199 protein-coding genes, 1 other RNA gene and 14 pseudogenes (2 of these 214 cut by a window edge) are annotated in these 230686 nt (G+C 59.8%); 129 read left to right on the top strand and 85 right to left on the bottom strand.

Annotated features, from left to right (window positions below):
- From spoT to E3Z29_RS01650, 4 genes are all read right to left on the bottom strand, one after another.
- A protein-coding gene (gene spoT, locus E3Z29_RS01665; protein WP_007920338.1) for a bifunctional GTP diphosphokinase/guanosine-3',5'-bis pyrophosphate 3'-pyrophosphohydrolase crosses the window boundary here: on the bottom strand, window positions 1-1265 show its 5' portion. It extends 841 nt beyond the left edge of the window; 1265 of the gene's 2106 nt are visible here — the first part of the coding sequence; the start codon lies at window positions 1263-1265; its stop codon lies off the left edge, out of view.
- Between the two features lie 57 nt (window positions 1266-1322).
- The gene (gene rpoZ, locus E3Z29_RS01660) at window positions 1323-1586 is read right to left on the bottom strand and encodes a DNA-directed RNA polymerase subunit omega (protein ID WP_003229503.1); all 264 of its coding nucleotides are present in this window, start codon (window positions 1584-1586) and stop codon (window positions 1323-1325) included.
- A gap of 167 nt (window positions 1587-1753) precedes the next feature.
- Window positions 1754-2374, bottom strand: a complete 621-nt coding sequence (gene gmk, locus E3Z29_RS01655; protein WP_003229498.1) for a guanylate kinase — start codon at window positions 2372-2374, stop codon at window positions 1754-1756.
- A 10-nt stretch (window positions 2375-2384) separates the two neighbouring features.
- On the bottom strand, window positions 2385-3248 hold the full coding sequence (locus E3Z29_RS01650; protein WP_102356281.1) for a YicC/YloC family endoribonuclease: 864 nt from the start codon (window positions 3246-3248) through the stop codon (window positions 2385-2387).
- A 270-nt stretch (window positions 3249-3518) separates the two neighbouring features.
- Here E3Z29_RS01650 and rph point away from each other — a divergent pair, with 270 nt between their 5' ends.
- From rph to gltS, 3 genes are all read left to right on the top strand, one after another.
- Window positions 3519-4241 carry a ribonuclease PH gene (gene rph, locus E3Z29_RS01645; protein WP_027610407.1) on the top strand — a complete coding sequence of 241 codons (723 nt, stop codon included), beginning with the start codon at window positions 3519-3521 and terminating at the stop codon, window positions 4239-4241.
- A 29-nt stretch (window positions 4242-4270) separates the two neighbouring features.
- Window positions 4271-4639 (top strand): DUF4870 domain-containing protein, encoded by a 369-nt coding sequence (locus tag E3Z29_RS01640; protein ID WP_003229492.1) that lies wholly within the window; start codon window positions 4271-4273, stop codon window positions 4637-4639.
- Window positions 4640-5028: 389 nt separating this feature from the next.
- A complete protein-coding gene (gene gltS, locus E3Z29_RS01635; RefSeq protein ID WP_134784987.1) occupies window positions 5029-6237 on the top strand; it encodes a sodium/glutamate symporter in 1209 nt (402 codons plus the stop codon).
- A gap of 79 nt (window positions 6238-6316) precedes the next feature.
- On the opposite strand, the gene E3Z29_RS01630 is transcribed toward gltS, so the two are convergent.
- A complete protein-coding gene (locus E3Z29_RS01630; protein ID WP_003229491.1) occupies window positions 6317-7096 on the bottom strand; it encodes an exodeoxyribonuclease III in 780 nt (259 codons plus the stop codon).
- An 82-nt stretch (window positions 7097-7178) separates the two neighbouring features.
- Here E3Z29_RS01630 and pyrE point away from each other — a divergent pair, with 82 nt between their 5' ends.
- A complete protein-coding gene (pyrE, locus tag E3Z29_RS01625; protein ID WP_008078597.1) occupies window positions 7179-7823 on the top strand; it encodes an orotate phosphoribosyltransferase in 645 nt (214 codons plus the stop codon).
- A 187-nt stretch (window positions 7824-8010) separates the two neighbouring features.
- On the opposite strand, the gene argB is transcribed toward pyrE, so the two are convergent.
- The 4 genes and pseudogenes from argB to coaBC all read right to left on the bottom strand — a co-directional run bounded on the left by argB (window position 8011) and on the right by coaBC (window position 12309).
- Window positions 8011-8916: an acetylglutamate kinase gene (gene argB / locus E3Z29_RS01620; RefSeq protein WP_003229488.1), complete on the bottom strand. Its 906-nt coding sequence runs from the start codon at window positions 8914-8916 to the stop codon at window positions 8011-8013.
- Window positions 8917-8933: 17 nt separating this feature from the next.
- A pseudogene (locus E3Z29_RS01615) lies at window positions 8934-10310 on the bottom strand (phosphomannomutase/phosphoglucomutase); the annotation flags it as partial.
- A gap of 329 nt (window positions 10311-10639) precedes the next feature.
- On the bottom strand, window positions 10640-11095 hold the full coding sequence (dut, locus tag E3Z29_RS01610) for a dUTP diphosphatase (RefSeq protein WP_003229483.1): 456 nt from the start codon (window positions 11093-11095) through the stop codon (window positions 10640-10642).
- A gap of 5 nt (window positions 11096-11100) precedes the next feature.
- On the bottom strand, window positions 11101-12309 hold the full coding sequence (coaBC, locus tag E3Z29_RS01605) for a bifunctional phosphopantothenoylcysteine decarboxylase/phosphopantothenate--cysteine ligase CoaBC (protein ID WP_003229480.1): 1209 nt from the start codon (window positions 12307-12309) through the stop codon (window positions 11101-11103).
- Between the two features lie 136 nt (window positions 12310-12445).
- Between coaBC and radC the strand changes: the two genes are divergently transcribed.
- On the top strand, window positions 12446-13120 hold the full coding sequence (radC, locus tag E3Z29_RS01600) for a DNA repair protein RadC (RefSeq protein ID WP_098966267.1): 675 nt from the start codon (window positions 12446-12448) through the stop codon (window positions 13118-13120).
- 134 nt (window positions 13121-13254) lie between these two features.
- Here the strand turns inward: radC and E3Z29_RS01595 are convergent, their stop codons facing one another.
- The gene (locus E3Z29_RS01595) at window positions 13255-14841 is read right to left on the bottom strand and encodes an ABC transporter substrate-binding protein (RefSeq protein WP_134784985.1); all 1587 of its coding nucleotides are present in this window, start codon (window positions 14839-14841) and stop codon (window positions 13255-13257) included.
- A gap of 445 nt (window positions 14842-15286) precedes the next feature.
- Between E3Z29_RS01595 and rpmB the strand changes: the two genes are divergently transcribed.
- The gene (gene rpmB, locus E3Z29_RS01590; protein WP_003229474.1) at window positions 15287-15520 is read left to right on the top strand and encodes a 50S ribosomal protein L28; all 234 of its coding nucleotides are present in this window, start codon (window positions 15287-15289) and stop codon (window positions 15518-15520) included.
- An 11-nt stretch (window positions 15521-15531) separates the two neighbouring features.
- Window positions 15532-15687 (top strand): 50S ribosomal protein L33, encoded by a 156-nt coding sequence (gene rpmG / locus E3Z29_RS01585; RefSeq protein ID WP_003177274.1) that lies wholly within the window; start codon window positions 15532-15534, stop codon window positions 15685-15687.
- A 207-nt stretch (window positions 15688-15894) separates the two neighbouring features.
- Here rpmG and E3Z29_RS01580 read toward each other — a convergent pair whose 3' ends face one another.
- Window positions 15895-16257: a cupin domain-containing protein gene (locus E3Z29_RS01580; protein ID WP_097089496.1), complete on the bottom strand. Its 363-nt coding sequence runs from the start codon at window positions 16255-16257 to the stop codon at window positions 15895-15897.
- 234 nt (window positions 16258-16491) lie between these two features.
- Here E3Z29_RS01580 and E3Z29_RS01575 point away from each other — a divergent pair, with 234 nt between their 5' ends.
- Together E3Z29_RS01575 and E3Z29_RS01570 are read left to right on the top strand one after the other, a co-directional pair.
- Window positions 16492-17985, top strand: coding sequence for an aldehyde dehydrogenase (locus E3Z29_RS01575; protein ID WP_047596781.1), 1494 nt, complete (start codon window positions 16492-16494; stop codon window positions 17983-17985).
- 244 nt (window positions 17986-18229) lie between these two features.
- Window positions 18230-19375: an MFS transporter gene (locus E3Z29_RS01570; protein WP_134784984.1), complete on the top strand. Its 1146-nt coding sequence runs from the start codon at window positions 18230-18232 to the stop codon at window positions 19373-19375.
- Between the two features lie 139 nt (window positions 19376-19514).
- Here E3Z29_RS01570 and E3Z29_RS01565 read toward each other — a convergent pair whose 3' ends face one another.
- Window positions 19515-21065, bottom strand: coding sequence for a phospholipase D family protein (locus E3Z29_RS01565; protein ID WP_372241194.1), 1551 nt, complete (start codon window positions 21063-21065; stop codon window positions 19515-19517).
- 312 nt (window positions 21066-21377) lie between these two features.
- Between E3Z29_RS01565 and E3Z29_RS01560 the strand changes: the two genes are divergently transcribed.
- Genes E3Z29_RS01560 through E3Z29_RS01545 form a run of 4 tightly spaced genes read left to right on the top strand, consistent with a single transcriptional unit; the run spans window position 21378 to window position 25786 of the window.
- The gene (locus tag E3Z29_RS01560; RefSeq protein ID WP_256662063.1) at window positions 21378-22241 is read left to right on the top strand and encodes a DUF1120 domain-containing protein; all 864 of its coding nucleotides are present in this window, start codon (window positions 21378-21380) and stop codon (window positions 22239-22241) included.
- A complete protein-coding gene (locus tag E3Z29_RS01555) occupies window positions 22207-22830 on the top strand; it encodes a fimbria/pilus chaperone family protein (protein ID WP_256662062.1) in 624 nt (207 codons plus the stop codon). The genes E3Z29_RS01560 and E3Z29_RS01555 overlap by 35 nt, the downstream gene beginning before the upstream one ends.
- On the top strand, window positions 22830-25259 hold the full coding sequence (locus tag E3Z29_RS01550; RefSeq protein WP_134784983.1) for a fimbria/pilus outer membrane usher protein: 2430 nt from the start codon (window positions 22830-22832) through the stop codon (window positions 25257-25259). Before E3Z29_RS01555 ends, E3Z29_RS01550 begins: the two co-directional genes overlap by 1 nt.
- Entirely contained in the window at window positions 25256-25786 is a 531-nt protein-coding gene (locus E3Z29_RS01545; protein ID WP_134784982.1) for a hypothetical protein, read from the top strand. Before E3Z29_RS01550 ends, E3Z29_RS01545 begins: the two co-directional genes overlap by 4 nt.
- Here E3Z29_RS01545 and E3Z29_RS01540 read toward each other — a convergent pair whose 3' ends face one another.
- The gene (locus tag E3Z29_RS01540) at window positions 25787-27205 is read right to left on the bottom strand and encodes a PLP-dependent aminotransferase family protein (RefSeq protein ID WP_134784981.1); all 1419 of its coding nucleotides are present in this window, start codon (window positions 27203-27205) and stop codon (window positions 25787-25789) included.
- A 179-nt stretch (window positions 27206-27384) separates the two neighbouring features.
- On the opposite strand from E3Z29_RS01540, the gene E3Z29_RS01535 reads away from it, so the two are divergent.
- A complete protein-coding gene (locus tag E3Z29_RS01535) occupies window positions 27385-27630 on the top strand; it encodes a DUF1127 domain-containing protein (RefSeq protein ID WP_134784980.1) in 246 nt (81 codons plus the stop codon).
- Window positions 27631-27747: 117 nt separating this feature from the next.
- On the opposite strand, the gene E3Z29_RS01530 is transcribed toward E3Z29_RS01535, so the two are convergent.
- The gene (locus tag E3Z29_RS01530) at window positions 27748-29058 is read right to left on the bottom strand and encodes an FAD-binding oxidoreductase (RefSeq protein ID WP_134784979.1); all 1311 of its coding nucleotides are present in this window, start codon (window positions 29056-29058) and stop codon (window positions 27748-27750) included.
- Between the two features lie 147 nt (window positions 29059-29205).
- Between E3Z29_RS01530 and E3Z29_RS01525 the strand changes: the two genes are divergently transcribed.
- On the top strand, window positions 29206-29559 hold the full coding sequence (locus tag E3Z29_RS01525) for a YkgJ family cysteine cluster protein (RefSeq protein WP_134784978.1): 354 nt from the start codon (window positions 29206-29208) through the stop codon (window positions 29557-29559).
- A 142-nt stretch (window positions 29560-29701) separates the two neighbouring features.
- Here the strand turns inward: E3Z29_RS01525 and E3Z29_RS01520 are convergent, their stop codons facing one another.
- On the bottom strand, window positions 29702-30190 hold the full coding sequence (locus E3Z29_RS01520; protein ID WP_003177284.1) for an Lrp/AsnC ligand binding domain-containing protein: 489 nt from the start codon (window positions 30188-30190) through the stop codon (window positions 29702-29704).
- A 156-nt stretch (window positions 30191-30346) separates the two neighbouring features.
- Here E3Z29_RS01520 and dadA point away from each other — a divergent pair, with 156 nt between their 5' ends.
- From dadA to E3Z29_RS01490, 6 genes are all read left to right on the top strand, one after another.
- A complete protein-coding gene (dadA, locus tag E3Z29_RS01515; RefSeq protein ID WP_007962383.1) occupies window positions 30347-31651 on the top strand; it encodes a D-amino acid dehydrogenase in 1305 nt (434 codons plus the stop codon).
- The gene (locus tag E3Z29_RS01510) at window positions 31623-31976 is read left to right on the top strand and encodes a RidA family protein (protein WP_027610426.1); all 354 of its coding nucleotides are present in this window, start codon (window positions 31623-31625) and stop codon (window positions 31974-31976) included. The genes dadA and E3Z29_RS01510 overlap by 29 nt, the downstream gene beginning before the upstream one ends.
- Before the next feature lie 95 nt (window positions 31977-32071).
- Window positions 32072-33145 (top strand): alanine racemase, encoded by a 1074-nt coding sequence (alr, locus tag E3Z29_RS01505; RefSeq protein WP_134784977.1) that lies wholly within the window; start codon window positions 32072-32074, stop codon window positions 33143-33145.
- 88 nt (window positions 33146-33233) lie between these two features.
- The gene (locus tag E3Z29_RS01500) at window positions 33234-33782 is read left to right on the top strand and encodes a cupin domain-containing protein (protein WP_007920393.1); all 549 of its coding nucleotides are present in this window, start codon (window positions 33234-33236) and stop codon (window positions 33780-33782) included.
- A 182-nt stretch (window positions 33783-33964) separates the two neighbouring features.
- Complete coding sequence (locus E3Z29_RS01495) at window positions 33965-34381, top strand: cytochrome c5 family protein (RefSeq protein WP_041071964.1); 417 nt, start codon at window positions 33965-33967, stop codon at window positions 34379-34381.
- Between the two features lie 135 nt (window positions 34382-34516).
- A complete protein-coding gene (locus E3Z29_RS01490; RefSeq protein ID WP_134784976.1) occupies window positions 34517-36439 on the top strand; it encodes an acetyl-CoA hydrolase/transferase C-terminal domain-containing protein in 1923 nt (640 codons plus the stop codon).
- 129 nt (window positions 36440-36568) lie between these two features.
- Here the strand turns inward: E3Z29_RS01490 and E3Z29_RS01480 are convergent, their stop codons facing one another.
- Window positions 36569-37141: a xanthine phosphoribosyltransferase gene (locus tag E3Z29_RS01480; protein ID WP_007962388.1), complete on the bottom strand. Its 573-nt coding sequence runs from the start codon at window positions 37139-37141 to the stop codon at window positions 36569-36571.
- Between the two features lie 55 nt (window positions 37142-37196).
- Window positions 37197-39206: a DNA helicase Rep gene (gene rep / locus E3Z29_RS01475; protein WP_027610430.1), complete on the bottom strand. Its 2010-nt coding sequence runs from the start codon at window positions 39204-39206 to the stop codon at window positions 37197-37199.
- A gap of 254 nt (window positions 39207-39460) precedes the next feature.
- On the opposite strand from rep, the gene E3Z29_RS01470 reads away from it, so the two are divergent.
- Window positions 39461-41134, top strand: coding sequence for a bifunctional diguanylate cyclase/phosphodiesterase (locus E3Z29_RS01470; RefSeq protein ID WP_097089513.1), 1674 nt, complete (start codon window positions 39461-39463; stop codon window positions 41132-41134).
- 127 nt (window positions 41135-41261) lie between these two features.
- On the opposite strand, the gene E3Z29_RS01460 is transcribed toward E3Z29_RS01470, so the two are convergent.
- On the bottom strand, window positions 41262-42659 hold the full coding sequence (locus E3Z29_RS01460; RefSeq protein ID WP_027610432.1) for a NorM family multidrug efflux MATE transporter: 1398 nt from the start codon (window positions 42657-42659) through the stop codon (window positions 41262-41264).
- Between the two features lie 159 nt (window positions 42660-42818).
- On the opposite strand from E3Z29_RS01460, the gene E3Z29_RS01455 reads away from it, so the two are divergent.
- From E3Z29_RS01455 to E3Z29_RS01445, 3 genes are all read left to right on the top strand, one after another.
- Window positions 42819-43739, top strand: coding sequence for a LysR substrate-binding domain-containing protein (locus tag E3Z29_RS01455; protein WP_134784975.1), 921 nt, complete (start codon window positions 42819-42821; stop codon window positions 43737-43739).
- A 181-nt stretch (window positions 43740-43920) separates the two neighbouring features.
- Window positions 43921-45897: a methyl-accepting chemotaxis protein gene (locus tag E3Z29_RS01450; RefSeq protein WP_134784974.1), complete on the top strand. Its 1977-nt coding sequence runs from the start codon at window positions 43921-43923 to the stop codon at window positions 45895-45897.
- Between the two features lie 219 nt (window positions 45898-46116).
- Window positions 46117-47331, top strand: a complete 1215-nt coding sequence (locus E3Z29_RS01445; protein ID WP_134784973.1) for an aldose 1-epimerase family protein — start codon at window positions 46117-46119, stop codon at window positions 47329-47331.
- Here the strand turns inward: E3Z29_RS01445 and E3Z29_RS01440 are convergent.
- A pseudogene (locus E3Z29_RS01440) lies at window positions 47328-47975 on the bottom strand (ATP-binding protein); the annotation flags it as partial. The gene E3Z29_RS01445 and the pseudogene E3Z29_RS01440 sit on opposite strands and share 4 nt — an antisense overlap.
- Window positions 47976-48210: 235 nt before the next feature.
- Here E3Z29_RS01440 and E3Z29_RS01435 point away from each other — a divergent pair.
- The 7 genes and pseudogenes from E3Z29_RS01435 (at window position 48211) to E3Z29_RS01405 (ending at window position 55442) form a co-directional block, all read left to right on the top strand.
- The gene (locus E3Z29_RS01435) at window positions 48211-48762 is read left to right on the top strand and encodes a TnsA endonuclease N-terminal domain-containing protein (protein ID WP_256662061.1); all 552 of its coding nucleotides are present in this window, start codon (window positions 48211-48213) and stop codon (window positions 48760-48762) included.
- Window positions 48759-50678 carry a Mu transposase C-terminal domain-containing protein gene (locus tag E3Z29_RS01430; protein WP_134784971.1) on the top strand — a complete coding sequence of 640 codons (1920 nt, stop codon included), beginning with the start codon at window positions 48759-48761 and terminating at the stop codon, window positions 50676-50678. The genes E3Z29_RS01435 and E3Z29_RS01430 overlap by 4 nt, the downstream gene beginning before the upstream one ends.
- Window positions 50675-51568, top strand: coding sequence for a TniB family NTP-binding protein (locus E3Z29_RS01425; protein WP_134784970.1), 894 nt, complete (start codon window positions 50675-50677; stop codon window positions 51566-51568). Before E3Z29_RS01430 ends, E3Z29_RS01425 begins: the two co-directional genes overlap by 4 nt.
- Window positions 51520-52638 (top strand): TniQ family protein, encoded by a 1119-nt coding sequence (locus tag E3Z29_RS29840; protein WP_134784969.1) that lies wholly within the window; start codon window positions 51520-51522, stop codon window positions 52636-52638. Before E3Z29_RS01425 ends, E3Z29_RS29840 begins: the two co-directional genes overlap by 49 nt.
- Before the next feature lie 461 nt (window positions 52639-53099).
- Entirely contained in the window at window positions 53100-54083 is a 984-nt protein-coding gene (locus E3Z29_RS01415; protein ID WP_256662060.1) for a hypothetical protein, read from the top strand.
- Between the two features lie 52 nt (window positions 54084-54135).
- Window positions 54136-55017, top strand: a pseudogene (locus E3Z29_RS01410) (integrase); the annotation flags it as partial.
- Entirely contained in the window at window positions 55014-55442 is a 429-nt protein-coding gene (locus tag E3Z29_RS01405; RefSeq protein ID WP_134784968.1) for a TetR family transcriptional regulator, read from the top strand. The pseudogene E3Z29_RS01410 and the gene E3Z29_RS01405, both read left to right, overlap by 4 nt.
- A gap of 830 nt (window positions 55443-56272) precedes the next feature.
- Here the strand turns inward: E3Z29_RS01405 and E3Z29_RS01395 are convergent.
- Window positions 56273-56989 carry a hypothetical protein gene (locus E3Z29_RS01395; protein WP_134784967.1) on the bottom strand — a complete coding sequence of 239 codons (717 nt, stop codon included), beginning with the start codon at window positions 56987-56989 and terminating at the stop codon, window positions 56273-56275.
- Window positions 56990-57428: 439 nt separating this feature from the next.
- On the opposite strand from E3Z29_RS01395, the pseudogene E3Z29_RS01390 reads away from it, so the two are divergent.
- The 9 genes and pseudogenes from E3Z29_RS01390 to E3Z29_RS01350 all read left to right on the top strand — a co-directional run.
- Window positions 57429-57711, top strand: a pseudogene (locus E3Z29_RS01390) (IS3 family transposase); the annotation flags it as partial.
- A 65-nt stretch (window positions 57712-57776) separates the two neighbouring features.
- A complete protein-coding gene (locus E3Z29_RS01385) occupies window positions 57777-58397 on the top strand; it encodes a fimbrial protein (RefSeq protein WP_256662059.1) in 621 nt (206 codons plus the stop codon).
- A gap of 55 nt (window positions 58398-58452) precedes the next feature.
- Entirely contained in the window at window positions 58453-61266 is a 2814-nt protein-coding gene (locus tag E3Z29_RS01380) for a response regulator (protein WP_134784965.1), read from the top strand.
- Entirely contained in the window at window positions 61253-62440 is a 1188-nt protein-coding gene (locus tag E3Z29_RS01375; RefSeq protein ID WP_134784964.1) for an EAL domain-containing response regulator, read from the top strand. The genes E3Z29_RS01380 and E3Z29_RS01375 overlap by 14 nt, the downstream gene beginning before the upstream one ends.
- Window positions 62441-62526: 86 nt before the next feature.
- Window positions 62527-65698, top strand: a pseudogene (locus E3Z29_RS01370) (ATP-binding protein).
- Between the two features lie 19 nt (window positions 65699-65717).
- Window positions 65718-66362, top strand: coding sequence for a response regulator (locus tag E3Z29_RS01365; RefSeq protein ID WP_134784963.1), 645 nt, complete (start codon window positions 65718-65720; stop codon window positions 66360-66362).
- A 106-nt stretch (window positions 66363-66468) separates the two neighbouring features.
- Entirely contained in the window at window positions 66469-67056 is a 588-nt protein-coding gene (locus E3Z29_RS01360) for a fimbrial protein (protein WP_134784962.1), read from the top strand.
- 72 nt (window positions 67057-67128) lie between these two features.
- Window positions 67129-67878 (top strand): molecular chaperone, encoded by a 750-nt coding sequence (locus E3Z29_RS01355; protein ID WP_134784961.1) that lies wholly within the window; start codon window positions 67129-67131, stop codon window positions 67876-67878.
- An 85-nt stretch (window positions 67879-67963) separates the two neighbouring features.
- Entirely contained in the window at window positions 67964-70465 is a 2502-nt protein-coding gene (locus E3Z29_RS01350; protein ID WP_134784960.1) for a fimbria/pilus outer membrane usher protein, read from the top strand.
- Window positions 70466-70995: 530 nt separating this feature from the next.
- On the opposite strand, the pseudogene E3Z29_RS01345 reads toward E3Z29_RS01350, so the two are convergent.
- Together E3Z29_RS01345 and E3Z29_RS01340 are read right to left on the bottom strand one after the other, a co-directional pair.
- Window positions 70996-71816: pseudogene (locus E3Z29_RS01345) on the bottom strand (IS5 family transposase).
- A gap of 80 nt (window positions 71817-71896) precedes the next feature.
- Window positions 71897-72816 (bottom strand): annotated as a pseudogene (locus E3Z29_RS01340) (IS630 family transposase); the annotation flags it as partial.
- Window positions 72817-73187: 371 nt separating this feature from the next.
- Here E3Z29_RS01340 and E3Z29_RS01335 point away from each other — a divergent pair.
- On the top strand, window positions 73188-74192 hold the full coding sequence (locus tag E3Z29_RS01335; RefSeq protein WP_134784959.1) for a fimbrial protein: 1005 nt from the start codon (window positions 73188-73190) through the stop codon (window positions 74190-74192).
- A gap of 22 nt (window positions 74193-74214) precedes the next feature.
- On the opposite strand, the pseudogene E3Z29_RS29835 reads toward E3Z29_RS01335, so the two are convergent.
- Window positions 74215-74642: pseudogene (locus E3Z29_RS29835) on the bottom strand (transposase); the annotation flags it as partial.
- A gap of 193 nt (window positions 74643-74835) precedes the next feature.
- Between E3Z29_RS29835 and E3Z29_RS01325 the strand changes: the two are divergent.
- Window positions 74836-75113, top strand: a pseudogene (locus E3Z29_RS01325) (transposase); the annotation flags it as partial.
- A gap of 1501 nt (window positions 75114-76614) precedes the next feature.
- On the opposite strand, the gene E3Z29_RS01320 reads toward E3Z29_RS01325, so the two are convergent.
- Both E3Z29_RS01320 and E3Z29_RS01310 read right to left on the bottom strand, forming a co-directional pair.
- The gene (locus E3Z29_RS01320; RefSeq protein WP_134784958.1) at window positions 76615-77520 is read right to left on the bottom strand and encodes a cation diffusion facilitator family transporter; all 906 of its coding nucleotides are present in this window, start codon (window positions 77518-77520) and stop codon (window positions 76615-76617) included.
- 1137 nt (window positions 77521-78657) lie between these two features.
- Window positions 78658-79810, bottom strand: a pseudogene (locus E3Z29_RS01310) (IS3 family transposase).
- 337 nt (window positions 79811-80147) lie between these two features.
- On the opposite strand from E3Z29_RS01310, the gene E3Z29_RS01305 reads away from it, so the two are divergent.
- The 3 genes from E3Z29_RS01305 to E3Z29_RS01295 are packed head-to-tail and all read left to right on the top strand — an operon-like array spanning window position 80148 to window position 83999.
- Window positions 80148-81056 (top strand): hypothetical protein, encoded by a 909-nt coding sequence (locus E3Z29_RS01305; RefSeq protein ID WP_134784957.1) that lies wholly within the window; start codon window positions 80148-80150, stop codon window positions 81054-81056.
- Window positions 81057-81061: 5 nt separating this feature from the next.
- Entirely contained in the window at window positions 81062-83071 is a 2010-nt protein-coding gene (locus E3Z29_RS01300; protein ID WP_134784956.1) for a hypothetical protein, read from the top strand.
- Window positions 83031-83999: a hypothetical protein gene (locus E3Z29_RS01295; RefSeq protein WP_134784955.1), complete on the top strand. Its 969-nt coding sequence runs from the start codon at window positions 83031-83033 to the stop codon at window positions 83997-83999. Before E3Z29_RS01300 ends, E3Z29_RS01295 begins: the two co-directional genes overlap by 41 nt.
- A 36-nt stretch (window positions 84000-84035) precedes the next feature.
- On the opposite strand, the gene E3Z29_RS01290 is transcribed toward E3Z29_RS01295, so the two are convergent.
- Window positions 84036-85046: an SIR2 family protein gene (locus E3Z29_RS01290; RefSeq protein ID WP_256662056.1), complete on the bottom strand. Its 1011-nt coding sequence runs from the start codon at window positions 85044-85046 to the stop codon at window positions 84036-84038.
- Window positions 85047-85150: 104 nt separating this feature from the next.
- On the opposite strand from E3Z29_RS01290, the gene E3Z29_RS29775 reads away from it, so the two are divergent.
- Complete coding sequence (locus E3Z29_RS29775; RefSeq protein WP_305955830.1) at window positions 85151-85408, top strand: GFA family protein; 258 nt, start codon at window positions 85151-85153, stop codon at window positions 85406-85408.
- Between the two features lie 214 nt (window positions 85409-85622).
- On the opposite strand, the gene E3Z29_RS01280 is transcribed toward E3Z29_RS29775, so the two are convergent.
- Entirely contained in the window at window positions 85623-86843 is a 1221-nt protein-coding gene (locus E3Z29_RS01280; protein ID WP_134784954.1) for an Eco57I restriction-modification methylase domain-containing protein, read from the bottom strand.
- Between the two features lie 153 nt (window positions 86844-86996).
- Between E3Z29_RS01280 and E3Z29_RS01275 the strand changes: the two genes are divergently transcribed.
- The gene (locus tag E3Z29_RS01275; RefSeq protein WP_134784953.1) at window positions 86997-87275 is read left to right on the top strand and encodes a hypothetical protein; all 279 of its coding nucleotides are present in this window, start codon (window positions 86997-86999) and stop codon (window positions 87273-87275) included.
- Between the two features lie 130 nt (window positions 87276-87405).
- Here E3Z29_RS01275 and E3Z29_RS01270 read toward each other — a convergent pair whose 3' ends face one another.
- The 3 genes from E3Z29_RS01270 to E3Z29_RS01260 form a co-directional block, all read right to left on the bottom strand.
- Window positions 87406-89163 (bottom strand): hypothetical protein, encoded by a 1758-nt coding sequence (locus tag E3Z29_RS01270; protein WP_256662055.1) that lies wholly within the window; start codon window positions 89161-89163, stop codon window positions 87406-87408.
- Between the two features lie 177 nt (window positions 89164-89340).
- Window positions 89341-89979 (bottom strand): antitoxin Xre/MbcA/ParS toxin-binding domain-containing protein, encoded by a 639-nt coding sequence (locus tag E3Z29_RS01265; protein WP_167734069.1) that lies wholly within the window; start codon window positions 89977-89979, stop codon window positions 89341-89343.
- A 212-nt stretch (window positions 89980-90191) separates the two neighbouring features.
- Window positions 90192-90587: a hypothetical protein gene (locus E3Z29_RS01260; RefSeq protein WP_134787531.1), complete on the bottom strand. Its 396-nt coding sequence runs from the start codon at window positions 90585-90587 to the stop codon at window positions 90192-90194.
- Window positions 90588-90781: 194 nt separating this feature from the next.
- Between E3Z29_RS01260 and E3Z29_RS29535 the strand changes: the two genes are divergently transcribed.
- On the top strand, window positions 90782-91216 hold the full coding sequence (locus E3Z29_RS29535) for a hypothetical protein (protein ID WP_256662054.1): 435 nt from the start codon (window positions 90782-90784) through the stop codon (window positions 91214-91216).
- Between the two features lie 390 nt (window positions 91217-91606).
- Window positions 91607-91720, top strand: a pseudogene (locus E3Z29_RS29530) (Sir2 family NAD-dependent protein deacetylase); the annotation flags it as partial.
- Window positions 91721-92054: 334 nt separating this feature from the next.
- Here E3Z29_RS29530 and E3Z29_RS01245 read toward each other — a convergent pair.
- Both E3Z29_RS01245 and E3Z29_RS01240 read right to left on the bottom strand, forming a co-directional pair.
- A pseudogene (locus E3Z29_RS01245) lies at window positions 92055-92897 on the bottom strand (YifB family Mg chelatase-like AAA ATPase); the annotation flags it as partial.
- A 764-nt stretch (window positions 92898-93661) separates the two neighbouring features.
- Window positions 93662-93922, bottom strand: a complete 261-nt coding sequence (locus tag E3Z29_RS01240; protein WP_007920416.1) for an accessory factor UbiK family protein — start codon at window positions 93920-93922, stop codon at window positions 93662-93664.
- 413 nt (window positions 93923-94335) lie between these two features.
- Between E3Z29_RS01240 and glnK the strand changes: the two genes are divergently transcribed.
- The 4 genes from glnK to sutA all read left to right on the top strand — a co-directional run bounded on the left by glnK (window position 94336) and on the right by sutA (window position 97120).
- Entirely contained in the window at window positions 94336-94674 is a 339-nt protein-coding gene (gene glnK, locus E3Z29_RS01235; RefSeq protein WP_002555808.1) for a P-II family nitrogen regulator, read from the top strand.
- 37 nt (window positions 94675-94711) lie between these two features.
- Window positions 94712-96049: an ammonium transporter gene (locus tag E3Z29_RS01230; RefSeq protein ID WP_134784949.1), complete on the top strand. Its 1338-nt coding sequence runs from the start codon at window positions 94712-94714 to the stop codon at window positions 96047-96049.
- A 216-nt stretch (window positions 96050-96265) separates the two neighbouring features.
- Window positions 96266-96691 (top strand): secondary thiamine-phosphate synthase enzyme YjbQ, encoded by a 426-nt coding sequence (locus tag E3Z29_RS01225; protein WP_003229414.1) that lies wholly within the window; start codon window positions 96266-96268, stop codon window positions 96689-96691.
- A 102-nt stretch (window positions 96692-96793) separates the two neighbouring features.
- Window positions 96794-97120, top strand: coding sequence for a transcriptional regulator SutA (sutA, locus tag E3Z29_RS01220; RefSeq protein WP_003229413.1), 327 nt, complete (start codon window positions 96794-96796; stop codon window positions 97118-97120).
- Between the two features lie 245 nt (window positions 97121-97365).
- Here sutA and E3Z29_RS01215 read toward each other — a convergent pair whose 3' ends face one another.
- From E3Z29_RS01215 to E3Z29_RS01190, 6 genes are read right to left on the bottom strand one after another with little or no spacing between them, the layout of a single operon-like run.
- Entirely contained in the window at window positions 97366-98073 is a 708-nt protein-coding gene (locus tag E3Z29_RS01215; protein ID WP_134784948.1) for an HAD family hydrolase, read from the bottom strand.
- Entirely contained in the window at window positions 98070-98969 is a 900-nt protein-coding gene (gene xerC / locus E3Z29_RS01210) for a tyrosine recombinase XerC (protein ID WP_003229409.1), read from the bottom strand. The genes E3Z29_RS01215 and xerC overlap by 4 nt, the downstream gene beginning before the upstream one ends.
- 2 nt (window positions 98970-98971) lie before the next feature.
- Window positions 98972-99697: a DUF484 family protein gene (locus E3Z29_RS01205; protein WP_097089519.1), complete on the bottom strand. Its 726-nt coding sequence runs from the start codon at window positions 99695-99697 to the stop codon at window positions 98972-98974.
- Window positions 99698-99710: 13 nt separating this feature from the next.
- The gene (dapF, locus tag E3Z29_RS01200; protein ID WP_027610441.1) at window positions 99711-100541 is read right to left on the bottom strand and encodes a diaminopimelate epimerase; all 831 of its coding nucleotides are present in this window, start codon (window positions 100539-100541) and stop codon (window positions 99711-99713) included.
- A 3-nt stretch (window positions 100542-100544) separates the two neighbouring features.
- A complete protein-coding gene (lysA, locus tag E3Z29_RS01195) occupies window positions 100545-101792 on the bottom strand; it encodes a diaminopimelate decarboxylase (protein WP_098966238.1) in 1248 nt (415 codons plus the stop codon).
- Between the two features lie 9 nt (window positions 101793-101801).
- Complete coding sequence (locus E3Z29_RS01190) at window positions 101802-101975, bottom strand: lipoprotein (RefSeq protein ID WP_007911098.1); 174 nt, start codon at window positions 101973-101975, stop codon at window positions 101802-101804.
- 316 nt (window positions 101976-102291) lie between these two features.
- Between E3Z29_RS01190 and cyaY the strand changes: the two genes are divergently transcribed.
- The 3 genes from cyaY (at window position 102292) to rnk (ending at window position 103526) form a co-directional block, all read left to right on the top strand.
- Window positions 102292-102624 carry an iron donor protein CyaY gene (gene cyaY / locus E3Z29_RS01180; RefSeq protein ID WP_003229398.1) on the top strand — a complete coding sequence of 111 codons (333 nt, stop codon included), beginning with the start codon at window positions 102292-102294 and terminating at the stop codon, window positions 102622-102624.
- Window positions 102625-102628: 4 nt separating this feature from the next.
- A complete protein-coding gene (locus E3Z29_RS01175) occupies window positions 102629-102847 on the top strand; it encodes a DUF1289 domain-containing protein (protein WP_098966236.1) in 219 nt (72 codons plus the stop codon).
- Window positions 102848-103106: 259 nt separating this feature from the next.
- Window positions 103107-103526, top strand: coding sequence for a nucleoside diphosphate kinase regulator (gene rnk, locus E3Z29_RS01170; protein WP_003229397.1), 420 nt, complete (start codon window positions 103107-103109; stop codon window positions 103524-103526).
- A gap of 7 nt (window positions 103527-103533) precedes the next feature.
- Here the strand turns inward: rnk and E3Z29_RS01165 are convergent, their stop codons facing one another.
- From E3Z29_RS01165 to E3Z29_RS01155, 3 genes are all read right to left on the bottom strand, one after another.
- Complete coding sequence (locus E3Z29_RS01165; RefSeq protein ID WP_134784947.1) at window positions 103534-106377, bottom strand: class I adenylate cyclase; 2844 nt, start codon at window positions 106375-106377, stop codon at window positions 103534-103536.
- 184 nt (window positions 106378-106561) lie between these two features.
- Entirely contained in the window at window positions 106562-106807 is a 246-nt protein-coding gene (locus tag E3Z29_RS01160; protein WP_098966233.1) for a TIGR02647 family protein, read from the bottom strand.
- 258 nt (window positions 106808-107065) lie between these two features.
- Window positions 107066-107353 carry a hypothetical protein gene (locus tag E3Z29_RS01155; protein WP_134784946.1) on the bottom strand — a complete coding sequence of 96 codons (288 nt, stop codon included), beginning with the start codon at window positions 107351-107353 and terminating at the stop codon, window positions 107066-107068.
- Between the two features lie 124 nt (window positions 107354-107477).
- Here E3Z29_RS01155 and E3Z29_RS01150 point away from each other — a divergent pair, with 124 nt between their 5' ends.
- A complete protein-coding gene (locus tag E3Z29_RS01150) occupies window positions 107478-108137 on the top strand; it encodes a glutathione S-transferase family protein (protein WP_134784945.1) in 660 nt (219 codons plus the stop codon).
- A 128-nt stretch (window positions 108138-108265) separates the two neighbouring features.
- On the opposite strand, the gene argH is transcribed toward E3Z29_RS01150, so the two are convergent.
- Complete coding sequence (gene argH, locus E3Z29_RS01145) at window positions 108266-109660, bottom strand: argininosuccinate lyase (RefSeq protein WP_027610449.1); 1395 nt, start codon at window positions 109658-109660, stop codon at window positions 108266-108268.
- 472 nt (window positions 109661-110132) lie between these two features.
- On the opposite strand from argH, the gene E3Z29_RS01140 reads away from it, so the two are divergent.
- The 7 genes from E3Z29_RS01140 to rsd all read left to right on the top strand — a co-directional run bounded on the left by E3Z29_RS01140 (window position 110133) and on the right by rsd (window position 116531).
- Window positions 110133-110879 (top strand): LytTR family DNA-binding domain-containing protein, encoded by a 747-nt coding sequence (locus tag E3Z29_RS01140; RefSeq protein ID WP_003229385.1) that lies wholly within the window; start codon window positions 110133-110135, stop codon window positions 110877-110879.
- A gap of 137 nt (window positions 110880-111016) precedes the next feature.
- A complete protein-coding gene (hemC, locus tag E3Z29_RS01135) occupies window positions 111017-111958 on the top strand; it encodes a hydroxymethylbilane synthase (protein ID WP_103483673.1) in 942 nt (313 codons plus the stop codon).
- Entirely contained in the window at window positions 111955-112722 is a 768-nt protein-coding gene (locus tag E3Z29_RS01130; RefSeq protein WP_134784944.1) for a uroporphyrinogen-III synthase, read from the top strand. The genes hemC and E3Z29_RS01130 overlap by 4 nt, the downstream gene beginning before the upstream one ends.
- 16 nt (window positions 112723-112738) lie before the next feature.
- Window positions 112739-113881: a uroporphyrinogen-III C-methyltransferase gene (locus tag E3Z29_RS01125; RefSeq protein WP_134784943.1), complete on the top strand. Its 1143-nt coding sequence runs from the start codon at window positions 112739-112741 to the stop codon at window positions 113879-113881.
- The gene (locus tag E3Z29_RS01120; protein WP_098966222.1) at window positions 113878-115116 is read left to right on the top strand and encodes a heme biosynthesis protein HemY; all 1239 of its coding nucleotides are present in this window, start codon (window positions 113878-113880) and stop codon (window positions 115114-115116) included. Before E3Z29_RS01125 ends, E3Z29_RS01120 begins: the two co-directional genes overlap by 4 nt.
- Window positions 115117-115334: 218 nt before the next feature.
- The gene (locus E3Z29_RS01115) at window positions 115335-115886 is read left to right on the top strand and encodes a disulfide bond formation protein B (protein WP_098966221.1); all 552 of its coding nucleotides are present in this window, start codon (window positions 115335-115337) and stop codon (window positions 115884-115886) included.
- 186 nt (window positions 115887-116072) lie between these two features.
- Window positions 116073-116531, top strand: coding sequence for a sigma D regulator (gene rsd / locus E3Z29_RS01110; protein WP_098966219.1), 459 nt, complete (start codon window positions 116073-116075; stop codon window positions 116529-116531).
- Window positions 116532-116607: 76 nt separating this feature from the next.
- Here the strand turns inward: rsd and E3Z29_RS01105 are convergent, their stop codons facing one another.
- On the bottom strand, window positions 116608-117273 hold the full coding sequence (locus tag E3Z29_RS01105) for an FKBP-type peptidyl-prolyl cis-trans isomerase (RefSeq protein ID WP_098966218.1): 666 nt from the start codon (window positions 117271-117273) through the stop codon (window positions 116608-116610).
- Between the two features lie 192 nt (window positions 117274-117465).
- Between E3Z29_RS01105 and E3Z29_RS01100 the strand changes: the two genes are divergently transcribed.
- Window positions 117466-118611: an AlgP family protein gene (locus E3Z29_RS01100; protein ID WP_134784942.1), complete on the top strand. Its 1146-nt coding sequence runs from the start codon at window positions 117466-117468 to the stop codon at window positions 118609-118611.
- Here E3Z29_RS01100 and E3Z29_RS01095 read toward each other — a convergent pair.
- Window positions 118608-119072, bottom strand: a complete 465-nt coding sequence (locus tag E3Z29_RS01095; RefSeq protein WP_098966214.1) for a TIGR02444 family protein — start codon at window positions 119070-119072, stop codon at window positions 118608-118610. The genes E3Z29_RS01100 and E3Z29_RS01095 overlap by 4 nt on opposite strands.
- Before the next feature lie 50 nt (window positions 119073-119122).
- Here E3Z29_RS01095 and E3Z29_RS01090 point away from each other — a divergent pair, with 50 nt between their 5' ends.
- From E3Z29_RS01090 to E3Z29_RS01080, 3 genes are all read left to right on the top strand, one after another.
- Window positions 119123-121033 (top strand): ATP-binding cassette domain-containing protein, encoded by a 1911-nt coding sequence (locus tag E3Z29_RS01090; RefSeq protein ID WP_027610459.1) that lies wholly within the window; start codon window positions 119123-119125, stop codon window positions 121031-121033.
- The gene (locus E3Z29_RS01085; protein ID WP_134784941.1) at window positions 121033-121614 is read left to right on the top strand and encodes a mechanosensitive ion channel family protein; all 582 of its coding nucleotides are present in this window, start codon (window positions 121033-121035) and stop codon (window positions 121612-121614) included. Before E3Z29_RS01090 ends, E3Z29_RS01085 begins: the two co-directional genes overlap by 1 nt.
- A 203-nt stretch (window positions 121615-121817) precedes the next feature.
- The gene (locus tag E3Z29_RS01080; RefSeq protein ID WP_027610461.1) at window positions 121818-122450 is read left to right on the top strand and encodes a LysE family transporter; all 633 of its coding nucleotides are present in this window, start codon (window positions 121818-121820) and stop codon (window positions 122448-122450) included.
- A 199-nt stretch (window positions 122451-122649) separates the two neighbouring features.
- On the opposite strand, the gene E3Z29_RS01075 is transcribed toward E3Z29_RS01080, so the two are convergent.
- The 5 genes from E3Z29_RS01075 to E3Z29_RS01055 all read right to left on the bottom strand — a co-directional run bounded on the left by E3Z29_RS01075 (window position 122650) and on the right by E3Z29_RS01055 (window position 127426).
- Window positions 122650-123393, bottom strand: coding sequence for a hypothetical protein (locus E3Z29_RS01075; protein ID WP_027610462.1), 744 nt, complete (start codon window positions 123391-123393; stop codon window positions 122650-122652).
- A gap of 3 nt (window positions 123394-123396) precedes the next feature.
- Entirely contained in the window at window positions 123397-123984 is a 588-nt protein-coding gene (gene lpoB / locus E3Z29_RS01070; protein WP_003229365.1) for a penicillin-binding protein activator LpoB, read from the bottom strand.
- 36 nt (window positions 123985-124020) lie between these two features.
- Window positions 124021-124395 carry a YcfL family protein gene (locus tag E3Z29_RS01065; protein ID WP_134784940.1) on the bottom strand — a complete coding sequence of 125 codons (375 nt, stop codon included), beginning with the start codon at window positions 124393-124395 and terminating at the stop codon, window positions 124021-124023.
- 15 nt (window positions 124396-124410) lie between these two features.
- Window positions 124411-125805, bottom strand: coding sequence for a COG3014 family protein (locus tag E3Z29_RS01060; RefSeq protein WP_134784939.1), 1395 nt, complete (start codon window positions 125803-125805; stop codon window positions 124411-124413).
- Window positions 125806-126046: 241 nt separating this feature from the next.
- Window positions 126047-127426 (bottom strand): COG3014 family protein, encoded by a 1380-nt coding sequence (locus E3Z29_RS01055; protein WP_134784938.1) that lies wholly within the window; start codon window positions 127424-127426, stop codon window positions 126047-126049.
- Between the two features lie 128 nt (window positions 127427-127554).
- On the opposite strand from E3Z29_RS01055, the gene E3Z29_RS01050 reads away from it, so the two are divergent.
- The 3 genes from E3Z29_RS01050 (at window position 127555) to E3Z29_RS01040 (ending at window position 130999) form a co-directional block, all read left to right on the top strand.
- Window positions 127555-128454: a LysR family transcriptional regulator gene (locus tag E3Z29_RS01050; RefSeq protein ID WP_134784937.1), complete on the top strand. Its 900-nt coding sequence runs from the start codon at window positions 127555-127557 to the stop codon at window positions 128452-128454.
- Between the two features lie 86 nt (window positions 128455-128540).
- Window positions 128541-130436, top strand: a complete 1896-nt coding sequence (locus E3Z29_RS01045) for an FTR1 family protein (RefSeq protein WP_134784936.1) — start codon at window positions 128541-128543, stop codon at window positions 130434-130436.
- Window positions 130437-130543: 107 nt separating this feature from the next.
- A complete protein-coding gene (locus E3Z29_RS01040) occupies window positions 130544-130999 on the top strand; it encodes a YaiI/YqxD family protein (protein ID WP_098966204.1) in 456 nt (151 codons plus the stop codon).
- 130 nt (window positions 131000-131129) lie between these two features.
- Here E3Z29_RS01040 and elbB read toward each other — a convergent pair whose 3' ends face one another.
- Entirely contained in the window at window positions 131130-131798 is a 669-nt protein-coding gene (gene elbB, locus E3Z29_RS01035; protein ID WP_134784935.1) for an isoprenoid biosynthesis glyoxalase ElbB, read from the bottom strand.
- 279 nt (window positions 131799-132077) lie between these two features.
- Entirely contained in the window at window positions 132078-132728 is a 651-nt protein-coding gene (locus tag E3Z29_RS01030) for a DedA family protein (RefSeq protein ID WP_027610469.1), read from the bottom strand.
- A 207-nt stretch (window positions 132729-132935) separates the two neighbouring features.
- On the opposite strand from E3Z29_RS01030, the gene hemB reads away from it, so the two are divergent.
- Together hemB and ppk1 are read left to right on the top strand one after the other, a co-directional pair.
- Window positions 132936-133949: a porphobilinogen synthase gene (hemB, locus tag E3Z29_RS01025; RefSeq protein WP_134784934.1), complete on the top strand. Its 1014-nt coding sequence runs from the start codon at window positions 132936-132938 to the stop codon at window positions 133947-133949.
- A gap of 18 nt (window positions 133950-133967) precedes the next feature.
- Window positions 133968-136193 (top strand): polyphosphate kinase 1, encoded by a 2226-nt coding sequence (ppk1, locus tag E3Z29_RS01020; protein ID WP_041072035.1) that lies wholly within the window; start codon window positions 133968-133970, stop codon window positions 136191-136193.
- A gap of 263 nt (window positions 136194-136456) precedes the next feature.
- On the opposite strand, the gene ppx is transcribed toward ppk1, so the two are convergent.
- From ppx to E3Z29_RS00995, 5 genes are all read right to left on the bottom strand, one after another.
- Entirely contained in the window at window positions 136457-137959 is a 1503-nt protein-coding gene (gene ppx / locus E3Z29_RS01015) for an exopolyphosphatase (RefSeq protein ID WP_134784933.1), read from the bottom strand.
- A gap of 234 nt (window positions 137960-138193) precedes the next feature.
- Window positions 138194-138931: an amino acid ABC transporter ATP-binding protein gene (locus tag E3Z29_RS01010; protein ID WP_095137640.1), complete on the bottom strand. Its 738-nt coding sequence runs from the start codon at window positions 138929-138931 to the stop codon at window positions 138194-138196.
- Window positions 138918-139568: an amino acid ABC transporter permease gene (locus tag E3Z29_RS01005; RefSeq protein ID WP_095137639.1), complete on the bottom strand. Its 651-nt coding sequence runs from the start codon at window positions 139566-139568 to the stop codon at window positions 138918-138920. The genes E3Z29_RS01010 and E3Z29_RS01005 overlap by 14 nt, the downstream gene beginning before the upstream one ends.
- Window positions 139565-140233 carry an amino acid ABC transporter permease gene (locus E3Z29_RS01000; RefSeq protein WP_134784932.1) on the bottom strand — a complete coding sequence of 223 codons (669 nt, stop codon included), beginning with the start codon at window positions 140231-140233 and terminating at the stop codon, window positions 139565-139567. The genes E3Z29_RS01005 and E3Z29_RS01000 overlap by 4 nt, the downstream gene beginning before the upstream one ends.
- A 22-nt stretch (window positions 140234-140255) precedes the next feature.
- On the bottom strand, window positions 140256-141041 hold the full coding sequence (locus E3Z29_RS00995; protein WP_134784931.1) for a transporter substrate-binding domain-containing protein: 786 nt from the start codon (window positions 141039-141041) through the stop codon (window positions 140256-140258).
- Window positions 141042-141297: 256 nt separating this feature from the next.
- Between E3Z29_RS00995 and E3Z29_RS00990 the strand changes: the two genes are divergently transcribed.
- The 6 genes from E3Z29_RS00990 to E3Z29_RS00965 all read left to right on the top strand — a co-directional run bounded on the left by E3Z29_RS00990 (window position 141298) and on the right by E3Z29_RS00965 (window position 148662).
- Complete coding sequence (locus tag E3Z29_RS00990) at window positions 141298-142005, top strand: FadR/GntR family transcriptional regulator (protein ID WP_097089549.1); 708 nt, start codon at window positions 141298-141300, stop codon at window positions 142003-142005.
- A gap of 120 nt (window positions 142006-142125) precedes the next feature.
- Entirely contained in the window at window positions 142126-142455 is a 330-nt protein-coding gene (gene trxA, locus E3Z29_RS00985) for a thioredoxin TrxA (protein WP_003177349.1), read from the top strand.
- Window positions 142456-142702: 247 nt separating this feature from the next.
- Complete coding sequence (gene rho / locus E3Z29_RS00980) at window positions 142703-143962, top strand: transcription termination factor Rho (RefSeq protein ID WP_003229334.1); 1260 nt, start codon at window positions 142703-142705, stop codon at window positions 143960-143962.
- Window positions 143963-144157: 195 nt separating this feature from the next.
- Window positions 144158-146158 (top strand): acyltransferase family protein, encoded by a 2001-nt coding sequence (locus E3Z29_RS00975; RefSeq protein WP_134784930.1) that lies wholly within the window; start codon window positions 144158-144160, stop codon window positions 146156-146158.
- A gap of 69 nt (window positions 146159-146227) precedes the next feature.
- Window positions 146228-147694 carry a 4-hydroxy-3-polyprenylbenzoate decarboxylase gene (gene ubiD / locus E3Z29_RS00970; RefSeq protein ID WP_134784929.1) on the top strand — a complete coding sequence of 489 codons (1467 nt, stop codon included), beginning with the start codon at window positions 146228-146230 and terminating at the stop codon, window positions 147692-147694.
- Window positions 147694-148662, top strand: coding sequence for a CDP-6-deoxy-delta-3,4-glucoseen reductase (locus E3Z29_RS00965; RefSeq protein WP_134784928.1), 969 nt, complete (start codon window positions 147694-147696; stop codon window positions 148660-148662). Before ubiD ends, E3Z29_RS00965 begins: the two co-directional genes overlap by 1 nt.
- Before the next feature lie 35 nt (window positions 148663-148697).
- Here the strand turns inward: E3Z29_RS00965 and E3Z29_RS00960 are convergent, their stop codons facing one another.
- Window positions 148698-149171 (bottom strand): sn-glycerol-3-phosphate transporter, encoded by a 474-nt coding sequence (locus E3Z29_RS00960; RefSeq protein WP_098966194.1) that lies wholly within the window; start codon window positions 149169-149171, stop codon window positions 148698-148700.
- Window positions 149172-149525: 354 nt separating this feature from the next.
- Here E3Z29_RS00960 and E3Z29_RS00955 point away from each other — a divergent pair, with 354 nt between their 5' ends.
- Window positions 149526-150194, top strand: coding sequence for a gamma-glutamylcyclotransferase (locus E3Z29_RS00955; protein ID WP_134784927.1), 669 nt, complete (start codon window positions 149526-149528; stop codon window positions 150192-150194).
- Here E3Z29_RS00955 and glpT read toward each other — a convergent pair.
- Window positions 150170-151519 (bottom strand): glycerol-3-phosphate transporter, encoded by a 1350-nt coding sequence (gene glpT / locus E3Z29_RS00950; protein ID WP_027610481.1) that lies wholly within the window; start codon window positions 151517-151519, stop codon window positions 150170-150172. The genes E3Z29_RS00955 and glpT overlap by 25 nt on opposite strands.
- A gap of 226 nt (window positions 151520-151745) precedes the next feature.
- On the opposite strand from glpT, the gene E3Z29_RS00945 reads away from it, so the two are divergent.
- Entirely contained in the window at window positions 151746-152375 is a 630-nt protein-coding gene (locus E3Z29_RS00945; RefSeq protein ID WP_134784926.1) for a flagellar basal body-associated protein FliL, read from the top strand.
- A 177-nt stretch (window positions 152376-152552) separates the two neighbouring features.
- Window positions 152553-153167, top strand: coding sequence for an energy transducer TonB (locus E3Z29_RS00940; RefSeq protein ID WP_098966189.1), 615 nt, complete (start codon window positions 152553-152555; stop codon window positions 153165-153167).
- 71 nt (window positions 153168-153238) lie between these two features.
- On the opposite strand, the gene E3Z29_RS00935 is transcribed toward E3Z29_RS00940, so the two are convergent.
- Complete coding sequence (locus E3Z29_RS00935; protein ID WP_115985873.1) at window positions 153239-154216, bottom strand: NADPH:quinone oxidoreductase family protein; 978 nt, start codon at window positions 154214-154216, stop codon at window positions 153239-153241.
- Window positions 154217-154366: 150 nt separating this feature from the next.
- On the opposite strand from E3Z29_RS00935, the gene E3Z29_RS00930 reads away from it, so the two are divergent.
- Window positions 154367-154774 carry a flagellar basal body-associated protein FliL gene (locus E3Z29_RS00930; protein ID WP_027610485.1) on the top strand — a complete coding sequence of 136 codons (408 nt, stop codon included), beginning with the start codon at window positions 154367-154369 and terminating at the stop codon, window positions 154772-154774.
- 16 nt (window positions 154775-154790) lie between these two features.
- Here E3Z29_RS00930 and E3Z29_RS00925 read toward each other — a convergent pair whose 3' ends face one another.
- The 4 genes from E3Z29_RS00925 to E3Z29_RS00910 all read right to left on the bottom strand — a co-directional run bounded on the left by E3Z29_RS00925 (window position 154791) and on the right by E3Z29_RS00910 (window position 160168).
- Window positions 154791-155909: an ABC transporter permease gene (locus E3Z29_RS00925; protein ID WP_134784925.1), complete on the bottom strand. Its 1119-nt coding sequence runs from the start codon at window positions 155907-155909 to the stop codon at window positions 154791-154793.
- Window positions 155909-158635, bottom strand: a complete 2727-nt coding sequence (gene rbbA, locus E3Z29_RS00920; RefSeq protein WP_134784924.1) for a ribosome-associated ATPase/putative transporter RbbA — start codon at window positions 158633-158635, stop codon at window positions 155909-155911. Before rbbA ends, E3Z29_RS00925 begins: the two co-directional genes overlap by 1 nt.
- Window positions 158632-159597 (bottom strand): HlyD family secretion protein, encoded by a 966-nt coding sequence (locus tag E3Z29_RS00915; protein ID WP_098966184.1) that lies wholly within the window; start codon window positions 159595-159597, stop codon window positions 158632-158634. Before E3Z29_RS00915 ends, rbbA begins: the two co-directional genes overlap by 4 nt.
- A gap of 121 nt (window positions 159598-159718) precedes the next feature.
- A complete protein-coding gene (locus E3Z29_RS00910; RefSeq protein WP_134784923.1) occupies window positions 159719-160168 on the bottom strand; it encodes an EVE domain-containing protein in 450 nt (149 codons plus the stop codon).
- Window positions 160169-160365: 197 nt separating this feature from the next.
- On the opposite strand from E3Z29_RS00910, the gene E3Z29_RS29340 reads away from it, so the two are divergent.
- The gene (locus E3Z29_RS29340; protein WP_003229308.1) at window positions 160366-160521 is read left to right on the top strand and encodes a hypothetical protein; all 156 of its coding nucleotides are present in this window, start codon (window positions 160366-160368) and stop codon (window positions 160519-160521) included.
- Window positions 160522-160556: 35 nt separating this feature from the next.
- Here the strand turns inward: E3Z29_RS29340 and E3Z29_RS00905 are convergent, their stop codons facing one another.
- The 4 genes from E3Z29_RS00905 to E3Z29_RS00890 all read right to left on the bottom strand — a co-directional run bounded on the left by E3Z29_RS00905 (window position 160557) and on the right by E3Z29_RS00890 (window position 161975).
- Window positions 160557-161162 (bottom strand): 5-formyltetrahydrofolate cyclo-ligase, encoded by a 606-nt coding sequence (locus tag E3Z29_RS00905; protein WP_096796133.1) that lies wholly within the window; start codon window positions 161160-161162, stop codon window positions 160557-160559.
- Window positions 161163-161242: 80 nt separating this feature from the next.
- Window positions 161243-161421, bottom strand: a non-coding RNA gene (gene ssrS, locus E3Z29_RS00900) — 6S RNA.
- A gap of 30 nt (window positions 161422-161451) precedes the next feature.
- The gene (locus tag E3Z29_RS00895) at window positions 161452-161769 is read right to left on the bottom strand and encodes a cell division protein ZapA (protein WP_007967943.1); all 318 of its coding nucleotides are present in this window, start codon (window positions 161767-161769) and stop codon (window positions 161452-161454) included.
- Window positions 161766-161975 carry a TIGR02449 family protein gene (locus tag E3Z29_RS00890; RefSeq protein ID WP_103483758.1) on the bottom strand — a complete coding sequence of 70 codons (210 nt, stop codon included), beginning with the start codon at window positions 161973-161975 and terminating at the stop codon, window positions 161766-161768. The genes E3Z29_RS00895 and E3Z29_RS00890 overlap by 4 nt, the downstream gene beginning before the upstream one ends.
- Before the next feature lie 134 nt (window positions 161976-162109).
- Here E3Z29_RS00890 and E3Z29_RS00885 point away from each other — a divergent pair, with 134 nt between their 5' ends.
- The 8 genes from E3Z29_RS00885 to gcvH all read left to right on the top strand — a co-directional run bounded on the left by E3Z29_RS00885 (window position 162110) and on the right by gcvH (window position 171308).
- The gene (locus E3Z29_RS00885) at window positions 162110-162670 is read left to right on the top strand and encodes a YecA family protein (protein ID WP_098966178.1); all 561 of its coding nucleotides are present in this window, start codon (window positions 162110-162112) and stop codon (window positions 162668-162670) included.
- 27 nt (window positions 162671-162697) lie between these two features.
- Window positions 162698-164032 carry a Xaa-Pro aminopeptidase gene (pepP, locus tag E3Z29_RS00880; RefSeq protein ID WP_134784922.1) on the top strand — a complete coding sequence of 445 codons (1335 nt, stop codon included), beginning with the start codon at window positions 162698-162700 and terminating at the stop codon, window positions 164030-164032.
- Window positions 164029-165216: a 2-octaprenyl-6-methoxyphenyl hydroxylase gene (gene ubiH / locus E3Z29_RS00875; RefSeq protein ID WP_134784921.1), complete on the top strand. Its 1188-nt coding sequence runs from the start codon at window positions 164029-164031 to the stop codon at window positions 165214-165216. Before pepP ends, ubiH begins: the two co-directional genes overlap by 4 nt.
- 115 nt (window positions 165217-165331) lie before the next feature.
- A complete protein-coding gene (locus tag E3Z29_RS00870; protein WP_177416204.1) occupies window positions 165332-166549 on the top strand; it encodes a 2-octaprenyl-3-methyl-6-methoxy-1,4-benzoquinol hydroxylase in 1218 nt (405 codons plus the stop codon).
- Between the two features lie 220 nt (window positions 166550-166769).
- A complete protein-coding gene (locus E3Z29_RS00865) occupies window positions 166770-167774 on the top strand; it encodes an extracellular solute-binding protein (RefSeq protein ID WP_134784919.1) in 1005 nt (334 codons plus the stop codon).
- Window positions 167775-168019: 245 nt separating this feature from the next.
- Window positions 168020-169636 (top strand): iron ABC transporter permease, encoded by a 1617-nt coding sequence (locus E3Z29_RS00860; protein ID WP_134784918.1) that lies wholly within the window; start codon window positions 168020-168022, stop codon window positions 169634-169636.
- 156 nt (window positions 169637-169792) lie between these two features.
- A complete protein-coding gene (gene gcvT / locus E3Z29_RS00855; RefSeq protein ID WP_027610497.1) occupies window positions 169793-170875 on the top strand; it encodes a glycine cleavage system aminomethyltransferase GcvT in 1083 nt (360 codons plus the stop codon).
- A 49-nt stretch (window positions 170876-170924) separates the two neighbouring features.
- Window positions 170925-171308, top strand: a complete 384-nt coding sequence (gene gcvH, locus E3Z29_RS00850; protein ID WP_098966169.1) for a glycine cleavage system protein GcvH — start codon at window positions 170925-170927, stop codon at window positions 171306-171308.
- Between the two features lie 56 nt (window positions 171309-171364).
- On the opposite strand, the gene E3Z29_RS00845 is transcribed toward gcvH, so the two are convergent.
- The gene (locus E3Z29_RS00845) at window positions 171365-172507 is read right to left on the bottom strand and encodes a DegT/DnrJ/EryC1/StrS aminotransferase family protein (RefSeq protein ID WP_103519705.1); all 1143 of its coding nucleotides are present in this window, start codon (window positions 172505-172507) and stop codon (window positions 171365-171367) included.
- A gap of 156 nt (window positions 172508-172663) precedes the next feature.
- Between E3Z29_RS00845 and gcvP the strand changes: the two genes are divergently transcribed.
- Entirely contained in the window at window positions 172664-175537 is a 2874-nt protein-coding gene (gcvP, locus tag E3Z29_RS00840; protein ID WP_134784917.1) for an aminomethyl-transferring glycine dehydrogenase, read from the top strand.
- A gap of 186 nt (window positions 175538-175723) precedes the next feature.
- Here the strand turns inward: gcvP and E3Z29_RS00835 are convergent, their stop codons facing one another.
- From E3Z29_RS00835 to E3Z29_RS00825, 3 genes are all read right to left on the bottom strand, one after another.
- A complete protein-coding gene (locus tag E3Z29_RS00835) occupies window positions 175724-176044 on the bottom strand; it encodes a DUF2388 domain-containing protein (protein WP_177409030.1) in 321 nt (106 codons plus the stop codon).
- Between the two features lie 65 nt (window positions 176045-176109).
- Window positions 176110-177894, bottom strand: coding sequence for a GspE/PulE family protein (locus E3Z29_RS00830; protein WP_134784916.1), 1785 nt, complete (start codon window positions 177892-177894; stop codon window positions 176110-176112).
- A gap of 90 nt (window positions 177895-177984) precedes the next feature.
- A complete protein-coding gene (locus tag E3Z29_RS00825) occupies window positions 177985-178323 on the bottom strand; it encodes a hypothetical protein (protein ID WP_103368200.1) in 339 nt (112 codons plus the stop codon).
- 126 nt (window positions 178324-178449) lie between these two features.
- Here E3Z29_RS00825 and E3Z29_RS00820 point away from each other — a divergent pair, with 126 nt between their 5' ends.
- Window positions 178450-178914, top strand: coding sequence for an Lrp/AsnC family transcriptional regulator (locus E3Z29_RS00820; RefSeq protein WP_027610503.1), 465 nt, complete (start codon window positions 178450-178452; stop codon window positions 178912-178914).
- Between the two features lie 121 nt (window positions 178915-179035).
- Here E3Z29_RS00820 and E3Z29_RS00815 read toward each other — a convergent pair whose 3' ends face one another.
- The gene (locus tag E3Z29_RS00815) at window positions 179036-180406 is read right to left on the bottom strand and encodes an inorganic triphosphatase (protein ID WP_096796143.1); all 1371 of its coding nucleotides are present in this window, start codon (window positions 180404-180406) and stop codon (window positions 179036-179038) included.
- Between the two features lie 156 nt (window positions 180407-180562).
- On the opposite strand from E3Z29_RS00815, the gene argE reads away from it, so the two are divergent.
- Complete coding sequence (argE, locus tag E3Z29_RS00810) at window positions 180563-181717, top strand: acetylornithine deacetylase (protein WP_134784915.1); 1155 nt, start codon at window positions 180563-180565, stop codon at window positions 181715-181717.
- 267 nt (window positions 181718-181984) lie between these two features.
- Complete coding sequence (argA, locus tag E3Z29_RS00800) at window positions 181985-183283, top strand: amino-acid N-acetyltransferase (RefSeq protein ID WP_007967974.1); 1299 nt, start codon at window positions 181985-181987, stop codon at window positions 183281-183283.
- A 122-nt stretch (window positions 183284-183405) separates the two neighbouring features.
- On the opposite strand, the gene tauA is transcribed toward argA, so the two are convergent.
- Window positions 183406-184401 (bottom strand): taurine ABC transporter substrate-binding protein, encoded by a 996-nt coding sequence (gene tauA, locus E3Z29_RS00795; RefSeq protein WP_134784913.1) that lies wholly within the window; start codon window positions 184399-184401, stop codon window positions 183406-183408.
- 364 nt (window positions 184402-184765) lie between these two features.
- Here tauA and E3Z29_RS00790 point away from each other — a divergent pair, with 364 nt between their 5' ends.
- The 8 genes from E3Z29_RS00790 to E3Z29_RS00755 all read left to right on the top strand — a co-directional run bounded on the left by E3Z29_RS00790 (window position 184766) and on the right by E3Z29_RS00755 (window position 192056).
- Window positions 184766-186115, top strand: a complete 1350-nt coding sequence (locus E3Z29_RS00790; RefSeq protein ID WP_096797605.1) for an OprD family porin — start codon at window positions 184766-184768, stop codon at window positions 186113-186115.
- A 297-nt stretch (window positions 186116-186412) separates the two neighbouring features.
- Window positions 186413-187051 (top strand): peroxiredoxin, encoded by a 639-nt coding sequence (locus E3Z29_RS00785; protein ID WP_103368206.1) that lies wholly within the window; start codon window positions 186413-186415, stop codon window positions 187049-187051.
- A gap of 324 nt (window positions 187052-187375) precedes the next feature.
- On the top strand, window positions 187376-187969 hold the full coding sequence (gene ssuE, locus E3Z29_RS00780; protein WP_096797603.1) for an NADPH-dependent FMN reductase: 594 nt from the start codon (window positions 187376-187378) through the stop codon (window positions 187967-187969).
- Window positions 187970-188058: 89 nt separating this feature from the next.
- Window positions 188059-189039, top strand: a complete 981-nt coding sequence (locus E3Z29_RS00775) for a sulfonate ABC transporter substrate-binding protein (protein WP_134784912.1) — start codon at window positions 188059-188061, stop codon at window positions 189037-189039.
- 25 nt (window positions 189040-189064) lie between these two features.
- A complete protein-coding gene (gene ssuD / locus E3Z29_RS00770; RefSeq protein WP_003229262.1) occupies window positions 189065-190213 on the top strand; it encodes an FMNH2-dependent alkanesulfonate monooxygenase in 1149 nt (382 codons plus the stop codon).
- Between the two features lie 8 nt (window positions 190214-190221).
- Window positions 190222-191004, top strand: a complete 783-nt coding sequence (ssuC, locus tag E3Z29_RS00765; RefSeq protein ID WP_098966154.1) for an aliphatic sulfonate ABC transporter permease SsuC — start codon at window positions 190222-190224, stop codon at window positions 191002-191004.
- Window positions 191001-191807 carry an aliphatic sulfonates ABC transporter ATP-binding protein gene (gene ssuB, locus E3Z29_RS00760; protein ID WP_134784911.1) on the top strand — a complete coding sequence of 269 codons (807 nt, stop codon included), beginning with the start codon at window positions 191001-191003 and terminating at the stop codon, window positions 191805-191807. Before ssuC ends, ssuB begins: the two co-directional genes overlap by 4 nt.
- A 33-nt stretch (window positions 191808-191840) precedes the next feature.
- Window positions 191841-192056, top strand: a complete 216-nt coding sequence (locus E3Z29_RS00755; protein ID WP_007967989.1) for a molybdopterin-binding protein — start codon at window positions 191841-191843, stop codon at window positions 192054-192056.
- A 166-nt stretch (window positions 192057-192222) separates the two neighbouring features.
- Here the strand turns inward: E3Z29_RS00755 and E3Z29_RS00750 are convergent, their stop codons facing one another.
- Window positions 192223-192855, bottom strand: coding sequence for a TetR/AcrR family transcriptional regulator (locus tag E3Z29_RS00750; protein WP_098966151.1), 633 nt, complete (start codon window positions 192853-192855; stop codon window positions 192223-192225).
- 267 nt (window positions 192856-193122) lie between these two features.
- The gene (locus tag E3Z29_RS00745) at window positions 193123-194499 is read right to left on the bottom strand and encodes a glutamine synthetase family protein (protein ID WP_003229254.1); all 1377 of its coding nucleotides are present in this window, start codon (window positions 194497-194499) and stop codon (window positions 193123-193125) included.
- Between the two features lie 730 nt (window positions 194500-195229).
- Here E3Z29_RS00745 and E3Z29_RS00740 point away from each other — a divergent pair.
- The 7 genes from E3Z29_RS00740 (at window position 195230) to E3Z29_RS00710 (ending at window position 203589) form a co-directional block, all read left to right on the top strand.
- Window positions 195230-196588 (top strand): glutamine synthetase family protein, encoded by a 1359-nt coding sequence (locus E3Z29_RS00740; protein ID WP_003229252.1) that lies wholly within the window; start codon window positions 195230-195232, stop codon window positions 196586-196588.
- Window positions 196589-196644: 56 nt separating this feature from the next.
- Entirely contained in the window at window positions 196645-198009 is a 1365-nt protein-coding gene (locus E3Z29_RS00735; RefSeq protein ID WP_134784910.1) for an aspartate aminotransferase family protein, read from the top strand.
- 171 nt (window positions 198010-198180) lie between these two features.
- Window positions 198181-199290 carry a polyamine ABC transporter substrate-binding protein gene (locus tag E3Z29_RS00730; protein ID WP_098966147.1) on the top strand — a complete coding sequence of 370 codons (1110 nt, stop codon included), beginning with the start codon at window positions 198181-198183 and terminating at the stop codon, window positions 199288-199290.
- Between the two features lie 187 nt (window positions 199291-199477).
- A complete protein-coding gene (locus tag E3Z29_RS00725) occupies window positions 199478-200575 on the top strand; it encodes a polyamine ABC transporter substrate-binding protein (RefSeq protein WP_098966145.1) in 1098 nt (365 codons plus the stop codon).
- A gap of 67 nt (window positions 200576-200642) precedes the next feature.
- Window positions 200643-201785 carry an ABC transporter ATP-binding protein gene (locus E3Z29_RS00720; protein ID WP_003229245.1) on the top strand — a complete coding sequence of 381 codons (1143 nt, stop codon included), beginning with the start codon at window positions 200643-200645 and terminating at the stop codon, window positions 201783-201785.
- Between the two features lie 35 nt (window positions 201786-201820).
- Complete coding sequence (locus tag E3Z29_RS00715; RefSeq protein ID WP_171061891.1) at window positions 201821-202702, top strand: ABC transporter permease subunit; 882 nt, start codon at window positions 201821-201823, stop codon at window positions 202700-202702.
- On the top strand, window positions 202699-203589 hold the full coding sequence (locus tag E3Z29_RS00710; protein ID WP_027610518.1) for an ABC transporter permease subunit: 891 nt from the start codon (window positions 202699-202701) through the stop codon (window positions 203587-203589). The genes E3Z29_RS00715 and E3Z29_RS00710 overlap by 4 nt, the downstream gene beginning before the upstream one ends.
- Window positions 203590-203779: 190 nt before the next feature.
- Here the strand turns inward: E3Z29_RS00710 and E3Z29_RS00705 are convergent, their stop codons facing one another.
- Window positions 203780-204421: an HD domain-containing protein gene (locus tag E3Z29_RS00705; protein ID WP_134784909.1), complete on the bottom strand. Its 642-nt coding sequence runs from the start codon at window positions 204419-204421 to the stop codon at window positions 203780-203782.
- A gap of 315 nt (window positions 204422-204736) precedes the next feature.
- Here E3Z29_RS00705 and E3Z29_RS00700 point away from each other — a divergent pair, with 315 nt between their 5' ends.
- Window positions 204737-205702: a GlxA family transcriptional regulator gene (locus tag E3Z29_RS00700; RefSeq protein WP_134784908.1), complete on the top strand. Its 966-nt coding sequence runs from the start codon at window positions 204737-204739 to the stop codon at window positions 205700-205702.
- Window positions 205703-205816: 114 nt separating this feature from the next.
- Here E3Z29_RS00700 and E3Z29_RS00695 read toward each other — a convergent pair whose 3' ends face one another.
- Entirely contained in the window at window positions 205817-208228 is a 2412-nt protein-coding gene (locus E3Z29_RS00695; protein ID WP_134784907.1) for a penicillin acylase family protein, read from the bottom strand.
- 102 nt (window positions 208229-208330) lie between these two features.
- Window positions 208331-208909, bottom strand: coding sequence for a DUF6436 domain-containing protein (locus E3Z29_RS00690; RefSeq protein WP_003229233.1), 579 nt, complete (start codon window positions 208907-208909; stop codon window positions 208331-208333).
- Between the two features lie 99 nt (window positions 208910-209008).
- Here E3Z29_RS00690 and E3Z29_RS00685 point away from each other — a divergent pair, with 99 nt between their 5' ends.
- A complete protein-coding gene (locus E3Z29_RS00685; protein ID WP_134784906.1) occupies window positions 209009-209956 on the top strand; it encodes an alpha/beta hydrolase in 948 nt (315 codons plus the stop codon).
- Between the two features lie 103 nt (window positions 209957-210059).
- Here the strand turns inward: E3Z29_RS00685 and E3Z29_RS00680 are convergent, their stop codons facing one another.
- Entirely contained in the window at window positions 210060-210812 is a 753-nt protein-coding gene (locus E3Z29_RS00680) for a DUF2059 domain-containing protein (protein WP_097088904.1), read from the bottom strand.
- Window positions 210813-210920: 108 nt separating this feature from the next.
- Here E3Z29_RS00680 and E3Z29_RS00675 point away from each other — a divergent pair, with 108 nt between their 5' ends.
- Complete coding sequence (locus E3Z29_RS00675; RefSeq protein ID WP_103369653.1) at window positions 210921-211553, top strand: 2OG-Fe(II) oxygenase; 633 nt, start codon at window positions 210921-210923, stop codon at window positions 211551-211553.
- A gap of 1 nt (window position 211554) precedes the next feature.
- Window positions 211555-212040, top strand: coding sequence for a DUF523 domain-containing protein (locus E3Z29_RS00670; RefSeq protein ID WP_134784905.1), 486 nt, complete (start codon window positions 211555-211557; stop codon window positions 212038-212040).
- Between the two features lie 223 nt (window positions 212041-212263).
- Here E3Z29_RS00670 and E3Z29_RS00665 read toward each other — a convergent pair whose 3' ends face one another.
- On the bottom strand, window positions 212264-212827 hold the full coding sequence (locus E3Z29_RS00665; protein WP_134784904.1) for a transporter substrate-binding domain-containing protein: 564 nt from the start codon (window positions 212825-212827) through the stop codon (window positions 212264-212266).
- 135 nt (window positions 212828-212962) lie between these two features.
- Here E3Z29_RS00665 and E3Z29_RS00660 point away from each other — a divergent pair, with 135 nt between their 5' ends.
- A complete protein-coding gene (locus E3Z29_RS00660; RefSeq protein ID WP_134784903.1) occupies window positions 212963-213388 on the top strand; it encodes a DUF4399 domain-containing protein in 426 nt (141 codons plus the stop codon).
- A gap of 62 nt (window positions 213389-213450) precedes the next feature.
- On the opposite strand, the gene serA is transcribed toward E3Z29_RS00660, so the two are convergent.
- Entirely contained in the window at window positions 213451-214680 is a 1230-nt protein-coding gene (serA, locus tag E3Z29_RS00655; protein WP_003229219.1) for a phosphoglycerate dehydrogenase, read from the bottom strand.
- A 204-nt stretch (window positions 214681-214884) separates the two neighbouring features.
- Between serA and E3Z29_RS00650 the strand changes: the two genes are divergently transcribed.
- The 4 genes and pseudogenes from E3Z29_RS00650 to E3Z29_RS00635 all read left to right on the top strand — a co-directional run bounded on the left by E3Z29_RS00650 (window position 214885) and on the right by E3Z29_RS00635 (window position 219226).
- Entirely contained in the window at window positions 214885-216279 is a 1395-nt protein-coding gene (locus E3Z29_RS00650; RefSeq protein WP_047596642.1) for an FAD-binding oxidoreductase, read from the top strand.
- Window positions 216280-216320: 41 nt separating this feature from the next.
- Window positions 216321-216986, top strand: coding sequence for a fumarylacetoacetate hydrolase family protein (locus E3Z29_RS00645; RefSeq protein ID WP_095137584.1), 666 nt, complete (start codon window positions 216321-216323; stop codon window positions 216984-216986).
- Between the two features lie 295 nt (window positions 216987-217281).
- A complete protein-coding gene (locus tag E3Z29_RS00640; protein WP_134784902.1) occupies window positions 217282-218205 on the top strand; it encodes an SdiA-regulated domain-containing protein in 924 nt (307 codons plus the stop codon).
- 102 nt (window positions 218206-218307) lie between these two features.
- Window positions 218308-219226, top strand: a pseudogene (locus tag E3Z29_RS00635) (SdiA-regulated domain-containing protein).
- A gap of 149 nt (window positions 219227-219375) precedes the next feature.
- On the opposite strand, the pseudogene rpiA reads toward E3Z29_RS00635, so the two are convergent.
- Window positions 219376-220051 (bottom strand): annotated as a pseudogene (rpiA, locus tag E3Z29_RS00630) (ribose-5-phosphate isomerase RpiA).
- 315 nt (window positions 220052-220366) lie between these two features.
- Here rpiA and ilvA point away from each other — a divergent pair.
- Both ilvA and E3Z29_RS00620 read left to right on the top strand, forming a co-directional pair.
- Complete coding sequence (gene ilvA, locus E3Z29_RS00625) at window positions 220367-221881, top strand: threonine ammonia-lyase, biosynthetic (RefSeq protein ID WP_134784901.1); 1515 nt, start codon at window positions 220367-220369, stop codon at window positions 221879-221881.
- 39 nt (window positions 221882-221920) lie between these two features.
- The gene (locus tag E3Z29_RS00620; RefSeq protein ID WP_134784900.1) at window positions 221921-222346 is read left to right on the top strand and encodes a DUF2269 domain-containing protein; all 426 of its coding nucleotides are present in this window, start codon (window positions 221921-221923) and stop codon (window positions 222344-222346) included.
- A 105-nt stretch (window positions 222347-222451) separates the two neighbouring features.
- Here the strand turns inward: E3Z29_RS00620 and E3Z29_RS00615 are convergent, their stop codons facing one another.
- A complete protein-coding gene (locus tag E3Z29_RS00615) occupies window positions 222452-223108 on the bottom strand; it encodes an HAD family phosphatase (protein ID WP_134784899.1) in 657 nt (218 codons plus the stop codon).
- A gap of 143 nt (window positions 223109-223251) precedes the next feature.
- Between E3Z29_RS00615 and E3Z29_RS00610 the strand changes: the two genes are divergently transcribed.
- Both E3Z29_RS00610 and ptsP read left to right on the top strand, forming a co-directional pair.
- Entirely contained in the window at window positions 223252-223731 is a 480-nt protein-coding gene (locus E3Z29_RS00610; protein ID WP_003229203.1) for an RNA pyrophosphohydrolase, read from the top strand.
- Between the two features lie 22 nt (window positions 223732-223753).
- Window positions 223754-226033, top strand: a complete 2280-nt coding sequence (gene ptsP / locus E3Z29_RS00605) for a phosphoenolpyruvate--protein phosphotransferase (RefSeq protein WP_047596633.1) — start codon at window positions 223754-223756, stop codon at window positions 226031-226033.
- A gap of 116 nt (window positions 226034-226149) precedes the next feature.
- On the opposite strand, the gene E3Z29_RS00600 is transcribed toward ptsP, so the two are convergent.
- Window positions 226150-226896, bottom strand: a complete 747-nt coding sequence (locus E3Z29_RS00600) for an NRDE family protein (RefSeq protein ID WP_134784898.1) — start codon at window positions 226894-226896, stop codon at window positions 226150-226152.
- A 130-nt stretch (window positions 226897-227026) separates the two neighbouring features.
- Here E3Z29_RS00600 and E3Z29_RS00595 point away from each other — a divergent pair, with 130 nt between their 5' ends.
- The 3 genes from E3Z29_RS00595 (at window position 227027) to E3Z29_RS00585 (ending at window position 229740) form a co-directional block, all read left to right on the top strand.
- Window positions 227027-227809, top strand: coding sequence for a sulfite exporter TauE/SafE family protein (locus E3Z29_RS00595; protein WP_103521532.1), 783 nt, complete (start codon window positions 227027-227029; stop codon window positions 227807-227809).
- 93 nt (window positions 227810-227902) lie between these two features.
- A complete protein-coding gene (gene lgt, locus E3Z29_RS00590) occupies window positions 227903-228718 on the top strand; it encodes a prolipoprotein diacylglyceryl transferase (RefSeq protein ID WP_003229193.1) in 816 nt (271 codons plus the stop codon).
- 50 nt (window positions 228719-228768) lie between these two features.
- Complete coding sequence (locus E3Z29_RS00585; protein ID WP_003229191.1) at window positions 228769-229740, top strand: thymidylate synthase; 972 nt, start codon at window positions 228769-228771, stop codon at window positions 229738-229740.
- A gap of 126 nt (window positions 229741-229866) precedes the next feature.
- Here the strand turns inward: E3Z29_RS00585 and cadR are convergent, their stop codons facing one another.
- Entirely contained in the window at window positions 229867-230316 is a 450-nt protein-coding gene (gene cadR / locus E3Z29_RS00575; protein WP_007964189.1) for a Cd(II)/Pb(II)-responsive transcriptional regulator, read from the bottom strand.
- 84 nt (window positions 230317-230400) lie between these two features.
- Here cadR and E3Z29_RS00570 point away from each other — a divergent pair, with 84 nt between their 5' ends.
- On the top strand, window positions 230401-230686 hold the 5' end (the start) of the coding sequence (locus tag E3Z29_RS00570) for a heavy metal translocating P-type ATPase (RefSeq protein ID WP_134784897.1). The gene runs 2030 nt beyond the window's last position; only the first 286 of its 2316 coding nucleotides appear in the window; it begins with the start codon at window positions 230401-230403; its stop codon lies off the right edge, out of view.

Genomic DNA, 230686 nt, shown 5'->3' with positions numbered 1-230686 from the left:
CAGCTGTTGCCGACGTCGGTGTGCACCGCGTAGGCAAAGTCGACCGCCGTGGAGCCTTTGGGCAGCTCCATGATCCGGCCTTTGGGCGTGAACACGTAGACCTCGTCCGGGAACAGGTCGATCTTCACGCTCTCGATGAATTCCAGCGAGTTGCCGGCACGTTGCTGCATTTCCAGCACACCTTTGACCCACTGGCGGGCGCGGGCGTGAGTGCCTTTCGGCTGCTCGTCACCGCTGGATTTATACAGCCAGTGAGCGGCAATGCCGTTGTTGGCCATTTCTTCCATTTCGCGGGTGCGGATCTGGATCTCGATCGGTACGCCGTGCATGCCAAACAGCGTGGTGTGCAGCGACTGATAGCCGTTGGCCTTGGGAATCGCGATGTAATCCTTGAAGCGTCCCGGCAACGGTTTGTACAAATTATGCACAGCACCCAGCACGCGGTAGCAGGTATCGACCTTGTCGACGATGATCCGGAACGCGTAGACGTCCATGATCTCGTTGAAGGCCCGACGCTTGCCGCGCATTTTCTTGTAGATGCCGTAAAGGTGTTTCTGGCGACCGCTGACTTCGCCCTGGATGCCGTCGATCGCGAGGCAGTGGCCGAGGGACTCTTCGATCTTGTTGACGATTTCCTTGCGGTTGCCCCGGGCGCGCTTGACCGCCTGGTAGATCCGCGCGGAACGCATCGGGTGCATCGCCTTGAAGCCGAGGTCTTCGAATTCGATACGAATCGCGTGCATGCCCAGCCGGTTGGCGATGGGCGCGTAGATTTCGAGGGTTTCCTTGGCGATCCGGCGACGTTTTTCCCCGGACAGCACTTCCAGCGTGCGCATGTTGTGCAGGCGGTCGGCGAGCTTGACCAGGATCACGCGAATGTCGCGTGCCATGGCCATGGCCATTTTCTGGAAGTTTTCAGCCTGGGCTTCGGCCTTGGTCTCGAAGTTCATCTGGGTCAGTTTGCTGACCCCGTCGACCAGTTCGGCCACGGTTTCACCGAACTGCGCTTGCAGCGCTTCCTTGGCGATACCGGTGTCTTCGATCACGTCATGCAGCATCGCGGCCATCAGGCTCTGATGGTCCATGTGCATGTCGGCAAGAATATTTGCCACGGCAAGGGGATGCGTGACGTACGCCTCGCCACTGCGGCGGCGTTGGCCGTCATGGGCTTGTTCGGCGTAGAAATACGCTCGGCGGACCAGGTTGACCTGGTCGTTGCCGAGGTAGGTCGATAAGCGATCGGCGAGGGCGTCTATGCTCGGCATGATGACTCCTGCCGTAGGCTGTGTTCCCGCGCCGTGCTACGTCGACCAGGCATAGGCTTAGACGGCCTCGTTGGACTCGTCCTCGAACGCAGCGAAGACCGGGTCTTCGTGGACGATTTCCTGCTCGGCGATGAACTCGTAGCTCATCAGGCCTTCTGCGATTTCACGCAGGGCGACAACGGTCGGCTTGTCGTTTTCCCACTGGACCAGTGGCTCTTTGCCGCCGGTGGCCAGTTGACGGGCACGCTTGGTAGAGAGCATGACCAGCTCAAAGCGGTTTTCCACGTGTTCTAGGCAGTCTTCAACGGTTACGCGGGCCATGGTATTCCTCGGAGCGAATGCAATATGCGCGCTGCCCGGTTGGGCGAGCGGACTGAGCAGTTTAAAAAATCACCAGCGATTAGGGAAGCGCTGATTTTTTGACCAGACCCTTCAACGCGCTGCAAGCACCAATGTAAAGCGCTTGCAGCGGTTTTGGGAAGTGCTGATTAACCGAGCAGTTCGGCCAGTAATTTGCCGAAACGTACCTGCTGGCGTTTCTGTTGCAGCTGATTGGCGCGGAAAATCGCCTTAAGATCGTCCAGTGCATGGGCGAAATCGTCGTTGATGATCAGATAGTCGTACTCGACATAGTGGCTCATCTCGCTGACGGCTTCGCGCATCCGCCCGTCAATGATCTCGTCACTGTCCTGGCCACGGTTGGTCAGGCGCTGGTGCAATGCTTGCAACGACGGCGGCAGGATGAAGATCGAGCGTGCTTGCGGCATCAGCTTGCGCACTTGTTCGGCGCCTTGCCAGTCGATTTCCAGAATCAGGTCGTGACCTTCGTCCAGCGTCTGCTGCAGGCGGCTTTGCGAGGTGCCATAGAAGTTGCCGAAGACTTCGGCGCGTTCGAGGAAATCGCCGTGCTCGCCCATCTTCACGAACTCTTCGCGAGTCACGAAGTGATAGTTCACGCCGTCCACTTCACCCGGACGCATGGCGCGGGTGGTGTGGGAGATCGAGACGCGGATCTCCGGATTGGCATCGGTCAAAGCCTTGACCAGGCTGCTCTTGCCTGCGCCCGATGGCGCGGAAATGATGTACAGGGTGCCGGTGCTGTGGGTCATGTCTGTTGCCTTACTCAATATTCTGCACTTGTTCGCGCATCTGCTCGATCAACACCTTGAGGTTGACGGCGGCCTGGGTGCTGCGCGGATCGAAGGCCTTGGAGCCCAGTGTGTTGGCTTCGCGGTTGAGCTCCTGCATCAGGAAATCCAGGCGCCGACCGGCGGCACCGCCGGACTTGAGCACCCGGCGCACTTCGATGATGTGGGTGCTCAAGCGATCCAGTTCTTCGGCCACATCGCTTTTTTGCGCGAGCATGACCATTTCCTGTTCCAGGCGCTGCGGATCCAGTTCGGCCTTCATGTCGGTGAAGCGGTCGAGGACTTTCTGACGCTGGGTCGCGAGCATCTGCGGCACCAGTTCACGCAAGGTCACGACGTCCTCTTCAATGGAAGTCAGGCGCTCGTTGATCAGGCGTGCCAGCTCCGCGCCTTCGCGCTCGCGGCCGGCCTTGAGTTCCTTGAGACCTTGATTGAACAGCGCCAGCGCCTCGGCGTTCAGCGCCTGTGGATCAGTGGCGTCGGCCACCAGTACGCCGGGCCAGGCCAGCACTTCCAGCGGGTTGAGTGCTGCCGGGTTCTTGATCAGGCCGGCAACGGTTTCGGCGGCGGCGACCAGTTGCGCGGCGCGCTCGCGGTCGACCTGCAACGGCTTGCCGGTGCTTTCTTCGGTGAAGCGCAGGGTGCATTCCAGTTTGCCCCGCGACAGGCCCTGACGCAGGGCTTCACGCACCGCGCCCTCGAGGTCGCGGAACGACTCCGGCAAGCGCAGGTGCGGTTCCAGATAGCGGCTGTTGACCGAGCGCAGCTCCCAGCTCAGGGTGCCCTGGACGCCGGCTTTCTCGACGCGGGCGAAGGCGGTCATGCTGTGCACCATGGCGGTGACCTCGCAATGCAGATCGGCGCAGAAGGGATGTTCCGCAGGCTCGATATCAATGAATTTAAGCCGACTGGCAGCAAAGGCGCAGGATTGTAGCGCAGTGCGGCGGATGCGCCCAAACACACGGTGTGACAAAGGGCTGCAGGCCGTCGGTTATGCGCGTTTCAGGCCTCTGGGTCGACGGTCGGAATTTTTAACCCGTGCCCAGGCGCGGTGCAGCGCTCTATAATGCTCGGCAGTTTTCCGTCCCCAGTACAGGTATTCCCTATGAAACGTCCAAGTGGTCGCGCTGCCGATCAGCTTCGCTCGATCCGCATTACCCGCAACTACACCAAACACGCCGAGGGATCCGTACTGGTCGAATTCGGTGATACCAAGGTCATCTGCACCGTCAGCGTCGAAAACGGCGTGCCGCGCTTCCTCAAAGGGCAAGGCCAGGGCTGGTTGACCGCCGAGTACGGCATGCTGCCGCGCGCCACTGGCGAGCGTAACCAGCGTGAAGCCAGCCGTGGCAAGCAGGGCGGCCGCACCCTGGAAATCCAGCGCCTGATCGGCCGTTCGCTACGCGCTGCGCTGGACATGTCCAAGCTGGGCGACGTGACCCTGTACGTCGACTGCGACGTGATCCAGGCTGACGGCGGCACCCGCACCGCCTCTATCACCGGCGCCATGGTGGCACTGGTCGATGCACTGAAAGTGATCAAGAAGCGCGGCGGCCTGAAAGGCGGCGACCCGCTCAAGCAAATGATCGGCGCGGTATCGGTCGGCATGTATCAGGGCGAGCCGGTGCTGGATCTGGACTATCTTGAAGATTCCGCCGCCGAGACCGACCTCAACGTGGTGATGACCAGCACCGGTGGCTTCATCGAAGTCCAGGGTACCGCCGAAGGCGCGCCGTTCCAGCCTGAAGATCTGAACGCCATGCTGGAACTGGCGAAGAAAGGCATGAACGAAATCTTCGAACTGCAAAAGGCTGCACTGGCCGACTGAGCAGGTTCGCAACCCGCAAGGAGGACGTGATGAGTGATGAGCAAGAGTTGCTGCCCAAGCCGAGCCAGGAGGTTCGCCAATGGGCGATGTTTTGTCACTTGTCCGCCTTGCTGGGGATCTGGATTCCGTTCGGCAACCTGATCGGGCCGCTGATCCTGTGGCAAATGAAGCGCGAGACCGATCCATTCATCGACGCTCAGGGCAAGGAAGCGCTGAACTTTCAAATCACCGTGGCGATTGCTGCCGCGATCTGTCTGCTGCTGATGGTGTTGATCATCGGCTTCTTCTTGCTGGGCCTGCTGGCCATCGGCGCGTTGGTGCTGACGATCATTGCCGGGGTGAAGGCGAACGAAGGCTTTCCCTACCGTTATCCATTCACTTGGCGACTGATCAAATAACGATCAATGCAAAGCCTCCGTGACTCGTAAAGTTTTAATGTAAATGCCCTGACTTGTCAGGGCATTTGTGTTTTTGCAACTCGAATAATTACTCTTTCGTGTAGGAGCAGTTCTATCTGCGACAAGCGGTAGTGGATATTTTTTATATATCTAACGCCTACACTTTTAGTCACAACTGCAATGCTTTAACGCGATCTCAGTCCTTGGCAACAGGACTTGTCGATTGTTAAGGTTGCTCCGCGCAACATTGCTTCAGAAATATCTCGATATATTCAAGCCATCAAAGGCCCTTGAATTCCACATCAATCAGTGTTGAGACAATCAGCCGATTCAATAGGCGTGCGCGGGTAAAAGTGCGCCTGATGAATAAATAGCCAAGAATATCCCCAATGATCCAGCTCGATTTTTATGGAACGCTCGTGGCCGCCTCTCTGGTGCTATTACTGGGGCGCGGACTTATTGCACGAGTCGGATTTCTGCGTAATTACAATATTCCTGAACCCGTCGCCGGTGGACTGGTGGTTGCGCTGGGTTTATTGATATTGCGAACTTTTGATATAGAAATCAGATTCGATACTTCACTGCAGACGCCGTTGATGTTGGCGTTCTTTGCCACAATCGGTTTGAGCGCAGACTTTGCAAACCTGAAAAAGGGTGGTCGCGTAGTCGGCATATTTCTACTGGCGGTTACCGGGCTTCTGGTGGTTCAGAACGCTTTGGGCATTGGCCTTGCCAAAACGTTGGGTCTTGATCCGTTGATGGGGCTCCTGACGGGTTCGATCACGCTTGCGGGCGGTCACGGTACGGGGGCGGCGTGGGGCACGGTATTCAGTGAAAAGTACGGCCTTGCTTCGGCCTCCGAGCTTGCAATCGCCTCGGCAACCTTCGGCCTGGTCCTGGGCGGTTTGATTGGTGGGCCGGTGGCTCGCTTGCTCATCAAGCGTGTTGAGGTGCCCGGTTGCCAGCCTCAACAAACGCCAAGGATGCCAAAGGGTTTTGAGCAGCCGAACAAAGAGCGTTCGATTACGCCCTTTTCGTTTATCGAGACACTGGCATTGATTGCGGTCAGTTTATTGGCTGGTAATCTTCTGAATGGCTTTCTGCACGGAACCGCATTCGAGTTGCCAACGTTTGTCTGCGTTTTGTTTGTGGGGGTGATGCTACGTAACGGGCTATCGGCGCTGGGCCTGTATCAGGTATTCGAGCGTGAAGTGTCGGTGCTCGGCAATGTCAGCCTGTCGCTGTTTCTGGCAATTGCCTTGATGTCTCTCAAACTCTGGGATCTGGCAGCGTTGGCACTGCCGATATTCATCATTCTGGCTGCGCAAACGTTGGTCATGGCGCTGTTTGCGATTTTTGTGACATTCAGAGTGATGGGCAGTAATTACGACGCGGCGGTCCTGGCGGCGGGGCATTGCGGTTTTGGCCTGGGCGCAACGCCAACCGCCATTGCCAACATGCAGGCGGTGACGCAGCGTTTCGGGCCTTCGCAGATTGCGTTTCTGGTGGTGCCGATGGTCGGTGCATTCTTCATCGACATCATCAACGTGATCGTCATCAAGCTTTACCTGGCCTTGCCGTTTTTTGTCGCCGTCTGAGGTCAGGACGGCTTCAGGCGCGGCATAAAAAATGCCCGTATCCAGCGATACGGGCATTTTTTTAACGACGGATCGACGCTTAGATGGTCAGCGTCCAGTCGTAGTCGACGATCAGCGGCGCGTGCTGCGAGAACCGTGGCTGACGTGGCAGGCGCGCGCTGCGTACGAAACGGCGCAAGCCCGGGGTCAGCAGCTGGTAGTCGAAGCGCCAGCCCAGATTCAGCATCTCGGCCTGCTCGTTGTCCGGCCACCAGCTGTATTGGTCGCCTTCGCGGCTGACTTCGCGCAGGGCATCGACATAGCCCATGTTGCCGACAATCTCGTCCATCCAGGCGCGTTCTGGCGCCAGGAAGCCCGGGGATTGCTGGCTGTCGCGCCAGTTCTTGATGTCGAGCTTCTGCTGCGCCACGTACAGCGAGCCACAATAAATGTACTCGCGACGTTTACGCCGCTGCTTGTCCAGGTACTTGCCGAAGTCGTCCATGAGCTTGAACTTCTGGTTCAAGTCCTCATCGCCGTTCATCCCCGAAGGAAGCAGCAAGGTGGCAATACTGACTTTGTCGAAATCTGCTTGCAGGTAGCGCCCGTAGCGGTCGGCCGTCTCGAAACCGAGACCGCTGATGACAGCCTTCGGTTGCAACCGCGAATACAAAGCCACGCCACCTTGGGCAGGGACTTCAGCATCGCAGGCATAAAGGAAGTAGCCATCCAGTTGGAAGGCTGGGTCATCCAGTTCAAAGGCGGAGGCACGGGTGTCCTGCAGGCAGATGACGTCGGCATTCTGTGCTTGCAGCCAACTGAGCAAACCACGCTCGACTGCAGCCTGAATACCATTGACGTTCACACTGATGATCCGCATAAATGGCCCCAAAAATCGCGTGCGTGTATGATACACGGCGTCAAGCTAATTAGCTAAATCCGTGGTATTTGGGGTTTTTTTCATGCAAGCGTATCAGCGCGATTTCATTCGTTTTGCCATCGATCGCGGCGTTTTGCGCTTCGGTGAGTTCACCCTGAAGTCCGGGCGCACCAGTCCTTACTTCTTCAATGCCGGCCTGTTCAACTCGGGTTCGGCCCTGGCGCAGCTGGGGCGTTTCTACGCGGCAGCCATCGCCGAAAGCGGCATTCCTTTCGACGTATTGTTTGGCCCGGCCTACAAAGGCATCCCGCTGGCAGCCACCACCGCTGTCGCGCTGGCCGAGCATCACGACCGCGACCTGCCATGGTGCTTCAACCGCAAGGAAGCCAAGGCCCACGGCGAAGGCGGCAGCCTGGTCGGCGCGCCGTTGACCGGTGACGTGCTGATCATCGACGACGTGATCACTGCCGGCACCGCGATCCGCGAAGTGATGCAGATCATCGCGTCCCAGGACGGCGCCAAGGCGGCGGGCGTGCTGATCGCCCTGAACCGTCAGGAGCGTGGCAACGGTGAATTGTCGGCGATCCAGGAAGTCGAGCGTGACTTCGGTATTCCGGTGATCAGCATCGTTTCGCTGAACCAGGTGCTGGAATTCCTCGCCGACGACCCGCAGCTCAAGCAGCATTTGCCAGCCGTGGAAGCGTATCGCGCCCAGTTCGGCGTCTGAACTGTGGAATGAGCTTTTGTGGCGAGGGAGCTTGCTCCCGCTGGGCTGCGTAGCAGACCCGAAAAGCTTGTGAGCGCTGCGCACTCAAGCGGGAGCAAGCTCCCTCGCCACAATAGATGGAAGGCCGCAGGCAAAAAAAGACCCCGCTCAGTCAGGCTGAGCGGGGTCTTTTCGTTTCCGCGACGGCTTACGGACGCTTGCGATTGCTGATCAGCGTGCCCACACCAGTGTCGGTGAAGATTTCCAGCAGGATCGCGTTCGGTACGCGACCGTCGATGATCAGCGAGCTGCCAACGCCACCCTGAACCGCTTCCAGTGCGCAACGGATCTTCGGCAGCATGCCGCCGTAGATGGTGCCGTCGGCGATCAGATCGTCGACCTGCTGGGTGCTCAGGCCGGTCAACACGGTGCCGGACTTGTCCATCAGGCCGGCGATGTTGGTCAGCAGCATCAGCTTCTCGGCTTTCAGCGCTTCGGCGACTTTACCGGCCACCAGGTCGGCGTTGATGTTGTACGACTCGCCGTTCTCACCGACGCCGATCGGCGCGATCACCGGGATGAAGTTGCCTTTGACCAGCAGGTTCAGCAACTCGGTGTTGATCCCGACCACTTCGCCCACCTGACCGATGTCGATGATTTCCGGCTGGGTCATCTCCGGGGTCTGGCGGGTGACGGTCAGTTTCTTCGCACGAATCAGCCCGGCGTCTTTACCGGTCAGGCCGATGGCGCTGCCGCCGTGACGGTTGATCAGGTTGACGATGCTTTTGTTGACCTGACCGCCGAGGACCATTTCCACCACGTCCATGGTCGCGGCGTCGGTGACACGCATGCCATCGACGAAGTGGCTTTCGATCGACAGGCGCTTGAGCAGATCACCGATCTGCGGGCCGCCGCCGTGAACCACCACCGGGTTGATGCCTACGGCTTTCATCAAGACGATGTCGCGGGCGAAGCCGGTTTTCAGCTCCTCGCTTTCCATCGCGTTGCCGCCGTATTTGATCACCAGGGTCTTGCCGACATAACGTCGGATGTAAGGCAACGCTTCGGACAGGACCTGGGCGGTGTGGGCGGCGGCTTCGCGTTCGAGGGTCATTCAGGGCTCCGGGTGAATCAGAACGGTAGTTGGAGATCAGGTGCAACGCGTTTCAGTTGGGCGTGGAACACAGCCTTGATACGCGCAAGTTCTGCCTCGTCATCGGCCTCGAAACGCAGCACCAGCACCGGTGTGGTGTTGGAGGCGCGCACCAGGCCCCAGCCTTTGGCGTAATCGACTCGCACGCCGTCGATGGTGGTCAGGTCGGCGCCTGCGCCCCACTGTGCGTCGTGCAGTGCATCAATGATGCTGAATTTGCTCTCTTCGGTCACATGGATATTGATTTCCGGCGTAGAAATATCGTTCGGGAAGGTCGCAAACAGCTCTTCGGCGGTGGATTTTTCCTTGCTGAGGATCTCCAGCAGCCGTGCGGCGCTGTAGATGCCGTCGTCGAAACCGAACCAGCGCTCCTTGAAGAAGATGTGGCCGCTCATCTCACCGGCCAATAGAGCACCGGATTGTTTCATTTTCTTTTTGATCAACGAGTGACCGGTCTTCCACATTAGCGGGCGACCGCCGTATTCCTTGATTAGCGGCACCAGACGGCGGGTGCATTTGACGTCGAAGATGATTTCCGCGTCCGGGTTGCGCGCCACCACGTCGCGGGCGAACAGCATCAGCAGGCGATCCGGGTAGACGATGCTGCCAGTATTGGTCACCACGCCGACGCGGTCGCCGTCACCGTCGAAGGCCAGACCGAGGTCGGCATTGGTTTCCTTGACCTTGGCGATCAGGTCGACGAGGTTCTCGGGCTTGCCCGGATCCGGGTGGTGGTTGGGGAAGTTGCCGTCGACTTCGCAGAACAGCGGGATGACTTCGCAGTTCAGCGCTTCGATCAGTTGCGGGGCAATCACGCCGGCCGCGCCGTTACCGCAGTCGACCACGACTTTCAGACGTCGGGCCAGTTTGACGTCCTTGACGATTTCGGTGGTGTAGCGGTCAAGGATTTCGACCTGGGTCACGCTGCCCTGACCGCTGGTCAGGTCATTGGTCTTGATGCGCTCGTGCAGCACCTGGATCTGCTCGTTGGCCAGGGTGTCGCCGGCGATCACGATCTTGAAGCCGTTGTAGTTCGACGGGTTGTGGCTGCCGGTGAGCATTACCCCCGACTTGCCGGCCAGCACGTTGGCCGCGTAATACAGCGCCGGTGTCGGCACCAGGCCGACGTCGCTGACGTGGCAGCCGCTCTCGGCGATACCGCGGATCAGTTCTGCAACCAGCTCCGGGCCGGACAGGCGACCGTCGCGACCGACGGAAACATTCGGTTCACCTTGGGCCAGGCTCTGTGAGCCGATGGCGCGGCCGATCCAGTAAGCGGTTTCGGCATTGAGGAATTCCGGCACGGTGCCGCGAATGTCATAGGCGCGGAAGATGCTGTCGGGAAGCTTCGGGGCGATCTTGGCGGGGGTGCTCATCTGCACAAATGCTCCATCTCGAAAGTGGCGGGACACACCGACGATTCACTCGGCGGCAGGCTCAAACTGAAGGGTATGACGGCGTTTTCCGCAGAGAGTTCGTGGTGTGAAAGGGCCATGACGCCTCGTCTGGCGTGGCCTGCGGCCGGCAAAACCTTGATTTTCGGTGTTAAAGCCTGCTGCCGAAAAAGCACAAATTTTGTGGTGAGGGGATTTATCCCCGATGGCTGCGCAGCAGATCCAAAAGCCTTGGGGCCGCTTCGCAGCCCATCGGGGATAAATCCCCTCGCCACAATAATATTTCAGGGTTATTTCGTGCCGGTATGGCCGAAGCCGCCCGCGCCGCGTTCGGTTTCGACGAACTCTTCAACCATTTCGAAGTGCGCCTGCACCACGGGTACCAGCACCAGCTGCGCCAGACGTTCGCCGACGGTCATGGTGAAGTCGGATTGGCCACGGTTCCAGCAGGACACCATCAACGGGCCCTGGTAATCGGAGTCGATCAGGCCAACGAGGTTACCGAGCACGATGCCGTGCTTATGGCCCATGCCCGAGCGCGGCAGGATCAGTGCGGCGAGGTTCGGGTCGCCGATGTACACCGACAGACCGGTTGGGATCAGCACGGTTTCACCCGGCTTGATCACGATGTCCTGTTCCAGCATGGCGCGCAGGTCGAGGCCGGCGGAGCCTGGGGTGGCGTATTGCGGCAGCGGGAATTCGGTACCGATGCGTGGGTCGAGGATCTTGGCTTGCAAAGCGTGCATGTAAATTAAACCTGGTTCAGACGTTCGGCGATAAAAGTGACCAGTTGGCGAGCGATCTTGCTCTTGCTGGTCTGGGCGAAAACAGTGGCATGAAGCTCACGGTCGATCACGCTGCAGGCGTTTTCTTCGCTGTTGAATCCGATGCTCGGGTTGGCGACGTCGTTGGCGACGATCAAATCGAGATTCTTGTCTTTCAGCTTGCGTGCAGCGTAGTCGAGCAGGTGTTCGGTCTCGGCGGCGAAGCCGACACTGAACGGACGGTCGGGACGGGTCGCGATGGTGGCCAGGATGTCCGGGTTACGCACCATTTGCAGGACGAAGCCGTCGCCGCTTGTAGGGTCTTTCTTGAGTTTTTGCGGGGCAACGACTTCCGGACGGTAGTCCGCCACCGCTGCCGAGGCGATGAACACATCACACGGGATGGCCGACTCGCACGCTGCGAGCATGTCGCGGGCACTGACCACGTCGATACGCGTGACGCGATCCGGCGTCGGCAGGTGTACCGGGCCGCTGATCAGGGTCACGCGGGCGCCGGCTTCCACCGCGGCTTCGGCCAGAGCGAAGCCCATTTTCCCGGAGCTGTGGTTGGTGATGTAGCGCACCGGGTCGATGTTTTCCTGGGTCGGGCCGGCGGTGATCACCACGTGCTTGCCGGTCAGCGCCTGACGCTGGAAGCAGTCCGCCGCGCACTGCGCCAGATCGGTGGCTTCCATCATCCGGCCCATGCCGACGTCGCCGCAGGCCTGGCTGCCAGAGGCCGGGCCGAAAGTCTTCAGGCCACGGCTTTCAAGGAGTTGCAGGTTGGCCTGGGTTGCCGGATCGCGCCACATCGCCTGATTCATTGCTGGCGCGACGGCCACCACGGCGTCGGTAGCAAGAACCAAAGTGGTCAGCAAATCATTGGCGATGCCTTGGGCCAAACGGGCGATCAGGTCGGCGGTGGCCGGGGCGATCAACACCAGATCGGCCCATTTGGCCAGTTCGATGTGGCCCATCGCCGCTTCGGCGGCCGGGTCGAGCAAGTCGAGGTGAACCGGGTGCCCGGACAGGGCCTGCATGGTCAGCGGGGTGATGAACTCGGCGCCGCCATGGGTCATGACCACACGCACTTCGGCGCCCTGGTCGATCAGGCGACGAACCAGATCGGCGCTCTTGTAGGCCGCAATGCCGCCGCCGACGCCCAGAACGATGCGTTTCCGATACAGCCGCTGCATAGGTCTGCCTTTACATTTCGTGGGTGACATACGTGGCGAAACCCCCTCCCCAGGGTGAATTCGCCCGCAAAAAAGATGGGCTACGATATCACAGCGACCGCTACGGAACAGCGGTGCCCACAGACAAGGAAGGTGTATGAGTATTCGCGATTGGCCTGCGGCGGAGCGGCCGCGGGAGAAGCTGCTTGAACAGGGCTCGGGAAGTCTTTCGGACGCCGAGTTGCTGGCGATTTTTCTTCGAACCGGGGTCACGGGAAAAAGCGCGGTGGATCTGGCGCGACACCTGTTGACGCAATTCGGCAGCCTGCGCGCGTTGCTGGAGGCCGATCTTGCGGCGTTCAGCGGACAGTTGGGATTGGGGCCTGCGAAATTCGCGCAGTTGCAGGCGGTGCTGGAAATGGGGCGGCGACATCTGGCCGAGCGCATGCGTAAAAAACCGGCGCTGGAGAATCCGCAGGCAGTTCGGGACTATCTGAAATCCATGCTGCGTCACGAGCCGCACGAGGTGTTTGGCTGCCTGTTTCTTGATTCCAAGCATCAGGTGCTGACGTTCGAGGCACTGTTTCGCGGCTCGATCGACAACACCAGCGTGCATCCCCGGGAAGTGGTGAAACGCTCATTGGCCAACAACGCGGCGGCGGTGATTCTCTGCCATAACCACCCGTCGGGGAACAGCGATCCGAGCCAGGCGGACCGCCAACTGACCAAGCGCTTGCAGAAGGCTCTGGACCTGATTGATGTACGGGTGCTGGATCACTTCATCATTGGCGACGGCGAGCCGCTGTCGATGGCGGAGTGTGGCTGGATGTAGCTTTCAACAACAAACACCAACCCCTGTGGGAGCGGGCTTGCTCGCGAAGGCGATGTGTCAGTCAATAAGAGTTTGGCTGATCCGACGCCTTCGCGAGCAAGCCCGCTCCCACAGGTGAATTGTGTTGTGACGGGTTATTTCAGGGTGACCTTCGAGTAGTCCTGCCGCCCGAACGGGCTCACCGAGTAACCCTGCACATCCTTGCGCGTCAGCGCATAGGCAGTCGGGTGTGCCAGCGGCAGCCACAGCGCCTGCTGCTGAATCTGCGCCTGCGCCTGTTCATACAGTTTGGTGCGCACGCCTTGCTCGCTGGTGGTCTTGCCGGCGCTGATCAGTTTGTCCAGGTCGGCATTGCAGTAGCGGGCGAAGTTGGTGCCGGATTTGACCGCCGCGCAGGAAAACTGCGGCGTGAGGAAGTTGTCCGGATCGCCGTTGTCGCCGGCCCAGCCCATGAACAGCAGGTCATGCTCGCCAGCCTTGGCGCGGCGAATCAGTTCGCCCCACTCGATCACGCGGATTTCCGCCTGAATGCCGATTTCCGCCAGATCCGATTGCAGCAATTGCGCGCCCAGACTCGGGTTCGGGTTGAGCAGACTGCCGGACGGACGCGTCCAGATGGTGGTCTGGAAACCGTCCTTGAGTCCGGCCTTGGCCAGCAACGCCTTGGCTTTGGCCACGTCGTGCGGATAGCCCGGCAGGTTCTTCGCATAACTCCAGGTGTTCGGCGGGTAAGGGCCGTTGGCCGGCTCTGCGGTGTCTTCGAACACGGCTTTGACGTAGTTGGCCTTGTCGAAGGCGAGGTTGATCGCCTGGCGCACTTCCGGCTTGTCCAGCGGTGGATGCTGGCTGTTGATGCCGACGAAAGCGGTCATGAAGGCGTCAGTCTTTTCCACTTTCAGGGTCGACTCTTCCTGCGCAGCCTTCACGTCCAGCGGTTTTGGCGACAGGGCGATCTGGCACTCGTTGCGCCGCAGCTTTTGCAGGCGCACGTTGGCGTCCGGGGTGATGGCGAAGATCAGCGGGTCGACCGCCGGCTTGCCGCCGAAATAGTCCGGGTTGGCCTTGTAGCGCACCGAGGCGTCTTTCTGGAAGCGAGTGAAGATGAACGGACCGGTGCCGATCGGCTGGCTGTTGAGCTTGTCGGTCGCGTCGGCCTTGAGCAACTTGTCGGCGTACTCGGCGGAATAGATGGAGGCGAAGCCCATGCTCAGGGTCGCGAGGAACGTCGAGTCCGGGTGGTCGAGGGTAAAGCGCACGGTCAGCGGGTCAAGCGCGTCGATCTTCTTGATCAGCGCCGGCAACTGCATGGACTGGGCGTGCGGGAAGCCGCTTTGCGCCACTTTGTGCCATGGGTTGGCTGGATCGAGCATGCGGTCGAAGCTGAATTTGACGTCTTCGGCGCTCAGCGTACGGGTCGGCTTGAAATAGTCAGTGCTGTGAAACTTCACCTGCGGGTGCAGCTTGAACACATAAGTCAGGCCGTCGGTGCTGACTTCCCAGCTGTCGGCCAGGCTCGGCACGACTTTGCCGCTGGCGGTGTCGAAGTCCACCAGGCGATTCATCAGCACGTCGGCCGAGGCATTAGTGGTGGTGAGCGAGTTATATTGCACCACGTCGAACCCTTCAGGGCTGGCCTCGGTGCACACACTCAGGGCGGCAGCCTGGGCCAGGGGGCTCAGCAGAAGCGGGGCGAGCAACAGGGGTAGGGCAGCGAGGCGCATGGTCGGCTTCCTTTACAGATCGAAGGCCATCTGCAGGTGCAGTCTGGAAAAGGGTTACCCTAGAGGGCTGGATTGCAAATGACTATCCCCTTTTTGCATTTTTGGGGCAGCCCAGTGACGTTTTTCAGACCGCGGTGCACGAGGAAAAGTCGGAAACGTCTGTTAGAGCGGTTTTCTGCGACGAGTGGTCAAAACTCGCCTCAGCCTTTATCCAAAGCGTCTGCAGGCGGAAAATGCGCCTTTTTACCGGTCGATTGCACATCCATTGTTGTTGCACCCCGGTCTTTCTGGTATAAAGCAGCGCTCTTTTCTAGGGGCCCGGTTCCTTCACTGTAGGTGTAGCCGGTAAGACCTCTAAAGAAACGCGGCGCCTGGCGCCAAATGACTGAGAGATTAAGCGGCCAACCCATGCCGGGTTGGGCATGTGGTTTTAGAGGGCTGAGGCATGTCGAGAGTATGTCAAGTTACCGGTAAGGGTCCGGTAACCGGGAATAACATTTCCCACGCAAACAACAAAACCCGTCGTCGTTTCCTGCCGAACCTGCAGCATCACCGCTTCTGGGTTGAAGAAGAGAAACGTTTTGTGCGTCTGCGCGTATCTGCCAAAGGCATGCGCATCATCGACAAGCGTGGCATCAGTGTCGTGCTCGCCGAACTTCGCCGCGATGGCAAGATTTAAGGGAGCTAATCATGCGTGAATTGATTCGTTTGATCTCGAGCGCCGGTACTGGTCACTTCTACACTACCGACAAGAACAAGCGTACTACCCCGGACAAAATCGAGATCAAGAAATATGATCCGGTTGTTCGCAAGCACGTGATCTACAAGGAAGGCAAAATCAAGTAATTGATTTTTCCCGACTTACGAAAAAGGCCCGTATCGTGAGATGCGGGCCTTTTTTGTTGCCTCGGATTTCTGCGGTATCCGGCCGGGCCTCATCGCTGGCAAGCCAGCTCCCACAATGATCGTCGGTAGGCACAAAATTTGTGTTCACCACAAAACCTGTGGGAGCTGGCTTGCCAGCGATGGGGCCGGATCAGCCAGCGAAAATCCTCAGGCCTTCTGTTCGAAGATCACATAGATCTTGCGGCAAGCCTCCAGCACTTCCCAGGTACCACGGAAACCGGCCGGAATCACAAAGCGGTCGCCAACACGCAAGGTCTTGGCATTTCCATCGCTGTCACGCAGCACCGAAACCCCTTGCAGGATTTCGCAGTATTCATGCTCGGTGTAGTTCACCGTCCACTGCCCGACCGCACCTTCCCACACGCCAACACCCATTTGCCCACAAGGGCTGTCGTACTGATTGAACACCGCTTGCTCTGGGTCGCCCTTGAGCACTTTGGCCGGGTCCGGGCGATAGCGTTCGGCTTCGCTGCTGGTCAGGCTGATATCGACGACGTTCTGGATGTTCATTGTTGTTTTCTCCCGTGATGACGGCGCGGTGGCTTGAAAGGGCCAAAGTCTATGTTTATTAAAATGAACACCGCAAGGGCGTATGGCGCGCTTATGTCAAATATATTGAAACAACCCCGGCCGCTGGTTTAGGGTGGCGGGTGCCTTGGGCCGAAAAGCAGGCTGGCCGGGCAGCATTCCTGAAGACGTCCGCGAAGAACGCGGCGCTCTATTCAACAAGAGGAGGACACTCGAATGACCACCCTGACTCGTGCCGATTGGGAACAACGTGCTCGCGACCTGAAGATCGAAGGCCGCGCCTACCTCAACGGTGAATACACCGACGCCGTCTCCGGCGAAACCTTCGAGTGCATCAGCCCGGTCGATGGCCGTCTGCTGGGCAAGATCGCCAGCTGTGACGCCGCCGACGCCCAACGCGCCGTGGAAAACGCCCGCGCCACCTTCAATTCCGGCGTGTGGTCGCGCCTGGCGCCGACCAAACGCAAAGCCACCATGATTCGTTTCGCCAGCTTGCTCAAGCAGCACGCTGAAGAACTGGCGCTGCTCGAAACCCTCGACATGGGTAAGCCGATCAGCGATTCGCTGTACATCGACGTACCGGGCGCGGCGCAAGCGCTGAGCTGGAGCGGTGAGGCAATCGACAAGATCTACGACGAAGTCGCCGCCACTCCGCATGATCAATTGGGTCTGGTGACCCGCGAGCCGGTGGGCGTGGTCGGCGCCATCGTGCCGTGGAACTTCCCGTTGATGATGGCCTGCTGGAAACTCGGCCCGGCGCTGTCGACCGGTAACTCGGTGATCCTCAAACCGTCGGAAAAATCCCCGCTGACCGCCATCCGCATCGCTGCGCTTGCGGTTGAGGCCGGCATTCCGAAAGGCGTGCTCAACGTGTTGCCGGGCTACGGCCACACCGTCGGCAAGGCGCTGGCGCTGCACAATGACGTCGACACGCTGGTGTTCACCGGTTCGACCAAGATCGCCAAGCAGCTGATGATCTACTCCGGCGAATCGAACATGAAGCGCGTGTGGCTGGAAGCTGGCGGCAAGAGCCCGAATATAGTCTTCGCCGATGCGCCGGACCTGCAAGCCGCTGCCGAATCCGCCGCCAGCGCCATCGCCTTCAACCAGGGCGAAGTCTGCACCGCCGGTTCGCGTCTGCTGGTCGAACGCTCGATCAAGGACAAATTCCTGCCGATGGTGATCGAGGCGCTGAAAGCCTGGAAGCCGGGCAATCCGCTGGACCCGGCAACCAATGTCGGTGCGCTGGTCGATACCCAACAGATGAACACCGTGCTGTCGTACATCGAATCCGGTCACACCGACGGCGCCAAACTGGTGGCGGGCGGCAAGCGCATCCTCCAGGAAACCGGTGGCACTTACGTCGAGCCGACGATTTTCGACGGCGTGAGCAACGCGATGAAGATCGCTCAGGAAGAGATTTTCGGCCCGGTGCTGTCGGTCATCGCCTTCGATACCGCCGAAGAAGCGATCCAGATCGCCAACGACACGCCGTACGGCCTGGCCGCTGCGGTATGGACTCAGGACATCTCCAAGGCGCACCTGACTGCCAAAGCACTGCGCGCCGGCAGCGTGTGGGTCAACCAGTACGACGGCGGCGACATGACCGCACCGTTCGGCGGCTTCAAGCAGTCGGGCAACGGTCGCGACAAGTCGCTGCACGCGTTCGACAAATACACCGAGCTGAAGGCGACGTGGATCAAGCTGTAAGCCGTTAGCGGGAGCCTGATTCGTTCAGGCTTTCGAACTTACGGAGATCCCCTGTGGGAGCAAGTCTCTGTGGTGAGGGGATTTATCCCCGATCGGCTGCGAAGCAGTCGCAAAACCAGTGCATGCGAGGGTGCAGGTTTTGAGGTCGCTGCGCGACCTGTCGGGGATGAATCCCCTCACCACAGGGTTTGCTCCCACATTTGGTTTTGTGGCGCACATAAGAATATCCACAGGAGCGTGGACCATGCGTTGGGCGACATATTTCGCCGTGTTGGCGTCTGTCTTGAGTGTCGGCCTGGCCCTGGGGGTCAGCATGCCGCTGGTGTCGTTGCGTCTGGAGAGCTGGGGTTACGGCTCTTTCGCCATCGGCGTGATGGCGGCGATGCCGGCGATTGGCGTATTGCTGGGCGCGAAGATTTCCAGTCATCTGGCGGCACGTTTCGGCACTGCGAACCTCATGCGTCTTTGCCTGTGGGCCGGGGCGTTGTCGATCGGCTTGCTCGCGCTGTTGCCGAGTTATCCGGTCTGGCTGGTGCTGCGCCTGATGATCGGGGTGATCCTGACCATCGTATTCATCCTCGGCGAGAGCTGGATCAATCAACTGGTCGTCGAACACTGGCGCGGTCGTCTCGTCGCTCTGTATGGCAGCAGCTACGCGCTGAGCCAACTGTCTGGTCCGCTGCTGCTGGGTGCGCTAGGCACTGAGCACGATTATGGTTTCTGGGTCGGTGTCGGGCTGCTGACAGTCTCGCCATTGCTGTTGATGGGCCGCAGCGGTGCGCCGAGCAGTGAAGCCAGCAGTGTGACGTTCAGCGATCTGTGGGGTTTTGCCCGGGAGCTGCCGGCGATTGCCTGGGCGGTGTCACTGTTCGCCGCGTTCGAAGCGATGATCCTCACGCTGTTGCCGGTGTATTGCCTGCAACAGGGCTTCACCGCCGAGATTGCGCTGGCGATGGTCAGCACGGTGGTGGTCGGCGATGCGCTACTGCAACTGCCGATTGGCGCGCTGGCGGATTACCTGTCTCGACGCACGTTGTTCACCGGTTGCGCGGTGGTGCTGATGCTGTCGAGCCTGGCGATTCCAATGCTGATCGATACGCTGCTGATCTGGCCGTTGTGGGTGTTGTTCGGCGCCAGCGCGGGTGGCTTGTTCACTCTGTCGCTGATCCTGATCGGTGAGCGTTATCGCGACGATGCGCTGGTGCGGGCCAATGCGCACATTGCGCAGCTGTGGGGTGTCGGCTGTCTGATCGGGCCGTTGCTGGCGGGGGCGGGCAGTCAGTGGATCAGCGGGCATGCGTTGCCGTTGTTGATGGCGGCGGGGGCGTTTGGATTGGTGATTCTACTGATGCGTCAGGGGGCATTCGGCACAGTGGCCGAGCCTGCTTAAGTCAGCTCTTAAAGCGAAAGAATTCTTGTGGTGAGGGAGCTTGCTCCCGCTGGGCTGCGCAGCGGCCCCAAAGACTTCGTGAGCGCTGCGCACTCAGGCGGGAGCAAGCTCCCTCGCCACAAATGAGTTTTCAATTCGACTACAGCATCCGCTCAAGACCAACAGTGGTGCTGAACCACGCGTTGAAGCGCCGCCACCAACTCCCCGGTTCCTTGCTCAGCGTGTGTATTTGGCCGTTGTCCTCGGTCACCCAGACGATCTCGCCATCCTGCAGTTTCGCCTGATAACTCAGGGCCGGCGCCATGCCTTGCAGCGCCAGTTCGCGCACGTGTTCGGCCAGTTCCGGGCTGTCCACCAGAACCCCGACTTCGGTGTTCCACAGCACTGAGCGCGGATCGAAGTTGAACGAGCCGATGAACGCTTTCTGCCGATCGAAAATCATCGCCTTGCTGTGCAGGCTGGAATCCGAACCACGGAAAGATTTGCTGTAGAACAGGTGCGGGCCGCTGCCGTAATTATCCCCAGGCTGACGGCGCAGTTCATACAGTTTCACCCCGTGTTCCAGCAGCGCCTTGCGATACGGTGCGTAACCGCCGTGCACCGCCGGCACATCGGTGGCTTCCAGCGAGTTGGTCAGCAGGCTCACCGAGACCCCGGCGTCGGCGCGCCCGGTCAGGTACACCAGCCCCGGCTGGCCGGGCACGAAGTACGCCGAGATCATGATCAGCTCTTTGCTGACGCCGCGCAGTTCCGGCGCCAGTTGTGTGGTCAGCAGCAGTTGCGGGTCCGGTTCGTCCTTGGCCAGCACCTTGCTCGGCGCATCCCACAGCGCCTGGTTCCAGGCCCAGATCAGTTCCTTGCGCCAGATGTCCATGCGTGGCGCGGTCTTGAACGTCATCAACTGTTGATACAGCGCGTGATTCTGTTTACGGGTTTCATCCAGCGACTCTTCCAGGCGCGTGCGGGTGTTCTGCAGGTCTTTGGCGCTTGGTTTGCTGGAGAGGAATTCGTTGATCGGCTTGCTCAGCGCGCTGTTCCAGTACTGGTCGAAACTGTGCCCGAGCTGCTCTGCCACCGGGCCGACACTGAGCATGTCGATGTCGGTGAAATTCAGATTCGGCTCGGCATCGAAATACTCGTCGCCCAGATTGCGCCCGCCAACGATGGCCACGCTGTTGTCCGCCAGGAACAGTTTGTTGTGCATGCGCCGGTGTTGCAGCGACAGGTTGAACAGGCGTCCGGCAGCGCGGGTAACGCCGGTGCTGCGGCCCAGGTGCAGCGGATTGAACAGGCGGATCTGGATCTGTGGATGCGCCGCCAGCGTGGCGATGATCGTGTCGAGGCCGTCGCTGGTGGTGTCGTCGAGCAGGATGCGTACGCGCACGCCGCGGTCGGCGGCCTTGAGCAGTTCTTCCACCAGCATCCGCGTGCTGACGCCGTCATGGACGATGTAGTACTGCAAGTCGAGGCTGGTTTGCGCATTGCGAATCAGCTCGGCGCGGGCGGTGAAGGCTTCTGTGCTGTTGGACAGCAAGCGGAAGCCGGAACGGCCCTGCCAGGGCGCTGCCTGGGTCTGAATCGAGCGACCGAATGCGGAGCCCGCGGCCGGCAACGCCTGGCTGGGTTCGCGCGGCGCATCGAGGGTGGCGCAACCACTGGCCAACGAGCACAACACACAGACAGCGAGCAATTTTTTTCCGGGTCGCACGTTGCTTTCTCGGCTGGAGGCAGGGGGTGACGGAGTATGGCACGCAGAGGATTTCCAAGACCGTTTCCGGCGGATCCTCGCCACACTGTGTAAACAATTAGTCGTTCAAAAGTAGGAATGAGTTCGCCTGTGGTTTTGGACTATTTGTTTTGTTGTTTTTTCAGCTCTTGGTCGGCGCCGATTCCTACATACGGATCCTGCAAAAAACGAAATCATCGCCCCGGTGTTCAGCGTCTTGTGAAGGCAATGCGCTGAACAACTGCCATTGATCAATAACCGATGAAGTAGGGACTGATGAAAAAAACAACATGGATGGCAGCCGTCGCGGCTGCAGTATTACCCACCCTGGTGGTCGCCGAGAGCGTGGATCTGAGCGTGATCGGAACCATTATTCCGACCTCGTGCATCCCTGCATTTGCCGGTGGCGGCACGGTAGATTTGCGCAAGATATCCGCAGCCACCCTGAACAAGACCACGCAGACGCTGCTGCCGACCCACGACATTTCGCTGCACATCAACTGTGATGCAGAGGCATCGGTCGAGGTGTCGGTCAGAGACAATCGTACAGCCACCAAATTGCCGGGCATCAACGATGGTGCCGGTAATAACGATCCGGCTTTGTTCTACGGCCTGGGTGAAATCAACGGCATCCGTATCGGCGGATTTGCGCTGCGTCACGGTCGTCCGGAAGCCGACGGTGCCCCGCAGACTCTGATGACACGCACTCTGGCAGCACCGGCGTGGCAACTGCCTGCTTCGCCGCTGGTGGGCAATGCCCCGGCGCTCTACTCATGGGGTTCCGGCGTGGCAGCTGGCCCGGTCGCGGCCCGTCACCACGGGTTTCCGATGAGCCTGTTGCCGATCATCGGCCCGAGCAACGCGCTGCCGATCACCCAGCGAGATCCCGCTCGATGGCTCGGTGACCTTCGAGATGTTCTACCTCTGATCGTCAGAACCCGGCCATTACCGGGTTCTTTCAGGTTCATTCAGCGCGCCCTTTGCCGGGTGCGCTGCCCCCTGCGGAGCAATACCGATGCCGATTTCAATGTGCCGCCCAGGCTTGCGGGCGTTGCCACTGTGCCTGCTCGTCTTGATTTTGATGCCCGGGGTTCACGCTGCCGGAATGGTGCCGCAAACCCCTGTGCTGGTGGTGGATGAGGGTGTCGGTGAAGCGACGATGAATGTGCGAAACACCGAAACGCGTCCGGCCCTGCTGCACACCACGGTCGAAAATATCGAGCCGCACGATCAACAGCTGTTGCTGTTCAGTCCGCCGATTGCCCGTGTCGAGCCTGGTGCGGTGCAGCAGGTACGGTTCATGTTGCAGAGCGCCGAACCATTGCAGACCGAGCGTCTGAAACGGGTGATTTTTGAGGGGATCAATCCTGTGGCAGGTGTCGACGGTGCCCGGGTCAATCTGGGTGTTCGGCAAAACCTGCCGGTGATCCTGCGCCCCGCCGGTCTGCCAGTGGAGCGCGAGCCATGGAAACGCCTGAGCTGGTCAGCCACGGCTGAGGGTTTGCTGGTCAGTAATCCCAGTCCTTACGTGGTGCGCCTGGCTAAAGCGATTGTTCCGCTGCCGGGCACGCAGGCGGTGGATCTGCCGCGTACCTGGATCCTGCCAGGGGAGCGCCTGTCTGTCGGGTTGCCGTTGAACGTGACAGTGCGAACCATGGCAGTGCGGATCTTTCCGGCGACCACATATGGCTTTGCGGTCGATCACTTTGATGCCCCGGTTACGCACTGATGCGCGCGTGTGCCCGTCAGGGACTGGCACTGCTGATGGCGAATGCGATCGGCATGACGATGGCCAGTGAAGGGGTGGAATTCGATGCGCAGGTGCTTCGCGAGCGCGGGCTCGACCCCGCATTGGCTGAGTACTTTCGCCAGGCACCGCGTTTCTCCCAAGGCACATGGCTGGTCGCGCTTGAGGTCAATGGACAGCCACGGGGGCGGGTGTTCGTGACATTCAATGAACAGGGCGAGCCGTGCCTGCAACCGGCCTTGCTCAAGGCTGCTGGTGTGCGCGCGCAAGCGGCTTTGCCCCCCGTTCAACCGCAGCAGTGCCTGACGCTGGGCGAAGGTCTGCCAGCGGCCACCGTTGCATTGCATCCCGGTAAGGAACAGATCGACCTGCTGCTGCCGACGGACCTGTTGGCATTGCCGGAATTTCAGCCACGCAGCTTCGCCAATGGCGGAGTGGGCGGCGTGTTCAACTACGATGTTTTGGTCATGGGCAGCCAGCACGAGGGGCAACGTAGCGATTTTCGCAGGCTGGGTTCGGAGTTCGGCCTGAATGCCGGCAACTGGGTCTTGCGCAGTCGCCAGTCCTATACGCAGTTGCCCGACAGCACGCGTTTCGAGCATCTGTATGCCTATGGCACGCGCACTCTGGAAGCTTACGAAGCCAACGTGCAGATCGGCCAGTTGAACTTGCAGTCGCCATTGTTCGCCGGCGAATCTTTCAACGGAGTGCAGATTCTGCCGGAAGGTGCGTTCGCGCAAATGCGCGCAGCACAGGAGGGTGCACGTGGCGAGGTCGAGGGCATTGCCTGGTCGCCATCGCGAATCGAAGTCCGGCAGAACGGCGTGCTGATCTACACCACACTGGTTCCCGGCGGCCCCTTCACCTTGCGCGCGCTGCCGTTGTTGAGCAACCAGCTCGACCTCGAAGTCAGCGTGCACGAGCAGGAAGGGCAAGTGCGGCGTTTTCGCGTCCCGGCAGCCAGCCTGCAGGATCCACAATTCGATCGCGCCGACGGCTTCAATCTGGCGCTTGGCACGGTGCGACGCCAGGGTTCGGATGATCGTCAGGCGCCGTCATTTGCCACCCTTGGCCGAGAGTGGAGTCTGTCACGAGCGTTGCGCGTGAGCGGCGGGTTCCTCGGTGGGGCGGATTATCTGTCGGCAGGCTGGGGGCTGCAGCGTCAATGGCCGGGCAATCTGAGCACCGGTGTGCGCCAGGTGTTGTCCAGCGATCGAGACACAGGCATTGCAGGTCATGAGGTGCAAATGACCGTCAGTGCCGTGTTGTCGCCGAATCTGTCCACCAGTGTGGTTGCGGTGCACCGTGGCAAGGGCTTTCGCAGCCTGTCGGACACCGGCTGGAGCCAGCAGCAGGGACGGGCCGACGCCTCCGGGCGCGATCACTGGACATTTTCGCTCAACGGTACTGTCGAGCGCTGGGGGGCATTCGGCATGACCTGGTCGCGCTACACCAGCGTGGACGAGCCACCCAACATGCGCCTGGGATTGTCCTGGTCGCAGACACTGCCCGCGCGCATCAGCCTGTCGTTGAGTCTGGAGCGAGGGATCGGCGATGCCGACGCGAGGCAGCGGGGCACCTCGGTCTATCTGACGGCCGGGATACCATTGGGCGATCAGCGCAGGGCTCGCAGTTACCTGCGCAGCGATCCGCGATCAGGGGTGCGCAGTGGCGTGTCGATGAGTGAAGTGCTCAGTGAAACCCTGGCCTATAGCGCCAGTGCCGAACAGCGTGAAGCTGCGGCGCCATCGCTGGGTTTGCGGGTCAACGCACTGGCGCATTACACCAGTCTGGATCTGGGCCTGAACCAGCGAGCCGGGGCAAGCGAATTCGACCTGGGGCTGCGCGGCGGCATGGCGTTGCATCGCGACGGTGTCACGCTGTCGCCGTATCCGCTGCGCGAGACCTTTGCCGTGCTCAAGGCTGGCGACCGTGCGGGTCTGAAGCTGTACACGCCGCAAGGTCCGGTGTGGACGGATGGATTGGGCCGGGCGGTGGTGGCGAGTTTGCCGGCCTATTCCACAGCCCGGCTGGAAGTCGATCCGTTGAGTTTGCCGCGCAACGTCGAGGTGCTCGACGGTTATCAGGAGGTCGAGGCCGGGCGTGGCTCGGTTCAGCATATGGATTTTTCCATCACCCGCGTGCGGCGTGTGCTGTTGAAGGCCAGGACGCTTGACCGGCAATGGCTGCCCAGTGGCCTCGCCGTACACAACGGGCAAGGCGAATACGTGACCACGGTGCTTGAGGCTGGGGCGATCTTTCTGCCGGACATCAAACCCGGTCAGTCGCTGCGGGTGCAACTGTCGGATAGCGCGCACTGCGACCTGCAATTCAATCTGGCTGAAGCGCCGGACGAGCAAGCATTGATCGAGTCTGTCGACGCGCTCTGTCAGCCTTTGAACCTTACATGACCGAGTTATTGCGCATGCATCGATGGATTGTCCTGATCACGCTGGCATCGTTGGCATCGACCTCGGTCATGGCCAGCGAGGCCTGCCAGATGACGCTCTCACCGAGCGCGGTGGACTATGGCGTTTCGACGCGGGCGGAGCTGCTCGCCCGGCCATCGGGCAATGACGGCAGTTTTGGTGTGCGCACGGTTCATCTACGGATTCAATGTCCGGCTGCGCGCGCGATCAGGTGGTCCTTTGCTGCCCCGAGCAGCGATGCGCTGCATTACCGCTGGGCACCGGGACGGTTGCAGATACGCATTGTGGCAGCGCGTCTGGATGGCGCGCCGGTGCAATGGCAGCGCGATGATGGCGAGGCGGGCCTGTTGCAGCCTGGCGATCGCATCACCGCCTGGCGCTCTGGCAGCCTCGCCGCCGGGCGCCATCTGGAGGTGGAGCTGGAAATCGAAGCCCGCGTCAGTGATGCCTCAAGTCGTGTCGCCAACCTTCAGCGACTTGAGGGATTCGGTACGTTTCAGCTGGAATGATCAGGCTTCGGCCAGCAGTTTGATCGCCGCCGCGCCGACCTTGCGCACCGCCTCTTCGATCTGTGGTGTCGGTTTCGCCGCGTAGTTCATCCGCAGACAATTGCGGTACTTGCCCGAGGCGGAAAAGATGCTGCCGACGGCAATCTGTACGCCCTGATCGTGCAGCGCGCGATTGAGTTTCAGCGTATCGAAACCCTCCGGCAATTCGACCCACAACATGAAGCTGCCCTGTGGACGACTGGCGCGGGTCCCGACCGGGAAGTAGCGGGTAACCCAGTCGATCATCGCGTCACGATTGCGTTGGTATTGGCTGCGCATCCGCCGCAAGTGCGGTTCGAAATGGCCACCCTTGAGAAATTCGGCGATGGCGATCTGCGGCTGCGGTGCGGTGGAACCGGTGCTGATGTATTTCATGTGCAGCACCCGTTCCAGATAACGACCCGGCGCGACCCAGCCGATGCGCAGGCCTGGGGCCAAGGTCTTGGAAAACGAGCTGCACAGCAGCACTCGACCATCTTCGTCGAAGGACTTGATCGTGCGCGGACGCGGGTAGGTGTAGGCCAGCTCGCCATACACATCGTCCTCGATGATCGCCACGTCGAAACGCTGTGCCAAGTTGAGCAGGGCGCGCTTGCGCGACTCCGGCATGATGTAGCCGAGCGGGTTGTTGCAGTTGGGGGTGATCTGGATGACCTTGATCGGCCATTGCTCCAGCGCCAGTTCCAGCGCTTCGAGGCTAATGCCGGTCAGCGGATCGGTGGGGATTTCCAGGGCTTTCATGCCCAGGCCCTTGAGCGTTTGCATGGCGCCGTGGAAGCTCGGCGAATCCACCGCGACGATGTCGCCCGGTTCGCAGATTGCGTGGATGCTGGTGGACAGTGCTTCGTGGCAACCGGTGGTGATCACCAGGTCGCTGGCGCTCAACTGGCAGCCGGAATCGAGCATCAACCGGGCGATCTGTTCGCGCAGTTCAAGGGTGCCGTGGATGTTGTCGTAATACAGACCGGGCATGTCCTGGCGTCGGCTGATCCGCGCCAGTCCGCGCAACAGCGGTTTCATCGTTGGCGTGGTCACGTCGGGCATGCCCCGACCCAGTTGCACCACGTCCTTGCGTGGCACCGCACGAATCAGCTCCAGCACCTGATCCCACTGCGAAATCTCCACCGGTCGCTGCGCCGGACGCCCGACTGCGGGCAGCTCCGGCAGCTCGCGACCCACCGGCACGAAGTAGCCGGACTTGGGTTTCGGTGTCGCCAGACCGCTGTCCTCAAGCATGCGATAGGCCTGCTGCACCGTGCTGAGGCTGACCCCGTGTTCTACGCTCAAGGCGCGCACCGAAGGCAGGCGATCGCCAGGACGGTAGAAGCCTTGTTCGATGCGGGTGCCGAGCAGTTCGGCGAGGTTCACATACAGGGTCATGGCACTGCCTCGATGCAGGTTATTCGTTAAACCAGTACAGATGCAGCAAAAATCGGTAATTCAGTCTCAGGAATGGCAAATCTGTATGGAGTTAATACAGATGTGTTGAATCTGTAATGCTTTTGCCGACCCGCGCATCATGGAATCTCTGGCTACCCAAGTAAACAGGAGCAACAAAAATGAACGGCTTGAGCGATGTGCGGCTGACGTTACGCAGTCAGGAACTGGCGGCAGGGCAGGAGGACAGTGCATGGAATAGCGCCATGCGTAACGCGCCATCCGGCCTGAGTCGCTGGGGCCTGTTCTGGCATCGTCTGCACACGCGCAAGGCGCTTATGAATCTGACGCCGGAGCAGCTCAAGGACGTCGGGTTGACCCGGGAGCAGGCAAATGAAGAGGGGTTGAAGCCGTTCTGGCGGATCTGAAGGATGTGGTGCTGTTTCTGACCCCATCGCGAGCAGGCTCACTCCTACAGGGGAATACGTTCCTACTGTAGGAGTGAGCCTGCTCGCGATGAGGGCATTAAGTCTGGTGCAAAAACATCAGACCAGCTCCTTGAGCCGATGCCACAACATCCCCAACGCCAGCAACGGCGAACGCAAATGCTTGCCGCCGGGGAAGGTGATGTGCGGCACCTTGGCAAACAGATCAAAACCACCGCTGTGCTGCCCGCTGATCGCCTCGGCGAGCAGCTTGCCCGCCAGGTGCGTGGCATTCACTCCGTGCCCGGAATAGGCCTGGGCGTAATACACGTTCGGTTGATCATTGAGCCTGCCGATCTGTGGCAGACGGTTGGCGCCGATGCCGATCATGCCGCCCCATTGATAGTCGATTTTCACGCCCGCCAGTTGCGGAAACACTTCGAGCATCTTCGGCTGCATGTAGGCGCCGATGTCCTTCGGGTCGCGCCCGGAATAGTGGCAGGCACCGCCGAACAGCAGGCGCCGATCCGCCGAGAGCCGGTAGTAATCCAGCGCCACCCGCTGGTCACAGACCGCCATGTTTTGCGGCAGCAGGCTGTGCGCCAGTTCTTCGGACAGCGGTTCGGTCGCAATGATGTAACTGCCGGCGGGCAGTACTTTGCCGCTGAGTTGCGGATTGAGATCGTTGAGGTAAGCGTTGCAGCCCAGCACCAGGGTTTTCGCCCGCACTGAACCTTGAGCGGTGTGGACGCGAACTGCGGGGCCGTAATCGATACGCGTCACCGCCGATTGCTCGAACAGCTGCACGCCCAATTGCTGTGCGGCAGCGGCTTCGCCCAGCGCCAGGTTCAGTGGGTGCAGATGCCCGGAACCCATGTCGATCAAGCCGCCGACGTAACGTTTGGAGCCGACCACGGTGTGCATTTCATCGGCTTGCAACAGGCGGGTTTCGTAGCGATAGCCGAGACTGCGCAGCTCTTCGGCATCTTCGGCAAAGCCTTCGAGATCGGCCGGTTTGTTGGCGAGATCGCAGTAGCCCCAAGTCAGATCGCACGGGATCTGGAAACGCTCGACGCGCTGGCGGACGATTTCCACCGCTTCCAGGCCCATCAGTTTCATCTGGCGAACGCCGTCAGCGCCGATGACGTTGCTGAACTGGTCGAGGCCGTGGCCGACCCCGCGAATTAACTGCCCGCCGTTGCGGCCGCTGGCGCCCCAACCGACCCGGTGCGCTTCCAGCAACACCACACTGAGGCCGCGTTCGGCCAATTCCAGCGCGGTGTTCAGCCCCGAGAAGCCGCCGCCGACCACGCACACGTCTGCGCTCAGCTCGCCTTGCAGCACCGGATACTCGGGCTGCGGCAGGCTGCTGGCGGCGTAGTAAGAGGCAACGTGGGGTTGGCTCGCGAAGGTTCGGGCGCGGGCATTCATGGGCATCATCCAACGGCTGGGTGTCGAGAAAATTTGACGGAGCATAAGCCGCACGGCCGAAGACGGGCAACACTGGTCGGCCGTTGCTGTGTGGATCTCGGCTTTTGCGGCACAATTGCCGCCTATTTCATGTGGATTACCGTTTCGATGAGTTGCAACCGCCAGACCATTCGCGACCTGCGTCAGCAGATCCCCACGTTCGAGTGCGTGCCAGGCTGCCATGACTGCTGCGGGCCGGTGACCACCTCGCCGGAAGAAATGTCACGCCTGCCGCGCAAGACCCGCGCCGAGCAGGATGCGGCGATGGAAGAACTGAACTGTGTACACCTGGGGCCGAATGGCTGCACGGTGTATGGCGAGCGACCGCTGATTTGCCGGTTGTTCGGTACCACCAAAACCCTGCCATGCCCGAACGGGCGGGTGCCGGTGGAGTTGATTCATCCACGGGTTGAAAAGCAGATCTTCGAATACATGGCGGCGAATCGGCAGGTGCTGGTTTAGCGCAATTGCTGGAACCGAGTCGACCCAATCGCTGGCAAGCCAGCTCCCACAGTGATCGTTGTCGTTCACAGAATATGTGTTAATCACTGAACCTGTGGGAGCTGGCTTGCCAGCGATGGGGCCGGATCAGGCAGCACAAATCTCAATCCGGAATCGGCAGGCTCAAGCTCTCTTTCACCTCTTCCATCACGATATAGCTCTTCGACTCGCGCACATGCGGCAGCTTCAACAGAATGTCGCCCAGCAGCTTGCGGTACGAGGCCATCTCGGAGATCCGCGCCTTCACCAGATAGTCGAAATCCCCTGACACCAAATGGCATTCCAGCACGTGCGGCAGTTTCAGCACCGCGCGGCGGAACTCTTCGAAGGTGTCGCCGGATTTGTAATCGAGGCTGATCTCCACGAACACCAGCAGGCTACCCTTCAAGTGCTGCGGGTTCAGGCGGGCGTTGTAGCCCATGATGATCCCTTCGCGCTCCAGTCGCCGCACTCGCTCCGTACACGGTGTGGTGGACAGACCAACCTTCTCCCCGAGTTCGGTAAACGATATGCGCCCGTCCGCCTGCAGGATCCGCAAGATGTTGCGGTCGATCTTGTCCAGCTCACGTTTGGTCTGAGTGTTGGTACGCATAGGGGATGCGCCTCCGTGAAAAGGGTTTTTGCCGAGAATTGTCGCCAAATATAGGCGCTTATATAGTGAAATGCACTGGCCATTCTTTTTTACACTGCGCGCATCATTGCTCTAACAACAGACGTACGCGGCCCCGCCGCGATGAGGGATACAAAAATGCGCGTAATGGTCTTGGGTAGCGGCGTCATCGGTACCGCCAGTGCTTACTATCTGGCCCGTGCCGGGTTTGAAGTGGTGGTGGTCGACCGGCAGCCAGCCGTGGCCATGGAGACCAGTTTCGCCAACGCCGGCCAGGTGTCGCCGGGTTATGCCTCGCCATGGGCTGCGCCGGGTGTACCGCTCAAGGCCATCAAGTGGTTGCTGCAGCGCCACGCGCCGTTGGCGATCAAGGCCACTGCCGACATCGACCAGTACCTGTGGATGGCGCAAATGCTGCGCAACTGCACCGCTAGCCGTTACGCAGTGAACAAGGAGCGCATGGTGCGTCTGTCCGAGTACAGTCGCGACTGCCTCGATGAACTGCGCGCCGAAACCGGCATCGCTTACGAAGGCCGCAGCCTCGGTACCACGCAACTGTTCCGCACTCAGGCACAGCTCGATGGCGCCGCTAAAGACATCGCCGTGCTGAAAGAGTCCGGCGTGCCGTTTGAAGTTCTCGACCGCGCCGGCATTGCCCGCGTCGAGCCGGCCCTGGCCAATGTCACCGACATCCTCGCCGGCGCCCTGCGTCTGCCGAATGACCAGACCGGCGATTGCCAGATGTTCACCACGCGTCTGGCGGAAATGGCCGTGAAACTCGGTGTGGAGTTCCGCTTCGGCCAGGACATCCAGCGCCTCGACTACGCCGGTGATCGCATCAACGGTGTATGGATCGACGGCAAGCTGGAAACCGCCGACCGCTACGTGCTGGCCCTCGGCAGCTACTCGCCGCAATTGCTCAAGCCGCTGGGCATCAAGGCTCCGGTGTATCCGCTCAAGGGTTACTCGCTGACCGTGCCGATCACCAACCCGGCCATGGCCCCGACCTCGACCATTCTCGACGAAACCTACAAGGTCGCGATCACCCGTTTCGACAACCGCATCCGCGTCGGCGGCATGGCCGAAATCGCCGGTTTTGACCTGTCGCTGAACCCGCGTCGGCGTGAAACCCTGGAGATGATCGTCAACGACCTTTATCCTCAGGGCGGCAATCTGGCCGAGGCGAGCTTCTGGACCGGCCTGCGTCCGACCACCCCGGACGGCACGCCGATCGTGGGCGCCACGCCGTTCAAGAACCTGTTCCTCAACACCGGTCACGGCACCCTGGGTTGGACCATGGCGTGCGGTTCCGGTCGTTTGCTGGCCGATCTGATGGCGAAGAAAAAGCCGCAGATCAGCGCCGAAGGCCTCGATATTTCCCGTTACGGCAACAAGCCTCAGGAGTCCGCAAAACATGGCAATCCAGCGCCAGCTCACCAATGAGCGCATGAGTCAGATCGTCACCCACAACGGCACCGTGTATCTGGCCGGGCAGGTCGGCGACGACTTCGACGCCGGAGTCGAACAGCAGACCCGCGAGGTGCTCGCCAATATCGAGCGTTTGCTGGATCTGGCCGGGACTGACAAGCAGCATCTGCTGTCGGCAACGATCTACCTGAACGACATCGAAGCGCACTTTGCCGGGATGAATTCGGTGTGGGATCAGTGGCTGCCCAAAGGCGCCGCGCCGGCCCGCGCCACCGTCGAAGCGAAGATGGCCAAGCCGAGCATCCTGGTCGAGATCTCCATCGTCGCCGCGTTGCCGTAACCGATTCAAAGATCCCTCTCCCGGCGCTGTTGGCGGTTCACGTCGTCAGTTGGCGCCGGTTTTTTATTTCCATGACCGCCTAGAAGTCTGCCGCCATGCGTCCTGCCCGTGCCCTGATTGACCTAGAAGCCCTGCGTCACAACTACCGAATTGCCCGCGAAGTCACCGGCGCCAAGGCGCTGGCGGTGATCAAGGCTGATGCCTACGGTCACGGCGCGGTGCGTTGCGCCCAGGCGCTGGAAACCGAGGCCGACGGGTTTGCCGTCGCCTGCATTGAAGAAGCGCTGGAGCTGCGCGCGGCCGGCATCAAGGCCCCGGTGTTGTTGCTCGAAGGCATCTTCGAGGCTGACGAGCTGGCACTGATCGTCGAACATGATTTCTGGACCGTGGTGCATTCGCTGTGGCAGCTCGAAGCCATCGAGCAGGCGGCACTGAGCAAACCGATCACCGTGTGGCTCAAGCTCGATTCCGGCATGCACCGCGTCGGCCTGCATCCGAAGGACTACGCGGCGGCCTACCAGCGCCTGCTGGCCAGCGGCAAAGTGGCGAAAATCGTGCTGATGAGCCACTTCGCCCGCGCCGATGAACTGCATGAGCAGAGCAGCGCCGATCAGGTCGCGGTGTTCGAAGCGGCGCGTCAGGGTCTGGCTGCCGAAGTCAGCCTGCGCAACTCGCCGGCCGTGCTCGGTTGGCCGCAGATCCACAGCGACTGGGTGCGCCCGGGCATCATGCTCTACGGCGCGACCCCGTTCGAAGAAGCCAACGCCGTGGCCGAGCGTCTGCAACCGGTGATGACCCTCGAATCGAAAGTCATCTGCGTGCGCGAACTGCCCGCCGGCGAGCCGATCGGCTATGGCGCCAAATTCATCACCGACAAGCCGATGCGCATCGGCGTGGTTGCCATGGGCTATGCCGATGGCTACCCGCGTCATGCCCCGACCGGCACGCCGGTGCTGGTGGCCGGCAAACGCAGCCGCCTGCTTGGCCGCGTATCGATGGACATGCTCTGCATCGACCTCACCGATGTGCCGGAAGCGGACCTCGGTTCGATCGTCGAACTGTGGGGCAAAAACATCCTCGCCAGCGAAGTGGCGCAGTGGGCGGACACCATTCCGTACCAGATCTTCTGCAACCTGCGTCGCGTGCCAAGGCTCTATTCCGAGGGTTGAGGCCAGCACGGGGGCCAAGTGTTGTAAATACTGAACGCTGTCGCCATGATAACGCTCAATATTCTTACAACATCAGGAGGCTCCCGCCTTGGACGTCGGTGAACGACTGCAATCGATCCGCAAGCTCAAAGGGCTTTCCCAGCGTGAACTCGCCAAACGCGCGGGCGTCACCAACAGCACCATTTCGATGATCGAAAAGAATAGCGTCAGCCCTTCGATCAGTTCGCTGAGGAAGGTTCTGGGCGGGATTCCCATGTCCATGGTCGAGTTCTTTTCCGAAGAAATCCTGCAGGAAGTCCCGACCCAGATCGTCTACAAGGCCAACGAGCTGATCGACATCTCCGACGGCGCCGTGACCATGAAACTGGTCGGCCGCGCGCACCCGAGCCGGGCCATCGCGTTTCTCAACGAAATCTACCCGCCGGGCGCTGATACCGGCGAAGAAATGCTCACCCATGAAGGCGAAGAAACCGGGATTTTGGTGGAAGGTCGTCTGGAACTGGTGGTGGGTCTGGAAACTTTTATTCTCGAAGCCGGCGACAGCTACTATTTTGAAAGTACCAAGCCGCATCGTTTTCGTAATCCGTTCGACGCGCCTGCGCGACTAATCAGCGCAGCCACGCCGGCGAATTTTTAAAGACAGAGGTGCCAGGCCATGACGGTGAAGGCATCCGATGAGTTTTTCCACAGCGCGGTATAACCCCTTCGACTATGGGGTTGTTTCAGTGTGGCGGGCTACCCGCTATACTTGCGCCCGCCTGCGAACCGTGGCCGCAGGCGTGAATAGCCACCATTGAGGGTGAACGCGTGAACCTAATTATGAAAATGCTGGCCGCACCAGCAACCGTACTGGCCCTCTGGGCTGTCAGCGCTCAAGCTGCGACGAATGACGACATTGCCAAGCGCCTCGAGCCGGTCGGCCAGGTGTGCGTTCAGGGACAGGAATGCAAAGGGATGGAAGTCGCTGCCTCCGCTGGCGGCGGTGGTGGGGCGAAGACGCCGGATGAAGTGATTGCAAAACATTGCAACGCTTGCCACGGTACGGGTCTGCTAGGCGCACCGAAAATCGGTGACACCGCCGCCTGGAAAGACCGCGCCGATCACCAGGGCGGCCTCGACGGCATCCTCGCCAAAGCCATCACCGGCATCAATTCCATGCCGCCAAAAGGCACCTGCGCCGATTGCTCGGACGACGAGTTGAAAGGCGCGATCCAGAAGATGTCCGGCCTGAAATAAGCCGCGCTTCTGACGAAAAAAACCGTCTTCGGACGGTTTTTTTGTGCCTGCGATTCACGGCTTTCGCTGTCCTTTGCAGCAAAGTCGAGGCAAGCTCGGTCTACCCCTATTCACGGAACGGGCAGGAGGCTTCAGATGGTGCAGTTGTGTTCGATCGAACAGGCAGTGGACGATGTGCTTGCACGTCTGCCGGCACATATCCATATGGGCATGCCGCTGGGGCTGGGCAAGCCCAATCACTTCGTCAACGCGCTGTACCGGCGGATCAAGGATTTGCCCGAACGACAGCTGACGATGTACACCGCGCTATGCCTGGGGCGGCCGACGCTGGGCGACGGTCTGCAGAAGCGCTTCATTGAACCCTTCGTCGAGCGCGTGTTCGGCGACTACCCCGAATTCGATTTCCTCGCCGATCTGCAGCGTGACAGCCTGCCCGCCAACATCCGCATCGAACAGTTCTTCATGCAGCCCGGCAGCCTGCTCAACAGCGCGCCGGCCCAGCAGGACTACGTCAGCAGCAACTACAGCCACGCCGCCCGCGATATCAATGCCGCCGGCCTCAATCTGGTGGCGCAATTGCTCGCCAGCAGCAGCGAACATCCCGATCGCCTGAGCCTGAGCTGCAACCCGGACATCACCCTCGACCTGTTGCCGATGATCGCCAAGCGCCGCGACGCCGGGGAGACCATTCTGCTGGTCGGTCAGGTGCACACCTATCTGCCGTACATGCCCGGCGATGCCGAAGTCGATATCGACACCTTCGACCTGCTGATCGACGCGAAGGACAGCAGCACGCTGTTTTCCACGCCGAACATGCCGGTGGGTTTTCAGGATCACTTCATCGGTTTGCACGCCAGCACCCTGGTGCGCGACGGCGGCACCTTGCAGATCGGCATCGGTTCGATGGGCGACGCGCTCACGGCCGCATTGCTCGCGCGGCAGGCGGACAACGCCGGTTACCAAGCCTTGCTCAACGACATCAATCTCAGTCAGTGGGCACAGTTGATCGAGCGCGAGGGCGGTACCGCGCCATTCGCCAAAGGCCTGTATGGCTGCAGCGAAATGTTCGTCAACGGCCTGCTGGTGCTGGCCGATGCCGGGATCATCCGGCGCAAGGTCTACCCCGACGTGCACACTCAGGAGCAGGCCAACGCCGGCACCCTCGATGAGTCGGCGCAGACCGATGGCATCTCGGTGCACGGCGGCTTCTTCCTCGGCCCGCGCAGTTTCTACGAGCGCCTGCGTGAGTTGCCGCAGAGCAAGCGCCTCGAATTCAACATGACCCGCATCAGCTACATCAACGAGCTGTACGGGCAGGAAGAACTCAAGCGCTTGCAGCGCCTCGATGCACGGTTCATCAACACCGTGTTCACTATGACGCTGATGGGCGCGGGTGTGGCCGATCAATTGGAAGACGGGCGGGTACTCAGCGGTGTCGGCGGGCAATACAATTTCGTCGCCCAGGGCCACGCGCTGCACGATGCGCGCTCGATTCTGATCCTGCGCAGCTGGCGCGAGTCCGGCGGCGAGGTCAGCTCGAACATCGTCTGGGAGTACGGCCATTGCACGATTCCACGGCACCTGCGCGACATTGTGGTCACCGAGTACGGCATCGCCGATCTGCGCGGCAAGACCGATGCGGTGGTAATCGAGTCGTTGCTGAACATCAGCGATTCACGCTTTCAACCGGGGCTGATCGAACAGGCGCAGAAGGTCGGCAAACTGCCGAAGGATTTCCGCCTCGATCCACGCTTTGTCGACAACACCCCGCAACGTTTGCAGGCGATTGCGGCGAAGCATCCGAATCTGTTTCCCGAGTATCCGCTGGGTTGTGATTTCACCGCGATCGAACGGGATCTGCTGCGGGCGCTGAACTGGCTCAAGAGCAAGTTCAAGCTGAGCGAGATCTTGGAGCTGGGCAAGGCTGCGCTGGATGCGCCGGAGGCTTCGACGTTCCCCGAACACCTTGAACGTATGCAACTGACCCACCCGGAAGGCCTGAAAGAAGACCTGTTCCAGCGTCTGCTGCTCACCGGCCTCAAAGCCACCGCACAGTAACGGGCCACCCCAAAACCAACGGTGGGAGCGGGCTTGCTCGCGAAGGCGTCGTGTCAGTCAAAGAATAGCTCGACTGACACGACGCCTTCGCGAGCAAGCCCGCTCCCACAGGGGGTAATGCGGTGTGGCTTATTCGATGAAGGTAACGACGCCATCCTTCAGCGATTTCACGCGGGCCAGCGATTCAACGCGATAGCCCTGCGAATCCAGCTCGGCACGGCCGCCCTGGAACGACTTCTCGATCACGATGCCCAGACCGGCGACGGTGGCGCCAGCCTGTTTGATGATCGAGATCAGCGCCTGCGAAGCCTTACCGTTGGCCAGGAAGTCGTCGATGATCAGCACACGGTCGCTGCTGGTCAGGTGGCGCGGCGAAATGGCCACGGTGCTTTCGGTCTTCTTGGTGAACGAGTAAACGGTCGCCGACAGCAGGTTTTCGGTCAGGGTCAGGGACTGTTGCTTGCGGGCGAAGATTACCGGCACGCCCAGGTTCAGACCGGTCATGATCGCCGGAGCGATGCCCGAGGCTTCGATGGTGACGATCTTGGTGATGCCCGAATCCTTGAACAGCGTGGCGAATTCGTCGCCGATCAGCTTCATCAGGGCCGGGTCGATCTGGTGGTTCAGGAAGGCGTCGACTTTCAGGACCTGGTCGGAAAGCACGATGCCTTGTTCGCGGATTTTCTGCTGCAATGCTTCCATGAAGCTGTCCTCGTTCAGCGCTTGTGCGCCCTAAGCTTTAAAAAAGTGGTCAATTCTAGCGCTTTAACATCGCGCGTATATCAGCCAATGCGCTATTGCCGCGCACGGCTTTGACTTCGGTCGGTGTGTCGTCGTTGCCTTCCCACGCCAGATCGTCCGGCGGCAGTTCATCGAGGAAGCGGCTGGGCGCGCAATCGATGATCTCGCCGTACTGTTTGCGTTTGGCAGCGAAGGTGAAGGCCAGGGTCTGACGGGCGCGGGTGATGCCCACGTAGGCCAGGCGGCGCTCCTCTTCGATGGTGTCGGCTTCGATGCTGGAGCGGTGCGGGAGGATTTCCTCTTCCATGCCCATGATGAACACGTAAGGGAATTCCAGGCCCTTGGACGCATGCAGGGTCATCATTTGCACGCCTTCGGCGCCGTCCTCTTCTTCCTGCTGCCGCTCGAGCATGTCGCGCAGGACCAGTTTGCCGATGGCGTCTTCGACGGTCATCTCGCCGTCTTCGTCTTTTTCCAGGGTGTTCTTCAAGGCCTCGATCAGGAACCAGACGTTGCTCATCCGGTAGTCCGCAGCCTTGTCGCTGGAGCTGTTGGTGCGCAGCCAATTCTCGTAGTCGATGTCCATGACCATGCTGCGCAGGGCCGAGATCGGGTCTTCGCCGGCGCACTGTTCACGGACCTTGTCCATGAAGCGCTTGAAGCGCGACAGGCGATCGGTGAAGCGGCTGTCGAGATGTTCGCCCAGACCGATTTCGTCGGTGGCGGCGTACATCGAGATCTTGCGTTCGGTGGCGTAGTTGCCGAGTTTTTCCAGCGTCGTGGAGCCGATTTCCCGGCGCGGCACGTTGATCACCCGCAGGAAGGCGTTGTCGTCATCCGGGTTCACGATCAGGCGGAAGTAGGCCATCAGGTCCTTCACTTCCTGACGCCCGAAGAAACTGTTGCCGCCGCTCAGGCGATACGGCACCTGGTGGTGCTGCAACTTCAGCTCGATCAGCTTGGCCTGGTAGTTGCCACGATAGAGAATCGCGAAATCGCTGTACGGGCGGTCGGTGCGCAAGTGCAGGCTGAGGATTTCCATGGCCACGCGCTCGGCTTCTGCGTCCTCGTTGCGGCAGCGGATCACGCGGATCTCGTCGCCGTGGCCCATCTCACTCCACAGCTGCTTTTCGAATTCGTGCGGGTTGTTCGAGATCAGCACGTTGGCGCAGCGCAGGATGCGGCTGGTGGAGCGGTAGTTCTGCTCGAGCATCACCACTTTCAGCGAAGGGTAATCGTCCTTGAGCAGCATCAGGTTTTCCGGCCGCGCGCCACGCCAGGCGTAGATCGACTGGTCGTCGTCGCCCACCACGGTGAACTGATTGCGCTTGCCGATCAGCATCTTCACCAGCAGGTACTGGCTGGCGTTGGTGTCCTGGTATTCGTCGACCAGAAGGTAACGCACCTTGTTCTGCCACTTTTCGAGGATGTCGGCGTGCTCTTCGAAGAGCTTTACCGGCAGCAGGATCAGGTCGTCGAAGTCCACCGCGTTGAACGCCTTGAGCGTGCGCTGATAGTGGGTGTAGACGATGGCGGCAGTCTGTTCTTTCGGATTGCGCGCGTTTTCCAGCGCCTGGGCCGGCAGGATCAGGTCGTTTTTCCAGGCGCCGATCATGTTCTTGATCTCGTCGACGCCGTCGTCGCCTGCGTATTCCTTCTGCATGATGTCGGTCATCAGGGCTTTGACGTCGGTCTCGTCAAAGATCGAGAAACCGGGTTTGTAGCCCAGCCGCGCATGCTCCTTGCGGATGATGTTCAGGCCCAGGTTGTGGAAGGTGCAGACCGTCAGGCCGCGACCTTCGCCGGCACGCAGCAGGGTGCCGACCCGCTCCTTCATCTCGCGCGCGGCCTTGTTGGTAAAGGTCATGGCGACGATGTACTGGGCGCGGATGCCGCAGTTCTGGATCAGGTGCGCGATCTTGCGGGTGATCACGCTGGTCTTGCCGGAGCCAGCGCCGGCGAGCACCAATAGAGGGCCGCCGACGTAGTTCACGGCTTCTTGCTGCCGGGGATTGAGTCGGGACATACGAAAATTCGGGAGTCGTTGACGAAATGGGCCGGCATTTTAACAGGCTCAGCGATTTGTGCTGCTCTGTCCGACTTGTGACGTACCACGCGATTCAAATTTGCCGGTTTTGTTACTTTCGCGGAGGATACACGGTGATTTTGCGGCTAATGTTCTCATTCGTGACACAAAATAACGTTCTGATAATCGTTGTCATTGAACATCGCAACGGCATAATGCCCCGCCCACATCATTGCAGAGTCTAGGGAGCTAGCTTGTCTACGCCTGTCGAACCCTTGCGTTTGCTGCTACTGGCCGAAGAGCCAGCGTGGACAGCGTTATTGCGCGAGTGTCTGGCTCCGATGGGGAGCGCGGCGGTGCTGATCAGTGCGCCGAGCTGGGAGTCGGTCAGCAGTCTGTTCGAAGACAATCGTCACGCGGTGTTGTTGACCGTTCCCGCGTTGCAGCCGGCCCCGGGCCGTTGCAGCCTGCCGACGGTGTTGCTGCTGGATCACGAGCCGGTCACCGCGCCGGTTGGCGTCAGTGACTGGCTGGTGTTCGACGCCCTCGACGCCGGCATGCTCCGCCGTTGTCTGCGCCATGTGCGTGAACGCGGCGTTCTCGAAAACACCCTGCAACGCCTGGCCGAACAGGATCCTCTGACCGGCATCGCCAACCGCCAGGGCTTCCAGACCCTGCTCGCGGCGCGCCTGGCGGAAAACGACGGCCGTGGTCTGGCCCTCGGGCATCTCGATCTCGACAACTTCCGTCACGCCAACGACGCCCTCGGTCATCAGGCCGGCGATCGCTTGATCTTGCAGGTCGTCGCGCGGCTGAAAAGTCAGCTTGAGGCCGGGGATCAACTGGCGCGCCTCGGTAGCGACGAATTCGCCCTGCTGATCGACACCCGTCGCGCGCCGCAACGCGCCGAGTGGATGGCCGAACGCATTACCGAAGCCCTCGCCGAACCGTATTGGGTCGATGGCGAAAGCCTGTTGATCGGCTCCAGCCTCGGCATCGCCCATGCCCGTGCGCAGGGCGGCGCCGACCCGCTGATGTGGCACGCGCACATCGCCATGCAGCAGGCCAAGAGCACGCAGGGCTGCACCTTCCATATCTTCAACGAACGCATCAACCGCAACGCCCGGAGCATGGCCGACCTCGAAAGCGAGTTGCGCCGGGCTTTGCGCCGCGATGAGCTGGAGCTGCACTACCAGCCACGGCTGAATCTTGCAGACGGGCAGATCGTCGGCCTCGAAGCCCTGGTGCGCTGGCGCCATGGCGAACGCGGCCTGTTGCCGCCCAGCGAATTCGTGCCATTGGCCGAGCAGAGCGGTTTGATCGTGCCGCTGGGCTACTGGGTGATTTCCCGCGCGTTGCGCGACATGCAGGCACTGCGCGAGCGCGGGCTGCCGGCGCTGCACATGGCGATCAACCTGTCGTTCCGCCAGTTTCAGGACAGCCAGTTGCTGCCGACGCTCAGCCGGCTGATTGCCGAGCGCGGGGTCGAGGCGCAGTGGCTGGAATTTGAACTCACCGAAACCGCCGTCATGCGGCGCAGCGATCTGGTCAAACAGACCATGGACGCTCTCGGCCGTCTCGGTGTGCGTTTCTCGCTGGATGACTTCGGCACCGGGTTCTCGTCATTCGTGCACCTCAACAGCCTGCCGATCACCTTGCTGAAGATCGACAAAAGCTTTGTCGGCGGCATGGAGCAGCGCGAAGAGAATCGCAAACTGGTGCACGCGATGATTAACCTTGCGCACAACCTGCACCTGGAAGTGGTGGCCGAGGGCGTGGAGACCCCGGAGCAACTGGAGTTATTGCGCGGGTTTGGCTGTGATCAGGTGCAGGGCTATCTGATCAGCCGGCCGTTGCCGTTGGCAGAGCTGGTTGAATACCTGACCTTCGGCTCTAGCCAGCAGCCAGCCCTCGAAATCGTCAGTTGAACGCAATCTCCGGGTTAGGCATGAATCCCTGTGGGAGCGGGCTTGCTCGCGAAGGCGTCGTGTCAGTCAAAGCATAGGCTGCCTGACCCACCGCTTTCGCGAGCAAGCCCGCTCCCACAAGGGAATCTCAGTCTGCCTGAGCGACTGTGTACTGGTTTGATGACAGAGGTTCGCGCTGAATCATCCGCTTCATCTTCCATTCAAACGCCAGGGTCAGGCTCACTGCCGCGCAGGCCAGGCCCAGCGCCAGACCCCACCAGACGCCCGTCGGCCCCCAGTTCAGGTGGAACGCCATCCACCACGCCGCTGGCGCGCCAATCAACCAATAACAAGCAAGGCCAACCAGAAACGTGGTTTTCGCATCCTTGAGTCCACGGATGCAGCCCATGGCGATGGTCTGCGTGCCGTCAAACAGCTCGAACCACGCCGCCACGGCCAACAGGCTCACCGCTAGACGAATCACTTCGGCAAAGGCCGGATCGTTGTGATCAAGGAACAATCCGACCAGTTGATTCGGCAACAGCCAGAACACCATCGCAAAACCCAGCATCACCACTGCACCGAAAACGATGCCGACCCGGCCGGACATCCGCGCGTCGCTCAGTTGCCCGGCGCCGTAGTGCTGGCCGACGCGCATGGTGATCGCGTAGGACATCCCCGCCGGCACCATGAACGCCACCGAAACGATCTGCAGAGCGATCTGGTGTGCGCCGAGTTGCGTGCTGCCCATGGTGCCCATGCACAGCGCCGCGAAGGCAAACAGGCCGACTTCCACCGCGTAGGTACCGCCAATCGGCAGGCCGAGGCGCCACAGTTCTTTCAGGTACTGACGATTTGGTCGTGACAGGCCGGCGCGCAATGGGTAGGCGTCGTAGGCCGGGTGCCGGCGAATGTGCCAGGCGAGGGCCAGCGCCATGCAGTTGGCAACGATTGCCGTGACCAGACCGATGCCGGTCAACCCCAGTTTCGGCAGGCCGAACATGCCGGTGATCAGTGCGTAATTGAGCAGGAAGTTGGCCACGGTGCCGCCGAGGCTGATGACCATCACCGGGGTCGCCCGGCCGATCGCACTGGTGAAACCGCGCAGGGCCATGAAGCTCAGATAGCCGGGCAGGGCGAAGGGCAGAGCGATCAAAAATTGTCCAGCGGCGTTGACGTTGGTTTCGGTCTGGCCGAACAGCAGCAACACCGGTTTCAGATTCCACAACAGCAACCCGGCGCCGAGCGCCATCAGCCACGCCAGCCACAGCCCGGCCTGGGTCAGGCGTGCCGCGCCGATGATGTCGCCGGCGCCCTGACGGATCGCCACCAGCGTGCCGACCGCTGCAATCACGCCGATGCAGAAAATCGACACGAACGAGTAACTCGCCGCGCCCAGTCCGCCGCCGGCCAGGGCTTCGGGGCTGAGGCGCGCCATCATCAGGGTGTCGGTCAGCACCATCAACATGTGCGCCAACTGTGAAGCGATCAACGGCCCTGCCAGCCGCAGGATGGCCCAGAGTTCGGTACGCACAGGATGCTGCATGGTCATCACCACCCATCAATCAGAGGGAACAAGAGACCGTCGATTCTCGGCGCTTGGCAGGGTTTGCACAAAAGGATAAAAAGGATGGGTGGCATGATTAAAACTCATCATGAGTAAACCTCGCCGGGGTGGCCGGATGCCGCTAAAGGAGCTTTGTGTATGTCCCGTCGTCTTCCTCCCTTGTATGCCCTGCGCGCATTCGAAGCGGCGGCGCGGCATAGCTCGTTCACCCGGGCGGCCGAGGAATTGTCGATCACCCAGAGTGCAGTCAGCCGGCACATCAAGACGCTGGAAGAACATTTCGCCTGCAAGCTGTTTCATCGCAGTGGGCGCAACCTGCAACTGACGGAGTCGGCGCGGCTGCTGTTGCCCGGCATTCGCGATGGTTTTGCGGCGCTGGAGCGCGCCTGCAACACCTTGCGCGCCGAAGACGACATTCTGCGCATGAAAGCGCCGTCGACCCTGACCATGCGCTGGCTGCTGGCCCGGCTCAGCCGTTTTCGTCACCTACAGCCTGGCAACGAAGTGCAACTGACCAGTGCCTGGATGGACGTGGATTCGGTGGACTTCAACAACGAACCCTTCGACTGCGCCGTGCTGCTCAGTGACGGGCATTTTCCGCCGGACTGGGAAGCCAGCCTGCTGTTTCCCGAAGAGCTGATACCGGTGGGCGCACCGAACCTGCTGAATGATCAGCCGTGGGATGTCGAGCGTCTGGCCTCCACCGAACTGCTGCATCCGACCCCGGATCGGCGTGACTGGCGCAGTTGGCTGGAGCACATGGGCCTGTCTGATCAGGTGTCGCTCAAGGGTGGGCAGGTGTTCGATACCCTGGAGCTGGGCATGATTGCCGCGGCGCGTGGTTACGGGGTATCGATGGGCGATTTGCTGATGGTCGCCGAGGATGTCGCGCAGGGGCGCTTGAGCCTGCCGTGGCCGACCGCGGTCGCCAGTGGACTGAATTATTACCTGGTGTGGCCAAAAACCCGTCCGGGAGGTGAACGTTTGCGCCGTCTCAGCGACTTCCTGCAAGGCGAAGTGCGGGCCATGGCGTTGCCGGTGGTCAAGCGCTTGAGCTGAAACGTTAGAGCCGCCACAATGCCGGCCTTGTGCCATAACCCTGCTGCTCGCTCAAGTATTCGGCTTTACCGCCGAATACGTGCATGTGGAACCGCCGTGCAGGTATCCACGATTCACCCCCATTAGAAAATTATCCGAGCTGCGATCAAGGAGGATCGGCAAGTTCGGCCAGGAGCTGTCCATGTCTCAACCTCGTGCCCGGATCGCCTCGCAGCTGGGCCTCGCGCTCGCTGTGATACTGGCGATCGTCATCAGCGGCAGTACGGTGTTCGCCCTGCGTTCGCTGGATTCCGCCAACCTCGCCACCCGTGAAGAACACCTCGCCAGTGAAGCGCGGCTGCTGGCCGACCAGTTGAGCACTTTCCACGGCACGCTGCGCGAAAGCACCCAGCGCCTGAGCGGGCTGTTCGAGAAACGCTTCAGCGCGGGCCTGAGCATTCACCCGGATGAACCGGTGAACGTCGCCGGCACCCAGACCCCGGGCCTGCACCTGGGCAGCGAAGTGTTGAACAACAACTTCAAGGAAGTCGACGAGTTCAAGCAGATGACCGCCGGCGTTGCCACGCTGTTCGTGCGTAGCGGCGAAGACTTCGTGCGGGTCAGCACCTCGCTGACCAAACAGGACGGCACGCGCGCTATCGGCACTCTGCTCGATCACGCACACCCGGCCTACGCGAAGTTGATGGCGGGTCAGGGTTACGTCGGCCGCGCGCTGCTGTTCGATCGTTCCTACATGACCCAATACACCCCGGTGCGCGATGGCAGCGGCAAAGTGATTGCGGTGTTGTTCGTTGGTTTTGATTACACCGATGCGCAGAACGCCCAGTTCGACAACCTCAAGCGCTTCCGCATCGGCCAGACCGGTTCGCTGGCGCTGCTGGATGAGCAGAACAAATGGTTGGTGTCCCCGGCGGGCGTCCAGGCATTGGATCAGGCGGTTACGGTGATTGGCGCTCTGGCCAAGACCCCTGGCAAAGGTCAGTTCTGGGGCGACAAGAACGAAGATTTCTACAGTGTTTCGGTACCGTTCGACGGTGGGCCGTGGGCGGTAGTGGCGAGCATGCCGAAAGCCGAGATTCGCGCGGTGACCTGGAGCGTCGGCACGCAACTGGCCATCGGCAGCCTGCTGGCGATGCTGTTGGCGGTGGGTTCGGTGGTGTGGTTGCTGCGCAGCAAACTGGCGCCGCTGAGTGATCTGGTGCGTCAGGCCGAAGCGCTGGGCGCAGGTGATCTGAGCGTGCGCCTGAACGTGTCGAGCAACGACGAGATCGGACAGTTGTCCCGTGCGTTCAACCAGATGAGCCAGGCGCTGTCGACGATGGTCGAACACATCCGCCGCTCCTCGGAAGAGGTCAACAGCCGCGCCCAGGCATTGTCCGGTTTGTCCGGTGGTGCCTATGAAGGCATGGAGCAGCAGTCCGGCGAAATCACCAGCATGGCCGGCGCAGTTGAAGAGTTCAGCGCCACCTCGCTGAACATCGCCGACAACATGGGGGCCACCCAGCGTCTGGCCCAGGAAAACGCTCAGCAGACGCAGATCGGTCGTACTTCCATGGACGAGGCCTCTTCCTCGCTGGAGCAAATCGCTGGCGCGCTGAACACCACGGCTGCCGTGATCAACACCCTTGGCCAGCGTTCCCAGGAAATCGGCGGCATTGTCAGTGTGATCACCTCGATTGCCGAACAGACCAACCTGCTGGCGCTCAACGCGGCCATCGAAGCGGCCCGTGCCGGTGAACAGGGCCGTGGTTTTGCGGTGGTCGCCGATGAGGTGCGTAACCTGGCGTCGCGCACCCGTCAGGCGACCGATGAAATTTCCGGGATGATCCACAGCATCCAGCAGGAAACCGGCAACGCCATCAGCACCATGGAGCAGGGCAATCTGCTGATGCAGGAAGGCCTGTCGCGCAACGCCAACGTGGCGTCGGCGCTGGCGCGGATCGATGAGCAGAGCCGTTCGGCAGGGCAGCAGTTCGCCGCGATTACCACCGCGACCCAGGAGCAGAGCAGCACGGCTACTTTGCTCAGCAGTAACCTGCAGAGCATTGCGCTGGCCAACAGTGAGCAGCGTGAGGTGGTGTCGAACCTTGCGGTCACCGCCAAGGAGCTGGAGAAACTGGCGGCGGACTTGCGTTCCGAGGTTGATCGCTTCCGTTGATGTACAGCTGAAATAGCTATCGCGAGCAGGCTCACTCCTACAGGTATATCGGTTGGTCGCATTGTTTGTGATCCCTGAAGATCCCTGTAGGAGTGAGCCTGCTCGCGATCGCTTCACTGCCAATCTTGGGTAAAACACTCGATCTCTTGCTCTTTCACACTTGCTGAAACGTTTCCGCAGCGCTATAAAAATGGCACAACTCCAATAAAGGCTGCTGCCATGACCCCGTTCAAACTCGCCGTTGCACTCGGCGCACTCTCCGCTGCTTCCCACGCCATGGCCTGGGATTACGTACTCCTCGATACCAACAAGCCCGCGCAAAACTGGAGCATTACCAGTGAGCAGCTCGGGTTGAAAACCGACAAGCCTTTCTCCGTGAGTCTGCGAACCTTGCACGGCGGACGACAGGAAGGTGTCAGCATCGTCGATATCGATAACGGCACGATGAAACTCTCGGTGGTGCCGACCCGCGGCATGAATGTCCTGCAGGCGTCGGTTGGTAACGTGCGCATGGGTTGGGATTCGCCGGTCAAGGAAGTGGTCAACCCGGCCTTCATCGAACTCAATGGACGCGGTGGCCTGGGCTGGCTGGAAGGCTTCAATGAGTTGGTGACCCGCTGCGGTTACGAATGGGTCGGCCATCCCGGCATCGACAATGGCGAGATGCTGACCCTGCACGGCCGCGCCGCGAACATTCCGGCCAGCACTGTTACGCTGCACATCGACGAAAAACCACCCTACGCCATCAGTCTGCGCGGTGAGCTGAAAGAACAGGCGTTCAAGAAAGTCGACTTCTCGGTCGTTACCGAACTGGTCACCGAGCCGGGCACTGCGCATTTCGCCCTCAACGATACGCTGACCAACAACGGCGATTATCCGAAGGAATACCAGGCGCTGTATCACAGTAACTTCAGTACACCGTTCCTTGAGCAGGGCGCGCGGTTCGCGGCGCCGGTGAAACAGGTCTCGCCGTTCAACGACAAGGCCAAAGCCGAGTTGGCGGACTGGCAGACTTATCGCGGTCCAACCAAGGACTACGACGAAACCGTCTATAACGTCGTGCCCTACGCCGACTCAAAAGGCGAAACCCTGACTGTTTTGCACAACAAGGCTGGCAGCCTCGGTGTCTCTGTTGGCTTCAATACACAACAGCTGCCAGTGTTTTCCCTGTGGAAAAATACCGACACCCAAGGGCAGGGCTATGTCACGGGCCTTGAGCCAGGCACCAGCTTTTCCTACAACCGTCGCTATCAACGCCCGCTGAATCTGGTGCCAACCATTGCGCCAAAGGCCAGCCAACAGTTCCAGATCAGCTACAGCCTGCTGGCAGACAAGGGCGCTGTGGATAACGCCTTGAAGCGCGTGAGCGAAATCCAGGCCGGGCGTGAAACCGAAGTGCGACAGGCTCCGCTGGTGGATCTGACCGAGCATTAAGGCGTCGCTGGCCGGTATTGCAGCGCCTCGGCCAGATGCTCTCGGCTGATTGCATGGACTTGCTCAAGGTCTGCCAGGGTTCTGGCGACCTTGAGCAAACGATGGGCTGAGCGCAGTGACAAGGTCAGCCGTTCGCAGGCTGACTCCAGCCATTTCTCATCGGCTGTGGATAACTGGCAGTGCCGCTTCAGGCCTGGCAGATCGAGGAACGCATTGGCACAACGCTGACGCTTTTGCTGGCGTTCGCGTGCCTCGGCCACCACGGCTGCCGCACTGGCGCTGTCCTCGCCTGGCTTCACTGCCGGATTCAACGCCGTCGCTTCCCGCGCCACCGTCAGGTGCAGATCGATCCGATCCAGCAACGGCCCCGATAGCTTGTTGCGGTAGCGCTGCACCATGTCCGGTGTACAAGAGCACTTGCCGCTCGGCTCGCCAAGATATCCACAGGGGCAAGGATTCATTGCCGCCACCAACTGGAAACGCGCGGGAAAGCGTACGCGATCCTTGGCTCGGGCAATCACGATATGCCCGGATTCCAGCGGCTCGCGCAGCACCTCCAGCACCTTGCGATCAAATTCCGGAAGCTCGTCGAGAAACAGCACACCGTGGTGGGCGAGGGTGATCTCGCCGGGTTGCGGTTTCGAGCTGCTGTGACATATGGGAATAGATGCAACACAGCTACGCTGCAGCCCGCATTCTGTCGTATGCTTTACCCGAATATTATGCAACTCAAACCTATGAATAGGTGCAACTGGCCAAATTATGGATAGCAATAGCTGCAACCAGCCTCAGTTTTCAGTTGCGAGGCGCATAAAATCTACAACGCGTAGCCTTTCTGGAGTGTTTGCTTTTCGCGGACAAGGCGTTGCTTTCGAGTCAATGCTCGAGCGCGACTTCCTCAGTCGCATGGATTTCAGGAAGGACGTGCTAACTGTAATCTCGCAGCCGGTGCAGCTGGATTTCGTTGCTCGCAGCGGCCGGACGTACTCCTATACCCCTGATTATCTTGTCCATTTCCATTCTCACACCCACCAGCGGCCCATGCTGGTGGAAGTCAAACCCGCTGAGAACTGGCGTGAGAACTGGCGCGAGCTGTTACCAAAATGGAAGGTAGCGTTGCGATATGCCAAGGAGCGAGGCTGGCGTTTCCATATTTACGATGAATCGCGGATAAGGGGCCAATCGCTGAAGAACATTCAGTACCTGGCACGGTTCAAGAATGCGGATTACGCGGATCAGGATCTGGAAGCCATCATTCGTACGGTCGCATTCAAAGGCATTGCATCGATCAGCTATCTCTTGGCGCTGCATTTTCAAGGTGCAGAGGCCTTGGGCACCTCCCATATCCTTCATCTCATCGCAACCCGTCAGCTGGATTGCGACATTTCTGGTCCTCTGAACAATTCACTAGAAGTTACGGTGGCCGAATGAATGAATTCGTGAGTGAACAACTGCGAAGCGGGAAGATTGACCGCTCGTTCGTCAATATCGCGCCGGGTGAAATTGCCTGCTTTCAAAAAGAAATCTTCCGGATCACTCAGGTATTGGACTTCCAATCCGTGCTAGGGGTCAACGTCGAAACAGGTCAGCCGAAGGTGCTGCGAATCGGCGAGCTCAAGCCTTTTATGGGTGATCAGGTCAAAGGGCCGTATGCAGATTACGACCTGGAAGACATCGGTACCGAAGAATGGGCAATTGCACAGAAACGCTACGCTGTAATCGCTCCTCTTTTGGGTATTGAGGGTCAGTCACGTAGTGCGGTTGAGCAGCGTGCGAAAGATGCCGGTGTGGATACCGTTACCGTTTATAGATGGCTGCGCCGTTACAAAGAACAAGGTGAAGTGACTGCGCTCATCCCGCTTAAGCGTGGATGGGGCAAAGGCCGCTCCAGGATCTCTGAAGACGTCGAAAGGGTGATTGCCGAGACGATCGAAGATTTTTTCCTGACCGAGCAGCGCCCAGATGTGGCCTCGACGGTTTATGAAGTCCGAAAACGTTGCAAGGCTTTGAAGCTGTCTCCCCCAACCGTGTCCACAGTGCAGGCGCGCATCAAGAATATTCCTGATCGGACACGATTGAGAAGACGAGGCGATAAAGAACTGGCGGGTAATAAATATGACCCGCGTCCCGGCGGCCTCAACACTGAGTACCCACTCCAGATCGTACAGATTGACCACACGCCGGCGGACATGATCATTGTTGACGATGTCCACCGGCGTCCCATCGGTCGTCCTTGGCTTACGTTGGCAATCTGCGTGTATTCGCGAATGGTGACCGGCTACTACCTGTCGATGGATCCACCCTCTGCTGTTTCGGTGGCAATGTGTGTGGTCCATTCCATACTCCCCAAGGAAAAGTGGCTGGCTCTTCACGGGGTGGATGCTGAATGGCCGGTGTGGGGGAAAATGGGCACCTTGCACAGTGACAACGGTGCAGACTTCAAGACCAATAGCCTTATTCAGTCCTGCGTGAACCACAACATCGGTCGTGAATTCAGACCAAAGAAAAATCCGCAATGGGGCGGTCACATAGAGCGCTGGATGGGCACGTTCGCCGGCATCAATAAAAAGGATCGGGGTGCGACCTTCAGCAATCCTGCCGAGCGTCGTCAATACAACTCAGAGAAACAGTCAATCTACACGTTTGCTGAGTATGAGCAGCGGCTCGTTAGAAACCTCATCAAGTACAACAACAAGTTCCATGAAGAGATCGACATGGCACCGATCCAAAAATGGAATACGGCATTCTTCGGAGATAAAGAGCACGACCCGATTTTGCGGCTTCCACCCAGAGTCGCGGATCCTTGGGGTTTCCAACTCGACTTCCTGCCCTCAAAGATGCGCACCATCCATCCTTATGGTGTGGAAATGGATGCGATGTACTTTGCCGAAGCATTGCGTCCATGGATAGGTGCAACCGACGCCAAGACAGGTAAGCCCCGCAAATTTCTTTTTCGACGGGACCCGCGGGACATCAATCGGATCTGGTTCTACGACCCAGCTTTGAAGGAGCACTTCGAGGTGCCGATCATTCGCGGCCGGTACGCCGGCGTTACGGTCGGTGAATATGTTCTGGCGAAGAAAAAAGCGCGTAAAGCTGGCCGCGATGCGGTCAACCATGACGTCATCGAGCGGATGTTGGACGAGAACAAGCAGCAGGAGACAGAGGCGGCCATACGCACAAAGCAAGCGCGCAAAAGCGCACAAAAGCGTACGAACAACACCAAGCAAACTACACCGGCACGACCAATGCCTCACGCCGAGCCTAAGTTTCCACCTACCGGGTCACCTGATTCGCCGGAGCTGTTGTCGGTTGATGACGTGGACACTTTCGGAGAAGTCTGGTGACCGATTTCGCCCATATCACACCCCAATTCAGGGACATGATGCAAAAGTCCGATCTTGATCGGCTCGCTTTTTTGGATAAGCCCCGCTGGGTTGATTACCAGGCGGCTAATAATCTGATGGATATCCTCAACGGGTTATTGCGCACCCCTGAGCGTCCTCGCATGCCAAACGTCATGCTTGTCGGTGAGTCCAACACGGGCAAAACCACGGTGGTCACTCGGTTCAAGGAGCTATCAGGTCAGCCCTATATCAGCGACGATGCGGTGAGCGTGCGGCCGGTGATCTGCGCTGAAGTTCACAAGCCCGATGAGCGCGAGTTGTATAACGCCATCCTCAGAGAGTTTTGGGCTCCGCATAATCCTGTGGCGCCCTTGGAAAAGCTTCGACATCAGGCCATCCACCTTTTGCGCGATGCGCGTACGCGCATGCTCATCCTCGACGAAGTGCACACGATCAATAACGGATCGGCAGCCAAGCGCATGGATGTCATGAACGAGCTCAAGATGCTATCGAACATTCTCCACATTCCTTTGGTGTTGGTCGGCACTCGAACGGCGCTCCAGCTACTGGTACTGGATTCGCAGTACTCAAGTCGCTTTGAGGTGGTTTCCTTGCCCAACTGGTCGGTCAATGTCGACTTTCAGCGTTTTCTGAAAAGCTTTGAGTCAGTGCTCCCGCTCAAATTCGCTTCCAAGCTGTACTCGCCGGAGCTCACCCCGCTCATTCACACGATTTCCAACGGCAACACAGGCAACATTGAATATCTACTACGTGAGTGCGCAAGAGAGGCAATCCGCAACGGATCTGAAATGATTGACCGGCGGTTGCTTGAGAAAAACAAATGGATGCGTCCTACCAGCGCAGATGGGGTTCGGGAGCGAGTCCTGTAAATGCTGTGTGGCCACTGGTGCCACCGCTTCTCCAGAATGAGGTCATCTCATCTTGGTTGATGCGCTGCGCTTTGGCGCAGGGGTGCGACGCCACGACGCTCACGGGCGAGGTGTGGCCAAGGATGAGATTCTGGTGTAGCGATCCGGACAGGCAATTGTCTCTTGAACTAGCCAATCGCCTAAGTCGGCTATCTGGCATCCCGCCAATCGCGCTTCAGGCGGCCACTCTACAGCCGCTGTACCAGACGATGGCGGGAACACCCCATTTTCCAAGACGTATAGCGCCCTGGTTTCTCTGTCTGGGATGTCGAAACAGACGTCGATGCGGCGGCCTTCAATACTGCCCTCAGTGCTTTAAGGAACAAATCCCCCATTACTTGATTCAGGGTCGACTGGCTTGGCACACCACGTGCCCAGTGCATCAGGTGATATTGCTTGATCGCTGTGAGTGCTGCCACGCTCCCTTGTGTCCACAGTTGATCACTCCACCACAAAAGACGTTGGGTCGGTGTCATCGATGTGAGTATGAGCTGCGTTGGGCTGCAACGCAGACTGCACAGCCAAATGCGTTAGATTTTCAGCGAGCAACTGATGGTTTGTTTTCCCGACCTGCGCGTCACTACGGTGATCATCTGCTGCTCCTGACAGAATGGCTTGCTCTATCACGTTGGATGATTGGTATATTGCGCACCGCAGCGCGTGCCCCCAGCCCCTGCACGCAGACGTTTTTTCGCGAGCTTGGTGTCAACCTGAGCGCTCTTGAGCCTCCACCGACAGGTCTGCCGTTCGAGTACTTGTCACCCGCTGAGCGCGCAAGCCTTCTGGCTAACGTGTGGAGCATGCTGGAGGTCGGTCCCGAACGATTGATGGCGGTGGCCGAACGCGAACGTATTCGGCCGTCGCTGTTGCTGCCGCGCGATGGTGAATTACGGGCCTCACTCGCCGGATTGAAGACAGTGCTGAAAAGCACTCGACGCCTCAAAAAACGTCCGTCCCCAAGCGACAATCCCCGCGCTGTCAAAAGCGTTTTGATGAGGTGGCAACGATTGCTCAGGAAGTTTCAACGATGATGCCCTCGGAATTGCCACTGAAATGCGATGAATGCCAGTGCATCCCCACAAAGATCCACCGGACCTACAAGGGACGGCGTTTCTGCAACACCTGCTATGCCCGGATGTTTAAACGTCGATTGTGTTCAGGATGTGGCAATTTCGCCCGTCTACTCGAAGACGACGCGAAGTGCACCCGCTGCGAAGCGAAAAGCCCCTGTGTTCGGTGCAAGAAAGTCGGAAAGCCGGTTGGCGTGATGACGCCTTATGGCCCAGCATGTAACAGCTGTGCGCACCACTTTTCTGAACCTCAAGCCTGTGAAAAGTGTGGTCGCCTGTCCACGAAATTAACCCGCGTGCTTGCGATTGATCCCGATGTTCGCTGTTGCCCTCGTTGCGCAAGAGAAGGCGCGGCAACATGCCCGGATTGTCGGCATCACCGTTTCTTGGTTCAGTGCGACGATGGCCGGAGGCGGTGTAAGTTGTGCGCTGAGAAAGGCGAGATTAAATGTGGCAGCTGCTCCCAGTTGATGCCTGCGGGGCGCAAGAGCGAATGTGAAAACTGCGCTTGGGGAAAAAGCTTTGATCGGCGCGCGCTTATTCATGTCGCGGTGTTCGACAATGTCAGTACACGCCAACGCTTTAAGGAGTTCTGCCAGTGGCTCAAAGACCACATGGGCCCTCACAAGGCTGCGTTGAAACTCAGACACTACGAGCCGTTTTTTCTCTTTCTGGATGCCCATTCCGTCGGAGTGCCTTCCTACGCTTTTCTGCTTGAGCACTTCGGCGCTGAACGCCTTCGCCGAATGCAGACCCCCATGCTGTGGCTCAACACCCGCTACGGTGTTGTCGCCGATGAACAACTGCGCAAGGAACATTCCGAAAAGCGCAGAATTCAGGAGATGATCGAATCGACGCCCGCTGGCTTGGGTCTGGACACGCTGCAAGGGTACCGGGCCTATCTACTGCTCAAACAAGGCGATGGAAGCACCTCCCTAGGCTCGGTCCGACTTTCCTTGCGCGCAGCGAAAAACGTGCTGGCTTCGGCATCCCACCAGTTTGATACGTTGCCCACGCAGAAGACGGTGACAACCTATCTCACCCAGACACCCGGCCAACAGGCAACGGCTCAGGGTTTTATTAGTTACCTGAATCGTACCCATGGCCTCAGCCTTACGACAGAGCTCAGCGAGCGTGCTGTGGCAAGGGCGAAAAACCATAAACTCGAAGCCAAACTGTACGACCTGTACTCCACCGCTGGCGAAGGCGAAGACTATGAGCGCACCTGGATCAAGGCAGCCTTGATGCTGTTGCACGGCGTCAGGAATGTGAACAAGAAGACACTCGCCTACAGCGCGATCGTCATGCAGGGTGTCGCGGGTTTTGAGGTGCTGCTCAACACCAAGACCTACTGGGTTCCCGGCCCCACGTCCACGCCGCCCTTTCCTAACGGATCATGGGTCTGAAGGCGCGCGCAGGGTGCGCTTGCCACCATTCGTCACCTGGTCAGCTGGATCCATGCATGACTGGATGATCCCCGAAGTCGCTGTACGCGCCCTAGGCCTTATGGAGCGCTGGAGCGCGCCCTATCAGGCTAAACTTGCCGCCGAAATCATGCAGCGGAGACGTGCCAATCCATATGATCCGCAGATCGTGGAGGCACAGAAACACCGCCATGCGCTCTTTCTCGCCGTGGATCGAACTACTAATCAGACACGCTCGCTTAGCAATAAAGCCTGGAATTGGCGCCTTAAAGCTTTCACGAAGGATTGCGGTCTGAGTTGGAATCTCACTAGCCATCAGTTTCGCCGCAAGTTCGCCAACTACGCCGCGCACAGCCGTTTCGGCGACCTGCATTACCTCAAAGAGCATTACGCGCACTGGTCGTTGGACATGACCAGCTACGCCATGGATGATACTTGGGGACAACATCTGGATCTTGAACTATATGCCGATATTCAGGGTGAGTTGGACGACGTAAAACTCGGCGTCGTGGACAACTGGCTAGGAGACGAATCTTTGGCCGGAGGCTATGGCAAAGCGATCAAGCAGTGGCAGCGGGAGCCGCAGAACTTGCTGATCTTCAAGGATCACGCATCGATGCTGAAGTCCATTAGTGACAGCACCGCAATCGGCAGTAACGGTCATGCCTGGTGCACGGCGGACAATGACGATTGCGTCGGCAACACCCTTGAGCGTACGCGATTCGGCAATTGCAACCATGCCGTCATCGGAAGCGGCCACGCGGCCATCTACCAACGACTCTATGATGATCGGAAAGGGCTGCTGCATTGCCAGGACATTGGCGAAGGCGGCCGCCAACGCGTTCGACGCGACCTGAATCGCTGCCGCGACGTACTGGTACAGCTTGGAATGGGCCCGGAGACTTTAATCGCATGAAACTCAAGGACAAGGTGGCCAACTACAAGCCTGCTGAGGATCGCGAAAAGGATCTTAAGCTCGCCCTTCTCCGCATCCAGAAGGGACGCGCCCGCACTGGGGAATCCAAGGTTACCATTGCGGCGGTCGCCCGTGAGGCTGGCGTGTCAACTGCGCTGATTCACAACCACTACCTACAAATTGCCGAGGCTATCCGAGAGGCTCAGGGTCGCTCCAGTCGCGCCATGCGTGATGTAAAACAACAAGACTTGATTGTGGAACGCAAGAAGTCCGCAGCATACCGACAGGAGATCGAAGAATTGCGGGCCAAGGTCGCCAATCTTGCGTCCATCAACGAAATGCTGATGGACGATAACCGTTTGCTCAAAGCTAAGATGAAAGACCCTAAGGTGGTCGAACTGTCTTCAAGGCAGCCGCATGGATAGGTCAGTTTTGCATAGCATGCATTCGCACCCTTTTGCGTCGAGAGAAATATCAGTACAGAAATATCCTGAGTACCCAAGGCCTATATTGCTCAGTGTAAAACACTTGTGTTTCTTGTTAACCACCGTGGTTTACAGTGCAAGAATTAGGGTTACAGAGTTTTTGCCTACCCCTGTCCCCGGTAAGTGTCCTACCTTTGGTCGCCACCTGGAAACCATCCCTGCGTCGATACAGGGATCTCCGAAACGCCTCCGCTGATACAGATCAGTGCAAATGGTCTATTAAAGGCGTTTGGCTCGGAGCATCCTTGGACACGCAGCGCATTGTCCTGGTGGAAAATAATTGGATCTGGGCGAGTGTGAATCCCCGGCCCTTCCACCCTGAGAAGTCCATAAGATACTGCCAGTTACTACAACGCGCCGCTGATCGACTATGGCCCCCAAGGATCTGTAGGGGGCTATCTGCTGTAGCAAATAGGCCGGTCAGCTTAGCGACCAGTGCATCAGGGTCGTTGAGGATCTCCATGATCCTGTGTCTGTGCAGCTGGTTCCCGATACGCCGTAGGCCGAGTGGCCACCTCTTTTGAAGGATACAACGCCGTAGCACAGCAGGTAGTGAAGAGTCCAAGTGTATTACGACGAAAACGATGAACCTTCCCACATTGGTCGAGTCGGTTGCGCTGACCTGACTGAGCCTTTCGCTGAATTTATAGAAAGAAAGTCATGGCGACAGATCGATGCGCAATCACACGATGTAGCACAGGCTATGTTGTTGCGCAGAATTTGAGCACTCAAAGTGAGTCCGCAAGAGTCCATAAAAATATGGCATACAACTAATCAAGCTTCGCTAGCTCCCATGAAATTGCATTTTTAATTCTCCCATCCCCGACCACTTCGAGCTCTGGAGAGTCATAGGTGTTGCGGTAAAACGAGCGCAGGTCTTTGAGCGATAGACAGTCTGTAGAGTTGTTGGCGCGATCAATGTGAAGTGAGATATTATCTATATACTCCTTAGTGTTAGAAGACCAGTAATTTTTTGTAATATGGATAGGTCTCATTCCGATAACGTTATCGATTACAACATCTCTAAAATGAGAAAATGTTATCCCTGACTCAATTAGGTGTTGTGGGTGACCATCATATTCCGCGGCCCACAACCCTATACATATATCGCTATCTTTTCTCGAGAAAATCTTGATCGCGATATCGACGTACCAATATTCGGTTCGGTTGGCTCGCGTGATAATACGCTCCGGCTTTTCTATCCTGAACTGTGGATATATCAGAACTCGATTCCCTTGAGGCGAGCATCCAGATAACACCGCCTTATTAGGTAGCATTTTATACGAATACAAATTCAAAGGTTTAAAAGTACTTATGATAGTTGCCAGTACTGCTATCTCATCTCGTGAAGTACGCTCATTACCGATAAGGGCGATGGCTGCCATGCGGCCCACCAGAGGTGCAAGCTTATCAACTTGCTTCCATTTATTTTGGGTAAGAAGGCTTCCAAAATCACTCATAAATTTCGATTCAAATTGGCTTTCCATAGGCCCCCAATGCACCGAGTGGACACGAAACTCGTCCGCCATGCTTGCATGGACGGCGCCCTAGTGCAAAAAACAATTGCTGTAAAATTTGACTTCCGCAAGCGTAGCTAGTGACCAGCTTTTTATCTCGGCCTAGGTGCTGGCGGGTCAAAACAAATGGGTGACCAAATGCGAATTGGCCACCGCCCTACCGTTCACTGCCCCACAGGCGCTCGCTAGAGCATGATCCACCGCTCATAGCCCTTGGCAGGTAGAGGAGCTACCTCGACCAACTCCACAGGTTTTACCGAAACAACTGCAGCCCTGGCTATAAATTGAACAAACTCCCGAGCCTCTGCCGGGGAGGCGTACTTTGAAGTGGTAAACGAGTAGCTATTGAGAGAGCCCCATGGATACTTGTCAAGTGCTTCTCGATCCCATAATTTTCCAGTAGTCGAGCAGTAGCTCCGATTGGCGCAGCTTTTTTGAAGGCGAACAACTTAGTCGCAAGCATGAGTCGTCGTGGCAACTGTCATGACAACGCCGTGGCTGAGAGCTTTTTCCAGCTGCTAAAGCGGGAGCGGATCAAGAGGAAAATCTATACCAAGCGGGAAGATGCTCGCAGTGATGTGTTCGATTACATCGAGATGTTCTACAACTCAAAACGCCGACATGGTTTCAACAATCAGCTGTCGCCGGTAGAGTTTGAAAAGCGTTACGCAATGAGCTTGCAAGGTGTCTAGAGAATCCGGGGCAATTCAACCCCTTAGGGAAGACCGGGCTATCGTACCTTATCTAGATGGAGATGATGTTGCGATACGAGTCGTCTTTGCACACCATCGTGGCGAACCCCCTGTACGCCATCGATGCCGGCAGTATCCGCCTGGAAATCATCAAGAGTGGCGAGCTGACTTCGCAGGTTAAGGTCGATGTAGGCGACCTGGGCACCCTGCAATCCGATGATCTGATCCTGATGAGATTCAATCTGAGCAGCCCCATCGTGCTGAATGCTGCCTCGTGTCAGACCCCGTCCGCGCCGGTTGCCATGGGTGACGACTATCCACTCCACGAGTTTCGCGAGGCTGGCGCCACACCCCGCAAGGTGCGGTTCAACATTGGCTTGAATCAGTGTCAGACCGGCAGCAACAAAGTCACTTACTCGCTCAAGGCCAACACCCCGGTCATCGACGCCGCCAAAGGTATCATCCCGCTCAACAACAGCTCCACCGCGAAAGGCATAGGCCTGCAGTTGCTCAATGACACCGGGCAACCGGTCGCGCTGGACACGACCTCCCCGTTCGATGCGTTCACGACCACCGGCAACGATTTCAAGATTCCCTTGTCGGCTTCGTATAACCGCCTGACGACGGACGAACTCAAGGCTGGCAGCGCCAACACCGAAGTCACCTTCATCGTGAATTACCTCTAACCAAACTAAGGATCGTCTGATTTTCCCGGCATCTGGCCGCCCCTACAGTGCCGGGATGAGATTAAAAAGCTACCTCCACCAGATCAGCCCGATCCTGTCCACACCTCATGCCGCGCGTCGCCTGTTGCGCATTTTTGCCCTGGTGCTGCTGGTGGGCATTCTCGGCGGCGTGTACAGCTTTCTGCTGTTTACCTTCAACAACGAAATCTCCCAGCGCCGCAGCTACATGAGCAGCGCCATCGCCGAAGCGCACACCTTTTTCACCACCCGTGAAGCACTGCTCGAAAGCCTGAGCCTGTCGGCCACGCGCAAGGCCGAAATAGAGGGACCGGTCTCTAATGAAGAGATATGCCTGCTGCTGGGACAAACGCCGGGCAAGCAATGGAGTATCTGGCTGACCCGGCGCATGCGCGATTACCTCACAGCCAAACAGTTGAACCTGATCTACATCAGCAGCGATCCCCATGCCCAAGTGTTGCGCCTTTACAACGCAACGCCGATGGTCGGTGATTTTTCCCAGGCCATGCTGGAACAACTGCAAGCCCTCAAATATCACAACACCAGTGCCCTGCAAGAACTCTGGCTGACCCCTGCCGTTGACGGGCACTCGCAGTTGTACATTTTCATTCGCCTGGACGAACGTGACATCGACTCCGGCTGGCTCGGCCTGGAAATGGACGATCGCGAAGTCTCCAGTGCCTTGAGCGACCACAGCGCGGGCGAGTTCACCATGTTCAACTCGCAAGGCATGCCGCTCTTCAGCAATAGCCTGAAACCGCGACCCGGACAGGATCTGCCGCTGCTTCGGCAACAGGACTTTTTCGGTTTTGTCGGTACCGGCTGGTGGCCCGAGCAACTGGTGCTGCGCAAGCAACTGAAGTCATCGGATTGGCAACTCACCTACTCCATCGACTTGCTGGCGGTGTTGTCGGCGCTGTGGCCGCAAATGCTGGGAGCGCTGCTGTTCTGCCTGCTCAGTATCAGCCTAGTGTGCGTGCTGACCCGGCGACTGGAACACCGCTTCATCAACCCGGCCATTCACCGGATCCAGGCACTGGTGGAAAGCGAGCTGTTCAGCCGCGACGTGATCCAGACCGCCCCGGTGGCCCTCTGCGTACTGCGGCGCACCGATGGCCAGGTAGTGCTGGAAAACACTCTCGCCCGTCAATGGCTGGGCGAATGCGGTACGCAACTGGGCGCTAGCTGGATCCGGGAGGCCTTCGATGATACCGAACCTTTCCTGACGGATGATTTCGAGACCGCCGATGGCCGCCACCTTTACCTGAGTTGTGCCCCCACCCGCTACAAGAGCGAGGACGTGTTGCTGTGCGCGTTCAGCGACATCAGTGCGCGACGACAAATCGAAGCGGCGCTGGAGCAGGCACGCCAATCGGCGGACGCCGCCAATGAAGCCAAGACCTTGTTCCTCGCGACCATGAGCCACGAAATCCGCACACCGCTCTATGGCGTGCTCGGCACGCTGGAATTACTGGCACGCACGCAACTGGATAGCCGGCAGAAAAGTTACCTGCAAGCCATTGAGGGGTCGTCTGCCACACTGCTGCAGTTGATTTGCGACGTGCTGGATGTGTCGAAAATCGAGGCCGGGCAACTGGCCCTGGAGTTGAGCGAGTTTTGCCCGACGACGCTGGTGCAAGAGGTGGTCCAGGGATACGCGGCAGCGGCGCAGAACAAAGGTTTGCAGCTGTATGCCTGCCTCGACCCGCAACTGCCGGATCGCTTGATGGGAGATGCTAGCCGCATGCGACAGATTCTCAACAATCTGCTGAACAACGCGGTCAAGTTCACCGACTCTGGGCGCGTGGTACTAAGGGTCAAACTGCACCGTCGCGAAGATGAAAAGGTGTATCTGCAATGGCAAGTCTCGGACACCGGCAAAGGTATCGCTCATCACGATCAGGCCTTCATTTTCAAACCGTTCTACCAGACCGAAGGCAACACCAATGTGGTGGCCGGCACAGGTCTGGGCCTGCCCATTTGCCAGCGATTGACACACTTGATGAACGGCACCCTGCGCATGGTCAGTGAGCCGGGACTGGGCAGCAGTTTTTCCCTGAGCGTGCCGCTGGAACAACGCCCCTGCCATGCATCACCTGCAGCATTGCCGGCCTTGGCACCGGACATCATCTATGTGGTCTCGCCCATCCGCGAACTGGCCGACAGCATCAACGGTTGGCTGCGCCGCTGGGGTGCCCGACCGCAGATCGGCGCACCTGACGTCCTGGAACCTGATACGACGGCTGTGTTGCTGGAACTCTATCCCGCGCCCTTCGAACAACGTTCGAGACCGGCATGGCAAGGGCTGCGAGTTCTGGCCAGCGGCGACGGCGCCCACGAGCCACAATTCTGCGGCGATGGCTGGAAGGTAAACCTGAACGATCTGGCCGCGATCCAGCGGGCGGTTCGCCTGGCTCAGGGTGGTCCGATTACCCATCAACCGGAACAAAGCGAACCCCACGCTGTGCGGCCGTTGTGCCTACACATTCTGGTGGCGGAGGACAACGTCATCAACCAACTGATCCTGCGCGATCAGCTTGAAGAGCTGGGCTGCACAGTGGCGCTAACCAGCGATGGCGAGGAAGCGTTGTCGCTCTGGCGCGAGCGCGCGTTCGACGTCGTTCTGACCGACGTCAACATGCCCCGACTCAATGGCTACGAATTGGCCAAGACCTTGCGACGTCAGGGCTGCACCACCCCGATCATCGGCGCCACCGCCAACGCGATGCGCGGTGAAGACGCCCTGTGCCTGGCCGCCGGCATGAATCACTGCCTGGTCAAACCATTTACGCTACGAGCCTTGTTCGCTGTCCTGGCTCCCTACGCTCGAGTTGCTCATGAAGCCCTGTAGCATTTTGATTGTCGAAGACCACCCCTTCCAGCACCTGTACTTGCAGAACCTGTTCAACGAACTAGGCCAGTTCGATGTCGTGTGCGCCAAGGACGGCGAAGCCGCACTGACCTGCCTGAAGAAACGCAACTTTGACCTGGTACTCACCGACCTACTAATGCCGGGCATGGACGGCGTGCAGTTCATACAGGGTCTCGCCGCACAACGTTCGCGTCCCGCGCTGGCAATCATGAGTGCGGCCTCACGCCGTATGTTGATGGGCGCCAGCCTGGTGGCGAGCAATCTGCAAGTGAAGGTGATCGGGCTGATCTCCAAACCGGTGAACTCGGCCGCACTGCGCTGCCTGATCGATCAATTGCAGGCGCTGCGCCAGACGAAACCGACCGAGCCCCGCGAAGGCATCAACCGCCAGAGTATTCTGCAGGCTCTGGACAATGGCGAACTGCAAGCCTGGTTCCAACCCAAAAAAGCCTTGAATAATGGCCGGATCGTGGCCGCCGAAGCACTGGTGCGCTGGATTCATCCCGAGCACGGCACACTGCTGCCCGGCGCATTCCTGCCGGAGCTGATCGCCTGCGGCCTCGAAGAACAATTGCTGTGGCGGGTACTGGAACAAGCGATTGCCGCCCAAATCGTCTGGCGCCAGCAGGGTTATGACATTCCGGTCTCGATCAACCTGCCCACGCACTTGCTCAACAGCCACGACCTGCCCGACCGCATCCTCGCGTTCGTGCTGGCCCATCAAGGTTTACCGGCACGCATCTGCTTCGAGTTGATGGAATGCTCGGTGCCCGATGACATCAGCAACTTCTACGCCGGTGCCTGCCGCCTGCGGATCAAGGGGTTCGACCTGTCCCAGGATGATTTCGGCAAGGGCTATAGCTCCTACATGAACCTGGTGTCGGCGCCCTTCACCGAATTGAAGATCGACCGCACGCTGGTGCAGGGTTGCAATACCAACGAGGAACTGGCTCAGGCTTTGACCAGCATTGTCAGCTTGGGGCGGCAGTTGGGTCTGACCGTGGTGGCGGAAGGCGTGGAAACCGCGCAAGAACTTGCTCTGTTGCGTAAAATCGACTGCACTCAGGTTCAGGGTTTCCTGATCTCCCACGCCGTGTCTTTGGATCAGTTCCAGCAATTGCTGACCCATGACGGGCCGGCGAACGCTTATTGACCCGCAGGCGGGTGTTGACGAACGTCACTTGCTATCGAGGTCACTGTGTCCCAAGACTTATCCATCACTGCGGGCCAAGCACGCTGATGCCGCATCCCGATACCGTCCTGGAAAAACTCGCCAGCAGTTCATCGCGCCTGAACAAGGGCCTGCTGGTGCTCACCGCTCTCGTATTGCTGTTGCTCGGCATCAGCTACGTGGGGGTGATGCGCATGATCGAAGAACGACACGATACCTTGCAGTTTCATTTTGCCGCGCTGATGGAGAACGTCCGCGAACAGGAAGTGTTCCTGCGGGATATCGCCCGCGAAAGCGCCAAGGACGAGCCGCTGCCCACGAGCACGATGCCGCCCCCCCTACAAAAAGCCCTACCCGAGGAAGGACCGAACACTTATGAAGGCCGTGGCCTGCCGTTTTCGCTTCCCTACAGCCTGAAGATCAACCCGGACAAAATCGCCGCCGATCAATACCCCAGAATCTTTGCGCTCGGCACTCACCTGGCCGCATACTACAGCGCGTTCTGGTCGGCGTCACATTATCAGTCGCCCCAGGTCATCCTGGTCAATGGTCCCGACAACTTTGATGTGGTCGTGCCCGCCGCCGGACGTTTGCGCGGTGCGAACCCGATGCCGATTGGCGAAGTGGTTCAGGCGATCACCCAGGTGAACAAGCGCATGCGCGAGCGCAATTCATCGCCGCGCGATTTTCAGGTGCACTGGGAACCTTATTCACCGGCCCGGCAAGACAGGACCGCACCGACCCTGATGGCCTACGTGAACATCGACCTGGCCAAGAGCGCGCTAAGCGTCGAGGGCGCCGATACCTGGGTGATACTGGCCTCGCTGCTTAATCTGTCTCAGGTCAACAACATCGAGAGGCTGATGAAGTGGTCGATCTACGACAACCTCACCTTGATCACGCCTGGCGGTGTAATCCTGACCGGCGCCCTGAAACCCGGCCAGACGTTGCACGAAGGGGTGAATTTCAACCGCGACGGCCTAGTGTTCAAACTGACTAGCCCCGGTGAAGCGAACTGGACGGCGATCTACGTCATCACTGTGCAGAGTTTTCTCGATTACGCACTGTGGCCATTGCTGTGCCTGATCGTGCTGGTACTGGCAATACTCGGCTGCAGTCGAGCCATCAATCGTTGGTACCGAATCCGGGTCATTCTGCCGGCACAAAGCGCACACGCCAGCATCGCCGAAAGCGAGGCCTTCAGCCGTGCTGTGATCGATACGGCGCCGACCGGCCTGTGCGTGATCCGTCGTAGCGACCACCACGTGATGCTGGAAAACCAGCGCGCCCAGCAATGGCACGACAACAGCCAGTTGATGAGTTTGCTCACGTCGCATCCCGAGTCCGGCCACGCCGACGTCGAAATTGGCGGGCGCCACCTGCATGTTGCCTTCGTGCCCACCCGTTACCAGGGCCAGAACGCTTGGCTGTGTGCACTGCATGACGTGACCCAGCATGTCGAGGACGCGATGGCGCTGGAAGAGGCGCGCCAGGCCGCCGACTCGGCGAATCAGGCCAAGAGCCGGTTTCTCGCCACCATGAGCCATGAGATCCGTACCCCCCTGTACGGCGTGCTGGGCACCCTGGAACTGCTTGACCTGACGCCGCTCACCCCGCGCCAGCAGGATTACCTGCACACCATCCAGCGCTCCTCCGCCACGTTGTTCCAACTGATCAGCGATGTGCTGGATGTGTCGAAAATCGAAGCCGGGCAAATGACCCTGGAACTTCAGGATTTCTGCCCGCTGGAACTGACCGAAGACACCGTGCGCGCCTACAGCGCCTTCGCCCGGTCCAAGGGCCTGCAACTTTATGCCTGCATTGACACGACGCTGCCGGATCGGGTGCGCGGTGACCCGCTGCGGATTCGCCAGATCCTCAAAAACCTGTTGAGCAACGCGATCAAGTTCACCGACAACGGCCGCGTCGTACTCAGGGTACGGGTGCTGGACAGCATCGACGGCCAAGTCAACGTGCAGTGGCAAGTCAGCGATTCGGGGATGGGGATTTCCCAGGCGCAGCAACAGCAGCTGTTCACCCCTTTCTATCAGGTCAACAACGCCATCGAACAGGCCGGTGCCGGTCTCGGCCTGGCGATTTGTAAATGGCTGTGCGAATTGATGGCGGGCCAGTTGAACGTGGTCAGTGAACCCGGACTGGGCAGCAGCTTCACCCTGCAACTCGGGCTGGAGCGCGTGCCCGGCGAGCTGGCCGATTGCCCCGAATTCAGCCCGGGCACCCCCGCCGTCTATGTGTACGCGCAAGTCGCTGAGCAGGCACAACACCTCATCGCCTGGTTCAATCGCTTTGGCCTCGAGTCCCACCCAGTGACGACCGATATGCCAGTGTCATCGGCGCTGCTGGTAGCGTTTTCACCACTCCCTCACACCCTGACCTGGCCCGGCCCAAAGATCATTGCCATACCGGACGGGCCCAACCCGTCGCAGCTTCGCGGTACCGGCCAAGAGGTCAACGCCAACGATGTACGTGCGATTGCCTGGGCCATCTCTACATGGCCCACCAAGGCACCAGTTCCGACAGTCATCCTTTGCCGACGGAAAAAACCCGGCGCCTCAATCTGCGGGTGCTGGTGGCGGAAGACAACGTGATCAACTCGGCCATCATCAAAGAGAGCAACTGGAGGTGCTGGGCTGCTCGGTGACTGTCGTGGCCAATGGCGAACAGGCCCTGGCACAGTGGTCGCCCGGACGCTTCGACCTAGTGCTGACCGATGTCAACATGCCGATCATGAACGGCTACCAACTGGCGGCCGCATTGCGCCAACAGGATCCGGCATTGCCGATTATCGGTGTCACCGCCAACGCCCTGCGCGAAGAAGGCGAACGCTGCGCCGCCGTCGGTATGAATGCCTGGATGGTCAAGCCGCTCAACCTGGCTACCTTGCGCACCCACCTTGAACAACACTGCAAAATCGCCCTGCCTGCGGCCATTGCCAAGCCGATACAGCTGTCACCAAAAATGCGCGAATTGTTTGTCACGACCCTAAGCCAGGACATACAGGTCACATTGGCGGCGCTGGATAATGCCGATGCCACCCGCGTGGCGCAGCAACTGCACAGCATGGCCGGTGCGCTGGGCGCGGTGCAGGTCGAAGCCATGGCCACTACGTTTGTCGAGCTGGAGTGTCGTTTGAACGGTTTGACCGTGACCAACGCCCTGGACCTAGAAGTCCGCCAGAGTCTGGCCCGATTGAAAGATCTACTGGATACCCTTGAATAATTTACTCTGGATACCGCCCATGGAAACCCTTAACGTTGTCATTGCCGATGACCATCCCATCGTATTGGTGGGGGTGCGTGAGTTGGTTGAGCGTGAAAAACGCTTTCGCGTGGTGGGCGAAGCGGTTTGTTCCAACGAGCTGATCAACCTGCTCGAAACCCAGGAGGTGGACCTGGTCATCACCGATTTCAATATGCCCGGCGACTCGTCCTACGGCGATGGTCTGAAACTGGTGGAGTACCTGACGCGGCACTTCCCCAACGTACGGGTGCTGGTGCTGACCATGATTTCCAATCCACTGATCCTGTCGCGCCTGCACGAACTCGGAGTGCTGGGCATCATCCAGAAAAACCAGTTGCATAACGAAATCGAAACGGCGCTCAATGCCATTGCCCGGGGCAACCCGGTGCGCCGTCGGCCACCGCCGACCTCGGTGGTGGTCGACGGCGCAGATCTGGACGAACGCTTCACCCGACTGTCGCCCAAAGAACACGAAATACTGCGCTTGTTTGTCTCGGGACTGGGCGTCAGTGAGATCGCACGGGGATTGAACAGAAGTGCGAAAACCATCAGCACTCAGAAGATATCGGCCATGCGTAAACTTGAAGTCCATAGCGATCAGGACTTACTGGCTTATTGCATAGAATGCAATCTGTTTAACTAACAGGAAACTTAAATAAGTACTAAATCAACTTCTAAGGATCGTCTGATGTCCCATAAGAAGTGCGTACTTTATCGTGTTGTTTTAACCCGCCAACATGGTAAACAACATGGAAAAGCTGTCTCGCGCACTTCTCGCACTTTCAATCATGGCCGCAGTCGGCAACGCCCTCGCAGCAGACCCGACACCGACCAAGGCTGGCAGTGGCACCATCAACTTCACCGGCACCATCAACAACGATGCCTGCTCCGTCGATGGCGCCGGAAAGAACAAAACCATTTCCGTAAACATGGGCGAAGTGTCGATCAAGGACATGGGCACAGCCACCGCACCTAAAGGCAACGGCGCTCTGAGCGTCGAGAACTTCGACATGAAGATCAACTGCAACGCCGGCACCAAGGTCGCGATGATCTTCGAACCGACCAAGGGCGCAGGTTCGGGCATCGTTCCCGGTACCAAAGTGCTGAAGCTGATCGACGGCCTGGGTGCAGCCAAGAACATCGGTATCGCCTTGCTCGACGCTAACGGTAAGTTGATCGACCTGAGCTCGCCGTCCACGGCGAAGATCGAGAACACCCTGCAAGATAACAACACCACGCTGAAATTCTCGGCAGCCTACGTCACCACCGCCGCTGTGGCGACAGCCGTTGCCGGTCGTGGCGATGCCACCCTGCCGTTCACGCTGCAATACGAATAATCCGCGCGAACATTCAAGTCCGGTGCGGGGCCGCTCGGCCCTGTACCCTCATTCAATTGTGCGGTACCCCTCATGTTCTATCGTCACACACTGTCCATTTGCGCAGGCCTGTTGGGCCTGCTCATGGCTGATCAGGCCATGGCCGGCATCTCTTTGAGCAGCACCCGACTGGTATTCGACGGCCAGCACAAGGAAGCCGGGATCACCGTGCGCAATAGCGGTGAAGATGTGTTGATCCAGTCCTGGATCGACACCGATGCCAGCGAAACCGCCGCTGTACCGTTTGCCGTCACCCCGCCACTGGTGCGTGTCAGCAGCGACGAACAGCAGATACTTCGGGTGATTTACGAAGGCACGGGCATGCCTACCGACCGGGAGTCGGTGGTGTGGCTCAACGTGCAGGAAATCCCGCAGACGGCGAAATCCGCCAACACCTTGCAACTGGCGGTGCGTCAACGCATCAAGGTGTTCTTCCGCCCGGCGGGACTGAAAAACAACGCCTATCTGGCACCGAGCGAACTGAGCTGGCGCCTGGCCGAACGGGCCGGCAAAAGCTTTCTGGTGGTGAACAACCCCGGCCAGTATCACGTCTCGATTGCCGATATAAAGCTGCAATCCGGCGCACTCAGCGAACAGCCTTTTGATTCGATGATGATTGCCCCCGGCGAACAAAAAGAGTTCAGCCTCAAACAACTGCATCATATAAATACCGCCCGCCTGTTATTCAGCAGTATTAATGACTATGGCGCACAAGACCGTTATGGCGCGCAATTATCCAGCAGTACTGATGTTCGAGCCACTTTGAATAAAGAAGCGCCATAACTTCCGTGTAGCTGTCACAGCCGCACTGTCACTGTATTTCTCTTCGCTCCGTTAGTTCGTATCGGAGGTGATATAGGGTTCCTGCATGTTTTTACTCAAGCGCAACGGATTGGCGCCGTTTTCGATCGCCCTAGTTTTCAGCAGCGCCTGCCTGGCGGATAGCGATGAACAGTTCAATACATCGTTTCTGCAAGGCGCACCGTCCTCTATCGACCTGCAATCACTGCTCGCCACCAGTCGCGTGCTGCCGGGTATTTATCGGGTGGACCTCTACGGCAACGAAACGCTGGTCGGCCGTCGCGATATCGACTTCCGTCACCATCCCGGCACGGGCAAGGTCGAGGCCTGCCTGACCCTGGAAACGGTGCAGCAATTGGGGGTCGACATCAGCAAACTACAAGCCGCCGACAAAAGGATCGGCAATGACCCGAACGCCTGTCTCGACCTGCCTGCCTTGATCGATCACGCCACTGTGCGTTACGACGTGCCGCGTCTGCGGCTGATGGTCAGCGTGCCGCAAAGCGCCATGGAACGCGGTCGGCATGGTTATGTCGCCCCGGCGCTGTGGGACGAAGGCGTGCCTGCAGCGTTCATCAACTATCAGCTAAGCAGCAGCCGCAACAGCACCGAGGCGCAAAACACGCTGTCCAACAACGTCGGTTTGCGCAACGGGATCAACCTCGGTGCATGGCGACTGCGTAACGAATCGAACTTCAACAGCAGCACCGGCCGTCCCAGCGCCTTCAAAAGCAATCGCAGCTACCTGCAACATGACGTGACCGCCCTGAAGGGTCAGTTCAGTGCCGGGGACATTTTTTCCGATGCCGACCTGTTCGACAGCGTGCGCTATCGCGGCTTGAAACTGGCGTCGGACGACGGCATGCGCGCCGACAGTGAGCGCGGTTATGCACCTATCATTCGCGGTATTGCGCAGTCCAGTGCCACCGTGGAAGTTCGTCAGAACAACTACATTCTTTACACCGCCAATGTGCCAACGGGTCCGTTCGAAATCAGCGATTTCTACCCCAGCGGCTCCAACGGCGATCTCGAAGTGACGATTATCGAAGCCGATGGTCGGCGCCGGGTGTCGGTGCAAGCGTTTTCCAGCCTGCCGATCATGGTGCGCCAGGGCCAGTTGAAATACAGCGTTTCGGTCGGCCAGTACAACAGCAACAGCGATGATCAAAAGTCACCGCAGCTCGTCAGCAGCACCCTCGCCTATGGGGTCAGCAGCGATCTGTCGATGATCGTCGGAGTCCAGGCGTCGGACAATTTCCAGGCGTTGTCCGTGGGCGCGGGGCGTAACACGCCGATTGGTGCGGTCTCGCTGGACGTGACCCACTCCAGCAGCCGCACCTTCGATCAGACCGTCAAGGGCAACAGCTTGCGTGCGCTGTATGCCAAGACATTTACCGGTACGGACACCAACTTCACCCTGGCCGCCTACCGCTACTCGACCGAGGGCTATCGCACCCTCACCGAGCACGTCGAAGAGCTGAGCAGCGACGGTCCGAAACGCTCCGGCAACTCGAAAACCCGCACCGACCTCACCGTCAACCAGAGCCTGGGACGCAACCAGCAATATGGCAGCATCTACGTAAACGCCAGCGACCAGCGCTACTGGGGGCGCGGCGGTTCGCAGAGTCTGTCGGCGGGTTACAGCAATTATTGGGGTGAGATGAGTTACAACATCGGGGCCACATACTCCAAGGATGTCGGCAACTATGGGGCGTCGAACAATGACACGCTGCTCAACCTGTCCGTGTCATTCCCGCTGGGCTCCAAGCCCCGTGCACCACGGGCCTTCGTGTCCGCCAGCACGCAGAAAGCCGACGACAGCACCCAAGTGGGCATCAATGGCTATCTGTCAGAGGACAGCGACACCTACTACTCGGTGCAAGGTGGCAACAGTAGCAGCGGTGGCAGCAGCGGTTCGATCAATCTGAGCAGCCGTACGTCAGTGATGGACCTCAGTGCCGGCTACAGTCAGGGACGCGGGTACAACTCGCAGAGCCTTAACCTGGCAGGTTCGGTCGTGGGCCACGCCGGCGGAATCAACCTGGGGCAAGCCGTGGGCGAGACGTTCGCATTGGCCCAGGTCGAAGGCGTGGCGGGAGTCAAGATCGGCAGCTACTCCGGGGCCAAAACCGCCAGTAACGGCTTCGCCGTGGTACCCAACGCGCAGCCCTATCGCGTGAACTGGATCAACCTGGACACCCGTGACTTGGGCGGCGATATCGAGATCGAGAATGCAACTCGGCAAGTAGTGCCCCGACGCGGTGCCGTGGTCGTGGCACGTTACGCCAGCAAGACCGGGCGGCGTGTGCAATTCGCTTTGTTCGACAGCCAACACCGGCCCATTCCGTTTGGCGCGTCGCTCGAAGATAGCAACGGCAAGCAGTTGGCGATCTCGGATCCCGGTGGCAAGGCGCTGGCGCTGGTCGAAGCCGACGCCGGCACACTCATCATCAACTGGCAGGGCCAGCGGTGTGAGGCGCCGTATGCGTTGCCGGAACGCAATAAGGCGCTGAACTATGAGCGTATTTCACTGGTGTGCAGTTCACCACGGATTACGAGCAGTCGCTGATCGTCCGGTCGCAGTAGGGACGGCAGTTACTCCCGCGTGGTTGTGAACTGAATCAGCCTAAATACGCCTAACCTTGGCGCCCACGTCGAAATCGAAGACACCACGCAGCAAGAACCGGACGTGTCTTCGCCCTTGCAGGTGCGCTATCGCCCCAGACAGGAAGCCGCGTGCTGTTCGAACTGTTCACCAGCGCCCACTATCGTCAGCCGTTTGGCGACGCCATGGAAGATCCGCGCGCTGCGGTCGTGCGAGACGTACTTCGGGGGGGGGGTAATTGGCAGCCCCTTTAAGTTTAGGAAATGTCTGATTTTTATTGGATATCGCCTTGTAAGGTAATACTTTCAAACAATGCGAGCAGTAACTTGAAAAATTGATAAAACCTTTAGAGAGACGCTGAACAATTAACCCGTTCGCGCCGTCCTCCATTTTCAAGCCGTTTTTTCAAACCATCGGCCTTATTCTGCGTTTCTAGGGCCGATTTGAGCCCTCATTTTGCTGATTTTCGGGCCAGCCTCGCCTTTCAGACGGATTTATCCCGCAGCCCGTTGCAAATACCGCTTGGTCAGCATCAGATTGGCCAACCCAAACAGACTGAACAGCTGCGCCGTTTTCTTTTCCAGCCCACGGAAGCGAACCTTTCGATGATTGAAACGCACCTTGATTACCTGGAAGGGATGCTCGACCTAGGCTCGCAGTTGCGCCTTCGCGTATTCGATCTTGCGCTTAACCCGGAACAGCGCGCTGCCTTGGCCGTGGTGCTTGTAACTGCTTGGCCGTGCTGCAATCGACCAGTTAACGTCCCGTTTAGCATGCTCCGGTCGCTTGGCCGCACCGGTGTATCCAGCGTCACCCGAAACATAGGTTTCGGCGCCGTGCAGTAACTGGTCGACCTGGGTGATATCCGCCACGTTGGCTGCCGTCCCTACCAAGCTGTGTACCAGCCCCGACGTGGCGTCGAAACCAATGCGGGCCTTCATCCCGAAGTGCCACTAATTGCCTTTTTTAGCCTGATGCATCTCAGGATCGCGCTTGCCTTCTCGGTTCTTGACCGAGGGCGGCGCGGCAGTCAGCGTGGCATCGACAATGATGCCTTCCTTGAACAGCAGACCCCGGCTGGTCAGATGCTAGTTAATCGTCTCAAACAGCACTCGCGTCAGCTTACATGCGCAGCATGTTGCGACAACCCAATCGCAGGGCGCCCGCGCTTGCCTGTGGTGTCGCTACAGAACAGAACCACTTGCGCCTCCAGTTGTGCCCAGGGCACCAGCTGTTCAAGGTCAGCCAAGAAGCGACCGCGACGAGTCCGCTTTTTTCTTGCCGGTGTATTCTGTTCGGAGAAGGTTTTCTGCACGTGCGTAACAAGGCTTACGGAGAGAGGGCTGGTTGGGGGACTCAGTGTGCCAAGGGTGGGGACGGTTGGCTATTTTTGCAGCGTCTCCCTAACTGCGAGAACCTGCATTCTACGGCGTTCAGCCAAGACGCGCTGGTCGGTGTGAAATGCAGCTTGAAGCGGGGAGGCTTTTCCAGCCAGGCCTTGATCGCAGCGGTTCTGTGGGTCGAACTGTTGTCCAGAATTACATGGAGATTCAGGTCAGCAGGCGTGTTGCTATCGATCTGGCGGAGAAAGTCCAGGAATTCCTTAGCCCGGTGCCGCTGAGTGGTCCGGCCGATCACTTCACCCGTTAGGATGTCGAACGCCGCGTACAGACTCGCCGTGCCATGGCGCTCGTAATCATGGGTTCTCCGCTCAATCTGCCCAGACCGAGGTTGCTCCATTGGCCATTGGCTGAGTACGATCCAGTGCCTGGATCTAGGTTTTCTCGTCAACCGAAAGCACCATGGCGTTATCTGGAGGCCTCAGATAGAGCCCGACCAAATCAATGACTTTTTCGGCGAAGTGCGGGTCATTTGCTGATCTTGAAGGTCTTCAGGCGGTGCGGCTTCAGATCGGAGGCAGCCCAGATTTGTCGAACCTGCCAAGTGGTAACGCGCGCGTATTTGGCCATCAACCGAACGCTCCAATTCGTTGCTTCCTTGGGAACCCGCTGCGTTGTCAGCGTCAAGATTTCTTTGACCTTTTCAGCACACAGCTTCAAAGGCTGACCGCTACGCGGCAGGTCGCTCAGGCCCCAATCCCCGACTCCAGATAGCGTTTTCGCCACTTGAATACCGTCGGAGAGGTGATCTGTAACTGAGCACAGATGGTTAGGGGTGTTACACCCTCAGCGAGCAAAAGGAGTATCCGCGCCCGCTGACCGAGACTTTGCTTCAAAGTAACCATGCGCAACCAACCTTGATGAGTGATGACGTTCGGCGGGTTGCAGTGTGAAAGGAGCAACTGGTCTAGGCATGCGTGGAACCGTCTGGAAGCGAGTGGCACAGAGTATATTTTTATGCGTTAACAAGCTAACTAACCGCTCATGACACTAGAATCAGTTTGTACCATTTTCGTACCAACTCTACCAAAAGCTGACCATTCGGCTTGACAGGCGGGAAGGCGCTCAAGATGCCCCGTGTCGGGCTGAGTCGTGAAGACGCGTATTCAGTTGCTCTACTCTCATTTATACAGCAGCAACGGAAATAGGATTCGTCTGATTTCTACGAACTCAATCAATATATATGGTTACCAATTGATGAAACCAAGCTCAAACTGAAAATCTCTTTAAAATAGTCGGTTCGCTATTGATTCAACGGTATCCAGGGTGAGTGACGAGGGTTAATTATGAAGTTCAAGCTTACGCACCTGCTGATGGGCATGATGTTGGTGGGGTTAGGAGAAGCCCATGCCTATACATGCAGCACGGAGACCAGTTCAACCACCATTACGGTGCCGGAGTTTACAGTTCAACAGGACTTGCCGGTGAATGCTGAAATTGGCCGTGTCGAGTCAAACACTGTGTCTGCATATAAATGCACTGAAAATCCCGGGGAGGTCACGTGGCAGGATTTCGGTGGCAAAGCCTATGGCACCTACCTGAAAACTATTGATGGTAAGCGGGTGTATGAAAGCGGAATTAAGGGTATTGGATATGCCGTTGGCGTGACTATGCTGAATTGCTCGGAGGAATTTATTGGGTGGGTCGGGCCCGCCATGACTGATAATCCGGATGACCGTTTCGTCTGTTCTGTGAATGGAATGTTTGGCACTCAGCCCATACAAGGAAAGGCCTATATAATGTTCTACAAGACCGCTGAAGTCACAGGCTCAGGCGAGGTTGCCAGCAAGACGGTGGGCGCTTTTATCTTAAGAAATAATAAGAATTCCTGGAATTATCCAGAATCGAGTTTCAATATCGGATCACTCAAAGTCAATACCGTGTCGTGTTCGCTTAGCGCTCCCTCGATCAACGTGGAGATGGGAAAAGTGGCCATCGGACACTTCGGGGGAGTAGGAACCTGGCCAGGAGATGACAATACCCGGACTTTCAGTGTTCCACTGGACTGTTCCGCCGGAGCCAGCACGAATCTGAAAGTTGAAGGCAATGTACAGGACGCCAGCCAGGGCGTGTTGAAGGTGGGGACGGGCAACTCCAGCGCAAGCGGCGTGGGGATCCAGTTGCTCTATGACGACAAGCCGGTCGAACTGGGCAAGCAGTTCAAAACGGGCACGGCGAGCTCCCAAGGTATATACAATATCCCGCTCAAGGCGCGCTACTTGCAAACGGAAGACACAATCACGCCAGGTACTGCAAATGGCAGTGCGACCATTACGCTGAACTACCAGTAATCCTTGGGCAAAAAAAGGTTCTTCACGGATTGCCGGGAAAATTGCTCTTGATCTTCATGAAAAAGAATTCGCTGTCCCGGTAGCCGTAGGCCATACGCTAATTACCTTGATACGGTTTTGATCCCCTCCAGTTGACCGGTGTGCATCGGCCATCGAACCCTGCTCAAAATGCCCCGCCAGTAGCCATTCAAGCGTTTAGCGAACTGCTTCAAAGCCGATATCCCTTTCATTCGCCAGACGCAACCAGTGCTTCCAGGACGATCTCCAGCCCCAAGCGGTAAGGGGCGACTAGAGTGCTTTGAGCTCGGCCTTCATCAGGTAAACCATCATCAGTGATTGGTTGGCGGCCAGCAGATCCTGCAGGTGCACCTGCTGATCTTCGCTCTTGAGGTTTCCCGGATTGCGCAGCAGTAACCACCGAGCTTGCTTGATGACCTTGCGGGCGGGTTGGGCCGCCCCCCGAAACGGGATAGATGCTGGGGTTTTGCAACATAAAAAGATGTAGGACCTTTCTGAAAACACGCAGGAATCGTCCTGGAAACATGTTGCGCGTATTCCGTCTCCTGAATTACCTCTTACGTACTCGGGGCCATAACGCTGAGTCGGGATGTGCACGGCTTCAACCGAACCAAGGGTAGAGCCGGTAGCCACCCGACGCAGCACCTATCAAAAACTGGGCAAGCGCAGCATCCTTTACAAAACCAAGCGCAAGATCGAAAAAGCTAAGTGCAGATAAGGGCGAAGGGCGAACGCCCATTCCAGTTGATCAAGCGCCAGTTCGGTTTTGTGAAGACGCTCTTCCGAGGCCTAGCCAAAAACACCGCACAGCTGGTGACGCTGTTTGTACTATCGAGTCTGTGGGTGGCTCGCCGACACTTACTGAGCAATGCAGGAGAGGTGCGCCTGAAATGTGGGAAATAGCCGCCGCGAGGTGCTCGCTGCGGCTAATAAAGACAGGAATCTGTGAGTGATCTGAGCGCTTGGATCAACTCGCAACTTTCAAAATCGGCGGTGGCCGAAGCTGGCCAGAAACACATGGCTACTTCAGACCTTCCCCTGGTGACTCCAAGTAGTCATTTATACTCAATTAGTTACTTATGATTAGGACGAGCATCGCTCTGTGCTCGCCGAGCTTCCTTTTCCTTCCTGTAATTCTTGATGTCTAGTCTGCCCCCCCAAGCGAGGACGACGACTCCAAAAACGACCAATAGCATCACTTGAGCATTAAACATAGTTATCTCCTAATAAACCTCTGACTGGAACAGCGATTGCAGCTTGCTCCAAATTCAAGATGTTACAGTATCCTTCGTCGATCGACGGATATGTCGCCGCACACTGAATAGCGAATCTGAAATCGAAACAGCTTGATGCATTAAGTTATAGGAAGTATCAATACCGAGCCGACCACAGCCTACTTATAAAAATATTAAAATCACATAATTATGCGAAACCATACTTATTTTCAACGAATTTTCTTTTCCAAAATATTGGAAGTTTTATGCAAATGAAGCTCCAAAGCCTTGATGCGTACAATCTCACAAAACGCTATAAGATTCGGTACTTTTCGTAATAGATGCGAACCTGGCTACTGCACAAATCAATGGTCTGCACTTCTATAAGCTCATTACGAATTCTTCCGGAATTGGACATGCGGTATACAGTGAACCTGTCGGACCCAAGCAGGTCACTGGCACCAATAATATCAACGGCATGGATACCCAGAGGTTGTGTCAGGCGATCAATTGAGCCCTACCAGAAAACTCATTAGTGCAATAAAATTTATAAAATTGTAAAAGTCTCACTTGGGAATAAAATGGGAAGCTCCTAAGCCACTGGCTCACTCCTCTAGGCTTACGGCAATTCGCTCAGTTGTTTCGCTAACAACATTGAAATCAAGGTGTCATTGGGCGAAATGGGCATAAAACAACTGTTGAATATAAGAAGATCTGCTACTGAGTGGGGGCTTACGATTAGAGGGTCGTGATGCCCACCATCGACAGAATTTTTAAATTGACTTCAACGCTATAGCAACTAGGCAATTATAAAGCCATAAATGAGGACGGCGCGCATCAGAAACCTCCCACGAGTCTTTAGTATTGGTAATAGATGGAGCTGGAATCGAATCGCCAAACCTCAAGGCTACAGGCTTTAAGCTGATAAGTCGCAATAACAATTAATTATACATTAAGCATATATCGGAAATACCAGCATCACTTTTTGCGAAAATAACAATTAACATTGGAGTCTATTAGTAAGGGTTGGAAAAAAGATCCTCATGACTCATTCAATCGGACAAGACCTAATCGCGAATAGAATCCAATTAAATATAGGCAGCCTACGTGTTAATTCCGTACGATAGTCTCGCCTGCACAGCCTCCAGTCGCAGGAAAAATACTAACTACGAATTTCACCTGCTCAAGAATCAGGCAATCCACTTCTTATCCCCGGTAAAAGAAATGGTTAACCATCGCGTTATGTCCGGCTCGCCAAGCTTCGCGGAAATATGGTCCCGCAGCGCATCCAGCGTTCCCACACCCTGCAGTTGGTAATCCATCGGCAGCACCACATGAATTTCAATGAAGCGCGCACGTCCATGCTTCTGAACATATGAGACGTAATCTGAAAACCCCTTCTCGATCTTAACCTCATCCATCACTCGACGAACTTCTTCATCCAACTTGTCGGGGACAACTCCTAATACATCACGTAATGCTGGCTTTAGGATTTTATAGGCCGGAGCAATCATGCTTAGGCCCAGTAAGATCAAGATAGATGGGTCGACATACGCTGCCCACGCGCCATAGCCGTAGGATTTGAGCAACAATGCGGCGAGGAAGCTTGCCAGCAACCCGATGGAAAGCATTGCATCTACCAGCCAACTAATGTTGTCGAACTGGATTAGCGAAGACTTCAACGTACGATTCTGATAGCGAACGTAGAAGAAATATCCAAAACAGACTACGCTAAGTAGTGCAGCAAAAGGGATCACCAAGCTCAATTCGATCTCGCGCCCACCGTTAAATATACCAAACACGCCACTGAGAAAAGCGTAGATCGCAATCAAAAACAAAAAACTGCCTTCGATGAGTAGCACCATGGGTTCCAGGTGCCAAAAGCCGAACTGAAAGCGACGATTGTTTTGTTTAGCAATCAGTTTCGCGGTGATCAGCATCAAAACCTTGATGACGGTTGCAATTAATGAAAAAAAACCATCGAACAAAATTGACTGAGAGCCAGAAAAAAAACCCGTAATGATTGCGGTAACTGCCACAGCAAACATCAGAATTGTCGATTGTCTGAGGAGCACCTGCTCAACTCGGTTACCCATATAGCCTCCTACGAAAATATCAAGCAGCCATCTAACGCGGCTAATCCTTAGAAGACTAGCTTACATCACGAGCCCTCCGCATTTCATGCAACATTTTTTTAGAAAATATTTATAAGAAACGCCTGATGTACACCTACACAGGCACAAGCTATGGGGAGGCGCCGATCAACGTACAACTGCGCCCGAACGCAGCGTGCAAATGGCTTGCAGTTGTGGGAAATGAAATGGTTTTGGAGCAACCGCAGCGAACGAATGACCATCACTTGCTCGCTGCCGCCAGGGCGGCTCGATCCGGACAGGCTCCTGTAAGTGCGGGTAATTCAAAGTAATGGCTAAGCCGAACGTGGGACTGGCAGGTACTTGGATATCCAACGCTATCCGCTGGAATAGGGCAGAATGTTGACGCTGACACCGAATTAACCACCTGCCGACTCTAGACTGACCAATTTCCAATCGTCACAGCCTCACCACAAGTGATGGTTCACGAGGAGTCAAACCGGCTCAGTGACGATGCATCGGTACCTGGGTCAATCCTACGTCAGCGGCAACATTCAACAGTTTGTCGGCGGCGAATTCAGCTGCCTAAGTTTCGCGAGCGTCCATTTCTCCTCTCGCAGTGTTTTTGCTAAAGCGCTGTCCACGCCACGTACCAGCATGGCATGTTCAGTTTTATTCCTGGTCATCAATCGATTCAAATCGGCAGTCGGCTGGGTCTGAGAAGGGAAGATTGATGGAGCGCTTTTGCACAATGCCTTTAGGGCAAAACTCATGTGACCAACGCCAAAAGATTTTCGATCAGGTCTTTAAGCTCAGATTGCTCCACACCATTGTCTTAGTAAATCGAGCGCTGGAGGATCTGGTCAGCAGTCAGCAGTCAGCAGTCAGCAAGGGCCAAAACCTGCCGATTACCTCATCAGTTTTAACTCGTACCGCATGGGCTATGATTTTCTTGGCATCACAAGTGCTGGTGAAACGGTCGTAATAGCATCCGGCGTGTGTCTAGGTGATCAATGCGAATGCAATTGGTCAAATTGAATACAAACAGGTGATCAAGTGCTATGCAACCGGCCTGTTTTTCAATAATTTTCGCCATAACGGAATTAAGCCATTTGCTATGCCCATTTTGGATTGTAGTGGTCAACTAATCCCGGACACGACGTTAAGTTTTTCCTCGGCCTGAGCCGAGGCCACCCCATCGTTGAACTGGAGCGGTCGAATCCAGTTGTACCGATGCATCAGGTAATGACTGATGTCTCGGTGCGCTTCTTGGGCCGTCATGTAGCCCACGGTCGGTATCCATTCAGTTTTCAAACTGCGAAACCCCCGCTCCATCGGTGCGTTATCCCAACAATTACCACGACGGCTCATGCTCTGGCGCATGCGGTAACGCCACAGCCGTTGGCGAAACTGGCGACTGCCGTATTGCGAGCCCTGATCCGAGTGGAATAGCAGTCCTTGAGGCCGGCCACGCTGCTCGTAAGCCATGTCCAACGCCTTGATCACCAAGTCCGTAACCGGTTTGCTCGACAACGCCCAGCCCACAACGCGACGTGCGTAAAGATCCAGCACGACAGCCAGGTAGTGCCATTTTCCTTGAGCCCAGATGTACGTGATATCGCCACACCAGACTTGGTTGGGGGCCGGCACTTCAAACTCTCGATTCAAGATGTTCGGAATATCCGGTCGCTCAACCGTCGCTTGTTTGTAGGCATGTGATCCAGGTTGTTTGCTGACTAACGCCAGTTCTTGCATCAGGCCACGCACCTTGAATCGTCCGATTTGCTCGCCATCGTCCTGCATCATCGCCACGATACTGCGGCGCTTCGACTCTGCGTGAACAGTTCATTAACTCGGCTGCGCAACCGAAGTCGCTCAACGTCCGGAGTTCGACGGCTGAGGCGATGGGCGTAGTAGTACGAACGAGTGACATCAAAGACTGCGCAAAGCCAATCAACCGGCTCCTGGGCGCTTAGCTGATCAATCAGCGCGTGCGCTCGTGCTCTTCCGACATCAAGAGCGCGGTAGCCTTTTTAAAAATGGATTTCTCTCGCTCAAGACGAGCGATCCGGGCTTCCAACTCTTGAATCTTCTGCTGTTCAGGCGTCAGCGCTTTTGTTTGAGGAGTAACACCGCTGCGCTCTTGCTGGAGTTGGTTCACCCAGCGACGCAACGCGGACTCGACCACCTCAAGCGACCGGCAGGCCTCGATATGGCTATAGCCTTGATCGAGCACGAGAGCTGCGGCCTCGCGTTTGAACTCAGCGAAAAAGGAACGACGTTGTTTGGTCATCAGACACCTCTATCTGGCGAGCATTCTCGCCTAAATGGGTGTCCGGTTTCATTAGACCACTACAGTTCTTGCGGTCGAACGGTAGGGACGAAAAGCGGAAACCAGATATCGTCGGCCATCGGCCAATCCATATGCGGTCAACAAGTCGCTCATGGATATCCGTCGCATTAATTTCGAAAATGTCTCATTTATTTCTAAATCTCACACACGGGTCGTAGTTGCATCGTGCGCGCGATCTATGCAAGTCTCGGTGCAATAGCTGTCAAATGGCCGGTGCTGCTTTGTCATCGTGGTTTCGACGTGGCGGCATTTCTAAGGGCGTAGCAAGGAATGCTTCATGAGTTTTCATGTTCCCGAGAAATATTCCACGCTGTTCGGCGAGGTGCAGCAGCGCTTTCGGATGCTTCTCAAGAAGAGAATCGTTACTGGGATCGATGAGGACACCCTGGACTGCTGGCTGGCCAACTTCAAAACAGAAGAAGAACACTACTTTGCCGCCTGCGTGCTGGGTCGATTGATTTTCCGGTCCAAGAGCATGATCGACAGCTCTATTGATCAGCTGCTTCACTGCATGCTGCCGACCTACCTGCGTCAGAAAGATCTGTATCCCTACGACGATATCGACAGTTTCCTGAGTTCGATCCGCCAAGACGATCCGGCGCATTTTATCCGCTTCGTCGGGGTGGATGGCAGCAAGCAGAACGACACCGGCAAAAGTGGTGTGGTGGTGATCCGGCATTACAAACGCCGAGCGAAGATTCCCAAAAGCGTCACAGTTCGGCCGGATGCTTTGAGCCAACTCCCCGAGCACGTGAAGTGCGTCGTCTTTCTGGATGACATGCTCGGTACCGGGAAGCAGTTCGAAACTTTTGCCAAGACGCACGCGCTAGCCAGCAAATCGGACCTTCATATCGTGTACTGCCCACTGGTTGCCTTTCAGGACGGCCTGGACACGCTTGCCAAGCGTTGCCCCTGGCTCACGGTGCTGCCGATCGAAACCCTCAATGCGCAGCACCAGTTTTTCTGTGATTCCGCGCAGGCGCCCGGAGTCTGGGCTGTTGATGGTACCAATACGGTGGCAGATGCTCGGGCATTTTATGACCACCTTGCCACTAAGCGCGGTATTCCTAAATCGACCAGGCATGGCCTGGATCTGCTGCTGGGGTTTGAAGACTCTACGCCCAACAACTCACTGTCGGTTCTCTGGGCGAGTTCAGAGGACTGGAACAACCTGCTGACGAGATAACGTCGATGCCAGCTATTGCAGATGCTTTTCTGAAAAACCGTGCAGATAACCTGCCGCCGGACGTCTCGCAGGAATTCATAGTTCCTCATTTTTTTCAGCAAATCAGCATTTTCAAGGACAGCAAGTCCGTGCGCGTGCTGGGTGGCCGAGGATGTGGCAAAACCATGTTCCTGCGATATTTTTGCCACGGGTCGACGTTCAGCCCTCTAAGGCCGCAGATCAGCGATGATGAATTTGCTCACATCGGTCTCTACTTCCGTCCAGATACGGGTTTTTGCTCCCTGATCACACCTGAGTGGCTAGGCAATCAGCAAGATGGCGTGGCTTTTTCTCACTACCTGACGCTGTGCCTGCTCGCCGAAGTGACGCAAGCCCTGCAGAAGATCAGCGAAGCCAAAAATCTGGCAAACGGCCCGCTGTCTTTGAGCGGTGTCACGCTGGGCCAGAAACTGGTGCGGCTCATGCAGCTTAAGGAGCCGACCGTTGAGGCGTTGGCTGAAGTGGTCGATGAGCGTCTGGCCGAGCTCGACCTGTGGGTTCGCAACCCTGGTCGTTGTCCCACTCCGCTTTTCGTGCACTTTACGACGATCATCACCGCACTCGCAGATGATCTCGCACGGCATGACCCAAGGCTCAAATCCTTGGGGTTCAGGGTGTTCATCGATGAGTTCGAGAACCTGCTGGTGAAACATCGCGAGATTGTGTGCGATGCGATCAAGCATCCCAGTTCACGGCTGGCTGTACACATCGCCCATAAGCGTGAGGCAGTCACTGACTTTAAAACCAGTGGGGAAGAGCGAGTTGTGGAGGTGCATGACATCCGCACCATCGACATCGAAGCCTTGTTGGTCAATGACAATGACTTTGAGGTGATGGCCGCCGAGCTGTTCCTGTTTCGCCTTCGCCAAGCGGAGGTCGGTGTTTCTTGCCCCGCATTCAAACCCGAACTGCTGCATGACGTCGCCCATTTGCCGTACCGCAGTAGCGCGTCTTATCGGCAGGACGTGGTGGCCTACACGAAACAGATCTTCCCTGAGCTGCGAGCGCCGGAGATTGCGCGCATGGCACTAGAGGATTCGGCGCTGCGTCGGCGTGTGGTTGACATGATTCAGCGAGGGCTCAACTTTCAGGGCCTGACGGGCATGGTCGACGCTGAGGATCTGATTAGCGAAAGCGTACCGGAAGCAAGCGTTGTCCTTGGCGCGATCCTTAATCGCAAAAGCCAGTCGGGCAAAGAGGCCTTGGGGCTGTTCCAGGACGTGGTCGACAAGGGCAGGTCAAAAACCGATGCCTTCTACAAGACGGGTGGCTGGGTTGATAACAACCTTTACGGGTGTCTGTTTCACCTATACGCGGGTCTGATCAAGCGGCCAAACATCCTTTACGCGGGTTTTTCCCGTTTTTGCAAGATTGCCGCACCTAACTTGCGGTTCTTTCAGGAGCTGTGTCACAACGCACTGTTGCAGGCCTATCAGCGGCGCTCGGCAGAGGAAATCGACGGTGTACTTTGCATCGACCTAGACTCGCAGGCGAACGCAGCGGTTCACGTGTCTGACGCTATGTTTGAGGACGTGGTGCAGTTGGGTCCCCATGGTGACCGGTTACTGGATTTCGCAAGGCGTCTCGGCGGATTGTTCGAGAAATTCAACAAGCGCCGCAGCCAGAGCGAACCTGAGATCAACCATTTTTCGATCAACCGGGCTGACACCGCGCAGTTGTCTGATGCGGCGCAGGTGATTCTTCGAGAGGCGAAGATCTGGTCGGTACTGGCGGAGTCGAAAGGGACGAAGGACAAGGCGGAATATGACGTCACCCAGTACGAACTCGTCCTGAACCCGATCTACGCACCGCATTTCAGAATCAGCTACCGCAAGCGGCGAAAGATCACGCTCACCGCCACTCAGTTGGACATCATGCTTACCCAATCCGATAGCCAGTTCGATTCGCTCGTTCGGCAATTGGTGGACTCGCAAGATGATGAGGAAACAGCCAAGAAAACTGGATCGTTGTTCTGAGGTCATCGTGCGATTTATTAGACAAGATTTGATCAACGAACAAGAGCTCGGCCAGTTACCCCTGATGGATATTGCCTTTACAGGCGCTGACGATCTGGACGACAGAAGCACTTATTCGGTTGAGCGCACAAATCGTTTGGGTGAGCAGCGCTTTCGAGTGCGCTATCACCCGGATTCCATGTGCCTTGAGGTCGGTGAGAAAAAGTACCGCGCAAGCGGCGGTGAGCTTGAGGACCTATCACGCGACTTCAGCGCCGCGTCCATTGTGATCGATGCAACGACCTTGGATTTTTGCGAAATCGCTTTGCTGCTTTATGCCTATTCCTTCTGCCACAAAAGTCCCAGAATCGGTTTTCTCTATGTTGAACCCAAAGAGTACGTCCGGCGGACCCATGAGGATTCGGCGGTAAACGGCATGGCGTTCGATCTGAGCAGCGGATTCGTACAGCACGCTATTCCGCCATTTGTCGGCATGCTGGGTACCAAGGACAGCGTTCACCTGGTGGCTTTTCTGGGATTTGAGGGCGGACGGCTCACCCGAGCATTGAGCGCGGACGATGGTCAGTTCATTCGCAAGGTCACGATTGTTTTTGGTATTCCTCCCTTTCAGGCATCGTGGGATCTGGAAGCGCTGATGGCCAACAGCAGGTTGCTGGAGACGTCCGAGGTCGGGGTGAAATTCTGTGGAGCCAACAACCCCAAGGCCGCTTACGAGGTGCTTGAGAAGGCATATGCAGCGCTCTCGGGGAGCAATGAATGCAACCGGCTGACTGTTTCACCGTTCGGTACTAAGCCCATGGCCATTGGCGCAGCGCTTTTCTGCGCCACACAGAAGCAGCCTCGGGTCATATTTGATCATCCCAGGCGCAAGAAGGGGCGGACAACTGGCGTCCACTGCGTGCATTGGTACGAGGTGGACATCAACTGAGGGCCGCTCGTGCGCGTGGGCTCGCGTCAAGCTTACCTAGCGCGGCCGTGGAAACTTGAGCTTGCCCTGTCGGGTATCGACCTTTGGCAATGGCGTTCTGTGCGTCCTCGTTGTTTCGTGCGTATAGGTGTCGCGTTCTGGGGTGGGGAAATGCACAGGGTAATTGGCGATCCGCGTTTCAATCTCATCCGCTGCCTTCATATAGCACTCTGTCCACGTGGCCTGGGTTATGGGCACGATCTCAACATTCAGCGAGCGCAACAAAGACGTCACCGGCGTTTCACTCGGTGTCGCGCCGGCGAACAGATGATAAAAAAACACTTTGCCCGTCTGATGCAGCCGGCGTCTCTTGTGCAGTAGCAACCACCACAGGTCGATCTCGGTAAAATCCATGCCCAGGCCGACGATGTGAATGTGATCCCGAAGAAAGTAATCCACCCACGAGTAAATCGTCCGGTTGGTCGTGAAGTCCAGTAACCCGCTTTTTACGGGGGATGACACCCTGTGAGGCTCTTGTTTGACCTCAATCCCGTCGGTCACATAGTTACGGATTTTTTGCAGTGCGCCGGCGTAGTGATCGAATCCAAGTACCATTGAGCTTGGCCGGGCCACGTCGCCATGAACATGCCAGACATCGATTCCTGCGGCGGTGTGCCGACGGAAAAGGCTATATCTGGATTCGGGAGCCAGACAGGTGGAGTGATAGAAGGGGCCGGCAAGTGCCTCTTCTATCGTGAAGTCATAATTGGTGGTCATGATGACGTTGAATAGGCGGCATATGCGGTCATGTGCCGGTATCGGGGCGATTTGCTCAAGCAGCCCGGCGAATGCAACCTTGACCCGGTGTTCTGAGCTGGCAAAGCGTCCTTGCGCTCGAGCGCAGAGTTCCTCAATGAACATCGACAGCGGCTTTTCTTTTAGGAGCAGGGTCAGATCCTGCGCATTGAACTGGTTCGCCAGTTCACAAAGGATCTGGGTCCAGTCCTTTTGCAGTGCCGCGCGATTGATGCCGTTCCCGAGCAGTAAACAATGCATGATTTCCATCATCCCAAGGAGGTGTCCGGTTCATTCCTTTGCGTGAGCCGCCCAGCAGTCTGATCAGTTCAATCATACCCAGGCATCAAGCGCCCAGGTGCGCGTTCAGGGAGAGAATGCTCATGATTACAGGATCCTGCCGCTGCGAACATGTCACGTTTGAAATCACAAACCCACCCGTCATGACCACTGCGTGTCACTACGTAGGCTGTCAAAAAATGTCGTCCAGTGTTTTTTCCCTGACGGCTCTTTTCCCAGCGACAAGCTTCGCCATTACCCAAGGTGAGCCTGTCATTGGAGGTCTGCGCGGCCCGACCCGCCACTATTTTTGCCCACGCTGTCTGACGTGGTTATTCCCGGCCGGAAGGGGGTGAGGCATTGTGGGGGGGCGCAGCAGTCTGCTGGAAAATCCACAGCTGTATCCGCTGTTTATGGAAACCTGGACAGCTGAGAAATTGCTATGGGCCAACACTGCTGCTGCGTTCAGCTATGAGGCCTTTCCGGAGCCCTCGGAATTCCCACAGCTTATGGAGCGGTTCCAGGCAGTGGATAAGCGCACTTAAGCTTGCACGTCGCACGCCGTGTTGATCATTGAGGAACAGGCATACTCAGCAAGGTCGAAACCGTTAGGTGCTTGGCGCAGGCTCCTCTTGCCGCTGCCCGGCGCCACACGGAACACTCCGAGCTGGTTATCCAACGAACCACCCGTTCATGGTGTTTCGCCGGCGTGCGTACGCGGAATACGGCTTCGGAATAAGGTGCTTGGCCACTCACGACAACGGCTTTGTGTTCCAGGCATCGGGTGCCGACCCTAGGCAGCAGGATGTCGCCAACGGTTGCCTGCTGAAAGTCTGGCGATGGAGCAGTCTTGAACGACACCTCCATCCCGGTTCTTGGAAAATCCGAGGTGTGAAAGTGTGCGATGCCCAGCTGGGAGAACTGAGCGCGTGTCCGGCTGCCCCGAACAATCGACACATCCATGTCTTTCAATGTCTGGCCTTGGCTGGATTTGCGCAATGCCGCATCAATCTCGGCAAACTCATGGTGGCTCAGATCCATGCTTGCCAATGCTTGGGCGGGGCTTACATGGCGCAGCGCGGTGACTTCGAACTGGTCGTTCAGGCGACCTAGCGAAACATGGCGGGCTCGGCTCTTCCCGTACCGAACGATCAAGGCGTATGCCTGGACCTCTGCATAGGTACCAAACGCGGTTTGTGGCAGTTCATAGCACTCAATTTCGCAGGCCTTCTCCAGCAACATTTTGCGAAATTCCAGGCTCTGTGTGCCGCATGGGATGTCGGCACCGACGATGAAAGCTGCCGAGCCGGTGGCCTTGAGTCGGGAAAGAGACTCTAGAACGAAATACAGGTCGATCGGCGCCCAGTTGCCATGGATCTCCAGATCCGGGCATAGCGTTTGAAGGCGTTGAGCGGCTAGTGCAGAAAAGCCGTGAATGCCATACGGCGGATTGCCAATGACGTAGTCGAATTCCGTCTTTGCCAAGGTGTGCGCCAGTTTGTCCACGGCCAGCACATCCTGCTGCACGAAACTGAATCCGGGAAGTGCGGGGCTCAAGGCGATCATCGCAGGCTCAACTTCAATGCCGAGATAGCTCTTCGGCGCGGCGCCAGTGCAGACGGCCTCGGCCAGACGTCCCGAGCCCGAACCCAACTCAAGCCAATTTCCGCCTTGCGCGCCCATCAGGTACACCACTGCGTTCGCCAAAGGTGGCGGTGTCATGACCTGACCTAAGCGGGCACGTGTATTGAACACTACTCGGTAACGCTTGCCCGCATCGTTCTTCTTCATCTCTCGTCCACCTCCCAGTGAGTGAGAGCTTGTTGGGATTCCGCATAATTGCTATCGTACCTACCTATGCCAAGAATCGCAACGAAACCATCAGTCGAGCTTCTCGCTGCGCGCAGTGAGCTACGGCGCCATATTTCCGGACTCGGGATCTCCGTGAACGAGTATTCTCGCCGCTCTGGTGTACCTCAATATACCCTGTCGAAATTTCTCAACGGTCATATTAAAACCATCACTCCAGCAATTGAAGACGCTTTGATTTATGCCAATATTGGCATAATCAGAGATATCGTTGAGCTCACGGAAAATCCTGCCATTCGACGGGCGCTCGGACATGCATGGGATGGAACGGAACAAGGCGCTCAAGCACTCGCCTTGATGATCGATGCGATGGCTCCAGTCATTCGCTCGGCCCAGATTGGGCCGATGCCCTGACTTTCGTAAGTCGATCTACGGTCGCGCAGGTCCGTAACATTCCTGGGTAGGGAAATTAGCGAGATTATGCTCGGAAGATAAACTGGCAAATTTCAGTACATATCGCGGTAACCCCAATCGTCGCGGCTCATCAGGCGAGCACAACGCCCAGATGGAAAAACGGGTAAAAGAGCGATCCGTCGGAAGGATGGCGGAAAATATTATGAGGATGCCTGAACGGTTTCAGACTCCGGAAATTACCATTGGCCAGGCGGATTCTCGTGCAGATTCTGGATATCTCGACCAACGCCTCGGCCTCATTGTTGATCTCGATCAGAAGTCCTGAAATTTCCTCTTCTCCGTACACTGCGCCTCTTCGGACTTTCTTGCGTTGAAGCTCAAACAGGTAGAACGAGCGGCTTGTAATCGTTATGCGCGCAACCAATATTCCTCGCCGGTGATTGGCATTGTCCTTGTAGCCCAGCCAAGTCCGGTTCTTGTCGGAAGGTGCCTCAGATAGTGAAAAGGCCGCGAGTGCCAACAATCTGAATTCGTTGCTCTGCACAAAGCCTTCGCGCTCTGAAAGCCAAGCCACGCTTGAAAAGTACTTTTTGTGATTTAGGCGTTGAAGCGTATCCCATACCGCTTGCAGTGCCCCTCCATTCCCCAGGACCCGCTTTGCGGTCGCAGTGAGTTTGCCAACACCTTTGTCGTAGCCCTGTGGATCGCCGGTGGAGAATACCCTGGTCGTGCCCGGTGGAACGGGGACGGCGTTTTTCGGAAACAGCGACCGCTCCTCAAGTGTCACAGTAAAGGGACATTTTGGCGCCAGAATCTGGAAATTCGGATCTGGTTTGGACCATTGCGCGGATCCCTGATCTGGCTCCTGACGGTCAGTGATAACAAAGGGATCCTGGGGTTTTAGTGTTTCAATCTTGACTCTGATCGTGTCGAGAAGGGCCTGATCCTTTTCGGGATCATCTTTGGAGTATGTAACCCGGCTTATCTCGTAGGGATGATCCTGCGGCTGGCTCATGCCTGTGATTTCGTAGCAAAGGAAGGTATTTCGGCTGTTGATCCAGCGACCGCGAACCTTCAGTCTGGCGGGGCCTTGGAACCACGGCCTAACCCGCAGGCTCGTTTCTCTCATGTGTTTGCCATGCGCATTGTCCAGCTCTGAATAAAGCAGCTTGGCGACATTTTGGGTGTAGTCGCTGTACAACGCATGTGCCAAAAACAGCGCATCGTCGTCAGGAACTTTAGGGTGGGGCTTTACCAGCCAAGTGTGAGGATCCTTCTCGACGTCGGCATAGAGAAGTTCCTGCACCTTCGGCCAAGGATAGGTAGTCAATATTCTGGCCATGTCCGACGTGCTGCCATAACACCGGTACAGAAACTCGATACAAGGGATTAGCAGGTTTTTTTCATCCGGTAGGGGGAAGCTGAGAAACTCGGTCAGCGCGTTGTCCGTCGGCTGGCTTCTAAGCGGATAATCGGTTTTGAAATAGGGGACGGGCTGATGATTGCCTTGGATAGTAACGTAAGACCAGGCACCCTCAGTGAAGTCCACCGAAAACACCTTGTCTTTACCGAGGTCGGTTTCGGCTATGCATTTTCCCCCTTTCCAAATGGTCCCCAGGCGAAAGCTTCCCAAGCGGCTTACGCCTATCAATGCTGGAGTCAGGCCGGCGGGCACGTCGTTGCGGTCTAAGAACCTGAAAATGACTTCCACGTACGGAATGCTTTCAGCTTCGAAGTTTTTTTTGATGCGTTCGTAAGACCAAACCACCACCGTCCCGTTGCGGATGTGCTTGATAGCTTCGCTGTCATCGGTAGTGCAGAGACTGTCGCGGGGCGGGACTCGCTTAATTCGATGAAACAATTCGCAACTCCGAATACGCAGGAGCATCTAGCTCGTCGCTGATAATTGGCTGACTAAGCTGGACTCCAGGCGTGATACGCATATCGTCCTGATCTTTTTGATGCTCCGCCAGAGGGGTCGTACGTTACCTGTAAAACCGTGTCTGCACCAAGTGACCTATCGATGACACTATCTGATCATTTCTTCGCGTGATGGCGAGCGGAATCAGAGTGACAATCCTTCCATAGCTTGTGTAAGAAGCTCCTCCACCTGGTGCGACCCGACGGTTGTAGAGAGCATTTCTATGGGAGTCTTGTCTGAAAACCGGGACTTCGGTTTGGACAGCCAGCGCATGGCCTTTTCAGTATCTCCAAAAAAGAGCTCGGCTAACGCAATGGCATGTGCCAAGCGAAAAAGGCGGTCACTTTCGCTGCTGCTCAGTCGTGCGCCGCTGGCCAGTTCCGCATTGATAGTCTGGGCAGAAACGATTGTTTCTAGGGAACCAAGGCTGACCAGTCCCAGTTCTCGCAATGGCGTAATGGCACTTACCTCAAGGCCTGCCTCGATCATGTTGTGAATGTGCTGCACGGTGGCATCCTCGGAAATCCCGAGCAACGCCGTCATGCGGCTTCGATACGTGGCGTCGGCTTGTGCGCGTCTCAGGTTGGGCACTCTGAGAGACTCATGCGCCACGTCGCGGATTGGCGTCAGGGTGATAGTGTCGCCGGCGACGGTGATCTCCAGATCGTCTCCAATCGCCAATCCCATTTCCTCAAGAAGCGCAGCAGGCAAATCGACGATCACGTCGCGACTGCCATCGTTGGTAGGTTGGGCCAAAGCGGTCCAGCGTTTGCCTTCCTTCATCGTCATCCACCCGACACGTCGTTAGCAAAAGGGATGTCCAATGCTCGCGCGTGCTGCAACGCTTGTCATGGAATAAAAGAGAGTTGGCCCGGTGACAGACCTGAAATTGCGATAAATGGTCCGTTCGGCGATGGATAAGTTTTGGAGCGGCCCTGTCTTGGAGCCGTAAGAGCATTACAACGGCGGCAGAGGCCAGCGCGAGTGTGGCCGGTTCAGTTCAGGCTCAAGAGGTCACTCAGCGTAATACTCTGACGTGTGCCCATACCAAGCAGGACATAAAGCGTGTTTTTTGTGAAAAAAAGCCCTTCGCCTTCGTATTTCAGTTGAAACGTGCTGCGCACCCAGTCGCCTGAATGAAAGCGCCCGCGACTGTCGAACACGACGTTGTGTGCGTAGACCAGCGCCGGTACCAAACCACAGGAACGCAAAGCGTCATATCCCTCGCCGCAGGGCTCCAGTTCGAGCAGGACCCAGTCTCGCACCAGGCAAAACGATTGCTGGCCAAAATTGGTTTGGACAAAGCTGGCTGCGTCTTCAGCTGACAAGTCACAACCCTTGACGATCTCTCCTTGGCCGTTCAAAAGCTGCTGTAATCGTGCGAAATCCATTACGCAATGCCCTCTGGATAATGGCTTTTCAATATGCGGCAGCTGCCTCCGAAAGGCTGCTCGCTGCATGGATACTACACCGCTAGGCTCGCTATGCAGCAGGGCAAGTAATAACTTGTCTCACCTTGCTCTTAACCGTCGAAACCGCCTCGGATGGGGTTAATCTGAACTTTAATGAAGAAAAGGATTGATTAATGTTTAAAGAAATTATGGATGCGCTTGGAAAAATAGGATCTCGGTCGCTAACTATAGTGTTAATTGCAATTGCGATCTCAACTTTCGCGGACAATGGAGGCCCTATTGCCGACCCTTTTTCGAAGATCAGTCTTGTGCTGCCATTTCTGGTGTTTTTTTCATCGCTGCTGCTCGTCTGTTGGGTTGATTTGATTCATCGTTTGAATAGCCGCTTGGCTGATCATGATCAGGCAAGCTGGGGGCCGCTGCTTGGAGGTTCACTTTTGGCGTTTTGCTTGACCGTGACTTTTTGGTATGTGTCCCACATGCCTGACCCGCTGAGCCTTAAGCTTTTTGGCATGCCCAACTTCATTCGCCTTTTTGCGCTTTATCTCTTCGCTATCGAAACCATCAATATTGGTCGGTCCTTCCGTCAGAGGGAGAGAACCGCATAGCTGGGATGACGCGGGTAATGAAGTTCGCGCGACCGTTCTACAATCAGCCTTCGAGTCGATAGGGGGCATCAACGAAACGAGGCTCGGAACGTGTTCAGCGGCTTGTCCCACTGAACAAAGTTCCCGACTGCTTGGCTCAGCAACTTGCTCGGCGTTGATGTGCACCACGTAAGCGCCAGCCAGCAAGGCCATCATGGAGATTTCGGCCGCCGGGAAAACAACGCCCGAAGTGCCTATCGAAAGCAGGAGACCACAATTTCTGGCCGCCAGAATCGCTCGTTTCCACGCAGCTGCTGGTTCCCCGAACCACACAACGCCCGGTCGTAGTTTTCCGTTTGCACTGCGGACAACGCGGCGACTCGATCCTCAAGCCTTCAACGTAACATGCGAGAGGTGACGGTGGTCACCCAAAACATTGATGATCTACATCAGCGGGCTGAATCCTCCGAAGTGATTCATCTACACACCAGCCTTGCACAACCCAAATGCTTTGCATGCCATCGTGCCCCCCCCTGCTTCATCCTTCGGCAACTGGTTAGCCAATTGCACAATGGCGTGATGTGATCATCTTTTCACTTATCAAATCTGACCTTCAGTACCACAACGGCGTTCGCGGCCAACCGTGCACCTTTCCCATAAGATGAAACGCGATAAGCGTGCCGAAGGCAGCAAGAGGCGATTTACCAGGTGTAAGTGAGTGCGGGTGGGTTTCACTGACCCATATCTGGCTGAGAACCCCGGTTTGACAGGGCGTACTCAAAAATCAGTCGTGAGCTCAAACAGCGTCCCAGTTGCGTCTATTTCCGTTTAGTTGCATTTATTTCCAAATGTCACAGCTGCCACCGACCAGCGCCGGCCCCGATGCAGAATGGTGCGGTTGACGGAATGGTCGCTGCGGCCAATGGGTCAGTGGCACGCCGCTGGCGACCGATTGAATCGCCGCCACTTCCAGCGCCTCGCATTCGGAGAGTGGCGGCAGCAGCCCCGGCAAGCGACTTGCCAACAAGGTCTTGCCGGTCCCCGGCGGCCCGCTGAACAACAGGTTGTGTGCGCCCGCCGCCGCAATCAGCAGCGCCCGTTTCGCGGCCATCTGTCCTTGCACCTCATTGAGGTCGGGATAAGGTTTCGCCGCATGGATCAGCCCGTCCGAGACATAAGGCTCGACCGGCGTATGCCCGTTGAAATGCGCCACTGCCTCCAGCAGATGATCCACCGCAAACACCTTCAAACCCGAAGCAAGGCACGCTTCCTCGGCATTCGCCCGCGGCACCACCAGTGCCCGCCCGGCCTTGCGCGCCGCCAGTGCCGCCGGCAACACCCCGCGTACCGGCCGCACAGCACCGGACAACGCCAGTTCACCAAGGCATTCCACCTCATCCAGCGTCAGACACGGCACCTGCACACTCGCCGACAGAATCCCCAGGGCAATCGCCAGATCAAAGCGCCCGCCGTCCTTGGGCAAGTCCGCCGGCGCGAGATTCAAGGTGATCCGCCGCGCCGGAAACTGCAGCCCGGAATTGATGATCGCGCTGCGCACGCGATCCTTGCTCTCCTTTACCGCCGCCTCGGGCAGGCCGACCATGGTCAGCGACGGCAGACCGTTGGCCAGATGGACTTCGACGGTGACAGCGGGAGCATCCACGCCAACCTGGGCGCGGCTGTGGACGATGGAGAGGGACATGGTCGTTCCTTGAGCTGAATCGGGGACCGCTTCCTGCGGGTTTTTGAAGGGTAGTTGGGGAAGGGCGATCAGGCGGGGGCGAACTTTCACTGGATGTTGCGGGAAAGCGGTCAACCAATTTCGAGGCGAAAAAAAACCGCCTTGAGGAGACGGTTTTCAGTTTGCAGGCTTCGGTGAGGCCAAGGCCTGCGTATCCTTTGCGGACACACTCACGTGCGATCAGGTTATGCATGTTTGCTCATTGGCGCAAGTATCAGATGGGCTTGAAAGGGGGGGCAACGGTCCCGTTGATAGCGCCTCCTAACAACTTGATACAAGTTGTTTAAATCGCTTTCTAAGGGCGGTCATAAAGTCCGCAATGACGATGCCCACTCATGGGGTATTCGCGAAGTGTGGCCGGGAGCGCAAAGACTTCATGTTCCTCGACACGGTGTGAGACTCGTGCCGGTGCTTTTTTTGAGGGACTCACACCCGGCCGCCTTGGCGGACACACTCACGTGTAGTCCCGAAGGTGTTCGTACGCCGGAAAGTGCATCGGAGGTTTGGCCCCACGCAAGGAGGGCCAAAGTATGTCTAAGTTTCTTAAACATATGTGGCGCCTCGTCAGAATCGCGTTATGGGCTTTTCGCCTGTACGAGTTTCTGCGAGACCGTTGGAATAATTCATTGTAGAGGATTGATCTGACGGAAACCGCTCCTGCCTCGGCAGGAGCGGTTTAATTTCTTTCGCAAACTTCAAGGCATTTTTGCTCAGGGTCTGCAGACTTACTCGGCCGGCGGCGTCAGCTTGGCTTCCATCTCGGCGACTTTGGCCTCAAGGCTTTCGAGGCGAGCGCGGGTACGCGCCAACACAACCATCTGACTATCAAACTCTTCACGGCTCACCAAATCGAGTTTGCTGAACGCACTCTGCAGCAGCATCTTGAACTGGCTTTCGATTTCGGCTTTCGGCAGCGGAGTGTCGCCGCTGAACAGGCGGGAGGCGGTACCGCTCAGGGCGTCGAGGAAGTCTTTGGGCGCGAGCATGGAATGTGTCCTGTAAACAGTGGCGGGCAGTGTATCACGCAGTGTCTATAGTCATTGACGCAGGCACGGATGCACGCTTTTCGCGCAAGCGGACGGACGGCAGCGCACCGTTGTTGTGCGTAACCGTCGGGGCTTTTTTGCGCGGGCGCCTGTGGCAGCGGCCAAGGGCTTGAAATCAGAGGAATTTGGCGAGATGGCAAGCTTTCTGCTTAGTCGGTAGTGACCCATGCACTGATGCAGTCGCTGTGACGAATGCAGTGCGGCAGGCGGGACGGGGAGTTTCGCCGGCAGCGGTTAGCTGGCGTCAGTCGGGCAGGTAAGGCCGACGATGCGTTACAAAGCCAGGCACTGCGCTTAGACTTGAGTCGGGTTTGTTTTCCTGGGGCAAGTCCACCAATTCGGGAGAGAGTTTCATGAAGCTAGTCACTGCCATCATCAAGCCGTTCAAGTTGGACGACGTGCGCGAGTCGCTGTCCGAAATCGGCGTGCAGGGCATTACCGTTACTGAAGTCAAAGGCTTCGGCCGGCAGAAGGGTCACACCGAGCTGTATCGCGGCGCGGAGTATGTGGTCGATTTTCTGCCCAAGGTGAAAATCGACGTTGCTATCGACGACAAGGATCTGGATCGGGTTATCGAGGCGATAACCAAGGCTGCCAACACCGGCAAGATCGGTGACGGCAAGATCTTCGTGGTCAATCTGGAACAGGCGATCCGCATCCGTACCGGCGAAACCGATACCGACGCGATCTAAACGCCGCCACAAACCCAACGCCCCAGGAGAAAACAATATGACTCTGCGTAAATTCGCAGGGCTAGGCGCCCTGTTGTCCATCGTAATGCCCGGCCTGGCTATGGCGGCAGATCCGGTGGCGCCTCCAGTCCTCAATTCCGGCGACACCGCCTGGATGCTGACCTCCACAGCCCTCGTGCTGTTCATGACCATTCCGGGCCTCGCGCTGTTCTACGGCGGCATGGTGCGGTCGAAAAACATTCTTTCGGTGATGATGCAGTGCTTCGCCATTACCGGCCTGGTCACCATCCTGTGGTTCCTTTATGGCTACAGCATGGCGTTCGACACCACCGGGATGGAAGCCAACGTCGTCAACCTGAACTCCTTCGTCGGCAGCTTTGCCAAGGCCTTCCTCGCGGGCGTCACGCCTGCCAGCATTACCGGCCCGGCAGCGCTGTTCCCTGAAGCAGTGTTCGTCACTTATCAAATGACCTTCGCCATCATCACCCCGGCGCTGATCGTCGGTGCCTTCGCCGAGCGCATGAAGTTCTCCGCGATGCTGGTGTTCATGGGCGTCTGGTTCACGCTGGTCTATGCGCCGATCGCGCACATGGTCTGGAGCGGTCCGGGTTCGCTGCTGGGCGACTGGGGCGTGCTCGATTTCGCGGGCGGCACCGTGGTCCACATCAACGCCGGTATCGCCGGTCTGGTGGCGTGCCTGGTGCTGGGCAAGCGCAAAGGCTTCCCGACCACCCCGATGGCACCGCACAACCTTGGTTACACCCTGATGGGCGCGGCCATGCTGTGGGTCGGCTGGTTCGGCTTCAACGCCGGTTCCGCCGCGGCCGCCAACGGCACTGCCGGCATGGCGATGCTGGTGACTCAGATCGCGACCGCTGCCGCTGCACTGGGCTGGATGTTCGCCGAGTGGATCACCCACGGCAAACCTAGCGCACTGGGCATTGCCTCGGGTGTGGTTGCAGGTCTGGTGGCAATCACGCCGGCAGCCGGTACCGTGGGCCCGATGGGCTCGCTGATCATCGGTCTGGCGGCCGGTGTGGTGTGCTTCTTCTGCGCGACCACGTTGAAACGCAAACTCGGTTACGACGACTCCCTGGATGCCTTCGGCGTGCACGGTATCGGCGGTATCCTCGGCGCGATCCTCACCGGCGTGTTCGCCGCGCCGGCGCTGGGTGGCTTCGGCACCGTGACCGACATCGCTTCGCAAGTGTGGATTCAGTGCAAAGGTGTCGGCTTCACGGTGATCTACACCGCGATCGTCACCTTCATCATCCTCAAGGTACTGGACGTGGTCATGGGCCTGCGTGCCACCGAGGAAGAAGAGGCAGTGGGTCTGGACCTGGCACAACACAACGAACGCGGCTACAACCTGTAAGTACGCGCATCGAAAAAACTTGCCCGGCTTGCCGGGCATTTTTTTGTCTGGAATTTGTCATTCAGGTAGTGGCTGAAAGGATTTTTCGTACGGCTTTGGTCGTGTTTACGACAAGCGTTTTTCTGCGGCCAATGGCTTACATCATTGCAGGAATATTAGGGCCTTTGTTTTTTCCCAGAGCGCGCTAGAATGCGCCCCGAACGTGCGGAGAACTGTATGTGGCAACAGACTCTGATAACCCTGCGGGCACGGCCCCGGGGCTTTCATCTGGTAACGGACGAGTTACTCGCCGGCCTGCCTGAACTCAAGGCGTGCCGGGTCGGTCTGTTGCATTTGTGGCTGCAGCATACCTCGGCGTCGTTGACCATCAACGAGAACGCCGATCCGGCGGTCCGTCGCGACTTCGAACGATTTTTCAATCGTCTGATCCCACAAGGAACAGACGGCTATGAGCATAACGACGAAGGCCTGGACGACCTCCCGGCGCACTTCAAGGCCAGCGTACTTGGCTGTCAGATCAGTCTGCCGGTTTCGGCAGGGCGACTGGCTCTGGGGACCTGGCAAGGTGTTTATCTGGGCGAGCACCGTGATCATGGCGGTGCCCGTAAAGTCCTCGCCACCCTGCACGGTGAAGGGGCGTAAACCGTTGGTCACCAGCGGTTACCGATTTTTTTCCGGCGACTTTCGACAGTCGCCAAAGCTGGTCTATAACTAATCTGCTTTTCGCAAGTCATGAGGTAGAACATGAGCGACGATGATCTGGAAAACGACGACCTCGAAGTAGGCGACGAAGACGAGGCCGAGGAAGGCCTGGAAGCAGCGGCGGAAGACGTTGCTGACGACGATGGCGGTGACGATACGCCGGCCCCGGCTGCCAAAGGCAAAGCCAAGGCTGCGGTGTCGATCGACGAGTTGCCGAGCATCGAAGCCAAGAACAAGGAGCGCGACGCCCTGGCCAAGGCCATGGAAGAATTCCTTGCGCGCGGCGGCAAGGTGCAGGAAGTGGAGGCCAACGTGGTCGCCGATCCGCCCAAGAAGCCGGATAACAAGTACGGCAGCCGCCCTATCTGAGGCGTGCTACCTGCTTGCTGAAAAAGCCCGCCGTCGCTGCGGGCTTTTTCATGCCTGGAATTCCGGACGCGCCACTATCCCCTGTAGGAGTGAGCCTTGTGGTGAGGGGATTTATCCCCGATGGGTCGCGAAGCGGCCCCTAATGCAGCACCCCCACCGTCCTGAGACACCGCGCAAGATGACTTCACGGCTGCTGCGCAACCGATCGGGGATAAATCCCCTCACCACAAGAAAGCGGTATTGCGTCAGGCGGAGAGGGCATTCCAGCGGGCGAGCACTGCCGGCAAATCGGTCAGGCTACGGATCTCGGCATCCGGCAGCCGCTCGGCTTCCCAGACTTTGCCAGCCGGGTTGAACCAGATCGCGCGCATCCCCGCCTGCTGTGCCCCGGCGATGTCATCGCCCGGATGATCGCCAATGTGCACGGCCGCTTCCGCACTCACACCACCGCGTTGCAACGCCTCGTGAAACAGCCGCACATCCGGCTTGGCGATGCCGATGTCTTCCGCGCACAAGGCAAACTTGAAGTAATCCGCCAGGCCCAGCCGACGCACGTCGGCGTTGCCGTTGGTGACCACGCCGAGTGCGTAATGGTTGGCAAGGATTTCCAGGGTCGGTTCGACCTCCGGGAACACCTCGATCTGATGCCGCGCATGCAGGAATACTTCAAAGCTTTTGTCGACTAGATCCGCAGCTTCGCCGTGGGCGTACCCGGCTTCCTCCAGTGCGTGGAACAGCACCCGCCGACGTAACGCACTGATGCGGTGCTTGAGACCCGGTTCGCTGGCCAGTACCCGCTCACGAATCCCCCACAAATGCTCCACCGGCACCGCGCCCAGATTCGGCGCGTGTTCGCTCAGCCACTGGCGCAATACCGCTTCGGCGCTGACGATCACCGGGGCGGTGTCCCACAGAGTGTCGTCGAGGTCGAAGGTGATCAACTGGATGTTCATGAATCGTCGCCTTTGCTGCGTTTGGCCCGTGGGTGGGCGCTGTCATAGACCGCCGCCAGGTGCTGGAAGTCCAGGTGGGTGTAGATCTGCGTGGTCTTGATGTCCGAGTGGCCGAGCAGTTCCTGCACCGCGCGCAGGTCCTGCGAGGATTCCAGCAAGTGGCTGGCAAAGGAATGCCGCAGCATGTGCGGGTGCAGGTTCTGCCCCAGTTCGCGCTCGCCGGCCAGTTTTACTCGCACCTGAATCGCCCGTGGGCCGAGGCGCCGACCTTGTTGGCTGACGAATACGGCGTCGTCGGCCGGGTTGGTCATGGCTCGCAGCGGCAGCCATTGCTCCAGTGCTTCGCGCGCCTTTTTGCCGACCGGCAGCAGGCGGGTCTTGCTGCCCTTGCCGAGCACCTGAACCATGCCGTCGGCCAGATCCAGCTGATCGAGATTGAGCCCGGTCAGCTCGGACAGGCGCAGGCCCGAGGAATAGAACAATTCGAGAATCGCCTGATCGCGACGGGCGAGAAAGTCGTCCTCGACCGCACCTTCAAGCAGTTGCAATGCGCGGTCAGTGTCGAGGGTTTTCGGCAAGCGCCGTTCGCCTTTTGGCGGCGCCAGACCGGTCGCCGGGTCGTGGTCGCACAGACCTTCGCGATTCAGATAGTGATAGAGCCCGCGCACCGCCGAGAGCAATCGGGCGAGACTGCGTGACGACTGCCCCTGCGCATGCAGGCGGGCGATCAGGCTGCGCAGGCGCTGAATATCCAGCGCCGCCCAACTGCCGATGTTCTGCTTGAGGCACCAGCCGAGGACTTTATCGAGGTCGCGGCGATAGGCCGACAGGGTGTGCGGCGACACCTGTCGCTCACTGCGCAGGTGTTCGCAGTAAGCGTCCAGTTGTCGTTCCATGCTCAGCGTACCGAGCGCAGGGAACTGTTGACCCGTGGCAGCACGCGGCCCATGACTTCGGCGATGTAGCTGAGGAACAGCGTGCCGACCGAGCTCTTGTAGTGCTGCGGATCACGGCTGGCGATCGCCAGAATGCCGTGGATGCCTTGATGGCTGACCGCGACTACCGCGGTGGAGCCGATCTGCTTGCGCTGTTCTTCGCCGAACAGGAAGTCCAGCTCATGTTCTCGCAGAGTGCCGCTGACGCTCTTGCCTTCGGTGAGCAGACCGCCGATCGCGGTTTGCGCGTCGGCATGAGTCACCCAGCGGCCAACCGGTGCCGGGTTGTCGCCGAGCAGGATCAGGCTGACAAAGGGCACCTGAAAGTCCTGGCGCAGGCTGTCTTCGACGCTGATCACCACGTCTTCCAGACTGGCCGCGTCCATCAGCGACAGGATCAGGCGGCGGGTCTTGTCGAACAGCCGGTCATTGTCGCGGGCGACGTCCATCAACTGCGAGAGGCGGTGGCGCATCTCGATGTTGCGGTCGCGCAGGATGCTCATCTGGCGTTCGACCAGCGAAACGGTGTCACCGCGCTGGTGGGGAATGCGCATGGCAGGCAGCAGTTCTTCGTGCTCGACGAAGAAGTCCGGATGAGCCTCCAGGTATGCGGCAACCGCTGCCGCCTCCAGGCTCTCGGACGCTGATTCGTCGGACTGTCGGGCGGGTACCTGAGGCTTATCGGTCATGGCTTCTGCTCACTCAAAGACGCACTTGTCCTTCGTATACACGCACTGCCGGGCCGGTCATCAGCACCGGGTGGCCAGGGCCTGCCCATTCAATGGACAGACGCCCGCCGGGCAGGTCGATCAACAGCGGCGAATCCATCCACCCCTGGCTGATGGCCGCAACTGCAGCGGCACAAGCGCCGGTGCCGCAGGCCTGGGTTTCCCCGGCCCCGCGTTCCCAGACGCGCAACTGCGCGCGGTTGCGGTCGATGACCTGGATGAAACCGACGTTGACCCGCGCCGGGAAGCGCGGATGGTGTTCGATTTTCGGCCCCAGTTCATGCACCGGTGCATTGTTGATGTCCTGTACGCGCAGCACCGCATGGGGGTTGCCCATTGACACAGCGGCCAGTTCGACCGTGGTGCCGTCGACTTCCAGCTGATAGCTGCTGGCCTGCGCCGGTGCGTCGAACGGAATATCCGCCGGCACCAGACGCGGCGCGCCCATGTTCACCCCGATCTGGCCGTCGTTACGCACGTCCAGCTCGATGATGCCGCCCTTGGTCTCGACGCGAATCTGCCGTTTGGCGGTCAGGCGCTTGTCCAGAACGAAGCGCGCGAAGCAGCGTGCACCGTTGCCGCACTGTTCCACTTCCGAGCCATCGGAGTTGAAGATCCGGTAACGGAAATCCACGTCCGGATTGCTCGGCGCTTCGACGATCAGCAATTGGTCGAAACCGATACCGGTGTGCCGGTCGCCCCATTGCTTGGCGTGCTTGGGCTGAATATGCGCGTGCTGGCTGACCAGGTCGAGAACCATGAAGTCATTGCCCAGGCCGTGCATTTTGGTAAAACGCAGCAGCATGGGTTACTCCGGCAGCAGGCTTTCGCCGGCAAACAGCTCGGCCACGGTTTCGCGGCGGCGCACTTCAAAAACTTGATCACCGTCTACCAACACTTCAGCGGCACGGCCACGGGTGTTGTAGTTGGAACTCATCACGAAGCCGTAGGCACCGGCCGAATGCACGGCCAGCAGGTCGCCTTCTTCCAGCGCGAGCTCACGATCCTTGGCGAGGAAATCGCCGGTTTCGCAGATCGGGCCGACGATGTCGTATTTGCGCGCAGCGGAGTCACGCGGTTTGATCGCAGTGACGTCCATCCAGGCCTGATACAGCGCCGGACGGATCAGGTCGTTCATCGCCGCGTCGACGATGGCGAAATCCTTGTGTTCGGTGTGCTTGAGGTACTCGACCTGGGTCAGCAGCACGCCGGCGTTGGCGACGATGAAGCGGCCCGGTTCGAACACCAGCGCCAGGTCACGACCGTTCAGACGCTCGCGCACGGCCTTGATGTAGTCGCCTGCCAGCGGCGGCTCTTCATCGCGATAACGCACGCCCAGGCCACCACCGAGATCGATGTGGCGCAGGTGGATGCCGCAATCGCCGAGGCGGTCGACCAGGTCCAGCAGACGGTCGAGGGCATCGAGGAACGGCGGCAGGGTGGTCAGTTGCGAGCCGATGTGGCAGTCGACACCGATCACTTCCAGGTTCGGCAGGTGCGCGGCACGCACGTACACGTCTTCGGCGTCGGCAATGGCGATGCCGAACTTGTTCTCTTTGAGACCGGTGGAAATGTACGGGTGGGTGCCGGCGTCGACGTCCGGGTTCACGCGCAGCGAGACCGGTGCGCGAACACCCAGCTCGGCAGCCACGACTTGCAGGCGCTCGAGTTCGTCAGTGGATTCGACGTTGAAGCAGTGCACGCCGACTTCCAGCGCGCGACGCATGTCGTCACGGGTCTTGCCGACGCCGGAGAACACGATTTTGTCGGCGCTGCCGCCAGCGGCGAGTACACGTTCCAGCTCGCCACGGGAAACGATGTCGAAACCGGCGCCGAGACGGGCCAGGACATTCAGAACCCCGAGGTTGGAGTTGGCCTTGACGGCGTAGCAGACCAGGTGCGGCATGCCGGCCAGCGCGTCGGCGTAGGCCAGATACTGGGCTTCGATGTGCGCACGCGAGTAGACGTAGGTGGGCGTGCCGAAGCGGTCGGCGATGGCGGACAGCGCCACACCTTCCGCGAACAGCTCCCCGCCACGGTAGTTAAAAGCGTCCATGGCGATCCCTTATTGGTAAACGTCGTGCTTGTGTGCTTTGGACGGCTGCTTCTGCGAAGACTGGGCTTGCTCGGCCGGGTCCTGATCGTCATCCGGCAGGTACAGCGGGCCTTTTTGACCACAGGCCGAAACGAGGCAGGCAACCGCGACGAGCGCAGCAAGGGAAGAGATCAGGCGCTTCATGGCGAAATCCTTGAAAATGCGTTAATTGCGCCGGAGTATACCGGCCACCCGGCAGCTTGCCTATGCGAGGGGGTTCCCGTCCGGCGGGGCTGTCTGAATACGCATAAACCCCTGTGGGAGCGGGCTTGCCCGCGAAGGCGTCGGTCCAGTCGAGAAAAATGCTGGATGTGCCGGCCCCTTCGCGAGCAAGCCCGCTCCCGCAAGTGTTGTGTTGGATGTGCCGGCAGGTGCTTGGTCGTTAATCTTTGCAATCGGCCGGCAGCGTCCGTATCTTGCGGCGCTTGAGCCTGATCAGACATTTTTTGAGGTTGCCACAATGAGTTTGTCCGAAGCGCGTTTCCACGATCTGGTCGATGAAACCCAGGAAAAACTGGAGGACATCTTTGACGAAAGCGACCTGGATATCGACCTGGAAAGCTCGGCCGGTGTACTGACTGTGAAGTTTGAAAACGGCACGCAGCTGATTTTCAGTCGTCAGGAGCCGTTGCGCCAGCTGTGGTTGGCGGCGGTCTCCGGCGGTTTCCACTTCGACTACGACGAAGAGAGCGAGCGCTGGATGTGCGACAAGAGCGAAGAGCAACTGGGCGAGATGCTCGAGCGCATCGTCAAGCAGCAAGCCGGCGTCGAATTTGACTTCGAAGGTCTGTGATTTCGTGACTGACACCGCACCTGTTCGTCCGCCAAAGCCGCTTTACAGCAACATCAGCCCGGCCGTGCCTTCGCCGTGCAGCGGCGTGTGCCGGCTGGATGAACAGAAGGTTTGTCTCGGCTGCTTCCGCCATGTCGAGGATATTCGCGAATGGCGCTCGGCAGACGATCAGCGCCGTCGGATCATCTGCCAGCAGGCTGCCGCACGAAAAGCCCTGACTTGACTCGACCTTGTGGTGAGGGGATTTATCCCCGATAGACTGCGCAGCAGTCTCAGAAGCTTGGGGCCGCTGCGCGACCCATCGGGGATAAATCCCCTCGCCACAGGGGTTCTTGCCAGATCAAAAGTGGGTGGCTTGTATATTTTTTGAGCTGTGATAGTGTCCGAACACGCCTCAACCCATCGAGGCATGGTGAAAACCCCGTCTTTTTTGGCGGGGTTTTGCTTTTTTTGTGTGCAGAAGAAAGGAGTCTGCCCGGATCATGACCGCACCTTCCATCACTCTTACCCGTCTGGACGTGCAACGTCTGGAGCGCTTGATCGACAACCTGAATGAGAAAGACCAGGCTGCGCCGGGCGTGATCGCGCTGCAAACCGAACTGGACCGCGCCGATACGCTGGTCGGCCACGATGAAGTGCCCGCCGATGTCGTGACGATGAATTCCCGCGTGCACTGCCGCGAAGAAGGCAGCGGCAAGGACTATCACCTGACGCTGGTCTACCCCAAGGATGCCAACGCCGACGAAGGCAAGATCTCGATCCTCGCGCCGGTCGGCAGCGCGCTGCTGGGCCTGAAGGTCGGTCAGCACATCGACTGGCCGGCTCCGGGTGGCAAGACCCTGAAACTGACGTTGCTGGAAGTTGAATCGCAGCCTGCCAACGGCGGTGAATTCCGCGAGTGATCCCGCCTCAGACCTGTTCGAGCGCCTCGTTCAGGGCGCGCTCCAGGTCGGCCTTGTAGCGCAGATACAAATTGCTTGAACTCTGACCATCACCGAGCAGGCCCGAGAGGTCCAGGTCGGTGATGTAGCAGCGATAGCGCTCGGTCTCGCGGCGCTGCTCGACGATCTCCCGGGCGACCACATGGAACAGCTGGTCGCCATATTCCAGCTCGCTGAATTCCCGTTGATTGCAATATAAGGTGACCTGCACCTCTCCCGGTGCGGCTTTGCCGACGATCGCCTGCACGTCGTAGAACGGTTTGTTGACCGGTGTCTGCGGCGCCGGTCGTGGTTCGACCCGGCGCGCCCGCCCGGGGCCGGAAGGCAATAGCTGGTAATACAAGGTGTCGAGGCCGACCGCCGGGCTGCCATCCATCGGCAACAGCGCTTCGCGTCGGTACTGGATCGATTGCAGGAAGCGCTGCAGCGGTACCAGCAGGCTCTGTTCATCGTGATACGGCAGATGCTGTTGCCACAGCGCGTTGAACTCATCCAGCACGTACAGCTCGGCCTGTTGTTCGCTGATCCGGTAGAACACCTGAATCGATTCCGGCTGACCCATCGGCAGGATCAACGCGAGGTCGTGATCCTCCAGCGCCATCGGGTCCAGGTGCAGCGGGCTGTAGCGCGGCTGTTCTTCGCCCAGATAATCGAGCAGCGCCGGCAATGTCGCGAGGGCTGCGTGATTGACCTGGCCCGGCACCAGCTCCAGCACGTGATAGTGCTGTTGCACCTGAATCAGGTAGCGGTGATTGAGCTCGCTGAGCAGCAGGGTCTGCGCGGTGTCGATGACTTCTTCGACGCGCCGGGCAATGAACTGCGCGCGGTTGTGGCAGAAGCAGCGCACTTTCAATGACGGCTGCTGCGGGCCGCGCGGCAGATTGTTGAGGTAGTCGCGCAGGCAATCGAGCAGCGCGTGGGGGCCGTCGAAACGGTTGACCAGCACTTCATTCCAGCTGTTGAGCGTGACCTGATCGAGGGTCAGCACAAGGTTTTCGCGCACCCCGGCGTAACTCAGCGAGTCAGTACGCTCGGTGGTCATCAGGATGTTCAGGTCGCGGTGGTGCTTGAGCGGATCGACACCGACGTTGACCAGCATCAGCACTTCGCTCGGCACCGCAGCGCGCAGCAGTCGTTCTTCGGCAACGGTCGGCAGGGGCAGGGCGATGCACTGCTGCAGGCTGCCGAGCAGGTTGAACAACTCGAACTCGCTCATGTCGCTGGTACCGGGGTGCAGCGCCAGTCGGGTGCTGCTATCGATCACACCGTTGCGATGGCACCAGGTCAGCAGTTCGAGCAGTTCGCGGCTGCGCTTGATCGGCGCGAAGTGCTCCCATTCCAGGGCATTCAGGCTGCCGTTGTACAAGCCCCACTGGGTTTGCCCAGGCTCTTTTTTATTCGGCGATTGCACCAGCGTCAGGGTGTCTTCGGCCAGATCCGGGGCGATGCCGGGATTGATGAATTCGACCTTGTCGGCCTTGCGCTCGAACGCGGCGTACAGGCGACGACCGAGCACGTTCAGGTCGCGCTTGTTGATCAGGCTGACGGTCTGTTCGCTGCGGGCGAACTGGGTCAGGAAGCGGTAGCTGTAATTCAGCTCATTGACCAGCGCGCGGCGTTCGGCGCTGACCTGGCGGACTTTCCACTGGCTGCGGCTGTCGAGCAAGGCCAGCTGGCGCTGATCCCAATGCCATTCGTGCGCCAGGCGTTCCAGCAACGAGCGCTGCCAGCTCTGGGTGCGGCTGTTGCCGGTGAGCTTGCGGTTGACCTTGAGGTACAGCGCGCGCCGCACCAGCTCCAGACGCTCCGGCTCGTTGCGGGCGCTGAGGTATTCCTCGATGCGTCGGTACACCACCATGTACGGATCCAGCTCATCCAGATCCAGCTGATTGGCGAACACGGCCTGCTTGTAGCGCAGGCTCAGGCACTGCACTTGCGGGTGTTCGCTGGCGTAGACCTCGGTCAGCAACAGCTTGAGCACCGACTTGTAGGGCGATTCGATGCCCTTGAACAATTGCCACAGGCCGGCACCGATGAACTCGCCCGGCGGAATTGTCGCCAGATGCCCGAGATCAAGCGTCTCGTCGGCGCGAATGAAACGCTTGGACAGCAGAGTGTGGGTGTACAGGTCGTAAGCGCTTTCTTCGTAGACCGGCACCAGCCACCAGATCGGTGTGCGCCCGGCCAGCCAGATCGCGGTGCGATAAAACTCGTCCAGCAACAGATAGTGCTGCGTGCTGCCGCAGTTTTCGGAGCTGAGCTGGGTGTCGCGTTCGCCTTTGACGAAGCGTACCGGGTCGATCAGAAAGAAGTGCGCCTCGGCGCCTTGGGTCGCGGCCCAGGCTTCGAGGAGCTGGCATTTTTTGCGCAGCTCGGCGAGTTCGTTTTCGCTCAGGTCCGGTGCGTGGCAAACCCACACGTCCATGTCGCTCTGATCGGCCTGGGCCAGGGTGCCGAGGCTGCCCATCAGAAACAGTCCGTGAATCGGCCGAGGCGGGTTGCTGCCATGGCGCGGCTTGTAGGAGAACGAGCGGGTCAGGCGCTGCGCTTCGGTGAGGGCGCTGGCGTCCGGTTCATAGTTGGACAGCCCGGCGGGGGTGCTGCCGGAAACATAGCCCGGCAACAGCGGGTGATTGACGTGGAAGAACAGCGGCAGCAGGGTCAGCACGCCTTGCTGGCGGCTCGACAGGCCTTCAAGTGCCCGGCCGAGCCGGCCTTCATTGAGTTTGAGAAAACGCGCGCGCAGCTGGCTGAGCACCTTGCGGTCGATGCCTTCGTCCAGGTCGGGGCGGATTTCATGGGTGCGCGTCATGTCAGCTCAAACCGGCTCGCAGGCTCGGACGAAGAGGGTCTCGGAATGGGAGGCAGTTTAGCCTTTGCGCAGCGGGACTTTTAAGCTGAATTTGTTTTTTGACGTCAGATTTTTAGCGGTGAGCGATCAAGCGGGCCCGCGGAAATCCCGTGGCAGGAGTTCCCGTGGGCGAAGACGGGAAAAATCAGGCGGTTTCCTGTTCTCTCAGAATGGTCAGCACGGTTTGCACATTTTGCGCGGCATCACGACCCAGGCTGGTCAGATACCCGCCATCGGGCTTGTCGGTGAGGTCTTTCTCGAAGAGGCGTTTGGCGGCGGCGATATGTTTCGGGGCAGCGGTCTGATGAATTTTCAAACCTTCCTGGGAACTGTCCAGGGGAAAGAGTGCGAGGACTTCCAGTTCGGCAACCAGCTCAGGGGTAAGCGACATAAGGACTCCAGACTTTCTAGGAATTGGACGACAGCGCCCCTAAGGTGAACCCGCTTTTGCGGCATGTCCAGTGCTCAGATCAGGGATTTTGTCTTGAGGCGAATTCCAGTGTAGTCGGGGCCGGAGAGATGGCTGGATGGATACGTTACAAACCTTGTGGGAGCGGGCTTGCTCGCGAAGGCGTCGGGTCAGTCGCCCTGTTCGTGATTGATCCACCGCCTTCGCGAGCAAGCCCGCTCCCACAGGGGAAATGTGTTGTTACTGCTTTTCCGGTGGCAACTCTGGCAACGCACGCAGCGCGGTTTCATACCACTCGGTATTGAACGCGCGGTCTTCGTCGAGCATCGCGTCGATTTCGTAGGCCAGCACGTGGGCCATCAGATTCAGGAGGATGTCATCACGCTCGTAACCGACCAGCGTCAGCTTGTTGAAGGTTGCCTTGGCCGCTGGCGGGTTGTCGCTTTCGATCTGGTTCTCGATCGCTTCGATCAGCGTCGATTCGGTGAACTCTTCTTCATCATTGTCGATGTCAGTCGGCTCGCTCATGGCAGGCTCCTCAAGGAAAGGCGCCAGTTTACCCGCATTCAGCGGGCGTGATGCTGCTGGCAGGATCACGCCCGGCGATCTATAAACAGTGACTGCCCACCCCGCACGGCCTGGAGGCTATGTGATGTTCAAGCTCTACGGATTCGCTGTCAGCAACTACTACAACATGGTCAAGCTGGCGCTGCTGGAAAAGGGCCTGGCGTTCGAAGAGGTGACGTTCTACCCGACGCCGACCCCGCAATCGCTGGCGATCAGCCCGCGCGGCAAAGTACCGGTACTCGGCGTCGATGCCGGATTTATTAACGAAACCGCGATCATCCTTGAATACCTCGAGCAGACCCAGAAGGGCACGCCGCTGCTGCCGAGCGATCCATTCGAGCGGGCGCAGGTGCTGGCGATCGCCAAGGAAATCGAGTTGTACATCGAACTGCCGGGCCGCGCCTGTTATGGCGAAGCGTTCTTCGGCTCGCCGGTGCCGGAGGCGATCAAGGAGAAAACCAAAGCCGAGCTGCTGCTGGGTTTCGCGGCACTGGGCCGCCACGGCAAATTCGCCCCGTACGTGGCGGGCGACAGTTTGAGCATCGCGGATTTGTATTTCCTGTACAGCGTGCCGCTGGCGTGTGCGGTCGGGCAGAAACTGTTCGGGATCGATTTGCTGGCAGAGATGCCGAAAGCCAAGGCGCTGCTGGAGCGGCTTGAGCAGAATCCGCACGTGCAGAAGATTGCAGCGGACAAAGAGGCGGCGATGCCGGCGTTTTTGGCGATGATCGCTGCCAAGAAGTAAGTTTTTTGGCGTTCTGAAGGACGCATTCGCGAGCAAGCCCGCTCCCACTGGGGATTTCGTTGGTCACAATGTTGTGTTCAACATCAATCCAAATGTGGGAGCGGGCTTGCTCGCGAAGCTTTTGACCTTTAGCGGCTGGCGATGAGGGCCTGACCGCGAACCACCGCTGCCTTGACCTGCGCCGGCGCAGTCCCGCCGATATGGTCACGGGCATTCACCGAGCCTTCCAGGGTCAGCACGGCGAACACGTCCTGCTCGATCTGGTCGCTGAACTGACGCAGTTCTTCCAGGCTCATCTCGGCCAGATCCTTGCCGGTGTCGACGCCGTACTTCACCGCGTGACCGACGATTTCGTGGCAGTCACGGAACGGCAGGCCACGGCGCACCAGGTAGTCCGCCAAGTCGGTCGCGGTGGAGAAACCACGCAGGGCCGCTTCACGCATGATCGCGTGTTTCGGCTTGATCGCCGGGATCATGTCGGCAAACGCCCGCAGCGAATCGCGCAGGGTGTCGGCGGCGTCGAACAGCGGCTCTTTGTCTTCCTGGTTGTCCTTGTTGTAGGCCAGTGGCTGGCCCTTCATCAGGGTCAGCAGACCCATCAGGGCGCCGAACACGCGGCCGGTCTTGCCGCGAACCAGTTCCGGCACGTCCGGATTTTTCTTTTGCGGCATGATCGAGCTGCCGGTGCAGAAGCGGTCCGGCAGATCGATGAACTGGAACTGCGCGCTGGTCCACAGCACCAGCTCTTCGGAGAATCGCGACAGGTGCATCATCGCGATGCTCGCGGCCGAGCAGAATTCGATGGCGAAATCGCGATCGGAAACGTTGTCCAGCGAGTTGCCGCCCACGGCGTCGAAGCCCAGCAGTTGCGCGGTGTATTCGCGATCGATCGGGTAGGTGGTGCCGGCCAGCGCGGCGCTGCCCAGTGGCATGCGGTTGGTGCGCTTGCGGCAGTCGACCAGGCGCTCGTAGTCGCGGCTGAGCATTTCGAACCAGGCCAGCATGTGATGCCCGAAGGTCACTGGCTGAGCAGTTTGCAAGTGAGTGAAGCCGGGCATGATGCTCGCCGCTTCACGTTCGGCCTGCTCCAGCAGGCCTTTTTGCAGGCGGGTGATCTCGGCCAGGATCAGGTCGATCTCGTCGCGCAGCCACAGGCGGATGTCGGTGGCGACCTGGTCGTTGCGGCTGCGCCCGGTGTGCAGTTTCTTGCCGGTGATGCCGATGCGATCGGTCAGGCGCGCTTCGATGTTCATGTGCACGTCTTCGAGGTCGACGCGCCAGTCGAACTGGCCGGCTTCGATTTCGCCCTGAATGGTCTTCAGGCCGTCGATGATGCTGTCGCGCTCGGCATCGGTCAGCACGCCGACCTTGGCCAGCATGGTGGCGTGGGCGATCGAGCCCATGATGTCGTGGCGATACAGGCGCTGGTCGAAGGTGACGGAGGCGGTGAAGCGGGCGACGAAGGCGTCGACGGGTTCACTGAAGCGGCCGCCCCAGGACTGATTGGTCTTGTCAGTGCTCATGAATTCGCTCGTATCGGCTTGAAGAAAGAAGGCGTGAAACGCTGGCGCGGATAATAACAGGGTTGCCAATCCTGTCGCTGACACCGGTCGATACGTTTTTTTCTCATCTGCTCATTCATAGTCGGCGCCGTCTGTGGGGGATTTGCGCAAGGATATTTTTCGATTGAGCAATATCGGCCCGGCAAGCGTCTACAGTTGGACATAAGGGTCGGCGCGACTGCGGATCGCACAAAGGTCCGGACGCCGACTATAAGAAGAGGGGGTGGGTGGTTTTGTCCTTTGGCATACCCCTTGAAAAACGCAGGAAACAGCGGGCTTTGAGCAGTACGACCCGGACACTGGCAAATATTGCTGGCCGACGTACGGCACTTTTTGGCGCTCGGGCTAGTCTTAGCGTGGATCGCGGTGACGGACGTCACTTCACCTGTCTACGCTATCCTTGTGCGAGACTCACGCAGGAATCCAGCGCAATATGAATGTCCTGATCGTTGATGACGAACCACTGGCTCGCGAGCGCCTAAGCCGAATGGTAAGCGAGCTCGAGGGTTATACAGTCCTGGAGCCCAGCGCCACGAATGGCGAAGAGGCGTTGGCGCTGATCGACAGCCACAAGCCGGATATCGTGCTGCTCGATATCCGCATGCCGGGCCTCGATGGCCTGCAGGTCGCTGCCCGTCTGTGCGAACGCGAAACGCCACCGGCCGTGGTGTTTTGCACCGGCCCCGATGAATTTGCCGTGGAAGCCCTGCAGGCCAGCGCCGTGGGCTATGTGGTGAAACCCGTGCGAACCGAACATCTGCATGACGCCCTGAAACGGGCTGAACGTCCCAACCGGGCGCAACTCTCGGCCCTGACCCGTCCCGCCGCCGAAAGCGGTAATGGCCCGCGCAGTCACATCAGCGCCCGCACCCGCAAAGGCATCGAGCTGATCCCGCTGGATCAGGTGGTCTATTTCATTGCCGATCACAAATACGTGACCCTGCGCCATGAAAGCGGCGAGGTGCTGCTGGATGAGCCGCTGAAAGCCCTCGAAGACGAATTCGGCGAGCGTTTCGTGCGTATCCACCGCAACGCGCTGGTCGCCCGTGACCGCATCGAGCGTCTGCAACGCACGCCGCTGGGGCATTTCCAGCTGTTCCTCAAAGGCCTCAATGGTGATGCGCTGATCGTCAGTCGTCGACATGTGGCCGGTGTGCGCAAGATGATGCAGGGCCTCTGACCCGGCCTTCGCGCTTGGTTTCACTTTCTTCTACCGGGCATCGCAGGCCAGGGAGGCCACGCCGTTTCTGATTCAAGTCAAAGTGGATTTGGCTGAGCTGTTATTATCCGCCGTATCTATTCAGTACGGATTGATCCATGTCCTCTCGCGAAATCCGCATCGCCACCCGTAAAAGTGCGCTGGCCCTCTGGCAGGCCGAATACGTCAAAGCCCGTCTGGAAGCGGCCCATCCGGGTCTGCTGGTGACGCTGGTGCCCATGGTCAGTCGCGGCGACAAGCTGCTCGACTCGCCGCTGTCGAAAATCGGCGGCAAGGGCCTGTTCGTCAAGGAGCTGGAAACCGCGCTGCTGGAAAACGAAGCCGACATCGCCGTGCATTCGATGAAAGACGTGCCGATGGACTTCCCCGAAGGCCTTGGCCTGTTCTGTATCTGCGAACGCGAAGACCCGCGCGATGCTTTCGTTTCCAATACCTACGCCAGCCTGGATGCGCTGCCTGCCGGCGCCATCGTCGGCACCTCCAGCCTGCGGCGACAGGCGCAGTTGCTGACCCGTCGTCCTGATCTGGAAATCCGCTTCCTGCGCGGTAACGTCAACACTCGTCTGGCCAAGCTCGATGCCGGCGAGTACGACGCGATCATCCTCGCGGCGGCCGGTCTGATCCGTCTCGGTTTTGAAGACCGCATCACCTCGGCCATCAGCGTCGATGACAGCCTGCCGGCCGGTGGTCAGGGCGCCGTCGGCATCGAGTGCCGCAGCGCCGACACGCAAATCCACGCCTTGCTCGCACCGTTGCATCACGCCGACACCGCTTCGCGCGTGACCGCTGAACGTGCCCTCAACAAACACCTGAATGGCGGCTGCCAGGTGCCGATTGCCTGCTACGCCGTGCTCGAAGGTGAGCAGTTGTGGTTGCGTGGGCTGGTGGGCGAACCGAGTGGTGGCAAGCTGCTCAGCGCCGAGGCGCGCGCGCCGCGTGCCGATGCCGAGACGCTGGGGGTGAAGGTTGCCGAAGACTTGCTCAGCCAGGGTGCCGACGACATTCTCAAAGCGGTGTATGGCGAGGCAGGTCACGAGTGACTGGCTGGCGCCTGCTGCTGACGCGCCCTGCGGATGACTGTGCGGCGCTGGCCGCGGTGTTGGCCGGACAGGGGATTTTCAGCAGTTGCCTGCCGCTTCTGGACATCGCGCCGCTGCCGGTCTCTGACAAGATACGTCAGGCGCTGGCGCAGCTGCCGGGTTGCAGCGCGGTCATCGTGGTCAGCAAGCCGGCGGCGCGGATTGCGCTTGATCTGCTGGACGCTCATGGGCTTCAGTCGCTGTCGATGCCGTGGTTCAGCGTCGGTGCGGCGACCGCGCAGATTCTTCGCGATCACGGTCTCGACGTACACTTTCCCGCCGACGGCGATGACAGTGAAGCCCTGCTGCAATTGTCGCGTCTGCGCGAGGCGGTCACCGAGCCCGGCGCGCAGGTGCTGATCCTGCGTGGCGAGGGTGGCCGCGAGCTGCTCGCCGAGCGCCTGCGCGCGCTTGGTGCTAGTGTCGAGTATCTGGAGTTGTATCGGCGTGACCTGCCGGCCTACCCGCCGCAAGAGCTGCCGCGGCGCATTGCAGCGGAACGCTTGAACGGGCTGGTGGTCAGCAGTGGACAGGGTTTCGAGCACTTGCGCCAGATGGCCGGCGATGCCTGGCCTTCAATTGCGCAGTTGCCGTTGTTTGTGCCAAGCCCAAGGGTTGCCGAGCTGGCACATGCGGCCGGGGCCCGAACAGTTGTGGATTGCCGCGGCGCGAATGCCGCGGCTTTGCTGACGGCGTTACGGGAGCATCCCGTGCCCGTTCTCTAATGCAAAGGATGGATACGTGAGCGAAACAGCCTTGCCTAAAGATGATGTCCAGCCTGTGATCGATGCCCAGGTTGAAACTCCACCGCCGGCCAAAGAGCCGCGCCGAGGCAACGGACTGGCCATTGTCGCCCTGTTGCTCGGCGCTGCCGGCGTGGCGATCGGTGGCTGGGGTGTCTGGCAGGTGCGTCACCTGCAGAGCAACACCGCACAGCAGTCGGATCAGGTGCAGGCGTTGAACGATCAGGCGCAGAGCCTCAAACTCAACGAACAGCGTCTGACCGAGCGCCTCGCGCAATTGCCCGGTGCCGATGAACTCGCCGAACGTCAGCGTCTGGTGACGCAATTGCAGGGGGATCAGCAGCGCCTCAATCAGCGTCTGGAAACCGTTCTCGGCGCCAGCCGCAAGGATTGGCGTCTGGCCGAGGCCGAGCATCTGCTGCGTCTGGCCAGCCTGCGTCTGTCGGCCTTGCAGGACATCAGCAGCGCCCAGGCGCTGGTGCAGGGTGCCGACGAAATTCTGCGTGAGCAGAACGATCCCGGCTCGTTCGCCGCCCGCGAGCAAGTGGCGAAAACCCTCGTGGCGCTGCGCAGCACCGAGCAGCCGGATCGCACCGGTCTGTTCCTGCGCATTGGTGCCTTGCGTGATCAGGTCATCGAACTGACCGAGCTGGCGCCTGAGTACAAGGATCGCGGCGAATCGCTGCTGGGCCTGACCGCTGACGGCGATGGCGCCAGTCGCTGGGCGCAGTGGTGGGATCAGGTGTCGCGTTACATCCGCATCGATTTCAATGCCGACAAGAATGTGAAGCCACTGCTGGCCGGGCAGAGCCTGAGTCAGGTGCGTCTGGCCCTGAGTCTCGCGCTGGAGCAGGCGCAGTGGGCTGCGCTCAATGGCCAGGCGCCGGTCTACACCCAGGCACTGACCGAAGCGCGGGACGTGCTCAAGGGCAATTTCAATCCGGACAATCCGCAGAGCAAAATCATGCTTGAACAGGTTGCCGAGCTGAGCCAGCAACCGGTCACCGTCAAGACGCCGGACCTGACCGGCACGCTGAGTGCGGTGCAGGCTTATCTGGAGCGCCGTAACGTCAACGCTGAAGAGTCGGTCAAACCGTTCGCCAAACCTGCCGCCAACACCGCGCAGGAGACCACGCCATGAAACGCCTGTATGTGATCGTGTTTCTGGTGATCGCGGCGACGGCGGCACTGGGCCTGGCGATTGCCGAACACTCCGGGTACGTGTTGATTGCCTACAAGAGCTTCCGCTACGAGGCCAGTCTGTGGGCCACGCTGGGCCTGATCGCGGTGTTGTGGCTGCTGATCTGGGGGATCAAGGCCTTGGTCGAGCTGGTCATGGCCTCCAGTGGCGTGGTCAATCCGTGGTCGCGCCGCAACCGCAGCCGGCGGGTGCAGGTGGCCATCGAACACGGGCAGCTGGATCTGGCCGAAGGTCGCTGGGCCAGCGCGCAACGTCATCTGTCTCGCGCCGCCGAGGCCGAGCGCCAGCCGCTGTTGTATTACCTCGGCGCGGCACGCGCGGCCAACGAACAAGGCAAGTACGAAGAGTGTGATCAGTTGCTTGAACGTGCGCTGGAGCGCCAGCCTCAGGCCGAATTGGCGATTGCCTTGAGCCATGCGCAGTTGCAGACCGATCGTGGTGACACCGACGGCGCTCTGGTGACCCTGCAGGCGATGCACGAACGGCATCCGCATAACGTGCAGACCCTGCGTCAGTTGCAGCGTCTGCATCAGCAGCGCGGCGACTGGTCGGCGGTGATTCGCCTGTTGCCGGAGCTGCGCAAGGACAAGGCTTTGCCTGCGGCCGAACTGGCTGAACTGGAGCGGCGTGCCTGGGGTAACAACCTGTCCCTGGCGGCGCATCGGGACGAGGACGGCAAGGTCGGTCTGCAGTCACTCACTCGTGCCTGGGAGCAGTTGACCTCCGCGCAGCGTCAGGAGCCGGCGCTGGTGCTGGCATACGCCGAGCAATTGCGTCAGTTGGGTGCTCAGGTCGAAGCTGAAGAAATCCTGCGCAGCGCCCTCAAGCGCAAGTACGACAGCCATCTCGCGCGTCAGTATGGCCTGGTGCGCGGCAGCGATCCGGCGCGTCAGTTGCAGGCCGCTGAAGGCTGGCTCAAGGAGCATCCAGCGGATCCGAGCCTGTTGCTGACCCTCGGTCGTCTCTGTCTGCAAGCCAGCTTGTGGGGCAAGGCACGGGATTACCTGGAAAGCAGTCTGCGAGTGCAGCGTAACCCGGAAGCCTGCGCCGAGCTGGCACGTCTGCTTGCGCAACTGGGTGACACCGAGCGCAGTAACCAGCTGTTCCAGGAGGGTCTCGGATTGCTGGATGAGCGTCTGCTGGCCGCGCCGTTGCCGGTGCCGGTTCACGCCTGATATCGCGAGGGAGCATGCTCCCTCGTTAACGTTCAGTGAGCGAAAAATTACCTGTGGCGGGCGTCTTGGGCAAAGTCCTACAACGGACTACACCTATTCCTCTCGCACCTGTCGGGTTTTCCCTACACTTCTGGTGAACTGTCGCCAAGGCCCCGCCTTGAAAGGCTGACAAGCTTTCCTCTACCGTAACTGCCTGTCTCCACTGTTACGGAAAAGCCATGTCGTTGGCCTGTTCACGCTCCTTGTTTTTCACGGCTTTCACTGCAGGGGCCATGGCCCTGGGAGCTTCCTATTATCTCGAGTATGCGGTCGGGCTGACGCCCTGCAGCCTGTGCCTGGCGCAAAGGTTTTTCATGGCGTTGCTGACGTTCTGTTGCGGGTTGGCGGCGGTCCACGGCCCACGGCGTGTCGGCCTGTCGCTGTACTGGGTCGCCGCGCTTGGCCTGAGCCTGGGCGGGACGACGGCGGCCTGGCGACAGGTGTTGTTGCAGAGTGACCCGTTGATGCAGATGACGAGGTGCGCGCCTGATGCCGAAGCGTTGTTCAGCAACCTGCCGTGGTTGTGTGCAACGTTGCGGATGCTTAGGGGCGGTGTAGATTGCGCAGAAATTTCCTGGACGCTGTTCGATTTGAGCATTCCGGAATGGAGCCTGCTGTTCTTTGTGGCGATGTCGATCCTGGCGGTCTATCAATTGCTGCGGCTGGTCTGGAGCGCTCTGCAGCGACCGCTCAGCGGCGAAGCGTCGCACCACACGCTGGTCAGGGATTAAACACTTGTATGAACTTTATCTCCTGCGTACCTTGAAGCCATAGGCGTGCGGGCATAATCTGGCCCGCACGTGTCATTGGATTTATGTTGCTCGATGACGCTCTGCCCGGTCGGCCCCCAAGCGATAACAGCCAGAAGAGGGGCGCGGGTGTAGAGCAGCATGACCCACAAGGGAAGAGAGATCGCCATGCTCGAAAGTTGTCAGAATGCTCAGGAACGCTGGGGTGGAGTTCATCTGCTGATCGACCGCTGGTTGCAAGAGCGCAAGGAGCTGATCGACGCCTACGATAATCTCGGTGCACAGCCTGAGTCGCTCTCCGAGAGCCGCAAGCCTCTGCAGGAGTTCTGTGGCGTGCTGGTCGATTACGTGTCGGCCGGGCACTTCGAGATCTACGAACAGCTGACCGGTGAAGCCAAGGCCTTCAACGACAAGCGCGGCCTCGAACTTGCCGAAACGCTCTATCCGCGAATCGACGTCATCACCGAAAAACTCCTCGCGTTCAACGACCTTTGCGATGAAGGCAAATGCGTCGCCGAGAAGTTCAAGGAGCTGGGTGGCCTGCTGCACGAACGCTTCGAACTGGAAGACTGCCTGATTGAAGTGCTGCACACGGCACACAAGCAGGAAGATCCGGTTCAGGCTTGATTCGTTTCTCGCATACAAAAAAACGCGGTGCGTCGAAAGCGCACCGCGTTTTTTTATGCCTGCGTGCTGGGTGCGATCAGCTCGTTGCGCCCCGCAGCTCGACCTCAAACACCAGCGGGGTAAACGGCGCAATCAGATCGCCCGCACCGTCAGCGCCGTAGGCCTGATCCGATGGAATCACCAGTCGCCACTTGGCACCCACCGGCATGTTCTGCAACGCAGTACGCCAGCCGGCAATCACGCTGTCGAGGCTGAACCATTGCGGCTGAGTGTTCTGATCGAACACGGTGCCATCCGGCAGTCGTCCGACATACAACACCTGGACTTTTCCATCGGGGCCGGCCTTGGCACCGGTGCCCGGTGTCAGCTCGGTCAGCAGGATGCCGTCGGCCAGTTCCTTCACGCCCGGTTTGGCTTTTTCGGCGGTGAGAAAACGTTGTTCGTTTTCCATCGCGGCGTCGCTCGACGGCAGCGATGAGTGCTCGGCGTTTTGCGATTCATGATCGGCCAGGATCTGCTCGATCCGCGCTTCGCTCAGGGCCAGCGGCTTGCCTTGATAGGCCTGCTGCAAACCTTCGACCAATGCCTGAATCTGCAATTGCGGCACCTCTTGGCGCAAGCGTTCACCGAGGCTGGCACCGAGGCTGTAGGCCAGATCGTGAGCATCGTTCGCGGTGGTTTTTTCGTCGGCGTGGGCCACGGAAAAAATCATCCAGAGGGATAAAAAAAGGTAGCGCGACATGGGCACTCTCCGTCCTGAGATGCGGGCGATTATGCCAGCGCGTAGGTCTGCAACGGTGAACTGCTTTTATCTTTGTGCAGAACATTTTCACTTCGTTGCAACGCAACGGTTTCGATACTGTCAAGATGACCTAGCGGCGGTAACTGCAGAGGTCTAGTATGAGCCGCACTCACGTCAGCCAGGAGGTAAACCATGTCGGCCACCAAGAAGCCTGTAAACACTCCGTTGCACTTACTCCAACAACTCTCGGGCAGCCTGCTCGAGCATTTGGAAAACGCTTGCTCCCAAGCCTTGGCTGATGCTGAAAAACTGCTCGCCAAACTGGAAAAGCAACGCGGCAAGGCGCAAGAAAAACTGCACAAGTCCCGCACCAAATTGCAGGACGCCGCTGCTGCCGGTAAAGCCAAGGCACAGAACAAGGCCAAGGCTGCCGTCAAAGAACTTGAAGACCTGCTCGATGCGTTGAAGGATCGTCAGTCCGACACTCGCGGCTACATTCTGCAACTCAAGCGCGATGCCCAGGAAAGCCTGAAACTGGCCCAGGGTGTCGGCCGGGTGCAAGAGGCCGCCGGCAAAGCGCTGTCCTCCCGCGCCGCCAAACCAGCAGCAGCGCCTGCGAAAAAAGCGGCAGCCAAACCTGCTGCGGCGAAAGCCCCGGCGAAAACCGCTGCGGCAAAACCGGCAGCCAAACCAGCAGCCAAGGCACCGGCTAAAACCGCCGCCAAACCTGCTGCAAAAACCGCAGTGAAAAAACCGGCTGCGGCGAGCGCTGCGAAACCGGCCGCACGTACTGCCGCTGCCAAACCTGCAGCGGCCAAACCGGCTGCCAAGCCAGCAGCAAAACCTGCTGCGCGCAAAGTCGCTCCGGCAAAAACCGCTGCTGCTAAACCTGCTGCCAAAGTAGCGGTAAAACCGGCTGCCAAACCGGCCGCGAAAAGCGCTGCGGCAAAACCGGCAGTCAAGACTGCGGCCAAACCGGTCGCGGCAAAACCTGCTGCCAAGGTTGCTGCCAAACCAGCGGCCAAGCCTGCCGCTAAAACCGCTGCCAAACCTGCAGCAGCAAAACCTGCGACCGCTGCAGCCAAGCCTGCCGCCAAACCAGTAGCCGCAAAGCCAGCCGCTAAACCAGCCGCCAAGCCAGCTGCCAAACCTGCCGCGAAAAAACCGGCCGTTGCCAAACCAGCTGCCGCCAAGCCGGCGACTGCACCGGCTGCCAAGCCAGCCGCTCCGGCGCCGGCCGCCGCGCCTGCTCCAGCCGCTTCCACCTCGACCACCACGACTGCGCCAACGCCAGCCGCTGCGTCGAGCGCCAGCAGCAACCCGACCAGCGCTTCCTAAGTGCCGGTTGCCGCGACGCGCAGCACTTGCAGCGCGTCGCGGTTCGGGCTGGCGGCCGATCCCGTCAGACTCTCCAGCCACTCCCCCGACGCTGATGCGTCATCGCGCGGCCAATCCTGCGCAACCTGTTCCAGTTGCCACAGCAGATGCCGTTCGGCTTCCAGCTCCAGCGCCTTCATTTGTGCTCGCAGCCCCTTGAGCACCGGATCTTCCTCGGCCAGGGTTTTCCACTGAGTACGCAACGCACGCAGTGGCTGCACCACCTCCGCATCCCACGGCCCCACCAGCGTTTTCAGCTGCTGCACGCGCTGTTCGTCGCAGGCCGCGCCGCGCTGCTCCAGCCATAAACCGCACAGCAGCAGGCAGACATTGGCCCCCGCCGCTTGCAGTTGCAGGCAGGCAGGTTCCACGCCCGGTCGGGCGTAGGTGGCAAGGGAAAAGCTCCACAGGTCAGAGGACATCGTGCTACTCGCGCCAGTTGTGAGCGAAGCTGGTAGACTCCGCCGCCATTATGATCCGACTTCAGAACCTGACTTTACAGCGTGGCCCGCAACGTCTGCTAGAAGACGCCGAGCTGACCCTGCACGCCGGCCACAAAGCCGGCCTCATCGGTGCCAACGGCGCCGGCAAATCCAGCCTGTTTGCCTTGCTGCGCGGCGAGTTGCACCCGGACTCGGGCGATTGCCTGCTGCCGGCCGACTGGCGAATCGCGCACATGCGCCAGGAGGTCGACACCCTCGAACGCCTGGCGGTCGACTATGTGCTCGATGGCGACCTGCGTCTACGCGAGGTGCAACGTGACCTCGCCGTGGCCGAAGCGGCCCACGATGGCACGGCTCTGGCCCGTCTGCACGCCGAACTCGACAGCGCCGACGGCTATACCGCCGATGCGCGGGCGCGCAAGTTGCTGGCCGGTCTCGGTTTCACCAATGAACAGATGGATCGTCAGGTAGGAGATTTCTCCGGTGGCTGGCGGATGCGTCTGAACCTGGCGCAGGCCTTGATGTGTCCGTCGGACCTGTTGCTGCTCGACGAACCGACCAACCACCTGGATCTCGACGCGATCATCTGGCTCGAAGAGTGGCTGAAAAGCTACCCGGGCACCCTGCTGCTGATTTCCCACGATCGCGACTTCCTCGATGAAGTGGTCGATCACGTGGCGCATGTCGATCAGCGCAAACTGACCCTCTATCGTGGCGGCTACACCGCGTTCGAACGCGCCCGTGCCGAACGTCTGGCCCAGCAGCAACAGGCCTACGAGAAGCAGCAGGCGCAACGTGCGCACATGGAAAGCTACATCGCCCGCTTCAAGGCCCAGGCCACCAAGGCCCGTCAGGCGCAGAGCCGGATCAAGGCGCTGGAACGCATGGAAGAGCTGTCGGCGGCCCACGTCGATTCACCGTTCGACTTCGTGTTCCGCGAATCGACCAAGATCTCCAGTCCACTGATCGACCTGTCCGATGCGCGCCTGGGTTACGGCGACAAAACCATCCTGGAGAAGGTCAAGCTGCAACTGACCCCGGGTGCGCGGATCGGTCTGCTCGGGCCGAACGGTGCCGGTAAATCGACCCTGATCAAGAACCTCGCCGGCGAGCTTGAACCGCTGGCCGGGCGCCTGACCCGTGGCGAAAACACCGTGGTTGGCTATTTCGCCCAGCATCAGCTCGACTCGCTGGATGCCAAGGCCAGCCCGCTGCTGCACTTGCAGCGTCTGGCGCCGACCGAACGCGAGCAGACCCTGCGCGACTTCCTCGGCGGTTTCGATTTCCGTGGTGCACGCATCGACGAGCCGGTGCTGAATTTCTCCGGTGGCGAGAAAGCGCGTCTGGCGCTGGCATTGATCGCCTGGGAACGGCCGAACTTGTTGCTGCTCGACGAACCGACCAACCACCTCGACCTGGAAATGCGCCTGGCGCTGACCATGGCGCTGCAGGAATTCAGCGGCGCGGTATTGGTGGTGTCTCACGATCGGCACTTGCTCAAGAGCACCACCGACAACTTCTACCTGGTCGCGGACGGCAAGGTCGAAGAGTTCGATGGCGACCTCGAAGACTACGCGCGCTGGCTGGTGGAATATCGTCAACGCAATGCGCCGGTCAGCAACACCCCGGTCAACCCGGACAAGACCGACAAAAAGGCCCAGCGCCAGGCCGCTGCTGCATTGCGTCAGCAACTGGCACCGCACAAGCGCGAGGCCGACAAGCTCGAAGCCGAACTGGGCAAGCTCCACGAAAAACTCGCCAAGGTCGATGCCAGCCTCGGTGACAGCGACATCTACGAGCCGGCGCGCAAGAACGAATTGCGTGATCTGCTGGCAGAGCAGGCCAAGCTGAAAGTGCGCGAAGCCGAACTGGAAGAAGCGTGGATGGAGGCACTCGAAACGCTGGAAAGCATGCAGGCGGAGCTGGAGGCGCTGTCCTGATGGAAGCGTTCAAGCTGCCGCTGCCGGCGATGTGGGTCGAGCCGATCTGGCTCGGCGTGCAGATTCTGCTGATCCTGTTGGCCGGTTACTTCGCTCAACGTGTCGTCGCTCGATTCCTCACCCGCCTGGGCGAGCGCTATCCGTTTCCGCCGCAGTTGCTGATGCCCCTGCGTGGCGTATTGCGCTGGCTGATCATGGGCAGCGCGGTGATTTTTGTGCTGGAGCGCCTCGGCGTATCGGCCACGGTGTTGTGGACGGCGCTGTCGGGTTTCGTCGCGGTGGCGGCGGTGGCGTTCTTCGCCATGTGGAGTGTGCTGTCGAACCTGCTTTGCGCGATTCTGATCTTCACCGTCGGCCCGTTCCGCCTGGGCGATGTGGTCGAGCTGGTGGACACCACCGACAAGCCGGGTGTCAAAGGCCGGGTGGTGGCGATCAATCTGCTCTACACCACGCTGGTCGAAGCCGAGGAGCTCGGGACGGGCAGCGCCATGGTGCAAGTGCCGAACAGCCTGTTCTTCCAGCGTTCGGTGCGGCGCTGGCGCGGGAGTGATGTGTTTCCTTCGAGCGGTTTCGAGAAGTAGTCCTCGGGCGTCTGATCTGACGCCTTCGCGAGCAAGCCCGCTCCCACATTGGATCTGTGATCGACACAAATCCAATGTGGGAGCGGGCTTGCTCGCGAAGAGGCCATCAGCCGCGCCCGAACCCTCCAGCAAAAATCGGTAGTCATCCGCGCCAAAGCGCATTAGCTTTGACGTCTTGTCACGAGCATGAGTCGAGGTGTGCGATGGAGCTTCAAACATGGCTGGCATTCTTTGCCGCCTGCTGGGTGATCAGTCTGTCCCCGGGCGCGGGCGCCATTGCGTCGATGTCCAGCGGTCTGCAATACGGTTTCTGGCGCGGTTACTGGAACGCCCTCGGCCTGCAGATCGGCCTGGCGGTGCAGATCGCGATTGTCGGCGCCGGTGTCGGCGCGATCCTCACCGCATCGGCCACCGCATTCCACGCGATCAAATGGTTCGGTGTGGCGTATCTGGTCTATCTGGCGATCAAGCAGTGGCGTGCGCTGCCGATGGACATGAGCGATGACGCGGCGGTACGGCCGATCGGCAAGCCGCTGGCGCTGGTGTTCCGTGGGTTTCTGGTGAACATCAGTAACCCCAAGGCGCTGGTGTTCATGCTCGCGGTGTTGCCGCAGTTCATCAATCCCCACGCACCGCTGCTGATTCAGTATGTGGTGATCGGTGCGACCATGATCTGCGTGGATCTGATTGTCATGGCCGGTTACACCGGGCTGGCGTCCAAGGTGCTGCGCCTGTTGCGTACACCGCAGCAGCAGAAACGCATGAACCGCACCTTTGCCGGGCTGTTCATCGGTGCGGCGGCGTTCATGGCGACGTTGCGTAAAGCGGCGGTGTAAAACCCGCAGGCAGAAAAAAGGCGACCTCTTGAGGTCGCCTTTTTATTCCTACTGATTTCTCCAGTGAACTCCGCTGTAGCGAGGGGATTCATCCCCGATGGGGCGCGAAGCGGCCCCGCTCTTGACCTGACAAGAAGGGGCCTGCTGCGCAGTCCATCGGGGATGAATCCCCTCACCACAGAGTTATTCACTCAGCCGGTCAGTGCAAAATCACCGGCGCGGTATCACGCGGCAGATTGTTGCGCTGCTGCGCCTCACGCGGCTGCTCGTAACCGCCGCCACCGAGCTGCATGCTCAGTTGCCCGGCCACGTCCTCACCCAGCGCTTTCGAAACTTCACGTACCACGCGAGGGCGATTCAGCGAGATCTTGATGTCGCGGCCGTTCACCAGTTTGGTGTCCTGCGCTTCGCCCATTGCCGTGAAGGCCGAGGTGATCTCGTAGGTCTTGGTGTTGATCAGGCTGAAATCCGCCACCAGCGTCAGGCCCAGCACCGCCGAATAACTGTCGGTGTGCGCCAGCTCGTTCATGTCCTGGGTGAAGTCGATGTCCGACACGGTGCCGAACAGCACGTAGTCGGCACCCTTGAAGTTGCCGGCCTTGATGCGCTTGATCACGTCGTAGACGTCACCCTTGGACGACGCGGTGTACGGCGTGCCCTGCACCAGCTGGAACATGCCGGTGCGGAGGATCTCGCCCTTGATGTCGCCGGTGAATTTACGCAGCTCACCTTGTTCGATGTAGCTGGTGGTCGCTTCCAGCTCGTTGTAGTTCGACGAACCACTGGAGCTGTAGTAACCCTCGCGGTAATTGTTCTGCGCCGAAACGATGTGGATGTACTGCTCCACCCGTTCCTGATACGCCAGATCCGTTACCGCGACTTTCGGGGCCGCTTGCACGCTGAACGCGCAAGCCAGGGCCATCATGCCAATCCATGCGCGCATCAATTAACGCTCCGTGGTTTTGCGGATCTCTTTTTCGTCCATCCACTCGGCCAGACCGCTTTCGACGTCGATCAGTTGCAGGCTGAATTTGTAGAAGACGTCCTTGTAGTCGCTGCTGCGCTTGACGATCGAGCTGATCGAGCCTTCCAGACGGTATTTGGCGGCGATCATGTTGCCGGTCTTGGCCACGGTGCTCTTCTTGTACAGGCCGCTCTGGTTCTGCAGCTTGAGCTGGTCGACCTGGCTCTGCATCGCGGTGTTGTCGCTGGCGAAGCGGGCGGTGCCGGACTTCATCAGCTGAGTCTTGATGCTGGTGGTGATTTCGCGGGTATCGATGTACTCGCTGGTCTTGTTCTTCACGTCGTAAACCTGCACCACCGGGCGGCCCTGCAGAATGCCGGACTGGGCCAGCGAGCGGGTCATCGATTCGGCGATCATTTGCAGGTCGGTCGAGCCGAATTCGTTGGTCACGGTTTCAACCGCTTTGGTGTCGCCGTAGCTGATGTTCTTGCTGCCCAGGGTCGGCGAGGTGTTGGCGCAACCGGAAGCCAGCAGGGCGAGGACAGCGATCAGGGAAAAGCGTGCAAACATGGGAATGCTCTCTAAAACAGGAATAGGGTGGCGGACTTAAGGCGTCTTGAGTTCGAGACGGAAATCCACGGCTTTCGGGGTCGGGGCGATGCCCTGGATGAAGCTGGTCTGAGCGCCGTACATCATCTGGCTTTTCCAGACTTCTTCTTCGGCGATCGGGAAACCTTCCGGGCCCAGCCAGGCGAAACGGTAGTAGAACGTCTTGTTGCTGTTGAGGGTGTTGGTCAACTGCACATTGACGGTCATGAAGCCGTTCTCTCGGGCGACGCGCATGGCGCCGACTGCGATGTGTTTCTGCGGACCCATGGCAACGACCTTGCTCGCGGCGCTGCCCGGCTCAGGAGGTGGCGGGGTGGCGCAGCCGCTGGCCAGCACGGCGAGGGCGGCAACGGTGAAGAGTTTGAAGCGCATGCAAAGACTCCGTTCTTAAGGTTGTTTGAGGCTGGCGACGTTGGTCGCGCCGGCGCTCGGAATGACGTGGGCGGCGACGCCACCGGCAAATACCTGATTTCCCACGGCACGCAGGCTGATCACTTGATAACGCTGATCGACGGTGACCTTGACCAGCGAGCCGCCGACAGCGCTCGGCAGACTGACTTGATGCTCGCCTTTCTTCAAGCGCAGACGCACCACTTGGGTGTTGTCCGGCAGGGTGCGCCACGTACGGGTATCGGCACCTTCCAGCACCGCTGAAGAAATACCCACGGCGAGACCGGCCAGCGGGTTGGTTTCGTTGATCTTCTTCTGCGCCACACCTTTGGTGATCGCGCGCACGGTGGTGCGCACGATGATCCCCGGCATGTCATCGCGCAGGGCGCGGCGCGACATGGCGGTGGTGCTGTTGAGGGCGGTCAGGTTGACTTGCTGGCCATCGACGCCAATCTGCGTGAATGGTGCGGTAGAGGTGTCAGGCTTGATGATCGGGAACGACAGCGGGGTGATCACCACGTTGTTGGAGATCGGCAATGGCAGCGGCACGCGGATCGAATCACGCGAGGGTGCCAGACCGCTTTGCACGACGATCAGGATATCGCTGTCGTCGGACTTGCTCGGCTTGTCGAGGTTGACCAGCGCCTGCTCCAGCAGCGGGGTGTTCGGGCGCAGTTCGGCCGCCTTGCGGTAGCCCGGCGCAGCCAGGTCTTTCTCGCCCAGGGCTTCGTAGACGAAACCGGCCAGGTAATGGCTGAACGCACTCTGGTAGCTGTTTTTCAGGCTGACCACTTCTGGCGCGTCGAGGCTGGCGACCGGGTAGCCTTGCAGATCCTTGTACTGAGTCTTGATGCCTTCTTTCTCGGCCTCTTCCTCACTCTTGAGGTATTCCTTGTCGCGCAGGTCGGCGATCACCGCTTCACGTTCGTGAGTTTTCTTGATCGCGGTGCGGGCGCCATCGAAGTCATTGACTGCCAGCAGGTTGAGGGCCATCTGCGTGGTCAACATGACTTTTTCGTAGTCGTAGCCTTCGTAGCGACGCACCTTGTCGTTGACCAGGAAGCTGCCGAACTGAGCCAGGTATTTACCGGTGTCGAGCTTGACCGAATCTTCCCACTGGCCAACCACCTGATCGGCGCTGGTCCAGGCGTTCTGGCTGCCGGACAGGTCGCCCTTGGCGCGCAGCAACTCACCTTTCTCGAAGTAATAGAGCAGGTCTTTGTCCGGACCGGTGTTGTTCTTTTCCAGCAGGCTCAGCGCGGCGTCGACGTTGCCGGTGGCCAGTTGCTGGTTGGTCTGGGCCAGTTCCGAATCGTAGTTGCGAAACGCCGAACAGCCGGACAGCAGAGTAACCGCGCTGAGCGCGATCAAGGTGGGAGTGCGCAATGCCATGGGGGTACTTCTTCCCTGAGCTAGAAACTGCATCAGCCGCCGGTGCTGGTCGGGCTGGTGTGACCCATCGACAGTGGCGCTGGCCTCCTGCCAATTCCTCATAACCAGAGGAGCTTTTATGCCGCGTCGCTATAGCGCGGGCGCGGCATTATAAGCGGGCGATGCTGGCCATGTAATAGCTTTTTAATCGCACTTGTTAGTTTGGTGCCATTACTCCTCTGCATTATCTGACACCTTTCGTTCATGGCGTTTCGGGCAGGACCAATGCCGATCCGATGTAATAGTTCTGGCCCATGAATACCCGCAGGTTGAACACTTGATGGCTGCGGTCGACGCGTACCGTGAACCCGTCTTCTGCACGAAAATACGGAAAACGCACGCGGTGCAGGCCTTTTTTCAGGCGCAGACGGGCGACCAGGGTTTTGTCCGGCAGCGTGCGCCAGGTTCTAGTGTCAGCCTCTTCAAAAGGATCAGGATCGGTCACCACCAACGACGCCTTGGACGGATCGCGCTCGTTCTTTTGCGCCTGGCTGATGGCGGCCATGTTGGCGCGGAACATGGCGCGAGAGATGATCGCCGGCATGTCATCGCGCAAGGTGCGGATGGCCATGTCCGACACGCTGTTAATCATGGTCAATGGGTGCTTTTTACCGTCGACGAGGATCTGGGTCACGCCAGGTGTGAGGGTGTCGGGCACCATCACCGGGAACGAGATCGGTGCAACAATCGTCAGGTTTTCGTTCAGCCGCACCGGGATCGGCACTTGCACCGAACTGCGTGCCGGGGCGAAACCGGCCTGGACCACGATCAGAATCTCGCTTTCATCGGCTGCCGGTCCGGGTTTGTCCAGGTTGCGCAAAGCGTTTTCGAGCAGCGGCACGCCCGGGCGCAATTCGATCGCCTGTCGATACCCCGGCGCTGCGAGCGCGCGTTCGCCCAGCGCTTCATAAGTGAAGCCGGCCAGATAATGGCTGAATGCACTCTGGTAGCCGTTCTTCAGCTCAAGCACTTGCGGGGCATCGAGGATGGCCACCGGATAGCCTTCCAGATCCTTGTAGTGCAGGGTGATGCCCTGTTGCGTAGCTTGCTCTTGCGCTTCTTCGTATTGCCGCTCCCGCTGGCGGGCGATCAGAGTTTCGCGCTCGTGGGTTTTCTTGATGTCGGCGCGGGCCCCGTCGAAATCGTTTTCCGCCAGTTGGTTGAGGGCCATTTCGGTGGTCAGCATGACTTTTTCGTAGTCGTAGCCTTCGTAACGCTGCAGCTTGTCATTGACCAGCATGGTGCCCATTTCATTACCGAAACGGGTCAGCAACTTCATGCCTGCGGAGGGCACGGCTTCTTCGCGCTGAAAAATCATCCGGTCAGCACTGCGCCACGCTTCCTGGCTTTTTGGCAGGTTGGTGCCGGCGCTGAGGATCGCGCCGCGTTCCATGAAATACAGCAGATCCTTGTCTTCCCAAGGATTGTGCAGCTCCATCAGATAAAGCGCTTCGTTGAGATTGCCCTGCGCCATCTGATCGATGGTCTGCTGCATTTCCTGATCGTAATTGCGGTAAGCGGCGCACCCACTCAGTTGCATGATGAGGCTAAGCAGCAGGTAGAGCGGCAGGCAATGGCGCATGGAGACGGGTTCTTCCTTGAACGGCAAAAGCACGGAGGTGACGCATTATAGGGGCGCTTTGCTGCTGCCGGGTGGACAAGGATTGCGCTAGGCTTGCGCGCTCAGCGCTCAACAGATCCGGGGCTTTAATGAATCAACTGCAAGCCATGCGCGCGTTTCGTTGCATCGTCGAGTGTCGCGGGTTCAGCGCCGCTGCCGAGCGCCTCGACACCACTCACTCGACCATCTCCCGGCAGTTGCAGCAGCTGGAACGCGAGCTGGGCACGCGGCTGATCAACCGCAACACCCGAGGTTTCAGCCTGACCACGGCGGGGCAGCAGTATTACGCGGCGTGCGTGGACATTCTCGATCGCCTCGATCAAGCCGCACTGGCGGTGGGGCAGGCACATGAAAGCCCCAGCGGTGTGCTGCGCATCAGTGCACCGATGGTGATCGGTACGCTGGAACTGGCGAGCTGGTTGCCGGCGTTTCAGCAGCGCTATCCCGAGATTGAAGTGGACCTGTCATGCGATGACCGTTTCGTCGATCTGATCGCCGAGGGTTTCGATGTGGCCCTGCGCATCTGCGGGCCGTTGGCCGATTCATCCATGGTGGCGCGGTTGCTGACTGTCTCGGACATGTTGCTGGTGGCTTCGCCTGTGTATGTGGCGCGCAATGGTTTGGTGCGACAGGTGCGCGAACTCGCCGAGCAGCAGTTGCTGGCGTTTGCCGGTGGCAGCGACTGGGTGCTGACCGATACGCGTGGACTCACCACCAGCGTGCGCGTGCAGGGCCGGTTCAAGGCCGATTCGATCAGTTCGCTGCACGCCGCCGCGTTGGCTGGGGTTGGCATCGCCGCGTTCACCCGGGCCACAGTGCAGGACGATCTGCTCAGCGGTCGGCTGGTGCAAATCCTGCCCAACTACAGCCTTGGGCGGCGCCACTATTACGCGCTCTATCCGCATGCCCGGCACGTCGCACTAAAGGTGCAAGTGTTCGTCGAATTCATGCTTGAGCACTACCGCAACACCGCCGCAGCGCTGCGTTAAAACGCCACGAGACGTCGACAAAGCTTGAGTGAAAGGCGTTCGAAGTGAACAATATGTAACTTCGCATTTCCATTTGAGACTCATTCATGACTGCCGCGTCCCGATTCCTGGCCTGGCTGGTGTTCCCGCTGTTTGCCCTGAGCAGTTTCAACCTGCTGGCCGACACCGTGGAAGGCGCCCCGCAGGCGCTGCACCTGCTCGATTACATCAGCGCCGACTATCCGCCGACGGTCGAGGCGGGCAAGGTCGTCGACGACGGCGAATACCGCGAGCAACTGGAATTCACCCAGGTGCTGCAAGGGCTGATCGGCGATCTGCCGGCCAAACCGGAGAAGGCTGAGCTGGAGCAGGGTGTCGAGGCTCTGCACGCCGCCATCACCGCGAAACAGGACGGCGCTGAAGTCGCGCGTCAGGCCCGACAACTGGGGGCGAAACTGGCGGTGGCGTATGAAGTCAGCCAAGCGCCGATCATCACTCCCGATCCGACCCGGGGCGCGGCGCTGTACGCGCAGAACTGCTCGGTATGCCACGGTGAAACCGGCGCCGGTGACGGCCCGGCGGGGCTCGGCATGACGCCGCCGCCAGCCAATCTGCGCGATGCCGCACGCATCGATCACCTGAGCCTGTACGCGATCTACAGCACCCTCGGCCAAGGCGTCGAAGGCACTGACATGCCGGCGTTCGCCGATCAACTGGACGACCGTCAGCGTTGGGATCTGGCGACCTACATTGCCGGTTTCAGTGCCGACCCGGCTGCGGCCAAGTCCGACAAGAACTTCAACATCGCTGATCTGGCGCGCCAGACGCCGGCCGAAGTGCAGGCCGCCGAAGGCCCGCAGGTCGCCGCAAGCTTCCGTGCCCAACGCGCGCAGCCGCCGCAGGTCAAGCGTGGCCCGGCGCAGTTGCTCGATTACACTGCCGCCACGCTGGACAAGAGCCTGGCGGCGTATCGCGCCGGTGAACACGATCAGGCTTACGACCTGTCGGTGGCGGCGTATCTGGAAGGTTTCGAGCTGGTCGAAAGCTCGCTGGACAACGTTGATGCCAACGTGCGCAAGGACACCGAAAAATCGCTGATGGCCTACCGTCAATCGTTGCAGGACGGCTTGCCGGTGGCGCAGGCCGAACAGCGTCTGGACGTAGCCAAGGGCAAGTTGAAAGAGTCCGCCGAACTGCTCGGCAGCGATGGTCTGAGCTGGTCGCTGAGCTTTATCTCCGGCCTGCTGATTCTGCTGCGCGAAGGCCTCGAAGCGATTCTGGTGCTGGCGGCGATCCTCGCGTTCCTGCGCAACACCGGCCAGCAGTCGGCAGTGCGCAGCGTCAACATCGGTTGGGGCCTGGCGCTGCTCGCCGGTCTTGGCACCTGGGCGCTGGCGGCGTATGTGATCGACGTCAGCGGCTCGCAGCGTGAACTGCTCGAAGGCGCCACGGCGCTGTTCGCCAGCGTCATGGTGCTGTGGCTCGGTGTGTGGATGCACGACCGGCGCCACGCCGCGGCCTGGCAGGATTACATCAAGCAGAGTCTGGTCGGCGGCGGCGGGCGCTTTGGTTTTGCGATCCTCGCGTTCTTCTCGGTGTACCGCGAGTTGTTCGAAGTGATCCTGTTCTACGAAACCCTGTGGCTGCAGGCCGGCCCCGCCGGGCATGACGCGGTGCTGGCCGGTGGTGCGACCGCACTGGTGCTGTTGATCGGTCTGGCCTGGGTGATCCTGCGCGGTTCGGCGAAACTGCCGCTGGCGCTGTTCTTCAGCATCAACGCCGGTCTGCTCTGTGCCTTGTCGGTGGTGTTCGCCGGGCATGGCGTGAAAGCGCTGCAGGAAGCCGGGATCTTCGGCACGCGACCGGTGGCGTTCTTTGAATTCGACTGGCTGGGGATTCACGCCGACGCCTATTCGCTGACGGCTCAGGCCGTGGCGATTCTGGCGATTGTTGTGCTGTACGGACGGAGTCGGATCGCGGAGAAGAAGCGGGTCACTGCTTAACACATTCGCTGCGCTCACATTCGCGGGCAAGCCAAGCTCCCACAGGTTTAGCGTTAACCTTGTGGGAGCGGGCTTGCCCGCGATGCTTTTTTGAAGAGGAAAAAATCATGCGTGTATGGATCGATGCCGACGCTTGCCCCCGGGCCGCCAAGGATCTGGTGGTGAAGTTCGCCCTCAAGCGCCAGTTCGAAGTGGTGCTGGTGGCCGGGCAGCCGCAGACCAAGCCGGGGCTGGCCATCGTCAAACTGATCGTGGTGCCCAGCGGTCCGGATGCGGCGGACGATTATCTGGTCGAGCACGCGGTGCCTGGTGAACTGGTGATCTGCAGCGATATCCCGCTGGCCGATCGTCTGGTGAAGAAGGGCGTGGCGGCGCTGGATCCGCGCGGCAAGGAGTTTGACGCGCAGAACATGGGCGAGCGGCTGGCGGTGCGCAACCTGTTCACCGACCTGCGTGAGCAGGGCCAGATCAGCGGCGGCCCGGCGCCGTTCGGCGAGCGCGAGAAGCAGGCGTTTGCCAATGCGCTGGACCGCATCCTCACCCGCCTGACCCGCAAACCTTGAAATAATCACCATTCCCCTGTGGGAGCGGGCTTGCTCGCGAAGGCGTCGAATCAGACAACATTGATTTGAATGACACACCGCTTTCGCGAGCAAGCCCGCTCCCACATTTCGCTCTGCATGCAGTCAGAGATCAAACATCGTTTTCGTGGGTGAGTTCGAGCACCCGGTCCACCAGTTTGTTGATCCCCGAAGCCGCCTCACTGATGTTCTGCGCCAGCATGTAAGCCGGGGTCGTCACCAGTTTGCGTGCCTTGTCTTCGATGATGTCGGTCACCGCGCAGTCTTCATGGCTGGCGCCCATCTTGTTCATCGCGGTCGCGGTGTCGGCATCGTTGCCGATGGTGCAGGTCACGCCCGGGCCGTAGATCTTCGCTGCCAGCGCCGGCGAGATGCACATCAGGCCCACCGGTTTGCCCGCTTCGGCAAATGCTTCCGCCAAGGCCAGCACCTCAGGCTGTACTGCGCAACCGGCGCCTTCAACGGCGAAGTTCGAGAGGTTTTTCGCGGCGCCAAAACCGCCAGGTACGATCAGGGCGTCGAAGTCATCGACGTTGGCCTCGCGGATGTCCTTGATGTTGCCGCGGGCAATGCGTGCTGACTCGACCAGCACGTTGCGCGTCTCGGGCATTTCTTCACCGGTCAGGTGATTGATCACATGCAATTGCGCGATGTTCGGCGCGAAGCATTGCACCTGTGCGCCGCGTTGATCCAGGCGCAGCAGGGTGATGACGCTCTCGTGGATCTCGGCGCCGTCGTACACGCCGCTGCCGGACAGGATCACTGCAACTTTTTTGCTCATGGGTTTCTCTCCAGATTCATGGCGCTAAATGTCCACTAATTTATCGCGCGTTGCCATAGGCTGAAGTGGCGGCGGCACCTGCATGGAGCGCTTTCTAAATGGATCGCAACAACGGCGGGGTGTTCATTATTTGCGGTTGCCTGCCTCGTGACGAGCAGGAGATTTTTCGCGTGAGAACGCCGCTGGCGAGCGGGAGTCCGCTGGCGCAGAGGGGATAAATGACTAAAAGAGCCGGCCAGCCCGGGCTTTGCGCAGGGCTGTACGCCAGGCGCCAGCGCGTTATTCGGCTGGCGTCTTCGGTTCGGCAGGTTTGGCCACTTCGGCTTGATTCAGCAGTGCCGCTTTTGCGGCTTGCTCGTCGGCGTAAACCTGTTTTGCCAGTCGCGCATTCTTGAAGCGGCGACGCAGCCACAGACCAACGCCAAGAATCAGCAGCGCGCCGAGCACCCACAGCTCGTACTTCTTGATGCTGCCGAGCATGCCTTCGAGCACCGCGCCGAAGTGGTAGGCGGCGGCTGCCAGGGCGGTGGCCCAGATCGCTGCGCCGATACCGTTGAGCAACAGATAACGTCCCGGCGGATAACCCGACAGGCCGATCGCCACCGGCATCACCGTGCGCAGTCCGTAAACGAAGCGGAAGCTCAGAACCCAGATGTCCGGATGCTTGCGAATGTGTTCCAGCGCGCGGTCGCCCATCATCTGCCAGCGCGGTTTGCGTGCGAGCAATTTGCGCCCGTGCTTGCGCCCCAGGAAGTACCACAGCTGATCGCCGGCATAGCTGCCGAAGAACGCCACGACCACCACCAGGTTGATGTCCATGTATCCACGGAACGCGAGGAAGCCTGCGAGCACCAGGATGGTTTCGCCTTCGAAGAACGTGCCGAGGAACAAGGCAAAGTAGCCAAAGTCATGCAGAAATTGTTGGAGCATTGTCTGGGTGCTGGCGAAATGAACGCGCAGCCTAACCCTTCGGACACATTCATGAAAGTGTCGAAATGTGTCTCGACGTGAACAATTCCTACGCCAACAATGGAATGCGGCTACATGTCACGGGGTACGCACAACTGTAATCTGTTGGTCATAATGGCCGTCTATAACTGTCACGCTCGCCCGTTTGCGCGGGCTCAGGAGTCCGCCGTGAGCTTTACCCCTGCCAATCGTCTGTTTCCCGCCACTCGCCTGCGTCGCAATCGTCGTGATGATTTTTCGCGTCGGCTGGTGCGGGAAAACGTGCTGACGGTCGATGACCTGATTCTGCCGGTGTTCGTGCTTGAGGGTGAAAACCGTCGCGAAGCCGTGGCCTCGATGCCCGGTGTCGAGCGCCTGACCATCGACCTGCTGCTTGAAGAAGCGGCGAAATGGGTCGAACTGGGGATCCCGGCGCTGGCGCTGTTCCCGGTCACACCAACCGAATTGAAATCCCTCGACGCTGCCGAAGCCTGGAACCCGCAGGGCATTGCCCAGCGCGCCACCCGCGCCTTGCGTGAGCGTTTCCCGGAATTGGGAGTGATCACCGACGTCGCGCTTGATCCGTTCACCACCCACGGTCAGGACGGCATTCTCGACGAAGACGGCTACGTGCAGAACGACATCACCGTCGACGCCCTGGTCAAACAGGCTTTGTCCCACGCCGAAGCCGGCGCTCAGGTCGTGGCCCCATCGGACATGATGGACGGTCGGATTCAGGCGATCCGCGAGGCGCTGGAGCTGGCCGGTCACGTCAACGTGCGGATCATGGCCTACTCGGCCAAGTACGCCAGCGCCTATTACGGGCCGTTCCGCGATGCTGTGGGGTCGGCGGCGAATCTGGGCAAGGCCAACAAGGCCTCCTATCAGATGGACCCGGCCAACAGCGACGAAGCGCTGCACGAAGTCGGCGCGGACTTGTCTGAAGGCGCGGACATGGTCATGGTCAAACCCGGCATGCCGTACCTGGACATTCTTTTGCGGGTAAAAGATGCCTTCAAAGTGCCGACCTTCGTCTATCAGGTTAGCGGCGAATACGCCATGCACATGGCGGCGATCCAGAATGGCTGGTTGAGCGAGGCGGTAATTCTTGAATCACTGACCGCCTTTAAACGTGCCGGCGCTGATGGCATCCTGACTTACTTTGCTGTCCGTGCCGCTCAATTGTTACGAGAGCAGAAATAGCCCTCCCAGGAACATTCGATGAATACCGAAGGACTCACTGAAGTTGCAGTAAAAGAAGCTCAACCGGTGGTGGAGCAAATCACCGAAACCCCGCCGGAACTCGAGCCTGCGCCACCCGCGCCGGTTACCGAAGCCGTCGCGGCGGCGCCAGTGATTGCGATCCCGGGCCTGGATGACAGCAGCCTGTATATCCATCGCGAGCTCTCGCAACTGCAGTTCAACATCCGCGTGCTGGAACAGGCGCTGGACGAGTCCTATCCGTTGCTGGAACGGCTGAAGTTCCTGCTGATCTTCTCCAGCAACCTCGACGAATTCTTTGAAATCCGCGTCGCTGGTCTGAAAAAGCAGATCACCTTCGCTCGTGAACAGGCCGGTGCCGACGGTCTGCAACCGCACCAGGCACTGGCGCGGATCAGCGAGCTGGTGCACGGTCACGTTGACCGCCAGTACGCGATCCTCAACGACATCCTGTTGCCGGAGCTGGAAAAGCATCAGGTGCGCTTCATCCGTCGCCGTCACTGGACGACCAAGATCAAGACCTGGGTGCGCCGTTATTTCCGCGACGAGATCGCACCGATCATCACCCCGATCGGCCTCGACCCGACACACCCGTTCCCGTTGCTGGTGAACAAGAGCCTGAACTTCATCGTCGAGCTGGAAGGTATCGACGCCTTCGGTCGCGATTCCGGTCTGGCGATCATCCCGGCACCGCGCCTGCTGCCACGGATCATCAAGGTTCCGGAAGAAGTCGGCGGCCCGGGCGACAACTATGTGTTCCTGTCGTCGATGATCCACGCCCACGCCGATGACCTGTTCCAGGGCATGAAGGTCAAGGGCTGCTACCAGTTCCGCCTGACCCGAAACGCCGACCTTGCGCTCGACTCCGAAGATGTCGAAGACCTTGCGCGTGCCCTGCGTGGCGAACTGTTCTCGCGGCGTTACGGCGATGCGGTGCGCCTGGAGGTCGCCGACACTTGCCCGAAACACCTCTCGGACTATCTGCTCAAGCAGTTCAACCTGAGCGAGACCGAGCTGTATCAGGTCAACGGCCCGGTCAACCTGACCCGTCTGTTCAGCATCACCGGTCTGGACAGCCACCCGGAGCTGCAATACACGCCGTTCACCCCGCAGATCCCGAAACTGCTGCAGAACAGCGAGAACATTTTCAGCGTGGTGAGCAAGCAGGACATCCTGCTGCTGCACCCGTTCGAGTCGTTCACCCCGGTGGTCGACCTGCTGCGTCAGGCGGCGAAAGACCCGCATGTTCTGGCCGTGCGCCAGACTCTGTACCGTTCCGGCGCCAACTCGGAAATCGTCGATGCGCTGGTGGACGCCGCGCGTAACGGCAAGGAAGTGACCGCGGTCATCGAACTGCGCGCGCGCTTCGACGAAGAGTCCAACCTGCAACTGGCCAGCCGTCTGCAAGCGGCCGGTGCGGTAGTGATTTACGGCGTGGTCGGCTTCAAGACCCACGCCAAGATGATGCTGATCCTGCGCCGCGAAGCCGGTGAGATCGTGCGTTACGCGCACCTCGGCACCGGTAACTACCACGCCGGCAATGCGCGTCTATACACCGACTACAGCCTGTTGACCTCCGACGACGCCTTGTGTGAAGACGTCGGTAAACTGTTCAGTCAGTTGATCGGCATGGGTAAAACCCTGCGCATGAAGAAGCTGCTGCACGCGCCGTTCACTCTGAAGAAGGGCATGCTCGACATGATTGCCCGGGAAACCCAGTTCGCCGTCGAAGGCAAACCGGCGCACATCATCGCCAAGTTCAACTCGCTGACCGATCCGAAGATCATTCGTGCGCTGTACAAGGCCAGCCAGTCCGGCGTGCGCATCGATCTGGTGGTGCGTGGCATGTGCTGCCTGCGTCCGGGCATTGCCGGGGTTTCGCACAACATCCATGTGCGCTCGATCATCGGTCGCTTCCTTGAACACACCCGAGTGTTCTACTTCCTCAACGGCGGCGAGGAGCAGATGTTCCTCTCCAGCGCCGACTGGATGGAGCGCAACCTCGACAAGCGCGTCGAGACTTGCTTCCCGGTGGAAGGCAAGAAGCTGCTGACTCGCGTGAAGAAAGAGCTGGAGCTGTACCTGACCGACAACACCCACAGCTGGAGCCTGCAGTCGGATGGCCGTTACATCCGCAACACGCCAACCGGCAACCAGAACCCGCGCAGCGCGCAGGCGACCTTGCTGGAACGCCTGGGCAGCCCGATTCTGCCGGTGAGCAGCTAACAGCTTAAAAGCGCCCTCACCCTAACCCTCTCCCGGAGGGAGAGGGGACTGACCGAGTTGGATGTTCGAGGTACATCGACCTGAGATTTCGAGTCGAACTCAGGATTTGAAAGGCCCATAAATCGGCTCCCTTTCCCCCTCGCCCCCTTGGGGGAGAGGGCTGGGGTGAGGGGGATCGATCTCAAGCACCCCTTTTGAACCAAGCCAAACACCCAATAAAAAGGCGATCCCGAAGGATCGCCTTTTTTGTGCCTGCCCGTTACTCAATGCACGGTCAGAACAATCCCCACCCGCGTCAGCCACTCCGCCTCAAGCCCGAAATCCGCCTGAGTCAGCTGATTCTCATCCAGCCAGTTCTCCGGGAATTCCACGTCGAGATTGTTGCCTTTGGCATGCAGCGTCACTTGTGGCATCGCCTGGGTGCCACGGATGTGGTGGAACAGGATCGCGAAGCGCAGCAGCACGCACAGGCGGATCAGCTTGTCGCCGTCGTCACCGAACTCGGCGAACTTGTCCTTGGGGATGTTGCGGCGATGGCCGCGCACCAGCAGAGCGAGCATTTGCTGGTCTTCGCGGGAGAAACCGGCAAGGTCCGAGTGTTCGATCAGGTAGGCGCCGTGCTTGTGGTAGTGGTAGTGCGCGATGTCGAGGCCGACTTCGTGGACTTTCGCCGCCCAGCCCAGCAGTTCACGCCAGATGCCGTCATCCAGCTCCCAGTCTGCGGCGACCTGATCGAAGGCGTGCAGTGCCTTGCGTTCAACTCGCGCGGCTTGTTCCAGATCGACGTGATAGCGCTCCATCAGCGAAGTCAGGGTGCGTTCGCGCACGTCTTCGTGGTGATGGCGGCCGAGCAGGTCGTAGAGCACGCCTTCACGCAGTGCGCCTTCGCAATGATCCATGCGTTGCAGTTCGAGGGCGTCGAAGATCGCTTCGAGAATCGCCAGGCCAGCCGGGAAGATTGCCCGACGGTCAGGCTTGATGCCTTCGAAGTCGATCTTGTCGACGTCACCCAGTTTGAACAGACGACGCTTGAGCCAGGCCAGGCCTTCGGCATTCACTTCGCCGGTGCCATGCCCGCCGGCCTTCAGCGCCAGGCCGATGGCGCGGATGGTGCCCGAGGAGCCGATGGCTTCATCCCAGGTCAGGCGGTGCAGGGCGTGCTCGATGCTCATGATCTCCAGCCGCGCCGCAGTGTACGCCTGGGCGTAACGGGCCGGGGTGATCTTGCCGTCCTTGAAATAACGCTGAGTGAAGCTGACGCAGCCCATTTGCAGGCTTTCGCGCAGCAGTGGTTCAAAACGCTGCCCGATGATGAATTCAGTACTGCCGCCGCCGATGTCGGCCACCAGACGCTTGCCCGGGGTGTCGGCGAGGGTGTGCGAAACGCCCAGATAAATCAGCCGCGCTTCTTCACGGCCAGAGATGACTTCCACCGGGTGACCGAGGATTTCTTCGGCACGGTGGATGAATTCCAGGCGATTGCGCGCTTCGCGCAGGGCGTTGGTGCCGACGATCCGCACGGCGCCCAGTGGCATGCCGTTGATCAGTTGGGCAAAGCGCTTGAGGCAGTCGAGGCCACGCTGCATCGATTCTTCGTTGAGATGGCGCTCATCGTCGATACCGGCGGCGAGCTGCACTTTCTCTCCGAGGCGCTCCAGGATGCGGATTTCACCGTTCTGGGCCTTGGCCACGACCATGTGGAAGCTGTTGGAGCCCAGGTCGATTGCGGCGATCAGGGACAGATTCTTGGCTTTGGATTGCGGCATGGTCAGGGGGTCTCGGTCGATAACCCCGCCATCGTGCCACGATCAAACGCTGACGCCAACGCGCATGGTTCAAACCGTTGATCCTGCGCATAAAAGCTTGAGACCGCGGCGCGGCCATTCGCGAGCAGGCTCTCTCCCACAGGTTTTGCAGCGAACTCACCATAGTGGTCCAACAGAGATCCCTGTGGGAGCGAGCCTGCTCGCGAAGGCGTCCGCCCCATTACTGCGGCTATTTCAGGCTGTTGCTTCCACCGTGCCAATGAAGTTCGCCAGCTCCGCCGTCTGCGGATTGGCAAACAACACCTTCGGATCCCCCACCTCATGCACCTTGCCATGGTGCATGAACACCAGTTTGTCGCCGACCTCCCGGGCGAAGCGCATTTCGTGGGTGACCATGATCAGCGTCATGCCTTCTTTCGCCAGTTGGCGCACCACGGCGAGCACTTCATTGACCAGCTCCGGGTCCAGTGCTGAGGTAATTTCATCGCACAGCAACACTTTCGGCGACATCGCCAGTGCCCGGGCAATCGCCACGCGCTGTTGCTGTCCGCCGGACAACCGATCCGGGAAGGCGTCGAACTTCTCCCCCAGCCCGACGCGTTCGAGCATCTTGCGCGCCAGTTCGGCCGCCTTGGCCTTCGGTACTTTCTGCACCACTTGCGGCGCGAGCATCACGTTCTCGCCGACGGTCAGGTGCGGGAACAGGTTGAACTGCTGGAACACCATGCCGACTTTCTGCCGCAGGCTGCGCAGGTCGGCGCGGGCGGCGTCGAGGTATTCGCCGTCGACTTCGATCACCCCGTCGTTGATCGACTCCAGACCATTGAGGGTGCGCAGCAGGGTCGATTTGCCCGAGCCGCTGCGGCCGATGATCGCCACCACCTGGCCTTCCTCGACGCTCAGGTCGATGCCTTTGAGCACGTGGTGATCGCCGTAGTATTTATGCAGGGCGGAAATTCTAAGCAGAGGCATGCAGTCTCCTTTCCAGGTAGCGCGCGCTGAGCGACAAGGGGTAGCAGAGCAGGAAGTAGCCGAGGGCGACGAGGCCGTAGACCATGAACGGTTCGAAAGTGGCGTTGGCGAGCATGCCGCCGGTCTTGGTCAGCTCGGTGAAGCCGATGATCGAGGTCACCGCAGTGCCTTTGACCACTTGCACCGAGAAGCCCACGGTCGGCGCCACGGCGATGCGCAGCGCCTGCGGCAGGATCACGTAGCGCAACTGCTCCAGTGGATTCAGCGCCAGGCTCGACGAGGCTTCCCACTGGCCATTGGGGATCGCTTCGACGCAACCGCGCCAGATCTCCGCCAGATAGGCGCTGGTGAACAATGTCAGGGCAATGGCTGCCGCCATCCACGGCGAGATCTCGATCCCGGCCAGCGCCACGCCGAAGAACACCAGAAACAGCTGCATCAGCAGCGGTGTGCCTTGGAACAGCTCGATCCAGGTGCGAGCAATATTGCTCGGTAACGGATTTTTCGAGATGCGCATGATCAGAATCAGCAGACCGACGATGCCGCCACCGATGAACGCTACCAGCGACAGCGCCAGTGTCCATTGCAGACCGGTGAGCAGGTTGCGCAGGATGTCCCAGAAGGTGAAGTCGCTCATCGGCTGCTCCTCGCGATATAGCGGCGGCCGACCCAGTTCAGCAACTGGCGGATCAGCAGCGCCATGCACAGGTAGATCAGCGTGGTCAGCGCATAGGTTTCAAAGGCGCGGAAGTTGCGCGACTGAATGAAGTTGGCGGCGAAGCTCAGCTCCTCGGTGGCGATCTGCGAACACACCGCCGAACCGAGCATGACGATGATGATCTGGCTGCTCAGGGCCGGCCAGACCTTGCCCAGCGCCGGCAGCAGGACCACATGGCGGAACGCTTCGAAACGGCTCATCGCCAATGCGGCAGCGGCCTCCAGTTGTCCGCGCGGAATCGCCTGGATGCCGGCGCGGATGATCTCGGTCGAATACGCGCCGAGGTTGATCACCATCGCCAGCACGGCCGCCTGCCACTCGGAAATCTGCACCCCGAGGGATGGCAGGCCGAAGAAGATGAAGAACAGTTGCACCAGAAATGGCGTGTTGCGGATCAACTCGACGTAGACGCCGAAGAGTGCCGAGAACGGGCGGATGTTCCACGCCCGCACCAGTGCGCCGACGATGCCCACGCCGACCCCGAACAGCGCGCCAATCGCCGTCAGCTCCAGGGTGAACAGCGCGCCGCGCAGCAGCAGGTCGGTGTTTTGCACCACCGGCATGAAATCGAACTGATAAGCCATCAATTGTCTCCCGCGCGACCGATCAGAGGTCGGCCGGCAGCGGCTCTTTGAGCCAGGTCTGCGAGTTTTTCTCCAGCGCGCCGTCAGCCTTGGCGGTGGCGAGGATCTCGTTGACTTTGCCCAGCAGCGCGGGCTCGTTCTTGTTCACGCCGACATAGACCGGCGAGTCCTTGAGCTTCACTTTGAGCGCCGGCACGCGTTTCGGGTTCTTCTCGCTGATCGCCACCATCACCACGTTGCCGCTGGCGATCAGGTCGACCTGCCCTGCGAGATAGGCGGCGATGGTCGAGTTGTTGTCTTCGAAGCGCTTGATGGTCACGCCTTCGGGGGCGACCTTGGTCAGCTCGATGTCTTCGATGGCGCCACGGGTGACGCTGATGGTTTTGCCTTTAAGGTCGTCAAGGCCGCTGATCGCTGCCTCAGGCGGGCCGAATACCGCGAGGTAGAACGGCGCGTAGGCGTGGGAGAAGTCGATGACTTTCTCGCGCTCCGGGTTCTTGCCGAGGCTGGAGATCACCAGGTCGACCTTGCCGGTGGTGAGGAACGGGATGCGGTTGGTGCTGTTGACCGGGGTCAGTTCGAGTTTGACCTTAAGTTGATCAGCCAGCAGCTTCGCCGTGTCGATATCCAGGCCACGGGGTTTCATGTCCGGGCCGACCGAGCCGAATGGCGGGAAGTCTTGGGGCACGGCAACTTTCAGTGTGCCGCGTTTGACCACGTCTTCCAGGCCATCGGCGTGGGCGGGGATCTGGCTCAGCATCAAGCTGGAAAACAGAGCGGCGAGGAGGGCTCGGTAACGCAGGGTCATGGCAAATCTCCGGATCGACGGGAAGTGATTTCTGCGATCGGACAGAGCACGGGCCGTGCCAATACCCGGATTTATCCCCGGCAGGCCGCGGGTTTGCCGGGTTTATTCGGTCTTACTGGTCTGAACAGTCAGGTGGTTTTTCGCACCCCGATGGCGCACCGGCAGCGGGCGCCGAACCCCGCTGGGGCACGACTTGCCGGATCCGGCGAATAGCTTTACAACTAGCCGCACCTTGGCCTGGCTCGTCTGAAAAACCATGAACTCGATCTCCCGCGCCGTACCCGAAGTGGCGCTGCAAGCCATACGCAAACTGATCACTGAGCAGGGTTTCGGTGCGGGCGATGCGTTGCCGTCGCAACGGGATCTGGCGGTGCAACTGGGGGTCAGTCGGGCGTCGTTGCGCGAGGCGCTGTCGTCGCTCAGTGCGCTGGGCGTGGTCAGCATCCAGCCGGGCAAAGGCGTGTTCGTGCAGGCACCGGTGGACATTGCGCAGGGTGACAATGCGCCGGGCTGGCCGTTCGCAGCGCAGGCCTCGCCGCTCGACATCTTTCAGTTGCGCTATGCGCTGGAGGGTTTTGCCGCCGGGCTGGCGGCGGTGACCTTAAGCACGTTTGACCTGGATGCGCTTGAGGACAACGTTGCGGCGATGCGCGAGCAATTGAAGGCTGGGGACTTCGAGGCTGCGGCGAAACTCGACTTCGAATTCCACCGGCGCATTCTGCTGGCCAGCGGCAATCAGGCGATGCTGAGCATCCTCACCGCCAGCGCCGAGATCTTTCTGGAGAGCCAGAAGCTACCGTTCATCCGCGCCGAACGGGCGATGGAAACCTGGCAGGAGCACCGCAAGATCCTTCGTGCCCTCGCGCGCCGGGCGTCCGCTGCGGCCCAGAAGGCCATGCAGGAGCACGTGCGCAATGCGGCCCTGCGCACCGGAATTTCCTTCATTGCCCCCGCCACGGCGTGACTTGGGCTATACCCAAACTCATCGAGTGCCATAGCAAGACTCAATCAACTGCGGCTTCCTGAAGAGGGGAAGGGCGGCTATGATGGGCCACGTTTTTTTGCTTACAACCTGGAGAATTCCATGAGCAGCGATCTTATCAAACACGTTAGCGACGCCAGCTTCGAAGCCGACGTACTCAAGGCCGAAGGCGCTGTACTGGTCGACTACTGGGCTGAATGGTGCGGCCCTTGCAAAATGATCGCTCCGGTTCTGGACGAGATTGCCGAGACTTACAAAGGCAAGCTGACCATCGCCAAACTGAACATCGACGAAAACCAGGAAACCCCGGCCAAGCACGGCGTGCGTGGTATCCCGACGCTGATGCTGTTCAAGAACGGCAACGTTGAAGCGACCAAAGTCGGCGCCCTGTCGAAGTCGCAACTGGCTGCTTTCCTCGACGCCAACATCTAAGCGTCGCAGTAAATCGCCGAAAAAAAGCCTCGCAATTTGCGGGGCTTTTTGCGTATTCAGGGCTAGACGCTCCGAAACTCAGGTGGTACATTCGGCCCCGCACTGGTTTCTCCACTGCCCCCTGCTAGCCGTCGCCGACGCACTCCTTTTCGAACAAGTTCGCGATCCTGTCGCCTTCTCCGCGGCGCGGCCTCATTAAGCCAAAAGCTTAATTTCCCCCCTCCATAAATGATTACGTCATTCCTATATGAATCTGACTGAACTCAAGCAAAAGCCGATTACCGAACTGCTCGAATTGGCCGAACAGATGGGCATAGAAAATATGGCCCGTTCGCGCAAGCAGGACGTGATTTTCTCCCTGCTGAAAAAGCACGCGAAAAGCGGCGAGGAAATCTCCGGTGATGGCGTGCTGGAGATTCTCCAGGACGGCTTCGGCTTCCTGCGCTCCGCTGACGCTTCCTACCTCGCCGGCCCGGACGATATCTACGTCTCGCCGAGCCAGATCCGTCGTTTCAACTTGCGCACCGGTGACACCATCGTTGGCAAGATCCGCCCTCCGAAGGAAGGCGAGCGTTACTTCGCTCTGCTCAAGGTCGACACGATCAACTTCGATCGTCCGGAGAACGCGAAGAACAAGATTCTCTTCGAGAACCTGACCCCGCTGTTCCCGACCGTACGCATGAAGATGGAAGCCGGCAACGGTTCCACCGAAGACTTGACCGGTCGTGTGATCGACCTGTGCGCCCCGATCGGCAAAGGCCAGCGTGGTCTGATCGTTGCACCGCCGAAAGCCGGTAAGACGATCATGCTGCAGAACATCGCGGCGAACATCGCCCGTAACAACCCTGAAGTTCACCTGATCGTGCTGTTGATCGACGAACGTCCGGAAGAAGTAACCGAAATGCAGCGCACCGTGCGCGGCGAAGTGGTTGCCTCGACCTTCGACGAACCGCCGACCCGTCACGTGCAGGTTGCCGAAATGGTGATCGAGAAGGCCAAGCGCCTGGTCGAACACAAGAAGGACGTGGTGATCCTGCTCGACTCCATCACTCGTCTGGCCCGTGCCTACAACACCGTGATCCCGAGCTCCGGCAAGGTGCTGACCGGTGGTGTCGATGCTCACGCCCTGGAGAAACCGAAGCGTTTCTTCGGTGCTGCGCGCAACATCGAAGAAGGCGGCTCGCTGACCATTATCGCCACGGCGCTGGTTGAAACCGGCTCGAAGATGGACGAAGTGATCTACGAAGAGTTCAAGGGTACCGGCAACATGGAACTGCCTCTGGATCGCAAGATCGCCGAGAAGCGTGTGTTCCCGGCCATCAACATCAACCGTTCCGGCACCCGCCGCGAAGAGTTGCTGACCGCCGACGACGAACTGCAGCGCATGTGGATCCTGCGCAAGCTGCTGCACCCGATGGACGAAGTGGCTGCCATCGAGTTCCTGGTCGACAAGCTGAAAACGACCAAGACCAACGACGAGTTCTTCCTGTCGATGAAGCGCAAGTAACATCGCCGGTTGAACCGATAAAAAGGGCGCCCCTTTGGGGGGCGCCTTTTTTTTGCATGAAATTTACCCCGGCAATGGGAGGTTCCTGATCTGGTAAGGTCTGTGATCGGGCAACCCACAAACAGCGCTTGGAGCCTCTGTGAATAAGGCTCGAGCTGTACAAAAAACAACCACCTGATTGGCATTAAAGATTTTATGAGCACACTCGCTTATCGAAGGGATATCGACGGCCTGCGAGCAGTCGCGGTGATCGCCGTGGTGCTGTTCCATTTTGGCGTCCCGGGGTTTACCGGCGGTTTTGTCGGCGTGGACGTGTTCTTCGTGATTTCCGGCTACCTCATCACCTCGATCATCTGGAATCAGCGTCAGGCTGGCCGTTTCAGCTTCGTCGAGTTCTGGGCGCGGCGTGCGCGGCGGATTCTGCCGGCGCTGTTCGCGATGATCATTGCGGTGCTGGCGGTGGGCTGGTTCCTGCTGGCGCCCAAGGACTACGAAGAGCTGGGGCGTTCGGTGCGCTATCAGGTGACGTTCGTCTCGAACATCCTGTTCATGCGTCAGGACGGCTACTTCGACGTTGCCTCTGACCTGAAACCGCTGTTGCACACGTGGTCACTGGCGGTGGAGGAGCAGTTCTACATCTTCTTCCCGCTGCTGCTGACGTTGCTCTCGAGCCGTCTGAAACATTGGCGGTTGGCGCTGTTCGGCGTGCTGCTGGTGTCGTTCGGGCTGAGTGTGTGGGCGATCCAGCATCATCCGGAGAAAGCCTTCTTCCTGCTGCCGATGCGCGCCTGGGAGTTGCTGGCCGGGGCGATGCTGGCGGTTGCGCCGAAACACGCCTGGCGCTTGAAGCCGCTGGCCGCCCAGGCCTTGAGCCTGCTCGGCATGGGGTTGATCCTGCTGGCGGTGTTTGCCTATGACAAGTCGACGCCGTTCCCGGGTGTCACCGCGTTGCTGCCGGTGCTGGGCGTGGTGCTGCTGATTCTGGCCAACGGTCATTGCGAAACGCTGGTTGGTCAATTGTTGAGCAGTCGGGTGATGGTCGGCCTCGGGCTGATCTCCTATTCCTGGTATTTGTGGCACTGGCCGGTATTCGTGTTTTCCAGCTACGCCAGTATTGATGAGCCGGGCGCGCTCGACACGGCCGGGTTGATTCTGCTGACCCTGGTGCTGGGTTATCTGTCATGGAAGTTCGTCGAAACGCCGTTCCGTGAACGGCGCTTGCTCGCCGGTCGTCGGCAGATTCTGCTGGCCGGTTTCTGCGGGATCCTGGTGCTCGGTCTGGCCGGGCAATCACTGCGCTGGACCGATGGCTTGCCATGGCGCCTGTCCGAGCAGGCGCTGCAATACGCCAAAGGCCGCGAATGGCGGCCTGAGCTGATGGCTTGTCTGGCGGACGACAAGACCCCTGACGACAAGCTGTTCTGCCATTACGGCGTGGCGGATCTGCCGACCCGCGCGCTGGTCTGGGGCGACAGCCATGCCACGGCGCTGATCCCGGTGTTCGATGACGGTGCCAAAGCTCACGGTGTCAGCGTGATTCTGGCCAGTTCTCCGGGTTGCATTCCGGTCGATGGGCTGGAGCATGACGGGGTTTGTGCACGCTTCAACAAGCGGGTCGAGCAGGGGCTGAAAACCCAGGCGATCAGCGATGTGGTGCTGGTCGCCCGCTGGAGCCTGTACCTGTACGGCGATGCCAAGGGTGATCTCGGGCATGTCTTGAGAACGCCAGACGGTCGTTACGATCGCGCCGAGGCCGAGCAACGTTTTGCCGAAGGCCTGCGCACTCGCGTCGCACAATTGCGGGCAGCCGGGCATCGCGTATGGCTGGTGAAAGAGGCGCCGTTGCAGGCATTCAGCCCGCCGTATCGGCTGACGCGACTGGCGATGCTCGATCGTCCGGTGGATGACGTCGGCCTGGCCGTCGAGGCGCACCACAAGCGTCAGGTGTTCATCAGTCAGTTGTTCGCGCAGTTGGCGCAGAATGATCCGGCGGTGCGCGTGGTCGATCCGGCGCCGCGACTGTGTGATGAAAACGGCCTGTGCCACGCCGAGCTCGGCGGCTACTCGCTGTACACCGATGACAATCACCTGTCCGAAGTCGGTGCGCGGTTTGTGGCGCCGATCCTCGAGCCGCTGTTTATCGGCCTGCAGGCCCGGGAAAACCGTGGACAAGCGCAGACGAATGCAGCCAAGTAAGCAGCGACAGGCTGCCACAGGGCTGCATAGCAGGTAGGATGTACGCCTATTTTGAGGGTGCCATCGTCAATGAAATTCAAGGATCTTCGGGATTTCGTGCAGCAGCTTGAGCAGCGCGGAGAGTTGAAACGCATCCAGATTCCCGTCTCGCCGGTGCTGGAGATGACCGAGGTGTGCGACCGCACACTGCGGGCCAAGGGCCCGGCGCTGCTGTTCGAGAAACCGACTGGTTACGACATTCCGGTGCTCGGCAACCTGTTCGGCACCCCCGAGCGGGTGGCCATGGGCATGGGCGCCGAGTCGGTCAGCGAACTGCGCGAGATCGGCAAGCTGCTGGCTTTCCTCAAGGAGCCGGAGCCACCGAAGGGCTTGAAGGACGCGTGGTCGAAACTGCCGATCTTCCGCAAGATCATCTCGATGGCGCCCAAAGTCGTCAAAGACGCGGTGTGCCAGGAAGTGGTCATCGAAGGCGACGACGTCGACCTGGCGATGCTGCCGGTGCAGACCTGCTGGCCCGGCGACGTCGGCCCGCTGATCACTTGGGGCCTGACCGTCACCAAAGGCCCGAACAAGGATCGCCAGAACCTCGGCATCTACCGTCAGCAAGTGATCGGCCGCAACAAGGTGATCATGCGCTGGCTCAGCCACCGTGGCGGTGCGCTGGACTTCCGCGAGTGGTGCGAGAAGCATCCGGGCCAGCCATTCCCGGTCTCCGTGGCGCTGGGCGCCGACCCTGCGACCATCCTCGGCGCCGTGACGCCGGTGCCGGACAGTCTCTCCGAATACGCTTTCGCCGGCCTGTTGCGCGGTAACCGCACCGAGCTGGTCAAGTGTCGTGGCAACGACCTGCAAGTGCCGGCCACTGCCGAGATCATCCTCGAAGGGGTGATTCATCTGGGCGAAATGGCCGACGAAGGCCCGTACGGCGACCACACCGGTTACTACAACGAAGTCGACAGCTTCCCGGTGTTCACCGTCGAGCGCATTACCCACCGGATCAAGCCGATCTATCACAGCACCTACACCGGCCGTCCACCGGATGAGCCGGCGATCCTCGGCGTGGCGCTGAACGAAGTGTTCGTGCCGATCCTGCAGAAGCAGTTCCCGGAGATCACCGATTTTTATCTGCCGCCCGAAGGCTGCTCGTACCGCATGGCCGTGGTGACGATGAAGAAGTCGTATCCGGGGCATGCCAAGCGCGTGATGCTCGGTGTCTGGTCGTTTTTGCGACAGTTCATGTACACCAAGTTCGTTATCGTCACTGACGACGATATCAACGCCCGGGACTGGAACGACGTGATCTGGGCCATCACCACGCGCATGGACCCCAAGCGCGACACGGTGATGATCGACAACACGCCGATCGACTACCTCGACTTCGCCTCGCCGGTGTCCGGCCTGGGCTCGAAAATGGGCCTGGATGCCACCCACAAGTGGCCGGGCGAAACCACTCGCGAGTGGGGCCGCGTAATCGTCAAGGACGACGCCGTCACCCAGCGGATCGATGCCATCTGGAATCAGTTAGGAATAGATTGATGCGTGTAACCCTGCAGCCCTCCGGAGCGGTGCTTGAGATACGGCCCGGCGAGCGGATTCTCGATGGTGCGCGGCGCCTGGGCTATGAATGCCCGCAAAGCTGCCGCAACGGCAATTGCCACGTATGTGCGGCGCTGCTGGTGGAAGGCCGGGTCGAGCAGGCCGGCAAGGTGCACGACCACGGCGAGTTCTACACTTGCATAGCCGAGCCGCTGGAAGACTGCGTCCTGCTGTGGGATGGCGTGCTCGCGCTGGGAGAACTGCCGGTGCGCAGCCTGTCGTGTCAGGTCATCGAATGCCGGGATGTCGGTGGCGACACCTGGCGCGTGCGCCTGCGTGCGCCGGCCGGCAAGCCGCCGCGTTATCACGCCGGGCAGTACCTGATGATCGAGCGTGAAAACGGCGAGAAGTCGGCGTTCTCCATGGCCTCGGCGCCGCACGGCGGGCGCGATCTGGAAATCCACGTGCTGGCCCGCGAAGCCAGTGCACTGAGCCTGATCGAGCAGTTGCAACGCAACGCGATGGTGCGCGTCGAGCTGCCATTCGGTGACACTCACCTCGCCGAGTTGCCTGACGGGCCACTGGTGTTGATCGCCGCCGGCACCGGCATGGGCCAGATCCACAGCCTGATCGAACACTGCCGTGCCAACGGCTTCAAACACCCGGTGCATCTGTATTGGGGGGTACGCCGTCCGGAAGATTTCTACGAGATCGAACATTGGGACGAATGGTTGAAGCTGCCCAATCTGTTCCTGCACAAAGTCGTCAGCGACCAGTGCGGTTGGGAAGGGCGCTGCGGGATGTTGCACCAGGCCGTGTGTGAAGACTTCGCCGATCTGAAGTCCCTGCATGTATACGCCAGCGGCTCGCCGGCGATGGTCTACGGGACTCTGGATGCGCTGGTGGAAGCCGGGATGGATGCGCACCAGATGCGCGCCGATGTATTTGCGTATGCGCCGCGCTCTTGAGCCGAGCTCTTGCGTCCCGCGCCTGAGCCGCGCTTCTAGAAACGCACGCCGCTAGTCACCATCGCCGCATTGGCGCCGAGAAATACCAGCTCGGCGGCCAATGGGCCGTAGTGAGTCCCGACGGACGGAATGATCACCGGCGCAACGCCGTAGCGGTTCAAAGGAATCTTGTCCTTGTAATCACCGTGATAACCCTGCAACAGCCCACCCGTGAGTTTCAGATACAGCGGATATTCGCTGCTGTCATAGCGCTTGCCGACATAGGCGTAGTTCGAGCGCTGGCGGAACGAGTTGCGGAAAGTTGCCCCGCCAAATACCCAGCCGGAAGCCTGATTGCGTTCGATGCCGATCAAGTCCTGATGATTATTGTGTTCGGGGTCGGGCGAGTAATGTCGGGTGTAGACACTGGTCTGGGCATACCAGAAGCCTTTGCCTTGCGCATTGTCCTCGGCCAATGCATGGCCGGCCTGAGCCATCAGCAACGCGGCCAGAAGTCTTGGGATTTTCATAGTGCAGCCTCAGTTAAACGGGATGGCTTGCGCCAGAGGAAGGCCGTTATACGTAGGCGTTCAGCGACGGAGAAGAAAGAAAGTCCGACATTTTAGTAGGAAGATTCCTGCGCTTTCTTGAACCAATCCTGAACAAGCGAAGGCTTATGCATATTTCATTCGGGTATTTAAGATATTTCGGCAATGGTATTAGGCTATATAAAACCGCATAGCGTTGACTAATACACCCGATTTAGCGCTATCGAGCAGGTCATACATCCTTTAGCACTTTTCGTTTTAGATTTACTGCTATATGTTCTAACGAACGAATTGCGCTTACATCTTGTAATACTTGCGGGGCCGAACACTTCCGTCATGACAGCCATAGAATCTGCTTTTCTGAATCTGGCTTATCCTCCGCGGCTCGATCTGGGGCCGCAGCTCACTCACGAACAACTTCTCGCTTCCATGCAATCGACCATGGCGCGCCACAAGGGCGGGCCGGTGTGGCTGTTCGCCTACGGGTCGCTGATCTGGCGCCCGGAATGTACGGCGGTGGAGCGGGTGCGCGGCCGCGTCCATGGCTACCACCGCGGCCTGTATTTGTGGTCGCACGAGCATCGGGGGACGCCGGAAATGCCCGGGCTGGTATTTGGTCTGGATCGCGGCGGTTCATGCAGCGGCTTCGCCTATCGGCTGCCGGAAGAGAACCTCGACGCTGCGCTGTACGCGCTGTGGAAACGCGAGATGCCGTTCCCGTCCTATCGCCCGCACTGGCTGAACTGCCGGCTCGAAGATGGCAGTCAGGTTCAGGCGTTAGGGTTTGTTTTGGAGCGACACCTGCCCAGCTATGCCGGCAACTTGCCGGATCACGTGCTGAGTCAGGTGTTCGAAAGCGCTTGCGGGCGTTACGGCACCACTCGCGATTATGTCGAGCAGACCGCCCACGCCCTGCGCAGCCACGCCATGCCGGATCGAAATCTGGAGGCGCGGCTCAAGCGCTGTCAGTCAAAAGCCAATCAGGCGACGGCTTCGCGGCTCTGACTGGCGACTTGCTTGTGCCACAGGGTCGGGGCCAGGAAGGCCATCGACAGCAGGCAAGCGCCCACCAGCAGGACAAAACCACCGTTCCAGCCGAAGTGGTCAACGGTGTAGCCCATCGCCGCACTCGCCGCGACCGAACCACCCAGGTAACCGAACAGACCGGTGAAGCCCGCAGCCGTGCCGGCGGCTTTCTTCGGTGCCAGTTCCAGCGCCTGCAGGCCGATCAGCATCACCGGGCCATAGATCAGGAAGCCGATCGAGAACAGCGCGATCATGTCCACCGTCGGGTTGCCGGCCGGGTTCAGCCAGTACACCAGCGTCGCCACGGTCACCAGCGCCATGAACACCATGCCGGTCAGGCCACGATTGCCACGGAAGATCTTGTCCGACATCCAGCCGCACAGCAGCGTGCCCGGAATGCCCGCCCACTCGTAGAAGAAATAGGCCCACGAGGTTTTATCCACGGTGAAACCTTTGGCTTCTTTCAGGTAGGTCGGCGCCCAATCCAGTACGCCGTAGCGCAGCAGGTAAACGAACACGTTGGCCATGGCGATGTACCAGAGCATTTTGTTGCGCAGCACGTATTTGACGAAAATTTCCTTGGCGCTGAATTCGTCTTCGTGGCTGGCGTCGTAGCCTTCCGGGTAATCGTTCTTGTACTTCTCGATCGGCGGCAGGCCGACAGATTGCGGGGTGTCACGCATGGTGATGAAGGCAAACACCGCCACGCCCAGCGCCACCGCTGCCGGAACGTAGAAGGCTGCGTGCCAGTCATTGAACAGGCCCATGCCGATCAGGAACAGCGGGCCGATCAGACCGCCACCGACGTTATGCGCCACGTTCCACACCGAAACCACGCCGCCACGTTCCTTCTGCGACCACCAGTGCACCATGGTGCGTCCGCTCGGCGGCCAGCCCATGCCCTGGGCCCAGCCGTTGATGAACAGCAGGATGAACATCATGGTCACGCTGGAAGTCGCCCACGGCGCGAAACCGAAAATGAACATCACCCCGGCCGACACCAGCAGGCCGAATGGCAGGAAGTAGCGCGGGTTGGAACGGTCGGACACCAGGCCCATCAGGAACTTCGACAGACCGTAGGCAATGGCGATGGCCGACATCGCCAGACCCAGATCGCCACGGCTGTAGCCTTCGTCGATCAGGTACGGCATGGCCAGCGAGAAGTTTTTGCGCAGCAGGTAGTAACCCGCGTAGCCAAAGAAGATACCGGCGAAGATCTGCCAGCGCAGGCGTCGGTAAGTACTGTCTATTTTTTCTTCAGGCAATGGAGCCTGATGTGCGGCAGGACGAAAGAAAGCAAACATTCAAGAGCTCCAGATTTCTTGTTTTGACTGCGGATGCGAATGTTACAGTTTCGTTACCGAAAATAGCACCGGTTCGCATCGGCAAAACAGCGGAAAATGTTGGAAGTCGCACGTTCTTTTACGAACCTGTCGCTCAGCTGTAAGAACAGGGCGTTTTCACCACTTATCTACATGGAGTGACTTAGACTCGTGGCCCGTTCAGCCGATTGATCAGCCGAGATAAGCAATGTCACTGAAGGTTCGCATGTTGGTGCCGAGATTTTTGGTGGCAGCGGGACTTGCCGTCGTGTTGCTGGCATTGATCGTCACCGATCATCCTTCTCATTCCGGCCTGGGCAACGCCACGGTGCTGATCATTCGGCATGCGGAAAAACCGGATACAGGATCGGTGCTCAATGCCCGAGGCGAGCAACGCGCCGCCGCCTACGTCGACTATTTCAATCCGCTGAAACTCGACGGCCAGACGTTCACCCCCCAGCGTTTGATCGCTGCCGGCGATACCCCGGAAAGTTCGCGCTCACGCCTGACCCTGACCCCGTTGGCCCAGCGCTTGAACCTTGCGATCGAGCAGCCCTACGTCAACGGCGATCTGCATCAACTGGTCAAACTGTTGCGCAAGAGCAATCAGGCGCAGACGGTGCTAATCGCCTGGCACCACGGCCATATCAATAAACTGATCAAAGCCTTCGGCGGTGACCCCACAGCGCTGATGGGCCAGGAAAAATGGCCGGATGATGTCTTCGACTGGCTGATCGTCCTGCGCTTCGATGACAAGGGCCGGCTGATTCCGTCGCGCAGTCTGAAGGTGCAGGAGCACTTGTTGTCGGGCGACTCTGCCGGGCCGAACGGCGGCTAAACGTCCGTCAGAAAATTTACCTGCCGTCATTTGCCCAGCGGTTTCGTCGGATTTCCCATCGGGATCAGGAAATGTCCTGCATTCAATAGCGAAGCTGCGCCATTCAGTTAAAAGACAGTGCTCCGTAAACTTTCTGTTGTTGCCGGACAGGCATCTCAATAGGGAAGGGGCGCGATCATGCGGTGGTTTTTTGCAGGGCTTTTATTGACGATCTTCAGTCTTGCACTGGCGGCAGAAGGGTTACTCATACCTGAAAACAACCCGCAGCCGATTTACCCGAAGAGGTTGTCCAGGGCAGGGGTCGAAGGCGAGGTCAGGGTCAGCTTTATCGTCAAGGCGGATGGCTCGGTCAGCGCAATCGACATCGTGCAAAGTGATCACCCCGATCTGGCTGAGGCGGTCAAAGACGCCATAACACAGTGGCGCTTCAGGCCCTGGACGGTTGAAGACGGTCGGCCTGCGGAACAGCCCATCGTGGCGCCGATGCTCTTTCGATTGGCGAGGGATCAGCCGATCGACATCAACCAGTGGCTGAAGTCAGTAAAGTGTCGCGTCATCAATGACGGTTTCAGGAACATGCCTGAGCACGCCTGGGTCGACGCAGAAGTGTTTAATTACACCCGTGCTTACGTTTCCAACGTGATTCTCAAGAGTCAGTTGGCCGATGAACAACGTCTGGCAATCATCGCCAAGATGAACCGGCGCGTACCGATGATCGTCAGAGGCTGCCGGGAAGCTCCTATGCGTAGCTACATGAGTTTTCTGCCGGGAGAGGTTCGCGAGTTGCTTTGATAGCCAGCGACGCTGTGTTGCTGCCTGGCGCGAATCAGGCCGGCTCCGAGAGGTCACCGGCCAGAAAACACTCAGCGCACCTGCACCACCACCTTGCCCACCGCCTTGCGCTGCCCCAGATCGTTGATCGCCTGCGCCGCGTTGCTCAGCGGATACACCTGCGACACCAGCGGCTTCAACTTGCCCTCGGCGAACCAGCCGAACAACTGCTGGAAGTTCGCCGCGTTGTCCTGCGGCTGACGCTGGGCGAAGGAGCCCCAGAACACGCCGAGTACCGCGGCGCCCTTGAGCAGCGCGAGGTTGACCGGCAGCTCGGGGATGCGTCCGCTGGCGAAGCCGACCACCAGCAGGCGGCCGTTCCAGGCGATGGCGCGGATGGCCTGGTCAAACAGGTCGCCGCCGACCGGGTCGTAGATCACGTCGGCGCCCTGGCCGTCGGTGAGGCGTTTGATTTCGTCCTTGAGGCTGGTTTCGCTGTAGTTGATCAGTTCATCGGCGCCGGCGGCCTTGGCCACGGCGAGTTTTTCCGCGCTGCTGGCGGCGGCAATGACCCGGGCGCCCATGGCTTTACCGATTTCCACTGCCGCCAGACCGACGCCACCGGAAGCGCCGAGCACCAGCAGGGTCTCGCCCGGTTGCAGGTTGGCCCGTTGCTTGAGGGCGTGCATCGAAGTGCCGTAGGTCATGCTGAACGCGGCGGCGGTGTTGAAATCCATCGACGGCGGGATCGGCAGCACGTTGTAACCCGGCACCGCGACCTGTTCGGCGAAGCTGCCCCAGCCGGTCAGGGCCATGACCCGGTCGCCGACTTTCAGGTGGCTGACTTTCTCACCGACGGCGCTGACCACGCCGGCCGCTTCGCCCCCCGGCGAAAACGGGAAGGGCGGCTTGAACTGATACTTGCCCTCGATGATCAGCGTGTCCGGGAAGTTGACCCCGGCGGCGTGCACCTCCAGCAGGATTTCGTTCTTCTTCGCGACAGGACTGGCGACGTCTTCCAGCACCAGCGATTCGGCAGGGCCGAAGGCTTTGCACAGCACGGCTTTCATCAGGGCTATTCCTTTGGGAGTGATGGCCGATAAGTGTAGGTGTGTCAGTCAACGGGTCAACGAGCATGCCCGGCCCTGATAGTCAGCCATAAGCTTGTGCTTGCGCGGCGGGTCGTTATGCTAGGCCGCAAACCGGATAAGGAGCGAATTGTGAAAGCGTGGATCATGTTGTTGCTGGCCCTGTCTCTGCCTGTGGCAGCGCTGGCCGAAGAAGCCAAAGAAGGCGAGGCGCCGAAGGTCAACTACATCACCCTGAGCCCGCCGTTCGTGGGTAACTACGGGCTGGACGGCACGCCCAAGCTGAAGGTCTACAAGGCCGACGTGGCGCTGCGTGTGACCGGCGAAGAGGCGACCAAACTGGTCAAGGCCAACGAGCCGCTGATTCGCAATCAACTGGTGGCGCTGTTCACTCAGCAGACCACCGAGGCGATGGGCAGCATCGAAGGCAAGGAAAAGCTGCGTCAGGAAGCCCTGAAGCAGACCCAGCAAGTGATGAATGACGAGACCGGCAAGCCGGTGGTTGAAGATCTGTTGTTCAACAACCTGATCATTCAGTAACCACGCTGGCCGCTGTTCAGGACGCCAGGCTCTTGCGAAAGCGCGCCAGCGCGATGAGAAAGAACAGCAGGCCGATGACCGTCAGCGCCAGCAAGTCCGGCCAGACCACGCTCAGCCCGGCGTCGCGAAACAGAATCGCGGCGCTGAGGCTGACAAAGTGTGTGGACGGCGAGCCCTGCATGACCCATTGCAGCCACTGCGGCATGCTGTCCAATGGCGTGCTGCCGCCGGACAGCAGCAACATCGGGATGATCACCGGAATCGCCAGCAGACCGAACTGCGGCGTCGAGCGCGCCAGCGTCGCCAGAAAGATGCCCAGCGCGGTACTGGCAAACAGATAAACCGCAGTCACCAGCAAAAACAGGCTCATCGAGCCGGCCAACGGCACATTCAACAGGCCTTTGACCACCACCTCCAGCGACAGCCAGGTGCACAACACCACCACCAGCAGGTTGCTCCAGATTTTCGCCAGCATGATTTCCAGCGCCGTCAGCGGCAGCACCAGCAAATGGTCGAGCGTGCCGTGTTCGCGTTCGCGCAGCAGCGCCGTGCCGGTGAGGATGATCGCCAGAATAGTGATGTTGTTGACGATCTGAATCACCGCCAGAAACCAGCCGCCCTCCAGATTGGTGTTGAACAGCGCGCGGGTGGTCAGTTGCACGGGTGCCTTGGCCGCTGCACCGCCCTGACCGGCATAGTCGAGCAGTTCGCGCTGGAAGATCCGGCTGATGTAGCCGGCGCCCATGAACGCCTGGCTCATGGCGGTGGCATCGACGTTGACCTGAATCGCCGGTTGCCGCGCCGCCAGCAAGTCGGTTTGAAAGCCCGCCGGAATATTGATCACGAAGGTGTACTCACCGCTGTCCATGACCTGATCCAGTTGCGCATAAGGCAGCAGCACCGGCGTCTGGAATTCCGGCGGCTGCAGGGCCTGGGCCAATTGGCGTGAGAGGGCGCTGTGGTCTTCGTCGACGATGGCCACGCTGGCGTTGTGCACGCCGATCACCGAACCGGCGGCGGGCATGTAGATCGCCACAGTGAAAGCGTAGAACAGGAACAGCAGCAACACGCTGTCATGGCGCAGGCTGGTCAGCTCCTTGAGTCCCAGGCGCAGGATGTGCGCGAACTTGTGCATCAGGCCTCCTGCTTTTTCAGCATGATCAGGCTCAGCCCGGTGAACCCGACAAAGAACCCGAACAGCGCCAGGCACTGCGGCCACAGCTGACGCAAGTCCAGCGCTTTGGTAAACGTGCCCACCGCAATGTCGAGGAAGTGCCCCGCCGGAAACAGCATGCCCATCACTGCTGCCGCACCTTCCAGCGACGAGCGCGGCACGATCAGCCCGGAGAACTGGATGGTCGGCAGGCTGGTGATGATCATGGTGCCGAGGATCGCGGCGATTTGTGTGCGGGTGAATGCAGAGATCAGCAGGCCCATGCTGGTGGTCGCCAGCACGTACAGCAGACCGCCGAACGCCAGCGTCAGCAGGCTGCCCTTGAACGGCACGCCGAACAGCCAGCGATTCATCGCCACCAGCAGCGCCAGATTGACCAGACTGACCAGCAGGTACGGCGCCTGTTTGCCCAGCAGAAACTCCAGACGGGTCAGGGGCGTGGCGTAGAAATTGGTGATCGACCCCAGCTCCTTTTCGCGGACGATGCCCAGCGCCGTGAGCATCGCCGGAATGAACGCCAGAATCAGCGCCATGACCCCGGGGCCGATAGCGTTGACGCTAACCACGTCCTGGTTGTAACGAAAGCGGGTTTCCAGGCTGGCGGCCGCCGGGTGGGCCAGCGCCGGGCTGCTCTGCTCGGCTAGTTGTTGCAGATTGGCCAAGTGTACGGCTTCAACATAATTGCGGCTGGTTTCGGCGCGAAACGGCATGCCGCCATCCAGCCACGCCGCCACAGCGGGTTGGCGCCCGGCGTACAGATCGCGGCCGAATCCGGGGGGAATCTCCAGCGCCAGTTTGATTTCCGAGCGTTGCAGGCGCCGGTGCAGTTCCTGCGGGTCATGAATGGCCGGCTGTTCGTCGAAGTACCGGGAGCCGCGAAACGCCTCCAGATAAGCTCGGCTTTGCGGTGTCTGATCCTGGTCGTACACGGCGAACGCGAGGTTTTCCACGTCCAGCGAGATGCCGTAACCGAAGATCACCATCATGAAAATCGCCCCGGCCAAGGCGAACGCCATGCGCACTTTGTCGCGCAACAGCTCCTTGCCTTCGCGACTGGCCACGGCCAACAGGCGACCGAGGCTGAAACCGTGACGGGGCAGCGGTGTTGTCGCTGCGCTCGGCGGCGCCATTTGCGGTTCGGCCACAGGCGCTGATGGCTGAGCGCCCTGAGCCTGTTCCAGGCAAGTGACGAAGGCCGCTTCCAGCGTCTCGCCGGCAAACTGGCGTTGCAGCGCCGCCGGGGTGTCGCAGGCGAGGACCTTGCCGGCGTGCATCAGCGAGATGCGGTCGCAGCGCTGCGCTTCGTTCATGAAATGCGTGGAGAGGAAGATCGTCACGCCCTGTTCGCGGGACAACTCGATCAACAGTCGCCAGAAATCATCACGGGCTGCCGGATCGACGCCGGAAGTCGGCTCGTCGAGAATCAGTACCTCCGGGCGGTGCAGCACCGCCACCGCCAGTGACAGACGCTGGCGCAGCCCCAATGGCAATGCTCCGGATGGCTGGTCGGCGACCGCGAGCAGATTGAAGCGCTCGATCAATGCTTCGATGCGTTGTGCGCTCTCGGTTTTGGGCAGGTCGAACAGCCGCGCGTGCAGTTCGAGGTTCTGCCGCACACTGAGTTCGCCATACAGCGAAAAACTCTGCGACATGAAGCCGACCCGCTTGCGCGTGGCCAGATCCTTGGCGTTCACCGGGTTGCCGAGCAGCGTCGCACTGCCTTCGCTGGCCGGCATCAACCCGGTCAGGACTTTCATGGTGGTGGTCTTGCCGCAACCGTTGGAGCCAAGAAAGCCGAAAATCTCGCCACGCCCAATGGCAAAACTGACGTGATCCACAGCGGTGAAATCGCCGAAGCGCAGCGTCAGGTCGTGGGCTTCGATGGCGATGTCGCTGCTGTTGCCGGTGCGCGGTGGAATCACCAGCGGCTGAGCGTCATGCTGGCTGTCACCCTGAAAATGGGTGAAGGCGTCATCGAGTTTGCCGCTGGGGGTGACGTTCGCCAGCTCGCGGCTCAGGCCGGTGGCGATCAACTTGCCGGCATCGAGCATCAGGCAATGCTCGAACTGTTCGGCTTCTTCCATATAGGCCGTGGCGACCAGCAGCGTCAGTTGCGGGCGCTGGCGTCGCACATCGTCGACCAACTCCCAGAAGCGCCGGCGCGAGAGCGGGTCGACGCCGGTGGTCGGCTCATCGAGGATCAGCAGATCCGGTTCATGGATCAGCGCGCAGCACAGCCCGAGTTTCTGCTTCATGCCGCCGGACAACTTGCCGGCGGGGCGCTCGGCGAACTTCAGCAGATCCGTGGCGAGCAACAGGCTGTGCATGCGCTGCTCGCTTTCAGCCTTGGACAGGCCGAACAGCGTCGAGAAGAACTGGATGTTCTCGCGGATCGACAGCTCCGGGTACAAGTTGCCGCCCAGCCCCTGCGGCATGAAGGCGATGCGCGCATAGAGTGTGTCGCGATGCCGGCGATCCTCGATCGCGCCACCGAGCACGTCCAGTTGCCCTTGCTGCAAGGTCTTCACGCCGGCAATCAACCCCAGCAGGCTGGATTTGCCCGCGCCATCGGGGCCGATCAGCCCGCAGCGGGTACCGGCGGGCAGGCTGAAGCTGATATCGCTCAGCGCTTGCTGTTTGCCGTAGCGGTGCGCGATACCGTTCGCTTGAACCGCAAGGCCGCTCATTGCAGATTGGCCGGCCATTCGACGGGCGCGATCCGCACGTAGCCGGCCCCGGGCATGCCGGGTTTGGCCTGCGGCACGGCGCTGGGTTGAACCAGGCGCAGCTTGACGCGGAACACCAGTTTTTGCCGCTCGTCGCGGGTCTCGACCTCTTTGGGGGTGAACTGCGATTTGGCCGCGACGAAGCTGATTTTTGCCGGCAGCGGGTTATCGGGCAAAGCATCGAGCAGCACGCGCGCCTCATCGCCCACCGCCAGGCGCCCGGCCACCGCGGCTGACAGATAGAGGTTCATGTACTGGTCGTTGGGATCGATCAGCAGCAAGACCCGGCCACCGGCCCCCAGCACTTCGCCGGGTTCGGCCATGCGCAGCTGGATCACGCCATCAATCGGCGCGCGCAGACTGCTGTCGTCAATTTCACTGGTCAACTGTGCGACTTGAGCCTGTGCCGCGCCAATCGCCGCACTGACAGCAGACACCTGGGCCCGGGCGGCGACAACGGCAGCGTTGCCAGTGCCGATGCGTGACTGCAACTGATCGATGATCTGCGCGCTGACGTAACCGTGCTTGAACAGTGATTGCGAGCGGCCGAGTTCTTGCTGGGCCAGCAGCAGTTCACTCTGGCGCAATTGCACGTTGGCCTGAGCGGCGTTGAGATTCTCCCGGGCGCGCAACACTTCGGCTTCGGCCTGATTGCGCTGGGCTTCGAGGGTGCGGGTGTCCATACGCGCCAGCAGTTGGCCCTTGCTGACCTTGTCGCCTTCGTCGACCAGTACTTCGGCGAGGCGCCCGGGAGTCTTGCTGGCGATCTGCACTTCGGTGGCTTCCAGCCGCCCGTTGCCCATCGACAGTCCTTCGACCAGGCGGCTGCTGATGGACATCCAGTAACCGAGTCCGCCAGCGACGGCGAGTAATACCAGGAGCGAACCGGCGTATAGAAGTGAAGAACGGCTGTGCGTCGACATGGGGGCATCCTGCGGCTGTGGCTTCCAGTCTGACTGTTCAAGCGTTCCATTCGCTTGATGTCAGTCAAATGAGCGCCAAGCCTAGCCCCTTTTGTCGGTAAAAACCGTGACCGGCGAGTTCTCAGCGCAAACCAAGCACCGCGGCCCACTGTTCGGCCGTCACCGGCATCACCGACAGGCGACTGCCTTTCTGCACCAGCGGCATTTCGGCCAGCGCAGTCTGCTGTTTCAGGTAATCGAGCTTCAGCACCCGGGCAAACGTCTCGACGTGTGCCACATCAATCGCACTCCAGGCGTTTTTCTCGGGTGTGGCCTTCGGGTCGAAGTAATGGCTCTCGGGTTCCAGTGCGGTGGGATCCGGGTACGCCGCCTCGATTATTTTGCCGATTCCGGCGATACCCGGCTCCGGGCAACTGGAGTGGTAGAAAAAGAACTCATCGCCGACCGCCATCGCCCGCAGGAAATTGCGCGCCTGATAGTTGCGAACCCCGTCCCAGCGCGCTCTGCCGAGTTTCTCCAGATCTTTGATCGAGAGTTCGTCGGGCTCGGATTTCATCAGCCAATAGGCCATGTCTTTTGCTCCTCAAGCGGTGATTGGGCAGGTTGTCGGGCAATTTTATGACAAACCGACGGTCGGTTGACGTCAGCGTTTGCGCCCGGGTTCACGTTGTCGCAAAATGCCGGCCTTTAAAGCTTGACGCTGCTGCACGGCCTACGAACGGAAACCGCTGCTGTCATCGTGATGATGTGCCTTGAGGGGGGCAATCGATGAAACGCAAACCGGATTTGCTATGGACTTTGGTTATTTTGTTCGGCCTTGGTGTCGTGACCACCGGTTACGCGCAAAGTCTGTGGACGAGCAAGACCGATGCTCCGGTTGAAGTCGCGCAACAGGTCCAACAGTCGACCGCCTTCAAACGCTGAAACTGCCTTCCCGACGCCGCTGATCTGCGCGGCGTCTATCCCGCGAAATACCACGCTTTATCGGTGACCGTGCCCTGCAACGGTACATCCCAGCTGGCCTGCGCCAGGCGTTCGACCTTCTGACATTCATGGGCCAGGCCCAGCAACGTCGGCTTGCGCCAGTTCTTGCGCCGGGCCAGGTACGCCAGACTGCGATCGTAGAATCCGCCGCCCATCCCCAGGCGTCCGCCAGCATCGTCAAACCCCACCAGTGGCAACAACACCAGATCCAGGGTCCAGATCTTGCGCTGATGGGCCAGATTGGCTCGTGGTTCGAGAATGCGGAAGCGGTTGGGCTTGAGCTTGTCGCCGGGGCGAATTCGCTGGAACACCATTTTGGTTCGCGGCCAGGCGCTTAGCACCGGCAGATACGTGGCTTTGCCGCGACGCTGGGCTTCACGCAGCAGCAGGCGCGGGTCGATTTCACCGTCGGTGGGCAGATACAGAGAGATGTGTTTGGCCCGGCGAAAGTGCGGGTCTTGCGCCAGTTGGCGGAACAGGCCTTTGGCGGCCTGCCGCTGTTCACCGGGAGTCAGTGAACGACGCGCCTTGCGCAGCAGGCGGCGGAGTTGCGGGCGGGGCAGCAGCGCAGGTTCGGTCATGGTTCGGCTTCGGCAGGTGAGGGCGAAAACGCACGCATAAAAAATCCGATGCCGGCAAAAACCGGCATCGGATTCGAATCAGGCTCCCCGGATGAACCGCTGTCAACTTAGCCCTTGAACCCGAAAGTTCAAGGTGGAAGATGCAGTAGACTTTAAGGCTTTCCGTCTGGCGGACATGCACACCAGCCCAACGTGCAACTTCCAGGGTAGTGCGAATCGGCTCAGGGACATCGTCAACTGGCAAGCACCCCAGGGAGTGCGGCGAGTATACCTCAAGCGGCCTGGCGAATCAGCCCTTGCTGATGTCCGGATCGTCGGCCAGCACCAGATCGACACGATCGAGCAAGTCGCGCACCTGTTCACGGGTCGAGCCGCTGGCCTGGATGTCCGGGCGCTCTTCTTTGTGCAAGAGGTCGTGGGTGATGTTCAGCGCAGCCATCACCGCAATACGGTCGGCGCCGATGACTTTGCCGCTGCTGCGGATCTCGCGCATCTTGCCGTCCAGGTAGCGGGCGGCGCTGACCAGATTGCTGCGTTCTTCCTGGGGGCAGATGATCGAATATTCTTTGTCGAGGATCTGCACGGTAACGCTATTGCTTGAACTCATGAGTCTTGCTCCAGGGCCTTGAGGCGCGAAATCATCGATTCGACCTTACGCCGGGCGATTTCGTTTTTTTCAATGAGGTGAGCGCGTTCCTCGCGCCAGGTCTTTTCCTGAGCTAGTAAGAGTGCGTTTTGACTCTTTAGTTGCTCGACTCGGGTAATCAGCTTTTCGAGTCTGGCCATCAGCGCTTGCAGGTCGGTGTCTTCCATTGTGTCCACTGAATTCATCTGATGGGCGGCAGGCGCCTGGCTGGCGGACAGCCTTTAATAGTCTTGGCGAGTCTGTCGATGTAGGATACAAGGCCTTCATTCTAGACATAGCGCCGTCTGGCGCCTAGCTGCCCATGACCATTGCGAATTCCCCGTACCAAGCCTTTGCCACCCTGCTGACGTCCAGCGGCCACAACGTCTCGCCTGCCGAACTGCACGGCCTGCTGCTCGGCCGCAGCTGCGCCGGTGCCGGCTTCAACGCCGACGAGTGGCTGATCGATGCCGCCGAACTTCTGGAAAACGAGCCACAGGACAACGTCCGCAACGCCCTGATCGGCCTGCAAGAGATGGTCAAGGGTGAGTTGACCGGTGACGACGTCACCGTCGTTCTGCTGCTGCCGACCGATGACGCGCCGCTGGCCGACCGCGCCGCCGCACTGGGCCAATGGTGCCAGGGCTTCCTCAGCGGTTTCGGCCTGAACTGCCGCGACAGCAGCATGCTCAGCACTGAAGCCACCGAAGTGCTGCAGGATCTGGCGGCGATCTCCCAGGTGCAAGACGCTCTGGAAGAATCCGAAGACGGCGAAAGCGACTACATGGAAGTCATGGAATACCTGCGCGTCGCGCCGCTGCTGCTGTTCTCGGAAACCAAGAAAGCCGACGTGCCGCCAGCCGCCAAGCCGTCGCTGCATTAATCGCGTGCCAGGGAAAGCCATCTGCCCATGATCCATATCCCCAAAGCGGAATACAGCCGTCGCCGCAAGGCCCTGATGGCGCAGATGGAACCCAACAGCATCGCGATCCTGCCCGCCGCCGCAGTGGCGATCCGCAACCGCGACGTCGAGCACGTCTACCGTCAGGACAGCGACTTCCAGTACCTCAGCGGTTTCCCCGAGCCACAGGCGGTCATCGTCCTGATGCCCGGCCGCGAGCACGGCGAGTACGTGCTGTTCTGCCGCGAGCGCAATGCCGAACGCGAGTTATGGGACGGCCTGCGCGCCGGCCAGGAAGGCGCAATCCGTGATTACGGCGCTGACGACGCGTTCCCGATTACCGACATCGACGACATCCTGCCGGGCCTGATCGAAGGCCGCGACCGGGTGTATTCGGCGATGGGAAGCAACCCGGAGTTCGACCGCCATCTGATGGACTGGATCAACGTGATCCGCTCCAAGGCGCACCTCGGCGCCCAGCCACCGAACGAATTCGTTGCCCTGGATCATCTGCTGCACGACATGCGCCTGTATAAATCGGCGGCAGAAGTGAAGGTGATGCGCGAAGCCGCACGGATTTCCGCTCAGGCGCATATCCGCGCGATGCAGGCCAGCCGGCCGGGACTGTACGAATACAGCCTCGAAGCCGAGCTCGATTACGAGTTCCGCAAGGGCGGGGCGAGGATGCCGGCCTACGGTTCCATCGTCGCCGCCGGGCGCAACAGTTGCATCCTGCATTACCAGCAGAATGACGCGCTGCTCAAGGACGGCGACCTGGTGTTGATCGACGCCGGTTGCGAGATCGACTGCTACGCCAGCGACATCACCCGCACCTGGCCGGTCAACGGCAAGTTTTCCGCCGAGCAGAAAGCGATCTACGAATTGGTGCTGGCCTCGCAGGAAGCCGCATTCGCTGAAATCGCTCCGAACAAAAACTGGAACCAGGCGCACGAAGCCACGGTACGGGTGATTACCGCAGGCCTGGTCAAGCTCGGAATCCTGCAAGGCGAGGTCGATGAGTTGATCGCGACCGAAGCCTATAAAGCGTTTTACATGCACCGTGCCGGCCATTGGCTGGGCATGGATGTACATGACGTTGGCGAGTACAAGGTCGGCGGCGAATGGCGGGTGCTTGAGGTTGGCATGGCGCTGACCGTGGAACCGGGCATCTACATCGCCCCGGACAACCAGAACGTGGCAAAGAAATGGCGCGGCATTGGCGTGCGCATCGAGGATGACGTGGTAGTGACCAAGACCGGTTGTGAAATATTGACCAGCGGCGTACCGAAAACCGTTGCCGAAATCGAAGCGCTGATGGCGCAAGCACGGACACACGCGGCATGAGTCGAGTCAATCTGGCAATCATCGGTGGCGGCCTGGTCGGCGCCAGTCTGGCGTTGGCCTTGCAGGCCGGGGCCAAGGCCCGCGGCTGGAAAATCGTCCTGATCGAACCGTTCGCCCCCGGCGACAGCTGGCAGCCGAGCTACGACGCACGTTCGTCGGCGCTGTCCTTCGGTTCCCGGCAGATCTATCAACGGCTGGGCGTATGGCAGGAAATTTCCCGCCGCGCCGAGCCGATCAAACAGATTCACGTGTCCGACCGTGGTCGCTTCTCCACCGCCCGTCTGTCGGCGATGGAAGAGGGCGTGCCGGCGCTCGGTTATGTGGTGGAGAACGCCTGGCTCGGCCAGTGCCTGTGGCAGCATCTGGATAAAGACGTGATCAGCTGGCGCTGCCCGGCGGAAGTCACGCGCATGGAGCCGCTGCCTGACGGCTATCGCCTGACCCTCAATGATGAAACCACCGTCGAGTGCGATCTGGCGGTGCTCGCCGATGGTGGTCGCTCCGGTCTGCGCGAACAACTGGGCATCAACGTGCGCAAGCGTCCGTACAACCAGAGCGCGCTGATCGCCAACATCACCCCGAGCGAATCACACAACGGCATGGCCTTCGAGCGCTTCACCGACGAAGGGCCGATGGCCTTGCTGCCGCTGCCGGACAACCGTTGCGCACTGGTCTGGACCCGCCTGGGCATGGATGCGCAACGCCTGGCAGACCTCAGCGAGCGCGATTTCCTCAGTGAATTGCAAAGCGTGTTCGGCTACCGCCTCGGCACCTTGAAACAGGTCGGCGCGCGGCATTTGTATCCGTTGTCACTGGTCGAGGCCGAAGAGCAGGTGCGCTCGCATTTGGCCGTACTCGGCAATGCCGCGCACAGCCTGCACCCGATTGCCGGACAAGGTTTCAACCTGTCCCTGCGGGATGCTGATGCACTGGCTGCCGCACTGCTCGCCAGCGACAAACCGCTGGGCGACTTCGCCACCTTGCAGGCCTATCGCGAGCGGCAGCGTCTGGATCAGGAGCTCACCGTGGGCTTCTCCGATCAGGTCACCCGACTGTTCGGCAGCACCCAGCCGCTGGTCTCGCTGGGCCGCAACATCGGCCTGCTCGGTCTCGATCTGTTGCCACCGGCCAAGCGCTGGTTTGCTCGTCAGGCCATGGGGCTGGGGACGCGGCCGGATGCTTGAGCGGCGGGTCGGCACTTTCACTTTCACTTTCAGCAGCGCGCCGCCAACTGGCGCGCTCGCTAAAACCCTTTACGGGCGGCGCATGCCGCCAGCGAGACAGGCTTAAAGCATGGAAATGCGCGCAGATCTGCTGATTGTCGGAGCCGGAATGGTCGGCAGCGCCCTCGCGTTGGCGTTGCAGAACAGCGGCCTGGAAGTGTTGCTGCTCGACGGCAGCCCGCTGAGCGTCAAACCGTTTGACGCCGCCGCGCCGTTCGAGCCGCGAGTGAGCGCCTTGTCGGCGGCCAGCCAGCGGATACTCGAACGCCTTGGCGTCTGGGACGGCATCGCCAAGCGCCGCAGCAGCCCGTACACCGACATGCACGTGTGGGACGGCAGCGGCACCGGGCAGATTCATTTCTCGGCGAGCAGTGTGCATGCCGAAGTGCTCGGTCATATCGTCGAAAACCGTGTGGTGCAGGATGCCTTGCTCGATCGCTTGCACGATTGCGATCTGGGCATGCTGGCCAACGCACGGCTGGAACAGATGCGCCGCTCCGGTGACGACTGGCTTCTGACTCTGGCCGATGGTCGGCAGTTGCGTGCGCCGCTGGTGATTGCGGCGGACGGCGCCAATTCGGCGGTACGCCGTCTGACCGGCGTCGCTACTCGCGAGTGGGATTACCTGCACCATGCCATCGTTACCAGCGTGCGCAGCAGCAAGCCGCACCGGATGACCGCGTGGCAGCGTTTCACCGATCACGGGCCGCTGGCGTTTCTGCCGCTGGAGCGTGACGGGCAGCAGAACTGGTGCTCGATCGTCTGGTCGACTACGCCAAGTGAAGCCGAACGCTTGATGGCGCTGGATGAAGCGGCATTCTGTCGTGAGCTGGAGCGAGCCTTTGAAGGTTGCCTGGGCGAAGTCGTCAGTGCTGATCCACGGCTGTGCGTGCCTTTGCGTCAACGCCACGCCAAACGCTACGTGGCCGAAGGCCTGGCACTGATCGGCGACGCCGCGCACACCATTCACCCGTTGGCCGGGCAGGGTGTGAACCTGGGTTTCCTCGATGCGGCGGTGCTGGCTGAAGTGTTGTTGCAGGCGGCGGAACGCGGCGAACGGCTGGCGGACGTGAAAGTGCTGAGTCGTTACGAGCGTCGGCGCATGCCGCACAACCTGGCATTGATGGCGGCGATGGAAGGCTTCGAGCGTCTGTTCCAGGCTGACCCGTTGCCGGTGCGCTGGTTGCGCAACGCCGGATTGAAACTGGTGGAGCAGATGCCGGAGGCCAAGGCGTTGTTTGTGCGTGAGGCGCTGGGGTTGACCGGGGATCTGCCGGTACTGGCCAAACCCTGAGATCTGTTTGAGGCTGATGGCCCCTTCGCGAGCAAGCCCGCTCCCACATTGGAATGCATTTCAAGGGTGGGAGCGGGCTTGCTCGCGAAGGGGCCAGAACCGACGCCATGAATTTCAGCTTGTGCAACATCTGGTAACTCCTTGCCCAAGTGTTCGATTGAGCTGGTAAATGTGAGTCCTTATCATTTGGCCCACATTTTCCGACCGAGAGATCACTCCCATGTTGGCACCCAAGCGTCTCCTGACCGCACTGGCCCTGACCCTGATCGGCAGCACCACCGCCCAGGCCGCCGACGAGGTGGTGGTCTACTCCTCGCGTATCGATGAGCTGATCGAACCGGTGTTCGACGCCTACACCGCGAAAGCCGGGGTGAAGATCAAGTTCATCACCGACAAGGAAGCGCCGCTGATGCAGCGGATCAAGGCCGAAGGCGAAAACGCCACCGCCGACCTGCTGCTCACCGTCGATGCGGGTAACCTCTGGCAGGCCGAGCAGATGGGCATCCTGCAGCCGTTTACCTCGAAGACCATCGACGCCAACATTCCCGCGCAATACCGCTCGTCCACCCATGCCTGGACTGGCCTGAGCCTGCGCGCGCGAACCATCGCTTACTCCACCGAGCGCGTTAAGCCGGGCGAGTTGACCACCTACGAAGCGCTGGCCGACAAGAATTGGGAAGGGCGTCTGTGCCTGCGCACGGCGAAGAAGGTCTACAACCAGTCGCTGACCGCGACCATGATCGAAGTGCACGGCGCCGAGAAGACCGAGAAGATCCTCAAGGGCTGGGTCAACAACCTGTCCACCGATGTGTTCTCCGACGACGTTGCGGTGCTGGAAGCGATCAACGCCGGGCAGTGCGATGTCGGCATCGTCAACACCTACTACTACGGTCGTTTGCACAAGCAGAAGCCCGACCTGCCGGTGAAACTGTTCTGGCCGAATCAGGCCGATCGCGGCGTGCATGTAAACCTGTCCGGTATCGGCCTGACCCAACATGCACCGCACCCGGAAGCAGCCAAGGCGCTGGTCGAATGGATGACCACACCTGAAGCGCAGAAGATCTTCGCCGACGTCAACCAGGAGTTCCCGGCCAACCCGGCAGTGAAACCTTCGGAAGAAGTGGCGGCGTGGGGCAAGTTCGTCGCTGACACCTTGCCGGTGGAAGTGGCGGGCAAGCGTCAGGCGGAAGCGATCCGGATGATGGATCGGGCGGGCTGGAACTGAGTATTTGCCGGTCGCTGTGTTCGCTCAAGATCGCTGCCCTCACCCCAGCCCTCTCCCGGGGGGGAGAGGGAGCCGATCTCCATGGCTTTCAAGACCGGAGCTCGGCTCGATGTATCAGGTCGGCGTAAATCGAAAGATCACCACGTTCAGTCCCCTCTCCCTCCGGGAGAGGGTTAGGTGAGGGCAGCAATCTCGAGCTGAAACACCTGAATCAGAACCACCAACCACCCCTCAGAGTCCCAAAAGTGGCCCACCCCGCCCAACGCCGCTGGTACCCCATCGTCCTCGCCATTGCCGCGCTGGTGCTGTTGCCCCTGAGTGTCCTGCTGCTGTCGTGGCAGACCATCGATCAGCAGATCTGGTCGCACCTCTGGGAAACCCAGATGCCGCGCCTGCTCGGCAACACCCTGACGCTGGTGCTCGGCGTTGGCGTCGGTGTGACGCTGCTCGGTGTCAGTCTGGCGTGGCTCACCAGCCTCTGCGAATTCCCCGGACGGCGCTGGCTCGACTGGGCGCTGATGCTGCCGTTCGCCATCCCGGCCTACGTGCTGGCGTTCGTCTTCGTCGGCCTGCTGGACTTCGCCGGCCCGGTGCAGACCCTGCTGCGTGAGTGGTTCGGCAGCGGCTTGCGCCTGCCGCGCGTGCGCTCTACCGGCGGGGTGATTGTGGTACTGGTGCTGGTGTTTTATCCCTACGTCTACCTGCTGGCGCGCACCGCGTTTCTCGCGCAGGGCAAAGGCTTGATGGAGGCGGCGCGGGTACTCGGGCAATCGCCATGGCAGGCGTTCTGGCGGGTGGCGTTGCCGATGGCGCGTCCGGCGATTGGCGCCGGTGTGGCGCTGGCGCTGATGGAGACGCTGGCGGATTTCGGCGCGGTGTCGGTGTTCAACTTCGACACCTTCACCACCGCCATCTACAAGACCTGGTACGGCTTCTTCAGCCTGCCGAGCGCCGCACAACTGGCGAGCCTGTTGCTGCTGGTGGTGATGCTGGTGCTGTACGGAGAGCGGCGCGCCCGTGGCGCCAACCGGGCGAGCAACGAGCGCCCCAGGGTCAAGGCGTTGTATCAGCTGCGCGGGCTAAAGGCGTTCGCGGCGACCGGCTGGTGCACGTTGGTGTTTGCCTGCGCGTTCGTGATTCCGTTGCTGCAACTGCTCGTATGGTTCTGGCAGCGCGGGCGCTTCGATCTCGATGAGCGTTATGCCGGGCTGATCCTGCACACCCTGTATCTGGGCGGCATGGCGGCGTTGATCACCGTCAGCGTCGCGCTGTTGCTGGCGTTTGCCCGACGTCTGGCGCCGACCCGGGCAATCCGTTCCGGGGTCAGTCTGGCCAATCTTGGTTATGCGCTGCCGGGTTCGGTGCTGGCGGTGTCGATCATGCTGGCGTTCAGTTATCTCGACCGCGAACTGGTGATTCCGCTGTCGGGCTGGCTCGGCGGCGCCGGCAAGCCATTGCTGCTGGGCAGTCTGGCGGCGTTGCTGATGGCCTATCTGGTGCGCTTTATCGCGGTGGCCTACGGACCACTGGAAAACAGTCTGGCGCGTATACGGCCTTCATTGCCCGAAGCGGCACGTAGTCTGGGTGTCAGTGGGCCGCGACTGTTTTTCAAAGTGTATCTGCCGCTGTTGCTGCCCGGCACACTGAGCGCGGCGTTGCTGGTGTTCGTCGATGTGCTCAAGGAAATGCCCGCGACCCTGCTGATGCGCCCGTTTGGCTGGGACACGCTGGCGGTGCGGATCTTCGAAATGACCAGTGAAGGGGAGTGGGCGCGGGCATCGCTGCCGGCGCTGACCCTGGTGTTGGTCGGCCTGTTACCGGTCATCGGCCTGATCCGCCGCTCGGCGCACCGAAACACTTAGTCGTCAGTCCTGAATCATGCGGCTACAATGCGCGGCATTCGGTGCGGTTCGTCTGACAGACCCGTTCGCTGAAATCGGCTGAAAGCCTTCTATTTCGAGGCTTTCACCCCGTACAGCGGCTGTCCGCACCTTCGCCACGCCCGGAAGGAGAAACCCATGGGACAGCGTACGCCTCTGTATGACCTGCATCTCGCCCTCGGCGCGAAGATGGTCGATTTTGGCGGTTGGGACATGCCACTGCATTACGGCTCGCAGGTCGAGGAACACCACGAGGTGCGCCGCGATTGCGGGGTGTTCGATGTTTCCCATATGACCGTTATCGACATTGACGGCCCCCAGGCCAAGGCCTGGCTGCAGCATTTGCTGGCCAATGACGTCGAACGCCTGCATCGCCCCGGCCGCGCGCTCTACAGCACGATGCTCAACGAACGTGGCGGCATCGTCGACGACATGATCGTCTATCGCCTCGAAGACCGTTATCGTCTGGTGTTCAACGCCTCCACTCGCGACCAGGATCTGGCGTGGATGCAGGCGCAGGTCGCCGGTTACGACGTGCATCTGCACGAGCGTCAGGATCTGGCGATGCTCGCCATTCAAGGCCCGCAGGCCCGGCAGAAGATTGCCGAACTGGTGACCCAGTCCCGCGCCGCACTGATCCAGCACCTCAAACCGTTCGAAGCCGAAGTCGATGGCGACTGGTTCATCGCCCGCACCGGTTATACCGGTGAAGACGGCCTGGAAATCGCTTTGCCGGCCGAGCAGGCGCCGGGATTTTTCAACGATCTGGTCGGTGCCGGTATTTCGCCAATCGGCCTCGGCGCCCGCGACACGTTGCGGGTCGAAGCCGGGATGAACCTCTACGGCCAGGACATTCATCAGGATGTCTCGCCGCTGGCGTCCAATATGGCCTGGAGCATCGCTTGGGAACCGGCTTCGCGGCAGTTCATCGGTCGCTCGGCGCTGGAAGCGGAAAAAGCCGCCGGCGTTGCGCACAAACTGGTGGGTCTGGTGCTTGAGGAGCGCGGTGTTTTGCGCGCCCATCAAGTGGTTCGTATCGCCGATGTTGGCGAAGGAGAGATCACCAGTGGTAGTTTCTCTCCTACGCTAAGCAAATCGATTGCCCTGGCGCGTGTACCGATGGCTACCGCCGACCGCGCCGAAGTGGAAATCCGTGGCAAGTGGTATCCGGTACGAGTGGTCAAACCGACCTTCGTGCGCCATGGTAAAACCTTGATCTGACCTTTTCCGGCGGGCCTGACCGCTGACAATTTTCTTGAGGACACCGAGCATGAGCAATATCCCCGCCGAACTGCGTTTTGCCGAAAGTCATGAATGGGCACGCCTGGAAGCCGACGGCACCGTTACCGTGGGCATCAGCGATCACGCGCAGGAAGCGCTGGGCGATGTGGTGTTCGTTGAACTGGCCGAAGTCGGCAAGGTGTTTGCTGCCGGTGAGGCTGCCGGTGTTGTCGAGTCGGTGAAGGCCGCGTCCGACATCTACTCCCCGATCGGCGGTGAAGTGATCGCGGTCAACGAAACGCTGGCTGACTCGCCGGAAGAGCTGAACAACGATCCGTACGCCGCATGGATCTTCAAGCTCCAGCCAAGCGACAAGGCCGAGCTGGACAAGCTGCTGGACGCTGCTGCCTACAAGGCTGCCATCGGCGAATAAGCAGACTGTAATACTGCAAAAGCCCCGATCTCTCGGGGCTTTTTTGTAGGCGTTGATCAGGCGTCGCGCAATACCGCTTTCACTGCCGCCACCGAACGCTCGACGTCGTCCTTGGTCATGGTGGTGAACATCGGCAATGACACGATCAAGCGCCCAACGCGCTCGGCAACTGGCAACATGCCTTCCTTGAACCCGCGCTCGCGGTACAGGCTCAGCAAGTGGATCGGCGGGTAGTGATAGCCGATGCCGATGCCTTTGGCCTGCATCTGCTCCATGAACGTGGCGCGGGCCGGCAAGCCGTCCTTGCGCTCCGGCAGGACCAGTTGGAACAGGTGCCAGTTGCTCTGGGTGAAGTCCGCCGGTGGCAGTTGGGCGCCATAAGTCGCTTCAAAGTCATCGCCAAAACATTTGAAGTAGTGCCGGGCCAGTTCCTGACGATGGGCGGTCAGCGCCTCGATATGGGCGAACTGGCCGAGGCCGATGGTCGCGGCGATGTCGGTCATGTTGAACTTGCCACCGAGCACATCGACGTCCAGACCATCAAAGCCGTTGCGGGTCACGCCCTGCAGGCGGTACTTCTCCGCCAGTCGCGCCTCTTCCGGGGTGTTCAGCACCAGGCAGCCGCCCTCGGAGCAGGTGACGTTCTTGTTCGCCTGAAAGCTGAACGACACGAAATCGCCGGTGGCGCCGATGCGCTGGCCGTTCCAGCTCGAACCCAGGGCCTGAGCGGCGTCTTCGACAATGCGCAAGTTGTGTTTGCGGGCGATGGCGTACAAGCGTTCCATGTCCACCGGCAGGCCGGCGAGGTACACCGGAATCACCGCTTTGGTGCGCGGGGTGATGGCCGCTTCCAACTGGTCCAGATCGATGTTGCGGGTCACCGGATCGATGTCGGCAAACACTGGTGTGGCGCCGACTTCGAGGATCACGTTGGCGGTGGCGACCCAGGAAATCGGCGTGGTGATCACTTCGTCACCCGGGCCGATGCCGGCGATGCGCAAGGCGATTTCCATGGTGCAGGTGCCGGAGTTGAAGGTGCGCACCGGGCGCCCGCCGAAGTATTCCGACAGTTGTGCTTCAAAGGCCTGGACCTTCGGCCCGCTGGTGATCCAGCCGGAGCGCAGCACATCGCCGACGGCGGCAATCGTGGCTTCATCAATGACAGGTTTGGAAAACGGCAGGAACGGCAGTTGGCTCATGAGGATTCGATCATCCGAAAGTTGGACGCCTGATGCAGGCGCTACAGCATGCCCCGGAACCCCCTCTGCCGCCAAGCCGTGCGCGTCGGGATCGGCTGCTATGCTGGTTTGACCGTGTTGCATTGACGCCGAGCGCCAGCCAAGAGAGAGCCCGTCATGTCCCAGTTGCCATCCTTGAGCCAGTTACGCGACCCCGAAGCCTTTCTGCGCCGCCATTTGGGCCCCGACGCCGCCGAACAACAGGCGATGCTCGACAGCCTCGGTCTGGGCAGCCGGGTCGAACTGATCGAGCAGACGGTGCCGCCGGGCATTCGCCTGAATCGGGCGCTGGACTTGCCGCCGGCCCTTGATGAGCAGGCGGCGCTGGCCAAGCTGCGCGGTTACGCCGAGCAGAATCAGGTCTGGACCAGCCTGATCGGCATGGGCTACCACGGCACGCTGACGCCGACCGTCATCCTGCGCAACGTGCTGGAAAATCCCGGCTGGTACACCGCGTACACCCCGTATCAACCGGAGATCGCCCAGGGCCGTCTCGAAGCGTTGTTGAATTTTCAGCAACTGACCATCGACCTCACCGGTCTTGAACTGGCCAACGCCTCTTTGCTCGACGAAGCCACCGCCGCTGCAGAAGCCATGGCGCTGGCCAAGCGTGTGGCGAAGTCGAAGAGCAATCTGTTTTTCGTCGATGAGAACTGTCATCCGCAAACCATCTCCGTGGTGCAAACCCGCGCCGAAGGTTTCGGCTTCGAGCTGATCATCGACGCTGTGGATAACCTCAACCAGCATCAGGTGTTCGGCGCGTTGCTGCAGTATCCCGACACTCACGGCGAGATCCGTGATCTGCGTCCGGTCATCGATCAGTTGCACGCGCAGCAGGCGTTAGCGTGTGTCGCCACCGATCTGCTGAGCCTGTTGCTGCTGACACCGCCGGGTGAACTGGGCGCGGATGTGGTGTTCGGTTCGTCCCAGCGCTTTGGCGTACCGATGGGCTACGGTGGCCCGCATGCGGCGTTTTTTGCCAGCCGCGAGGAGTACAAACGGGCGATTCCGGGGCGGATCATCGGCGTGTCGAAAGACGCTCGTGGCAACGTCGCATTGCGCATGGCCCTGCAAACCCGTGAGCAGCATATTCGCCGCGAGAAGGCCAACTCGAACATCTGCACCGCGCAGGTGCTGCTGGCCAACATCGCCAGTTGCTACGCGGTGTATCACGGGCCGCAAGGCTTGAAACGCATCGCCCAGCGCGTGCACCGCTTGACCTGCATCCTGGCGGCGGGCCTTGAGCGCCATGGTATTGCGCGGGTCAACGCACAGTTTTTCGACACCCTCACGCTGGAGGTTGGCGGCGCGCAGAGCGCGATCATCGATAGCGCCAAGGCTGCGCAGATCAACCTGCGGATTCTCGGCCGTCGCCGAGTCGGCTTGAGCCTCGACGAGACTTGCGATGAAAACACGGTGGCCAAACTGTTCGACGTGCTGCTCGGTGCCGATCATGGTTTGAACGTCGACGACATTGACGCAGAAGCACTGGTTTCCGGCATTCCCGACCCCCTGCAGCGCAACACGCCGTACCTGCGCCACCCGGTGTTCAACGCGCATCACAGCGAAACCGAGATGCTGCGCTACCTCAAGCAACTGGAGAATAAGGATCTGGCGCTCAACCAGTCGATGATCCCGCTGGGCTCCTGCACCATGAAACTCAACGCCACCAGCGAGATGATCCCGATCACCTGGCCGCAGTTCGCCAATCTGCACCCGTTCGCGCCACGGGAACAGGCGCTCGGTTACACCTTGATGATTGAAGAACTGGAGCGTTGGTTGTGCGCGATCACCGGGTTCGATGCGATCTGCATGCAGCCCAATTCCGGCGCTCAGGGCGAGTACGCCGGGCTGCTGGCGATTCGCAAATATCACGAGAGCCGGCAGCAGGGCGCGCGGGATATCTGCCTGATCCCGTCCTCGGCGCACGGCACCAACCCGGCCTCGGCGCAGATGGCCGGGATGCGCGTGGTGATCGTCGAGTGCGACGAGGCCGGCAACGTCGATCTGGACGACCTGAAAACCAAGGCTGCCGAGGCGGGGGACAAGTTGTCGTGCCTGATGGCGACCTATCCGTCGACCCATGGTGTGTACGAGGAGGGCATCAGCGAAATCTGCGAAGTTATCCACCAGCGCGGCGGGCAGGTGTACATGGACGGCGCCAACCTAAATGCCCAGGTTGGGCTGGCGCGGCCGGCGGACATTGGCGCCGACGTGTCGCACATGAACCTGCACAAGACTTTCTGCATTCCCCACGGCGGTGGCGGGCCGGGCATGGGGCCGATCGGTATTCGCGCGCATCTGGCGCCGTTCGTTGCCAATCACCCGGTGGTGCCGATTGACGGCCCGCTGCCGCAGAACGGCGCGGTCAGCGCGGCGCCGTGGGGCAGTGCGAGCATTTTGCCGATCAGCTGGATGTACATCGCGATGATGGGGCCGCAACTGGCGGATGCCAGCGAAGTGGCGATCCTCGCCGCGAACTATCTGGCGCAGCATTTATCCGGCGCATTCCCGGTGTTGTACACCGGGCGCAACGGGCGGGTCGCTCACGAATGCATTCTCGACCTGCGGCCCTTGAAGGCGCAGACCGGGATCAGTGAAGAGGACGTCGCCAAGCGCCTGATGGACTATGGTTTCCATGCGCCGACCATGTCCTTCCCGGTGCCAGGGACGTTGATGGTCGAGCCGACCGAGAGCGAGCCCAAGGCCGAACTCGATCGTTTCATCGGCGCGATGCTGAGCATCCGCGCGGAAATCACCGAAGTGCAGAACGGCAACTGGCCGGCGGAAGACAACCCGCTCAAGCGCGCGCCGCATACCCTGGCGGATGTCACCGGAGTGTGGGAGCGGCCTTACAGCATCGAGCAGGGGATCACCCCGGATGCGCATACCAAGGCGCACAAGTATTGGCCGGCGGTGAATCGGGTGGATAACGTTTATGGGGATCGCAATCTGTTTTGTGCCTGCGTCCCGGTTGACGATTACCGCTGATCTTCAGGCAACACGCAGAGCCATAGTGGGAGCGGGTTTGCTCGCGAAGGCGTCGTGTCAGAAAAATGGATGCGTCTGACCCACCGCCTTCGCGAGCAAGCCCGCTCCCACAGGGGGTGTGGTGAATTCGAAATTACAGGAAAAAAAATGCCGCTCGATCGAGCGGCATTTTTGTTGGCGCCTGGCTTACTCGGAGGCCACTGCGTTCTTCGCCAGAATCGCATTCGCCAGTTCCATGTCCGTGGCCTGCAGGCCCGGATTGTCGGCGCGGACTTTCTGCATCGCTGCTTCCAGGTACGGCCCACGGATGCCGCCATCGCTGGCAACGAAGCTGCCGGCATCGTCCTGTGCGGCAACGATCAGCTTGTGATCCTTGAAGGTCAGGTAGGTCGAACCGGTGGTGGCGCCGGACGAAATGACGTTACGCCAAAAGCTGTCGGCCATCGCTGAACCAACGGGAAGGGACAGCAAGGCAACGGTGGCGACAGCAAGTTTGAGACGCATGATTGAGTGACTCCTGGGGGTTAACTACGGCGTTGGATAACGATTCGCCAATCCGGTTCCGTAGTGGCCTATTTCTGCTCGCTCTGCGGTGTCACCCGCAGCACTTCTTCGAGGGTGGTCAGCCCCGCCGCGACCTTCTGCGCACCCGACAGGCGCAGGCTGCGCATGCCTTCCTTGAAGGCTTGCCGGCGGATGGCGGTGAGGTCGGTGTCGGGGGTGATGAGCGCTTTGAGGCTATCGCTCAACTGCATGATTTCGTAGACCCCGGCGCGTCCGCGATAACCGGTGTCGCGACACTCCAGGCAACCGATAGCGCGTTGCGCATTGCCCGGCAGCGGCGCCTGCCAGGGCCGGGTCAGGGTTTGCCAGTCTTCCTCTTCCAGCGTCAGCGGCGCCTTGCAGTGCGGGCACAGGGTGCGCACCAGACGCTGGGCCATGACCCCGAGCACCGTGGCTTTAATCAGATAGTGCGGCACGCCGAGTTCCAATAGCCGACTGATCGCGCTGGGGGCATCGTTGGTGTGCAGGGTCGACAGCACCAGATGGCCGGTGAGTGCCGCCTGAATCGCCATTTCTGCGGTTTCCAGGTCACGGATCTCGCCGATCATGATGATGTCCGGGTCTTGCCGCATCAGCGCACGCACGCCGGCGGCGAAACTCAGGTCGATGTTGTGCTGCACCTGCATCTGGTTGAACGCCGGCTCGACCATTTCGATCGGGTCTTCGATGGTGCAGAGGTTGATCTCCGGCGTCGCCAGTTTTTTCAGCGTGGTGTAGAGCGTGGTGGTCTTGCCCGAACCAGTGGGCCCGGTCACCAGAATAATGCCGTTGGGCTGACGGGTCATGTCCTGCCAGCGGCGCAGGTCGTCGGCGGAAAAGCCCAACTGATCGAAGTCCTTGAGCAGCACTTCCGGGTCGAAGATCCGCATGACCATTTTTTCGCCAAATGCGGTGGGCAGCGTTGAGAGCCGCAGCTCCACCTCGCCACCGTCCGGGGTCTTGGTCTTGACCCGGCCGTCCTGGGGTTTGCGCTTCTCGGCGACGTTCATCCGCCCGAGGCTTTTCAGGCGACTGACGATCGCCATGGTCACCTGCGGCGGGAATTGATAGACGTTGTGCAGCACGCCGTCGATGCGGAAACGCACGGTGCCCTGTTCGCGGCGCGGTTCGATGTGGATATCGCTGGCGCGCTGCTGGAAGGCGTACTGGAACAGCCAGTCGACGATATTGACGATGTGCGCGTCGTTGGCGTCCGGTTCCTGATCGCTGGCGCCGAGGTTGAGCAGTTGTTCGAAGTTGCCGAGGTTACCGCTCTGCGCGTCGGCAGTGCTGGCGCCGCTGACCGATTTGGCCAGGCGAAAGAACTCGACGCTGAAACGCTGGATATCCACCGGGTTGGCGACCACCCGTTTGATCGGCAGCTTCAGCACGTGGGTCAAGTCAGCCTCCCAACCGGTGACGTAGGGCTGGGCGCTGGCCACGACCACCGCATCGCGGTCGACCGCCACCGCGAGAATCTTGTGCCGTTGGGCAAAGGCGTAGGACATCAGCGGGGTGATGGCGGCTACGTTGATCTTCAACGGGTCGATGCGCATGTACGGCTGGCCGGCCTGCTGCGCCAGCCACAGGATCAGGCTTTCCAGGTCCAGATGTTTGCCTGGACGGCTGAGGTCATCCAATTGCTGGCTGGCGATGAACTCCAGCGGATGTTGCTGGCCGTGGGTCGCGTGGCGGCGGCGGGCGTTGAGCGCCTGCTCCGCCGAGTCCTGGCTGATAAAACCCTGGGCGACCAGTTCACGCAACACATCGTTGAGATCCAGCCAGCGGTCCTGAGTGGCGAGTTGAACGGACATGCGGGCTCCTTTTGAACGACTGTGCGCAAAGGATAGTCGTGGCCCCGCAGACTGTTGGGCCACTACCCGACAAAGCCGTTGCCGGATTTGTCAGCCGGCCGCTTGCGCGGGCGCAGCCCACGCCGTGTCGGCGTCTTGCAGGTTCACCGAGCAGACGCTGATCAGGTTACGAAGTTTTTCCGCAATCACCTGGGCGCGATGCCAGCTCAGACCATCGATGACGATATCGATCGACAGCAGATCGTCGAGCCGCTCGACGTGGACCTGTTGCGGCGTGAGGAATTGCAGCGCAAATAGATTCAGCACCCGCACCAGCAGATCCGGCTCGGCCTCGGCAAGCAACTGATAACGCGCGCAGCAGTGGGCATTGTTGACGTTCCACACATCGGCGCGGGGCGCGGGGGTATTCACGGCTTCGAGGTGAGGCATGTCCGGTCTCCAGAGTCAGTGGAGGAATTTTTACATTCGATGCCGGGCATTTCTTGTCTAAGATGAGCGGATTCGCGGATTGCTCGACTGGAACGATTCGCAAAATGATCATTTTGAGGATTGATTATGCATAGCGAGCTGGACAGCTACGACCGGCGGATTCTCGCCTTGCTGCAAGAGGACGCGTCACTGTCCAGCGCGCAGATCGCCGAGCAGGTGGGACTGTCGCAGTCGCCGTGCTGGCGGCGGATTCAGCGGATGAAGGAGGAGGGGATCATTCGCGGTCAGGTGACCTTGCTTGATCGCAAGAAGATCGGCCTGAACACGCAGATCTTCGCCGAGATCAAACTCAACGCCCACGGGCGTTCGAACTTCACCGAATTCACCGAGGCGATTCGCGGCTTTCCGGAAGTGCTGGAGTGTTATGTGCTGATGGGTGCGGTGGATTTTTTGTTGCGGATTGTCGCGGCGGACATCGAGGCGTATGAGCGGTTCTTCTTCGAAAAGCTGTCGCTGGTGCCAGGGATTCAGGAGGTGAACTCGATTGTGGCGCTGTCGGAGATCAAGTCCACAACCAGCCTCCCGGTCTAGCACGGATGGCCTCCGTGGCGAGGGGATTTATCCCCGATGGGTCGCGAAGCGGCCCCGCTTTAGTAGAAAGCAGGGACTGCTGCGCAGTCCATCGGGGATGAATCCCCTCACCACACAGTCATTACATACGCAGCAGCATTTTCCACGCACGATTCTGATAAACCGCAATCGCCTGCTGCTTGCGCGCATCGAGCAGTTCGTCAGTGATCGTCGGCTCGTTGGCCAGTTGCGCCAGTTTGTTCAGCTCGCCGTACAGGCGATCCATTTCCGCGATCTCCAGCACGTTACGCGCGTGGTGCAGCCAGACCTGGATGCGTTCGATGCGCGGCAGTTGCTCGGCCAGATCTTCCGGCTGCTGCTGATAGCGCTGCAGTTGCAGGGACGTGGCTTCTTCGCCGAGCATGCGCGGCAGCCAGCTGTGCAGTTGCGCGGCGCCCTGGCGGTTGCCGCGGGTGTTGCGCTCGGCGGCCCAGGTGCGGGCCAGCAGCCAGCGCGAAACAGTCAGCGAGAACAGGCCCCAGCGTGGGTCTTCCAGTTCTTCGAGGAATTGCTCCGGCGCGGCCTTGCGTACGTCTTCGTCTTCGATGCCGACCTGAACCAGTGGGCGCCAGTCTTCCAGCAGTGCATCCAGCGCCACGCGCAGGTCGTGAGTGGCCGGACGCGGTGCGGCCTGGCCGAGGCTGCTGAGCAGGGCGCGCATTTCCGCGAGGTTCTCGACCCAGTCCTGCAGCAGGCGCCAGTGGCCGTTGAAGCGATATTGTTCGGCCAGACGCTGGCTGCTGCCGAGCAAGTGCCAGGCCAGCGCGGCGAAGGCGTCGTCGAGTTGGGTTTCCGGGGTCAGTTGCGGCGCGGGCAGGCTCAGCGAGTAGCTGTTGGCGTCGTACAGACGGTAGCCGCGTTCGGCCTTGCTGATGTCGCAGGGCATCAGGGCCAGGGTTTCGGCCAGTTCGGCGGCCAGTTCCAGCAACGCGGCAGGCTCACCTTCGCGCAGTTCCAGTTCCAGCTCGCAGATTTCTTCTTTCTGTTTGCCGACCACCACGTGACCGAGGTCCAGCGCGGCTTCGATCACCACTTTGGCCTTGCCGCGACCCCAGGCGATTTCCGCACGCTCGCGGACGAAATCGGTGGTGAAGATCGGCTTCAGGGTTTTCTTGTCCAGCTCGGCCAGCGACTCGGGCCAGCATTCGCCATCGAGTTTCTTCACGTCGAGCTTGGCTTTGGGCAATTTCCAGTCGTACTCGTTACGCTCGGACAGACCGGCAACACTCTGACCACGGGTCTTGAGGGTCTGAATCACTTCGTCACCGTCCTTGCGCAGGCGCAGGGCGACTTTGGCCTGAGCCAGGTCGCGCTCGGGGGTGTCGAAGTACTGGTTCATCAACTCACGGCGTTCCCAGCCATTTTTGTTGCGTTTTTTCAGGAGCGGGTGCTCGCGCAGGGCAGCGAGGGTTTCGCGGCTGACGCGGAGTTTGATTTCGGTTTCTTTCTGCATGGCCGGAAAATCCAGGATCGGGAGCGCAGCCGGGGGAATGTGTGGCTGCCAAGGCCGTGCAGTGTACAGGACTCAAACTTCCTACGCCCTGCGGCGGTTTATTCCGAGCGCCGGATGGCTCTATGATGGACTTCAAATCGGGAGTTGGAGTCAGCGATGCCTTTGCCATCCATGCAAGACCAGTTCGCTGCACTGATCGCCGCACCGTCGGTCAGTTGCACCCAACCGAGCCTGGATCAGTCCAACCGGGCGGTGATCGATTTGCTTGCCGGCTGGCTGGGGGATCTGGGCTTCAGCTGCGATATCCAGCAGGTCAGCCCCGGCAAATTCAACCTGCTCGCCAGTTTCGGCAGTGGCCCCGGCGGCCTGGTCCTGGCCGGGCACAGCGATACCGTGCCTTATGACGATGCGCTGTGGCAGACCGATCCGCTGAAACTCACCGAAGTCGATGGCCGCTGGGTCGGGCTGGGCAGTTGCGACATGAAGGGTTTTTTCGCGCTGATCATCGAGGCCGTGCAGCCGCTGCTCGACCAGCCGTTCAAGCAACCGCTGCTGATCCTCGCCACCTGTGATGAAGAGAGCTCGATGTCCGGTGCCCGGGCGCTGGCCGAGGCCGGCAAGCCACTGGGCCGTGCGGCGGTGATCGGCGAGCCGACCGGGCTCAAACCGATCCGCATGCACAAGGGCATCATGATGGAGCGCATCGATATCCTCGGGCAGAGCGGCCATTCGTCGGATCCGCGCCTGGGCCACAGCGCCCTCGAAGCGATGCACGATGCCATTGGCGAGCTGCGCGGTTTGCGTCTGCTATGGCAGCGTGAATTCAACAACCCGCAGTTCAGCGTTCCACAGCCGACCATGAACTTCGGCTGTATTCATGGCGGCGACAATCCGAATCGCATCTGCGGCCAGTGTTCGCTGGAGTTCGATCTGCGCCCGTTGCCGGGCATGGACCCGAAAGTCCTACGTGCGGAGATTCTGCGCAAGCTCAATCCGGTTGCGGAACGTCATCAGGTGAAGATCGACTACCAGCCGTTGTTCCCGGAAGTGCCGCCATTCGAGCAGGCCGAAGACGCCGAATTGGTGCGCATCGCTGAAAAGCTCACAGGGCATAGTGCCGAAGCAGTAGCGTTCGGCACCGAAGCACCTTATCTTCAGCGCCTTGGCTGCGAAACCATCGTGCTCGGCCCTGGCGACATCGCCTGCGCACACCAGCCCGGCGAATACCTTGAAATGTCACGTTTGCAGCCTACCGTGCAGCTATTGCGGCAGTTGATTGAACATTATTGCCTGAACCCGGACAAACGATGATGTCCACCTGTGGGAGCGGGCTTGCTCGCGAAAGCGCTGTATCAGGTACATCGATGTCGACTGACTCACCGCTTTCGCGAGCAAGCCCGCTCCCACAGGGGGGACGGTGTTTTGTCTGACCAAACGCTGTAAATTGCCAGCACCCCAACCCGTATTCATGAGGAGAGCGCGCGTGTCGCCAAGCCTGTTCCGACGATAACCATCAGCCCGCTGTGCGTTTTCCGTTTCGCCCTTTTTTCGGCTGCTATTTATTACAGGCCCAGGTTCATGCCCGAATACGTCAATTGGCTTCGTCACGCGTCCCCTTATATCAATGCCCACCGCGACTGCACCTTCGTCGTCATGCTGCCCGGCGACGGCGTTGAGCATCCGAACTTCGGCAACATCGTCCACGACCTCGTGCTGTTGCACAGCCTCGGCGTGCGCCTGGTGCTGGTCCACGGTTCGCGCCCGCAGATTGAAACCCGCCTCGCTGCGCGCGGCCTGACCCCGCACTACCACCACGGCATGCGCATCACCGATGCGGCAACGCTGGAGTGCGTGATCGACGCGGTCGGTCAGCTGCGCATCGCTATCGAAGCGCGGCTGTCGATGGACATGGCCTCGTCGCCGATGCAGGGCTCGCGCTTGCGGGTGGCCAGCGGCAACCTTGTGACCGCGCGGCCGATCGGCGTGCTTGAAGGCGTCGACTATCACCACACCGGTGAAGTGCGCCGGGTCGATCGCAAAGGCATCAATCGTCTGCTCGACGAGCGTTCGATCGTGCTGCTGTCGCCGCTGGGCTACTCGCCGACCGGGGAAATCTTCAACCTCGCCTGCGAAGACGTCGCCACCCGCGCCGCCATCGACCTCGGTGCCGACAAGCTGCTGCTGTTCGGCGCCGACCTCGGTCTGATCGACGAGAACGGCAAACTGGTGCGCGAACTGCGTCCGCAACAGGTGCCTGCGCATCTGGCGCGTCTGGGCAACAACTATCAGGCGGAACTGCTGGATGCTGCTGCCGAGGCTTGCCGTGGCGGTGTCGCGCGCAGCCATATCGTCAGCTACGCCGAAGACGGCGCGCTGCTGACCGAACTGTTCACCCGCGACGGTGGCGGTACGCTGGTCGCGCAAGAGCAATTCGAGCTGGTGCGCGAGGCGGCGATTGAAGACGTCGGTGGTTTGCTCGATTTGATCAGCCCGCTGGAAGAGCAGGGGATTCTGGTGCGTCGTTCGCGCGAAGTGCTGGAGCGCGAGATCGAGCAGTTCAGCGTGGTCGAGCGTGAAGGCATGATCATCGCCTGTGCGGCGTTGTACCAGATTGCCGATTCGGACGCTGGTGAACTGGCGTGCCTGGCGGTGAATCCGGAGTACCGTCACGGTGGTCGCGGCGATGAGCTGCTGGAGCGCATCGAGACCCGTGCCCGGGCGCAAGGGTTGAAAACCCTGTTCGTCCTCACCACCCGCACGGCGCACTGGTTCCGCGAGCGCGGGTTCGAACCTAGCAGTGTCGAGCGTCTGCCGGCGGCGCGGGCGTCGCTTTACAACTATCAGCGCAACTCGAAGATCTTCGAAAAGACCCTCTGAAGATACCGAGGGATTCTTGTGGCGAGGGGATTCATCCCCGATGGGCCGCGCAGCGGACCCGCTTCACCAAAAGCAGGGGACTGCTGCGCAGTCCATTGGGGATGAATCCCCTCGCCATCTATTCAATTGTTTTCGGTTACAAACTTCGCACTGACGTACGGCGAGTAGTCCGGCAGCACCGTCTCGACCTTGCCTTGTTCCTTCAAAAACTTCGCCGTCTCACCAATCGCCTTCGCCGTGCCGCCGTCCAGCAGTGCAGTTGATTGCTGCGCCTTGGCATCAGGGAACTCGGAACCGGCGAGCAATTCCGGCACGTCGGCGGCATTGGCACCCGTCAGTTTTGCGATTTTCTGCACCGGCGCCGAGTCCGCTGTCCAGCTGTCTTTATGGCTGGCGTAATCGGCAAACGCGTCTAGAGTGACCTTGGCAAATTTGGCTACCACCTCAGGATGTTTCTCGGCGTAGTCCTTGCGCGCGACCCAGACTTCGAACGTCGGTGCGCCCCATTGGCCGACTTGAGCGGCATCGGTCAGGGTCTTGCCGGTCTTGCGGATTTCACCCAGCGCCGGCGACCAGACGAACGCACCGTCGATGTCGCCACGCTTCCAGGCGGCGGCGATTTCCGCGGGTTGCAGGTTCACCACTTTGACTTTGCTGGTGTCCAGGCCCCAGTGCCTGAGAGCGCCGAGCAAGCTGTAGTGGGAGGTGGAGACGAAGGGCGTGGCGATGGTCTTGCCGACCAGATCCTGCGGGCTATTGATGCCGCTGCCATTACGCACCACCAAGGCCTCGGCGGCATTGATCTGCGCTGAAACAATGAAGGCGACGATCGGCAGATTGCGTGAAGCGGCCGCGGCCAGAGGGCTGGAGCCGAGGTTGCCGATCTGCACATCGCCGGAGGCAATGGCTGTCACAACTTCCGGGCCACTATTGAAGCGTCGCCAGTCGATCTTCTGGCCGATGGTTGTTTCGTAAGTACCGTCGGCCTGGGGGACTTTGCTGGGGTCGATACCGGTTTGATAACCGATGGTGAGGTTGGCAGCCTGCGCGGAAAAACAAATCAGCGCCGACACACAAACTGTAACAAATTGACTAGATAGTGCGCGTTTAGCCATCATGGCGTCGCCTTTTCGATAGGGTTTGACGAATTGGGGTTGCGCCAAAGCTAATCGATATAAAAAAAGGCTAACAAATACCATTTAGGAATGAGCTTAGTCGCCGATACGTTGTATCCGGGCGAGGATGGCGAGATAGTGGCCATATTCCCGAATGATATGAAAAAGAATGAATAAATTCTTTTTGGGTTTATCAGGAAATCTTTACTCTGCACGGACCAAATCACTGCGATTAGACCTTGGTCGTAGACACACAAGGTTACGATTGACTTGTCAGTCACGGTCTGGCGCTAATCGCGCATCTTAGGATCCAGGGCATCAGACCCCGGGCCAGGAACACAAGAATTAGAAACGAGAGGAGCTTTACATGAACAAGTCCACCTTGGCCCTGGCTGTGGCCGTAGGGGTTATGGCGCAGCAGGCAGGCGCCGCCGGTTTCATCGAAGACAGCAAGGCCACTCTGGGCTTGCGCAACTTCTACATCAACACTGACAACCGTGACTCCGGCACCAAAGCGGCTGGCGCGCAGAACAAGAACGAAGAATGGGGCCAAGGCTTCGATCTGCGTTTCATCTCCGGTTACACCCAAGGCACCGTAGGCTTCGGTATCGACGCCATCGGCCTGCTGGGCGTGCGCCTGGATTCGGGCGGCGGCACCAACGGTGCAACCTCGACTTCCTACGGTGGCACTGTGTTCCCGAGCAAGTCCAACGGCGAAGCTGTTGATAACTTCTCGAGCCTGGGCCTGACCGCCAAGGCCAAGATCTCCCAGACCGAACTGAAGCTGGGTACCCTGCAGCCGAAGAACCCGGTCATCGTGACAAACGACGGTCGTCTGCTGCCACAAACCTGGCAGGGTGGCCAGATCACTTCCGGCGAGATCAAGGACCTGACCCTGGTCGCTGGTCAGATCGAAGCAGTGAAAGGTCGTAACTCCAGCAACAACGAGAACCTGTCCGTTGGTGGTGCGAACGCTCGCGTTGCCAACAGCAACAAGTTCTACTACGCCGGTGGTGACTACAAAATCACCAAGGACCTGACTGCCCAGTACTACTACGGCAACCTGGAAGACTTCTACAAGCAACACTTCCTGGGTCTGGTTCACAACTGGGCAATCGGCCCGGGCGTGCTGAAGTCTGACTTCCGCTACTTCCACAGCAGCGACGACGGCGCCAATGGCAACACCGCAGCCTACTTCGGTAACGGTAACTACGTCGGCAACGTCAGCGGCAAAGGCCCGATCGACAACAATCTGTACAGCGGCCTGTTCCTGTACACCGTTGAAGGCCACACCTTCGGTGGCGGCTACCAGGTTTCCAACGGCAGCTCCGACTTCCCTTGGCTGAACCAGGGCGACGGTTCGTCGAACTACACCATCACCGACATGCAGATCCAGAAGTTCGGTCGTGCCGGCGAGAAAACCTGGCAAGCACGCTACTCGTATGACTTCGCCAAAGTCGGCCTGCCTGGCTTGACCGCCGGTTTGGTCTACCTGCGTGGCGATGATATCGACACCGTTGGCTCCAACCGTCGTGAGAACGGTACCGGTGCTTCCGAGTGGGAACGCGATCTGACCATCGGTTACGTTATTCCTGAAGGCCCGGCCAAGAACCTGGGCTTCATGTGGAAAAACGCTACCTGGCGCAACGACATCCCAGGTCAACGCGACCAGGACGAAAACCGCCTGATCGTCAGCTACTCGATCCCGCTGCTGTAATAGCGCGTCTCGATTCGCTGATGTAAAAAAAGCCCCGTCCGGCATCGCGCCGGACGGGGCTTTTGCATTTTCGGGTCAGGCTCACCCCCGTAAGCCCTTCCCGAAATTCCCCTCTTTTGCAGCTACTCAAGGCCTTCTCGAACCTTGAGGGCGATGTTCGTCGCGATGCGGGCGAGCGTCCAGTGAACGATGTTTAATATTCCTTTAAGTGCTAGATGTCTAGTTATTTATTCTTTTTCACGATGGCAAATCCCGAGCTACAGTTGAGTTCTCCAACAACTCATCAGGAGCAGCATCATGAGCCTCAGACTCGGCGACATCGCCCCCGACTTCGAACAGGATTCCAGCGCCGGCAAGATTCGTTTCCACGAGTGGCTGGGCGATAGCTGGGGCGTGCTGTTCTCCCACCCGGCCGACTTCACCCCGGTGTGCACCACCGAGCTGGGCTTCACCGCCAAGCTCAAGGATGAGTTCGCCAAGCGCGGCGTCAAAGCCATCGCGCTGTCGGTCGACCCGGTGGACTCGCACCACAGGTGGATCGAAGACATCAACGAAACCCAGAACACCATCGTCAATTTCCCGATCCTGGCCGATGCCGACCGCAAGGTTTCCGACCTTTACGACCTCATCCACCCGAACGCCAACGACACGCTGACCGTGCGTTCGCTGTTCGTGATCGATCCGAACAAGAAGATCCGCCTGACCATCACCTACCCGGCGAGCACCGGGCGCAACTTCCACGAGATCCTGCGGGTGATCGATTCGCTGCAGCTCACCGACAACTACAAGGTGGCGACTCCGGCCAACTGGCAGGACGGTGAGGAGGTGGTGATCGTGCCGTCGCTCAAGGACGAGGAAGAGATCAAGCGGCGCTTCCCCAAAGGCTATCGCGCGGTGAAACCATACCTGCGCCTGACGCCGCAGCCGAACAAGTGAATCAGTGAAATTTGGGCTGTAGCTACCGCCGCCTTCGCGAGCAAGCCCGCTCCCACATTTGGAATGCGTTCCCCTGTGGGAGCGGGCTTGCTCGCGAAGGCGTCGGCCAAGCCGACACAAAATCCAGAACCACAAAGCAGGGGATTTCAGGCCGTTTTCACGGCCTGTTTTTTTGCCCGGAACAAAGCAAATCGCATATCTCTTAAACGCATAACCAAATGAATAAATATGATTTATGGATATATAAATCAGCTGGTAAGGTCACTCCCATCGAAGCGAGATCGCAACCCGCGAATCGCCTGCAACGCTTAAGGAATTGTCTCAATGCTGGTCGTCTCACTCGGTGGCAGTCCCAGCCAGCGCTCCCGCTCAGGAGTGTTGCTTGAGCGCTCGCAACGCTGGTTGCAGGCGCAAGGGGTGGAAGTGGTGAGTTATCAGGTGCGGGACTTCCCGGCCGAAGATCTGCTCCATGCCCGCTTCGATAGCCCGAAGGTGCTCGACCTGCTGGCGCAGATTGAAAACGCTGACGGCCTGCTGATCGCCACGCCGGTGTACAAGGCGTCGTTTTCCGGGGCGCTGAAGACCGTACTCGATCTGCTGCCCGAACGCGCCTTGAACCACAAGATTGTTCTGCCGATGGCCACCGGCGGCAGCATCGCTCACATGCTGGTGGTCGATTACGCGCTCAAGCCTGTGCTGTCGGCATTGAAGGCCCAGGAAATGCTCCAGGGCATTTTCGCCGAGGACAGCCAGATCGCTTACGGCGAAGGCAGCGCCCAAGCGCAACTGGCGCCAGCGCTGGAACAGCGTCTGCATGAAGCGCTGGATCAGTTTGTCAGTGCCATGGCTCGCCGGCCGAAACCGCTGGAGCCGGGCCTGTTGAATGAACGTTTATTGAGTGCTCGCTGGAGCATTTGAGCCTTACCCGAATTTGCTCCACTCACCTTACTCAGCCGCTAACGGCCAAGCAGGTGCAGCCAAAACCCAACAGCAAAAAGGAGAGCGCTATGCGCACTGTATTTTTGCGTCGTGGTCTGGTCGCTCTGTTTGCTGCGGCTGTCACCTTCGGCGCCATCACTCAAGCTCAAGCCGAGACATTGCGGATCGGTTACCAGAAGTACGGCACGCTGGTGCTGCTCAAGGCCAAAGGCACTCTGGAAAAGCGTCTGGCCGCACAAGGCGTGGACGTGCAATGGACTGAATTCCCCGGCGGCCCGCAACTGCTGGAAGGCCTGAACGTTGGCTCGATCGACTTCGGTGTTACCGGCGAAACCCCTCCGGTATTCGCTCAGGCTGCCGGCGCTGATCTGCTCTACGTCGCCTACGAACCGCCAGCGCCGAACAGCGAAGCGATCCTCGTACCGAAAGACTCGCCAATCAAATCGGTAGCGGATCTCAAGGGCAAGAAAGTCGCCCTGAACAAAGGCTCCAACGTGCACTACCTGCTGGTTCGCGCATTGGAAGATGCCGGCCTCAAATACTCCGATATCCAGACCGTGTTCCTGCCGCCGGCCGATGCCCGCGCCGCGTTCGAGCGTGGCAGCGTCGATGCCTGGGTAATCTGGGATCCGTACCAGGCTGCTGCCGAGAACCAGCTGCAAGCGCACACCCTGCGTGACGGCAAAGGCATCGTCGACAACCATCAGTTCTACCTCGCGACCAAACCTTACGCGCAGAAAAATCCCGAGGTGATCAAGACCCTCGTCGAAGAAGTGCGCGCTGTCGGCGAGTGGTCCAAAGCCAACCCTGAAGACGTGACCCAGCAGGTCGCGCCGCTGCTCGGCCTGCCGGCGGACATCACCCTGACCTCGGTGAAACGCCAGGGCTACGGTGCGTTGTTCCTGACCCCGGACGTGGTCGCCGCGCAACAGAAAATCGCCGACACCTTCTACCAGCTCAAGCTGATTCCCAAGCCGTTGAGCATCAAGGATGTGATCTGGACACCACCGGCCGCTGTGGCCCAAAGCTCGGTTACCCAAGCCCAGTAAATCGAATCCCCAAGGAGACCACTCCATGAGCCTCAACATCTTCTGGTTCCTGCCTACCCACGGCGACGGCCATTACCTTGGCACCGCCGAAGGCGCCCGCGCCGTTGACCACGGTTATCTGCAACAGGTCGCGCAAGCGGCGGATCGTCTGGGCTTTGGCGGCGTGCTGATTCCCACCGGCCGCTCCTGCGAAGACTCGTGGCTGGTGGCCGCGTCGCTGATCCCGGTGACTCAGCGTCTGAAGTTCCTTGTCGCCCTGCGCCCCGGGATCATTTCCCCGACGGTCGCGGCGCGGCAGGCAGCGACCCTGGATCGTCTGTCCGGCGGCCGTGCGCTGTTCAACCTGGTGACCGGTGGCGATCCGGAAGAGTTGGCCGGTGATGGTCTGTTTCTCAACCATGAAGAGCGTTATCAGGCCTCGGTGGAGTTCACCCGGATCTGGCGTCGGGTGCTGGAAGGCGAAACCGTCGATTACGACGGCGAACACATCAGCGTGAAGGGCGCCAAGCTGCTTTATCCACCGATCCAGCAACCGCGTCCGCCGCTGTATTTCGGCGGCTCGTCGGAAGCGGCGCAGGATCTGGCTGCCGAACAGGTCGAAATGGTACTGACCTGGGGCGAGCCGCCAGCCGCAGTGGCCGAGAAGATCGAGCAAGTGCGCGCCAAAGCCGCCAAGCTCGGGCGTACCGTGCGCTTCGGCATTCGTTTGCATGTGATCGTGCGGGAAACCAACGCCGAAGCCTGGCAAGCGGCAGACCGGCTGATTTCGCATCTGGACGACGACACCATCAAACGTGCGCAAGCATCGCTGGCGCGCTTCGACTCGGTCGGTCAACAACGCATGGCCGCGCTGCACGGCGGCAGTCGCGACAACCTCGAAGTCAGCCCGAATCTGTGGGCCGGCGTCGGCCTGGTGCGTGGCGGTGCCGGTACCGCGCTGGTCGGCGATGGTCCAACCGTGGCCGCCCGCGTGAAGGAATACGCTGATCTGGGTATCGATACTTTCATCTTCTCCGGTTATCCACACCTCGAAGAGTCGTACCGCGTCGCTGAACTGCTGTTCCCGCACCTCGACATCGAGCGCCCGGAACTGCCGAAAAGCGCCGGTTATGTCAGCCCGTTCGGCGAGATGGTGGCCAACGACATTCTTCCCAAAGCCGCGTCGCAGAGCTGAGGCGCGCCATGAAAAAATTTATCCACAGCCTCGCGCCCTGGGCGTTGCCGGTGCTCCTGCTGGCGGTGTGGCAGTTGTCGGTGTCTGCCGGTTGGTTGTCGACGCGGATCCTGCCGGCACCGGTGGCAGTGATCGAGGCCGGTGTCAGTCTGGTGCGCAGCGGCGAGATCTGGACGCACCTGGCAATCAGCGGCTGGCGCGCGGCACTCGGTTTCACCATCGGCGGCAGCATCGGCCTGGTGCTGGGTTTCATCACCGGCCTGTCGAAATGGGGCGAACGCCTGCTCGACAGCTCGGTGCAGATGATCCGCAACGTGCCGCACCTGGCGCTGATTCCGCTGGTGATCCTGTGGTTCGGCATCGATGAGTCGGCGAAGATTTTTCTGGTCGCATTGGGCACGTTGTTCCCGATTTACCTCAACACCTATCACGGCATCCGCAACGTCGACCCGGCGCTGGTGGAAATGGCGCGCAGTTATGGCCTGTCCGGTTTCAGTTTGTTCTGGCAGGTGATTCTGCCGGGCGCACTGCCTTCGATTCTGGTCGGTGTGCGCTTTGCGCTGGGCTTCATGTGGTTGACGCTGATCGTTGCCGAAACCATCTCCGCCAGCTCCGGCATCGGCTATCTGGCGATGAATGCCCGCGAGTTTTTGCAGACCGACGTGGTGGTGCTGGCGATCCTGCTTTACGCGGTACTCGGCAAGCTTGCTGATCTCGCCGCCCGTGCTCTTGAGCGTGTGTGGTTGCGCTGGCATCCGGCTTATCAGGTTGCCAAGGGAGGTGCGGCATGACCGCTCAACAACCTCCACGCCTGCTGCGCGGGATTCCGCTGGTGGTGCGCAACCTGCAGAAAACCTTTGGTGCGCGGCAAGTGCTGCGCGACATCGACCTGCACATTCCGGCGGGGCAATTCGTCGCCGTGGTCGGACGCAGCGGGTGCGGCAAGAGCACCTTCCTGCGCTTGCTCGCCGGCCTCGACCACCCGACTGGCGGCGACCTGCTGGCCGGCGCCGCGCCGCTGAGCGATGCGCGGGAAGACACCCGGCTGATGTTCCAGGAAGCACGGCTGCTGCCATGGAAAAAGATCATCGACAACGTCGGCCTCGGCCTTAAAGGCAACTGGCGCTCGCAAGCTCTGGAGGCGCTGGAAGCGGTGGGTCTGGCCGATCGCGCCAACGAGTGGCCGGCCGCTTTGTCCGGCGGGCAGAAGCAGCGTGTGGCGCTGGCCCGGGCGCTGATTCACCAGCCGCGCCTGCTGTTGCTCGACGAGCCGCTGGGTGCGCTGGATGCGCTGACCCGCATCGAGATGCAGCAACTGATCGAACGACTCTGGCAGCAGCATGGGTTCACCGTGCTGCTGGTGACCCATGACGTCAGCGAAGCGGTGGCGATTGCCGACCGGGTGATTCTGATCGAGGACGGCGAAGTCGGCCTCGACCTGCAAGTGGAGTTGCCTCGTCCGCGAGTGCGCGGATCGCATCGACTGGCGGCGCTGGAAACCGAAGTGCTCAACCGTGTTCTGTCCCTGCCCGGCGAGCCGCCGGAGCCGGAGCCTGTTTCACCCCTGCCTACGCAATTGCGTTGGGCGCAATAACTCAAGTTACATCCAACGACAGGAATCAAAGCCATGACTATCAAAGCCATCAACGTGCGCAACCAGTTCAAAGGCTCGATCAAGGAGATCGTTCTCGGCGACGTGCTGTCGGAAATCGACGTGCAAACCGCTTCCGGCATCGTCACTTCAGTGATCACCACACGCTCGGTCAAGGAGCTGGAACTGGCGGTGGGCAGCGAAGTGATCGCCTTCGTGAAATCCACCGAGGTGTCGATCGCCAAGTTGTAAGCCAGTGAGTAAAAAACAACCCCGAAAGGCGTGAGCCCTTCGGGGTTTTTCTTTTTGTGCACGGATTTGAATCGGCGGCGCTGCCATCGCGAGCAGGCTCACTCCTACATTTGGAATGCGTTCCCCTGTGGGAGCGGGCTTGCTCGCGAAGGGGCCGGTGAATGCGCTAGAGAACTCTTTTGGGCAGGTAAGGCGGCAGATACAGGCCGATATAGGCATCAAACACCCGCATCCCTTCCTCGGCCATGCGCGGTGTGATCTGCCCGTGCTGCTGCACCGAGCGCGCATACACGCGGTCGCCCAGTTCCATCGCCAGTGCGAACACATCGACATCGCTCGGCAGGCGCGGCAATTCGAAGTGATGGTCGAACAGCTTGTGCATCAGGTCGCCGAGTTCGATGTCGTGCTGGCGGTCGGCCTGGGTCACTTCGGTCAGGCCGTGCTGGGCGAGGATCAACTGGCGGGCCGCCGCGTCTTCGTCGTAGATCTCCAGCATCCGCTCTTCGACCAGCCGCGACAGGTCACGCCAGTCGCGCAGCGCCTCGTGGTCGATCGGCGCTTGCAGGCAGGCGCGAAACGCCGCATGCACGTCGGCGGTCAGCGCTTCGAGCAGTGCCGGGACGCTGGCGAAGAAGTGATACACGGATGACGGCGGAATCTGCGCGCGTTCGGCGACGCTGTAGATCGACAGACTGGCCACTCCCTCGGCGGCCAGCAGCGTACGCGCGGCGTCGAGTATCGAGTCGATGCGCGCCTGGCTGCGGGCACGGGGTTTGCGAACGGGGGCGGGACGCGTCATGGAAGTCTCCTGCGGGGCAGCGGGCATTGTACGAGCCGCGCCGTGTGTTGTCTGCCGACCTGTGGCGAGGGGATTTATCCCCGATGGGTTGCGAAGCGACCCCAAACCCATTCCCCTCGGTGTGTCAGGAGTATCCGGTTCTCAGGGATTACGACTGCTGCGCAGCCGGTCGGGGATAAATCCCCTCACCACAGTGGAAAATGTTCAGGCATAAAAAAACGCTGCGGGCTGAAATGGCCGGCAGCGCTTTTTATTCCTGCAATCCGCTTAAACGGTATGCAGATACCAGTTGTACTCAAGGTCGGAGATGGAGTGTTCGAACTCCTCCAGCTCGCTTTCCTTGCAGGCGACGAAGATATCGATGTATTTCGGATCGATGTACTTGGCCATCACCTCGCTGTCGTCCAGCTCGCGCAGGGCATCGCGCAAGTTGTTCGGCAGGCTTTGTTCGTTCTGCTCGTAGCTATTGCCTTCGACCGGAGCGCCCGGTTCGATCTTGTTCACTAGACCGTGATGCACACCGGCCAGGACCGAAGCCATCAGCAGGTACGGGTTGGCGTCGGCGCCGGCCACGCGGTGTTCGATACGCACGGCATCGGCTGAGCCGGTCGGTACGCGGATCGCCACGGTGCGGTTATCCAGGCCCCAGCACGGCGAGTTCGGTACATAGAACTGCGCGCCGAAGCGACGGTACGAGTTGACGTTCGGGCAGAGGAAAGCCATCTGCGCCGGCAGGGTCTCGAGCACACCGCCGATCGCGTGACGCAGCGCGGCGTTCTGCTCGGGATCCTCGCTTGCAAAGATGTTCTTGCCATCTTTGTCGAGCACCGAGATATGGACGTGCAGACCATTACCCGCCTGGCCCGGATACGGCTTGGCCATGAAGGTGGTGTCCATTTCATGGTCGTAGGCGATGTTCTTGATCAGACGCTTGAGCAGGACCGCGTAGTCGCACGCCTTGATCGGGTCGGCGACGTGGTGCAGGTTCACTTCGAACTGCGCCGGGGCACTTTCCTTGACGATGGCGTCGGCGGGGATGCCTTGCTCTTTGGCACCTTCCAGAATGTCCTGGAGGCAGTCGACGTATTCGTCGAGGTCGTCGATCAGGTAGACCTGAGTCGAGTGCGGGCGTTTGCCGGAGATCGGCGAGCGTGGCGGCTGAGGGCGGCCGTTCACGTTTTCCTGGTCGATCAGGTAGAACTCCAGCTCGAAGGCTGCGCAGATGGTCAAGCCCAGCTCGTCAAACTTTGCAACAACTTGACGGAGCACTTCGCGCGGATCGGCGAAGAACGGATCGCCTTCAAGTTCGTGCATGGTCATCAACAGTTGCGCGGTAGGGCGCTTCTGCCATGGCTCGTTGCACAGGGTATCGGGGATTGGATAGCAGATCCGGTCGGCGTCGCCGATGTCCAGACCCAGGCCGGTGCTTTCCACCGTAGAGCCATTGATATCCAGAGCAAATAGGGAGGCCGGCAGGTTGATGCCTTTCTCGTAAACCTTGTGGAGGCTGGTGCGTTCGATGCGCTTGCCGCGCACCACACCATTCATATCCGCAATCAGAAGGTCAACGTACAGAACCTCAGGATGTTCCTTAAGGAACGCGTTCGCTTCGTTAAGCTGAACGGCACGCGGGGGTACCGACATGATGCAACACCTTTGTTGTTAAAAATATCAATCATTGATCTTTTCTGGTTTCAGTCAACCCGAACGGCCTGCCGAAGTCAAGCGAGGCCTTTTTTGCCCTAAAAAAGCGCTGCAAGGGCATTTATGGGGCACTTTGGGGCAGTTTTCTGTCCTTGGGACGCTTGGCACCCGCGGGCTTGAGCAGGCCGTGTTGTATTTTTTACGGGGGTGTTGTGTAAAAAAATGAACAAGGCTAAGCTCCGACCAAACCCATAACAGCAATAATACCGGGGTGCTTCATGTCTCGCCTGCCGTTAATCGGCATCACCGACTGCTCGCAACAGTCCGGTCTGCATGCTCATCACATCAGTGGCGACAAATCCGTCCGTAATGCAGCCAGCATGGCTCGCGGCGGGTCGACGAGGTTCTCGTGCGCATCAGGCCCAACGGCAACGTCCGATATTCTGGACGCACGGGACAGCATCCTGTTTATGGCGTCTCCTTCCAATATAGATCCCTTTGAGTCCCAAAGCCTGTGCCGCTCCCAAAGCCGTGCTCATGATTCTGCACGCCTTGAATGTGCACAGGAAATGCAACGCCAGCGTAAAGGGCAGGTAAGCTCCTCTTTCATTGTCTATGCGCGGTGCCAGGCGTAAGCCGGTACTGCGCGCAAGCAAGCCCCCTTTAACGCGACGCCACGGCGTCAAACTTTGCCTGACACGATGTCAGGAGACTCAGCCCAGAGGCATTTATGAGTAACAACCTCGACCAGCTCACCGATTGGTTGAAAGACCACAAGATCACAGAAGTCGAATGCATGATCGGAGACTTGACCGGTATTACCCGGGGCAAGATCTCGCCGACCAACAAGTTCATCGCCGAAAAGGGCATGCGCCTGCCAGAAAGCGTTCTGTTGCAGACCGTGACCGGCGACTACGTCGAAGACGACATCTATTACGAACTGCTCGACCCGGCCGACATCGACATGATCTGCCGTCCCGACCAGAACGCCGTGTACTTGGTGCCATGGGCCATCGAGCCGACCGCCCAGGTGATCCACGACACCTACGACAAGCAAGGCAACCCGATCGAGCTGTCGCCGCGCAACGTCCTCAAGAAAGTCCTGAAGCTTTATTCCGACAAGGGCTGGCAGCCGATCGTGGCGCCGGAGATGGAGTTCTACCTGACCAAGCGCAGTGACGACCCCGACTATCCGCTGCAGCCGCCAATCGGCCGCTCGGGCCGTCCGGAAATCGGTCGTCAGTCGTTCTCGATCGAAGCGGCGAACGAATTCGACCCGCTGTTCGAAGACGTCTACGACTGGTGCGAACTGCAGGAGCTGGACCTCGACACGCTGATCCACGAAGACGGCACGGCGCAGATGGAAATCAACTTCCGTCACGGCGATGCACTGTCGCTGGCCGATCAGATTCTGGTGTTCAAGCGCACCATGCGCGAAGCCGCGCTCAAGCATGACGTGGCCGCAACCTTCATGGCCAAGCCGATGACCGGTGAGCCGGGCAGTGCCATGCACCTGCACCAGAGCATCATCGACATCGAGACCGGCAAGAACGTGTTCTCCAATGAAGACGGGACCATGAGCCAGCTGTTCCTGCACCACATCGGTGGTCTGCAGAAACTGATCCCGGAATTGCTCCCGCTGTTCGCACCGAACGTCAACTCGTTCCGCCGCTTCCTGCCGGACACTTCGGCGCCGGTGAACGTGGAGTGGGGCGAAGAAAACCGCACCGTGGGCCTGCGCGTCCCGGATGCCGGCCCGCAGAACCGTCGTGTGGAAAACCGCCTGCCGGGCGCTGACGCCAACCCTTACCTGGCGATTGCCGCGAGTCTGCTCTGCGGCTACATCGGCATGGTCGAGGGCCTCAACCCGAGCGCGCCGGTCGTGGGCCGTGGTTACGAGCGCCGCAACCTGCGCCTGCCGCTGACCATCGAGGACGCGCTGGAGCGTATGGAAAACAGCGCAACCATCGAGAAATACCTGGGCAAGACCTTCATCACCGGCTACGTCGCGGTCAAGCGGGCCGAGCATGAAAACTTCAAGCGCGTGATCAGTTCCTGGGAGCGTGAGTACCTGCTCTTCGCCGTCTGATACGCCGGGCGCGGTGGCCAGCCGCCGCGCCTTCACCGATAACAAGGAGAATTGGCATGACCAGCAACAACCCGCAAACCCGTGAGTGGCAAGCCCTGAGCAGCGATCACCACCTGGCCCCGTTCAGCGATTTCAAGCAGCTGAAAGAGAAGGGTCCACGGATCATCACCAACGCCAAGGGCGTGTACCTGTGGGACAGCGAGGGCAACAAGATCCTCGATGGCATGGCGGGTCTGTGGTGCGTGGCGATCGGTTATGGCCGCGATGAGCTGGCCGACGCAGCTGCCAAGCAGATGCGCGAACTGCCTTACTACAACCTGTTCTTCCAGACTGCGCACCCGCCGGCACTGGAACTGGCCAAGGCCATCGCCGACGTGGCGCCGCAAGGCATGAACCACGTGTTCTTCACCGGTTCCGGCTCCGAAGGCAACGACACCATGCTGCGCATGGTTCGCCATTACTGGGCGATCAAGGGCCAGCCGAACAAGAAAGTCATCATCAGCCGCAAGAACGGTTACCACGGTTCCACCGTGGCCGGCGCGAGCCTGGGTGGCATGACCTATATGCACGAGCAGGGCGATTTGCCGATCCCGGGCATCGTCCACATCGCGCAGCCGTACTGGTTCGCCGAGGGCGGCGACATGTCGCCGGAAGAGTTCGGCATCTGGGCGGCCAATCAGCTGGAAGAGAAGATTCTCGAAGTCGGCGTGGACAACGTCGGTGCGTTCATTGCCGAGCCGATTCAGGGCGCCGGCGGCGTGATCATTCCGCCAGAGACTTACTGGCCGCGCATCAAGGAAATCCTCGCCAAGTACGACATTCTGTTCGTCGCCGACGAAGTGATCTGCGGTTTCGGCCGTACCGGCGAGTGGTTCGGTTCGGATTTCTACGACCTGAAGCCGGACATGATGACCATCGCCAAAGGCCTGACCTCCGGCTACATCCCGATGGGTGGCCTGATCGTTCGTGATGAAGTGGTGAAGGTGCTCAACGAGGGCGGCGATTTCAACCACGGCTTCACCTACTCCGGGCACCCGGTGGCGGCGGCGGTGGGGCTGGAAAACATCCGGATTCTGCGCGACGAGAAAATTATCGAGAACGCGCATAGCGAAACGGCACCGTATTTGCAGAAACGTCTGCGTGAACTCAACGACCACCCGTTGGTGGGCGAAGTGCGCGGCGTTGGTCTGCTGGGGGCGATCGAGCTGGTGCAGGACAAGGCCACTCGCAAGCGTTACGAAGGTCGGGGCGTGGGCATGATCTGCCGGCAGTTCTGCTTCGATAACGGCCTGATCATGCGCGCCGTGGGCGACACCATGATCATTGCGCCGCCGCTGGTGATCAGCAAGGCGGAGATCGATGAGCTGGTGACCAAGGCACGTAAATGCCTGGACCTGACCCTCAGTGCGTTGCAGGCCTAAGTGCTAGGCTTCGAGCGGGGGAGCTGCGGCGCTCTCGCTCGAAGGTGTCAGAAAGGTTGGCCTTTTCTTGAAAGACCGCCTCCGATCTTGCCAGACTAGCCGCGGTTCCAGTTGTCCGGGTTCGGCCGCTGAACAAAGTGGTTCAAAAAAGAAAAATTTGGAGCATGACGCATGAAGGCATTAGGTAAAAAGCTTGCTGGCAAGACTCTTCTCGCGCTGTCCGTCGCGGGCATGATGGCGGGTGCGGTTCACGCGGACGACAAGGTACTGCACGTTTACAACTGGTCCGACTACATCGCTCCGGACACCATTGCCAACTTCGAGAAAGAGTCCGGGATCAAAGTCGTCTACGACGTGTTCGACAGCAACGAAACCCTGGAAGCCAAACTGCTGGCGGGCAAATCCGGTTACGACGTCGTTGTGCCGTCGAACAACTTCCTGGCCAAGCAGATCAAGGCGGGCGTTTATCAGGAGCTGGACAAGTCCAAGCTGTCCAACTACGGCAACCTGAACAAATCGCTGCTCAAGGCGGTTTCGGTCAGCGACCCGGACAACAAGCACGCCTTCCCGTACATGTGGGGCTCGATCGGCATCGGCTACAACCCGGAGAAGGTCAAGGCTGCACTGGGCGTCGACACCATCGATTCCTGGGACACTCTGCTCAAGCCGGAGAACATCGCCAAGCTCAAGGGCTGCGGTGTGAGCTTCCTCGACTCGCCGACCGAAATGCTCCCGGTCGCGCTGCACTACCTGGGCCTGCCAACCGACAGCCAGAAGAAAGAAGACATCAAGAAAGCCGAGGAACTGTTCCTCAAGATTCGTCCTTCGATCACCTACTTCCACTCCTCCAAGTACATCTCGGACCTGGCCAACGGCAACATCTGCGTAGCGGTCGGCTACTCGGGTGACGTGCAGCAGGCCAAATCCCGTGCCGCCGAGGCCGGTGACAAGGTCAAAGTCAGCTATGCCATTCCGAAGGAAGGTGCCGGCAGCTTCTATGACATGGTCGCGATTCCGAAAGATGCGGAAAACATCGACGGCGCCTACAAGTTCATGAACTACCTGCTGCAACCGAAAGTGATGGCCGAGATCACCAACGCTGTGCGCTTCCCTAACGGTAACGCCGAAGCGACCCAGTACGTGAACAAGGACATCACCTCCGATCCAGGCATCTACCCGCCAGCCGACGTGCAGGCCAAGCTGTATGCGATCGCCGATTTGCCGGCCGCTACCCAGCGTGAACTGACCCGCAGTTGGACCAAGATCAAATCCGGTAAATAAGCCGGTTTGAAGCAACAACCACTGGCCGTCGTCGCCGCGACGGCGGCCAGCGGATCAATTAAATGACAGGAAGTTTTGCAGGAACGGTTTTTCGAGGGTAAGTTGCGCGCCGGTTTGGTTGCCGGGCAGCCATGGCTGTCATGTAACGCGGGGCAACTTGGGCCCAACTAATTTAGAGGACCTCCACTTGCCTATTTTTTCTTCTTTGCGCAAAGCCCTGCTGGCCACTGCCGGCCTGACGATCGCTGTCGGAGCCCAGGCCGCCGGTACGGTGCATATTTATAACTGGTCGGATTACATCGGCGAGACCACCCTGGCCGACTTCGAGAAAGCCACCGGGATCAAACCGGTGTACGACGTGTTCGATTCCAACGAGACCCTGGAAGGCAAGCTGCTGGCCGGGCGTACCGGTTACGACGTGGTCGTGCCGTCGAACCATTTCCTCGGCAAGCAGATCAAGGCGGGCGCGTTCCAGAAGCTCGACAAGTCGCAGTTGCCGAACTACTCGAATCTCGATCCGGTGCTGCTCAAGCGCCTGGAACAGAACGACCCGGGCAACCAGTACGCCGTGCCGTACCTGTGGGGCACCAACGGCATCGGCTACAACGTCGAGAAAGTCAAAGCGGTGCTCGGCATCGACAAGATCGACTCCTGGAGCGTGCTGTTCGAGCCGGAGAACATCAAGAAGCTGCACAGCTGTGGCGTCGCGTTCCTCGACTCGGCCGATGAAATGATGCCGACCGTGCTCAACTACATGGGGCTGAACGCCAACAGCACCAATCCGAAGGACTACGCCAAGGCCACCGACAAACTGCTGGCCGTGCGTCCCTACGTGACCTATTTCCACTCGTCGAAATACATCGGTGATCTGGCCAACGGCGACATCTGCGTGGCCATCGGTTTCTCCGGCGATATCTTCCAGGCCAAACACCGTGCCGAAGAAGCCAAGAAGGGCGTGAACATCGCCTACTCGATTCCGAAAGAGGGCGGCGCATTGTGGTTCGACATGCTGGCGATTCCGAAGGATTCGTCCAACGTCAAAGAGGCCCACGCCTTCATCAACTATTTGCTGAAACCTGAGGTGATCGCCCAGGTCAGTGATTACGTCGGTTACGCCAACCCTAACCCCGGGTCGGACAAGCTGATGGAACAGTCCATCCGCACCGATGAAGCGGTTTATCCACCGCAAGCAGTCCTCGACAAGACTTACGTGTCGGTCGAGTTGCCACCCAATATTCAGCGTTTGATGACCCGTAGCTGGACCAAGGTCAAGTCGGGCAAGTAAGGCACAAACTATCCTGGGTTCGTCCGCGTTGGGCGAACTGCACTGTTTTTATCTGGGAGTTTCGTAAATGGCAGTTGCCTCCGGCGCCTATAAGAAAGCCCTCGAGGGCGACCAGACACCTAAGCAGGTGTTGGTCAAAATCGACCGGGTCACGAAGAAGTTCGACGAGACGATTGCCGTGGACGATGTGTCCCTGGAAATCAAGAAAGGCGAGATCTTCGCCCTGCTCGGCGGCTCGGGATCGGGCAAATCCACGCTGCTGCGGATGCTGGCAGGGTTCGAACGGCCCACGGAGGGGCGCATTTTCCTCGACGGCGTCGACATCACCGACATGCCGCCGTACGAGCGACCGATCAACATGATGTTCCAGTCGTATGCCTTGTTCCCGCACATGACTGTGGCGCAGAACATCGCCTTCGGCCTCAAGCAGGACAAGATCCCCAACGCCGAGATCGATGCGCGCGTGGCCGAAATGCTCAAGCTGGTGCAGATGAGCCAGTACGCCAAGCGCAAGCCGCATCAACTGTCCGGCGGTCAGCGCCAGCGGGTGGCACTGGCGCGCTCGCTGGCCAAGCGGCCGAAGCTGCTGCTGCTCGACGAGCCGATGGGCGCACTGGACAAGAAACTGCGTTCGCAGATGCAGCTGGAGCTGGTGGAAATCATCGAGCGCGTGGGCGTGACCTGCGTGATGGTGACCCACGACCAGGAAGAAGCCATGACCATGGCCGAGCGCATCGCGATCATGCACCTGGGCTGGATCGCCCAGATCGGCAGCCCGATCGACATCTACGAAACCCCGACCAGCCGTCTGGTCTGTGAATTCATCGGCAACGTGAACATCTTCGAAGGCGAAGTGATCGACGACGCCGAAGGCCACGCGACCATCACCTGCAAGGACCTCGACCGGCAGATATACGTCGGCCACGGCATCAGCACCTCGGTGCAAGACAAGTCCGTGACCTACGCGATTCGTCCGGAGAAGCTGCTGGTCACCGCTGAAATGCCGACCTGCGAATACAACTGGTCGAGCGGCAAGGTGCATGACATCGCCTACCTCGGCGGCCACTCGGTGTTCTACGTCGAATTGCCGAGCGGCAAGCTGGTGCAGTCGTTTGTCGCCAACGCCGAACGTCGCGGCCAGCGTCCGACCTGGGGCGATCAGGTTTACGTGTGGTGGGAAGACGACAGCGGCGTGGTACTTCGCTCATGAACATGCGCAAGTTCAAACGACGGCTCAACCGAATAATTCCCAATGGCCGGCAACTGGTTATCGGGGTTCCGTTCATCTGGCTGTTCCTGTTCTTCATGCTGCCGTTCTTCATCGTCCTGAAGATCAGCTTCGCTGAAGCCGACGTGGCCATCCCGCCGTATACCGAGATCTACACCTTCGCCGAGCAGAAGCTGCAACTGCTGCTGAACCTGGGCAACTACGCGATGCTGGGCGACGACGAGTTGTACATCGCCGCCTACCTCGGCTCGCTGAAGATGGCGTTCTTCAGCACGCTGCTGTGCCTGCTGATCGGCTACCCGATGGCCTACGCCATCGCGAGTGCGCGCAAAGAGCTGCAGACGGTGCTGGTGCTGCTGATCATGATGCCGACCTGGACTGCGATCCTGATCCGCGTTTACGCGTGGATGGGCATCCTCAGCAACAACGGCCTGCTCAACGGTTTCCTGATGAGCATGGGCTTTATCGACGAGCCGCTGCAGATCCTCAACACCAACCTGGCGGTCTATATCGGCGTGGTTTATTCGTACCTTCCGTTCATGATCCTGCCGCTGTACGCCAACCTGGTGAAGCACGATCAGAGCCTGCTGGAAGCCGCTTCCGACCTCGGTTCGAGCACCTTCAACAGCTTCTGGAAAATCACCATTCCACTGTCCAAGAACGGGATCATTGCCGGCTGCATGCTGGTGTTCATCCCGGTGGTCGGCGAGTTCGTGATCCCGGAACTGCTTGGCGGCCCGGAAACCCTGATGATCGGTAAAGTGCTTTGGCAAGAGTTCTTCAACAACCGTGACTGGCCGGTGGCGTCCGCCCTGGCGGTGGTGATGCTGGCGATCCTGATTGTGCCGATCATCCTGTTCAACCGCAGTCAGGCCAAGGAAATGGAGGGCAAAGAATGAAACGCATCCGTTTCTCCAGCCTGATGCTGGTACTGGGTCTGCTGTTCATCTACCTGCCGATGCTGATCCTGGTGATCTACTCGTTCAACGCCTCGAAACTGGTGACGGTGTGGGGCGGCTGGTCGATCAAGTGGTACGTCGGCCTGCTCGACAACACCCAACTGATGGGCTCGGTGGTGCGCTCCCTGGAAATCGCCTGCTATACCGCCGTTGCCGCGGTGGCGCTGGGTACGCTGGCCGCCTTCGTGCTGACCCGCATCACCCACTTCAAGGGCCGTACGCTGTTCGGTGGCCTGGTCACCGCGCCGCTGGTGATGCCGGAAGTGATCACCGGTCTGTCGCTGTTGCTGCTGTTCGTGGCCATGGCGCAGATGATCGGCTGGCCGCAGGAACGTGGCATCGTCACCATCTGGATCGCCCACACCACGTTCTGTGCAGCGTATGTGGCGGTGGTGGTGTCGGCGCGTCTGCGTGAGCTGGACCTGTCGATCGAAGAAGCGGCGATGGATCTGGGGGCGCGGCCGTGGAAGGTGTTCTTCCTGATCACCATCCCGATGATCGCGCCGTCCTTGGCAGCGGGCGGCATGATGTCGTTCGCCCTGTCGCTGGACGATCTGGTGCTGGCAAGCTTCGTTTCCGGCCCGGGTTCGACCACGCTGCCGATGGAAGTGTTTTCCGCGGTGCGTCTGGGCGTGAAGCCTGAGATCAACGCCGTGGCCAGCCTGATTCTGCTGGCGGTGTCGATCGTGACGTTCATGGTGTGGTTCTTCAGCCGCCGCGCCGAAGAAGCGCGCAAGAAAGCCATCCAGCAAGCCATCGAAGAAGGCGCCGCCGATTCGTGGAAGCAACCGGACGTGCGCCGCGCGCCTGCGCCGGAAGCGGCTTAAGCCATATCGGGTTGGCCACTTTCTCAAGGCCAACCCAAATCCAAATGTGGGAGCGGGCTTTTGTGGCGAGGGGATTTATCCCCGATGGGTTGCGAAGGGGCCCCCTCTCTTGATTCAAAAAGAAAGGGACTGCTACGCAGTCCATCGGGGATAAATCCCCTCACCACAGGGCACACCCCCACAGTTGGTATTAGGCAGTCCAGGGAGATTGGCGGATGACCTCAACAAAATTCATCGGCTTGAACCCCGGCTCCTGATCCACCAGCACATCGGTCTTCACATTGCCGAACGTGGTCTGCGGACGATGGCGCAAGCCGTCGGCAAACGCGCAGATGATGCATTCCTTGAAACCTTCCCCGCGTGGATGCGCATGCACCACCGCCTCGCGCTGGGTGCTGCTGAACGCCGCGTAATCCATGCCCAACACGTCCATCTCGACACCTGCCGTCACCAGCGCCACGGTCGGCCGCAGATGTTTGGGCACGCCCGGCGTGGTGTGCAGGGCAATCGACAGCCAGACTTGCTCGATGTCGTCATTGCTCAGTCCGTACGGTTTGAGAAACGCCGCGGCCGCGTTGGCGCCATCCACTTCGAAGCGCTCGTCGGCACTGCGATAGCCCTCGACCAGACCGAGGTCGTGGAACATCGCGCCGACGTACAGCAGCTCCGGGTTGTAGGCCAGTTGCTGGCGCTCGCCGCTCAATGCGCCGAACAGAAACACCCGGCGCGAGTGGTGGTAGAGCAGGTCGGATTCGATGTCGCGAATGTACTCGGTGGTGGCCCGGGCGAGGGCGCTGTCGGGGATCTTGATGCCGGCAATGGTCGTGCTCATGAAGGTATCCTCATCGAAAACGCCGTCGTGGCGCTGATGGGCAAAGTCTGTTCCCCGAGGCACTAAACGGACAATCAACGCATGGCTGCGATCCTTGCCAATCGACCTGCAAATCGTGCCAACCTCGCTTGTTGAACCTGGATTGGCTAGGGTTGGCTCAATCAACAAGGCAGGCACGGCCCATGTGGGAGCGGGCTTGCTCGCGAAAGCGGTGTGTCATTCAACAGATAAGTTGAATGTAAGGGCCCTTTCGCGAGCAAGCCCGCTCCCACAGGGATTTGTGTTTGCCACAGGCATTGAGGACATTGGAGGCTTATGAACAAAACCATCGCCATCGTGGTATTTCCCGGCGTGCAGGCGCTGGATGTCAGCGGGCCGATGGATGTGTTCGCCGAGGCCAACCGGTTTCTGCCGCCCGAGGATCACTATCAACTGGAGGTGATCGGCCTCGAACGCGGGCCGATGGCCTGCTCCAACGGGTTGAACCTCAGTGCTCACCGGCACTTCAGCGAAGCGCTCGACGCTTGGGACCTGCTGCTCGTCGCCGGCGGCCCGCAGTTGCCGTTCATGGATTTCGGTAAAAGCTTCGACACCTGGCTGCGCGAGGCCTGCACCCGTGCGCGGCGCTTTGGCTCGAGCTGCAACGGCGCGTTCATGCTGGGGCGGGCGGGGTTGCTCGAAGGGCGCACCGTGACCACCCACTGGAACGATGCCGAAGCCTTGGCTCAGTTGTGTCCATCGACCCAAGTCGAGGCCGACCGCCTGTATGTCGAGGACGGTGCGCTCTATACCTCAGCCGGGGTCACCGCCGGGATCGATCTGTCGTTGTACCTGTTGGCCCGCGATCACGGCGCTGAAGTGGCGCTGAGTGTGGCCAAGCGACTGGTGGTGTTCACCCAGCGCTCCGGCGGGCAATCGCAGTTCAGCCCGTTCCTCACACCGCATGCGGAGTCGACGTCAGCGGTGGCGATGGTGCAGTTGTATGTGCTGGCCAACCTCACCGGCGATCTGACGATTGCCGATCTGGCGAACGCGGCGAACATGAGTGCGCGCAATTTCTCCCGGGTGTTCGCCCGTGAGGCTCGGGTCACCCCGGCAGAGTTCGTCGAAAGTGCGCGAGTGGATGCGGCGCGGGGGCTGCTGGAAAGCACCACGGCACCGCTGAAGACCGTGGCCTATCAGTGCGGGTTTCGCGATGCGCAGCACATGCGCAGTGTGTTCAACCGTCGATTGGGGGTGACACCGCAGCAGTTTCGGCTGAATTTTGCGTTGATGCTCTGAGAGATGTGTTGAGTTGGCGGGCCCCATCGCGAGCAGGCTCACTCCTACAATTGGAATGCGTTCCCCTGTAGGAGTGAGCCTGCTCGCGATAGGGCCCGTCCGGCTAACCGAGAACTATTGGGCAGCCCGCGCCGGCAACAGCTTCAAGGTACTACGGGTATTGGCCGTCACCTCTTCCTCGCTGAAATGCGCCTGCACATACATCCCCTCGACGTACTCTTCGGCCTGATCGTCATAGTGGCTGTCGGATGGCACACCGCTCTGGCCGACCGGGTTGATGGTCAGGCTGTGCGCCGGGTCGGCGAAGTCCACCAGGCGCCGCGTCGAAGGTCCATAGGTCACCGGCCACGGCGCCGGGCCGAGCTTGGCCGAGAGATTGTTCGGAACTTCGTGACTGCCCGGCGCAGCGAACGGCCCGACATTGACGATCCGGTCCAGCGGCTTCTGCTGACCCAACGGATGACCGTGGGTCAGGGTGTGCGCCGTGCCCCATTGCCAGTCGGACGGGTTGTCGCCGAGGGTCTGTTTCAGGTGCGCCATGCTCGCCTGCCACGCCGCTTTGACGACGTCGGCGCGAGTCTCCTTGTTCGGCGTGTTGCGGTTGTCCCACCACGGCGAGTCCGCATTCGCCGCCAGGCGCGGCAGGGCGGCATCGATCACCCGGGTCGAGAGCAGCGTTTCGAAGAAGTCGTTGCCCAGCTCATCGCGCATCGCCGCATCGGCGAGGTCGTAGAGAAACTGGTTGAACAGCGTGGCGCTGACCGAATCCAGCGGATAGTCGCCCGGCCACTGCGCCAATTGCTCGACCAGTTTCAGTTGCGCTGGATCACTCACCACTTCACGCAACACCGGCAGCAACGGCGCCAGGGTGCGCGGGCCGTAGGCGGTGGTGGTGCCCAGTTGCAGCTTCTGGTTGGCCTCGTTGCTCCACTTCAGATTCTTGTCGCTGAGCTGGCGGTTGAGCTGCTGGCCGCGATCGGCGAGGTTGTAGTAACCGGGAATCTCCATGCCGGTGGGCGACAGCGGCTGGAAGTTGGCCGAGACGATGTAGCCGCGTGCCGGGTTCTCTTCCTGCGGGTTGGCGCTGAACGGGTAGTAGCCGTCCTTGTCCGCCTGATTGCCGCTGCCGTCGAGAATGAACTCCGGGCGCACGCCCGCCGGACGTTTGGGCAACAGCGCCGAGGCCCACCAGGCGATGTCACCCTTGGCGTTGGCGTAGACGATGTTCAGCCCCGGCGCCTGCACCTTGGCCGCCGCCGCACGGGCCTTGGTCAGGGTGTCGGCGCGGTTGAGCTGGTAGAAACCTTCGAGGATCGGGTTTGGTGTTTCGAGGAACGCCCACCACATGGCGATCGGCGTTTTACCGGCGGCAGTGCCGAGGGCGTCGTTGACGATCGGGCCGTGGGGCGACTGACGCAAGGTCAGCATCACCGGCGCCTGGCCCTTCACCGCGATCTGCTGCTCGGTGCTGACCAGATCGGTCCACTGGCCGTGGTACCAGACCTGATTCGGGTTGTCCGGGTTGACCTTCTCGGCGATCAGATCCAGATCGTCATTCTGGAACATGGTCAGGCTCCAGCCGAAATCCAGGTTGTGCCCCAGGAATGCGAACGGCACCAGCGCCTGATGATGGCCGTAGAGCTCAAAGCCCGGTGCCGACAGTTGCGCCTCGTACCACACCGACGGCACCGAGAAGCGAATATGCGGATCACCGGCCAGTAGCGGTTTGCCGCTCTGGCTACGGCTGCCGGCGATCACCAAGGCATTGCTGCCTTCGAATTGCGGCAGGCCGTTTTCAATGAGCGCCTGCTCGCTGAGGCGGGCGAGGGCATTGAGGTCTTTCCAGTCGCCGGCGGCGAGGGCCGGGGTCTTATTGGCGTGATCTTTGGCGAGCACGCCTTTGGGCTGCCAGTCGAGGTCGAAGACGTTGAGGTAATCGGCGCCGAGTTGATCGCGCACGTAGGTCAGCAGCGGTTCGGTACGAAACGCGGCGGCGAAGCTGTAGGCCATATAACCGGCGACGCTGATGCTGTCCTCCGCCGTGAACGGCCGCTTGGGAATGCCCAGCACGTCGAACTCCACCGGCGCGACGTGGCTGTCCTGATATTGGTTGATGCCGTCCAGATAGGCTTGCAGGGCCTTCCACGCCGGGGACTGCTTATCGAGACTGGCGACATAGCTGGCAGCGCGTTCACGGATGCGCAGGCTGCGAAACAGTTTGTCGGTGTCGAGCAGCTTCGGCCCGAGCACTTCGGCCAGCTCGCCGCGCGCGAGGCGGCGCATGGCTTCCATCTGGAACAACCGGTCTTGAGCGTGCACGTAGCCGAGGGCGCGATACAGATCGGTTTCGTTCTCGGCACGAATATGCGGCACCCCGCGTTCGTCGTAACGCACGGTCACCGAACCCTGCAGATTGCGCAGCTTCACCTGGCCCTGACGCGTCGGTTGCTTGCTATAGACGTACCCGCCGACACCGGCGAGCAGGACAACGATGAGCAAGGCAAGAACGGTGAAAACGCGTTTCATGGTGACTCCTTGTGCATGCGGGATTGCCGCCCGTCGGGCTGCAAACAATTAGCACAGACCTTCCGTGCCGTGCATCGCTGTCCTCGAAAAGTCCGGAATGCCTTACTGCGCCACCACCGGCCACGGGCAATAACACCCGACCGCCAGGGTGTGCGTGGCGTTGACCGGGCGGTCTTGCGTGAGGGCATTGAGGATCGGTTCGATAAAACTGTTGCTGGAATTGCAGGTCAGCCCTTCGCTGTACGGGCCGAAGTACGCCAGTTTGCCGCTGCGGTCCCAGATCGCCACGGCGGGGCTGGCCGGGATCTGCTCGGAGCCGGGCAGCACCGCGATGGTTTTCAGGTTGCTCAGGGTGGTGGGCAACTGACCGTGGGAGCCGGCGCGCTGCACGGCGAAGAATTCCACACCGCGCGTGCCGTACTGCTCGACCATCTCGGTCAAGTGCTGTTGATTGCCGACGTTGCATGGGCAGGCCGGGTCCCAGAAATGCACGAGACGGATTTTGCCGGGGCCGGCCAGTTCATCCGGCAGGCGCAACGGATCCCCGGAAAACACCGCGGTGTGCTGACTGAACGCACGCAGATAGCGCCCCTGAAACCAGTCGTACGCCGCCCACAGCACCCCGGCACACACAAGCGCGAGCAGGCTGGCAAACAGTGCGGTGCGGTAGGGCGAGCGCATGGTTTTTCGATCCTCGAAGGGGGGCTAGCTTGCCATGCTTGCCGCAACAGATGAATATCGCAGGCCGATAAAGTCTGTTTACCGCTTTGGAATACCCGCATGCCTGACACTTTCGATGCCGATCATTTACGCGCCAGCCTCAAGCCTTTGGCCCAGTGGCAGCCGTTGTCGGACGAGGCCAAGGCGTATCAGCGGTTCTATCAGACCGACTTTCCCGAGCGCGATGTCTGGCGCGGCATGGGCCGGTTCGAGGTGGACGGTTATGAGCTGGTCAGCCATTGCTGGTGGCCGGAGAAGGTCAAGGGCACGCTGTTTCTGCTGCACGGTTTTTACGATCACACCGGGCTGTATCGGCATGTGATCGAGTGGGCGCTGGATCAGGATTTTGCCGTCATCGCCTGCGACTTGCCGGGCCATGGTTTGTCGAGTGGACCGCGGGCGAGCATCCGCGACTTCTCCGAATATCAGGACACGTTGCAGGCGTTGTTCGCTGAAGCCAGTTCGATTGCCCTGCCGCAACCCTGGCATCTGTGCGGACAAAGCACTGGCGGCGCGATCGTCGTCGATCATGTGCTCAACCATGGCGAGAACAGTCCGGCGCAGGGCCAGTTGATTCTGCTGGCGCCGCTGGTGCGTCCGCGCGCCTGGGGCTGGTCGCAGCTCAGTTATTACCTGCTGAGGCCTTTCGTGCGGGGCATCGCCCGGCGCTTCAGCGAGAACTCCAACGACCCGGATTTCCTGCCGTTTCTGCAGACCGATCCGTTGCAGCCCAAACGCTTGCCGACGGCGTGGGTCGGTGCGCTGTCGCGCTGGATCATCCGTGTGGAACACGCGAAAAAAAGTCCGCGACGGCCGCTGATCATTCAGGGGCAGGCGGACATGACCGTGGACTGGCAGCACAACTTGCAGGTGCTGAAGTGGAAGTTCGACCGGCCGCAGATTCTGCTGCTGCCGGAGGCGCGGCATCATCTGGCGAATGAGACGCTGGAAATGCGCGAGGAGTATTTCGAGTTTCTGAACAAGCGGATCAGGGGCAGAAATTTATAGTGTTTGTAAGGGCCTCTTCGCGAGCAAGCCCGCTCCCACATGAAACCGCGATCACCTGTGGGAGCGGGCTTGCTCGCGAAGGCGGCCGGTCAGGCAATAAAGATTACTGGCCAAGGTTCGAGGAGCTTTGCCCCACCGCCAACCCCGCCCGAATCGCCGCCAGCGCCGCCTGGTAATACGCCTTGCCCTCGCTGGACTCGGCGAAGGTCGCGAACTGCTCCAGTTCGTCATCCGACAGATCGCGATAAACGTAGAGCAGCGTGTTGTTCAAATCGGCGCCGATCTGCTCCATCAGGCGCTGGCGCTGGCCGTTCAACATGCCTTGCGCCTGACCGCCGCCGAGCAAGCCGGGGATCATCGAGCTCAAACTGTCCGCCGCCACCCCGGCAATCGCCAGGCTGACTTCCGCGCCGGCCTCGCGGGCGGGCAGGGCCTGGGCCAGATGGCCGATGATCAGCAGGCGGCTGTCGCTGGCCTGCATCTTCGGCAGGCCCTTGGCGTTCTTCGCCAGTTGATCGCGACGGGTGGCGAGCAATTCAGCGGCGACGATTTTCTTGCCCAGCGGCGATTGAAAGAAGGTCAGTGCCGGTTGTGGATCGGCAAGGTGCTGGCGCAGTTGCGCTTCGGCACGCTGATCCATGGCCTGGGGAGCGAAGCGCTGGTTGCTGTTGTTGACCAGGGCTTGAAACACCGCCGGCGGCAGGTTGTTCTGGTAGCGCTGCTGCGCGGCACTCAGGGCATCATTGAAATGCGCACGTTGATCTGGCCAGCCGGCGATCTTGTACAGCTGATCGTGGCCGTCCGCCCAGGCGGGCAAAACGCAGAACATCAACAGTGAAAAAAGCAAACGGCGCATAGGGACTCCTGTCAGCAGCGGACTATTCTCCGTGCGGTGCCGGGACTTGTCGAGAATTCGTAGCAAGCCGCTGCGTGGCTCTGTCGGATTTCCTGCCGCCGGCATACTATGCGCGCCATGCAAATATCCTCTGAACACCCGCTGCTGTTACGCATCGTCGACGACCTGGCCGAACACGGCTGGTCGCAGCAGAACATTTTCCTGCCCGCAGGTTTGACCCGCGAGCTGGCGGCCGAGTGCCGCAAACGTGAGGCCGAGGGTGAACTGGCGCCGGCAGCGGTAGGCCGTGGGCCGTTTTCAGAGATTCGCGAGGGTATTCGTGGCGACCACATCCAGTGGATCGACCCGGGCCAGGCCGAGGCCAGCGACCGTTATCTGAACCTGATGGAAAGCCTGCGCGAGGCGCTCAATCGCGGGCTGTTCCTCGGGCTCGAGGATTTCGAGTGCCACTTCGCCCTGTATCCGCCGGGCGCGTTTTACCGCAAGCACGTCGACCGTTTTCGCGACGATGACCGGCGCATGGTTTCGGCGGTGGTCTATCTCAATGACGCGTGGCTGCCGGAAGACGGCGGTCAGTTGCGCATGTATCTGGACGAAGACCGGGTCCACGACGTGCAACCCACCGGCGGCTGTCTGGTGGTGTTCCTCTCCGGTGAGGTGCCCCATGAAGTGCTGCCGGCGCACCGCGAACGCCTGTCGTTGACGGGCTGGTTCCGCCGTCGTGGCAACGAGCCGTTCTGATATGCAGAAGATTCTGGTCAGCCGCTGCCTGTTGGGCCACCGCGTGCGTTACGACGGCGGGGCCAGCGGGCCGTTCGATCTGCTCAAACAGTGGATCGCCGAGGGCCGCGTGGTACCGCTGTGTCCAGAAGTGGCTGGCGGTTTGCCGACCCCGCGGGCAGCGGCGGAGATCCCGGGCGGGCAGGGCGCGGAAGTGCTCGATGGCCAGGCGGCGGTGATCACCAGCGAGGGCGAGGACGTCAGCGCGCAGTTTCTCGATGGTGCGCGGCAAGCGCTGGCGCTGGTGCAAAAGCATGACATCCGCGTGGCGGTGCTCAAGGCCAACAGTCCTTCTTGCGGGAATTTGCTGACCTATGACGGGACGTTCAGTGGGGTGAAGGTCTCGGGAGAAGGCGTTACGGCGGCGCTGCTTAAACGCCATGGGGTTGAAGTCTTCAGTGAACTCGAACTGCCACAAGCCGCACTGGCCCTGGCTGCTTTGGACTGATCCGCAATTGTTGCCCTCACCCCAGCCCTCTCCCAAGGGGAGAGGGGGCCGACCGAGGTGTCTGGCGCTGTCCATCGACCTGAAAGACCTTGGCGATTGTGGATTCGGCAAAGCAATGGCCAGTCGATTTCGGATCGATACATCCATTTCAGGTCGGCGTATTTCTGCAACATTCCCCATTCAGTCCCCTCTCCCTCCGGGAGAGGGCTAGGGTGAGGGGCTTTTAAGGTTTAAACCACTTCTCGGACAACGCCGCCAATCGCCCATCTGCCTTGATCCGCTCCATCGCGCTCGCAAGACTGGCCTGAAACGCCGGATTACCCTTCTGAAACGGAATCGCCAGCTCCACCGGCACCGCCGTCTTCGGCTTCTCCTCGGTCAGCGCCTGTACCAGCACCATCGGTCGCGGCTGCTCATCCTTCTTCGCCAGCAGCTGCGAATCGACCTTGCCGTAAGGCTCGCTGACGTCGAAACGATCCTTGAGTTCAGGTGTCAGTGCTATGTGGTTGAGCGCAACGTCGTACTTGCCGCTTTCAACGCCCTGGAGCAGGTCGGCTTCGTCGGTGACGATGAAGTCGGCGCGTACATCCAGCTCGTTGGCCAGCAGTTGCCCTAGCTCGACCTCGAACCCCGTGAGTGTGTCGCCATCCTTGAAATTGAAGGGCGGTGTATTAGCCTCAAGGGCAATGCGCAACTCGCCACGGTCGTTGACGTCATCAATCAGTTCGGCGTGAGCCAGAGGGCTCAGAAGGGGTAGCAGGCAGATCAGGCCAGGCAGAAAGCGCATGGTCACTCCTTTGAAATCATTATTGCGATGCTCTGAGTCAGGCTCGCTTTGCTATGGTTGTCGAGTGCCTTCGACAACGAATGGTCATGAAGTTGTCATGACCGCGCGGATTTTACGGAAAAACTGGAGAAGAGAATGAAAACGTTTATGTCACGAGCAGCCTTGGCTGGCCTGTTGATGGGTGTTTCAATGCTGGCCAGTGCAGCGACCCCGGCACCCAAAGGCGCCGAAGTGTTCATCGTTTCTCCCGAAGACGGGGCCACGGTTTCTCAGGAGTTCAAGGTCAAGTTCGGGGTCAAGGACGTTGCGCTGGCACCGGCCGGTGACGTCACCAAGAACACCGGTCACCACCACCTGCTGATTGATGCCAAGGAAATCGTTCCGGCCGGTTCCGTCGTGCCGACCGACGCCAACCACATGCACTTCGGCAAGGCACAGACCGAGGCCACGATCAAACTGGCTCCGGGCAAGCACACCTTGCAACTGGAGCTGGGTGACAGCGGCCACATGGCGTTCGATCCGCCGATCGTCTCGAAAAAGATCACCGTCAACGTCGAATGACGTTTTCGCACGCATGAAAAAGGGAGCCCGAAGGCTCCCTTTTTTTGTCGCTCAGCGTCGGATCAGAACAACACGCGGCTACGGATAGTACCGTTGACGTGTTGCAGCTTCTCTTGCGCCAGCTCCGAGTACTCGGCGTCGACGTCGATCACCACGTAACCGACTTTCTCGTTGGTCTGCAGGAACTGACCGGAGATGTTGATACCGTTTTCGGCGAAGACCTTGTTGATCTCGCTCATCACACCCGGGATGTTCTCGTGGATGTGCAGCAGACGGTGCTTGCCAGGGTGAGCCGGCAGGGCCACTTCCGGGAAGTTCACCGACGACACCGAAGTACCGTTGTCGCTGTACTTGACCAGTTTTTCCGCCACTTCCAGACCGATGTTGGCTTGCGCTTCGGCAGTCGAACCACCGATGTGCGGGGTGAGGATCACGTTGTCCAGGCCACGCAGCGGGCTTTCGAACTCTTCGTCGTTGGAGCGTGGCTCCACCGGGAACACGTCGATGGCCGCGCCGATCAGGTGCTTGTCCTTGATCGCGTCCGCCAGGGCGTCCAGCTCGACCACGGTGCCGCGCGCGGCGTTGATCAGGATGCCGCCCTTCTTGATGGCGCGGATTTCCTTCTCGCCGATCATCCACTGGGTCGCGGCGGTTTCCGGAACGTGCAGGGTGACGATGTCGGACATGCCCAGCAGCTCGTGCAGGTTGCCGACCTGAGTGGCGTTGCCCAGCGGCAGCTTGGTCACGGTGTCGTAGAAGAACACCTGCATGCCCAGACCTTCCGCCAGAACCGACAACTGCGTACCGATCGAGCCGTAGCCGACGATGCCGAGTTTCTTGCCACGGATCTCGAAGGAGTTGGCTGCGGATTTGATCCAGCCACCACGGTGGCAGGAAGCGTTTTTCTCAGGGATGCCGCGCAGCAGCAGGATCGCTTCGGCCAGCACCAGTTCCGCGACGGAGCGGGTGTTGGAGTACGGCGCGTTGAACACGGCGATGCCGCGCTCGCGGGCAGCACTCAGGTCAACCTGGTTGGTGCCGATGCAGAAACAGCCGACCGCGACCAGCTTCTTCGCGTGATCGAAGATCTCTTCGGTCAGTTGGGTGCGCGAACGAATGCCGATGAAGTGAGCGTCAGCGATCTTTTCCTTGAGCTCGGCTTCCGGCAAGGAGCCTGTCAGGTATTCGATGCTGGTGTAGCCCGCCGCCTTGAGGACGTCGACAGCCGATTGGTGGACGCCTTCGAGAAGAAGGAACTTGATCTTGCTCTTATCGAGAGAAGTCTTGCTCATCTGCGTAAACCTGTATCCCGGAGAAAAATGGCAGGAAATGGTCAACAGACATTGACCTGGACGACAAGAAAGCCGTCACCGCAGAACTGGCCTTGGGCACTGGCCTGCGGGGTCGGTATGCTAGCATAGCCACCCCGCTAAACACTCATTCCTGCGACGTGAAGCGTCTTCAGGATGACCATGAATTGTTCGAGAGTTCTGTCGATGACCAATCCTGCCCTGATTGATGAACTGAAGACCCTGGTCGAGCCTGGCAAGGTCCTGACCGACGCCGACTCCCTGAACGCGTACGGCAAGGATTGGACCAAGCACTTCGCGCCCGCGCCAAGCGCCATCGTGTTTCCCAAGACCATCGAACAGGTGCAGGCCATTGTCCGTTGGGCCAATACCCATAAAGTGGCGCTGGTGCCGTCGGGCGGGCGCACCGGGCTGTCCGCCGCCGCCGTTGCCGCGAATGGCGAAGTGGTGGTGTCGTTCGACTACATGAACCAGATTCTCGACGTGAACCTCACCGATCGCACCGCCGTGTGTCAGCCGGGCGTGGTCACCGAGCACTTGCAGAACGTCGCCGAAGAAAACGGCCTGTACTACCCGGTGGACTTCGCGTCGGCCGGTTCCAGTCAGATTGGCGGCAATATCGGCACCAATGCCGGCGGGATCAAGGTGATTCGCTACGGCATGACCCGTAACTGGGTCGCCGGCCTGAAAGTGGTCACCGGCAAGGGCGATGTGCTGGAGCTGAACAAGGACCTGATCAAGAACGCTACCGGTTACGACCTGCGCCAGTTGTTCATCGGCGCCGAAGGCACCCTCGGCTTTGTGGTCGAAGCGACCATGCGTCTGGATCGCGCGCCGAAAAACCTCACCGCGATGGTCCTCGGCACCGCCGACTTCGACTCGATCATGCCGGTGCTCCACGCCTTTCAGGGCAAGCTCGACCTGACCGCGTTCGAATTTTTCTCCGACAAGGCCCTGGCCAAAGTACTGGGCCGTGGCGATGTGCCGGCGCCGTTCGAGACCGAGTGCCCGTTCTACGCATTGCTGGAATTCGAGGCGACCAGCGAAGAAGTGGCCAACACGGCGCTGGAAACCTTCGAACACTGCGTCGAGCAGGGCTGGGTGCTGGACGGTGTGATGAGCCAGAGCGAAACCCAGCTGCAGAACCTGTGGAAGCTGCGCGAGTACATCTCCGAGACCATCTCGCACTGGACGCCGTACAAGAACGACATCTCGGTGACCGTGTCGAAAGTCCCGGCATTCCTGCAGGAAATCGACGCGATCGTCGGCGAATACTATCCGGACTTCGAAATTGTCTGGTTCGGCCACATCGGCGACGGCAACCTGCACTTGAATATCCTCAAGCCTGATAACCTGAGCAAGGACGAGTTCTTCGCCAAGTGCGCGACCGTCAACAAGTGGGTGTTCGAAACCGTCGAGAAATATAACGGTTCGATCTCCGCCGAGCACGGCGTGGGCATGACCAAGCGCGACTACTTGACCTACAGCCGTTCTCCGGTCGAAATCGAGTACATGAAAGCGGTCAAAGCGGTGTTCGACCCGAACGGCATCATGAACCCGGGCAAGATCTTCGCGGTTTGATTGGCAATCCCTGATGAATCAATGAAGGCAGGAGTCGGTAAATGAGCTATCAGCACCAGTACGTCGACGGCACGCGCATTCACTTCCCGATCGGGAAGGTGGTGTGCATTGGCCGCAATTACGCCGAACACGCCAAGGAACTGGACAACCCGGTGCCTACCGAGCCGTTGCTGTTCATCAAGCCAGGCAGTTGCGTGGTGCCACTGGAAGGCGGTTTCAGCATTCCGACCGAGCGCGGTTCGGTGCACTACGAAGCGGAAATCGCCGTGTTGATCGGCAAGCCGCTGTCGACTAAGCCGAGCCGTGAAGAAGTGCTCGACGCGATCTCCGGGTTCGCCCCGGCGCTGGACCTGACCCTGCGTGACAAGCAGGCCGAGCTCAAGTCCAAGGGCCTGCCATGGGAAATCGCCAAGTCGTTCGACGGCGCGGCGGTGATTGCCCCGTTCGTGGTCGGCAGCACCTTCGCCGACCTGACCGACATCGGCATCCGCCTGACCATCAACGGTGAAGTACGCCAGGACGGCAACAGCAGTGCGATGCTCAACCCGATCGTGCCGATGATCCAGCACATGGCCGGCTGCTTCTCGCTGCAGGCCGGCGACGTGATCCTCACCGGCACGCCAGTGGGCGTCGGCCCGCTGAATGTCGGCGACGACATCGTGCTGGAACTGGTTGGCGCGAGCAGCTTCAGCAGCAGCGTGCGCTGACCGCGAAACTGCAACACCCTGTGGGAGATAGCCTGTTGTGGTGAGGGGATTTATCCCCGATGGCCTGCGCAGCAGTCCCAGCTTTGGGGCCGCTTCGCAGCCCATCGGGGATAAATCCCCTCACCACAGGGCTCGCTCCTACATTGGCTCTGTGTCGCGGCTCGCAAAGCCGCACAACAATCCCGTCATTTGCCGTTTTTTTCACATTCTGTCCGGATAATTCCTCTCATTCTGGCGTCTGAGCCGGCCTCTTTGTGCTATTACCCATAGCCTGAATATTCGGAACGCGTCCCTGATGTCCGCTCAAACTCAGCTCAAAACTTCCCGTCGTTCACGTTTTGCCCTGCGCTGGTATGTCTGGCTGTTGCTGGTGCTCGCTGTCGCTTATGGCGTGGCGCATATCATGCATTGGGACGACCGTGGCCTGCTGTGGCTGCGCGAGCGACTCGAGACTCAGGCTGAGCAGAAGGCAAGCATCTGGTTGCCGGATTATCGGGCGGTGATCGACGGCAAACTGCTGCCGGGCATGGAAAAGGACGAGGCCTCGGACCTGTCCTACAACCCGCAGACCAAAACCCTGTTTTCGGTGATGGGCAAGAATCCGTTTCTGGTCGAACTGACCCTGCAGGGTGATGTGCTGCGCAAGATGCCGCTGGTGGGCTGGAGCAATCCGGAGGGCGTGACCGTGATGGAAAACGGCCTGATGGCGATCGTCGATGAGCGCGAACACCTGCTGACCATCGTCAAGGTAGATGCCAACACCCGCGAGCTGAATATCGCCGACTTCCCGAAATACGACCTCGGCCCGTCGAAGAACCAGAACAAGGCCTTTGAGGCGATCACCTGGGATCCGCGCAACCAGCAGTTGCTGCTGGGCGAAGAGCGGCCGCCAGCGCTGTTCACCTGGAAAAGCGACGGCAGCCAGATCCTCAAGGGTGACAAGCAGAAGCTGGCCAATGATGAGCTGGATATCCGCAACCTCTCGGCGCTGGCCATCGACCCGCGTACCGGCCACACCCTGGTGCTGTCGGCCGACTCGCACCTGTTGCTGGAACTGGACGAGAAGGGCGAGCAGGTCAGCTTCATGACCCTGCTTGGCGGCTTCAATGGTTTGAAGGACACCATCCCCCGCGCCGAAGGCGTGACCATGGACGACGCCGGTACGCTGTACATGGTCAGCGAGCCGAACCTGTTCTATCGCTTCGAAAAGCAGAAGTAAGCCCATCGCGGGCGGCTTGTGGCCTGAGGCAAGTGGCCATTAAGCTTCAGTTCAGACAGGCGTGATATTTCATCCGCCTGTTTTGATCCCGAGCCTGCCTGAATGCGTCGACTTGCCCGCCCCAAGCCCCTGTTTATCATCCTGTCGGTTGTTGTCCTGATCGTGTTGATCGCGATCGGCCAATACCTGCGCCTGTTCGAGCGCGCCTGGTTCAATCTGCATACCTTGTGGCAGCCGTTGAGCAGAGAGGCCATTGGTCTGGATCAATACCGGGTCGAGGTCGAGGCCAGGATCATCGACGGCCTGAACGACGATGTCTCGGCGCTGACCTACGATCCGGTGCGCAAAAGCCTGTTCACCGTGACCAACAAGAATGCCGAGTTGGTCGAGTTGTCCCTCGACGGCAAAATCCTGCGGCGCATCGCGCTGATCGGCTTCGGCGATCCTGAAGCGGTGGAGTTCATCAGCGCCGACACCTATGTGATCACCGACGAGCGCCAGCAACGCCTGATCAAAGTCCATTTGGAGCAGGGCACCACGTTCCTCGATGCGGCGGACGCTGAACAGATGACCCTGGGCGTGCACATGAGCGGTAACAAGGGCTTCGAAGGCCTGGCGTACGATTCAGTGGGCAAGCGTCTGTTCGTCGCCAAGGAGCGTGACCCCATGCTGATTTATGAGGTGCACGGTTTTCCGCACTTCAATCCGGAAAAGTCCTACGCGGTACACGTGATCAACAACCCCAAGCGCGATGCCGGGATGTTCGTGCGCGATCTGTCGAGCCTGCAATACGACGAGCGCAGCGGCCATTTGCTGGCGCTGTCCGACGAGTCGGGGCTGATTCTGGAGCTGGATGTGGACGGGCGGCCGTTGAGCACACTGTCACTGAACAAGGGGGCGGCAGGGTTTGCAGAAGAGGGTGCCGCAAGCCGAAGGCATTGCGATGGATGACGACGGGACGTTGTATCTGGTGAGTGAACCGAACTTGTTTTACGTCTTCAAGAAACCTGCGCAAAACTGACTGACACCCCAAAAAACCAAATGTGGGAGCGGGCTTGCTCGCGAATGCGGTGTATCAGACAAATTAATGTATCTGACACACCGCATTCGCGAGCAAGCCCGCTCCCACAGGGGGTAACGCAATTACCCTCAAGAATGGGGCGGCCGGGCTTACTCAGCCTTCAGGGTTTTCACACCTTCGCTGGTGCCCAGCAGCAACAGATCCGCCGGACGCGCCGCGAACAGGCCATTGGTGACCACGCCGACGATCGCGTTGATCTGCGCTTCCAGCTCCACCCGGGTTGGTGATCTGCAGGTTGAACACGTCGAGGATGATGTTGCCGTTGTCGGTCAGCACGCCTTCGCGGTACACCGGGTCGCCGCCCAGTTTCACCAGTTGACGGGCCACGTGGCTGCGAGCCATCGGGATCACTTCGACCGGCAGCGGGAATTCGCCCAGCACCGGCACCAGTTTGCTGGCGTCGGCGATGCAGATGAAGGTCTTGGCCACGGCCGCGACGATCTTCTCGCGGGTCAGGGCGGCGCCGCCGCCCTTGATCAGGTTCAGGTGCGCGTCGCTCTCGTCGGCGCCGTCGACGTAGAACTCGAGGTCGCTGACCGTGTTCAGCTCATACACCGGAATCCCGTGGCCCTTGAGGCGTGCGGCAGTGGCTTCGGAGCTGGCAACCGCGCCATCGAACGCGCCCTTGTGCTGGGCCAGTGCGTCGATGAAGCAGTTGGCGGTGGAGCCGGTGCCGACCCCAACGATGCTCTTGTCGTCGAGTTTCGGAAGGATGAAGTCGACGGCGGCCTGAGCCACTGCCTGTTTGAGTTGATCCTGGGTCATGCGGGCTCCGGAAGCGGGCAAGGTGAGAACGGAAAGGCCGGCATTATAGGCCCCGCGACAAGGCAGGGGGAAACACTCCTGTGGTGAGGGGATTTATCCCCGATGGAGGGCGAAGCGCTCCCCAGCACTCCTCCCAAATATTGCGCTCTCAGGTTGACGACGGCTGCGCCGCCGATCGGGATAAATCCCCTCACCACAATGAGGTTTACATCACAAACTGTTCGCCCCAGCTAAAACCCCCTGTTCAGTGTGGTCGCACGGGCAAAAGCCGGGTTAGACTCGTCGGCCCCGCCCAATCGCCAGTGATGCTTTCCGATGCTCGAACAGTACGTCAAAAAGATCCTCACCTCGCGCGTTTATGACGTTGCCGTAGAAACCCCGCTGCAGAACGCTCGCCAGCTCTCCGAGCGGCTGGGCAATGACATCTGGCTCAAGCGTGAAGACTTGCAGCCGGTGTTCTCGTTCAAGATTCGCGGCGCGTACAACAAGTTGACCCAACTGACGGACGAAGAGCGCGCCCGTGGCGTGGTTACCGCGTCGGCGGGCAACCATGCGCAGGGTCTGGCGCTGGCGGCGAAAGTGCTGGGCGTGAAAGCGACCATCGTGATGCCCAAGACCACCCCGGAGATCAAAGTCGAAGGCGTGCGTTCGCGCGGCGGCAAAGTGGTGCTGCACGGTGATTCCTTCCCGGAAGCCCTGGCCTACTCGCTGAAACTGGTCGATGAAAAGGGCTACGTCTACATCCACCCGTACGACGATCCACACACCATTGCCGGGCAGGGCACCGTGGCGATGGAAATTCTGCGTCAGCACCCGCAACCGCTGGACGCGATTTTCGTGCCGGTCGGCGGCGGCGGTCTGATTGCCGGTATTGCGGCGTACGTGAAATACCTGCGTCCGGACATCAAGGTCATCGGCGTCGAGCCGGACGACTCCAACTGCCTGCAAGCGGCCATGGCCGCCGGTGAGCGCGTGGTGCTGCCGACCGTAGGCATCTTCGCCGACGGCGTGGCCGTGGCGCAGATCGGCCAGCACACCTTCGACATCTGCAAGGATTACGTCGACGAAGTGATCACCGTCAGCACCGACGAGATCTGCGCGGCCATCACGGATATTTACGACGATACCCGCTCGATCACCGAACCTGCCGGCGCCTTGGGCGTGGCCGGGATCAAGAAGTACGTCGAGTTGCGCGGCGTCAGTGGCCAGACCTTCGTCGCCATCGACTCCGGGGCCAACGTCAACTTCGATCGCCTGCGCCACGTCGCCGAGCGCGCCGAGCTGGGCGAGGGCCGCGAAGCGATCATCGCCGTGACCATCCCGGAGCAGGCCGGCAGCTTCAAGGCGTTTTGCGAAGCGATCGGCAAGCGCCAGATCACCGAATTCAACTACCGCTACAACACCGGCAGCGAAGCGCACATCTTCGTCGGCGTGCAGACTCACCCGGAAAACGACCCACGCAGCGCACTGCTGGCGAGCCTGACCGAGCAGGGCTTCCCGGTACTCGACCTGACCGATAACGAACTGGCCAAGTTGCACATCCGCCACATGGTCGGCGGCCACGCGGCGCACGTGATCGACGAAGTGGTGTTCCGCTTCGAATTCCCGGAACGTCCGGGCGCGCTGTTCAACTTCCTCAACAAGCTCGGCGGGCGCTGGAACATCTCGATGTTCCACTACCGCAATCATGGCGCGGCGGATGGTCGTGTCGTCGCAGGCCTGCAAGTACCGCATGACGAGCGTCATCTGGTGCCGGCGGCACTTGAAGAAATCGGCTACCCGTACTGGGATGAAAGCGAGAACCCGGCCTATCAGCTGTTTCTTGGCTGAGCGGCTACGCTGATGGGCAGGCCTTAAGGAAATCGAACAATGGAAACGTTAACTGCCCTGAAAACCGCGCACATGGTCGCCACCGTGGTGTTGCTGGCCAGTGCGCTGGGTTTGGGAGTCTGGGTTTTTCTGGCGCGCCGCAAAGGTGATGCAACGGCTGGCAGCCGCACCTTGCAACGGCCACGGGTGTTCATCTGGCTGTTGATGGGCCTGGCGCTGTTGAGCATGCCGTTTACCGGCTGGGGCATGGTGCATCTGGTCGGCTGGCCGCTGGGGCAGACCTGGCTGCTGGCTTCCAGCGTGCTGTACACCGTGGCGGCGCTGGCGTGGTTCTGGTTGCTGGTGCGGTTGAATCGCTTGCGCAAGGCGCCGGGTGGCGTTGGCAAGTTCACTTTTGCCTTGGCGTTATTCAGCTTTGTCTGCTTTATCGCCATTGCCGGGTTGATGGGCGCCAAGCCTGTTTAAGGCTTCACACCGCGTTGGCCCATTCGGGAGCAAGCCCCCTCCCACATTGGATTGGTGTTGTGAACACCATCTCCTGTGGGAGCGGGCTTGCTCGCGAAGGCGTAATCAGTCGCGCAACGAAATCACTGGCCACCCGCGCTTCTCGGCCTCGGCCCGCAGATTCGGATCCGGATCCACCGCCACCGGGTTCGCCACCTGCTCCAGCAGCGGCAGGTCATTCATCGAATCGCTATAGAAATAGCTGTCATCCAGCGAATACCCGGTTTCTTCGAGCCAACGATTCAGACGCGTCACCTTGCCCTCACGGAAGCACGGAATGTCGGTGCTGCGCCCGGTGTAGCGGCCATCGACCATCTCGCACTCGGTGGCGATCAGGGTTTCAACGCCCAGGCGCACGGCAATCGGAGCGGTGACGAAGCGGTTGGTGGCGGTGATGATCACCAGTTTGTCGCCGGCGTCGCGGTGCTGTTTCAGCAGTTCCAGCGCCTTGGGCAACACGATCGGCTCGATGCAGTCGCGCATGTAATCGTTATGCCACTGCTCAAGAACAGCCATTTCGGTGCGGCCGAGGATTTCCAGGCAGAAGTTCAGGTACGCGGCGTTATCCAGTTGGCCGGCCAGGTAATCCTGATAGAACTCGTCGTTACGCTGCTTGTATGCAACCGGGTCGAGGAAGCCGCATTCGCACAGATAGTCGCCCCAAGCGTGATCGCTGTCGCCGCCCAGAAGGGTGTTGTCCAAATCGAATAGAGCCAGGCGCATTGCAGTTACCCGCTGAAAAGTCAGTAAAAAGGCGACAAGAATACGGTCTTTTCACAAGAGTGCACATAAGGTAGGAACCTTCGTTGCCGCCTTATCAAGCTTTGTGGAACAATGCGGCGACATGCGTTTGCGAGGTTGTTGCCGTGATCGACCCCGATGGTTTCCGCCCCAATGTCGGGATCATTCTGACGAATGACGCCGGCCAGGTGCTATGGGCTCGCCGTATCAATCAAGATGCCTGGCAGTTTCCACAAGGGGGAATCAACCCCGAGGAGACGCCGGAAGACGCCTTGTACCGCGAGCTGAACGAAGAAGTTGGCCTGGAACGTGAAGATGTTGAAATACTGGCCTGTACTCGTGGCTGGTTGCGCTATCGTTTGCCGCAACGTCTGGTGCGTACCCACAGCCAACCGCTGTGCATCGGCCAGAAGCAGAAATGGTTTCTCCTGCGCCTGATCTCCAACGAGCAGCGGGTGCGGATGGATTTGACCGGTAAACCGGAGTTCGATGGCTGGCGCTGGGTCAGTTATTGGTATCCGTTGGGCCAGGTGGTGACATTCAAGCGCGAGGTGTATCGACGCGCCCTCAAAGAGCTTGCCCCGCGCCTTTTAGCGCGCGACTGACGACGGAGTTCGACCCCGAGCCATGCTCAATACGCTGCGCAAGATCGTCCAGGAAGTTAACTCCGCCAAGGATCTCAAGGCGGCGTTGGGGATTATTGTGTTGCGCGTCAAAGAGGCCATGGGCAGCCAGGTCTGCTCGGTCTACCTGCTTGATCCCGAGACCAACCGCTTCGTCCTGATGGCCACCGAGGGCTTGAACAAGCGCTCGATCGGCAAAGTCAGCATGGCACCCAACGAAGGTCTGGTGGGTCTGGTCGGCACGCGTGAAGAACCCCTGAACCTCGAAAACGCCGCGGATCACCCGCGCTACCGCTACTTCGCCGAGACCGGCGAGGAGCGCTACGCCTCGTTCCTCGGGGCGCCGATCATTCACCACCGCCGCGTCGTCGGCGTGTTGGTCATCCAGCAGAAAGAACGCCGCCAGTTCGATGAAGGTGAAGAAGCCTTCCTCGTGACCATGAGCGCGCAGCTCGCCGGCGTAATCGCCCACGCCGAGGCCACCGGGTCGATCCGTGGTCTGGGCCGTCAGGGCAAGGGCATTCAGGAAGCCAAGTTCGTCGGCGTACCGGGTTCGCCGGGTGCGGCGGTCGGTACGGCGGTGGTCATGCTGCCGCCGGCGGATCTGGACGTTGTGCCAGATAAAACCATCACCGACATCGACGCCGAGCTGGCGCTGTTCAAGACCGCCATCGAAGGCGTGCGCGCCGACATGCGCGCGTTGTCCGCCAAGCTCGCGACCCAGCTGCGCCCGGAAGAGCGTGCGCTGTTCGACGTCTACCTGATGATGCTTGACGATGCTTCGCTGGGCAGCGAAATCACCACCGTGATCAAGACCGGCCAGTGGGCCCAGGGCGCACTGCGTCAGGTGGTCACTGAGCACGTCAACCGTTTCGAACTGATGGACGACGCCTACCTGCGCGAGCGTGCGTCGGACGTCAAAGACCTCGGCCGCCGCCTGCTGGCCTACTTGCAGGAAGAGCGTCAGCAGAACCTGGTCTACCCGGAAAAAACCATTCTGGTCAGCGAAGAGCTGACGCCGGCGATGCTCGGCGAGGTGCCGGAAGGCACGCTGGTCGGTCTGGTGTCGGTCCTCGGTTCGGGTAACTCCCACGTCGCGATCCTGGCCCGGGCCATGGGCATTCCGACGGTGATGGGTCTGGTTGACCTGCCGTACGCCAAGGTTGACGGCATCGAAGTGATCGTCGATGGCACCCGCGGCGAGGTCTACACCAACCCCAGCGATGTGCTGCGCAAGCAGTTCGCCGAGGTGGTCGAAGAAGAGAAACAACTGGCGCTGGGCCTCGACACCCTGCGTGATCTGCCATGCGTGACCCTCGATGGCCATCGCATGCCGTTGTGGGTCAACACCGGGCTGCTGGCCGATGTGGCGCGGGCGCAGAAGCGCGGCGCCGAAGGTGTCGGCCTGTACCGCACCGAAGTGCCGTTCATGATCAATCAGCGCTTTCCGAGTGAAAAGGAACAGCTGGCGATCTACCGCGAGCAGCTCGCCGCGTTCCATCCGCAACCGGTGACCATGCGCAGCCTCGACATCGGCGGTGACAAGTCGCTGTCGTACTTCCCGATCAAGGAAGACAACCCGTTCCTCGGCTGGCGCGGGATTCGCGTGACCCTCGATCACCCGGAAATCTTCCTGGTGCAGACCCGCGCGATGCTCAAGGCCAGCGAAGGCCTGAACAACCTGCGGATCCTGCTGCCGATGATCTCCGGCACCCACGAACTCGAAGAAGCCCTGCACCTGATCCACCGGGCCTGGGGCGAAGTGCGCGACGAAGGCACCGACGTGCCGATGCCGCCGATCGGGGTGATGATTGAAATTCCGGCTGCGGTGTACCAGACCAAGGAGCTGGCGCGGCAGGTGGACTTCCTGTCGGTCGGCTCCAACGACCTGACCCAGTACCTGCTGGCGGTCGACCGCAACAACCCGCGAGTGGCCGACCTCTACGACTACCTGCACCCGGCGGTGCTGCAAGCCCTGCAAACCGTGGTGCGCGACGCACATGCCGAAGGCAAACCGGTGAGCATCTGCGGCGAAATGGCCGGTGATCCGGCAGCGGCGGTGCTGTTGATGGCGATGGGCTTCGACAGCCTGTCGATGAACGCCACCAACCTGCCGAAAGTGAAGTGGATGCTGCGTCAGATCAACCTGAGCAAGGCCAAGGATCTGCTGGCGGAGCTGATGAAGATCGATAACCCGCAAGTTATCCACAGCTCGCTGCAACTGGCGCTGAAGAATCTCGGGTTGTCGAAGATGAATCCGCCGGCGGTCAACAAGGCTCTCTAAAACCTTGTGGGCCTCTTCGCGAGCAAGCCCGCTCCCACATTTGACCGAGTTCTACCTTTGGAATGTGGTCGAATGTGGGAGCGGGCTTGCTCGCGAAGGCGTCAGTTCAAACGCTGCTAAACAGCAATCTCCACCTCGCCCAAATGCCCGCCATACGGCCCAAAGCTGCGCTCGACCATTCGCCGCGTGCCGTCCGCCTGCACAATCAACGCCGTACTCGCCCGTGTGCCATAACTCTGGCTGGCAATGAACACACTCGACAGCAGTGATTCGGTCGCCAGCCCGACCCCGGTATCCGGCAGTTCGGCAAACGGCGCGGTCTGCGCATCGCTCAATAACTCGAGCAGTCGCGCAGGCTGCGGATCATCCAGCACCGCACTCAGTGCAGCCTTGGCCTTGAGCAACTTCGGCCACGGTGTATCCAGCCCGGCATTCGACAGCCCGTAAACCCCGGGTTGGAGCATCACCGGCTCGGACGTCCGCGCATTGAAGTGCCACAGCTCATGGGCGTTGCCCAGCAGCAGGTTGAACCCGGCGTACTCCGGCGAGCGCGCGACCACATCGCTTAAATAATCATCAATTGACGCATCACCCGCGAGAAACCGCGCCACCAGCTCTCCCCGTGATTTGCGCGCTGGTGGCTGGTGCGGATCGCGGATATTGGTCAGCGCGGCGAAGCGCCCATTGGCGCCGATCCCCAACCAGGTGCCGCCAGCCTCAAGATCGCGGCCGGCATGCACTTGCGGCGCGTCGGCCCATGGCGCCAGCGGCAGGCTCGGGCGGGCGTAGAACTCGTCACGGTTGGCCGCGACGATCAGCGGCTGGGCATGGCCCGGGTGCCAGGCGAAAACGATCAGGCACATAAGGTGGTCCTTGTGTGTTTTCTGCTCACTCTACGCAGTCGGCGTCCGTGCATCCATCGTCAGTGGAGCCAAAGGGCATGCATCCGTTACCATGCCGCTCCGGTTTTGGGGATGCGTCTGGGAGACGGTCATGGAATTTCTGCTCTATCTGGCGTTGGGCGCCTGTGCGGGCGTGCTGGCCGGGCTGTTCGGGGTGGGCGGCGGGATCATTATTGTCCCGGTGCTGGTGTTCAGTTTTACCTTGCAGGGTTTCGATCAGTCGATCCTTACACATCTGGCGGTTGGCACGTCGCTGGCGACGATCATCTTCACCTCGGTCAATGCCGTGCGCGAACACCACCGCCGTGGCGCCGTGCGCTGGCCGATTTTCAAGTGGATGGCGGTTGGCATACTGCTCGGCGCCGGTTTCGGTGCGCTGACGGCCGAGGCGATTTCCGGGCCGAACCTGCAAAAGATCATCGGCGTGTTTGCCTTGGTGATCTCGCTGCAGTTGGCGCTGGACATCAAACCCAAGGCCAGTCGAACCGTCCCCGGCAAACTCGGTCTGACCGTGGCCGGGAGCATAATCGGTTGGGCCTCGGCGATTTTTGGCGTCGGCGGCGGTTCGTTGACCGTGCCGTTTCTGACCTGGCGCAGCGTGCCGATGCAGCAAGCCGTGGCGACCTCGTCAGCCTGTGGCCTGCCGATCGCCCTGGTCAGTGCATTAAGTTTCATGATTCTGGGCTGGCACGATTCGTTGTTGCCGCCGCATAGTCTCGGTTTTGTTTATTTGCCGGCGCTGCTGGGCATTGCTCTGACCAGCATGGTCTTCGCCCGTCTCGGCGCGCGCCTGGCCCACAGATTGTCGCCGCGCTTGCTGAAACGGCTGTTCGCCGCTTTGCTGTTCTGCGTGGGCCTGAATTTCCTGCTCTGACCTGCTGGGTCAGAACGGGCCGCAATCCTGGCTTAATCCTGAGGTGGCAGCGTCGCCCGGGAATTTTGGTTTCAACTCTAACGAGGAGTCGCAATGCTGCCTTACCCGCAGATCGACCCGGTGGCCCTGGCCATCGGTCCGCTGAAAATCCACTGGTACGGCCTGATGTACCTCGTCGGCATCGGCGGCGCATGGCTGCTGGCGTCGAGCCGGCTCAACCGTTTCGACCCGACCTGGACCAAGGAGAAGCTTTCCGATCTGGTGTTCTGGCTGTCGATGGGGGTGATTGTCGGTGGACGTCTGGGTTACGTGCTGTTCTATGATCTGAGCGCCTACATCGCCAACCCGACGCTGATTTTCGAAGTGTGGAAGGGCGGCATGTCGTTCCATGGCGGATTCATCGGGGTGATGCTCGCCGCGCTGTGGTTCGGCAAGCGTAACGGCAAGACCTTCTTCCAACTGATGGACTTTGTTGCGCCGATGGTGCCGATCGGTCTGGGTGCCGGGCGTATCGGCAACTTCATCAACGCCGAGCTGTGGGGCAAGCCGACCGACGTGCCGTGGGCGATGATCTTCCCGCCGTTCAGCGATCCGGCGCAGCTGCCGCGTCACCCGTCGCAGCTGTATCAGTTCGCGCTCGAAGGCGTGGCGCTGTTCCTGATCCTGTGGTTGTTCTCGCGTAAACCGCGTCCGACCATGGCCGTATCGGGCATGTTTGCGCTTTTTTACGGCATTTTCCGTTTCATCGTCGAGTTCGTCCGTGTACCGGACGCGCAACTGGGCTACCTGGCCTGGAACTGGCTGACCATGGGGCAAGTGCTGTGCGTACCGATGATCGTCGCCGGACTGTTCCTGATCTGGCTGGCCTATCGTCGCGCGCCGGCAGCACCGCTCGCGCCGACCGCTTAAACTACGAACCCCGGCGCGCGACGCCGGGGCTCAAAGGACACAGGTAACTCATGAAGCAATATCTCGAACTGGTCTCGCACGTCATTCAGAACGGCACCAAACAGGCCAACCGCACCGGCATCAACACCATCAGCTTCCCGGGTGCGATGCTGCGTTTCGATCTGCAGGAAGGCTTTCCGGCGATCACCACCCGCAAGATGGCCTTCAAATCGGCCATCGGCGAGATGTGTGGTTTTCTGCGTGGCGTGAACAATGCCGCTGAATTCCGTGCGCTGGGCTGCAAGGTCTGGGATCAGAACGCCAACGAAAATGCGCAGTGGCTGGCCAACCCGTTCCGTCAGGGCGAAGACGACCTCGGCGAAATCTACGGCGTGCAATGGCGCAAATGGCCGGCGTACAAGCAGATCCCGCTGAGCAACACCGCCGCCATCGAACAAACCCTGAGCAACGGCTACAAGCAGATCGCCCAGGGCGAAGAAGACGGCCAGGCTTACGTGGTGCTTTACAAAGCCATCGATCAGGTGCGCCAGTGCGTCGACACGATCATCAAGGACCCGGGCAGTCGCCGCATCCTGTTCCACGGCTGGAACTGCGCTCAGCTCGATGAGATGGCCCTGCCGCCGTGCCATCTGCTGTACCAGTTCCACCCGAACGTCGAGACCAAAGAGATCTCCCTGACCCTGTACATCCGCTCCAACGACCTGGGTCTGGGCACGCCGTTCAACCTCACCGAAGGCGCTGCGCTGCTCAGCCTGATCGGGCGCCTGACCGGTTACACGCCGCGCTGGTTCACCTATTTCATCGGTGATGCGCATGTCTACGAGAACCACCTGGACATGCTCAACGAACAGCTCAAACGCGAGCCGTTCGCCATGCCGAAACTGAAAATCTCCGACCGCGTGCCGGAGTTTGCCAAGACCGGTGTGTACCAGCCGGAGTGGCTGGAGCTGGTCGAGCCGAGCGATTTCTCGCTGGAAGGCTATGAGCACCATGCGCCAATGACCGCGCCAATGGCGGTCTAAAAACTTCACGCAATACCTGGTGGGAGCGGGCTTGCTCGCGAATGCGGTGTATCAGTTAACGATGATGTCGACTGACACTCCGTCTTCGCGAGCAAGCCCGCTCCCACATTCGGTTCTGTGTAAGTCTCAGTGGCCGTGGCTACGGCCTACATGGGAGTGTTCGACTTCCGTCGCCACAACCCCGCCACTCACCTCCAGCCGCTGCAAAATCCCGCACTGATCCGCCCCCGGCCCTTCGCCACAGCGTTGGCGCAGGTCGAGCAGTTGTGTCTGCAACGCCAGCAACCCGTCAATCCGCGCTTTCACATGCTGGATGTGCTCGTCGATCAGCGTATTGACGCTTGCACACTGATCCTGCGGGCTGTCGCGCATGGCCAGCAGGCTGCGGATTTCTTCGAGGGTCATGTCGAGGGTGCGGCAGTTGCGGATGAAGGTCAGGCGTTCGGCGTGGGCCTGGGTGTAAACGCGGTAGTTACCGTCGCTGCGCGCCGGCTCCGGCAGCAGGTTTTCGCGCTCGTAATAGCGGATGGTTTCCACGGCGCAGTCGGTGAGTTTGGCCAGTTCTCCGATCTTCATGACTGCAATCTCCAAAAGCGTGCTTGACCCTATAGTGGCTACAGGGTCTTTACTTGGCAACAGGCACCTTCATGGACGCGACCAATGAGCGATTCCCAGCACACCCACAAGCCCGGCGACGGGCACGATCATAGCCACAGCCATAAATTGCAGCCTGTGCATAAGCATGACCACGGTGGCGATTCCTGCTGCGCGTCGAAAGCCGCAGCACCGGCACCGGTTCATTCGCACGAAGATTCTTGCTGCTCGTCGACAGTCGCCGCGCCTGCATTGGTGCAACTGAGCGAAAAGACCAGCGCTGACGCCCGCCTGAGCAGTTTCCGCATCGAAGCGATGGACTGCCCGACCGAGCAGACGCTGATCCAGAACA

The sequence above is a fragment of the Pseudomonas sp. S150 genome (assembly GCF_004526365.1).
Lineage (GTDB): Bacteria > Pseudomonadota > Gammaproteobacteria > Pseudomonadales > Pseudomonadaceae > Aquipseudomonas > Aquipseudomonas putida_A.
The sequence above is the reverse complement of the archived record's forward strand: the minus strand, read 5'-3'. Positions and strand labels throughout refer to the sequence as shown.

Coding starts and splice junctions, on each gene's coding strand:
- rpoZ (WP_003229503.1), bottom strand. CDS start 1,586: ATGGCCCGCGTAACCGTTGAAGACTGCCTAGAACACGTGGAAAACCGC.
- gmk (WP_003229498.1), bottom strand. CDS start 2,374: ATGACCCACAGCACCGGCACCCTGTACATCATTTCCGCGCCATCGGGC.
- E3Z29_RS01650 (WP_102356281.1), bottom strand. CDS start 3,248: ATGGTGCACAGCATGACCGCCTTCGCCCGCGTCGAGAAAGCCGGCGTC.
- rph (WP_027610407.1), top strand. CDS start 3,519: ATGAAACGTCCAAGTGGTCGCGCTGCCGATCAGCTTCGCTCGATCCGC.
- E3Z29_RS01640 (WP_003229492.1), top strand. CDS start 4,271: ATGAGTGATGAGCAAGAGTTGCTGCCCAAGCCGAGCCAGGAGGTTCGC.
- gltS (WP_134784987.1), top strand. CDS start 5,029: ATGATCCAGCTCGATTTTTATGGAACGCTCGTGGCCGCCTCTCTGGTG.
- E3Z29_RS01630 (WP_003229491.1), bottom strand. CDS start 7,096: ATGCGGATCATCAGTGTGAACGTCAATGGTATTCAGGCTGCAGTCGAG.
- pyrE (WP_008078597.1), top strand. CDS start 7,179: ATGCAAGCGTATCAGCGCGATTTCATTCGTTTTGCCATCGATCGCGGC.
- argB (WP_003229488.1), bottom strand. CDS start 8,916: ATGACCCTCGAACGCGAAGCCGCCGCCCACACCGCCCAGGTCCTGTCC.
- dut (WP_003229483.1), bottom strand. CDS start 11,095: ATGCACGCTTTGCAAGCCAAGATCCTCGACCCACGCATCGGTACCGAA.
- coaBC (WP_003229480.1), bottom strand. CDS start 12,309: ATGCAGCGGCTGTATCGGAAACGCATCGTTCTGGGCGTCGGCGGCGGC.
- radC (WP_098966267.1), top strand. CDS start 12,446: ATGAGTATTCGCGATTGGCCTGCGGCGGAGCGGCCGCGGGAGAAGCTG.
- E3Z29_RS01595 (WP_134784985.1), bottom strand. CDS start 14,841: ATGCGCCTCGCTGCCCTACCCCTGTTGCTCGCCCCGCTTCTGCTGAGC.
- rpmB (WP_003229474.1), top strand. CDS start 15,287: ATGTCGAGAGTATGTCAAGTTACCGGTAAGGGTCCGGTAACCGGGAAT.
- rpmG (WP_003177274.1), top strand. CDS start 15,532: ATGCGTGAATTGATTCGTTTGATCTCGAGCGCCGGTACTGGTCACTTC.
- E3Z29_RS01580 (WP_097089496.1), bottom strand. CDS start 16,257: ATGAACATCCAGAACGTCGTCGATATCAGCCTGACCAGCAGCGAAGCC.
- E3Z29_RS01575 (WP_047596781.1), top strand. CDS start 16,492: ATGACCACCCTGACTCGTGCCGATTGGGAACAACGTGCTCGCGACCTG.
- E3Z29_RS01570 (WP_134784984.1), top strand. CDS start 18,230: ATGCGTTGGGCGACATATTTCGCCGTGTTGGCGTCTGTCTTGAGTGTC.
- E3Z29_RS01560 (WP_256662063.1), top strand. CDS start 21,378: ATGAAAAAAACAACATGGATGGCAGCCGTCGCGGCTGCAGTATTACCC.
- E3Z29_RS01555 (WP_256662062.1), top strand. CDS start 22,207: ATGGTGCCGCAAACCCCTGTGCTGGTGGTGGATGAGGGTGTCGGTGAA.
- E3Z29_RS01550 (WP_134784983.1), top strand. CDS start 22,830: ATGCGCGCGTGTGCCCGTCAGGGACTGGCACTGCTGATGGCGAATGCG.
- E3Z29_RS01545 (WP_134784982.1), top strand. CDS start 25,256: ATGACCGAGTTATTGCGCATGCATCGATGGATTGTCCTGATCACGCTG.
- E3Z29_RS01540 (WP_134784981.1), bottom strand. CDS start 27,205: ATGACCCTGTATGTGAACCTCGCCGAACTGCTCGGCACCCGCATCGAA.
- E3Z29_RS01535 (WP_134784980.1), top strand. CDS start 27,385: ATGAACGGCTTGAGCGATGTGCGGCTGACGTTACGCAGTCAGGAACTG.
- E3Z29_RS01530 (WP_134784979.1), bottom strand. CDS start 29,058: ATGAATGCCCGCGCCCGAACCTTCGCGAGCCAACCCCACGTTGCCTCT.
- E3Z29_RS01525 (WP_134784978.1), top strand. CDS start 29,206: ATGAGTTGCAACCGCCAGACCATTCGCGACCTGCGTCAGCAGATCCCC.
- E3Z29_RS01520 (WP_003177284.1), bottom strand. CDS start 30,190: ATGCGTACCAACACTCAGACCAAACGTGAGCTGGACAAGATCGACCGC.
- dadA (WP_007962383.1), top strand. CDS start 30,347: ATGCGCGTAATGGTCTTGGGTAGCGGCGTCATCGGTACCGCCAGTGCT.
- E3Z29_RS01510 (WP_027610426.1), top strand. CDS start 31,623: ATGGCAATCCAGCGCCAGCTCACCAATGAGCGCATGAGTCAGATCGTC.
- alr (WP_134784977.1), top strand. CDS start 32,072: ATGCGTCCTGCCCGTGCCCTGATTGACCTAGAAGCCCTGCGTCACAAC.
- E3Z29_RS01495 (WP_041071964.1), top strand. CDS start 33,965: ATGAAAATGCTGGCCGCACCAGCAACCGTACTGGCCCTCTGGGCTGTC.
- E3Z29_RS01490 (WP_134784976.1), top strand. CDS start 34,517: ATGGTGCAGTTGTGTTCGATCGAACAGGCAGTGGACGATGTGCTTGCA.
- E3Z29_RS01480 (WP_007962388.1), bottom strand. CDS start 37,141: ATGGAAGCATTGCAGCAGAAAATCCGCGAACAAGGCATCGTGCTTTCC.
- rep (WP_027610430.1), bottom strand. CDS start 39,206: ATGTCCCGACTCAATCCCCGGCAGCAAGAAGCCGTGAACTACGTCGGC.
- E3Z29_RS01460 (WP_027610432.1), bottom strand. CDS start 42,659: ATGCAGCATCCTGTGCGTACCGAACTCTGGGCCATCCTGCGGCTGGCA.
- E3Z29_RS01455 (WP_134784975.1), top strand. CDS start 42,819: ATGTCCCGTCGTCTTCCTCCCTTGTATGCCCTGCGCGCATTCGAAGCG.
- E3Z29_RS01450 (WP_134784974.1), top strand. CDS start 43,921: ATGTCTCAACCTCGTGCCCGGATCGCCTCGCAGCTGGGCCTCGCGCTC.
- E3Z29_RS01445 (WP_134784973.1), top strand. CDS start 46,117: ATGACCCCGTTCAAACTCGCCGTTGCACTCGGCGCACTCTCCGCTGCT.
- E3Z29_RS01435 (WP_256662061.1), top strand. CDS start 48,211: ATGCTCGAGCGCGACTTCCTCAGTCGCATGGATTTCAGGAAGGACGTG.
- E3Z29_RS01430 (WP_134784971.1), top strand. CDS start 48,759: ATGAATGAATTCGTGAGTGAACAACTGCGAAGCGGGAAGATTGACCGC.
- E3Z29_RS29840 (WP_134784969.1), top strand. CDS start 51,520: ATGGATGCGTCCTACCAGCGCAGATGGGGTTCGGGAGCGAGTCCTGTA.
- E3Z29_RS01405 (WP_134784968.1), top strand. CDS start 55,014: ATGAAACTCAAGGACAAGGTGGCCAACTACAAGCCTGCTGAGGATCGC.
- E3Z29_RS01395 (WP_134784967.1), bottom strand. CDS start 56,989: ATGGAAAGCCAATTTGAATCGAAATTTATGAGTGATTTTGGAAGCCTT.
- E3Z29_RS01385 (WP_256662059.1), top strand. CDS start 57,777: ATGTTGCGATACGAGTCGTCTTTGCACACCATCGTGGCGAACCCCCTG.
- E3Z29_RS01380 (WP_134784965.1), top strand. CDS start 58,453: ATGAGATTAAAAAGCTACCTCCACCAGATCAGCCCGATCCTGTCCACA.
- E3Z29_RS01375 (WP_134784964.1), top strand. CDS start 61,253: ATGAAGCCCTGTAGCATTTTGATTGTCGAAGACCACCCCTTCCAGCAC.
- E3Z29_RS01365 (WP_134784963.1), top strand. CDS start 65,718: ATGGAAACCCTTAACGTTGTCATTGCCGATGACCATCCCATCGTATTG.
- E3Z29_RS01360 (WP_134784962.1), top strand. CDS start 66,469: ATGGAAAAGCTGTCTCGCGCACTTCTCGCACTTTCAATCATGGCCGCA.
- E3Z29_RS01355 (WP_134784961.1), top strand. CDS start 67,129: ATGTTCTATCGTCACACACTGTCCATTTGCGCAGGCCTGTTGGGCCTG.
- E3Z29_RS01350 (WP_134784960.1), top strand. CDS start 67,964: ATGTTTTTACTCAAGCGCAACGGATTGGCGCCGTTTTCGATCGCCCTA.
- E3Z29_RS01335 (WP_134784959.1), top strand. CDS start 73,188: ATGAAGTTCAAGCTTACGCACCTGCTGATGGGCATGATGTTGGTGGGG.
- E3Z29_RS01320 (WP_134784958.1), bottom strand. CDS start 77,520: ATGGGTAACCGAGTTGAGCAGGTGCTCCTCAGACAATCGACAATTCTG.
- E3Z29_RS01305 (WP_134784957.1), top strand. CDS start 80,148: ATGAGTTTTCATGTTCCCGAGAAATATTCCACGCTGTTCGGCGAGGTG.
- E3Z29_RS01300 (WP_134784956.1), top strand. CDS start 81,062: ATGCCAGCTATTGCAGATGCTTTTCTGAAAAACCGTGCAGATAACCTG.
- E3Z29_RS01295 (WP_134784955.1), top strand. CDS start 83,031: ATGATGAGGAAACAGCCAAGAAAACTGGATCGTTGTTCTGAGGTCATC.
- E3Z29_RS01290 (WP_256662056.1), bottom strand. CDS start 85,046: ATGATGGAAATCATGCATTGTTTACTGCTCGGGAACGGCATCAATCGC.
- E3Z29_RS29775 (WP_305955830.1), top strand. CDS start 85,151: ATGCTCATGATTACAGGATCCTGCCGCTGCGAACATGTCACGTTTGAA.
- E3Z29_RS01280 (WP_134784954.1), bottom strand. CDS start 86,843: ATGAAGAAGAACGATGCGGGCAAGCGTTACCGAGTAGTGTTCAATACA.
- E3Z29_RS01270 (WP_256662055.1), bottom strand. CDS start 89,163: ATGCTCCTGCGTATTCGGAGTTGCGAATTGTTTCATCGAATTAAGCGA.
- E3Z29_RS01265 (WP_167734069.1), bottom strand. CDS start 89,979: ATGAAGGAAGGCAAACGCTGGACCGCTTTGGCCCAACCTACCAACGAT.
- E3Z29_RS01260 (WP_134787531.1), bottom strand. CDS start 90,587: ATGGATTTCGCACGATTACAGCAGCTTTTGAACGGCCAAGGAGAGATC.
- E3Z29_RS29535 (WP_256662054.1), top strand. CDS start 90,782: ATGTTTAAAGAAATTATGGATGCGCTTGGAAAAATAGGATCTCGGTCG.
- E3Z29_RS01240 (WP_007920416.1), bottom strand. CDS start 93,922: ATGCTCGCGCCCAAAGACTTCCTCGACGCCCTGAGCGGTACCGCCTCC.
- glnK (WP_002555808.1), top strand. CDS start 94,336: ATGAAGCTAGTCACTGCCATCATCAAGCCGTTCAAGTTGGACGACGTG.
- E3Z29_RS01230 (WP_134784949.1), top strand. CDS start 94,712: ATGACTCTGCGTAAATTCGCAGGGCTAGGCGCCCTGTTGTCCATCGTA.
- E3Z29_RS01225 (WP_003229414.1), top strand. CDS start 96,266: ATGTGGCAACAGACTCTGATAACCCTGCGGGCACGGCCCCGGGGCTTT.
- sutA (WP_003229413.1), top strand. CDS start 96,794: ATGAGCGACGATGATCTGGAAAACGACGACCTCGAAGTAGGCGACGAA.
- E3Z29_RS01215 (WP_134784948.1), bottom strand. CDS start 98,073: ATGAACATCCAGTTGATCACCTTCGACCTCGACGACACTCTGTGGGAC.
- xerC (WP_003229409.1), bottom strand. CDS start 98,969: ATGGAACGACAACTGGACGCTTACTGCGAACACCTGCGCAGTGAGCGA.
- E3Z29_RS01205 (WP_097089519.1), bottom strand. CDS start 99,697: ATGACCGATAAGCCTCAGGTACCCGCCCGACAGTCCGACGAATCAGCG.
- dapF (WP_027610441.1), bottom strand. CDS start 100,541: ATGCTGCTGCGTTTTACCAAAATGCACGGCCTGGGCAATGACTTCATG.
- lysA (WP_098966238.1), bottom strand. CDS start 101,792: ATGGACGCTTTTAACTACCGTGGCGGGGAGCTGTTCGCGGAAGGTGTG.
- E3Z29_RS01190 (WP_007911098.1), bottom strand. CDS start 101,975: ATGAAGCGCCTGATCTCTTCCCTTGCTGCGCTCGTCGCGGTTGCCTGC.
- cyaY (WP_003229398.1), top strand. CDS start 102,292: ATGAGTTTGTCCGAAGCGCGTTTCCACGATCTGGTCGATGAAACCCAG.
- rnk (WP_003229397.1), top strand. CDS start 103,107: ATGACCGCACCTTCCATCACTCTTACCCGTCTGGACGTGCAACGTCTG.
- E3Z29_RS01165 (WP_134784947.1), bottom strand. CDS start 106,377: ATGACGCGCACCCATGAAATCCGCCCCGACCTGGACGAAGGCATCGAC.
- E3Z29_RS01160 (WP_098966233.1), bottom strand. CDS start 106,807: ATGTCGCTTACCCCTGAGCTGGTTGCCGAACTGGAAGTCCTCGCACTC.
- E3Z29_RS01155 (WP_134784946.1), bottom strand. CDS start 107,353: ATGAGCGAGCCGACTGACATCGACAATGATGAAGAAGAGTTCACCGAA.
- E3Z29_RS01150 (WP_134784945.1), top strand. CDS start 107,478: ATGTTCAAGCTCTACGGATTCGCTGTCAGCAACTACTACAACATGGTC.
- argH (WP_027610449.1), bottom strand. CDS start 109,660: ATGAGCACTGACAAGACCAATCAGTCCTGGGGCGGCCGCTTCAGTGAA.
- E3Z29_RS01140 (WP_003229385.1), top strand. CDS start 110,133: ATGAATGTCCTGATCGTTGATGACGAACCACTGGCTCGCGAGCGCCTA.
- hemC (WP_103483673.1), top strand. CDS start 111,017: ATGTCCTCTCGCGAAATCCGCATCGCCACCCGTAAAAGTGCGCTGGCC.
- E3Z29_RS01120 (WP_098966222.1), top strand. CDS start 113,878: ATGAAACGCCTGTATGTGATCGTGTTTCTGGTGATCGCGGCGACGGCG.
- E3Z29_RS01115 (WP_098966221.1), top strand. CDS start 115,335: ATGTCGTTGGCCTGTTCACGCTCCTTGTTTTTCACGGCTTTCACTGCA.
- rsd (WP_098966219.1), top strand. CDS start 116,073: ATGCTCGAAAGTTGTCAGAATGCTCAGGAACGCTGGGGTGGAGTTCAT.
- E3Z29_RS01105 (WP_098966218.1), bottom strand. CDS start 117,273: ATGTCGCGCTACCTTTTTTTATCCCTCTGGATGATTTTTTCCGTGGCC.
- E3Z29_RS01100 (WP_134784942.1), top strand. CDS start 117,466: ATGTCGGCCACCAAGAAGCCTGTAAACACTCCGTTGCACTTACTCCAA.
- E3Z29_RS01095 (WP_098966214.1), bottom strand. CDS start 119,072: ATGTCCTCTGACCTGTGGAGCTTTTCCCTTGCCACCTACGCCCGACCG.
- E3Z29_RS01090 (WP_027610459.1), top strand. CDS start 119,123: ATGATCCGACTTCAGAACCTGACTTTACAGCGTGGCCCGCAACGTCTG.
- E3Z29_RS01085 (WP_134784941.1), top strand. CDS start 121,033: ATGGAAGCGTTCAAGCTGCCGCTGCCGGCGATGTGGGTCGAGCCGATC.
- E3Z29_RS01080 (WP_027610461.1), top strand. CDS start 121,818: ATGGAGCTTCAAACATGGCTGGCATTCTTTGCCGCCTGCTGGGTGATC.
- E3Z29_RS01075 (WP_027610462.1), bottom strand. CDS start 123,393: ATGCGCGCATGGATTGGCATGATGGCCCTGGCTTGCGCGTTCAGCGTG.
- lpoB (WP_003229365.1), bottom strand. CDS start 123,984: ATGTTTGCACGCTTTTCCCTGATCGCTGTCCTCGCCCTGCTGGCTTCC.
- E3Z29_RS01065 (WP_134784940.1), bottom strand. CDS start 124,395: ATGCGCTTCAAACTCTTCACCGTTGCCGCCCTCGCCGTGCTGGCCAGC.
- E3Z29_RS01060 (WP_134784939.1), bottom strand. CDS start 125,805: ATGGCATTGCGCACTCCCACCTTGATCGCGCTCAGCGCGGTTACTCTG.
- E3Z29_RS01055 (WP_134784938.1), bottom strand. CDS start 127,426: ATGCGCCATTGCCTGCCGCTCTACCTGCTGCTTAGCCTCATCATGCAA.
- E3Z29_RS01050 (WP_134784937.1), top strand. CDS start 127,555: ATGAATCAACTGCAAGCCATGCGCGCGTTTCGTTGCATCGTCGAGTGT.
- E3Z29_RS01045 (WP_134784936.1), top strand. CDS start 128,541: ATGACTGCCGCGTCCCGATTCCTGGCCTGGCTGGTGTTCCCGCTGTTT.
- E3Z29_RS01040 (WP_098966204.1), top strand. CDS start 130,544: ATGCGTGTATGGATCGATGCCGACGCTTGCCCCCGGGCCGCCAAGGAT.
- elbB (WP_134784935.1), bottom strand. CDS start 131,798: ATGAGCAAAAAAGTTGCAGTGATCCTGTCCGGCAGCGGCGTGTACGAC.
- E3Z29_RS01030 (WP_027610469.1), bottom strand. CDS start 132,728: ATGCTCCAACAATTTCTGCATGACTTTGGCTACTTTGCCTTGTTCCTC.
- ppk1 (WP_041072035.1), top strand. CDS start 133,968: ATGAATACCGAAGGACTCACTGAAGTTGCAGTAAAAGAAGCTCAACCG.
- ppx (WP_134784933.1), bottom strand. CDS start 137,959: ATGCCGCAATCCAAAGCCAAGAATCTGTCCCTGATCGCCGCAATCGAC.
- E3Z29_RS01010 (WP_095137640.1), bottom strand. CDS start 138,931: ATGCCTCTGCTTAGAATTTCCGCCCTGCATAAATACTACGGCGATCAC.
- E3Z29_RS01005 (WP_095137639.1), bottom strand. CDS start 139,568: ATGAGCGACTTCACCTTCTGGGACATCCTGCGCAACCTGCTCACCGGT.
- E3Z29_RS01000 (WP_134784932.1), bottom strand. CDS start 140,233: ATGGCTTATCAGTTCGATTTCATGCCGGTGGTGCAAAACACCGACCTG.
- E3Z29_RS00995 (WP_134784931.1), bottom strand. CDS start 141,041: ATGACCCTGCGTTACCGAGCCCTCCTCGCCGCTCTGTTTTCCAGCTTG.
- E3Z29_RS00990 (WP_097089549.1), top strand. CDS start 141,298: ATGAACTCGATCTCCCGCGCCGTACCCGAAGTGGCGCTGCAAGCCATA.
- trxA (WP_003177349.1), top strand. CDS start 142,126: ATGAGCAGCGATCTTATCAAACACGTTAGCGACGCCAGCTTCGAAGCC.
- rho (WP_003229334.1), top strand. CDS start 142,703: ATGAATCTGACTGAACTCAAGCAAAAGCCGATTACCGAACTGCTCGAA.
- E3Z29_RS00975 (WP_134784930.1), top strand. CDS start 144,158: ATGAGCACACTCGCTTATCGAAGGGATATCGACGGCCTGCGAGCAGTC.
- ubiD (WP_134784929.1), top strand. CDS start 146,228: ATGAAATTCAAGGATCTTCGGGATTTCGTGCAGCAGCTTGAGCAGCGC.
- E3Z29_RS00965 (WP_134784928.1), top strand. CDS start 147,694: ATGCGTGTAACCCTGCAGCCCTCCGGAGCGGTGCTTGAGATACGGCCC.
- E3Z29_RS00960 (WP_098966194.1), bottom strand. CDS start 149,171: ATGAAAATCCCAAGACTTCTGGCCGCGTTGCTGATGGCTCAGGCCGGC.
- E3Z29_RS00955 (WP_134784927.1), top strand. CDS start 149,526: ATGACAGCCATAGAATCTGCTTTTCTGAATCTGGCTTATCCTCCGCGG.
- glpT (WP_027610481.1), bottom strand. CDS start 151,519: ATGTTTGCTTTCTTTCGTCCTGCCGCACATCAGGCTCCATTGCCTGAA.
- E3Z29_RS00945 (WP_134784926.1), top strand. CDS start 151,746: ATGTCACTGAAGGTTCGCATGTTGGTGCCGAGATTTTTGGTGGCAGCG.
- E3Z29_RS00940 (WP_098966189.1), top strand. CDS start 152,553: ATGCGGTGGTTTTTTGCAGGGCTTTTATTGACGATCTTCAGTCTTGCA.
- E3Z29_RS00935 (WP_115985873.1), bottom strand. CDS start 154,216: ATGAAAGCCGTGCTGTGCAAAGCCTTCGGCCCTGCCGAATCGCTGGTG.
- E3Z29_RS00925 (WP_134784925.1), bottom strand. CDS start 155,909: ATGCACAAGTTCGCGCACATCCTGCGCCTGGGACTCAAGGAGCTGACC.
- rbbA (WP_134784924.1), bottom strand. CDS start 158,635: ATGAGCGGCCTTGCGGTTCAAGCGAACGGTATCGCGCACCGCTACGGC.
- E3Z29_RS00915 (WP_098966184.1), bottom strand. CDS start 159,597: ATGTCGACGCACAGCCGTTCTTCACTTCTATACGCCGGTTCGCTCCTG.
- E3Z29_RS00910 (WP_134784923.1), bottom strand. CDS start 160,168: ATGGCCTATTGGCTGATGAAATCCGAGCCCGACGAACTCTCGATCAAA.
- E3Z29_RS29340 (WP_003229308.1), top strand. CDS start 160,366: ATGAAACGCAAACCGGATTTGCTATGGACTTTGGTTATTTTGTTCGGC.
- E3Z29_RS00905 (WP_096796133.1), bottom strand. CDS start 161,162: ATGACCGAACCTGCGCTGCTGCCCCGCCCGCAACTCCGCCGCCTGCTG.
- E3Z29_RS00895 (WP_007967943.1), bottom strand. CDS start 161,769: ATGAGTTCAAGCAATAGCGTTACCGTGCAGATCCTCGACAAAGAATAT.
- E3Z29_RS00890 (WP_103483758.1), bottom strand. CDS start 161,975: ATGGAAGACACCGACCTGCAAGCGCTGATGGCCAGACTCGAAAAGCTG.
- E3Z29_RS00885 (WP_098966178.1), top strand. CDS start 162,110: ATGACCATTGCGAATTCCCCGTACCAAGCCTTTGCCACCCTGCTGACG.
- pepP (WP_134784922.1), top strand. CDS start 162,698: ATGATCCATATCCCCAAAGCGGAATACAGCCGTCGCCGCAAGGCCCTG.
- ubiH (WP_134784921.1), top strand. CDS start 164,029: ATGAGTCGAGTCAATCTGGCAATCATCGGTGGCGGCCTGGTCGGCGCC.
- E3Z29_RS00870 (WP_177416204.1), top strand. CDS start 165,332: ATGCGCGCAGATCTGCTGATTGTCGGAGCCGGAATGGTCGGCAGCGCC.
- E3Z29_RS00865 (WP_134784919.1), top strand. CDS start 166,770: ATGTTGGCACCCAAGCGTCTCCTGACCGCACTGGCCCTGACCCTGATC.
- gcvT (WP_027610497.1), top strand. CDS start 169,793: ATGGGACAGCGTACGCCTCTGTATGACCTGCATCTCGCCCTCGGCGCG.
- gcvH (WP_098966169.1), top strand. CDS start 170,925: ATGAGCAATATCCCCGCCGAACTGCGTTTTGCCGAAAGTCATGAATGG.
- E3Z29_RS00845 (WP_103519705.1), bottom strand. CDS start 172,507: ATGAGCCAACTGCCGTTCCTGCCGTTTTCCAAACCTGTCATTGATGAA.
- gcvP (WP_134784917.1), top strand. CDS start 172,664: ATGTCCCAGTTGCCATCCTTGAGCCAGTTACGCGACCCCGAAGCCTTT.
- E3Z29_RS00830 (WP_134784916.1), bottom strand. CDS start 177,894: ATGTCCGTTCAACTCGCCACTCAGGACCGCTGGCTGGATCTCAACGAT.
- E3Z29_RS00825 (WP_103368200.1), bottom strand. CDS start 178,323: ATGCCTCACCTCGAAGCCGTGAATACCCCCGCGCCCCGCGCCGATGTG.
- E3Z29_RS00820 (WP_027610503.1), top strand. CDS start 178,450: ATGCATAGCGAGCTGGACAGCTACGACCGGCGGATTCTCGCCTTGCTG.
- E3Z29_RS00815 (WP_096796143.1), bottom strand. CDS start 180,406: ATGCAGAAAGAAACCGAAATCAAACTCCGCGTCAGCCGCGAAACCCTC.
- argE (WP_134784915.1), top strand. CDS start 180,563: ATGCCTTTGCCATCCATGCAAGACCAGTTCGCTGCACTGATCGCCGCA.
- argA (WP_007967974.1), top strand. CDS start 181,985: ATGCCCGAATACGTCAATTGGCTTCGTCACGCGTCCCCTTATATCAAT.
- tauA (WP_134784913.1), bottom strand. CDS start 184,401: ATGATGGCTAAACGCGCACTATCTAGTCAATTTGTTACAGTTTGTGTG.
- E3Z29_RS00790 (WP_096797605.1), top strand. CDS start 184,766: ATGAACAAGTCCACCTTGGCCCTGGCTGTGGCCGTAGGGGTTATGGCG.
- E3Z29_RS00785 (WP_103368206.1), top strand. CDS start 186,413: ATGAGCCTCAGACTCGGCGACATCGCCCCCGACTTCGAACAGGATTCC.
- ssuE (WP_096797603.1), top strand. CDS start 187,376: ATGCTGGTCGTCTCACTCGGTGGCAGTCCCAGCCAGCGCTCCCGCTCA.
- E3Z29_RS00775 (WP_134784912.1), top strand. CDS start 188,059: ATGCGCACTGTATTTTTGCGTCGTGGTCTGGTCGCTCTGTTTGCTGCG.
- ssuD (WP_003229262.1), top strand. CDS start 189,065: ATGAGCCTCAACATCTTCTGGTTCCTGCCTACCCACGGCGACGGCCAT.
- ssuC (WP_098966154.1), top strand. CDS start 190,222: ATGAAAAAATTTATCCACAGCCTCGCGCCCTGGGCGTTGCCGGTGCTC.
- ssuB (WP_134784911.1), top strand. CDS start 191,001: ATGACCGCTCAACAACCTCCACGCCTGCTGCGCGGGATTCCGCTGGTG.
- E3Z29_RS00755 (WP_007967989.1), top strand. CDS start 191,841: ATGACTATCAAAGCCATCAACGTGCGCAACCAGTTCAAAGGCTCGATC.
- E3Z29_RS00750 (WP_098966151.1), bottom strand. CDS start 192,855: ATGACGCGTCCCGCCCCCGTTCGCAAACCCCGTGCCCGCAGCCAGGCG.
- E3Z29_RS00745 (WP_003229254.1), bottom strand. CDS start 194,499: ATGTCGGTACCCCCGCGTGCCGTTCAGCTTAACGAAGCGAACGCGTTC.
- E3Z29_RS00740 (WP_003229252.1), top strand. CDS start 195,230: ATGAGTAACAACCTCGACCAGCTCACCGATTGGTTGAAAGACCACAAG.
- E3Z29_RS00735 (WP_134784910.1), top strand. CDS start 196,645: ATGACCAGCAACAACCCGCAAACCCGTGAGTGGCAAGCCCTGAGCAGC.
- E3Z29_RS00730 (WP_098966147.1), top strand. CDS start 198,181: ATGAAGGCATTAGGTAAAAAGCTTGCTGGCAAGACTCTTCTCGCGCTG.
- E3Z29_RS00720 (WP_003229245.1), top strand. CDS start 200,643: ATGGCAGTTGCCTCCGGCGCCTATAAGAAAGCCCTCGAGGGCGACCAG.
- E3Z29_RS00710 (WP_027610518.1), top strand. CDS start 202,699: ATGAAACGCATCCGTTTCTCCAGCCTGATGCTGGTACTGGGTCTGCTG.
- E3Z29_RS00705 (WP_134784909.1), bottom strand. CDS start 204,421: ATGAGCACGACCATTGCCGGCATCAAGATCCCCGACAGCGCCCTCGCC.
- E3Z29_RS00700 (WP_134784908.1), top strand. CDS start 204,737: ATGAACAAAACCATCGCCATCGTGGTATTTCCCGGCGTGCAGGCGCTG.
- E3Z29_RS00695 (WP_134784907.1), bottom strand. CDS start 208,228: ATGAAACGCGTTTTCACCGTTCTTGCCTTGCTCATCGTTGTCCTGCTC.
- E3Z29_RS00690 (WP_003229233.1), bottom strand. CDS start 208,909: ATGCGCTCGCCCTACCGCACCGCACTGTTTGCCAGCCTGCTCGCGCTT.
- E3Z29_RS00685 (WP_134784906.1), top strand. CDS start 209,009: ATGCCTGACACTTTCGATGCCGATCATTTACGCGCCAGCCTCAAGCCT.
- E3Z29_RS00680 (WP_097088904.1), bottom strand. CDS start 210,812: ATGCGCCGTTTGCTTTTTTCACTGTTGATGTTCTGCGTTTTGCCCGCC.
- E3Z29_RS00675 (WP_103369653.1), top strand. CDS start 210,921: ATGCGCGCCATGCAAATATCCTCTGAACACCCGCTGCTGTTACGCATC.
- E3Z29_RS00670 (WP_134784905.1), top strand. CDS start 211,555: ATGCAGAAGATTCTGGTCAGCCGCTGCCTGTTGGGCCACCGCGTGCGT.
- E3Z29_RS00665 (WP_134784904.1), bottom strand. CDS start 212,827: ATGCGCTTTCTGCCTGGCCTGATCTGCCTGCTACCCCTTCTGAGCCCT.
- E3Z29_RS00660 (WP_134784903.1), top strand. CDS start 212,963: ATGAAAACGTTTATGTCACGAGCAGCCTTGGCTGGCCTGTTGATGGGT.
- serA (WP_003229219.1), bottom strand. CDS start 214,680: ATGAGCAAGACTTCTCTCGATAAGAGCAAGATCAAGTTCCTTCTTCTC.
- E3Z29_RS00650 (WP_047596642.1), top strand. CDS start 214,885: ATGACCAATCCTGCCCTGATTGATGAACTGAAGACCCTGGTCGAGCCT.
- E3Z29_RS00645 (WP_095137584.1), top strand. CDS start 216,321: ATGAGCTATCAGCACCAGTACGTCGACGGCACGCGCATTCACTTCCCG.
- E3Z29_RS00640 (WP_134784902.1), top strand. CDS start 217,282: ATGTCCGCTCAAACTCAGCTCAAAACTTCCCGTCGTTCACGTTTTGCC.
- ilvA (WP_134784901.1), top strand. CDS start 220,367: ATGCTCGAACAGTACGTCAAAAAGATCCTCACCTCGCGCGTTTATGAC.
- E3Z29_RS00620 (WP_134784900.1), top strand. CDS start 221,921: ATGGAAACGTTAACTGCCCTGAAAACCGCGCACATGGTCGCCACCGTG.
- E3Z29_RS00615 (WP_134784899.1), bottom strand. CDS start 223,108: ATGCGCCTGGCTCTATTCGATTTGGACAACACCCTTCTGGGCGGCGAC.
- ptsP (WP_047596633.1), top strand. CDS start 223,754: ATGCTCAATACGCTGCGCAAGATCGTCCAGGAAGTTAACTCCGCCAAG.
- E3Z29_RS00600 (WP_134784898.1), bottom strand. CDS start 226,896: ATGTGCCTGATCGTTTTCGCCTGGCACCCGGGCCATGCCCAGCCGCTG.
- E3Z29_RS00595 (WP_103521532.1), top strand. CDS start 227,027: ATGGAATTTCTGCTCTATCTGGCGTTGGGCGCCTGTGCGGGCGTGCTG.
- lgt (WP_003229193.1), top strand. CDS start 227,903: ATGCTGCCTTACCCGCAGATCGACCCGGTGGCCCTGGCCATCGGTCCG.
- E3Z29_RS00585 (WP_003229191.1), top strand. CDS start 228,769: ATGAAGCAATATCTCGAACTGGTCTCGCACGTCATTCAGAACGGCACC.
- cadR (WP_007964189.1), bottom strand. CDS start 230,316: ATGAAGATCGGAGAACTGGCCAAACTCACCGACTGCGCCGTGGAAACC.